Below are 230686 nucleotides of genomic sequence, written 5' to 3' on the forward strand. Positions count from 1 at the left end.
CGGGCTGGAGCAGAAGCGGTTTCCGTGGGGCGACGAGCTCGCCCCCAGCGGGCGGCCGCGGTGCAACATCTGGCAGGGTCGCTTCCCGACCGCGCCGAGCCGGGGCACGATGCCGGTCAAGTCGTTCCAGCCGAACGGATACGGCCTGTACAACGTGTCCGGCAACGTGTGGGAGTGGACCGCCGACTGGTGGGCCACGACGTGGGAGCCGCGCGCCGACAACCCGGCCGGACCCGCCGAGGGGACGGCGAAGGTGATCCGCGGCGGCTCGTACATGTGCCACGATTCCTACTGCAACCGCTACCGGGTGGCGGCCCGCACGGCCAACACACCGGACTCCTCGACCGGGCACACGGGTTTCCGCTGTGCGGCCATAGTCTGATCGCATGTCACGAACCCTGCGACTGTTGATCACCGGCGGCGGCACCGGTGGCCACACCTATCCGGCCTTGACCACCCTGTCGGCCATCCAGCGGCGGCAGATACCGCACGACGTGCTCTGGGTGGGCACCGCCGGCGGCCTGGAGGCCAGGATCACGGCCGAGCACGGCATCCCGTTCAAGGCGATCACCACGGGGAAGCTCCGCCGCCGCCCGAACCTCAAGGAGCTGGGCACCAACATCGCCGACGTGTTCCGCATCCCGGTCGGGGTCTGCCAGGCGATCGGGCACGCGGCCCGCTACCTGCCCGACGTGGTGTTGTCCACTGGGGGTTACGTGGCGGTGCCCATCGGGGTCGCGGCCAAGCTGATCAGGCGGCCGCTGGTCATGCACGAACAGACGACCGTCGTGGGGCTGGCCAACCGGATCCTCGCCAGGCTGGCCACTAGGATCGCGTTGTCGCACGAGTCGTCGCTGGAGCACTTGCCCGCCTCGGCCAGGAAGCGGGCCGTGGTGACGGGCAACCCGGTCCGGCCCGAGCTGCTGCAGGGCAACCGGGCGGCGGCGTACGACCTGTTCGGGCTGACGTTCGAGGTGCCGCTGATCTACGTCACGGGGGGCGCGCAGGGCAGCAGGCAGATCAACACGCTGATCGCGGAGATCCTGCCGCGGCTGCTGCCGCATGCGCAGGTCGTGCACCAGTGCGGTCCCGCCTGGATCGAGCAGATGCGGGCCGTCGAGGTGCCCGCCGACCTGGCCGACCGCTACCACCCGGTGCCGTACGTGGGCGGCGAGCTGGCCGACCTGTTCGCCGCCGCCGACGTGGTGATCGCGCGGAGCGGGGCGGGCACGGTGTCGGAGCTGACTGCGATCGGCAAACCCGCGGTGCTGATCCCGTTGATCCCGACCGGGGGTGACGAGCAGCGCAAGAACGCGGCTTACCTGGCCTCGGCGGGGGCGGCGCAGGCGCTGCTCGAGCCGCATCCGACGGCCGAGCAGCTGCTGGCCGAGTTGATGCCGCTGCTGGCCGACCCGGGCTTGCGGCAGGCGATGGGACAGGCGGCGGCCAAGCTGGGCCGCGTGGACGCCGCCGACGCGCTGTGCGACCTGCTGCTGGAGACGGCCAGGGTCCAGACGGTCTAGCGCGCCGCGGGCTTGCACGACCGACCCAGTACGGCACCATATGACGGGTCAGGCGCGGGACACCGGCTCGGCCGAAAAGCCGCGTGCCACCGCCGCCTTCGCCTGGGCCGCCAGGTCCGTGCGGTCGTCGCTCGCCCAGGCCACGTAGCCGTCGGGGCGGACGAGGATCGCCGCGGGCAGGCCGGGAGTGGCCGGGCCCGCGTACGGCCTGCGCGCTCTCGCCTCCCAGGCACGCCGGAGCGGGTCCCGCCGGGAAGGCGGGTTCAGTTGCCCACGCCGAGGTTGGACATGAACGCGGACGGGTATCGGTCGCCGCGCGCCGAGCCCAGCGGCACCGCCTTCTCGATGTCGGCGAGGTCGTCCGCGGTGAGGTTCAGGTCGATCGCGGGCAGCGCCTCGGCGAGCCGCTCGCGGGTGCGCGCGCCGACCAGCGGCACGATGTCCTCGCCCTGTGCGGCCACCCAGGCCATGGCCAGCTGAGCGACGGTGCAGCCCTTCGCCTCGGCGATCCGGCGCAGGGCGTCCACGAGGGCGAGGTTGTGTTCCACGTTCCCGCTGGAGAAGCGCGGGCTGGTGGCGCGCATGTCGCCGGGTCCGGCGATGTGGCCGGCCCTCCAGTGCCCGGAGAGGAGGCCGTGGCCGAGGACGCCGTACGCGGTCAGGCCGATGCCGAGCTCCCGCAGTGTGGGCAGAACCTCGGCCTCCACCGCGCGGGAGATCAGTGAGTACTCGATCTGCAGGTCGGCGATCGGGTGCACGGCGTGTGCCCGGCGGATCGTCGCCGCATCGACCTCCGAGAGCCCGATGTGCCGCACGTACCCGGCGTCGACCATCTCCTTGATCGCGCCCACCGTCTCCTCGATCGGGACCGCAGGGTCCAGCCGCGCGGGACGGTAGATGTCGATGTGGTCGGTGCCCAGCCGGGTCAGTGAGTAGGCCAGGAAGTTCTTCACCGCCTCGGGACGGCCGTCCTGCCCGCCGAGCTCGCGGCCCGGCCCCCGCAGCTGGCCGAACTTGACACTCAGCACGTAGCCGTCGCGATCCCGGCCGCGCAGCGCCTCGGCGAGCAGCAACTCGTTGTGGCCCATGGCGTAGAAGTCGCCGGTGTCGATCAGCGTGAGGCCGGCCTCCAGTGAGGCGTGCACGGTGGCGATGCTCTCCGCGCGGTCGGCCGCGCCGTAACCGCCCGACATGCCCATCGCACCCAGGCCCAGCGCGGAAACGGCCGGTCCCGTGCGACCCAGGGTTCGTAGCTGCATCATGTTCTCCCTTGCTGATGTCGTCTCGCCACATCGTCGGCCCGGGCCGGGGCAGGCGGAAGCGGAGCGTTCATCCAGGGAGAGCCGCTCCCTGGCTCGGCGCGCCGTCCGCGAGGCAGCATGGAACCATGCAACGTGACCAGCTCGCCGACTTCCTGCGCCGCCGCCGCGAGGCGATCCGTCCGGCCGAGGTGGGCCTCCCCGACAGCCCCCGCCGCCGCACGAGCGGCCTGCGCCGGGAAGAGGTGGCGATGCTCGCCGGCATGTCGGTGGACTATGTGGTACGCCTCGAGCAGGGCCGCAGCAGTCAGCCCTCGGCCCAGCTGCTCGCCGCGCTGGCCCGGGCGTTGCGCCTGTCGGACGATGAGCGCGACCACCTGTTCCACCTGGCCGGCCACCGGCCCCCGCCCGCCGACGGGGTGGCTCGCCTGGCCCGCGCCGGCCTGATGCGCATGCTCGACCTGCTCGGCGACACCCCGGCCGTGGTGCTGTCCGACCTGGGGGAGGTCCTCGCCCAGAACCGGGCGGCCGTCCTGCTGACGAGCGACCTCACCGGCCTCTCCGGCGACCGGCGCTACATCGTCTACCGCTGGTTCACCGACCCCGCAACCCGCGCCGTCCACCCGCCCGAGGAGCAGGAACATCAGGCCCGTCAGCTCGTGGCCGACCTGCGCGCGGCCGTCGGCCGCAGGTCAGGCGACCCCACGGTCGCCGGACTCGTCGACCGTCTGCAGGCCGCCAGCGCCGACTTCCGCCGGCTCTGGGCCGAGCACGAGGTGGCGGTCCGGCGCGCCAGCCGCAAGACCCTGCTGAACTCGCGGGTGGGCCGCATGGTGATGAACTGCGAGACCCTGGTCACCCCGGACCAGCGTCAGCAACTGCTGGTGTTCACGCCGGCGGACGCCGAGACCCGCGAGCGGCTGGAGCTGCTGCGGGTGCTCGGCATCGAGGAGTTCCCCTCAAGCGCCCGCCGCGCCACGTCCGCACCGCCGAACTCGACGCAACGAACGCGGTGAACCCCGTGAACGCACCCGGCTAGTGCCGGCCGCCGTCGGCGGGGCCCGGAAGGGTCGGGGGGTCGTCGCCGGGTGGGCTGGGGTCGAGGTAGCGGAAGGCCTCGTGCGCGGAGCTGACGCTCCGCCTCAGCGCCTGCTCCAGCCGGTCGGCGTCGGCGGCCAGCCGCTCCAGCTCCGTCGTGGCGAAGCCGTCCGCGCCGGTCTCGGCCACCAGCTCCTCGTACTGGTGCAGCCGGCCGCGCAGCTCCTCGATCTGCTGATGGGCGCGGTACGCGCGCTCGGCCTCGGTGACGTTGGCCGCGTAACGTTCCAGCGCCTCGACGCGGGCGATCACGGCGGCCTCGCTGCTGTCCAGCGCCCGGGCCAGGGGCGCGGCCACCGCCTCGACCTCGGGCGTGACGCCACGCGAAACGGTTTCCCTGTGTTTGGCGCGCAGTGCCGACAACTTGGCCAGGAGGCGGGCGATCTCCCACTCCTGGGCGGGCAGCATCACCGCGTTGCGCGCGTCGTCGAGCAGCCCTTCGGTGTTGACCCGGGAGCCGGTCACGGCGGCGATGGCCCGCTGGGCGCGGCTGAGCAGCCTCTTGGAGGACTCGTCGAGGTCGTCGGTCAGCACGTAGCGGCCCTCGTACCACCGCAGTTGCTCGTAGATCTCGCGCTCGAAGTCGTCTTCCTCCTCGCCCGGCAGGTCGTTGCGGACGAACAACACGATCATGAGGGGGATGCCGAAGAGCACGAGCATGAGCAGGCCGAGTCCCCTGCCCGCGGCGCCTAAGCCGAGCATCAGCCCGAAGAAGGCCACTGTGGCGAAGGCCGCCACCATCCGCCAGTGCGCGCTGGACAGGACCCTGCGTGGTTGCGGAGCCCAGCCCTGACGCATCTTGATGAGGATCCGCCGGCTCTGTTTCAGCAGTTGCGCGTCGTCCGGCGGCACTCCGGGGTCTACCACGACATCCGCCACAAAATCGGATCCTAAGCGAAGTCACCCCCTAAGGTGGCGAAAAGCCTCATGCGCCGAGCTGACGCTGTCGCGTAGTGCCTGCTCAAGGCGGTCGGCGTCATCGGATAACCTTCCGAGTTCCGGTACGGCCGACCCGCCGGCGCCCGACTCGGCCAGGAGCTCCTCATAGCGGGGCAGCCGGGCGCTGAAGCGTTCGATCTGGCGCCTGGCGCGGTAGGCGCGCTCGGCGTCGGCGACGTGGCCGGCGTAACGTTCCAGCGCCTCGACGCGGGCGAGCACGGCCCGCTGGCTGCTGTCGAGCGCCTCGCCGAGGGCCTCGGCCACGGCGGCCACCTCCGGGGTGACCCCTTCGGAGACGACCTCCTGGTGCTCGGCGCGCAGCTCGGACAACTTCGCCAGGAGCCGGGCGATCTCCCACTCCTGTTCGGGCAGCATCACGGCGTTGCCGGCGTCGTCGAGCAGTCCCTCGGCGTTGACCTGGGAGCCCACGACCTGCTCGACGGCTTCCTGGGCGCGGGCCATGAGCGCGCGGGCGGGCTCGTCGAGGTGCTCGCGCAGGACGTAGCGGCCGTGGTAGTCGCGGCTTTTGTCGTGGACGAGACGTTCGAGCGCGTGGCGGCGCTCCACCTCGGCGTCGGGCCTGGGTCTGAGCAGGAGGGCGACGACCATGAGCGCGGCTCCGGTCGTCATCACGACGAAGGGCGTGTAGAGACCGGCGACGAAGAGGGTGAGGCCGTACAGCCCGGCGAGCGCGGCCGTTCCGGTGACGGTCAGCTGGACGGTGAGACCGGCCGCGAGGCGCAGGCGCTTGTGCGCGGGCGCCCAGCCGTCGTGGATGCGGGCGAGGATCTCGGGGTTGTCACGTAAGAGGGCCGCGACGTCGCGGGGGACCGCCGGATCGACTATCACCTTCGCCTGACGTCCGGCCACGTAACTGATCCTATGTACTCATGCTCTGGGACGGTCTGTCCGGCTGTCAGCCTTCCAGATATTTGAACGCCTCATGCGCGGAGGCGACGCTGCGCCGTAAGGTCCGCTCCAGCACGTCGGCGTCCTCGGCCAGCCGCTCGATCTCGCTCACCCCCAGCGCGTCGGCTCCCGACTCGGCGAGCAGTTCCTCATAGCGCGGCAGCCGCGACCGCAGCTCCTCGATCTGGCCGCGCGCGTGGTAGGCACGCTCGGCCTCGGCGACGTGGCCGGCGTAACGTTCCAGGGCCTCCACGCGGGCGACCACGGCGGCCTCGCTGCCGGCCAGCGCGCGTTCGAGCGGTTCGATCACCGAAGCGACCTCCGGGGCGATGCCCCGGGCCAGCAGCTCCTTGTGTTCGCCGCGCAGCGCCGACAGTTTGGCGAGCAGGCGGGCGATCTCCCACTCCTGGGCGGGCAGCATCACCGCGTTGCGGGTGTCGTCCAGCAGGCCCTCGGCGTTGACGTGGGAGCGCAGCACCGAGCCGATGGCCCGCTGCGCCCTGCCCAGCACGAGCCTGGCGTCGTGGTCGAAGTCGTCGGCCAGGAGGTAGCGGCCGTCGTACCAGCGGGCCTGCTCGTACACGTGCCGCTCGTGCGGGCGGTCGTCCTCGGGCACCTCGCTCATGGAAGCGATCTTGACGAGGACGATGAAGACGTACGTGCCGAGCAGCACGAACCCGGCCGGCGCCATGCGCGCGGCCAGGAGGACGGCCATGAGCGCGATCACGGCGGGCGTGATGGCCAGGAGCATGACGCTGGAGGGGCCTTTGCGGCGTGTGTGGTGCTCTGCGGCGGGGGGCACCCAGCCTGCCCGCACCCTCGACAGCAGGGGGGCATTCGCACGCAACAAACCGGCTACCTCCGGGGGAACGCCCGGATCGACGACCACACCCACGCTCTGTCCTGGCACCCTGGCGCCCCCAACGCTCGTGATGTTCGGATATTACGTAACATTCGGGCGGAGTGTCAGCCTCGGAAAGGACAGGGCCGGGAACCCCATGTGCACGTGCCAAGCGCTTCCACGGCAGCGGGCACTGGAACGGCGCTCGCCACCCGGGCGTCGACCAGCACCGACGCCCGGCCCGACCGCCGTGATTCGCATCGACGCATCCCGGTGGCCCGCCCTCGACGTGCCGCTGAAAACCCGGAACGTGTGGCGCCGACGGTCCACCGCAGCCGGCCGGAGGAGTGGCGCGGGTGTCGATCGCCGCAGCGGCCACGCCGGTGACGGGCATCGCCGCGCCGGCGTCACCCGGGATGGTCGCCGGGGCGCACGAGGCCGGTCTCATAGCCGATGACGACCAGTTGGGCCCTGTCGTGTACGCCGAGCTTGGCCATCATCCGGTTGACGTGGGTCTTGACCGTGAGGGGGCTCATGAAGAGCCGCTCGGCGATCTGGGTGTTGGTCAGGCCGCGGGCGACCCCGGTGAGGACCTCGCGTTCGCGGCCGGTCAGCGCGGCCAGCCGGTCGGCGTCCAGGCCGGCGGGCCGCGCGGTGAACTCCTCGATCAGCCGCCGCGTGACGCCGGGTGAGAGCAGGGCGTCGCCCCGGGCCGCCACCCGCACGGCGTGCCGGATCTCGGCCGGTTCCGCGTCCTTCACCAGGAAGCCGCTGGCTCCCGAGCGGAGCGCCTCGTACACGTACTCGTCCAGGTCGAAGGTCGTGACCACGACGACCCGCACGCCGTCCCCGGCCAGCGTCCTCGTGGCCTGGAGGCCGTCGACCTCGGGCATGCGGATGTCCATCAGCACCACGTCCGGCTGGAGCCGGCGGGCCATCCGCACCGCCTCCGCGCCGTCGCCGGCCTCGCCGACCACGGTCAGATCCTCCTCGGTGTCCAGCAGGGCTCGCAATCCTGCCCGTACGAGGGGCTGGTCGTCGGCCAGCAGGACCGTGATCATGCGGGTAACCGGGCGGTGACGCGGAAGCCGCCGGTGGGGGCGTTCCCGGTGGTGAGCAGGCCGCCCACGGCGGCGACCCGCTCGGCCATGCCGGTCAGGCCGTGCCCGCGTGGCGCGTTGCTCCCGTTGCCGTCGTCGTCCACCCGGACGGTCACCGCTCCGGTCTCGTAGGTCAGCGTGACCGCCGCAGTGGTGGCGCCCGCGTGCCTGATGGTGTTGGTCAGGGCTTCCTGGACGACACGGTAGACGGTCAGGTCGGCGGCAGGCGGGAGCGGCCGCTGCTCGCCCTCGACGTCCAGGTGTACGGGGAGGCCGGCGGTCCGCAGGAGCGCGGGCAGCTGCGCGGAGCCGGGCATGGGGTGCCGCCCGTCGTGGAGATCGGCCGGCGACAGGCGTCCCGGACCCGGCGGACCGGCGGCGGGTGCGCCGGTCCCGGGGCGCAGGACGCCGAGCACGGACTTCATCTCCGCCAGGGCCTGCCGGCTGGAGGTGCGGATGACCTGGAGCGCGGCGGCGGCCTCAGGCGGCCCTCCGGCACGGTCCACGGCCTCGGCGGCCACGGCGGCGTGCAATGCGATCACCGACACCGTGTGCGAGGTGACGTCGTGCAGCTCTCTGGCGACCCGCAGCCGCTCCTCCTGGGCGCGCCGCAGCGCCTCCTCCTCGCGGGTGCGCTCGGCGTACGCGGCCCGGCGCTCCACCTCCTCGGTGTAGGCGCGCCGGGCCCGCGACGCCTCCGCCGGCTGGGCCGCGGCCAGCACGAGCAGCGCCCAGACGAGGACCGCGACCGCGACCTCCACTTCCCACCGCACGACCAGGACCGCACCGGGCACCGCCACGAGCACCGTCGCTCCGGCCCATCCGGCCAGCCGCTTGCCGGCGGCGATGGCCGCGAACACGGCGATCAGCGGGGGCACCGCCCACAACGACAAGGGGTAGCCCAGGGCGAAGACGGCCACCGCCGCGCCCGTGCACACCACCAGCACCGCCACGGGCCGATCCGGCAGCCAGGCCAGCCCGAGCACCGTCGCGCCGAGTAGCACGTAGCCGAGCAGGTCGAGCGGCCTGGCGTCCGGCTGGTTGCCGTAGGCCATGACCGTCGAGGAGAAGACCGCCACCGCCATCACGCACGCCTGGGCAATCGTCTTCACACCCGCACGGTAGTGCGCTACTCCCCCACCGCGCGATACTCCCGCCGCAGCACCTGGGGTACGGCATGCGCGGTAGCCACGCAGGCGGCCGGCACGGCGGCACGGTCACGGCCCGGCCGCGGGATGAGGACGGCTGACGATCATTGTGGAGCTGCCGGTGGATCCGTCGGCTCCCTGACGTCGTCGTGGAGGTCCCACAGCTCGGTCTCCGGGATGCCGGCCTTGACGAGCTGCTCCCAGGTCGCCATCCGGCCCGCCGGGTCGGCGAGCAGGGTCTGCAGCAGCGGCCGCAACGCGGCGTGGTCGGCGCCAGGCTCTGCCCACAGCGCCCCCAGCGCCTGGTGCATGGCGGGCGAGCGGACCGCCGCCGTCCGCAGCAGCTCCTCCAGGATGCCGACGCGGTCCCGGAAGGGCAGCGCACGCCCCTCCCCCAGCGCGCGCAGCAGCAGGTCCAGCAGCCGGCGGTGGCGCGGGGAGTGGCCGGTGGCGACCGCCACGACGACGTCGCCCATGCCGGAGGGCCGCGTCCCGCCGAGCACGACGTCCTCCTTGCCGCCTTCGACCACCCGCTGCGCCGACAGCGCGGTGACCAGGCCCTGCCAGCCCTCCTCCCCCAGCTGGCCCTTCCACAGGTGGGTGAACGACGCCCAGCGCTCCAGGTAGTCCGGTCCGGGCAGCAGTGAGGAGACGGTGACCGGCTCCTCGGAGGCGCAGGCGATGAGCAGGGTGAGGTTGGCCGAGTACGCGGCCAGGCGCCGGGTCAGCGTGTGGCGCACCGGGCGGAAGCCGGTGAAATGGCGGCGGCTCCGCTCGTACAGGGAGCGCCGCAGCAGCCCGGTCAGCAGCTCGGCGCAGCGGGCCCGCACTGCGCTCGGCACCTCGTCGAGCAGTTCCAGGATGAACCCGACCGTCGCCCCCCGCTCGGCCAGGCAGGAGTGGGACGTGACGGCGTACAGCAGGTCGTCGTCCACGCTCTGCACCAGGGCGAGCGGCTCGTCCCCGGCGTGGCGGCGCCGCCGGTCCAGGTCGCGCAGCGCGTACATGGCCAGCCAGGCCACCAGGAACTCGCCGAACGTGGAATGCAGGAACGCGTGGCCGTTCCTGCGCACGAAGAAGAACCGCTCGGTGGCCCTGCGCGCCCAGTCGACGTGGCCGTGCTCGTCGGCACCGTCGTCTTCGCCGCCGTGGCACAGGGCGGGCAGGTCGCGGTCGAGGGACTCGTCGGTGATGACCTGGCGGCCGCGGGCCAGCATGGACAGTGCCACTGTGCCCAGCATGACGAGCTCCTGGTCGATCAGTACGCGCCGCGCCCCGCCGGTCTCCCGTTCGGTGAAGTCCCTCAGCAGGACCTCGTACAGGCGGGAGCGTTTGAGCGGCGCCGGCGTGCCGCGCTGCAACGCGTTGCCGCCGGCGTCGTAGAGCGCGAGCAGGAGCAGCAGGAGCGGCTGCCTGGCCATCTCACCGTGGGCGAGCGCCGCCTCGGCGGGCAGCGGCTTCAGGTCGCGCCTGGCCAGCAGGGCGCGGTTGGCCTGGTCCCAGATGGTCAGCCACTGGCGCACCTGGTCGTCCTCGAACGGCTGCAGCTCCAGCGCCAGCAGCCCGTCGGGGAACCTGATCCGGTCGGCCACCACGGTGCGGCTGGTCACGATCGCCGCGACCGGCCGGCCGAGGCCTGCCTCTCGCTGCTGGAACGCCTGCACCTGCGCCAGGTAGTCGTAGCGGTCGACGCCGCCCTGCACCAGCTCGTCGAACCCGTCGAGCAGAATCACCGGCAGCGCCCCGTCGGCGGCCGACACCAGCTCGGCGTACTCGACCTCGTCCCCCAGGAGCGCGCCGACGGCCTGCTCGATCTGCTCGGTGACGCTCGCCCGCGCGGCCACGCTCTGCAGGTCCACCCTGATCGGCAGGAACTCCGAGCGGGCCAGCCGCGCCGCCAGCACCTCGGTCAGCTTCGTCTTGCCCGATCCCGGCTCGCCGAGCACGAGCAGTGGCGCCTGGGTGGCGCGCAGCGAGGTGAGGTGCCCGACCAGGAACGCCTCGGTGTCGGGCAGCAGCCGCCGGCTCTCCCACCAGGTGCGTAACGCGGGGGTGGCCTCGCGGGTGAGCTCGGCGACTCGGCAGCGCGGGGTGAGGTAGCCCTCGCCGAGCAGCGGCAGATAGACGTCCTCCGGCAGCTTGCCGGCCAGCAGGAGCGGCTGGTCGAGGGCGTTGGCGGCCATCCTGGCCAGGTGGATCACGGGACGGTCGCCCACCCGCGGCGGGGCCAGCTCGGCCAGCAGCCACGCCACCCGCGACAGCGCCGTCGCCGGTTGCGGACGCTCGGTGACGAGGCTGCGCACCCCGAACTCGTGGCTGTCCAGCGCCAGTGACCGGTAGTCCTCGTCGTAGATGCGCAGCGCGTGCGCGGGCGGCCCCTCGGCGAGCATCCTGGGCAGCAGGAGCTGGTCGTCGACGGTCAGCTCGTCCCAGATGGACAGGCCGCCGACATATCCCGCCATGGCCTCGGACATGCGCAGGTAGGCACGTTCCACGGCCTGACGGGTTTCACCGTACGGCAGGTGCGGCTCCGGCGTGGGGAGCCGCTCGAGCAGCAGCTCCGCCATCAGCCTGGCGAAGCGCTCGGGGGTCGGCACGCCGCGCGAGATCGCCTCGGTCCGGTCGAGCTGCTCCAGCGTGAACGGCAGCTTGGCCTCGCCGAGCGCCTCGAAGTACGCCGAGACCACGATCACGGCGTGCGCGGCGGCCAGGCGTTGCGTGCGGGTGTGCCGGTCCACCCCGCCGCGCAGCTCGGACATGCGGGCCGCGATGTCCTCGCCGTAGCGGACGATGGAGTGCCGCATGTCGGCCAGCCCCGTCACCAGTTGCTGACCGCCGGCCAGCGGCCAGCCGGTACGCTCGGCGGCCGCGGCGAAGCCGATCACCTTGGCGAGCCTGCTGTCCTTGCATCCGAGCGTCCTCAGGGCGTCTGCGTAGCTCGGAGTCTCGATCATGACCTTCTCCCGGGACTGGGATGTCCCATCATGCGCCGGATACCACCGTCTCGCAGGCTTCCCGTCACTTTCCTCCTATGGCCTCGGCGATCTCGGGCAGCGTGGCGGGGTCCTCGATCGTGGACGGCATGGTGTACGGGTTGCCGTCGGCGATGTCCCGCATCGTGGCGCGCAGGATCTTGCCCGAGCGGGTCTTCGGCAGCCGGGCGACCACCACGGCGCGGCGGAAGGCGGCGACGGGGCCGATGCGCTCGCGCACCAGGGCGGTCAGCTCGCGTTCGAGCTCCTCCGGGTCGCGTTCCGCGCCTGCCTTCAGCACCACGAAGCCGACCGGGAGCTGGCCCTTCAGCTGGTCGGCCACGCCGATCACGGCGCACTCGGCGACGTCCGGGTGCGCGGCGATGACCTCTTCCATCGCGCCGGTCGAGAGCCGGTGCCCGGCCACGTTGATCACGTCGTCGATGCGGCCCATGACGTACAGGTAGCCGTCGGCGTCCAGATGGCCGCCGTCGCCCGTCAGGTAGTGGCCGGGATAGCGCTCCAGGTAGGAACGCCGGTAACGGTCGTCGTCGCGGTAGAGGGTGGGCAGCGCGCCGGGCGGCAGCGGCAGCTTGACGGTGACCGCGCCGTCGACGCCCGGCGGGAGGTCGTTGCCGTCGGCGTCGAGGATGTGCACGTCCCAGCCGGGGACGGGCCTGGTCGGGGAGCCGGGCTTGATCGGCAGGGGCTCGAGGCCGACGCAGTTGGCGGCGATCGGCCAGCCGGTCTCGGTCTGCCACCAGTGGTCGATGACGGGGATGCCGAGCAGGTCGGACGCCCAATGGTAGGTGTCGGGGTCGAGGCGTTCGCCGGCCAGGAAGAGGTAGCGAAGTCCGGACAGGTCCCACTTTTTGGCGAAATTTCCGGATGGGTCCTCTTTTTTGATCGCCCTGATCGCGGTCGGCGCGGTGAACAACGTCCGGACGCCGTGCGTCGACACCACCCGCCAGAACGCTCCTGGGTCGGGAGTGCCGACGGGCTTGCCCTCGTACAGCACGGTCGTGCAGCCGGCCAGCAGCGGGGCGTACACGATGTAGGAGTGGCCGACCACCCAGCCCACGTCGGAGGCCGCCCAGTAGACCTCGCCGGGCGCGGCGCCGTACACGTTCGCCATGCTCCAGTGCAGCGCGACGGCGTGCCCGCCGTTGTCGCGCACGACGCCCTTCGGTGAGCCCGTGGTGCCGGAGGTGTAGAGGATGTAGAGCGGGTCGGTGGCGGCCACGCTCACGCAGACGGCCGGCTCGGCGCCGCGTACGGCCTCCGCCCAGTCCACGTCGCGCCCCTCGGCAAGCCCGGCGACGCACTGCGGCCGCTGGAGGATCACGCACCGGTCGGGCCGGTGTGTGGCCTGCTCAAGCGCCGAGTCCAGCAGCGGTTTGTACTCCACCACCCGGGCCGGCTCGATCCCGCACGACGCCGACATCACGACCTTGGGCCGAGCGTGGTCGATCCGCACGGCCAGCTCCCTGGCCGCGAAACCGCCGAACACCACCGAGTGCACGGCGCCCAGCCGCGCGCACGCCAGCATGGCGACCACCGCCTCCGGCACCATCGGCATGTAGATCACGACAGTGTCGCCGGCGCGCACGCCGAGGTCCCGCAGCATGCCCGCGGTCCGCGCGACCTGGTCGAGCAGCTCTGCGTACGTGAAGGTGCGCACGACGCCCGTGACGGGGCTGTCGTAGATCAGCGCGGCCTGCTCACCGCGCCCGGTCGCCACGTGCCGGTCCACCGCGTTGTAGCAGGTGTTGAGCCGACCGTCGGGGAACCACCGGCCGTCGCCGAAGACGGTGGCGGGCGCCACGTCCCAGTCGATGCCGCGGGCCGCCGCGGCCCAGAACTCGTCGGGGTGTTCGATGCTGTCCCGGTAAGCCTCGTCAAAAGCGCCCACTTGTCGATCAGAACAGCCGCCGGCCCCATGACGCAAGATATTCGGGTGAGTGATGACTTGATCCTTTCCGTCGTCATGGGTTCGCGGGCGTACGGGCTGCAGACCGAGGCCTCGGACACCGACCGGCGGGGCGTGTTCGTGGCGCCGACGGTCGCGTTCTGGCGGCTGGACAAACCCGCCACGCACCGGGACGGGCCGCTGCCCGAGCAGTTCTCGTGGGAGGTCGAACGCTTCTGCGTGCTCGCGCTCGACGCCAACCCCACCGTCCTGGAGTGCCTGTGGTCCCCCATCGTGGAGCTGATCACGCCGGCCGGGCGGCGGCTGCGGGAGCTGCGCGGGGCGTTCGTGTCGGCGAAGGCGCAGCAGTCGTTCGCCGGGTACGCCGACGCGCAGTTCCGCCGGCTCGACCCGGCCGCGCCGAAGTGGAAGCAGGCCATGCACATGGTGCGACTGCTGCTCAGCGGCCTGCACCTGATGCGTTACGGTGAACCGCTGGTCGATATGGGGCCGTACCGGGAGCAACTGCTGGCAATCAAACGGGGCGAGGTGCCGTGGGCGGAGGTGGACGGCTGGCGTGCGGCCCTGTCCGCCGAGCTGGCCGCCACGCCCAGCGTGCTGCCCGCGGAGCCGGACCGGGCGCGGGTCGAGGAGTTCCTGATCGGTGTGCGTAAGGAGAATCTGTGAGCGTGTTACCCGGCTGGCTGTCCGAGATCCCGGGCGAGCAGCCGTACCCGCTGGTGTTCGCGACGGTGAGCGGGGCCCACCTGTACGGGTTCCCGTCGGTGGACTCCGACGTGGACCTGCGGGGTGTGCACGTGCTGCCGGTCGAGGAGGTGGCGGGGCTGCGGCACGGGCCGGAGACGCTGGAGCGGACGTGGACGCGTGACGGCGTGGAGATGGACCTGGTCACGCACGACCTCGCGAAGTTCTGCCGCCTGCTGCTCGGGCGCAACGGCTATGTGCTGGAGCAGTTGCTGTCGCCGCTGGTGGTGGCGTCGTCGCCGGTGCACGAGGAGCTGGTGGCCCTGGCGCCGGGGTGCGTGACGCGGCACCACGCCCACCACTACCTGGGGTTCGCGCGGACGCAGTGGGGGCTCTTCTTGAAGACCATGGAGCTGAAGCCGCTGCTCTACACCTTCCGCGTGCTGGCCACGGGGACACACCTCATGCGTACCGGGGAACTGGAGGCCGACCTGACGCGGCTGTACGCATACGGGCCCGCGTACCTGCCCGAACTGGTGGCGTTGAAGCGGGACGCCGAGCACGGACGCGCGCCTTCCGTCATCGGGGTGGAGGCGGACGTGGAACGGATGACCACGGCGCTGGAGCACGCGCGGGACTCCTCGGCACTGCCGGAACGCGCGACGGCCGAGGGCGCGCTGCACGATCTCGTGGTACGGGCCCGGCTGGCGGCGCCGTGACGCTGGTGGGCCGGCAGGACGCCCCTCTTGACATGTTCCTGACGCCGCTCAGCCTATCCGGACGGCAAGCACCACCAGGCAGATCAGCTCATGAGGGATCGCTCGCCAAGGCGACGGAGGGCCTGGCCTGGTCGATGACCTTGGCTAGGTCCTCGACCACGCTGTTCTCGAAGACCACCTCAGGCGGAAGGTCGGTCTGCAGGTCGCGGCGGATGCGCATGCGGCCGCGGGCGGCGAGGAGGGAGTGGCCGCCGAGGCCGAAGAAGTCGTCGTGGATGCTGATCGACTCCACGCGGAGCAGTTCCTCCCAGAGCTGGACGAGGTAGCGCTCGGTGGCGGTGCGTGGAGGTTCGTAGGTGCGCCGCCGCCGGGAGCGGTCCTCTGCGGCCTCGCGCAGCCGTGCCCAGTCCCGTTTGCCGTGCGCGTCCAGCGGCATGGAGTCCAGGACGACGAATTCGGCGGGGATGTAGGCGGCGGGCAAACGCTCGGTGAGGAAGGCGCGCACGCCGACGGGTGAGAACTCCTCGGCCATCGGGATGACGAAGGCGACCAGGCGCAGGTCGCCAGGCTCCCCTACCGCCGTCACCGCGACCTCGCCTACGTGCGGGTGCTGGTAGAGGGTGCGTTCGACCTCGGCGGGCTCGACCCGGTGGCCGGAGATCTTGACCTGGCTGTCGACGCGGCCGAGGTATTCGAGGGCTCCGTCGGCACCGGTACGCACCAGGTCGCCGGTGGCGTACATGCGGGTGCCGTTCGCGGCGAACGGGTCGGCGACGAAGCGTTGCGCGGTGTGCCCGGGCTGGTCCAGGTAGCCGCGTCCGACGGCGGCGCCGCCGACGTACAGCTCACCGGTGGAGGCGGGGGCAAGCTGATCGTCCAGGATGTACAGACGCGCTGACGCGGTCGAATGGCCGATGGGGACCCGGGTGCAGTCGTCGGGGAGTTCATGGACTCGCTGGGCGGTGCAGGCCACGGTGGCCTCGGTCGGGCCGTACAGGTTGAGCAGGTCCCCGGAGAAGCCCCCGGCCCGCAGCTCGCGGCAGGTGTCGGCGAGCAGCACGTCGCCGCCCGAGCACAGGACCCGCAGGGACGCGAACGCCTCGCGGTCGTGGCGGACGACCTGGTTGAGCGCGATGGCAGGGGCCAGCATCGCGGTGACGCGGTGCCGCCGGAGTTGCCGCCGCAGGTCGGCGCCGATGAGGTCGGCCAAGGCGGGCATCACGACCAGCTCCGCGGCGCCGGCCATGCTGCGTAGCAGTTCGAAGGTGAAGGTGTCGAAGGACAGGTTCGACGCCTGCGCCATCCGGTCGCCGGGGCCGACCGTGGGGAGGGCGGTGTCCGTGGCGAAGGCGATCACGTGGCGGTGTTCCAGCACGACGCCTTTGGGCTGACCGGTGGATCCGGAGGTGAACAGGACGCAGGCCGCGCTCTGCGGGGCGACGTGTGTCGCCAGACCCGAAGCGGGCGGCAGGACGCGCCAGTCCAGCTCGGCCACCTCCACGGGCAGAGTGGCCGGCCGCCCGGTCGTGCCGGGATCGACGAGCAGCAAGCGCAGACGGCCGGCCTGCACCATCTGCTCGCGCCGCAACCTGGGATAGCTGACGTCGATCGGCACGTACGCCGCTCCCGCGCGCAGCACACCGAGCACCGTCACCACGGCGCCGACGCCACGCGGCAGGTGGACGCCGATCCGGTCCTCCTCCCGCACGCCGAGCCTGACCAGTTCGTGCGCGACGGCGTCCGCCCGCTCGGCCAGTTCCGCGTAGCTGAGACTGGTCTCCTCGTCGCTGACGGCGGTCAGGTCCGGGTGAGTTCCGACGGTTCTGGCGAGAAGCTCGGGAATCGTCGCGGGTGCAGACACGGTGCTCATCCTCTTCGCATCAGTAGTCGAGATCTTCCTCGATGACCTTCCTGAGCCCGGCGGCACCTGCCAGGAAGTTCAGCGGATCCCCGGGAAGCACGTGGACGCGTGTCTCGCCGTACTCCTGCCACTCGGCCAGGTCGTCCGGCCCCACGTCGAGGTCGTCCGCCCAGCCGATGGCGCTGATCGGCACCCCGATCGCCTTGGCCGGCGGGGCGTAGTCGAGGCACATCCGCACGTCCTGCCGCAGGACCCGCACCGACAACGACACCAACTCGTCTGGGATGGCCCCGTCGCCGAGGTCTCCTGCGACGCGCCGGAGTTCCGCGGCGATGCGGCGCTCGGACATCCACGGGTGGTAGTAGCCGTAGAAACCCCGGCTCGGCGTCAGGGACGCCGACACGAACAGCCGCTCGGGCGCCCGGACGCCGATCTTCACGGCGCGGGCGGCGAACGCGTGTGCGAGCAGTGCGCCCATGCAGTGGCCGATAAGCGCGTACGGCCGCGCCAGGTAGGGCAGGAGCGCCTCGACGGCGTCCTTGGCGAACGTCTCGAAGTCGCGGTACGGATCTTCCTTGATCCGGTACTCCCGGCCGGGAAGCTGCACGGGATGGACCTCGGCCTCCCCGATCCGCCCGGGCCAGCGCCGCAGCGAGGCCGCGCCTGAGCCGGCGTAGGGAAAGGCGAACAGCAGCGGCTCGTCTCCGGCCGCCGGCTCCTGCAGCAGCCAGCGCGTGGATGGTCGGCGCACGTGCCCTCCAGAAGTCTCGACTGCCGATTGACGCTAGCCGGGAGGGGTTAGCCGCCGGTTACGCGGGACAGGCGTAACCGGCGGCTAACCACGCCGGGGCATAGTCGGGAGCACGTGCGAACCGGAGGTGTCCCAGGTGCTGCCCGTACTCGACCCGGACCAGGTGGAGTCCCTGGACCTGACCTCACCGGCGATCCACGCCGAAGGTGACTTGTCGGCGGTGTGGCGGCGCCTGCGGTCGGAGCACCCGCTCTACTGGCATCCGCCGATGGGCGGCCACCCGGGCTTCTGGGTCGTCACCCGGCACGCGGACGCCGTCAGCGTCTTCCGCGACGGCCGGCGTTTCACCTCGACGTCGGGCAACGTGCTGGAGACCCTGCTCGTGGGCGGCGACTCGGCTACGGGCAAGATGCTCGCGGTGACCGACGGCCCCCGCCACACAGAAGTACGCCGCATCATCACCGGCGCGCTGACCCCGGCCGTCTTCGACCGGCTGGCGCGGCGGATCGAGGATCAGGTGCGGCGGCTCGTGGCGAACGCGCTGGAGCGCGAGGACTGCGACTTCGGCGACGACGTGGCCGCCCAGGTGCCCCTGGCCACCATCTGCGACATGCTCGCCGTGCCCGACTCCGACCGCGCCTACATCCACCGGCTCGGCTCGACCTCGGTCAGCTCGCACGGCCCTGCCCACACCTCGGCCGACGGCTGGAACTCCAAGAACGAGATCCTCGCCTACTTCATCGAGCTCGCCGAGGAGCGGCGCGGCGGCGACGCCGATGACCTGGTCAGCGTCCTGGCGAACGCCTGCGTCAAGGGGCGGCCGCTCGGCACCGACGAGATCGTCTTCAACTGCTACAGCCTCATCCTGGGCGGCGACGAGACGACCCGGCTGGCGATGACCGGCGCGGTCCTGGCGCTGGCGGAGAATCAGGATCAGTGGCGGGCGCTGCGCGCGGGTGAGGTCGGGCTGGACAGCGCGGTCGAGGAGGTGCTGCGCTGGACGACGCCGTCGCGGCATCTCGGCCGGCTGGCGGCGGAACCGGCGGACGTCGGTGGCGGCCGGGTCGAGGCGGGCGACATCGTCACGGTGTGGCTGGCTTCGGCCAACTTTGATGAGCGGGAGTTCGCCCGTTCCGAGCGGTTCCTCCTGGACCGCACGCCGAACCGGCACCTGACCTTCGCCTACGGGCCGCACTTCTGCCTGGGCGCACGACTGGGCCGCATCCAGCTCGCGGCGACTCTGGCCGCCCTTCGTGACCTGGCCGGCGGGATCGAGGTGACGGGCACCCCCCGGCGCGTCTATTCCAACTTCCTCGGCGGCACGTGCAACCTGCCGGTCAGGCTGACCTCGTCCAGGTAGGCGGCGAGGTCGCCCAGGACGGGGTGTTGGAAGACCGTCACCATCGGGATCGCCGGGACGCCTTTGCGGCGCAAGTGCGCGACCAGCCGGATGGCCAGCAGCGACTGGCCGCCGAGCTCGAAGAAGTTGTCCTCCACGCCGACGCGCTCGATTTCCAGCACATCGCGCCACGCATCGGCGACGAGCCGCTCAGTCGGGCTCATCGGCGCCGCCTCCGCGGAGCGCTCATGCCGCACCAGGGGCGGCAGCGCGCCGCGGTCCACCTTGCCGCTGCCGGTCAGCGGGAAACGATCAAGCCCGACGAGTACGGCAGGCAGCATGTACTCGGGCAGGTGAGCAGCGGCGCCGCGCCGTACCAGATCGGCGTCGAACGAGCCCGGGCGCTCGAGCCTGCAGTAGCCGATGAGACCCGCGCCGCCCGGCATGTCGTCGCGGACCATCGCGACCGCCTGGACCACGCCCGGGCAGCGGCTCAGCACCGCCTCCACCTCACCCAGCTCGATCCGGTACCCGCGCAGCTTCACCTGGTCGTCGTCGCGGCCGATGAACTCCAGCCGCCCGGCGGGGCCGATCCGCGCCCGGTCACCGGTCCGGTACATGCGCGTGCCATCGTCCGCGATCACGTCGGGGACGAACCGCTGCGCGGTCAGCGCCGGAGCGCCGACGTAGCCGCGGGACACGCCGTCGCCGGCCACATAGATCTCACCTTCGACGCCGGGGCCGACCGGCCTCAGCTTCTCGTCGAGCAGGTGGATGCGGACCCCGGGCAGGGGCTCGCCCAGGTGCGGCCCGGCCGTGTGGTTGATCGGCGCCCACGTGGCGTCGACCGTGCATTCGGTCGGGCCGTACAGGTTGACCGGCGTCAGGACCCCGGCGGCCCGCTGGTCCGCCAACCGGCTCCACAACGCGGGCGCGATGGCCTCCCCGCCGACGAGCAGCCGCAGGGGCGGCCCCTCGGTGTATTCGGTCAGGTGGTCGAGCAGCGACACCAAGTGGGACGGCGTGATGTCGAGCTCGTCCAGCCGCTCCTCGGCGATGAGCGCCGCCAGCGCCTGCGGGTCGCCGCGCACCTGGTCGTCCACAAGGACGACAGTGTCGCCCCGGCACAACCGCGACCACTGCTGCACGGAGGCGTCGAACGACGGGCTGGCGTTCCACCCGATCCTGGCCGGCCCCGGCCCGACGGCGTGCGCGAGCCCGTCCACGAGCGCGGCCAGCGACCCATGCGTGACCTCGACGCCTTTCGGCCGCCCGGTCGAGCCTGAGGTGTAGATGACGTACGCCCGGTCTCCGGGCAGGATCGGGGCGTGGCCCGGGAGCGCTCCGGCGGCGACGCGGGCACAGGTGTCCACGGTCAGGACCTGCCTGCCGAGGGCGGGCGAGACGCGGCGGCGGGTGACGGGATCGGACAGGACCAGCTCCGCGCCTGCCTGCCGGCACATGTAGCGCAGCCGGTCGATGGGCAGCGCCGGATCCAGCGGCAGGTAGGCGCCTCCGGCGCGCAGCGTGCCGAGCAGGGCGGCCACGAGGTCGATCCCGCGCGGCAGCAGCAGCCCGACCAGGGACTCGGCGCCGATGCCGCGTCTGATCAGCCCGGCCGCGATCGCGGCGCTGCGCGCGGCGAGCTCGCCGTAGGTCAGCACGCCGCCTCGGTAGACGATCGCCGGGCGGTCCGGCCAAGCGGCGGCCACCTGCTCGAATCGGCTGACCACCGTACGCGGGCCCGGGGCCGCCGGGTCGGTCGTCTCGGCGGGTGCGGGCAAGGTCATGCGGTTCTCCTGGGCGTCAGTAGCTGAACTTGGCCGGCGCCACGTCCAGGACGGCCACGCTTTCGGCGTATCGCCGCTCCAGGGCGGCCAGGCGCTCCGGGTCGCCGCCCCGGTCGCGTACCCCCATGAGTTCCTGGCTCGTCCGCAGGAGCCCCGTGAGCTCCTGCACGCTCACGCCCTTGCCGTCCAGGTAGGGCAGCGACCAGAAGTCGAAGTCGTACAACGGCAGCCATACAGACTCGGTGACGCGCTCGAACATCTCGTCGGTGAGGTCGGCGGCCTGCGAGGAGGTCATGCTGAAGTGCGACCACGTGTAGCCCTCTCCCTCGATGCCCAGCAGTTCCTTCTGCTGGTAGATCGGCGAGCGGGGGTTGGCCCACCAGGCCTGTGCCCGCCACAAGTCGGGGGCGGTCTCGTTGAGGAAGTCGATGGTGTTGGCGACGGTCTTCTCGGTCTCGCCGGGGAATCCGACGATGATCGAGGCGAAGGTGGTCACGCCACGTTCCTTGAGCCTGGCGATGCCGGTGCGGTACTGGCTGTCCTGCGCGAGCTTGTGCATATTGGCCAGCACATCGCTGTCGCCGGACTCGATGCCCAGGAAGACGCCGGCGCAGCCACTGGCGGCGGCCAGGTCGAACGACTCCTCGTCGCGGGCGTTGGAGCAGCGGAAGTAGGAGTACCACCGCAGGCCGAGATCCTCGTCGATCATCATCTGGCAGAGCTGCTTGAACCGCTTGGGCGGCACGTTGAACGTGTCGTCCACGAAGACCACGTTGCGGACGCCGAGCTCGGCCAGCGCGCGAAGCTCCTTGCGCACCGTCTCCACCGAGGCCGTGGTGAGCGCCCCGGCGCGGGTCGGGTAATCGCAGAAGCTGCACTTGAACGCGCAACTGCGCGCGGTGCGAAGCTGCGCGGTCGGGCCTATGAGGTCCGGGCTGAAGCCGGCCCAATCGATCGAGCATTCGTCCAGGTCGTTGGCCTCCGGTCGGCGCCTGGTGCGTACCCAGGTGTCCTCGGGGCAGTGAATCAGGTTGTCCACGCCGGACAGGTCGCCGCCCGCGCGTACGGCCTGGCAGAGCTGGCCCAGGCTGTGCTCACCCTGCGATTCCTGGATATAGGAGTCGGCGCCCATGGCGAAGAAGAAGTCCTGGACGGCGCCGTTCACGCCGGACTGGCACAGGTTGTCGATGAGCGGGCCGCCGACCACGATGTGGCTGGTCGGCGACATCTGGCGGATGTACTCGACGACCGGGACCACCGGCAGGATGTTGACGTAGAACGTGGTGGTGATGGCGACGACGTCGGGCCGTTCCGCCAGCAGCGCCGCCAGCCGGTCGCGCTCGCCGGTGAACAGCGAGACGGGCTCGGCGCGCAGGCCGCGCCTGCGCAGGTAGCTGGTCAGATAGAGCGCCGCCAGGTTGAAAACCTCGCCGACGTGGTATCTGTCGGCTCGGCCGGTACCGCGGTTCCTGAGCCGGCTGAACGCGTCCAGCCACGGCATCGCCGTACCGTCGACCACCAGGTGCTCGGCGCGCATGATCTGGTATTCCGGCGTGCCGGGACCGGCCCGCTCGCACATGACCCTGTAGTCGTCGAAATCGCCCTCGTTGTATCCGATCACCACGCAGTCGAGCTCGCCCATCACGTCTCCCGTACGGTGTGACGGTGTTCGCGGTCCAGCCACCACTCGATGAAGATGAAGGCGAGCGTCCAGGGCAGCCAGGTGACGGTCGCCGAGACCGCCTGTTCCAGGGCGTGCTTGTCGCCGCCGAACGTCGTGTCGAGCTGGTTGGCGAGGATCATCCCGATCGGGAAGCCGAGGAGCCGGTTGAAGATGATCGAGATGGTGAGGGTGAAGCTGCGCAACATCCACCGGCGGTGCTCGGCGAAGCGGCCCCGACGGGCGTTCACGAAGCCGAAGGTCGTGACGGTGAACCACAACGACGCCAGCACGATGTCGCTCAGCGCGCTGACCGGGCCGAACGGCCACACCACCGAGATCACCACCGCGGCGGTCGCGGCAGGCCACACGCCGGCGACGACGTAGGCCCGGCCGACGACGCGGTGCACGCGGGGGTGTCTGCGGCGCAGCCACGGCCACACCTGGAAGACACAGCCGACCATGGCCACCGTGGCGCCGAGCACGTGCGTTATGAGCACGGGGAAGAACAACGGGTGTTCGTCCGGCGAGAGCCTGCCCACCTTCGGGTCGAAGGCGAGGTACCGCGGAATGGACAGACCCACGAACACCGTGACGGCGATCGCGAGCACGCCGAGGGCGATGCGGCCCCCGAGCCGCCGCCGACGGGGCCGGGCTGCGCGGCTGGGATGACTGTCCCGCTCCTCACCGTCGGTTCGTGCCGGGCTGACCGGCGACTGGGGTACGGATGGCATACGCACAGGATGAACCGCGACCCCGTTTCCCAGGCATCCCTTCTTCATGTGACATCACCGGCCGCCGCACCTGCGGGTAGCTTCGAGTCCCCGGAGAGACGGGGAGAAGACGTGGAAGAACGCATCTCTGTTCGCACGTTCGGCACGTTCGAGCTGGCGTTCGACGGCCGCCCGGTGGAACGGTGGAAGGCGGGCAAGGCCCGCAACCTGCTGCAGTTCCTCCTCCTGCGGCACGGGCGGATCGTCTCGCGCGATGTGCTCTACGACGCGTTGTGGCCGGACGGCCCGTGGCCCAAGGGCTCCAGCTCGCTCAAGGTCGCCGCGCACATGCTCAGGAAGGTCCTGGACGAGCAGCCGCAGGGCGGCCCCGGGCTGCGCCTGCTCACCCGCGAGTCCGGCTACCTCCTGGAGGCAGCCGGCGTGCCGCTCGACTTCGAACGCTTCATCCGCTTGGCCGACGAGGCGCACGCGGCGCAACTGCGCGGCCACCGGGCGGAGGCGGCGGCGCACTACCTCCAGGCCGATGGGTTGTACGCGGGCGACTTCCTGCCGGACGAACCGTATGAGTGGGCGGGGGCGCAGCGGGAGTGGCTGCGCAGCAGGCTGCTGTGCGGCCTGACCTACCTGGCGGAGACGAATATCCTGCGCGGCGACCACGTCGGCGTCATCAGGTGGTGCCAGCGGATGCTGGAGGTGGAGCCGTTCCACGAGGAGGCGTTCCGCGCGCTGATGCTGGTCCACGGCCATCTCGGGCAGCTTGAGCAGGTGCAGCGCTGGTACAGGCTGTGCGCGGTACGGCTGCGCCAGCGCCTGCAGACGGCCCCGGATCTGGCCACCCGGCGGCTCTACACCCGCGCGGCGCACGGCGCGTTCACCGGGCGGGCCATCGACCCCCTGGTGTGGCAGCGCGAGCTGCAGCCGGACGGCCACACCTCGCTGCTGCGCTCGACCGCCTAGGCCGCCACCTCGACCGGCAGATGCTTGATGCCGAGCATGAAGTTCGAGGCCAGCCGTTCGATCTTTCCGCTCTGCGTGAAGCGCAGGCGGCGCCGTACCAGCTCCTCCACCAGCAGCGTGATCTCCATCCAGGCCGCGGACATGCCCACGCAGCGGTGGTTGGCGACGCCGAAGGCCAGGTGGTGGTTGGGGGTGCGGCCGAGGTCGAGCCGGTCGGCGTGGGGGAAGGCGCTCTCGTCGCGATTGGCGGAGGAGTTCCACAACGTCAGCGTCTGCCCGGCCGGTATCCGGACCTCGCGAAGGGTCACGTCCTTTGTGGTGGTCCTGCGCACGTAGGCGTTGGTCGAGGTCCATCGGAAGAACTCCTCCACCGCCGTGCCGACCAGGCTCGGGTCGTCGTGCAGGCGGCGTTCCTCCTCGGGGTGGCCGATCAGCGTCTCGACGATCGCCGAGGCGGTGAACGGGGTGGTCTCGTTGCCGCCGACGGCCACGTTGAGCGCGTTGTACAGGATCTGGCTCTCGGTCAGGCCGCGCCCGTTCGTCTCGGCGGCGAGCAGGATGCTGACCAGGTCCTCGCCGGGCTCGGCGCGGCGCCGGTCGAGCAGTTCGGTGAGGAAGTCGAAGATTTCCACCTGGGCGCCGACCAGGGTCATGGCCTCGCCACTGCCCCTGACGTATTCCTCGTCGCGGAAGCCGATCATCGTGCGGGTGAGGTGGAGGAGGTAGAGCGCGTCGGCGCGGCCGATCCCGAACATCGCGGCGAGGAGACCGGCGGGCAGCGTGGGGGCGACGTCCGTGGCGAAGTCGCCGCCGCCGTCGGCGGTGAGGCGGTCGAGCGCGTCGGTGAGATACGCGCGCACGTGCTTGGCGGCCTCGCGCATCATCCGTTTGTCGAACGCCTTGTGCACGTGGTGGCGCAGCAGCCGGTGCTCGGGCGGGTCGGAGCAGATGAGCATCTGCCCGGACGCGGTGTCGGTCGCGCTGCGGAACGAGCCGCCGAGCACGGTGCCGTCCTTAGAGGAGAACGCCACCGGGTCCCGGTAGACCGCGCTCACGTCCGCGTACGTGGTCAGGGCCCAGTAACCGCCGTCGGCGGTGGCGTTCCAGTAGACCGGCGCGTGCTCGCGCAGCCACGCCCATGCGGCGTGCGGATCGCCGGACACGAACAGGTCGAGATCGTCGAGGTCGATGAGCGCTGTCGCCATGGCGGCGAGGGTATGCGGCGGCGGTTGGCCACCGGTTACGCGCGCCAGAAAGCAACGGGTGTGTCCCCTGAAGTGGGGAGGTGATGGCGGCTGCCGGATCCACGAGCATGGGCGCGTGCGACGGCCATCGACGGCGGACGGAGCGATCGCTCATGCGTAGGTTCACCACACTCTGGGTGGGTTATCTGGTCTCGGTGCTCGGCTCATCGCTCACCAGCCTCGCGCTCGGTGTGTGGGTGTTCCAGCGGACGGGCTCGGCCACTCAGTACGGGCTGATCATCGTCATGAGCTTCCTGCCGGGCATCCTGGCGACGCCGGTCGCCGGGGCGCTCGTGGACCGCTGGAGCCGGCGCGGCATCCTGGCGGTGAGCAACGCGCTGTCCGCGGTCACGATCTTCGCGCTGGCGGCGTTGTTCCTGAGCGGGACGCTCCAGCCGTGGCACATCTTCATCGTCGTCGGCATCCAGTCGCTGCTGCGCGCGCTGACGGCACCGAGCATGAACTCCATCGTCATCCTGCTCGTGCCGAAAGAGCAGGTCGGCCGCGCGAACGGGATGGTGCTCCTGGCCCAGGCCCTCGGCGGCACGCTGGGCTTCGCCGCGGGCGGCGTGCTGCTGATGGCCGTCGGGCTCGGCGGTGTCCTCCTGATCGACTGCGCCTCCTTCGTCGTCAACATGCTGGCCGTGCTGCTCGTCTCCATCCCGCGCCAGCGCAGGTCCGAAGGGGGCTCGACGGGCGGCGGCGGCCTCGGCGCCGAGATTCGGCAGGGCTGGCGTTACCTGTCGGCCCGGCGCGACCTGCTGGCGCTCGTCGTCCTGTACGGCACGGTCGGCGTCGCGGTCGCCCCCGCCGACGTGCTGATCACGCCGGTGGTCCTTTCCTACGCCTCTGCCGAAGCACTCGGCGTGGTGCTGGCGGCGGCGGGAGTCGGCGCCGTGGTGGGCAGCCTGGTGCTGGCCGCTTGGGGCGGGCCGCGCCGCCGCATCCACGCGCTGGCCGGCCTCACGCTGCCGATCGGCGGGTTCATGTGCCTGGGAGTGGTACAGCCCAGCGTCGCCCTGATCATGATCGCGGCCTTCGGCTACTCGTTGTTCTCCACGATCGTCGACGGCACGGCCAGGGGCATCCTCCAGGTCGAGGTCGAGCCGGACATCCAGGGCCGGGTGTTCGCCTTCTTCAACATGGTGGCCAACACCGTCCAGTGTGTGGCCTTCGCTCTCTCCGGCCCGCTGGCCGACCAGGTCTTCGAGCCGCTTCTCCGGGAGGGCGGGCCGCTCACCGGCTCGGTGGGGACGTTCTTCGGGGTGGGCCCGGGCCGAGGGACCGCCCTGCTCATCCTGGTCTGCGGCCTGGCCGTGATCGTGACGGCGCTCCTCGCCTACCGCCGGCCTGACCTGCGTGCCCTGCCCGACCGGCCCACCGGCGGCGCGAAGAAGGCAGCGGCGAAAGAGGAGCCCGATCCATCAGCAATGGCTCTTGCGCGGCAACGCGCGGATGGGGAGACCTCATGACCGACCTGCAAAGCCGGATCGCAGCTCTCTCACCGGAGCAGAGGGCGACGTTGGAGTCACGGGTCGCGGACCTGCTGGCGACCCGTGAGCCCGTCCGCGAGCAGCGGATCCGGCCACGCGATCGTTCCCTCCCCACCCCGCTGGGCATCGCGCAGCAGCGGGAATGGGCCATCGAGCGGCTCCGGTCGGCCAACAACATCAACAGTGCCTTCCGCATCGAGGGCGGGCTTGACCTCGGCTTGCTCGGCAGTGTGCTGACGGAGGTCGTCGAGCGTCACGAGGTGCTGCGCTCCACGGTGGAGCTCCAGGATGACGGCACGCCTGTGCAGGTCACCCATCCCACCGGTCCCGTGCCCACTCCCGTGGTGGACCTGACGCACGTCGCGCCCGAGGACCAGCGGGCGGCGGTGCGGCGGCACTGCAAAGCCGAAATCATGCGTCCCTTCGACCCCCGCGACCCGCACCGGTTGCGGGTCACGCTGCTGCGCCTGGCCGAGCACCTGCACGTCGTGCTGTTCACCACCGACCACGCCGCCTCGGACGCGTGGTCGTTGTCGATCATCGTGCGCGAGCTCGTCACCTTGTACGGCCTGCGCAAGAACGATGGCGGCACCCTGCCCGCCCCCGACATCCAGTTCGGCGACTTCGCCGCCTGGCAGCGCGAGCAGTTCGACGACCAGCGGGTGGCCGCCGAGCTGGAGCACTGGCGGCAGGCGCTCGATGGCATCGAGACGCCGCCCGAGCTGCCCGCCGACCGGCCGTATCCGGCGCGGCCGTCCTTCGCCGGCGACGTCCACATCGTGAACCTGCCGGCGGAGCTCACCGCCGCGCTCGGCGCGTTCAGCGAACGCGAGAACGCCCCGCTGGTCTCCATCCTGCTGGCAGGGTGCTCCATCCTCCTCCACCACTACCTCGAACAGGACGACCTGGTCGTCGGCTCACTGGTGTCCGGCCGCAACCGGCTGGAGACGGAGCAGGTCATCGGCTGCTTCGCCAACCCACTCCCGCTGCGCGTGCGGCTGACTGGCGAGCTCACGTTGCGCGAGGTCGTCCGGAGGGCACGCGAGTCCATGGCCGTCGCCATGGACCACCAGGACGTGCCGTTTGAACGCGTGATCGAGCTGCTGGACCTGGGCCGGGAGGCGTCGCAGACCTCGCTGAGCCGGTTGTGGATCAACGTCCTCACCGTACCCGGCGAGAGCCTGGAGGTTCCCGGCCTGCGCATCACGCCGGAGCCGATCGACCTCGGGCTGGTGTCGGTCGACCTCACCCTGTCGGCCATCCCGGGTCCCGAGTCGCTGCAGCTCCAGTGGCACTACATGACCGAGTTGTTCGACAGGGAGACCATCGTCCTGCTGGCCGGGCAGTTCGAGGAGATCCTGCGCCGGCTCGTCGCCGTGCCCGACGCGGCGGTGCGGCAGGTGACGCTGATCGCCGCCCCAGCGGCACCCGTCCGGCCGCACACCTCAGACGTCGGCTTCGTCGAGTTGTTCCAGCGCCGGGTCGCGCTCGCGCCGAACGCGCCCGCCGTCGTCTGCGACGGGGTCGCGACCAGCTACGGCAGCCTCAACCGGGCCGCCAACCGGTTGGCGCGGGAGTTGCGGGCCAGGGGTGTGGGCCGGGAGACTCCCGTCGGCATCCTGGTGGAGCGTTCCCCTGAGCTGGCCGTGGCGATCCTCGGCGTGCTCAAGGCCGGTGGCGTCTATGTCCCCGTCGACCCGTCGTATCCGCCCGAGCGCATCTCCTTCATGCTCGCCGACGCGGGTGCGAAGGTCTTGATCACACAGGTACGGCTCGCGCCGCTCGTGACCGACCCGCCCGCCGGAACCGTCCTCCTCGACGGTCCCGCGACCGGCGAGCACGCCGACCACGACCTGGACGACCCGCCGGACCTCGCCTCGCTGGCCTACGTCGTCTACACCTCGGGCTCGACCGGGCGGCCCAAGGGCGCCATGATCGACCACCGCTCGCTGGTGACGTTCGCCCGCGACATCATGGAGCGCCTCGGGCTCGGCGCCGGCGACAGGTTCCTGCAGTTCGCCTCGCCGAGCTTCGACGTGCTGGTGGAGGAACTGTTCCCGATCTGGCTGGCGGGCGGCGCGGTGGTCATCCCGACCCAGCACCTGATCAGCGGCGAGGCCGACCTGGTGGATCTCGTCGAACGCGAGCGGCTCACCGTGATGGAGCTGCCGACCGCGTACTGGCACGAGTGGGTACGCGAACTCGACCGGCTGGGCCGGGTGCTGCCGAGCTGCCTGCGCCTGGTGATCATCGGCGGAGAGCGGGTCCTGCCCGAACGGCTGGCCATGTGGCCGCGGCTCGGCGTGCCGCTGATGCACGTCTACGGGCTGACGGAGACCACGGTCAGCTCGACCTTCTTCCGCCTCGACCCGGGCGAGAGCTTCGACTGGCCGAACCTGCCGATCGGCACCCCGATTCCGTCGGCCGACCTGCGCATCCTCAACAGCAGACTCGCGCCGGTGCCGACGGGCGGCGTCGGCGAGCTGTACATCGGCGGGGTCAGCCTGGCCCGAGGTTACCTCGGCCGCCCCGGCCTGACCGCGCAGCGTTTCGTCGCCGACCCCGCGCATCCCGGCGAGCGCCTCTACCGCACCGGCGACCTGGTCCGCCAGCGCCCCGACGGGAACCTCGAGTTCGTCTCCCGCGTCGACACACAGATCAAGATCCGCGGCTTCCGGGTGGAGCCCGCGGAGATCGAATCGGTGCTCAGCAGGCATCCGCAGGTCTGCGAGTCCGTCGTGGCCCTCTACGAGCCCGTGCCCGGCGACCGCCGCCTGGTCGCCTACCTCGTCCCGGCGCGCGCGGAAGCCGCGCCGACCCTCACCGAGCTGCGCCGCTACCTCGAACGCGAACTGCCCGCCTACATGGTGCCCTCGGCGCTCGTGGAGCTCGACGCGCTCCCCCTCAGCGCCAACGGCAAGCTCGACCGCAAACGGCTGCCCGCGCCGGACGGCGGCAGGCCCGAGCTGATCGAGGACTACGTCGCGCCCAGCACGCCGCTGCAGCGGAGGCTGGCCGCCATCGTGGCCACCGTCGTCGGCGTGGACAAGGTCGGCATCCACGACAACTTCTTCGAGCTCGGCGGCGACTCCATCCAGGCCATCCAGGTCGTGGCCAGAGCCCAGGAGGAGGGGATCGGGCTGTCGCCACTCGACTTCTTCGAGCAGCCGACGATCGCGCTGCTGGCGCAGGCGGCCACGGACGCCAGCCCGGACCGGATCGTCCGGCCACGGCCGCCGGACGCCGAGCCGGTGCTCTCCTTCGACCAGGAACGCCTGTGGCTGGAACATCAGCTCCGGCCGAAGACCGCCTACCACGTCGGCGGCCGCTACCGCCTCGCCGGCCCGCTCCAGGTGGACGTGCTCGAGGCCAGCATCCGCGCGATCGTGGCGCGCCACGAGGTGCTGCGCACCACGTTCCCCGTCGTGGATGGCCGGCCGGTGCCCGTGGTCGGCGAGGTGGGAGACTGGCGGCTCAACGTGGTGGACCTCTCCGCCGCCGAGGACGGATTCGAGATCGGCAAGCGCATGCTGGACGAGCAGTTCAGCACCGCCTTCGACCTGGCTGAGGGGCCGCTGTTCACGTGCACGCTGGTCCGGCTGAGCGACACTGAGCACCTGCTCAACATCACCTCGCACCACGTCGTCTCGGACAACTGGTCGATCGGCCTGTTCGGGCGGGAGCTGCTGGCGCTGTACGAATCGGGCGGGGACGTGGCGCGGGCGGGCCTGCCCGAGCTCCCTGTCCAGTACCGCGACTTCGCCGTCTGGCAGCGCGAACGCCTGACCGGGGACGCACTCGCGGAGAAGGTCAAGTACTGGCGCGGCCACCTGGCCGGAGCGCCGCCCGCGATCACCATGCCGAACGCGCCGCTGAACCCCGGGGCCGGGGGCGGGCGCAGCATGCTGAAGATGACCGACAAGCAGACGGTCGCACTGCACGAGCTGTGCCGCCGCCTCGGCGTCACCCCGTTCATGCTCGTGCTGGCCTGCCTGGCGACGGTGCTGCGGCGCTGGTCCGGCCAGTCCGACATCGTGATCGGGACCTCGGTGAGCGGGCGGACCGACGTCGCGCTGGAGAACCTGATCGGCTGCTTCATCAACACCATGCCGCTCCACCTCGATCTGTCGGGCGACCCGGACTTCACCGAGCTGCTGCGGCGGGCCCGCCAGGTGTCGGTGGACGGCTACACGCACTCGGACACGCCTTTCGACGAGCTCGTGAAGGAACTGCAGGTGCCGCGCGACCCGCGCAGGACGCCGATCTTCCAGGTGGTCCTGAACGTGTTCGACCTGCCACCGATCCGGCGCATCGGCGACGTCGGCCTCGAGGTGATGCCACTGCCGGAGCTGTTGAGCAGCTTTGACCTCGTCTTCACCGCGCTGGAGGCGTTCGGGGCCTTCCAGCTTCGGCTGGAGTACGACGCCGAGCGGTACCAGGCGGCGATGATGGACGCGCTGCTGGAGCACCTGCGCACGATGCTCAACGCGGTGGTGCGCGATCCGGGCAAGGGGATCCTCGACTATCCGCTGGAGGAGGCGGCCGAGGTGACGCCTGGCGAGCGGGTGCTTCCCGCGCCGCACCTGGCGGTGGTACGGCAGGGCCGTACCTCTGAGCAGGTCGCGGTGGCGGACCGGGACGGCGAGTGGAGCTACGGATGGCTCGCCGCGGCGGCCGAACACATCGCGCGGACGCTTCCCGACGCGGAAAGGATCAGCGTCGTCAGCCGGCCCACGGCGGCGTTCGTGGCGGCGGTCCTCGGATGCGTGCGGGCGGGAGTGGCGTTCAGCGTGGACGCGCCCGGCGTGCAGGGCCCGGCGGTGCTTGACGTGGGTGAGGGCCCGCTCGACCTCGGCGAGCTCGGCGGCGGTGCCGACGGCCTTGGCGACCCCGCGGCGGCGGGCCGGCGGGACTGGGCGGTTGAGCGGTTCGGGCTCTGCGGTGACGACCGGTTCGCGGCGGTGTCGAGCAGCCCCGCACATCTGGTGTCGGCGATGACGAGCGCGTTCCACGCCGGAGCGACGCTGGTCGTGCCGGACCGCTCGTTCACCGGAGACCTCGACGGCCTCGTGGCGTGGCTGAAGGAGAACTCGGTCAGCGTCGCCTACGTCGACGCGCCGCTCCTGCGCACGATCGCCGCCGGTGGGAACCTGCCGGAGCTGCCGGGGTTGCGGTGCGTGTTCCTGGACAACCCAGGCGAGCTCATCTCCCACGACCTGGACGCGCTGCGGCGGCTGTCGCCGGACTGTCAGTACGTGGCGGTCTACCGGATGGGCCTCGACGGGCGGCCACTGGCCGCGTACGCGGTGCCGTACGACTGGCAGCTCGACACGGCGCCGCTGCGGGTGCCGCTCGGCGTGCCGCTCAACGACCTGCCCGCGCGGTTACTGCACCCATCGGGACAGCCGGCCGCGACCGGCGAGGTCGCCGAGATCTGCTTCGGCGACTACCACACCAGCGACCTGGGCCGCCGTTGGGCGGACGGGACGCTGGAGTTCGTCGGCAAGCTCCGGTGACGAAGGGACGGGAAACACCGTGGTGAACCACACCGACCCGCAGGTGGACACCTTCGAGACCCTGGCCGCCCTGCGCCGCGTTCCTGACGTGCGCGGCGCGGTGGTGACCGGGTACGTCGGCGTGGACGGCCGGACGATGCTGCTCGGCTACGTCACCGGCCCGGACCCGGCGGTCGGCACGATCCGGATCCGGCAGCACCTCAGCAGCAGGCTGCCCGGCTATCTGATACCGGACCACCTGTTCGTGCTGGACGCGCTTCCGCTGACGCCGGAGGGCGACTACGACCTGAGCGCGCTGCCGACGCCGGAGGCGGACCTCGGCCCGGCCGACGCGCATGTGGCGCCGCGCACGCCGGTGGAGCGGCGCCTGGCGGAGATCTTCCAGGAGCTCCTCGACGTCGGCGACGTCGGCGTCCACGACAACTTCTTCACGCTCGGCGGCTCCTCCATCGTGGCGACCCGGCTGGCCGCCCAGGTCCGCGAGGTGTTCGCGGTGGAGGTGTCGCTGGTGGACGTGCTCGCGGCCCCGACCGTCGACGAGCTGGCGCGGCTCGTGGACGAGGCGTGACGATGCTCTCCAGGCAGGTGCGATGATTCCCGATGAGACCCGACCGGATGTCCGTCCCGATCTGCCGGAGCCCGGCGGCCCCGTCCCACGCCGCCGCCGGTTGCGGAGGGTGGTGCGGTGGACGGGAGCGGTGGTCGTGGTGCTCGCGCTCGCGGTGTCCGGGCTGGCGGTGTGGTCGGTGCGGCGCGGCTTCCCTCAGTACGACGGGACGTTGTCCTTGCCCGGCCTCACCGCGCCGGTGACGGTCTTCCGGGACTCCTACGGCGTCGCCCAGATCTATGCGAATTCGGCCACGGACCTTTTCCAGGCCCAGGGCTACATCACCGCCCAGGATCGCTTCTGGGAGATGGACTACCGGCGGCACCTGACCTCGGGCCGCCTGGCGGAACTGTTCGGCCCCCCGCTCGTGCGCACCGACGCCTTCCTGCGCACGCTCGGCTGGCGGCGGACCGCGGAGCAGGAATGGCAGCGGATCTCACCAGAGGCGAGGAGCCACCTGCGCGCTTACGCCGACGGCGTCAACGCCTGGATCGCCGCGAACGGCGCCGCCGCGGCCTCTGGAGCGAAAAGCCTGGAGTACACCGTGCTCGGCCTGCAGAACCCCGGCTACACGGTGGAGCCGTGGGACCCGGTGGACTCCCTGGCCTGGCTGAAGGCGATGGCGTGGGAACTGCTGGGCAACATGGACGCCGAGATCGACCGCTCGCTGCTGCTGGCCCAGGGCCTGAGCAGGCGCCAGATCGAGCAGCTCTACCCGCCCTACCCGTACGCGAAGAACCGCGCCATCGTGGACACGCCGGGCACCCCGTCCCGGCCGCTTCCCGCTCGCGTGTGGCGGGAGGCGGCCCCCGCGCTCGACGCGCTGCGCTCGCTCCCGCTCCGCACGGGCGAGGACACGGCAGGCATCGGCTCGAACTCCTGGGTGGTGAGCGGCGCGCTGACGGCGTCGGGCAAGCCACTGCTGGCCAACGACCCGCATCTGGCGGCGTCGTTGCCGGGGACGTGGTACCAGATCGGGCTGCAGTGCTCCTGCGCGTACAACGTGCAGGGCTTCACGATGCCCGGCCTGCCCGGCGTGGTCACGGGACGCAACGAGCGGATCGCCTGGGGGCTGACCAACCTGCCCGCCGACGTGTCCGACCTGTACCTGGAGAAGGTCGAAGGTGAACGGTACTTCGACGGCAAGGCGTGGCGCGCGCTCGACTCGCGGCAGGAGGTCATCAAAGTGGCGGGCGGCGAGCCGGTGACGATCACCGTGCGCGCCACGCGGCACGGCCCCCTGCTGTCGGACCGGCGGGCGGACATGCTCGGGGTGGCGGCCCGGCCTCCCCTGGACCCGTCGGGCAGACCGGTGCCGAGCTTAACGCCGGGGCCGCTGCCCAGCCTGGACACCGGCGAGCCCGGGGTACCCACGCGGGCGGCGGAGCCGTACGCGGTGGCGCTGCGCTGGACGGCGTTCGAGCCTGGCCGGACAATGGACGCGCTCTTCGGCATCAACAAGGCGGCGAACTGGACGGAGTTCCGGGCGGCGGCGACGCTCTTCGACGAGCCCGCGCAGAACCTGGTCTACGCCGACGTGGACGGCCACATCGGCTACCAGGCGCCGGGACGCATCCCGGTCCGCGGCAAGGGTGACGGATCCTGGCCGGTCCCGGGCTGGGATTCCGCTTACGACTGGACGGGCTTCATCCCGTTCGCCGAGTTGCCAACGCTGTACGACCCGCCCGACGGCGTCATCGTCACCGCCAACCAGGCGGTTGCCGGGGCATCCTACCCGCACGTCATCACCACCGACTGGACGTACGGCTACCGCGGCCACCGCATCCTCGACCTGATCGCCGAACGCACGGCGCGCGGGAAGATCGGTGTGGCGGATATGCGGCGGATGCAGTCCGACAACCACAACGGCGGCGCCGCCGCCGTGGTGCCCCCGCTGCTGGCCGTTCCCCTGAACGACGGCGCCGTCGCCAAGGCGCGGGACCTGCTGAAGGGCTGGGACTTCCAGCAGAGCACCGAGTCAGCAGCGGCGGCCTTCTACAACGCGACCTGGCGGAGTCTGCTCGCGCGGACCTTCGACGAACTGCCGCAGGACCGCAAGGCGGGCAACGGCGACCGCTGGTGGGAGGTCGTGGCCTCGCTGCTGAAGTCGCCCGAGTCGCCGTGGTGGGACGACCGGCACACCGGCAAGAGAGAGTCGATGGCCGACATCCTCGCCGCCGCCATGGGCGAGGCCACCGCCGAGCTCACCGAGCGGCTCGGCCCCGACCCGGCCGCCTGGCGCTGGGGCGACCTGCACACGCTGATGTTGCGGGGCTACGGGCCCGGCCAGTCCGGCATCGCGCCGGTGGAGTGGTTGTTCAACCGAGGCCCGGTGCCGATCGCCGGCGGCGGCGACGCGGTCAACTCCACGAGTTGGTCGGCTGCGGGTGGGTACGACGATGTAGTCTTCGTGCCCACGATGCGGATGATCGTCGACCTGTCCGATCCGGATGGGTCACGATGGGTTCTGCTGGCCGGCACCTCCGGGCACGCGTTCCATCCCAACTTCGACGACCAGCTGGAGCTCTGGCGTATGGGGCTGGATACCCCCATGCGCTGGACGAGGAAGAGCGTCGAGGCGGCGGCGGAGCACGTCCTCACCCTTGCACCGACCAGTAAAGGATGACAGTTCATGAAGCTCGCGATTGCGAAGCTCGAAGAGTGGATGCGCCTCTACTACCACAACGTCGACCACGACATCGGCAGCAGCGGCGTGCGCGACCTGACCATCGACGAGCTGAGGGCGATCTGCGGGTTCGACCTGTCCGAGCTCGGCTCGATGATCTTTCATGACAGTGAGAGCTTCGGCGGCGGCGCGTTGCGGGCGGCGCTGGCCGACCGGTGGACGGGTGGCGACGTGGACGGCGTGATGGTCACCCACGGCTCCAGCGAGGCGATCTACATCGTCATGCACACGCTGCTGGACCCGGGTGACGAGGTGATCGTGGTCGATCCCGCCTACCAGCAGTTGTACGACATCGCCGCCGGGCTGGGCTGCCGGATCACCCCGTGGCCGCTGCGCGCGCAGGAGGGCTTCTCCGCCGACCTGCCGCTGCTGCGGAAGCTGGCCTCCAACCGGCCGAAGATGATCGTGGTCAACTTCCCGCACAACCCGACCGGCGTCTCCATCACGCGCGAGCAACAGCAGGAGCTGATCGACATCGCCGCCGAGGCCGGCGCCTGGCTGGTGTGGGACCACGCCTTCGGCGAGCTGACATACACGGCCGACCCCCTGCCGCTGCCCTTCGGCCGATACGACAAGTGCATCACGTTCGGCACGTTCTCCAAGAGCTACGGGCTGGCCGGGCTCCGGGTCGGCTGGTGCCTCGCGCCGCCCGAGCTGCTGTCCCGGATGGCGGTGCTGCGCGACTACATCGCGTTGTACGTCTCGCCGGTGCTGGAGTTCTTCGCCGAGAAGGCGGTCAGGAACGCCGACCGGATCGTCGCGATGCAGCGCGAGCACGCGCACGGCAACCTGCGGTTGCTGCGCGACTGGGCGGCGGAACTCCTGGACCTTGTGCGGGTGAACCCGCCCGACGGCGGCGTGACCGCGTTCGTGGAATTCCCCCGCCACCCCGACGCCACCGCCGTGTGTCGTCGGCTCGCCGAGCGGGACAGGGTGCTGCTGGTGCCCGGCGAGTGTTTCGGCGACGCCTTCACCGGCTACGCACGGCTGGGCTTCGGCGGCACCACCGCGGAACTGACGGCCGGGCTGTCGCGCGTACGGCGGGCGCTGCTCGAAGACGTGCCGGTCGCGGACGCGCGGTGAGCGGCCCCAGGCTCCTGGCGGTCAGCGACCTCCACGTCGGCTACAAGGACAACCGCAGGCTGCTCCTCGACCTGGAGCCCGGCTCCCCGGGCGACTGGCTGATCGTGGCCGGGGACGTCGCGGAGCAGCCCGGCGAGATTGAGTGGGCGCTTCGGCTGCTCACCGAGAGGTTCGCCAAAGTGATCTGGACGCCGGGCAACCACGAGCTGTGGACGCTGCCCGGCGACGTGCACGGCCCGCGTGGCGAGGACCGCTACCGAGCCCTGGTCGAGATGTGCCGCGGGCTCGGCGTGGTCACCCCCGAGGATCCCTATCCGGTCTGGACGGGGCCCGGCGGGCCTGTGACGGTGGTGCCCATGTTCCTGCTGTACGACTACAGCTTCCTGCCCGAGGGGACGATGACCAAGGAAGAGGCGCTCGCGCAGGCGTACGAGTCCGGCGTCGTCTGCACCGACGAGCTACTGCTTCACCCCGACCCGTACGTGAGCCGGGAAGCCTGGTGCGAGGCGCGCGTCAAGGGGACCGAGGAGCGCCTGGCCGAGCTCGGACCCGGGGTCCGCACGGTGCTGGTGAACCACTTCCCGCTGGTGCGCGAGCCCACGCGGGTCCTGCGTTACCCGCTCTTCGCGCAGTGGTGCGGCACGCAGCGCACCGCGGACTGGCATCTGCGCTTCAACGCCGCCGCGGTCGTCTACGGCCACCTGCACATCCGCAGGACCACCTGGCACGACGGCGTGCCGCACATCGAGGTCTCCGTGGGCTATCCACGGGAGTGGTCCAGGCGGGGCGGGGCCAACGGCACCGGACCGCGCCAGGTGCTGCCTCTTCCCGTCGAGCCGACGTGATCGAGCGGATACTCCCGCCCGCCGTGGCGGTGGCCGAGGCGTACGGCGACCCGCCGGGGGTGCGGCTGCACCCGGAGGAGGTGGCCTGCGTGACGCGGGCGCTGCGCGGCCGCCGCCAGGAGTTCGCGACCGGGCGCCACCTGGCCCGGTCCGGCCTCGTCCGGCTCGGGTTGCCGCCGGTTTGCATCCCCAAGGGTGAGCGTGGCGCGCCGCGCTGGCCGGAGGGGGTGGTGGGCAGCATCACGCACTGCGCCGGATACCGGGCCGCCGCGGTGGCGCGAACGGACGACCTGCTCGCGCTCGGCATCGACGCCGAGCCGCATGGGCCTCTGCCTTCCGAGGTGCTGACGCTCGTGGCCACGTCGGCGGAGGGCGCAAGGCTCGAAAGGCTGGCCCGCGACAACCCGCGGGTAGCCTGGGACCGGGTGCTGTTCAGCGCGAAGGAGTCGGTGTTCAAGGCGTGGTATCCGCTGGCCGGGTCGTTTCTCGACTACGACGCCGTCGATGTGGTGGTCGAGGAGGCCACGGCGTCCTTTGTGGGTCGTCTGCTGGTGCCGGGGCCTTTCGTGGCCGGTGAGCGGCTGCGGGAGCTTACGGGGCGCTTCGCCGTACAGGGTGGGCTGGTGGTCACTACGGTCACACTTGACGCGGCCTGACGGTGGAATTGCCCGTCAGGCCGCGTGAGGCGCTCACTCCCGGATCGCCGGGCCGTCGTGTGCCGCCGCGAGGTTGGTCACGTGGCCGTTCTCGGCTCCTGCGTTCTCGCTTCCGACCAGACGGCCCAGCAGGGCCGCGCGGGTGAGCTCGGCCTTGTTGCCCACGCCGAGCTTGGTCCTGATCCGTTTGACGTAGGTGTCGACCGTGTGGGGGCTGATGCCGAGCCGCGTGGCGATCTGCCCGTGTGTCAGGCCCCTGGAGATCTGGCGGAGCACCTGTTCCTCCCGCTCGGAGAGGTGACAGCCGGGCGCCTCGTGGCGTTCGAGCATGGGCCGTACTTCGCATTCGACGGGAACGAAGCGGGTGCCGGACGCCACGGCCCGCACCGCCGAGACCACTCGCTCGGCCGTCGCCCGCTTGCCGATGACACCCGACGCTCCCGCGTGCAGGTAGCTGTCGGTGTCGTCGCCGTTGTTCAGGACCAGGACTTCGGTGCGCTTGGCCACTTCCCTGATGTAGGCCAGATTGTCGGAGAGCGGAAGCGCGTCCACGTCGATTAACGCGGCGTCTGCTATCCAGGAGGGTTCTTCGTCGGGAGAGGTCCTCTCCGCGACCACCTGAATGCCGGCACTTGTCAGAGCCTGGACGAGCCCAGCGAGGAAGATTGGCGAACTGGTAAGGACGTCGATTCTGATCACGGGGCCCCCGCACATCCCGTCGACCGGGCATCATCATAGCTTTCCATTACAAGCCAGGAAATACCCTTCTTGACTCGCTATTTACCTTACTAGCCTTTTCTAAGCTGTTATCTCACCGATGTCAACCTCTCGGTTTTAACCTGTCGAATTTCACATCAGGTGATGATTCCGCGCCGGTCGGTAATTTCCGGAGTTGACCTAGAAGTGGCGCGATAAAGCCTATAGGCAGCACCACAGACGAGATGATAAGGTCCCTCACGGCCCACACATCGCCGCAAACTACTCCTGGATAAATGCGGGATCTAGGTAAACGTGATCAATTCGCCGGTATGGTCGTGCGCGACATTCCCGCAGCGGTCAAGCGATTAGCGAAATCAGCAAACGATTTCTGATCCACATTGCTAAAACTTGCCCGGAGCATCCGACCATCTTCAGGAAGAAATGCCGTACCGGGAATGACGAGCGTGTCATACATGATCGCTAGGTCCCGGACGACCTCCTCGGTGGAGCGCCCGGCGAACGGATGGCGCATCCACCCGAAAAAGACCCCTGCGGAGACCAGCTCGAAGCCACCCGGCCGCTCCGCCATCACGGCGGCGAAGCGCCGCCGCTTCTCCTCAAGCTCGCGCGCCCGCGCGAGCCGCCACTCCTGAGCCAGCGTCAGGCCCGCCCAGGCGGCCTCCTGCCCGATGCGCGGCGCGCAGATCGCCACACAGTCGAGCAGCTTCATCACCTCGCGGTTGAGCAGCGGCGAGGCGACCACAGCCCCCACCCGGTAGCCGGGAATGGCATAGTCCTTCGAGAAACTGTGCAGGCTCACCACCGTCTGCTCCCACTGAGGGTCGGACAGAAGCCGGTGCGCCGGTTCGGCGGTGTCGCGAAAGGAGCGGTAGGTCTCGTCGAGGATCAGCGCCAGGTCATGCCGTCTGGCCACCTCCGCCAGGCGCTCGATCGCCTCAGGGCCGGCCGTCACCCCACTGGGGTTGCCCGGCGTCACCAAGACGATCGCCCGGGTCCGCGGTGTGATCAGCGCCTCGGCCGCCTCCGGGTCCGGCACGAGATCCGGGCCGGGCTCCAGGTAGACCGGCCGGATGCCGTTCAGGCGCAGCCACATGTCGTGGTTCGGGTAGTACGGCACCGCCAGCACCACCTCGTCGCCCGCCTCCGCCAGCACGGACACCGCGAGGCAGAAGGCCTGGTTGCAGCCCGCCGTGATGACGATCTGCTCCGCGCGCACGTGGCTCAGGTAGCTTCGGGAGAGGTCGGCGGCGAATGCCTCGCGCAGGTGCGGCAATCCGGCGATGTCGGTGTAGTCCCCGCCGTGGGGGTCGCGCGCGACGGCGGCGATGTGCTCGACCACGGCCGGAGCGGCCGGATAACACGGCGCCGCCTGAGAGAGGTCGAGCAGGTCCCGTTCCCCGCGGCGCCGACTTTCCAATTCGCCTGCCTCGCCGAACGGCGAGTCGATCTGGCGCACCGTCCTCGGATTCAGTCGCAAGGGGATGCTCCCTTCGTAGTGCCATGAGCATCCCGAGCGCCGCGTAACAACACCATTCCCCCCTTCAGGGGACATTGAGCCCGTAAATTAACAAACCTTATGAATCCAGGCGAACGGGTCGGGGGCGCGGCCGTACTGGATGTCCATGAGGCTCTGGCGCAACATGAGCGTGACCGGCCCCACGCCGCCGTCACCGACGAGCCAGTCACCCGAGGCGCTCCTGACCGCGCCGACCGGGATCACGGTGGCCGCCGTGCCGCAGGCGAACACCTCGACGAGCTCGCCGGACGCACACTCCGCCCGCCACTGATCGACCGAGATCCGGCCCTCCTCGACGTCGATGCCGAGCGTGGGCGCGAGGTGAAGCAGCGAGTCGCGGGTCACCCCGGGCAGCAGCGTCCCGGTCAGCGCGGGCGTCATGATCCGGTGCCGGCCGTCCTTGGCGGCATAGACGAAGAACAGGTTCATCCCGCCCATCTCCTCGACCCAGACGTGCTCGGCAGCGTCCAGCCAGACCACCTGGTCGCAGCCACGCGCCACGGCCGCCTGCTGGGCGGCGAACGCGGGAGCGTAATTGCAGGCCGCCTTGACGTCGCCGGTGCCACCGGGAGCGGCGCGCGTGTAGTCCTCCGACAACCACACCGTGAGCGGCCTCGGCGTGCCTCCGCCGCCGAGATAACTCGCCGGGGAGGCGATGGCGCACAGCAGGTAGCTGCGCGAGGGCAGCGTGAAGCCGAGACCGCGCTGGGTCGCGATCATGAAGGGGCGCAGGTAGAGGCTGTTGCCGTCGCCCGACGGCACCCAGTCCTGCTCCTGGGTGACCAGCAGCTCCAGCATCCTGACGAAGACGTCCTCGGGCAACTGGGGCGCCGCCAGCCGGCGCGCCGTCCGGTTGAACCGGGCGGCGTTCCACCTCGGCCGGAACATCACGATCGCCCCGCCGTCCTGCCTGTACGCCTTCATGCCCTCGAAGAACTCCTGGGCGTAGTGGAAGACCACGGTCGCCGGATCGAGGCTGAGCGGCGCGTACGGCTCCACGCGGGCCTCATGCCAGCCCTGCTCGGTCGTCCAGCGCAGCGTGGCCATGTGGTCGGTGAAATGCTCGCCGAACCCCGGCGCGGCCAGCACGGCCTGCCGTTCCGCGTCCGGCACGGGGTGGTCGCTGGGACGGATCTCGAAGGAGATCGGCATGGGGGTGCTCCTCAGACGGCGGACAACGGTTGGGGGCGGAGGGTGAGCTCGGAGGGCAGCGAGGCGAACCCGCGCTGATGTGGCGAGTGGACGCGCTGGGCGGCGGACAGGTCGAGGTCGTAGTCCGACACCACCGCGCCGACCTCCTGCAGCACGACCGCGATCTCGAGCTGGGCCAGCGCCGCGCCGAGGCAGAAGTGCGGGCCGTGGCCGAAGGCGATGTGCTTGCTCGTGTCGCGGTCCAGGTCGAAGGTGTCCGGGTCGGGGAAGACCCGCCCGTCGCGGTTGGCGGAAGCGGGCAGCAACGCGATCCTGGCGCCTTTGGCCAGCCGGACGCCGTGGATGACGCTGTCCTCTGTGAGCGTCCTGGCCATCATCTGGCTGGGCGAGTCGTAGCGCAGCGTCTCGGCCGCCCACTCCCGCGTCCGCCCGTTCAGGCCCGCCTCGCCAACGTCGGGCAGGCGCCACCCGTGATACCAGGCGTTGCCGATCAGCTTGCCGGTCGAGTCGTTGCCCGCGCTGACGAGCAGGAAGAGGAAGGCCACGAGCTGCGAGTCCGTCAGAGGCTTCCCTCCGATCCGCGCCTCGATCATCATCGAGGTGAGGTCGTCGCCCGGCCGCTTGCGCAGCTCCGCGATCAGGTTCACGTAGTAGACGGCGAGGCGCAGCCCCGCGCCGATGGTCTCGCCCGACCTCTCGTCGGCGCCGTCCTCGCAGTGGTTGAGCAGGTCGTTGTCGGCGCGGATCCGGTCGCGGTCCGCCGCGGGTATGCCGACGACCTCGCACATGACATCATTCGGTACGGCTGCCGCGAAGTCCGCGAAGTCGAAGATCCCGCCGTCGCGTACCGGCGCCAGCCTGGCCCGCGTCAGCTCCCGTATCCGGGGCTCCAGCGCCGCCACCCACCGGGGCTTGAACGCGTTACCCAGCAGGCGGCGCATCGTGCCGTGGTCGGGAGGGTCCAGGGCGAGGAAGAAGCTGGTCTTGACCGCGGCCGGCCCCCACAGATCCGGCTCCAGGGAGATGCCGTTACGGCTGGAGAACAACTCCGGGTTCCGCAGCGCGGACAGGACGTCCTCGTAGCGGGACAGCGCCCAGAAGTCCCGCTCGGCGTTGTGGTAGAGCGGTGCGTGCTCGCGCATCCAGGCGAACACCGGATACGGGTCCTCGTGGATCCGGTAAGAGAACGGGTCGTAGACAAGCTCACCCGATGCCAGGTCGCGCATATTCGGAACGTACGGACATGTCGCCCGTGTCGCCTGTCACGCGAACCAGGGGCTACCCCGGAAGCAGGATGGTCTCCAGGTCGGGAAGCTTCTCCCACCAGCGGTCGTAGCGGCGATAGGGATGCGGCTCGCGCCCGGCCAGCAGCGTCACCAGGGCCTTCGCCTCGGCCGCGAGCCCGTCCCACGCCTGGTCCGGCAGCGGATGGAACGCCGCCGCCTCGATCCCTCCTTCGGCCGGCCGCCACACCCCGGCGACGTAGCCGTCGACGAGCAGCGTGGGCAGCACGTCGCCGTTGGCGCGGATGACGAGCTTGCGGTAGGCGGGCGGGAGCAGGCGGTCGCGGTCCACGTGCGCGAGCAGCGTGTTGTCCCACATGGCCATCAGCCGGGGCGGCGCCAGGGTGTCCTCGGGCGGGCGGGACGCGCCCGGCAGGTCCCACATCACCTTGCCGTCGGGGCCTTCGAGCTGCTCGACTTCGCCGTCCATGGCACGCAGCGCACCCTTGACCCGGGCCTGCTGAACGAGCGCGAACTGCGCGATGTCCGCCACCGACGCGGGTCCGAACGCCTCCAGGTAACGCCGCGTCAGCACCCGCAGGGCCTCGGCGGAGGCGTCCAGGTCGAGCGTGGGTTGAGGTGAGGAGGCCACGCACGACACCCGCGTGGTGAACGACCACGGCCCGCCGGTCGGCACCCGCAGCAGCGGCGTGTATGAGCGCAGGATCGCCCACACCCCCGCCGCCGACAGCCCGCCGAGGCGTGGCTCCAGCCAGTCCTTCATCTCCTCCACGGTCCGCGGCTCACCGGCGAACTCCAGCAGGTCCCTGACCAGGATCCGCGCCGCCTCGACGGTGAGGCCACGCGGCGTGAAGCGGCCGTTCAGATGGGTGGCGTACATGGTCGGCTCGATGGCGTCGCGGAAGGCCGGATAGTCGTCGACGTGCACGGCATGCAGCGTCATCCGCATCATCGTCCCCCGCACGACCGTGTAGCTCGAGAAGGCGGCGTCGAGGTCGGCGGGGTCGAGGTCGGCGACGCGGTTCCACACCGCGACATACGGCGAGGCCGTCTGCTGCGCCTGCAACGCCATCACGCGGCGCACCGCCTCGGCGACGTCCAGCGACTCCCTCCGCAGCAGGAGCTGCCGATCGAGTGTGGCCCGGTTGAGTGCTCGTGCGGTGAGCTTCATGCCCGGATTCTCTCAGCCCCCGCCTCCCGGGCAGATCCCCCGGAGGTCCCCAGTAGAGGGGACAGGTGCGCGACCCTGGCTCGACCTAGGCTGCCGCTGCGGCGGCATATGCCGCGAAGCCCCATGTCATGCCGCTGGGAGGGCCACAGATGATCGAGGTTGGCAACCTCACCACGATGGAAGTCGACGCGCTGACCGACGTCGATGGCGGCCTCAACCTAACTGACGGTCACGCGAGACTGGTCCTCTCCGGGCATCAGGCGGCCATCGTCGCCCGGATCCCGGAGATGTTCGCCGAAGCGTCCCGCCGTCCATTCCCCGACATCGAACGCGAGGCGCACGCCACGTTCCTGAAGGCGATCGGGCAGCACGGTGCCCCGGTCGGCACCGGACGAATCCTGAGCTGCTACTCCTCGACGCTCGCCACCGACATCGTGGCGCGGGCGTTGCCTGCCGGGTCGACCATCGCCGTCCTGCACCCCACCTTCGACAACATCGCCGACCTGTTCGCCACCCGCGGGCTGAAGCTGGTGCCGCTGGCGGAGGAGGAGCTGCTCGACATGCGCTGGCCGGGGCCGCCGGTCGGCGCCATCGTGGTGACGCACCCGAACAACCCGACCGGGCTGGTCACCCCCGAAGGCCATCTGCGCTCGCTCGCCGAGCACGCCGTACGGCACGGCCAGATCGTCATCGTGGACGCCAGCTTCCGCGGGCAGGTGCGCGACGCGCAGTACGACACCTACGCCGTCCTCGACGAGGCGGGCGCCGACTGGATCGTGATCGAGGACACCGGCAAGTTGTGGCCCACGCATGAACTCAAGATCGGGCTGCTGGCCTACAGCGGGCGGACGAAGCTGCCCATCGAGCGGGCGTTCTCCGAGTCGCTGCTGTCCGCCTCGCCGGTGGTCCTGCTGCTCATCGCGAGCCTCGCCCGCGACTGGGTGAACGGCGGCTACGAGCGCGCCCGCGACCTGGTGGCGCGCAACCGGTCGGTCCTCAGGGAGACGATCGGCGAGGTCGATCTGCGGCTGGCCGATCCCGCCTCGCAGATCAGCGTCGCACGGATCGAGCTGCCTTCCCACGGGCCGGACTCGTCGCTGTTGTACAAGGACATGGTCGCGCGCGGGGTGCACGTGTTGCCGTGCGCGCCGTTCCACTGGGCCGACCCGGACAGCGGTCTCCGGTTCATTCGGGTGTCGCTGGCGCGTCCGTACGACGCGGTGGAGTCGGCGGCGCGGACGCTGGTCCAGTCGTATACGGAGATGTCCGCGCGAAAGCCGTGAAGCCTGGCTACTCCCCCGTCTCCCCGTCCACCGACTCCCGGATGAGGTCGGCGTGACCGTTGTGGCGCGCGTACTCCTCGATCATGTGGACCACGATCCAGCGTAGGCTCGGCGCCTGGCCGCTGGGCCAGGCGCGCTGGGCCAGATGGTCCAGCCCGCCGTCCTCCAGCGCCTCGGCGACCGCCTCACGGGAGCGGTCCACGGCCTTCTGCCACAGCGCGAACAGCTCGTCCGGGGTGTCGTCAGCGGCGGAGTGCCAGTCCCAGTCCTGGTCGGCGCGCCAGTCCACGGTGTTCCACGGAGCGGACCGGTCCCGGCCGTGCAGCGCTCGGCAGAACCAGTCGTCTTCCACGTAGGCCAGGTGCTTGAGCAGCCCGCCCAGCGTCATCGACGAGGCGGCGACCGTCGCCGTCAGGCCCGCGGTGTCCAGGCCCCGGCACTTCCAAGCCAGCGTCGCGCGCTGGTAGTCGAGGAAACCCAGGAGGGTCGCGGTCTCGTCGCCTGCGATGGGCGGCCAGGGCCGGCCGTGCTCGTCCATGTCGCTCATGGGCAGCGAGTGTAGCCACTTGGTCCCTGCGCCGGTCACGACTCGGCAGGCCCCAGGTTCCGGGGACGCGACGAGCGCGTGGCCCCGCCGTACAGTCGCCGTGAGCAGCAGTGGAGTGTTGATGCCGCACTATGATCCGTTCGACTTCAAGGTGCAGGAGGATCCGCATCCCGTCTACGCGTGGATGCGAGAGCACGCGCCGGTCTATCGCAACGAGGAGCGCGACTTCTGGGCGCTGTCACGCCACGCCGACGTCCACGCCGCGCTGCGCGAGCCGCACCTTTTCTCCAACAGCCACGGCATCTCGCTGGAGCCGGAGTTGTGGGGGCCGCAGGCGAAGAACACCAGCCTGTTCCTGTCCATGGACCCTCCCGAGCACGGCCTTTATCGAGGGCTGGTGGCCTCGGCCTTCACCCCCCGCCGCGTGGCCGCGCTCGAACCCCGCATCCGCGAGCTGGCCCGCGCCCGGCTGGAGCGGCTGTGGGACGAGCCGACGTTCGACTTCTGCGCCGATTACGCCGCCGCGCTGCCGAACGACGTCCTCTGCGAGATGCTCGGCTTCCCTGCCGACGAGTGGGACGCGGTGCGTGCCGATACCGACCTGCTCAACCACCACGTGGACGGCTCGGACGGACGCAGCCCGGACTCGGCCATGGCCGCCCTGCGCCTGGCGAGCCGCTTCGTCGTCCTGGTGACCTCGCTGCGCCGCCGGCCCGGCGACGACCTGACCTCGGCCATGATCGCGGCGAAGGTCAACGGCGCCAAGCTCACCGACGCGCAGATCGTCGCCTTCCTGTTCGTGATGATCGGCGCGGGCAACGAGTCCACCGGCAAAACGCTCGGCAACGCGTGGTACCACGGCTGGCTCCGGCCCGACGTGCAGCGGGCGGGACTCAACGGGCGGGCCGACGGCTGGGCGGCCGAGACGCTGCGCTACGACTCCTCCAGCCAGATGGTGGCGCGCGTGCTGACCGAGGACACCGTCACGCACGGCATCCGGATGCCCAAGGGCGCCCGGATCGCGCTGCTGCCCGCCTCGGCCAACCGGGACCGGCGGGTGTTCCCCGACCCGGACACCTTCGACCTGGATCGCGACACCAAACGGATGATCAGCTTCGGGCATGGGCCGCACCACTGCCTCGGGGCCGCGCTGGCCAGGCTGGAGATGCGGATCGCGCTGGAGGAGATCGGGACGTTGATCTCCGGGTACGAGATCGACCTGGCCAACGCCCGGCGGTCACACTCGCCGCACCAGTGCGGGTTCACTTCGCTGCCCTGCGTGGTGACCCGTCGAACCTGAGCCAAGCATGGTACGGCCCGGCCGGGCCGTACCATGCTTGGCTCAGGCGAGGTCGTGGCTGATGGTCCTGATCACCTGCTGCTCGCCGGCGGAGTCGAAGAAGTGCCCGCCGGGCACCGGGTCGAGGTCGAAACGCGCCGTGGTCTCCACGCGCCAGCCGTCCATCCGCGGCGGCGGCGACTCAATGTCCTCGGTGCCGGCGAAGGCGCGGATGGGCACCTCCAGTGGCTTGTCCGGGTGGAAGCCGTGTGTGCTGAGCACGGTGAGGTCGGCGCTCAGCGTGGGTAGCAGGCCTGCGAGCAGCTCAGGCTGGGCCAGCACCTCCGCCGGTGTGCCGCCCATCTCGCGCACGTAGCCCTCCAGGCCGTCCTCGCGGTCTTCCCACGCCCAGGTGCCGTCGTCCAGGCAGGGAGCGATGCTGGCCGCCACGAACAACATGCGCGGCAGCGGCAGCGCGCGTTCCCGCAGTTCGTGCGCGAGCGCCCAGGCCACCCGCGCGCCCATGCTGACGCCGTAGCAAGCGAGCGGACGGTCGAGCAAGGGCTTGATCACCGCGATCAGCTCGTCCACGAGCGGCGCCATCCGATCGAACGGCGGCTCGGCGAACCGGTCGGCCCGGCCGGGAAGCTGCACCGCGATCGGCTCGATGTAGCTCGGCATGAGCTGCGGCCAGTGCCGGTACATCACCGCGCTGCCGCCGGCGTGGTGGAAGCAGAGCAACTGGACCTCGGCGGGCGTGCCACGCCCGAAACGTTTGAGCCAGCGGGGGTCGCCGTGCCGCACCTGCCCGTCCTTCCTACCCGTCCTTACGCTGCCCTCAGCCCTGAGCACATCACGTCCAGCAGGTCCTCGGGCGCCTCGATGAAGCGGTGGTGGCGGCCCTCGAGGAGCACGGAGGTCGTCTCGCCGCACTCCCCCCATCCGCCCATGGTGGAGAACGGAATCTCGTCGTCCTCGGTCCAGCCGATCGCCGTGATCGGGCACGACAGCCGGTACGGCTCCGGCATCACGTACCGTTTGTTGGTCTCGACGTCGGCCCGTAACACCTCCAGGTAGAGCTCGATGAGCTCCGCGCTGGGCTTGCCCCCGAGCTGGTTGATCAGCTTCTCCAGCTCGGCGCCGAGTTCGGCGTCGTCCATGGACAGGAACCGCCCGGCGGGCCCGTCCTGCGGGGCCACCTCCGAGGAGACGTAAACGCGGGCGGGCGCGGGCATGCCGCTCCTGATCAGCTCGGCCGACACCTCGTAGGCCGCCAGAGCGGACCCGCAGTGGCCGAAGAAGCCGAACGGCACGTCGAGATGGTCCTCGAGCCCGATCGCCATGCTCTTGGCGAGCTCTTGGTAGGTCTCGAAGTTCGGCTCGGCGAAGCGGGTCTCGTGGCCGGGCAGTTCGACGGGCAGGAACTCGGCACCGTCGCGCCGCCGCGGCCACTGGCGGTACATGCTGGCGCCGCAGCCCGAGTACGGGATCAGGAAGATCCGGCCGGTCGCCGTGGCCGACGGCTCGTGCGGCAGCCATGGGTTGCGGCGCTTCGGGCGGTTTGCCATGTGCGGCCCCTCCGGGAGTCAGACCGTCTTAGCGGTGATCGGCAGGTGCTTGTAGCCGGAGATGAAGTTGGAGTGCAGGCGGACGGGCTCGCCGGCCGGCTCGAAGGCGGTGAAGCGCGACAGCAGCTCGTTGAACAGGATGCGCAAGGTGACCCGGGCAACGGTGTGGCCGACGCAGTAATGCGGGCCGATCCCGAAGGCGACGTGCTTGTTGGGCTTGCGGCGCAGGTCGAACGTCTCGGCGTCCGGGAAGACCTCCGGGTCGCGGTTGGCCGCGCCGAGCCAGGTGACCACCGCCTGACCGGCCTTGATCTTGGTGCCGCGCACCTCGGTGTCGTGGACGGCGTACCTCATGAAGTGGCTGACCGGGGAGCCCAGGCGCAGGCCCTCCTCGACCGCGGTGGGGGTGACGCTCAGATCGGCCGCCCACCGGTCCAGCAGGCCGTCGCTGATGTGCTCGCTCATCATGTAGTTCGGCGAGTGCGGGGTGGTGACCACGGCGCCCAGCAGCACGCTGTAGCAGTTGGACATGACCTCGCCGGGCGACATGGTCCGCCCGTCGACCTCAGTGGTGATCAGGATGCTGATGAGGTCGTCGCCGAGGTTGCGGCGGCGCTCCTTGTAGATGTCTTGGAAGTAGGCGAACAACTCGCGATGCGCCTGGTCCAGGGTGGCCTGCGCACCCCCGGGCACCCGATACTCCGGATCCTCAGCGGCGATCGAGGCGTTGAGCAGGTGGCCGAGCCAGGGCCAGTCGGCCCGCGGGAGGCCCATGGACTCGCCGCCCACCGCGACCGGCAGGGCCAGCATGGCCTCGGCGAAGTCGAAGGGGCCACCGTCGGCGAGCGGGGAGATCGACTCCAGGACCAGGTCGCGAATCAGGTCCTGCTGCGCCTCGATGGACTTGATGGCCAGCGCCTTCTGCAGGCGGGCCCGCATGATCGTGTGCCGGGGCGGGTCAGTCGCGGCGATCTGCCTGCCGCCCGCCGGGTCCTCGACGCCGAGGATGTTCAGCAGTGTGCCGCGTTCGGAGGTGAACGTCTGAGCGTCGCGGAGCACCCGGTCGGCGTCGCGGTATTTCACCACCGACCAGAACCCGTTCCGCTCGTCGATCTGCTCCCACTCCAGATGGTCCTGGTTCCGCAGGTCCGTCCACTTCTCGCGGAAGCGGAAGTCGAGATCGGCGTAAAGCATCGGGTCGGCAAGCCCTCGCGCGGCGGTGCTGACGGGGCAGCCGGGCGCGACCTGCTCGCCGGCGCTACTGGGTCCCTGCATCCGCGCTCTCCTTCCTGGTCGTGCCGGCCTGCTGCCTCAGGAGCAGTTCCTCGGCGAGGGCGGCGATCGTCGGCCGCAGGTAGAGGATGCGGGCCGGCAGGTTGACGTCGAACTCGGCCTGGAGCGCGGACAGCAGTTCGGCGGCGAGCAGCGAGTGCCCGCCCAGGTCGAAGAAGTTGTCGTCCACCCCGATCGGCTCGACGTCCAGCGCGTCGCTCCAGATCTCGGCCAGGCGGCGCTCGACCGGGCGGCTCGGCTCGACGTAGTCGTTCCAGACGTTGCGGGGGATCTTCTCGGTGGGCAGCGCCGAGCGGTTCACCTTGCCGTTCGGATTGAGCGGGATGTCGTTCACCACGATCACCGCCCACGGCACCAGGTGGGCGGCGACGGTCGCGAGGAGTTTCTCCCGCAGCGCCGAACCGAAAGTGGTCCACTCGGCCGGATCCATGGCGCCCACGGCCACGTAGGCGATCAGTCGGGTGTCACCGGCCCCGTTGGTGCGGGTGAGGACGGCGGCCTGCTCGACGCCCGGCTGGCTGAGCAGTTCCATCTCCACCGTGCTCAGCTCGACCCGGTAGCCGCGGATCTTGACCTGCCGGTCGGAGCGGCCGAGGAAGTCCAGCACGCCGTCTTCGGTCCAGCGCGACAGGTCGCCTGTGCGGTACATGCGGCTGCCCGGCGGCCTGGACGGGTCAGGGTCGGCGACGAAGCGCTCGGCCGTCGCGCCGGGCCGGTTGAGGTAGCCGGTGGCGACGCCGTCGCCGCCGACCCACAACTCGCCGACGTCCCCGTTGGGGACCTCGTTCAGCCGTTCGTCCAGGACCCTGCCCGTGCTGCCGTCGATGGGCACGCCGATCGGCACGCGCGTCGCGTTGCCGCTGCCGCGGGTGGTCCAGCACGTGCTGAACGTGGTGTTCTCCGTCGGGCCGTAGCCGTTGGTGAAGATCAGATCCGGGTAGGCGGCCATCACCCGCTGGACGTGCGCGGGAGATAGCACGTCGCCTCCGGCCAGGAGGTGGCGGATGCCGTACAGCCCGTCGAGGTGATGGGTGACGATCTTGTGGAACAGGCCGGTGGTCAGCCACAACACGCTGACGCCTTCGTCGCGGAGCGTCGCCACGATCTCTTCGAGGTCGGCGTGCCCGGTCGGCGCCAGCGCCAGCCTGCACCCCTTCACCAGCGGCATCCAGATCTCGAAGGTGGAGACGTCGAAGCCGACCCGGGTCAGTTGCAGGAAGACGTCGTCGTCGCGGACGTCGATCCAGTCGGGGGTGTCGATCAGCCGCCAGATCGCGCGGTGGGGGACGACCACGCCCTTGGGCTCGCCGGTGGAGCCCGAGGTGTAGCAGACGTAGGCGGGGGTGTCGGGGTGAAGCGGCCGCGCCGGTTCGGCCGGCTCAGGTGCGCTCGCCTCGGTCATCTCGGGCCCGACGAAGAGGATGTGCTTCACGTCCGGCACCTGCTCACCAAAGCGCGAGCCGACGACGGCGAACCGGGCCCGCGCGTCGCACACGATCCGCTCCCGCTGGCGGGACGGCTCCGCCGGGTCGAGATAGAGGTAGGCGCCGCCCGCCTTGAGGATCGCGTACAAGGTGACGATGAGCTCAGGCGTGCGGCCCAGGACCACCGCGACCACCGACCCGCCACCGACCCCGGCCGCTCGCAGGCGCGACGCCAGAGCTTCCGCGGCCTCGTCGAGCCGGCGGAAGGTCAGGGTGCGGCCGCGGATACTGACCGCGATCCGGTCAGGCGTGCGTGCGACCTGCTCGGCCACCATGTCGTGGATGCACCGCGGTGCTCCTGCGTCGGTCATCGCCACTCCTACTCGTGGGCGGTGCTCGCGAGGTGCTCGCGACGGGCGCTGCGCGGACGCAGGTCCGTCCAGTTGGCCTCGATGTAGTCCAGGCACGCCTGTCGCGTGTCCTCGCCGTGCACGACCCGCCACCCGGCAGGGACGTCCAGCGCCGCCGGCCACAGCGAGTGCTGGTCCTCGTCGTTGACGAGCACCATGAAGCCGCCATCGGGGTCATCGAACGGGTTCATGAAGTCCTCTCCTTACGCTCCACCAGCAAAGCTAACGAGGACGGTGCTCCCCCGGATGTCCCCTCTAACGGGGACCCATGCGGGACGCGGATGGCTCCTACACTCCGGAATGTCACCGACATGGAAGGGAACCGCGGTGCACCGTTTGACGCTGACACCGGAGGACAACGCGGAGCTGTCCCCGATGGTCGCCGAGATCGCCAAGGCCTACGACACGATCGAGAACCCCGAGCTGATCCGCCGGGCGCCGGTGCTCGCCCGGTCCTTGCCGGTCCACGTGCTGGAGTTTCTGGAGGAGTACCGGATCGGGGAGCCCTCGGCCCTGTGCGTGATCTCCGGGCTCGACGTCGACGAGGCGCAGCTCGGGCCCACCCCCGAGCACTGGCGCGACAGCCAGTACGACTCCCCGGCCTTCCCTCAGGAGGTGTTCTTCCTCCTGTGCGCCTCCGTGCTCGGCGACGTGTTCGGCTGGGCCACCCAGCAGGACGGCCGGATCATGCATGACGTGCTCCCCATCAAGGGCCACGAGCACTACGAGATCGGCTCCAACAGCCTGCAGCACCTGTCCTGGCACACCGAGGACGCCTTCCACCCCTGCCGGGGCGACTACGTGGCGCTCATGTGCCTGAAGAACCCCGACGCCGTCGAGACCATGGTCTGCGACGCCGCCGACCTCGACTGGCCGGCCATCGACATCGAGACGTTGTTCGCCGCCGAGTTCACGCAGATGCCCGACAACTCGCACCAGCCGCAGAGCGCCACCCAGTCCACCGGCGACCCGACCATCGACCGGCTGCGGGCCAGGAGCTTCGCGCTCATCCAGTCCTGGAACGACCATCCGGTCAAGCGGCCCGTCCTGTTCGGCGACCGCGCGCAGCCGTACATGGCGCTCGACCCGTACCACATGAAGACCGAGGGCTGGTCTGAGGCGTCGCTGCGCGCATTCCGGGGGTTGTGCGGCCAGATCGAAGCCAACATGAAGGACGTCAGCCTGAGTCCCGGCGACTGCGTGTTCATCGACAACTACCGGGCCGTGCACGGACGCAAGTCCTTCCGTCCCCGCTACGACGGGTCCGACCGCTGGCTCAAACGCCTCAACATCACCCGCAACCTCCGCGGCTCTCGCGCATGGCGGCCGGCTGCAGACAACCGCATCATCTACTGAACCCGCGCCGCGGAGGTGACAGGGCCCGTGACCAGAGGAAACTTCCCCAACGTTCGCACGGTCGCCGAAGTGGAGACGCTGGCGCGGCTGCTCCGGTGGCGGGCCACCCGCCAGCCCGAGCGGGTCGGTCACGTCTTTCTCGCCGATGACGGCGCCGAAACCCCCCTCACCTACGGCGAGCTGGACCTCCGGGCCCGCGCGATCGCGGTCCGGCTGCGGCGGGCGGGATTGGCCGAGGGCGATCGGGCGCTGCTGCTCTACCCGCCCGGCGCGGACTTCCTCTCGGCGTTCTTCGGCTGCTTGTACGCCGGTGTGGTCGCCGTCCCCACGTTCCCTCCCGACCCCCTCCGGCTGGACCGCACGCTGCCGCGCCTGCTCGCCACCGTTACGGACGCCGATCCTCGCGCGGCGCTCACCGTCACGCCGCTGCTGCCCCTGGCCGACAGCCTGCGCGGGCAGATGGCCTGGATCGCCACCGACGCACCTGCCTCGGACGCCGCTGAATGGCGGCCGCCCGAGGCGACCGCCTCCTCCACCGCCGTGCTGCAGTACACCTCCGGCTCCACGGCCGAGCCCAAAGGCGTGATCCTCTCCCACGGCAACCTGCTGCACAACTCCCGGCTCATCCACGAGTTCTTCGGCACCACCGCGGACAGCCGCGGCTTGAGCTGGCTGCCTCCCTACCATGACATGGGCCTGATCGGCGGTCTCCTCCAGCCGCTCTACGCGGGCTTCACCGTCTGGCTCATGTCTCCCCTCGACTTCCTGCGGCGGCCGCTGAGCTGGCTGGAGACGCTGTCGCGGGTGGGCGTGACGGTCAGCGGCGGCCCCAACTTCGCCTACGACCTGTGCGTGCGCAAAACCACGGCGAGCGAACGGGCCGGCCTGGACCTCAGCTCATGGCGAGTCGCCTTCAACGGCGCCGAACCCATCCGCCGCGCCACCCTCGAACGCTTCGCCGACACCTTCGCACCGGCCGGTTTCTCCAAGGAGTCCTTCTTCCCCTGTTACGGCCTTGCCGAGGCCACGCTCATCGTCACCGGCGCCTTCGCCTCCTCCGTTGACGACCAGGTCAGCAGCGGCCGAAGCGCACCCGACCAAAGCGTCGAGATCGTCAACCCTGACACCTGCCGTCCCTGCCCGCCCGGTCAGGCCGGCGAGATCTGGGTACGGGGCCCCAGCGTGGCAGGAGGCTACTGGGGCCGTCCCGACCTGAGCCGCGAGGTCTTCCAGGCACGGCTCCCCTCTGGTTCCGGCTACCTTCGGAGCGGCGACCTCGGTTTCCTGCGCGACGGCGAGCTCGTGGTCACCGGCCGGATCAAGGATCTGATCATCATCCGGGGCCGCAACCACTACCCTCAGGACCTCGAGGCCACCGCCGAGCGGGCCCACGCCGCCGTGCGTCCCGGCGGGGGCGCCGCCTTCCTCATCGAGGACCGGCTGGCTCTGGTGCACGAGCTTGCCAGGGACGCCGGTGACGTGGACGTCGCCGCCGTCGCCCGCTCGATCCGCCAGCGGGTCGCGGAGGAGCACGGGGTGAGCGTCGGCCTGGTCGTGCTCATCCCAGCCGGCGCTCTTCCCAAGACCACCAGCGGCAAGGTACGGCGTGACGCCTGCCGTCAGCGACTGCTGGCAGGCGACCTGCCCGAGATGGGCAGAAGCGAAAGCGACCTCGACGCGATGGACGGGTCTGCCGTCGGTCTGACCCGGGAGGCGCTGCTCGCCATGCCCGGAGACCGGCGTGCAGGGGCCGTCCAGGACTACCTGCGTGCCCGGCTCGCCGCCCTCTGTGCCGTGCCTGCCGACGACCTGACGCCGGACCTGCCGCTGCTGGCCGCCGGGCTGGACTCGCTGGGCGCGCAGCAACTTCGGCAGGAAGTCGAGACCGAGCTGGGGTTGTGCCTGCCTCTCGCCGACATCCTCAGCGGCGCCACGCTGTCCGAGGTCGCTACCCGGATCACCGCGTCCGCGGCCGGCGAGGCCGTACCAGACCCGCACACCACGGCACCTGCGGCACCCGAGACGACGACACGGCTCACGTCCGGCCAGCGCACCCTGTGGTTCCTGCAGCGGCTGGCGCCGGAGAGCACCGCGCACACCACGGTGGCGGCTTTCCGGCTGAGCGGCCCGCTCGACCCGCTCGCGCTGCGGGCGGCCTTCGACGCGCTCGTGTCCCGGCACGACGCGCTGCGGGCGGCCTTCACCAGCAGGGACGGCGAGCCCGTACAGGTGACCCTGCCGAACCTGCCGGGAGCCTTCGAGCACGTCGGGGTGGACGGGCTTGACGACGAGGCGCTGCGGGCGCGGCTGGCCGAGGACGCCCATCGGCCGTTCGACCTCGCCTCCGGTCCGCTCGTGCGACTGTGCCTGTACCGGCGCGCGAGCGACGAGCACGTGGTCCTGGTGACGGCGCACCACATCGTGACGGACTTCTGGTCGACGATGATCCTCGGCCGTGAGCTCGCGGCGCTGTACACGGAACGGACGGGCGGCCCGCCCGCCGAGCTCGCACCGCCCCGCGCGGACGTCACGGACGTGCTCGCGTGGCAGGACGCGCTGCTCTCCGGCCCGACCGGAGGTGAGCTGGATCGCTACTGGGAACAGCAGATCGGCGAAGGCGCTCCTCCGGTGGAGCTCGCGTCGTGGAACGCGGACAACGCGTCGGGTCGCGGTCAAGCCCGGCATTTCACGATGGACGACGCGCTTATCGGCAGGCTGAAGCGATGCGCGGCGGCAGAAGGCGTCACGCTGAACGTGCTGCTGCTCGCCGGTTACCAGGCCCTGCTGCACCGGCTGACGGGCCAGGACGACATCGTGGTCGGCACGCCGGTAGCCGCCCGCACCAGACCGGGTTTCGCGGAGATCGTCGGCTACCTCATGAACCCGGTGCCGATCAGAAGCCGCGCCGACGGACGGCTCACCTTCCGGCACCTGCTGGAGCAGACCAGAAGCCAGGTCATCGGCGCGATCGAGCACCAGGACCTGCCCAGCGCGCTCCTGGTCGAGCGGCACGCGCGCCGTGGGTTGTTCCAGACGATGTTCGTGTTCAACCAGCCGAACGCCGCCGACCTGGCGCGCTTCCCCGCGGTTCTGCTCGGCCACGCGGGGGTGCGCAGACCGTTCGGCGGCGGTCTGGTGGCCGAGTCGCTGCCGGTCGAACCCCGGGAGAGCGCGTTCGACGTGGAGGTGTCGCTGTCCGAGATCGACGGCGAAGTCCACGGCCTGCTCCGATATCGGACCAGCGTGTTCGACGGCCCGGGAGCGGAGCGGTTCGCGGAGGCCTTCCTGGCGCTGCTGGAGGCCGCCGCCGGCGATCCGGGGACCCGGCTCGGCACACTGCTGCCCGCGACGGGGGCCGAGCGCGTGCGGGTCCTGCGGGAGTGGAACGCCACGGATCGTGCCGTGGACACGAGCGCGACCGTGGCGGAGCTGTTTGAAGGGCAGGCCGCCCGGACGCCGGACGCGATGGCCGTCGTGGCGGGCGGCGAGCGGGTCTCCTATCGGGAGCTGGACGAGCGCGCCAACCAGCTCGCGCACCTGCTCGACGAGAGGAAGGTCAGCCCGGGCGCATGGGTGGGGATATATCTAGACAAAGGCCCGGCCATGGTCGAGGCGCTGCTCGCGGTCGTCAAGGCGGGTGCGACCTATGTCCCGCTCGATCCCCTCAACCCCCCGGAGCGGGTCGCCACCGCCTTCGCCGACGCCTCCGTGAAGGTCGTGCTGAGCGAGCATGCCCTGAGAGACAAGCTGCCAGGAGCTCCGGTGATCCTGCTCGACGCGGACCGGCCGGAGATCCGGCAGCAGCCGGCGACGCCGCCACGGGTGAAGCCCTCCGACACGGCATACGTGATCTATACCTCGGGCTCGACGGGGACACCGAAGGGGGTGGCGGTCCCGCACGCGGCCCTGACCAACCACACGCTGCACGCCGCCGAGATGTACGGCATCAGCCCAGCCGACCGGATCCTCCAGTTCGCCTCCATCGGGTTCGACGCCAGCGCCGAGGAGATCTACCCCGCCCTGGCCCAAGGCGCCTGCCTGGTCTTGCGCACGGACCGCATGCTGGCCGACCCGGCCGGGTTCCTGCGCGCCTGCGCGGTGGAGGCGGTGACCGTGCTCAACCTGCCGACCGCGTTCTGGCACGACCTGGTGGGAGCGCTGGAGGAGGGCGAAGCCGTACTGCCGGAAACCCTGAGGCTCGTCATCATCGGCGGCGAGCGCGCGCTGCCGGACCGGGTCGCGGCCTGGCACGAGCGGGCCGGCGACCGGGTGCGGCTGGTCAACACCTACGGGCCCACGGAGGCCACGATCGTGGCCACGTCCGGCGAGCTGACGGGCGCCGCAGCCCCCATCGGCCGCCCGATCGCGAACACCCGCGCCTACGTGCTCGATGAGGCGTGCCGGCCGGTGCGGGCTGGAGTGGTGGGTGAGCTGTATCTGGGTGGCATCGGGCTGGCCCATGGCTATCTCAATCGGCCGGGGCTGACGGCGGAGAGGTTCGTGGCCGACCCGTTCGGCGCCGCGGGCGGGCGGCTGTATCGGACGGGCGACCTGGTCAGGCACCTGCCTGACGGCTCGCTGGCGTTCGTGGCCCGCGCCGACCGCCAGATCAAGCTGAACGGCTACCGCGTCGAGCTCGGCGAGATCGAGTCGGCGCTGCGCCGCCTGCCCGGCGTCGCCGACGCGGCGGTGGCCCTGCGAGACCACCTGATCGCGTACGTCACGCCTGCCCTGCCCGCCGAGGAACTCCGCGCGTCTCTCCGTGCCGTCCTCCCCGGGTACATGGTCCCGGCCCACTACGTCCCCTTGGCCGCGCTCCCCCGGACCGTCAACGGCAAGATCGACTACGCCGGGCTGCCCATGGCCGACCCGGCTCCCGTGCGAGAGGGCCCAGCCGAGCCGCCGCGGACGCCGGAGGAGTGCGTGCTGGCGGAGATCTGGCGCGATGTGCTGGGAGTATCGGAGGTGGGGCGGCACGACGACTTCTTCGCGCTCGGCGGCCACTCGCTGCAAGCCACCAAGGTGCTGGCCCGCGTGGCCGACACCCTCGGGCTTGACCTGCCGTTGCGCGCGGTCTTCGAGTCGCCCACGCTCGCCGCCCTCGCGGCCCGCCTTCCCGGTGCCGCACCCACCCGGTCCGGTCCTGTGCCGCACGCCCGGCGGGACCAGCCGCTGCCCCTGTCGTTCGTCCAGGAACGCATCTGGTTCCTGCAGCAGGTCGAGCCGGACAGCACCAATTACAACGTCCCCCGGGCGCTGCGCCTGTACGGCAAGGTGAACCTGGAGACGGTCACCCGGGCGCTGGCCGACCTGGAGGTCCGGCACGAGATCCTCCGCACGACCTTCCCCGACTTCGACGGCGAGCCGGTGCAGCACGTGCACGAGCCACGCGGCATCCCGGTGACCACGCTCGACCAGACCGGGCTGCCCGAGCACGAGCGCGACGCCTGGATCCGCGACTACATCCTGGCCGCAGGACAGGAGCCGTTCGACCTGGCGGAGGGCCCTCTGCTTCGCGTGTTCCTGGTCCGGCTGGCGGCCGAGGAGTACGTGCTGGTCGTCGTGGAGCACCACATGATCCACGACGGGTGGGCGCAAGGGGTGTTCCTGCGCGACTTCCTGGAGCTGTACGAGGCGCACGCCACCTGCCGCGAGCCACGCCTGCCCGAGCTGTCCATCCAGTACGCCGACTTCGCGCTCTGGCAGCGCCGCGCGATCGCGGGCGAGCGGCTGACGACTCTGCTGGACTTCTGGCGCCGCCGGCTCGACGGCGCGCCGCCCCTGCTGCAACTCACCACCGACCGCCCCAGGCCCGCCGAGCCGACGTTGCGCGGCGGCGAGGAGGTCCTGATCATTGAGGACGGCCTCGCGCGGCAACTGCGCGAGCTCGGGCGGGACCGCGACGCCACCCTGTTCATGACCATGTTCGCGGTGTTCGCGATGCTGTTGTACGGCGACAGCCGCCAGCAGGACATCGTCATCGGCAGCGGTATCGCCAACCGGCAGCGGACCGAGCTGGAGAACCTGCTCGGCATGATGATCAACACCGTTCTGCTGCGGGTGGACCTGTCCGGGGACCCGGCGTTCCCCGAGCTGCTGGAGCGGGTCCGTGACACCTGCCTGGAGGCGTACGCGCACCAGGACATGCCGTTCGAGAAGCTCGTCCAGCACCTGCGACCGGCCCGGAGCCTGAGCCACACGCCGTTGTTCCAGGTGATGTTCAGCTTCCTCGACACGCCGATGCCGACGCTGCGGTTGCCCGGCGTGCGCTTGGAGGTGCTGAACGCGCACAACCGCTCGGCCAAGTTCGACCTGAACGCGGTGATCATCCCGCATGCCGAGTACCGCTTCCAGGACGCGGGCTCCGGGCCGCGTGAGGAGACGATCACGGTGTTGCTGGAGTACAGCACGGACCTGTTCGACGCGGCGACCGTGCGCGGGATGCTGGATCGCTACCTCACGCTGCTGCGCGCGGTCGTCGCGCGGCCGGAGATGTCGGTGGAGGAGCTGGTGACGGGTGACGGGGTGCTCCTGTGAACGACTCGCTTCCCGCGTTGTTCGCGGAGGTGTGCGCGCGGCAGCCGTACCGGATCGCGGTTGTCTGCGGTGAGGAGCGCCTGACCTACGCAGAGCTGGACGCGGCGGCCCGGGGGCTCGCCGCCGAGCTCCTGCGCCGGGGTGTGCGGCGCGGGGAGCTGGTGGGGCTGCGGGTGAGCCGGTCTGCCGAGGTTCCGGTGGCGGTGCTCGGGATCATGCTGGCGGGCGCGGCGTATGTGCCGCTCGATCCGCAGTACCCGGCCGAGCGGCTGCGGCTCATGGTGGACGAATGCGGGATCCGGTACACGGTGGGCGGCGATGTGCCGGTCTGGGGTCACGACCCGGCTCCGGCGGACGAGCTGCCCGCGCTGACCCCCGGCGACCTCGCCTACGTGATCTACACCTCCGGCTCCACCGGGCGGCCGAAGGGGTGCATGCTCACCCACGCGAACGTGCTGAGCCTGCTCGAGGGCGCACTGCCGCTGTTCGACGTCGGAGCCGACGACCGGTGGACACTGTTCCACTCGATCAACTTCGACTTCTCGGTGTGGGAGTTGTGGGGGGCGCTGGCCACGGGCGCAACCCTGGTGATCGTGGACGCCGAGACCTCCGTGGACCCGGTGGAGTTCCTGGAATTGCTGATCCGGGAGGGGGTGAGCGTGCTCAACCAGGTGCCGCCGGTGTTCCGCGTGCTGGTGGAGACGCACGCCGACGCGGGACGGCCGCCGCTCCCGCTGCGCTATGTGATCTTCGGCGGGGACGCCGTGGACCTGGACGTCACCGCCGCCTTCCTGGACGCGCTGCCCGAGGACGGCAGGCCGGTCGTGGTCAACATGTACGGGATCACCGAGACCACCGTGCACGTCACCTTCAAGGAGCTCGACCAGGCGGCGTTGCGGGGCCCCGACCGCTCGCCGATCGGCCGGCCGCTCCCGCATCTGGACGTCGTGCTCCGCGACGAGTGCGGCGTGGCGGTGCCGGACGGCGGAGCCGGCGAGATGTGGGTGTCCGGCGGCGGGGTCGGCGTGGGGTACCTGGGCCGTGACGATCTGACGGCTGAGCGGTTCGTCGTCGCGGACGGCGTGCGCTGGTACCGGTCGGGGGATCTGGCCCGCCGTACAGGTGACGGCGAGTTGCAGTACCTCGGGCGGGCCGACCGGCAGGTGAAGCTTCGCGGGCTGCGCGTCGAGCTCGGCGAGATCGAGACGGTGTTGCGCGGGTGCACGGGGGTCCGGGATGCGGTGGTGCGGTTGGTCGACGATCGCGCGCTTGGGGATCTCCTGGTCGCCTATGTAGTGGCAGGCGACGGCTATGACGCCAAGCTGGTGCGGGACGAGTGCGGGATGGTGTTGCCCGCCTCCATGGTGCCCGCCCGGTACGAGACCCTGCCGGCGATTCCGCTGTCCACCACCGGCAAGGTCGACCGGGCGGCCCTGCCGTACCCCTAAGAGCGCTTCATCGCGACGATGCGCAGCTCGGCGGTGTAACGGACGCCGCAGGCGTCGCGCAGCCAGAGGCGGTCGATGTCCGGCAGCATCTCCGTGATCGTGACCGAGCCGGGCCCGGACTCGGCGCTGCGGCGGATGGACTTGCCGAGCAGGTTCACCAGCGACAGACTTCTGAAGTCCACGGCGATCGGCTTGCGCTCGGTCGGGACCCGGACGAAGCCGCGTTCCGGCAGGCCGCGCTGAGCGCGCCAGCGTCGGGCCTGCACGTAACGCCGCCGCTCGTCCTTGACGAAGGCCCAGGCCACGTCGGCGGCCGGGAACGTCCACGCCTCGCGGCTGACGACCAGGCGGTCGATGGTGATGCGCGGGCGGTGCGCCGCGCCGCCGAACGGCTTGAACGCGTCGACGACCAGCGAGCTGAACAGGTCACCCGCGGCCTCCGTGAACGTGTGCTCGCGGCCGTGTCCGGAGCGATGCCGCACAATGAGGTCGTCCCCGCGCCGCTCCACCACCAGGTCCAGCACGGAGACCAGCGGAGACTCCGGTGGCGGCTCGAACGACTCAGCGCCGAGGCACAGGTAGGTGTAGCTGGACAGCATCACCTCGTCGGCCCGCGACATCCGCGTGGTGGCCAGCGGCGAGTCGGCGCGCGGGACGATCACGACGCGCTCGTCCAGGCCGCTGGCGACGGCGGCCTCGTGCAAGCGGCGCGGGTCCGGGTGCTGGTTGACGAAGACCTTGTTCTCCAGCGTGTTGGCCGAGCAGTGCAGCTCGCCGAGCACGAAGTCCACGTCGCCGCGGGCCAGCGCGTCCTCGTCGGCGGCGAGGAGCATGAGGTCCGGCGACGACCAGTGCGCGGCGCTCCAGCGCGGCACGCCTGTGGTGAACTCCACGGCCACCCGGCCGGCGAGCTCGCCGGCGGTGAACCGGAGCTCCCGCGTCGAGCCGAACTCGTCCAGCGGCAGCTCGATCACCCGCCGCCAGCGCCGCCGGAACTCCTCCACGACCTCGTCCACGATCTCCGACCCCGGCGCCAGCGTGAGCTTGCCCAGCTCCGGCATGACCGAGGTCAGCAGTTGCAGCAGGGGCATCGTGGCAGAGCCCGTGCGGGCCGTCTCGCGGTCGAACGACTCGCGCGCCCTGCCCTCGTAGCGCTCGGCGACGGTGTTGGTCAGCCACCTCGCGCTGTCCAACATCAGCCCGAGCGGCGCGGCCAGCGCGTCGGTCACCCTCCGTCCCAGCCGGACGTCGAGGTCGCGGACGGTGTCCTCATAGACGAGGGTACGGCCGGCGTACACGCCACCGGAGCGGCGGGTGGCCTGTCGGCCGGTGATCCGCTCGAACGTCTCGGCCAGCTCCGCCTGCGCCGCCATGAGCCGCTCCGCGTCCCCCGCCGTGGCCGACACGGCGTCACGCGCGCTGACCAGCTCATCCAGCGAGGTCCGGGCGCGGGCGCGTACCGCGGTGTCGGCGATCAGGTCGATGCGCTGGGCCAGCTCCCGCTCGGGCCAGGTGACCAGCGTGCCGTTCAGGTCGACGCGCACCGCGCCGAGCTCGCACAGCCGTAGCAGGATGGCGACGATCGCCGGATCCGGCGGGTCGCCCGCGAGGTCGCGCACGGTGTGGCGGCCGTCGCAGCGTCCGAGGACACGCAGCTCGGCGGCCCGCAGCGGGACCGGCTTACGGAACGGCAGCCGCAACACCCCTCCGGTGAGCGTCGCCGCCGCGTCCGTCTTGGGACGCAGCCAGGGCCACACCTCGGGACGCGCCGCGATCGTCTCCGCCACGGCGTCGATCGCCCAGCCCTCGAAGTAGGCGGTGCGCCGGGACAGCAACCCTTGTCCTGGAGTCATGTCCAGGCCGGTGTCGTCCGCGCCGATCCGGGCCCAGCCGAGCGGGCCGAAGAAGCCGACGGTGTCGTTCTTGAGGGAGTAGCGCTGCAAGTACGTCGTGATGGTGAGCTCGTGGCGGCGGCTCTCGCGGTTCGAGCGCGGCTCACCGGCGGCCACCTTGTCCAGGCAGACCCGGACAACCTGCGGGTTCTGCCAGGCCACCGCCTCGCGGAACAGGGGATCGGTGGACGCCCGGCGCATGACGGCCGTCAGGCGGTCGGTGGCGGCGGCCCAGACCTTCTCCCACTGCTCCTGGGTGGCCTGAGCACGCTCGTCCAGGTGGTCCGCCGCGGCGGCCAGCTCGGCGTCGCACAGCTCGGCGAACCACTCGGCCGGGAACCCCGTGCTGCGCAGCGCGCATTCGCGCCACAGCATCCAGCCCGTCGCACCCAGCGGCGTGTGGTGCTCGGTTTCCTGGCTCATCGTCCTCAAGCTCCCGGTCCTGCCGACTCGATCTCGTTCAGCAGCGCTTCGAGGTCGTCGGCGCCGTACAGCTCTCCCTGAGCGCGCACGATCAACTGGGCCAGGCTCTCCACCGTCGGCGAGCCGAAGACGTCGCGCAGCGACAGCTCGATGCCGAACGTGTCACGGATGCGCGAGGCGAGCTGGGTGGCCAGCAGCGAGAAGCCGCTCAACTCGAAGAACGTGTCGTGGACGCCGACCCGCTCCACGCTGAGCAGCTCCTCGAAGATCGCGACGAGACGGTGTTCGATCGGCGTGCTCGGAGGCACATAGTCGTCGATCGGGTCGCTGTCGTCGTCGGGGACGGGGAGCGCGTCGAGGTCGTAGTCGCCGTCGCGGGTGCGGGGCAGCTCATCCAGGATGAACAGGTGCTCGGGCATCAAGGCGTCGGACAGCACCGTGAGGAGATACTGGCGGATCTTGACGGTGCCTGACGCCGGGTCGGGGCCGGTGAGATAGCCGACCAGCACGATCCTGCCGTCCGCCGCGACATGCTCGGTCACCAGCGCGTCCCGGATGTCCGGACCGTCGCGCAGCGCGGCCAGCGTCTCGACGGGATCGGCGTCCGCCCGGCCGACGAACTCCAGCGTGCCGTCGACCCAGCGGCGGGCCAGGTCGCCGAAGTGCTGGGAGCCGGAGCAGAGCTCGGCCACCTCGCCTACGGCGGCGAGCTGATCGCCGGCGTGGCGTAGCTCGGCCCGGTCATCGGCCGGACCGCCGCTCAGCGGCACCCGCACGCCGGCGTTCTGCGGCTGCCAGTCGGCCGGGACCGGATAGACGGCGACGGGCCGCCCGTCGCGGCCTACCCGGTAGACGCCGACACCCCGGCATCCCGGCGACAGGCGGCGCAGCGCCACCAGGTCGTGGGAGATCAGGTCGCCGGAGTTCTCCACGAACGCGTGGCGCAGCGCCGGGAGTGTCTCGCGGGCAGCGTCCAGACCGCGCAGGATCGCCGGGGTCAGGTAGGCGACCGTGACCGCGTGTTCCTTCAACCAGGACAGGTCGCCGCGCTCCGGTAGCAGCAGCGCCGCTCCGGCGCTGAACGCGCTGGACATCGCCGAGACCAGGTGCCCGGGCCGGGCCGACAACACCGCGAACCGGTCATCCGCATCCAGCCCGAACCTCCGCACCGCCCAGTCAGCCTCCGGCCGTGTGTCCGGCCGCTCCTGACCCGGCCGCCCGTCCTCCTGCCGCTCCGGACACTGCCCCTCCGCGTCTCCGGTCACCTTTCGGCCGTCGTTGTCGGATACTTCAGCAAAGATCGGGCTCAGATCCACATCCGCCTCGCTCCCCGGGAGCACGTCCACCACCGTGGAGACCCCGAGATACCGTGCGGCGACCGGCCCCGCCTCCTCGATCACCGAGAAGGTCACGCCTGCCTTCCCGCATCCGAGGACAGCCGCTACGAAGGCCGCCGAGGCGCGCCGTACCACCCCGAAGTGCTCCATCTGCGACGCCGCACGCTCCGACACCACGAGAGCCACCCGATCGGCCGCGCGGCTGAGCCACCGGTAGCTCCGCTCTCCGTCGCGGTCGATCACCGCGACCCGATCCCGCCCCTGCGCGAACCAGTCCACCGCCAGATGCGGCGCCACGGCAGTCCAGTCACCGGCGGCCGTCTTCTCGGCCGCGTCCGGCGGGTAGTCCAGCAAACCCCGGCCGGGATCCTCCACCGCGGCGCGCAAGAACACCCGCAGATGCTCCAGCAACACCCGCATCATCGCCGACCGGTACCGCTCGGCGTTGAACTCCAGGTGGATCTGAAGCGCTTCCCCGACCTCCTGCGCACTGATCATGAGATCGAACTTGCTGTCCAGCGCGGGCATCTCCATCGGCTCGACCACGACGCCGGTGATCTCCTCCGCCACCGGACTGCCGACGACATTGAGCAGCACCTGGAACAGCGGCGTCCGGCCCGGGTCCCGTGGCACCCGCAGCTCCTTCACCAGCACGTCGAACGGCGCGTCGGAGTGCGCATACCCGTCCAGCGCGACCTGGCGCACCCGGCTCAGCAGGTCGGCGAACGTCGGCTCGCCCGACAGGTCCACCCGGAACGGCAGCGTGTTGACGAAGAACCCGATCAACTGATCAGTGCCCTCATCCGTACGCCCGGCGACCGGCACGCCGATCACCACGTCCCGCTGCCCGGACCAGCGGCCCAGCGTGGTGGCCAGGCTCGCCAGCAGCACCATGAACGGCGTCACACCGTGTTTGCGGCACAACTCGTGCAGCTCGCCGGTCTCCTGGGGCGACAGATCGAACCGCAGCCGCTCACCCCGTGCTCCTCTGGCCGGCGAGAACCGCCGCGTCAGCGGCAACGCCAGCGGCGGCGGCGCGTCGGCCAGATGCTCGCGCCAATACCTCACCTCCCGCTGGAGCGCCTCGCCCGCCAGCGCCGCCCGCTGCCACACCGCGTAGTCTCGGTACTGGATCGGCAGCTCGGCCAGCTCCACGTCGCCACCAGCCTCGTACAACGCCGACAACTCACGCACGAACAGCCCGACCGACCAGGCGTCGGAGACGATGTGGTGCATCGTGACAGCCAGCACGTGCTCGGTGTCGCTCAGCTTGACCAGCAGGCACCGGAACAACGGCCCCCGCCCCAGATCGAACGGAGTGGTCGCCTGCTCGTCCGCCAGATGGCACGCCTCATCGAGATCGGCGCCCTCGACGACCTCCAGCCTCCAGTCGGCACCGAGATCGTCCACCACCTGGACCGGCCGCCCGTCCACCGTCGGGAAGCGGGTACGCAACGTCTCGTGCCGGACCAGGATCGCGCGGATGCTCGCCTCCATCGCCGCCACGTCGAGCGGCCCTATCAGCCGTCGCCGCCCGTGCACGTTGTAGGCGGTACCCGGCCGGAGCTGGTTCTCCAGCCACAACCGCTCCTGGTCGAACGACAACACCGGCTCGGCCTCAGCCGTACGCGGCTCGACGGCGGAACCCCCCGACGACGAGCGCGCGGCCACCGCTGCCGCCAGCGCGGCCACGGTGGGGGCGGCGAAGAACTCCTTCACCGAGACCCGCACCCCCAGGTTCTTTCTGATCCGCGCCACCACCTTGGGCGCCAGCAGCGAGTGCCCGCCCAGCTCGAAAAAGTCGTCGAACACGCTCAGGTGCGAACGGCCGAGAATGTCGCGCCAGATACCCGCGACAACCTCCTCATAGGGGGTACGCGGGGCCATGTGCCGGCTCGGAGCCCAGGAAGGGTGTGCCATAGCCGAACCGTACGTGCCGCCCCCAGGCGTCCGGATGTCACACAAAAGGGGGATCGCAGGTGACGAGCCAGCCCTTCGGGCGGACAGCAGAGGGGCCGGCGGGCCAGGCGGCCAGTTCGTCGGGCCAGCGGCGCTGAATCTTGGTGAACGTGTGGCCTTCCTCCGGTAGGACCGCGAACAGATCGGCCTGCACGACCCCCTGACCAGAGGCAGCCTGGCTGGAGGCGACCTGGCGGGAGGCGCCCAGGCCGAAGGCACCCAGGCCGAAGGACTGGTCGCGGGCTGTTCATGAAGACCTGGAGCTGAAGCCGCTGCTCTACACCTTCCGCGTGCTGGCCACGGGGACACACCTCATGCGTACCGGGGAGCTGGAGGCCGACCTGACGCGACTGTACGCATACGGGCCCGCGTACCTGCCCGAACTGGTGGCGTTGAAGCGGGACGCCGAGCACGGACGCGCGCCTTCCGTCATCGGCGTGGAGGCGGACGTGGAGCGAATGACCACGGCGCTGGAGGACGCGCGGGACTCCTCGGCGCTGACGGAACGCGCGACGGCCGAGGAGGCGCTGCACCGTCTCGTGGTACGGGCCCGGCTGGCGGCGCCGTGACGCTGGCGGGCGGGCAGGACGCCGCGTCGATGGATGGCGGCGTCGCAAGTCCTGTCCGTGGCACTCCGGATCCGTTTCACTCCGGCCCTATATTTGCGTCCATGTCTGGCTCGCCCATACAGCCATCCCCCTTCCTCCTGTTCGCCGCGCCCCTGAAGGAATCCAGCGAGTACGCCGGACCAGGTCGCTGCTCGTTGTGCTCCCTGGAGGCCGATCCCACGTTCGATCTCGGTATCGGCGCCGATGTCATCCACGAATGCACGCACTGCGCTCGGTCGTTCGCGGTGCCGGCCGACGAGCATGAGACGGCGACCGTGGACTGTCCGCATTGCCGAGCCGCGATGCCGGTGGCCAGGCTGAATGACCCGGCGGTCTGCGTCTCCTGCCTGCGCCAGGGCAAGGCGGCCCTGACCAAGGACACCGAGTACGGAATGGTGCGCTGGGAGGATGCGATGCGCGGTCGCACCCATGGCGTCCCCGATCTTCACCACGCCTCTGGGTTCGAGCTGGACATGCCCGACGGCGACGACTGGGTGGGAGTCCTCATCTCTTCGGAGACCCTTCTCGAACTCGTGCGCACGCCGACGTACTCAACCTGGCAAGGAGAAGTGTGGCTGTTCTGCTGTGGCCAGGCCATGACGTACCTCGGTGAGTGGGGCAAGGAGGATTTCTCCGCCTATGCACCGGAGGATCCGGGGGGCGCCTTCCTGATGGCCATGCGCGACAGCGACGCGGCTGGCGTATGGGAGCATCTGCCCGACCGCTTCCCCGCGCATACCGAAATCGGGTCCCACGTTTTCGGCTGCCGCACTTGTAATGGCCGCCGGGGCCACATCGAACGTGCATAATGCCCCTCCGGTCATTGTGGCGTTCGAGGGCCGGAAGCAAGGAGACGCCGTACGCACTGACCTCTCGACAGGACGGCTCAGGAACTGGCGAGCGCGGCCAGCTTGAGCGCTGCCAAGCTTGTTGGCCGCAGCCAGGACAGCACTCGCCGTCTCAACGCCTCTTCCAGCGCACCGGCCTGTCCCGCATTGCCGATTACCTTCGGCTTGGTCCGCTACCCGAGCTCAGCGACTTCGAGGTCTAGCACCTGACGAAGGAATCGGCCGATAGGGACTCTTCGAACTTGATCGGGGTTTGAGGTTCCGTCGGGCCCTGGAGCTTGAGAGGGCTCGTGGCTCGGTGATCCTTCTTGTTGTCGAGGCAAGAAGATCACAGCAGAGAAGCCACGAGCATGGTCAACGATACGACGCTGCTGCTCGGCCTGGACGGCGTGGCCGTCACGAAGGTCGTCGCCGCAGGCCAGGGGGCGCAGGATGGGCCGGTGGTGCACTTGGCCACTGCGGATGAGCGGGCCAGATGCTGCCCACAGTGCGGGGTTGCCGCGGTCCGGATGAAGGAATGGATGATCACCCGGCCGCGGGATCTGCCAGTCGGCGGGCGGCGGTGTGCGTTGCGCTGGCGTAAGCGTCGCTGGTGCTGTGATTAGGCGTCTTGTCCGCGTCAGACGTTCACCGAGCAGGTGCCGCAGATTCCCGCGCGGTCGCGGCTGACGCTGCGATTACGCCAGGCCGCCGGTGCCGCCGTTGGTGATGGCGGGCGAACGGTGATCCAGTCGGCGCGGGATTACGGGGTGTCCTGGCCGATCGTGTCCGCGGCGTTCACCGAGCACGCCCATCGGGTACTGCCAGCCCAACCCGACCCGGTCAGCGTGCTGGGCATCGATGAGGTCCGCCGAGGCCGTCCTCGCTGGGTGCTGGAGGAGGCCACCGGCGCGTGGACGACGGCGGTGGATCGCTGGCATACCGGCTTCGTGGACCTGTCCGGCCAGCAGGGACTGCTCGGCCAGGTCGAAGGCCGTACCATCGCCGCCGTCACCGGCTGGCTCGGCCAGCGTGAGGCGGCCTGGCGTGAGCAGGTGGCCTTCGTCGCGATCGACATGTGCACCATCTTCAAATCCGCCGTACGCGCCGCGTTACCGCACGCCACGCTGGTGGTCGACCACTTCCACGTCGTGCAGCTGGCCAACCAGGCGCTCACCGAGGTCCGCCGCCGCCTCACCGTGCAGATCCGCGGCCGGCGCGGCCGCAAGGGCAACCGTGAGTGGGAACTGCGCAACCGGCTCACCCGCTCCGCGGCCCGGATGCACGGCTGTCAGCTCGATCCGATGGTCGATGACCTGTACGCCCTGCCCGCACGGCTGGGCCGGCCGATCCTGGCCGCCTGGAATGCCAAGGAAGACCTGCTGGATCTGCTCGCCCTGGCCCGCACCCACCCCGACCGGACCGTCATCGCCAACCGGCTATTTCGCTTCTACGATCGCTGCGCCGCCTCCGGCCTCCCCGAACTCGAACGCCTGGCCACCACGATCGAGACCTGGTGGCCGGAAATCCTCGCCTTCATCCGCACCGGCATCACCAACGCCGGCTCCGAAGGCACCAACCGCGTCATCAAGACCACCGCCCGCGACGCCTACGGCTTCCGCAACCCCGAAAATCAGCGTCTGCGCACCCGCTGCGCCACCACCCGACGCGGACGCGGACACCTCAGCCGCGCCTGAATTCGAAGAGCCCGCACAGGCTGACCGTCATTTAGTCTTCCGCTCATGCCGACACGTCTGTCACCCCGCCTCGCCGCGGTCGTGAACGCGCTTCCCCTTCAGCCGCACTCGCGTGTCCTCGAAATCGGGTGCGGGCCCGGGGCCGCCGCACGAGCGGTCGCAGCCCGACTCACCACCGGCCACATCCTGGCCATCGACAGATCCGCCGCCGCCATCGCCCAGGCAGAAGCCGCCGCGATAGACGAAATCACGTCCGGCCGCATGAGCGTCCGCCAAGTCGCGGGCGAAGACTTCGTCCTGCAGGCTCACGAAGAGCCGTACGACATCGTATTCGCCGTTCGGGTTGGAGCCCTCGACGGGCGACATCCCGAGCTTGGTCAACGGGTGCTTCAGCGCATCGCCGCGGCGACCACGGCAGAGGCCCGGCTTTTCATCGACGGTGGCGATCCGCTTCGTGAACTGCTCATCCCGCGGACTTGAGCCGACTGGATCGGCTGCATGGGGCTTCGAACCCCGTCGAGGTCGGAAGACCAGTGCGCAGTTGACTCGGAGAAGCCATGGATGGCTCAACCCCGACTAACTTCGAAGAGCCCCGATAGGGTGCCGTCTCCTGGTTCGGGCGGGTCGGGAAGGGCGTCCAGGACTTCGGCCAGGGCCGGCAGATCGAGCGGATCGGTCAGCGGGTCGGCGACGGTGACGTGCTCCAGGTGGCGGGCGAGCACGTCGATCGGGGATGATGGCACGCGAACGCGGCCCCTGTTCTTGATCGACTGGCGTAGACACCCAACGATCATTAGGGGTCGCGTTTGTCATCTGCAGCCCGGGGTGCCCCCGACCATCCGGCCGTCTCAGGCCCTTCTGTGTCCCACCAACCGGGAACGCTTCAGCCCTGCAGCCTTACCCCAGCCGTCGTGATGTCGCCGGCGAGTTGGCGCCCGCACTCGGTTCAGGTCAGCGAGCGCGCGTCCGCGACGTCGTACTCGGCAACCGAGGCGCCGAGCATCGCAGCGCGTTGCGTGTCGCTGGGGCCGCTGCTGCGGAACGCCTCGACGGCCGTCTGCGACTCCCAGCGCTCGAAGACGTTGATACGGCCGACATCCACCAGGTCCGCGCTGATGGCGAAGTCGAGGCAGCCGGGTGCGCGGCGAGCCATCTCAATGATGCCCACGCAGTCCGCGAGATAGCGCTCGCGCTGTTGCGGGTCGACGACGAGATGCCCCGCGACGATTACCATGTGCTGCTCCTTTGCCAGGTTCGAACTGACCGTTTCAGGCTATGACTGTCGACCGAGCTGGAACTCATCGGTGCGCGCACCCCGGACACCACGATCCTTCGCCGCGCCTTGGAGCCCCGCTGAATGAGAGCACATTCTCGCTTGGCCCCAGGCAGTCTCAGGCGATTGCCGCAAGATTGACGATCAGGAACTTATCGTCCCGAGGCATGACAAGTAGACGAAGGTCCGAAGTCGGCAGATACCTTCTCCCGGACCTATCGGTCCTCAGGTCAACCGCAGTGCCGGTCTGCAGGTCGTAGAGAGCACTCCAACTCCACCCTGGACCGTCACCCGTGAGGAACCGGTCGAGTCGAATAGGCTGCGGTGCTACGAAGGGAAGGGGTATCTCGCCGATTTCCCGGCCATCGCGGCCGTGGACTTTCGCCGGTGCAGCGTCTCCCTGCTTACCGACGCAACGGGTGATGCCACACGCCACGAGCTGTGCGTTGTCCATGGCCCCCGAAGCACGGCGCTCACCACTCTCGGCGTTGAGCATGCTCTGGTATGGGATGTTTCGGCGGTTACGAGGATTAGGCGACCCCACCCATGGCCACTGGAAAATATGCTGACCTTGGGTGCCGGCTACCGCCTGCGGGTCGCCCCCGGAGAAGGGCACCTTGAAGACGCCCAGGTTGCCCGTGGACCAGGCGAAGCCGTCGCGCAGGACGGTTAACGCGGTGATGAGCCCTTCAGGGGATCGGGGCGGCAAGGAGAATGATGTGACGATCGTAGGCTTTCCGCCCGATACGGGTGCCGACCAGATGTCGGCGATCTCCTTTCCGTCCTTCTTCCGGGCGGTCCACCAGCCGATGCGTCCATAGCCGACGGCGAATCCGCTGGCGAAGATCGAGGCCCCCTCTGGAGTCGGAATGTCACTGATCTTTCGGGTCTTACCGTTGTTGAGATCGTACGCCAGGATACCGTCCGCACGCTCGAATTTCGATTCTGCCGTAATGAGCACAGTGTTGTCGTCAAGAAAGGCCTGTGGGCGAACCACACCGCCGTTGGGCAGTACAGTAGGCATCTCGTGCGCTGCCTGCGGCCACACATCCTCAATGCTTTTCGTGGGCGCGATGGCGTTGGCGGAGACTACCTGAGCACCGACAGTGGGCTCGGACGGCGATCCCGATAAGAAGCGTGAGCTCACGAAAGCACTGGAGACGACGATCGTCGTTACTGCGATCGTCGCGGCGGCGATTCCTTTTCCACGGCTACGCTTAGGCTTGGTAGGCGCATCACTGAGTATTTCATTGGTTCGGGACATTATAGCTCTCCTGAATTGTTAGAGTTTACGCATAGCTCCAGGTGCCGCAGTTGAAGACTGATATGCTGCCGTTGGAGAGCTTGTCGCGATTGCATGTTTGAATCGCTGTGGTAAGGCTGCTGGCATTATAGGATTGACTGCCTACACCACCGGTGTAATCGATATAAATAGACCCGGTGACAGTCGTCTGGTAGCGCATACGGATACCATATCCGTCGGCATCGTAGTCGTTGAGCGTATAATAGTGGCCGGGAGTTGTAGTGTAAGGGATCGTATCCCAGTATTCCGCATCGCCAGAGTAGTCGGCTGTGGGACTCCAGGCACGTAACGCAGCTGATGCGCCTTGCTGCATCGTGAGCCATAACGCGGTGATGACTAACGGCGCCAGGAACAGCCGTTGCATTTTCCTCATGCTCGAGGGACCTCCTCGGGTTTCGACACGAAGGCGAGGGAACGACAATGTCCAGATCACGTGATGTCGGGGTGATCTTAACAAGCCCTTCAGCACCGGGGAAGCCCAATATGAAAGTTGATTTCCTAGGCTAGCCTCGATTTACGGTCCTGGGCGGCTTCGCTTGAGGTGTCGGCGGGCAGGGCTCTGGCGTAGTTAAAGTTTCTGCATGCTTGTCGGTTCGCTGGTGAGAGCTGCAGGAGTTCCAGGAGCCACGGCCCAACTGCCCCAAGGATTGGCGGGCGAGGGTATTGGACGGCCAAATCCAGCGATTTGGCCAAACGGCACTGCCACAAGCTGGCTAGGGCGTCGGGAATGATCGACGATTCGACATCTCGTTCCTTGGTACCGGCTCACCGGGACAATATGGTTGCTCGGGGAGAGCACCGTTCGATCGACCATTACGGCAGGTCATATTGCCCGGCGAGGGCCAGGGCTTGCTTCTCGTCCACTCGGCGATCCAGATGCGGCCGGAGTGGATCTGATCATGCAGGGAGTCGTGCTGGTCTGGCCACTGATCTGGCGTTATGGATAGCCGGGCAAGAGCCAGTGCTCTGACCGGTGACGTTCACCGGGTTGCTGTTGGAGGCGATAGATGGGCCGGTTGGTGAGCGGCATGAGGGGCGGATCAATCCAGATGCAACCCGCGAGGTCACCCTCATAGCCTCAGCCTCATGAACGACCATGCGTTCGTCCCCGACGACTTCGCTGTTCCCTCCTACCTGGCCACCCCACAGTTCCGTCTCGAACCCCTGGGACCCCAGCACAACGCTGCCGACCACGCTGCCTGGACCTGCAGCATCGAGCACATCCGCGCGACCCCGGGTTTCCCGGATGGAGCATGGCCCCCCGTGGACGGCATGACTTTGGAGGCGAACCTCGCCGACCTGCAGCGCCACGCGAACGACTTCGCTCAGCGCCGCGGATTCACCTACACCGTCCTCGATGCGGCCGGCGACGAGGTGATCGGATGCGTCTACATCTATCCCTCTCCCAGCGACGACCACGACGCTGACGTATCCTCCTGGGTCCGGGCCGACCGTGCCGAACTGGACGCGCCCTTGTATGAAGCCGTGGCAGCCTGGCTGTCCACGCATTGGCCCTTCGGGACGCTCAACTATCAACCGCGCTGAGACCACATCCCGCAGAGAGCCACGCCGTCCGCGCCTACTACGTGGGTCGATTCCCGGGCCGGTCACACTCTCGGAGGTGACCGGTCCATCACTCTAGATGCCGCGGGTCTGGTATGTGCAGCCCGGGTCGGAGGAGGCGCTCGTGTCAAACCGGACACCGAACCTCACGAAGACCTGGTGCGCCTTCGGCCTGGTCACCCAGATGTTCCGCGAGCCCGTCTTGCCGCCCTCGTAGTTGAAAGCTTTGAACACGAAGTCCGGCTGGGCGTCCTGCATGAAGAAGAAGCGGACGGTGTTCTTGCTACCGACATTGCCGGAGATCCGCCAGGACAGCTGGTTGAACACGTGCTTTGTCCCGGACGTCAGGTAGCGGGCCCTGATCTCGATGCCGAAGTTGCCCTTCGCGCAGCGTGCGACGAGGTACTGATCGGCGGATGCCATGGCGGGCGCCGCCGTGATCGACGTGGCCAGGCCAATGGCGGCGACGACAGCCGCGTTACGCAGGATCTTCATGGTGTCCCTCTCGTAAGTCTTGATCACAACTTACGGAGCGGCGGTATGCCGAAGGTATGTCGGACCCGTGTGCCATGCTGTGCCCGTGATGGTCGTCTTCGATGCCGAGCTGTGGATCTGGGATGCTCGGCGGGCTGATAGCTGGACCTTCGTCAGCGTCTTGAATTCCCTGTAGTTCCCTGAAGAAATCAGGCAACTCGGACGGGCGTAGCCTGGTTTGGGCCGCTCCCGCGCTCGGCTAACTCGAGCACGGGGGTGGCTTTGGCCTGGTGGAAGCCGGTCCGGTGGTGAGAATTCCTGACATGCCCTGTCCGGTACGGCGTATGCCGTCCCCGCTCGGGTGCATGGCCCGCCGGACGCTGTCCACTCCCGGCCGGGAATGGGGCGGGCACCGTGCGCCGGTCGGGCGCACGGCTGGAGGTCTTTGCGGTGTTCTTCGAGGTGTTCTTCGAGGTGCGGGTGGGTCGTTTCGGGGTGGGCCGGCTCTTGGAGCGGTCCCGCGCCTGTGGTCGGGGGTGCAGGTCGGTTCGGGTGCGGCGGGCGCGGCGGGCGGCCTGGGTGGGTTTGCGGGGTCGGCGGGCGCGGGCCACGTTCCCCTCCACCACCTGCGCGATGCTGCGAACTCCGGTGGTCCGGTCGGTGCGGGTGGCCTGCTGGCCGAGCAGGCCGCGCGCGAGGATGCGTTCGGCCGCCGCCTGGTCCCGGTCACCCGACAGGCCGCAGGCCGAGCACCACGCCCAGGCCCAGCCCCGCTCGGCGACCCGGTCGGGGGCCGGACAGTGGGTGAGCACCGACGTGCCGGTCCCGCAGCGGGGGCAGTAGGTGGAGGTGCCACGGGCCGGGACGGTGACCACGGCGAGGCCGTGCTTGGCCGCCAGATGCCGGATCGCCTCGGCAACCTGCCCGCGCACCTGCCCCGACAGGCGCGCGTTCGCCCGGCCCCGCCGCCCGCGCGCTTCCAGGGTGGCCAGATCTTCCAGATAGATCACCGTCGCCCCGGCGGCGACGGCCTGGTCGACCGCCCAGCGGGCCGCTGACCAGGCCAGCGCCTTGTTCAGGTTGCGGATGCGCGCGCACACCCGCTCGTGCTCCACCCCGAGGACCTCATGGGCCGTGCTCAGTTCGGCGAAACGAGCATCGGCGGGCGTGAGGCCGGCCAGCAGCCGCTCCAGGTGCCTGCGTTTGGCGGCCAGGTGCTCGCGCTCGGCCCGCAACCGGTGCAGCTTGGCCGACACACCGCTGGCGTCGTAGGCCAGCGGCCGCCCGTCGCAGACGACCCGGCCCCCGGCCGTCAGATGTCCGATCGTGCCGGTCAGCAGGGTGTTCAATCCCCAGTCGAAGCCGCACCCGATCACATGCCCGGTGGCGGGCGCGAACGCGATCGGAGTCTGGAACGGCAGATCGACGCGTACCCGGCCGTTGTGCACGCGCAGGGTGGGGGCGCACAGTTTCGCCTCCACGGGGACGGTCGGCGGCAACGCGATGGGCAGCAGGTGCCAGGCCCAGTCCCGGCCGGAGGCGGGACGGGCGGTCAGGGGCAGTTTCACCCGCAGGCGGGCGCCGTGGGGGCCGGTGCGCTCCAGAGTGGCCAGTTGCCGGTCGGCGGCGGCCAGCACGATCTGCGCCGCAACGTTCGGGGGCTGCTCCAGGTCGGTCAGATCGCCCGGCAGCACGTGATGCTGGTCGAGGTGGGCGCGGATCTGCCGGGTGCGGTTACGGATGTCCGCCACGCTCACCCCGCCCGGCAGCACAGCGCGCAGCGCGTGCCATTCGGCGTCGGTGCGCTTACCCGGCTCTTGCGGCCAGGTGGCCACGATCGCATGCACCAGCGCGCGGCGGTGCAGCGCCAGCCGCAGCAGGCGGGCGGCCTGCTCTTGGGCGCATCGCAGCACCCGATCACACACGTGCACGCCCGGCTCCGGCCTCACGCCCCAGCCCAGCCGCCGCAGGGCCATCCAGCCCTTGGCCGGCAACGCCCGCCCATCCAGCCCCACCCCGCGGGCCAGCGCATCCAGATCCGCCGTACTCCACCGGGCGGCCACGATCCCGGCGGTCAGATCCCGGGCCAGCCCGGCCAGCCAGGCCACCCGCTCGGCCAACAGCGGCTGCGGGACAACCTCGCCGCTGTGCTCCGCGATCGCGCCGTGGGCGGTGCAGGTCGCGGTCGCGGTGAGCCTACTCATGGACCGCCTCTGCTTTGGAGGCGGCATCGATGCGGGTGTCGGCCTGTGCCAGCAGCTGTTTGCGGGCTTGACGGGAGCGGATGCCGTACATCCGGCCGGCGAACGTCGCGACCAGCGCCATGAAGTCGGCCAGCAGTTCCTCCATGCCGCCGGCACTGCCTTTGTCGTGCAGCACCTCCACGCTCACCCCGTCACGGGCCAGCAGCGCCGTGATCCAAGCCACCCCGAACCGTGCCAGTCGGTCCTGATGGGTCACGCGGACCACGGTGAACTTCCCCGCCGCAGCATCGGCCAGCAGCTTGTTCAGGCCGGGGCGGTTCTCCCGCAGCCCGGAGGCCTTGTCTTTGTAGACCTTCACGATGCCGGTCCGGCTGGTGCGACGCAGTTCGTCTTCCTGAGCGGCCAAAGAGGTCTCTTGCCCGGCGGTGGCAGATACGCGTACGTAGGCGACTTCGGCCCGTTCCCGGGCCGCAGCGGCGGCGACACCGGCGAAGGCATCAAGGTCGGCTTCTTTGAAGCGGCGCTCGGGCTGAGACCTGCCGACCCACACGAACGGAATCTGGCCCTGATCGGCCCACAGGCGCAGCGTGGCCGGGTGCACGCCCAGACACTTGGCCGCTGCCGTTAGCCTCAGGAGAGCCATTGAGAGATCATAACAGAACTGTAGGTTTTCATAGCGAATCTGAGAAGCAGTTCATACCCTGCCCGTCGAGGAGTCCGAGGCGATTCAGGACATGACCGGCGGGTCGCGGCGTGGGTTCGGTTCGCTGCGGGTGCGGGTCACGATCGGCGGGAGCAGCTGGAAGACCTCCATCTTCCCGGACAAGGGGCGCGGTTGCTACGCGCTGCCGATCAAGCGAACCGTGCGCGAGGCCGAAGGGCTCGACGTGGGTGACTTGGCGAGCGTGACCGTCGAGCTCCTCGACGTCTGATCATCCTGCCGGCGATCACTTGCCGCGAGCCAGCCTTGTCGCAGTGATCACGATCCAGAGGATGCCGGTGAAGCGACCCAGCGGGAGAAGCATCATGGTCGCCTCGGTCACGAAGCCGCTGATGGACAGCAATGCCGAAGCGGCGGCGGCGTACCCGAGGATGGTGGTCCATAGCGGTGCGGACGGGGTGAGCGCGGCTGTGCCGGCTCCGAGGAGGAGCCCCAGGGCCGGGACGTGAATCAGGCCGCCCGTCAGGAAAGCCAGGTAGTGGAGGGTATGCAGCGCATCGCCGGTCGCGTTGGCGGCCACGATGGTGATGTTGACCAGACCTGAGGCCGCGATGGCGGCGGCAGCCACGAACCCACCGGTCCGGGCCAGGCCGGCGAACCTCCCCCTGGCAATGGCCGAAACGAAGGTGATCAGGGGCAGGGCGGCAATGACGTACATGATTCCCGCCACCAGGGTCGCGGTCTGGTTGGCGGCGAAATACGCCTCGGTGACGGTGTCCGGCTCGAACGGTGAGGGGAAGGTGCCGGTGCCCAGCACGCTGGAGAGAATCAGCCCGCCCAGGAACAGCACGGCGAAGGCCAGTCCGTACAGAGCCCTGCGCCCCCGTGCGGGAGCCGAGGCCTGGGCATGAGAGGTCACGTCAGTCATGGTCTGCCCCTTAAAGGTCGCTACATGAAGTTCATTTCGTGCAATCACATGCTCGGGACTTACCGCGGCGACGGCATCCCACAATGGGGGCAGCGTCGGCTACATCCTGCGGGGTACCGCGAGACATGGTCGAGTCGTTCGTACGGTCACTGTTGATGACGAGCGCGGTCGAGCCTGGCTTGCGGCACAGGCCACGGCATCGGCCCCGCGGCCAACCATGATCTACGCCCGGAGGAGTACCTGCGGGCGCCTAGGTGGAAGATCGGCCAAGGTCCCGGGCGTGAGCGTGGTTGTTTATAAACGTACATTCGTTTATGGTAGTGGCATGCTCAACGAACAACCCCTCGCAGGCAAGGTCGCTCTCGTCGCCGGCGCCACCCGTGGCTGTGGGCGCGCCACCGCCATCGAGCTCGGTGCGCTCGGCGCCACGGTGTACGGCACCGGCCGCTCGACGAGGTCCGGGCGCTCTCCGCTGGATCGGCCCGAGACGATCGAGGACACCGCCGAACTCGTCACAGCCGCCGGTGGCGAGGGCGTGGCCGTCCGCTGTGATCACAGCGACGCGGACGACGTCATGAAACTCGTGGATCGCATCCGCGACGACCATGGGCGACTGGACATCCTGGTCAACGACATCTGGGGCGGAGACCCGTTCCTGCAGTTCGACAAGCCGCTGTGGGAGCATCCACTCGACGCGACGCTCGGGGTCCTGCGTAACGGCATCGAGACGCATCTGATCACGAGCCGTTTCGCGATCCCGCTCATGCTGAAAGGGACCGGTGGCCTGGTGGTCGAGGTGGGCGACGGCAAGGGCGAGGTGCCCTACCGCGCAAACATGTCCTACGACCTGGTCAAGACGGCGGTGGTCCGGATGGGCCTCGGCCTGGCGCACGAGCTCACGCCGTACGGCGTGACGGCCCTGACCGTCACGCCCGGCTACCTGCGGTCGGAGTCGATGCTCGACCACTTCAGCACCACCGAGGACACCTGGCGCGAACGAGCCAAGGACGTCCCCTACTTCGAGCACTCCGAGACGCCACACCTGCTCGCCCGCGGGATCGCCGCGCTGGCGGCCGACCCCGACCGGGAGCGCTTCGCCGGCCTGTGCCTGGGCTCATGGGAGCTCATGCGCGAATACGACCTGCGCGACACCGACGGCACCCGGCCGGACTGGGGCGCCGTCGACCTCGAATCCCGTCAATTGCTCCTGACCAGCGGCATGCCCGCCCCCATGTGATGCCGCGCCCACGTACCGTCAGTGACGAGGCGATCCTCGATGCCGTTCTCGGCCTCGCCCACCGCATCGGCCCGGCCCGGCTGACCTTCGCCGCGGTCGCCGCGGAGGTGGGGTTGTCGGCCGCGACGCTGGTGCAGCGCTTCGGGACCAAGCGTGGTTTGCTGCTCGCCGCCGACAAGCGGGGCGTCGACCTCTGGGTCGACGCCCTGGACCGCTCGACAGCCGCCTCGCCGCTCACCCGCATCATCGAGGGCCTCACCCTCGCGGTCGAAAACGTCGCCACGCCGGAGCTGATGGCCAATTCGGTCGCGATGCTCCAGCTCGACCTTGCCGATCCCGACTTCCACGCCGAGACGCTCCGCGGCGCACGAGCGGTCCGCGCCCGCATCGAGGGTGACCTGAACGCCGCGCTCGACGCGGGCGAGCTGCGCGCCGGCACCGACGCGGCGAGGCTCGCGACGCTCGTCGAGACCGCCTACCACGGCGCGATGATCGGCTGGGCGATCCACCGCGAGGGCACCCTCGCCGACTGGATGCGCAAGCAGGTCGAGGCCGTGCTCGCGCCACACCGAACCGCCGGCTAGCGCCAATCCGGTGAGTCACGGCCCTGCGCTTCCTCCAGTTCGCCCAGCCATGGCCTGAAGCCACGAGCTGACGGCTTCATCCACCTTTCCTGGCTGTCACCGGTCCTGCAGAATCGCTCTGACCAGCTGTTTCATGGCGCCGGATGGGCGGAGCTTCCTTCAAGGCATCGCTGAGGCTTGGCGCCGTTCGCGGACATCCGCATGCAAGAACAGGACTCCGTGAGAGCCTGCGCACCCGGCTCCGGAGGCCGGTTGCAAGGCCGTGGTTCCCGTGCCCATGGGTGTAGGCGGTCAGGTCGCGAGCTTGAGGAGGACGGCATGGGCGTCCGGCTCCGCGATTTCGATGCCGAAGCGGTCGCGCAGGGTCGTCCCCAGCTCCTTCGCGGTCGACACCCGCAGATCCTCCAGCCTGATCCGCGTGTTCGCCGTGGTGCGCTGGACGAGCACATGGTGCCGGAACGGCGACTGCGGATACTCCGAGACGTAGAAGTTGGCCACCTCGAAGTCGCTCGGATAGTGCGGCTCGTCGGGGCGGAAGGCGTACAGCTCCGTCTCCTCCGAAGCAGGCCCCGAATGCAGCACCCAGAAGTCGCCGTCGCGCCCCAGCCGCCACCGCCAAGGCCCCGACTCCAGCGTGGCGCCGTCCTCGAACGGCATCGGCTCCACCAGCCCGTCACCCCCGAACCCGACATCGGCCAGCCACGTGCGGCCGTCCGCCGCCACGGTGAGCGTGGCGTGCGAGCGCGGCAGGTGGGAGCGGCCGAGCCGGATCCGGGCCAGGTGGCGTTTCAGGGTGAAGCCGAGGCGCTCGAGCGCGGCCGCGAACAGCAGGTTCTGCTCGTGGCAGTAGCCGCCGCGCCCGCCCGTCACCATCTTGTCCTGAAGGCTGCCGAGGTCGAGGCGGACGCCCCGGCCGAGGAGCACGTCCAGGTTCTCGAACGGGATGGCCTGGACGTGCGCCAGGTGCACAGCGCGTAACGTCGCCGCCGTCGGGGCGTGCGGGCCGTCGTAGCCGATCCTGGTCAGGTACGCGTCCAGGTCGAGTTTCGCAATGTCCCACGTCATGCGATCAACAATGACGGGTACGACGGCCCGTGCGCATCACGTGTTCACGGGATTCCGATCGTCGGCCGCGATTTCCGGTTTGGCCGACAAGACCAGCCGGATCGAGAAATTCCGGTAGCCGGCGCGTTCGAACGCCCGCGCCATCGGCACGTTCCCCAGGTCCGTGTCGGCCACGATCCGCTGCACGCCCCGCTCGGCGTGCGAGCGGGTGATCTCGGCGAGCAGGTCGTCGACGTAGCCGTGGCCGCGGTGCTCGGGCACGACGCCGAGGTAACCCACCACCGGTCCGGCGTTGTTGGCCGACGGCAAGGCGACCCCGGCCAGGTCCCCGTCCTTCGTGTACGCCAGCCGCCACCATGACCGGTCCCCCGGCATCGACTTGTAGGCGTCGACGTCTTCGCGCGCCTGCGTCTCCGGGTCCATGGTGAGCAACCCCTGCCGCGTGTCGTAGTCGAGCGAGCCCACGGCCACCCGCCGGAACGCCGCGACGAACGCCTCGTCGTCGTCATCCCCGCGGAAGACGAGCCGCTGCGTCGGCTCGGGCACGAGCTCGTCGGCCGTCCACTCGTAGCGGAGGCGTTCCAGCTCCTCCGTGAGCCCGGCGCGGCCCGCGGCCTCCCATCGCCAGGCGATCGCCGCCGTGGCCTTCGGGTCGTCGCGCCAGCCGTTGGACAGGAACACGTGGTACGCGGGCCGTTCACCGGACTCGGTGAACGCGTGGCGGAGCAGGCCGGCGGCCAGGCCCACGCGATCCTCGACGGAGGGGTGGACGTAGAGGCAGTCCATCGCGAGCGGCTTGTCGCCGCCGGGGAAGCCCCACCAGACGGCGCGGGCCAGGATCCGGTCGCCGTCCTCGGCGATCCAGATACGGTCGTAACGGTAGTTGCCGCTTTCGAGAAACGACAGCAGGCGGTCGGGATGGGCCCAGCTGATGGACTCGTCGACGACGCAGCCGAGCAGGCGGTCTAGATCACCCTCGACCGCGGTACGGAAATGCACGATTCCTCCGAGAAGTGAAAGCGGGCACGGTGAGCGCCCGGAACAATACCGAACATCTCAGCGCCTCCTTTCTTCCGACTTTTCGGCGTCAGCGGGCACTCTAGCGGAAATATCACGAAAGGATGGGCTCGTGAGGTCCAACGACGACGACACGCTGCCCCTGCAGCCTCCGATCCGGCTGCCCGACGAGGCCACGCTGGCCGCTGCCGTACGCGCCGCTCCCCTGGCCGACGAGCTGAAACCCGAGGGCGACGACGCGGAGGTGCTGGCCGCCTGGGCGGACCACTGCCGGGAGCGACTGGCCGTCGAGGAGGGCCTGCTGCTGGAGCTCATCCGGATGTTCCTGTCGCGGGAGCCGGCCAAGGGCGACATTCCCGAGACGCTGTCCGGGCTCGGGCTGGTGCGCCAGGCGGAGCCGTACACGCTGAGCTGGCTCGGCCTGTGGGCGGCGCGGCTGATCATCGCGGACACCACCGGGCAGGAGATTCCCGTCATGGGGTCGCTCGCGGACGCCGACCCGGCGGCGCTGCTGCACGGCCTGCGCTCCTATCCGGAGGCCGAGCGCGGCGAGGAGCTGGCGGGGTGGCTCAAAGGCAGGGACACCGACGCGGCGGCGGCGGAGATCGCCTCGGTGCTGGGAACGGTGAGCCCGCTGAGCCGGGCCGTCGGCGTGGAGCTGCTGTGGTCGGACTTCGGCGAGGAAGGCCGGCCGGCGCTCTCCAGGCTGCTGGAGGAGCCGAAGCTGGGTGCGGTGATCGCGGCCAGGACCGGGCGCGAGGACCGGCAGCCGGTGCCCGAGGAGATCGCGTGGGTGCTGGTGGACATGGCGGCGGCGCTGCTGGAGTTCGGGGACGCGCCGGTCGAGGTGATCAACTCCATCGCCATGGGGATGAACTCGGAGGAGCAGACCGGCACGATCGCGATCCTGGCGTTCGGGGACCATCCGTGGACGGGGCGGGTGCTGCAGGTCTTCATCGAGCATCATCCGGACGAACGGGTCGCGGCGGCGGCCCGCAAGGCCCTGCGCCGGCTGCGTGGCCTGGCCGATCTCCGCACGTGACGGGTCGTGTCCACGCCGCGTCCCGGTAGAGTCGGCTCGGTGACAAAGCATACGATCTCCCCGCAGGCCGGCATCCTGGGTGAGGCGTTCGCCTGCGACTGCGGCGTGGTGCTCGGCGGACGCATGACCGCCGAGCTGCACGCCGCCGAGAACGGCCTGTGCTCGGCCTGCCTCGGCTCCGCCGAGGAGCAGATGGCGCCGGGCCTGGCGCGCGGCTGCCCGTCCTGCGCGGGAAGCGGGCGGCGCAAGAGACAGGTCACCTGGCAGCTGGCGTACGCCGAGGCCGAGAACCTGATCACGCTGAGCGTGGTGCGCGGGATCGTGGCCGGCTTCGACGGACCGTTCAGGCTGTCGGAGATCGCCGATACGGTGCGGTCCGGTCTCGGGCTGCCTGCCGGGCGGTTGCCGGTCGGGCCGCGGGTCCGCGATCTGCTGTTGCAGTTGCAGGCCGCGGGTGAGATCACCATGCTGTCCGCGCCCGACGAGATGGTCGGAGCCGACATGGTCCTCTACCGCGACCCGCACTGGCAGCGGGCCCGCACCCTGGGCCTGTAGCGCCCGCCGAGCACGGCGGTTTCCGGCGCCCGCTGAACGCGACGCCGCCCCGAGCACGCCCGGCCCTGAGAGTCAGGCGCTTACGCGCGGCAGAGGATCTCGCCGTGCAGGATGGACAGCCAGCCGTCGCCGGCGGCCGCCCACTCCAGCCACCCGTCCGAGATCCGCCGCAGATCGGCCTCCGTCGCGGCACCGGTGGCCAAGGCCTGCTCGGCCATGGAAGAGCGCAGGATCCGCTCGGCCCACATGCCGCCCCACCAGGCACGGTCTTCCGATGTGGCGAAGCACCAGGTGGAGGAGGTGGCGGTGACGTCCTCGAAGCCCGCGGCCCTGGCCCACGACAGCAACCGCCGCCCGGCGTCCGGCTCGCCGCCGTTCGCCCGCGCGATCTTCTGATACAGCTCCAGCCACTCATCCAGCGCCGGCACCCGCGGATACCAGGTGAACGCGGCGTAGTCGCTGTCGCGCGCCGCCACATACCCGGTCGGCTCGGTCACCCGGCGCATCTCGCGCAGGGCCCGCACCGGGTCGCCCACATGCTGCAGCACCTGGTGGGCGTGCACGACGCAGAAGGTGTCGTCGGCGTACGGCAGGTCGTGCACGTCGGCGACGGCGAAGTCCACGTTGCCCAGCCCCCTGGCGGCCGCCTCGGCCTTCGCCAGGTCCAGCGCCTCGGCGGTGACCTCGGACGCCGTCAGGTGCCCGACCAGGCCCGCCAGGTCGGCGGTGATCGTGCCGGGCCCGCTGCCCACGTCCAGGAGCGTCATATGCGGCTTCAGGTGCGGCAGCAGGTACGCCGCCGAGTTCTCCGCCGTGCGCCAGCGGTGCGAGCGCAACACGGACTCGTGGTGGCCATGCGTGTAAACGGCGTCCATCGCCTGAACTCCTTCGTTTGGCTCCGATGCCGATCACCTTAGCGCGAGTCTCACTATTCAAGAGGAAATGTCTTATTATATGAGACAGTAGACTTGCTGCCGAAAGGTTTCCAAACGTTGAGAAAGGCGTTGGTCGTGGGAGAGGTCCGGCCGATCGTGCATGTGGGCGACCCGGTGCTGCATCACCCGTGCGAGCCGGTCACCCGGTTCGACGACGAGCTGGCGGCGCTGGTGGAGGACATGTTCGCGAGCATGTACGCGGCGGAGGGCGTGGGCCTGGCCGCCAACCAGATCGGCGTGCCGCTGCGCGTGTTCGTCTACGACTGCCCGGACGCCGACGGCGAGCACCACAAGGGCGTCGTCGTCAACCCCACACTGGAGCTGCCGGAGGTCGGTGAGCGCCACCTCGACGCCGGGGACGAGGGCTGCCTGTCGGTCCCCGGCCAGTACGCGCCGCTCCCCCGCCCCGACCACGCCACCGTGCACGGCTACGACGCCGCCGGGCAGCCGGTCACGGTGGAGGGCACCGGGCTGCTGTCGCGCTGCCTGCAGCACGAGACCGACCACCTCGACGGCCACCTCTACATCGACCGCCTGCCGGCCAAGCGCCGCAAGCAGGTGCTGGCCGCCTACCGTGAGGAGCACCCCTCCGCTGTAGCGGACAAGACACCGCTATAGTGGAGGAATGGACGGCGAAGGGGTCCTGTCCACCGGCCTGTCGATGGCCGAGCTGGGACAGCGGATCCGCGGCGAGCGGCGGGCGCGCGGGTTGTCGATCGAGCGGCTGGCCGAGCTGAGCCGCATCAGCAGGAGCATGGTGTCGGACGTCGAGCGCGGCGCCAAGACGCCGACCGTGCTGGTGCTCGACCGGCTGGCCACGGCGCTCGGCACGTCGATCGCGCGGCTGCTCGACGAGCCGGCGCACGGCGCGATGCGGGTGCTGCGCCACGGCGAGCAGCGGGTGCTGCGTGACCCGTCGGGCTGGGAGCGTCGGGTGCTGTCACCGGTGATCAGCGACGTGGAGTTCGAGTTCATGCGCACGACCATCGGGCCGGGCGTGGACGCGGGCGAGTTCGAGCCGCACGCGCCGGGGTCGCGGGAATACCTCGCGGTGGAGCACGGCAGCCTGCGGCTGACCATCAACGGCAGGGCGTACGTGCTCGACACCGGCGACGCCGTCTACTACCCGGGCGACTGCCGCCACGCCTTCGCCAACGACGGCGCCGTCGACTGCGTTTACTACCTGGCCATGGAGCTGGGCGGCGCCGGGCACCACGAACCACGGAAGGAACCCCTCGATGAATGACCTGCGCCCGGCGAACGGCACCGGCGGCGAGGACTTGCGTGTGGCGTCCGGCGCCGGCGGCGAGGACCTGGGTGCGGCCGGTGCGAAAGCGGCCGCGATCGTGGCCGGGCACCTGGCGGGCGTCACAGACCGGCCTGTCTGGCGGCCGGTGCCGGCCGCGGACCGTGCCTGGCTGAGCGACCAGGAGCTGCCCGAAACGGGGCGCCCGCTGGACGAGCTGCTCGAGGACACCCGCACGCACGTGCTGCCGCACCCGATGGGCAACGGCCACCCCCGCTTCTTCGGCTGGGTCAACTCCCCGCCCAACCCGGCAGGTGTGCTCATCGAGCCGCTGGCCGCCGCGCTCAACCCCAGCTGCGCCGGCGGCGACCATGCCGGGCCGCACCTGGAGCGGGCGGTGGTGCGGTGGCTGGCCGAGCTGGTCGGGTTCCCGCATCGGCCCGGCGGCGGATTGCTCACCAGCGGGGCGTCGATGGCCACGGTGATCTGCCTGGCCGCCGCCCGCCAGCGGGCCGCGCTCGCCGACGGCTGGGACGCCCGCGAGGAGGGGCTGTCCGGGCGGCCACCCATGGTCATGTACGTCACCGAGGAAGGCCACAGCTGCCTGCACAAGGCCGCCCAGCTGCTCGGCCTGGGGGCGCGGCACGTGCGCACGGTGCCGGTGGACGCCGCGTACCGGATGGACGTGTCCGCGCTGCGCGCCATGGTGGCCGAGGACCTCCAGGCGGGGCTGCGGCCGTTCTGCGTGGCGGGCAGTGCGGGCACCGTCAACTCCGGTGCCGTCGACCCGCTCGGCGAGATCGCCGACGTGGCCGCCGAGCACGGGCTCTGGTTCCACGTGGACGGCGCCTACGGCGCGCTCGGCATCCTGGCCGACGGCGCCGCCGCCCACTATGCGGGTCTGGAGCGGGCCGACTCCCTCGCGCTGGACCCGCACAAGTGGCTGGGCGTGCCGGTGGGCTGCGGGTGCGCGCTGCTGCGCGACCCGGCGGCGGCGCGGGCCGCGTTCAGCCTGGTGCCGTCCTACCTGGTCGACGACAACGCCGGCGAGCTGGGCTGGTTCGCCGAGTACGGGCCCGAGCAGACCCGGCCGTTCCGCGCGCTGAAGAGCTGGGCCACCCTGTCCCACCTCGGCCGCTCCGGCATCGTGAGCCTGGTGAACCACACGGCGGGCCTGGCCCGCACGCTCGCCGCCATGGTCGAGCAGGCCGCCGACTTCGAGCTGCTCGCCCCGGTCACCACGTCGATCACGGCCTTCCGCTACCGCCCGCACGACGGCGACGGGCTGGACGCGCTCAACCGGGCGATCCCCGGCGCGGTCCAGGCCCGCGGGAACGCGTTCCTCACCGGCACCCGGCTGAGCGGCCGCGAGACGTTGCGGGCCTGCTTCCTGCACCCGGACACCACCGAGCGGGACCTGGCCGTGCTGCTCGACGAGATCCGCCTGGCGGCCAAGAGCCTCCATACGTGAGTCGCCCATGCGCCCGGGCAGGGGGTCGGCCCGACCGACCTACAAGAGGCATTCCATGGCGAAGACCGTGGCGGACGTGATGACCAGCCACCCGGCGACGATCGAGGGTGACCAGCCTGTGTCCGTCGCCGCCGCGCTGATGCGCTCGCACGCCGTACGCCGCCGCTAGTCGCGTATCACGGGGACTTCGTCGCCATGGTTGCTGTCTGTGCGGAAGCCGTCGGCACCGTCAGTCTCGGCGACCTCGCGCTCGAGCCCGACCCGAACTCAGCGCTCGCCGACATTTCGGCCGCCGAGGGCAACCGGTAACGTGGCCGCGTGGTCACAGTCGACGATGTACGACAGTTCACGCGCACGCTTCCGCGCTCGTCGGAGCACCTCATCAGGGACCGGGTGAAGTTCCGCGTCGGCCAGATCGTCTACGTGGCATTCTCGCGGGACGAGACGCTCATGGGCTTCGGCTTCCCCAAGGAGGAGCGCGAGGCGCTGGTGGCGGCCGAGCCGGACAAGTTCCTCATGCCGAGGGAGTCGGATCTGCGCTTCAACTGGGTGGTGGTGCGCCTGGCCGCGCTCGACGTCGCGGAGATGCGTGAGCTGGTGCTGGAGGCATGGCGGATGTGCGTGCCGAAGAAAGTGCGTCTGGAGCAGCAACTGGCCGCCGAGCGCGCCCGCCCCTGAGCTCAGGCCCGGGCACCGGGCTCAGGCGAGCCGGTCGACGCCGAGCGCGCTGATCAGCAGGCGTTCCTTGCGGTTGCCGAGCAGGCGGGCCGTCCAATCGACGAACCCGCCGTCGCCGACCTCCAGCCCGTCGCCGTAGATCTTGTAACACAGGCCGGTGTAGTAACCCCGGCCACTCTCCCTGTCCGGGTCGGGTTTCGCGCCGAGCGGCGCGGCCACGCGCTCGAAGCGTTCGTCCAGGACCGTGACCCGCGCCTCGGGATCCGGGATCCCGCAGGCGCGTACGGCCTCGGAGAGGATGGCCAGGTGCTCGGCCGCGTGGCGCCGCTCGAACGCCAGGTCGCCGGTGTCCCGACCCGCCGTCACCAGCGCGAACAGGGTGAAGTGCGCGAAGAAGGCGGCGCCTTCGAAGCGCTGGGCGCGGGTGACGCGTTGCAGCGCGGCCAGCCGTACCGGCTCGGACCCTGAGGCGGCCCGGCGACGCACGGCCGCCTCCAGGGCGAGCGCGTTGGTGGGGTCGGCGGCGACCTCGGTGCTCCTGATGGTGGAGACGACCTTGTTCTGGTCCACCGGGCCGACCGCCGAGCAGGCGCCGAGCGGCGCCACCGGCGCGAGCGTGACCACCTCGACGTCATCGGGCAGCGCCGACAACACGGCGTCCTCCGCGTGCCGCAGCCTGCCGAACGGAATCGGGGCGGGGGCGACGAAGCGGTCCTGGCCGTAGCGGCGCAGCACGTCGGCCGGAGAGAGCGCCCGGGCGCGGCGGCGCATCACCTCCAGCAGCAGCGTGGTCAGGTCGGCGCCGGACAGGCGTTCGGACAGGACGTCCAGGATCTCGGGTCCGCCCGCCTGCCTGAGCACCCGGTCAAGTGCGCTCGCTCGCTCCGTCATCCCCCACCCCTATCACGGCGATTCCCGCCTACGCCCGGCATTTTCCGGCCGCCCGCATCATGGGCGGCGTCACCAGTTGGCCGGCTCCGCGAGCGCGTAGGAGGAGGCGATCCTGGCGTGATCGTGGTAGACCGACAGGACGCTCTGCCCGCTCGGCGTGCCCTCACGCCAGCCGGTGCAGTAGATGCCCGACGACCATCGGATGGTCTGCGACGTCTTGGGCAACACCGTGACCCCGGTACGGCTCCACGTCTTCTGGCCGTTGATCCAGACCTCGAAGGCGCCGTCGGTGGCGTGGAACTTGAGGCGGGTGACGATCCTGATCCACGTCCCCCGCAGATTCGTGATCTTGCCGAGGGTGGCGGAGAAGCCGCCGGAGCCGCCGATTCTGATCTCGTCGTTCTGGACGAACATCAGCTCCCACGGGCCCTCGGGGTCCTCGGGCGACCACTGCTGGAAAGTGACGTTCTGGTTGTGGAACTGCCAGGTCGGCGGCAGGTAGATGGCCTGGCCGTAGTAACGGTCCTGGCCCACGGCCTGGGTCCGGTGCTGGACGGTCTCGGAGTGGTATCCGCCGCCCTCGTTGACGTAGGTCTGCCTGGCCTCGATGGCGGTGGTCCCCTTGAACACAGGGCTGGTGACCGTGCGCAGCACGCCCTGCTTCTGCGGCTTCTGCGGGAAGCTGTTCCAGCCGGTCAGGGTCCCGGGTCCTGGAAGTACACGCCGGCGGGGAGATCGGCCAGGGGCCGGGCCCACTTCTGGTTCGCCCCGGTCGTGCAGGTCTGGATCTTCACCTCGGTGCCGTTGGGGCTGACGCCGCCGCCGGTGACGTCCAGGCACAGGCCCGATTGGTGGCCGGTGATGGTCCCGTTGGCGTTGAGGGTCCATTTCTGGTTGGTGGCCCCCGTGCAGTTCCAGGTCTGCACGGTGGCGCCGGGCGCGGTGCTTCGGCCCTGGACGTCGAGGCACTTGACGTCACTGCCGCTGTAGACGCGCAGTTCCTGAGCGTCGGTGTAGGTCCATTCCTGGTTGATCTTGCGGTTGCAGTCCCACACGATCACCTTGGCGCCGGGTTCGGTGCTGACGCTCTGGACGGTGAGGCAGCGCAGGGACGCCTGGCCGACCAGTGTCACGGGCGGGTCGGCCGCGGCGGCGGGGACCGCGGGCGCCAGCGCGGCAAGCAGTCCTAAGACGACGATGATGACTCGTCCGGTCATGTGATCCTCTTTCTCGGAGGGTTCTTGGTCGGCGAGTATCACAGCCCTTCAACTCTCAGTAAAGTTTCTTTAGGATTCTTTCAGGATCATTCGGCGATGCGACGACGGTAGAGAACGAGGCCGAGACCGCCGAAGATCACCATTGAGGTGATCGCGTGGGGCGCGATCCCGAACCAGGCGTCCGCGTGACCCTCGAGGCGCAGGTGGCCGTGGAGCAGGAGGGGCGTCGAGAGCGCGTTGCTCACCGTGTGCAGGGCCACGCCGGGCCAGATGGAGCCGGTACGCAGCCGCAGCTCGCCGTACAGGACGGCCAGCGCCACGATGCCGACGAGGAACCACGGCAGGAACCACGGCCAGGGCAGACTCGTGGTCGCGTCGAAGTCCGCGGGCCGCATCCACACCAGGTAGAGCGGCAGGTGCCATAGTCCCCACAACAGGCCGACGAGCGCGTGCGGTGCGAGTCCGGGCAGGCCGAGGGCCATGGCGGTGCGGGTGGCGTACCCGCGGAAAATGAATTCCTCCAGCACGTTCTTGATCAGGAGGAAGCCGAGCGCGGCGACGATCGCCTCGGCCAGAGCCGGCTTCCCGGGCGAGGGGGCGAGGGAGAACGTCGCGGCGCCGGTCGCGGTCGCGATCGCCACGCAGAGGGCGGCCGCCATGGGGAACAGCGCGAGAGCGAAGGCGAACCAGCGCACGCGCCCGGGGAACCGTAACGTCAGGCCCAGCGGCCCGGCCCCGTCCTTGCTGAGGAAGTGGAGGGCGAGGGCGGTCAGCGCGGGGGCCAGCAACCACAGGCCCTGTCCTGCCGTGCTGCCGCTCGTGGAGGTCGTGTCGGCGGTGCCGGACAACTGGCCGGTGGCCCGGTCCCAGGCGGCGAACAGCCAGCCGCCGCCCACGACGACGATGGCGAAGATCGCGAAGTTGACGCGAGCGCGCAGGCGCGAGGGGCCTGTAACCGATCGGGCCTGGATGACGGCGGTCACTGGGGGTCTCCGTTCCCGGGAAGAGTGCCGAGCACCGCCAGGGCCTCCTCGGCCCAGGCGACGGCCGCCTCGGCGCCGTGCCGGCCGGCCGAGATCGTCATGAGCGTGTAGGGCAGGTGCGGGGAGTCGCGGTCCTCATCGGCGACCGTGCGCGTCAGGGCGTCGTATTCGGCCAGCCGCCGTTCGGCGTCGGCCTTGGCATCCTGGAGCAGTTCGCGGCAGCGGCGCACGCCGAGGTGCCGGCCGAAGAACAGGCGCAGCAGGAGCCCGTTGCGCGGCGGCGCCGCCTTGATGGGCTCGTTCAGCAGGTCACGCAGGCGGGCCAGGCCGGAATCGGTGATCTGGAAGATCGACGATCCGGCGCGCGGGCCCTCCTGGCGCCGGACGTGCCCGTCCTGTTCCAGGGCGTTGAGCGTGGGGTAGATCTGGCCGAAACTCTCGCTCCAGAAATGGCCGAGCACTTCCCTGATGGCCTCGCGCAGGGCGTACGCCGTCATCGGCTGCATGCTCAGCGCACCCAGGACCGCCATTTCCGTCTGATCTCGTCGCGCCATCGACCACTCCCTTCTATCTGATAGATATATCTAACAGAGAGAGCGGTGATGAGGCAAGCACGAGGAGAGCCCCGCCTGCGTCACACGCGGAATTCCGCGCTGAAGCCGAGAACGGTCGTGGCCTTGGCCAGGTTCAGGGGGACCGTGCGGCCGGGGAGGGGGCGGCGGATCTCGGTCGTGGGGTGGAACCGGCGGAGCAGATCCTCGGTGGGGTGGGAGACCAGGGTTTCCGGGGCGGCCACGGTGATGACATGGAAGCCGTCCGGCTCGAGGGCGAGCAGGCACGCCCGGGCCGCGTCCCGCGTTTCGAGGTAGGCCCACAGACCGGCCGCGTGCAGGCCGGGATCCAGCTCGCACCTGCCCGCGAAGTCGCGCAGGCGCTCGTCGAAGCCGCCGACGTACGGCAGGCGCAGGGCGACCACCGACATGCCGTAGCGCCGCGCCATCATCTGGGCGGTCAGCTCGTCGGCCTGCTTGGACAGCGCGTAAGGATCCTCCGGCCGGGACGGCTGCTCCTCGTCCACCGGTACGTACGGCGGGTGGAGGGTGCGCGCGGCGAACGGCAGACCCGAGATCGCCGTGCTGCTGGCCGTGCACACGCGCTTGATCCCCGCCTGGCCGGCCTGTTCCAGCACGGTGTAGGTGGCCTGCGTGTTGGTGGCGAAGACCTCCTCGGCCGGATGGCGTTCGGGCGTGGGGATCGCCGCGAGATGGATGACCGCGTCAGCTTCTTCAAGGGCTGCCCGTACGGCATGCGGGTCCGTCGCGGTGCCCTCGACGACCAGCTCGGCCTTCAGGTCCGCGGGGTCCTCCAGCACGAGGACGTTGGCCGCGACCCCCCGCTGATCCAGCAGGTCGAGGACGGCCCGGCCGATACGGCCGGCGGCCCCGGTGACCAGGACACGTCTCATGCGTCTACTCATATACGCGCACCGCCACGACATGGGCGAACGGCGTGCCGTTGCTGGTGTCCACCACGATCCTCAGCGCGTCGGTGGTGACCGGCTCCACGTCGTGGACGTTGCGGCGGCGCCGGTTGGCGCGTACCTCGGACACCGCCCGCCAGCCCCCGTCCTGCCGCACCTCCAGCCGGTAGTCGCGGACCAGCGTCGGCATGACCTCGAACGGCGTGCGGTGGTGGTGCAGGTTGATCAGGTCCTCGTTCACGTCGTCGTCGGCCAGGACGTCGACGCGGCCGATCGTCACCGGCGACGGCCAGGACAGCTCGAGGGTGGCGGGGAGGGTGTCCGACACCCACATGTGAGGTCCCGCGTGCGGACGCTGGAAGCCGTCGAGCGCCCTGGACGGTGCGAAGGCCTCTGTCGGGCCGCTCCGGAAGCAGAACGTCCGGCGCAGCAGACCCGCGTCGGACCACTCCCGCAGCAGTTGGGGCGCCTCGTCCCGGGGGCGCAGCGGTACCCGGGTCAGGCAGAGCACGCCGGGGGTGGGCCGGTCGGCGACATGGAGGGCGACGTCGGGGTTCGCGTGGATCAGCAGGAACGCGTTCTGGGCCCGGCCCGGCTGAAAGGACAGGTCCACGCGGACCCACTGGTTCTTGCCCGGCGCCACCGGGACGGCATGCGTGGCGATCAGCTCCCGCGGCACGTAGTTCTGGCCCAGCACCGGATCGTAGAGATCCACGACCAGTTCGGTCCCGGCGGCCGCGTCGAGCAGGAACTCCACCGCGTCCAGGGCCGGGTCGACGGGCAGGATCAACCCGGCGTCCGCCTCCAGCGGCCAGGGCTCGTCGGAGGTCTCCACCTCGAACCGGGACAACGTGCTCGACGCGGAGGCGGTGGCCGTACGAGAGAGGTCCGAGGGATCCTCGTACGGCAGGCCGATGATCGAACCGTCCTCCCGCAAGAGGGTCGTCTGCAGGTCGCGCACGTCGAGCTCCCGAGGCGGGACACCGCCGGCCACGCAGAGCGCGGCCGCCGTGCCGGCCGCCTGGCCGATCGTGGCGCAGGTGGCCATCACCCTGGTCGAGCCGAACGCCACGTGCGACGCCGAGATGTTCCGCCCCGCCATGAGCAGGTTGGGCACGTTCTGCGAGTAGATGGACCGGTAAGGGAGGTGATAGATCCCGTCGGCAAAGCGCTGCTTGGCGCCGTCCTCCTTCGCGTACATGCCCTGCGGCGGGTGCAGGTCGATCGACCACCCGCCGAAGGCGATCCGGTCCTCGAAGGGCGTCTGGGCCAGCACGTCGTGCTGGGTGAGCACGTAGTCGCCGAGGAGGCGGCGGTATTCCCGCTTGCCGGGCAGCGACCCCACCCACTCCAGGGTCATCGTGTCGGCGTCGAACCTTCCGGAGTTCTTGATGTAGTCCCAGATGCCGTAGATGACCGACCACAGCTCGTCGCGGATGCGGTCGTTGTCGTGCACGCTGTCCAGCTCGCCGCCGAACTCGATCCACCAGTAGGCGCAGCCGTTGTCGCCCGCCCTGATGATGCGCCGCTCGGGGATCGAGGTCCCGGTGATGTCCTTGGCGAAGCTCGGCGGGACGTAACGCACCGGCTCGCCGGCGTCCTTGGTGTAGAAGAGCAGCGTGCTGCCGAGCGTGATGTCGTCGGGCGTCTCGGGTGCCCACGGCTCGCCGTACTCCGCACGCCCCTCACGGCCTATCCGGTGGCGGGCACCGGCGAGGTGGCCGACCAGCCCGTCGCCGGTGCAGTCCAGGAAGATCGGCGACTCGAAGGTGATCAGTCGTTCTGAGCCCATCATCCAGCCGGTCACGGAGCTGATCTGCCCGTCCGGGCACGACACCTCCCGGACGTCGGTGTTGAGGTAGAGCGCGATGTTCGGCTCCTGCCGCACGAGGTCGAGGACGGTCGTGTCCCAGAAATAGGGGTTGCCGTGCGGGTTGCGGTACTGGTTCTCCAGGAAGAGCTCGCCCATGATGCCGCCCTCGCGGGCGTTGTGGTTCTTGCCGTGCCCGGTCGCGCCGACCACCCAGACCCGCACCTCGCTGCTGGAGTTGCCGCCCAGCACGGGCCTGTTGGTGATCAGGGCGACCGTACGGCCCAGCCGGGCCGCGGCGACGGCGGCGTTGACGCCGGCCAGACCGCCGCCGACCACGGTCACGTCATGGGAGACGGATTCCGATCTCATAGCTCCAGCCCGTAGTAGAGGCGCGGGGCCCCGTCCAGGGTGATCTTGGCGCGGCGCCCGGCGGCGGTGATCGTGCGTTCCTGGCCGATGCAGTCGATCTCCCGGACGGTAGGCCCGCAGGTCTTCAGCGTCACGGGGGTCTTGGTGGGCCAGTGGTCCTCCCAGGCTTCGGGATGCGGGTACCACTGCCCCTCGCCGTGGTCGGCGTTGAGGATGTAGCCGTCCTTACGGCTCCACAGGACGGCCAGCTTGCCGCGCGGAGTGTCGAACAGCAGGCCCTTCAGGTCGGGGTCGGGGAAGGAGACCCAGCGTTTGAAGGTGGCGCCCTCCAGGTGGCGGGTGGCCGTGGCGAAGGCGAGCAGGGTGGGTTTGGCGCTGGTGTCGCGGTTCAGCAGCCCGTGGTGGTATTCGACGTTGTTCGGGTCCGCCTCCTGCGGGTGATGGATGGTGCTGTCGTGCGGCTGGTACCAGTTGACCCCGTCCACCCCTTCCGACAGGCAGAGGGCGAGCTGCAGGAGCGTGTTCTCGGCCGCCTGCCGGATCGTGTCGTTCCACCAGGCGTTGGGCCGGGTGCAGGCGTAGGCCTCGGTCAGCCACAGCTCCTTGTCCCCGCCGTACTCCTCCAGCGTCTGCCTGGCCTTGCGCAACGAGCCGAGGAAGTTCCAGTACGTGCCGTTGGAGCCCTGCTCCCACTCCTCCGGCGGCGGCGCGTAGTCGGCGGTGAAGTTGCCGCGTCCCGGGTGGAAGGCGAAGACGTCGATCAGGCCCCAGCCGCCTGCCGCGTGGAAGTTCGCGGTCCAGCGGTAGTCCATGCCGCCGAGGCCACAGTTCATCAGCTTGATGCCGGAGTCCTTGAGCCGGTCGTGGATCGGCTTCAGGCCGTCGCGCACGTACTCGGCGGCCTTCTGGCCCGACATCCAGGGCTGGTTCAGCTCGTTGGCCACCTCGAAGTAGGCCGCGCCGGACTCGCGGGCGATCCTGGCGCGGTCGTCCGCCCAGGCGGCGATCTGCTCCGCCGTGCCGTTATAGATCACCCCGCCGAGCTGGATGTTGTGCCCGATGCCCAGGGCGTCGAGTTCGGCGGGCGGGATGCCCGGCGCGCCGTCGTAGGCGATGCGCACCCACTTGACGCCGATCTTCTGCATCAGCCGGCCGACCTGCTCCTTGTCCGGGACGAGCAGCCAGGTGTAGTTGGAGATGCCGAAGATGCCCTCGCGCTTGTAGGTGTGCGGTTTCAGCGTGGCCAGGTTGGTGCGCGCGAACGCCTCCTCGCCGCCGGAGGTGGCCTTGACCTCGACGAACACGACGCCCTGCGAGACCCCTGGCACGGTGAGCGCCTCGGTCCAGGCGCCGCTGGGCGCCACGGTCCGCTCGAGGCGGCCGCCGCCGAGCAGGGCGCCGTTGAAGTCGCGGGCCCACCAGGTGAGCGTCACCGGCTTGGGCGTGGCGCCGCCGTTGACCACCTGGGCGTTGACGGCCATGGCGGCGCCCGGCTCGTAGAGGCCGAAGGGCTGGTCGCTCCAGACGTCCACGCCGATGGGCGCGGCCGTCGCCACCGCGTTCGCGGCGGCGGGCCGCAGGTCGCCCAAGACCAGCTCGACCTGGGTCGCCCCGTCCCCGCCGGCGGGCGCGTGGATCCAGGTGGCGTTGGTGAAGGCCGGCCGGGAGCTCTGCAGCCGGAAGTAGGCGCGGGTGTCCGCCCAGGTCTCCTGATAGAGCGAGCCGGCGTTGACCTCGTACGGCACGCCGCCACGCGCGTCCTTGGTCCAGGCGGTGGCGGGCACGTATTTCTCCGGCGCGGTGGTGCCGATCAGCGCGCGGGAGAACATGTAGCCGGTGGGGGTCAGCGTGGTGCTGCCGCTCACCTCCCATCTCAGGCTCGCCCGGCGGGCCGCCACGGTGAACGTGCCGCGCACGGTCACCGCCGAGGCGCCTGCCGACATCTTGTAGGCCACCTGGAGAGCGGGGCGCCCGTCCACGGTGGTCAGGCTCGGCGTGCCGCCGAACGTGCGCTGCTGCCCGAGCACACTGTCCTTGATCATGAAGTGGCCGATCCTGAGGCGATCGGCTCCCGACGCGTCGCGGACCACGATGGAGCCGTCGGCTTCGGCGACGAGCGTGATGCCGTCGGCCGAGATCGACAGGCCGTCCGCCTGGGCGGGGGTGGCGGTGAGCGCGGTAGCCGCGCCCGTCAGCGCGGCGGCCTGGAGGAGGGCGCGGCGGGAGACTTCAGGCATGGGGGGTTCTGCCTTTCGTGATTAGCCTTTGACGCCGGTGAAGCCGAGCCCGGCGACGACGTACTTCTGGAAGACCAGGAACAGCAGGACCGGCGGGGCCAGTGCCATCGCCATGCTGGCGATCAGGACGTCCTGCGGCGCCTGGTCGGCCAGCGTGGCCAGGGCCACGCTGATGGGCTGCTTGTCCGGGTCGGTGATGGCCACGAGCGGCCAGATGAAGTCCTTCCAGCTGTGCATGATGGCGATCAGGCTGATGACGGCCAGGATCGGGCGGCTCATCGGCAGCACGATCCTGGTCAGGAGCTGCCAGGAGTTGGCGCCGTCGACCTTGGCGGCGGCGAAGAGCTCCGGCGGCAGTGCGTCGAAGAAGCGTTTGGCCAGCAGCACGTTGAAGGCGCTGGCTCCCGCGGGCAGCCAGATCGACCAGTAGGAGTCGACGAGGCCCAGGTCGATGATGGTCAGGAAGAGGCTGGTCATCGAGACGGTGTAGGGGACGAACATTGTGGCCAGGATCGCGCCGTAGATGAGCTTGCCGAGCGCGGGTCTCAGGACCGACAGGGAGTAGCCGGCGGTGATCGCGACGATGAGCTGGACGGCCCACGAGCCGCCGACGACCTGGACCGTGTTGAGCAGGTAGTGGCCGATGCCCAGGTCGTTCCAGGCCGTGCCGAAGTTCTCCGGCCGGGGGTCGCCGGGCCACAGCTCGAGCGGCTTGGCGATCAGGTCGGTGGCCGGGGAGACCGCGCCCTTGACGGTCATGTAGAGCGGGCCGATGCCGATCACCAGGAGCAAGGCCAGGGTGAGCCATTGGATCGTGCGCACGGCCGCTCTGACCGCCGGGCGGCGCTCCTCGACGTGGGAGATCAGGCTCATGAGGAACTCCAGCCGCGGGTGGCCCGCAGATAGATCGCGGACATCAGGCCGAGGAAGATCGCCAGGAGGAAGGCGAGCGCGGCGGCCTGGCCGTAGGCGCCGTCACGGAAGGCGTACCTGAAGATCAGCAGGAGGATCGTGAGAGTGCTGTCCTCCGGGCCGCCGCCGGTGAACACGAAGGGCTCGGTGAACACCTGGGTGGTGCTGACCAGCTGGAGAAGCAGCAGCAGGCCGATCGTGGGGCGGAGCTGAGGCAGGGTGATGTGCCACAGCCGGCGCGCGATCGACGCGCCGTCCATCTGCGCCGCCTCGTAGAGTTCGGCGGGGATGGTGACCAGGGCGGCGAGGTAGATGAGGACCGTGCTGCCCATCCAGGCCCAGGTGGACTGGATGACCAGGCTGAGCATCGCGGTCCTGGGCGACTCCAGCCACGGGAACGGGCCCACGCCCACCAGACCCAGCAGTTCGTTGAACAGGCCGTGCCCCGGGTCGTAGAACCACTTCCACAGCAGGATCGCCACCACCGGCGGGATCACCACCGGCAGGTAGACGAGGAACCGGTAGACCCCTGCGCCCTTGCGCACGGTCGACATGACCGTGGCCAGGATCAGCGGCGCCGGGAACCCGATGAGCAGGCCGAGCCCGACGAACAGCAGAGTGTTGGCGATGGCCGTAAAGAGCAGCGGATCCCGGGCGAGCGCGGTGAAGTTGTCCAGCCCCACCCACGTGGCCGGGTCGACCAGGTTCGTCTCCTGGAAGGAGATCAGCAGTCCCCGGATCATCGGCCAGTAGGAGAACACGCCGAAGGCGACGAAGGCCGGGACGAGGAAGAGGAACGCCATGACGGAGCTCCCCCGCCTCTTGGCAGGGGCCCCGACGGTCACCGCCGGCCGGCGGCGGACGAGGTGCGGGGCGACGGTCACTGCCGGCTCGCGGCCAGCTTGGCGTTCACGTCCGCTTCGGCCTTGGTGAGCAGGGCGCTGACGTCGGCGTCCCGGTCGGTCAGCACGGCCTGCACCACACTGTCGAGCACCGCGTAGACGGCCTGGGCCTGCACCGGCGGTTCGGCGCGGAGCTGCAGCTTGGGGGTCCCTTCGATCCATGGCCGGAAGTGCTCGAGCTTGACGTTCACGTACGGCTTGACGGCTGCGTCGATCTCGGCCTGCCGGGCCTCGTTGAACATCGGCAGCGTCGGCACGCCCACGGCGGCGTTCGGGTCGGCCGCCAGCGCCTTGGCCCGCTCAGCAGCGGCGCCGGTGTCGTACTGCGGCTGGGCGTAGGCGAACAGCAGCCACTTCACGGCCGCGGCCGTCTTCTGGGCGGAGGCCGACTTGGGCACCATGTAGACGTCGCCGCCGGTCAGCGTGGCGTTCCCGCCCGCCTGCGGAAGCGGCCCGATGCCGAACGCGTCGGTGTTACGCATGCCATAGGTCATCTTGGCCAGCCGGTACGTGCCGGGAGTGCCCATGTACATCCCGATCTCACCGGCGGCGAACCGCTTGATCACGTCGTTCTGGTCGTTGAGCTGGTTGTCGCCCATGGAGTCGTCGGTCCAGCGCATCTCCTTGAGCAGGGTCAGCGCCTGCTTGGCCGGATCGGCATTGAAGGCCGCCACCCACTTGTCGCCGTCCTGCTTCTCCATCTCTCCGCCGAAGGTGTAGGTCAGCTTCGTGAGCTGCCAGCCGCCCTGGTTGTTCTTGGACTCGTGCACGAACCCGCTCTTGCCGGTCCTCTCCGCGATCAGCTTGGCGTGGGCCCGCACCTCCTCCCAGGTCACCGGCGGCTTGCCGGGATCGAGGCCGGCCTTCTCGAACAGCTCCCGGTTGTAGACGAGCCCCATCGCGAAGGGAGACTGGGGCACGCCGTACACCTCGCCGGCCGAGTCGCTCAGCGGCCGCAACACCTGCGGGTTGAACTCCTTGTAGTGCGGCCACTTGCCCAGCTCCGCGGTCAGCGGCCTGACCTGCTTGCGGGCGATCAGCCCCTGCGGCTCGGTGAGCGGCACCTTGATCACGTCTTCGACCTTGCCGCCGGCCAGCTTGGCGGAGAACGTCAGCGGGTCGAAGGCGGCCGAGGAGCCTTCGACGGCGATGCCGGGGTTCTGCTTCTCGAAGTCGGCGACCATCTTCTCGAACGCGGCCAGCCCCGGCTTGTCGGTCGCCGGCGGCATGCCCTGGACCCTGAGGGTGATCGTGCCGGACTCCTCCCCCGAGCCGGAGGACGATCCGCACGCGGCGACGGCCGTGGCCAGGGCGGCGACGCTCAGGCAGGCGGTGATCTTCTTCATCTGAACTCCCGCATTCAGGTCATAGCAGGAAAAATGGTGTTAAAGACGGCATGACGGATGACGGTACGGCGTGCCGTACCGGGGTCGGACCGTTCGTCAGCGGCGGACAGGCCCGGTCGAGGATCTGGGGATGAGCCGGGAGCCGATCTCCACGACGCGCCCGCCGCCCCGCCCGCCGATGGTGTCGAGCAGGAGGTCGGCGGCCTGGGTGGCGAGGTCTTCGGCCGAGATGCGGATGGTGGTCAGCGACGGGGTCGAGGTCTCGGCGAGCAGCGTGTCGTCTATGCCGATCACGCTGACGTCGCGCGGGACGGCGATGCCGAGCTTGGCGAGCTGGTGCTGCACGCCGAGCGCGACCAGGTCGTTGTGGGCGAGCACCGCGGTCGCACCGGAGGAGGCGACCAAGGTGGCGGCGTGCACACCGGTTTCGAAGCGCGGCTCGTAGGGGCCGAGCTCGGTGAGGGACAGGTCGTGTGCCTCGAACGCCTCTCTTATCGACTTGCCGCGGCTGAGCTCGGGCCGGGAACCGTTGATGAAGACGCACCCGGTGTGGCCGTAGGCCTTCAGATGCTCGGCCGCCTGGGAGATGCCGGCGGTCAGGGAGATGTGGATCTCCGGAATGCCGGGCACGTGCCGGTTCACCAGGACCACCGGCATGGTCTCCGCCAGCTCGGCGAGCCTGCTCTCGGTGAGGGTGGAGGCCCACAGGATCATGCCGTCGACCCGCTTGGAGACCGCGGTGATGGTCTCCAGCTCGTCGGACTCCCGCTCGTCGGTGTCGGCGGCCAGCACGGTGTAGCCGAGCCGGCGGGCCCGGGCCTGCATCGCCTTGAAGATGGGCGGGAAGAACGGGTTGGCGATGTCCGGGATGATCAGCCCGAGAGACTCGGTCTTCCCGCCGCGCAGCGAGCGGGCCGCCGGGTTGGGCGCATAGCCCAGCTTCGCGGCCGCGTCCCGGATGCGCTGCAGGGTCTGCGGCTGCACCTGGTCGGGGGCGGTGAACGCGCGGGAGACGGTCGAGACCGACACCCCGGACGCCTGCGCCACCTGCCGGATCGTCACTGCCACGCTGTCCTCCTGGTCATCGATAGGGAGGATGGTTGCAAACGTTCCCGGAAGCGTCAAGAGGGTTTCTTACCAGTCACCAACGCGTTAAATCCTCCTCTGGCTGCCGCGAACGGGATGATGCATGATGGAATCTCTGAGAATCCCGGTAACGTTCTCATTGGAGATCGCCTGTGAAGATCACTGGTTGGGAAGTGCTCACCCTGCCCGAGCACGGCGACAGCATGATGCTGGTCGTCGTCGACACCGACGAAGGCGTGCACGGCATCGGCGAAGTGGGCATCCGCTCGCGGCAGAAGGCGGTCTCGGGGGCGATCGAGCACCTCGGGGAGCTGCTGCTGGGCGAGGATCCCACCAGGATCGAGCATCTGTGGCAGGTGATGTTCCGCCGGGGCTTCTTCCCCGGCGATCGCCTCCTGTCGTCCGCGATCGCCGCCATCGACGTGGCGTTGTGGGACATTCGCGGGAAGACGCTCGGTGTGCCGGTCTACGACCTGTTCGGGGGGCGGGTGCGCGATCACGTCCCTGCCTATGCACACCTGGGCGACGACTACCACGACCTCGACGCGTTCCTGGACAGGGCCCGGGCGCTCGTCGCGGAAGGCTGGCGGCACCTGCGTTTCGCCGTGCCCCATGACAGCGACGGCACCCTGGACCAGCGGGCTTCGATGCGCTGGGGGATCGAGCTTTTCCACGCCGTACGGCAGGCCGTGGGCGATGACGTGGAGCTGATCCTCGACGTGCACACGCGGCTCGACCTGCCCGAGGCCGTGACGTTGTGCCGCGAGCTCGAGCCGGCCAGGCCGTACTTCGTGGAGGACCCGCTGCGGTGCGAGGGCCTGGAGGTGTATCGGTCGTTGAGATCGCGCACGGCGGTGCCGCTGGCGGCAGGCGAGCAGTTCGGGTCGAAATGGGAGTTCCAGCGGCTCATCGAGCAGGACCTCATCGACTACGCCAGGGTGGACGTCGCCGTGGCGGCCGGGCTCACCGAGGCCAGGAAGATCGCCGCCATGTGCGAGACGCACTACGTCAAGCTGGCCACCCACAACCCGCTCGGCCCGGTGACGGCGGCCTCATCGCTGCACCTGAACCTGGCCTCGCCGTACATCGGAGTGCAGGAGCACCAAGCCCTGCCCGAGCTGCCGGACGTGTTCACCGCCCGACCGGTGGTCCGGGGAGGACGCTTCGAGGTTCCCGACCTGCCCGGCCTCGGCGTCGACATCGACCGAGCCGAAGCCCGGAAATATCAGGCCATCGCCGCTGAACGACCCCACCTGCGCACCCGCGACGGCGCCTTCACCAACTGGTGAGCAGGCACGCGGCTACGAGATGCTGCGGTAGAGGTCCCTAGTCATGGCGGTGATGCGCTTGACGGAGGCGCTCCACGTGCTGCCCGCCGGGTGTGTCGTGAGCACCGCCATGACGTACCGCTCCCCCTTGCCCACCAGGCCGGTCGTGTACAGCACGGGACGGCCGTAGTCGGGCACGCCCGAGCCGAAGGCCCGCTGGGCGATCCACGAGACGGGCGCGCTGACCGCCCTGGCGTCACACCTGATCGGCGGCGTGCTGCCGAACCCCGACCAGCCCTGCTTGACCGCCCACGGCCGGGGCAGCGCGTCCGGGATGCCGAAGGTCTGGTCGAAGCCATCGGTGCCGCACGGCGTGGACCGGCGCAGGTGACCCAGGATCGTGTCCCTGACCCGGGCGTCGGCGGTGTCCAGCAGGTAACGGTACGTCCGGACGATGTCGTACGCGCTCAGCGAGCTGTAACCCCAGAAGCCGGGCCTGGACGCGGGCGGCGGCGCCGTGTCGGCCAGCCTCAGCTTGCGGGCCATCCGCACGATGATCTGCCCCTTGCCGCCCCGTTCCCAGAACGCCGAGGCCGCGTCGTCGTCGCTGGACCGCAACATGACCTTCAGCAGCCTGCCGTCGGCGGCGGGCACGGTCTTGCGCCGCTCCAGGTAGTCGATCGCGATGAGGATCTTGACGACGGACGCCGAGCGGTAGGCGCGGTGCGCGTTGCGGGTGGCCACGATCTTGCCTGCCTGCCGGTCGAACACCACCCAGGCCGCCGTGGTCCCGGCCGGAACGCGCGGTGGGGCGGTCGCGGCGGCCTGAGCGGGCGTGGCGAGGGCGGCGACGACGAGGGGCACTGCGGCCCAGGGCTTCATACGCACGCGCCTATAAGTACCAGATTCTCCTGTCCAACTCTTGACCTGCCAACAGAACCGGGTATAAACACAGATGAAACCAACACGAAACGGCGGTGAATCAACATCATGTACGCGGAGGAGCGGCAGCAGGAGATCCTGCGGAGAGCGCGTGCCACAGGCCGCGTCGACGTGGTGACGCTGGCCGCCGATCTCGACGTGACCACCGAGACGATCCGCCGCGACCTGACGTCGCTGGAGCGGGCGGGTGTGCTGCGCCGGGTGCACGGCGGCGCGATCCCCGTGGAGCGGCTGGGCTTCGAGCCCGCGCTGGCCGCCCGCGACGAGCTGATGACGGCCGAGAAGGAGCGCATCGCCAAGGCGGCGCTGGCCGAGCTGCCCGAGGACGGATCGGTCATCATCGACGCGGGCACCACGACGGGCCGGCTGGTCCAGGTGCTGCCCGCCGACCGCGAGCTCACCGTCGTGGTGAACTCGCCACCGCTGGCCACGGTCCTGGCCGCCCGCCCCAACCTGCACGTGATCATGCTGGGCGGGCGGCTGCGCGGCAAGACGCTCGCCACGGTCGACGACTGGGCGCTGCGCCCGCTCGCGCACCTCAACGTGGACGTCGCGTTCATCGGCACCAACGGCTGCTCGCCGGCCCGGGGACTGACCACGCCGGACCCGGCCGAGGCGGCGATCAAGCGGGCCATGGTCAAGGCCGCGCAGCGCAGTGTGCTCCTGGCCGACCACACGAAGTTCTCCAACACCTACCTGGCCACGTTCGCCGAGCTGAGCGAGATCGACGTGGTGATCAGCGACACCGGGCTGGACGTCACGCTCGCCGCCGACGTGGCGGCGGCGGGGCCGGAGGTGATCAGGGCGTGATCCTCACCCTGACGCTCAACCCCAGCCTGGACCGCACGATCGAGATCGGCGCGCTGGACCGGGGAGCGGTCATCCGCGCCGCCGCCGCCCACCTGGATCCGGGCGGCAAGGGCGTGAACGTCTCGCGCGCTCTGCTGGCCAACCGGGTCGCCTCGCGCGCGGTGGTGCCGTTCGGCGGGGACGAGGGCAGGCAGCTCGTCCGTCTCCTCGCCGCCCAGGGGCTCGACATGGTCACCGTCCCGGTGGCCGGCCCGACCCGGTCGAACGTCACGCTCGCCGAGCCCGACGGCACCACCACCAAGATCAACGAGCCGGGGACGGCCCTGTCGCCCGGCGAGCTGGACACGATCGCGGAGGCGGTGCTGGCCGCCGCGCACGAGGCGGACTGGGTGGTCGCCTCCGGCAGCCTGCCCCCTGAGGTGCCCGCCGACGTCTACGCCCGGTTGTGCCTCAGGTTCGCCGAGGCGGGCATCCTTGTGGCGGTCGACACCAGCGGGCCCGCCCTGTCGTGCGCGCTCGGCGCGGCGCCGGCCCTGGTCAAGCCGAACGTGGAGGAGCTCGCCGCGGCCACCGGCATGCCCATCCGCTGCCTCGGCGACGTGGTGAAGGCCGCGGGCAAGCTGCGGGCCGCGGGCGCGCACACGGTACTGGCCAGCCTGGGCGCCGACGGCGCGGTGCTGGTCGAGGAGTCCGGCATCTGGTACGGCGAGGCGCCGGTGACCGAGCCCCGCAGCTCCGTCGGCGCGGGCGACGCCATGCTGGCCGGATTCTTAGCGGACGGCGGCCACGGGCCTGACGCGCTGGCGCGGGCCCTGGCCTGGGGCGCCGCCGCGGTGCGCCTGCCCGGAAGCCGCATGCCGGGACCCGCCGACATCGACCTCGGCGCCGTCACCGTCCACCAGCCCGACCCGGCCCGCCTCCTTACCTCGACCCCGCCCGCTCCTCCCCTCTAGCCGGCAAAGCCGCTGATTCTCTGCACAACCCCCCGAAGGAGCTAGTCCCATGGCCGACACTTACACACCTCCGGTCACCGGAACCGGCGTCAAGGCCACCATCCAGCGCATCGGCGGCCACCTGGCCGGCATGATCATGCCGAACATCGGCGCGTTCATCGCCTGGGGCCTGATCACCGCGCTGTTCATCCCGACCGGCTGGCTGCCGAACGAGGACCTCGCCAAGATGGTCGGCCCGATCATCTCCACCCTGCTGCCGGTCCTCATCGCCTACACCGGCGGCCGGATGGTGCACGGGCAGCGCGGTGCGGTCGTCGGCGCGGTGGCGGTGATGGGCGTCGTGGTCGGCACCGAGGCCCCGATGTTCCTGGGCGCCATGATCATCGGCCCGCTCACCGCCCTGATCCTGAAATATGTGGACAAGTTCACCGAAGCGCGGACCAGGGCCGGGTTCGAGATGCTGGTGGACAACTTCTCCGCCGGCATCGTGGGCGGCGCGATGGCGATCGTCGGATTCCTCGGCATCGGGCCCATCGTGCAGGCGGTCACCACGGCCGCGGGCAACGCCGTGGAGTGGCTGATCACCAACAACCTGCTGCCTGTGGCGTCCGTGCTCATCGAGCCGGCCAAGGTGCTGTTCCTGAACAACGCCATCAACCACGGCGTGCTCAGCCCCCTGGGTGTCGCGCAGGCGGCCGAGCAGGGCAAGTCGATCCTGTTCATGCTGGAGTCGAACCCGGGTCCCGGTCTTGGGCTGCTGCTGGCGTACCTGCTGTTCGGGCCGCGCGAGCTGCGGCCGAGCACGCCCGCCGCGATGATCATCCACTTCTTCGGCGGCATCCACGAGATCTACTTCCCGTACGTTCTCATGAAGCCGCGCCTCATCGCGGCCGTCATCGCGGGCGGCGCGGCCGGGGTGTTCACGTTCATGATCACCGGAGCCGGCCTGGTCGCCACCCCGTCGCCGGGCAGCATCTTCGCCTACCTGGCGGTCACGCCGAAGGGCGGCTGGCTGGGCTCGAGCCTCGGGATCCTCGTGGCCACCGCCGTGTCGTTCGCCGTCGCCGCCCTCCTGCTCGGCTTCGGCAGGGGCGAGAAGGCCGCCGATGAGGAAGTTTCCAGCACCGAACCCGCCACCAAGGAGGCCTGAGCCATGGACGCCAAGGACATCCGAAAGATCATCGTCGCCTGCGACGCCGGGATGGGCAGCAGCGTGATGCTCGCCTCCACGCTGCGCAAACAGCTCAAGGACAGCGGCGTCACCGTGGAGCACACGCCGGTCAACTCCATCCCCGACGACGCCGACGTGGTGCTGTGCCACGCCGGGCTGGCCGCCCGCGCCAGGGCCGCCGCGCCGGGGAAGCTGCTGGTGCCGTTCCAGATCTTCCTCGGCGACCCGGCCGTGACCAGGCTGGTCAACACCATCAAGAACGGCGGCACCGTCGATGCGTGACGACCTGCTCGACCCGCGCGCGGTGCGGCTGCACGAGAGCGCCGCCGACCGCGACGCGGCCATCCGCCTCTGCGGCCGGCTACTGGTCGAGGTGGGGGCGGTCGCGGAGCCGTACGTCGAGGCGATGCTCGAACGGGAGCGGTCGATCTCCACCTACGTCGGCGAGGGCGTCGCCATCCCGCACGGGACGGACGCGTCCAAGGAGGACATCAAGCGGGACGCCATCTGCGTCGTGCGTTTCCCCGGCGGCGTGGACTGGGACGGCGAGCAGGTCACGCTCTGCGTCGGCATCGCCGCCAGGGAGGGCGGCCACGTGCCGCTGCTGGCGGCGCTGGCCGAGATCCTGCTCGACCCCGACCGCGCCCGGGCCCTCCGCGAGGCGACCGAGGTTTCACAGGTGATGAAGGAGCTCGTATGAAAGTCGCCAGATTCCACGCCCCGGGCGACATCAGGATCGAGGACGCGCCCGAGCCCGTGGCCGGGCCGGGCGAGCTGAAGATCCGGGTACGCAACTGCTCGACCTGCGGCACGGACGCCAAGATCTTCAAGTTCGGGCACCACCACATCAGGCCGCCACGGGTGATGGGGCACGAGATCGCCGGCGAGGTCGTGGACACCGGCGCCCGGGTGCAGGTGATCGCCGCCATCCCGTGCGGCACGTGCGCCGAGTGCCTGCGCGGCCGCCAGACGGTCTGCCCGAACCAGGAGTCGATGGGCTACCACTACGACGGCGGCTTCGCCGAGTACATGATCATCCCAGCGAAGGTGCTCGCCGTCGACGGCGTCAACGCCATCCCCGACGGCGTCGGCTTCGCCGAGGCGTCGGTCGCCGAGCCCCTGGCCTGCGTGCTGAACGGGCAGGAGCTGGCGGGCGTCGGCGCGGGCGACGACGTGGTGGTGATGGGCGCGGGCCCGATCGGCTGCCTGCACGTCCGGCTGGCCCGGGCACGCGGCGCCGCCCGCGTGTTCCTCGTGGACGTCAACGCGCAGCGCCTGGCCATGGCCGCCGAACTGGTGAGCCCGGACGCCGCCATCGACGCCGACCCCGTCGAGCAGGTGCTGAAGCTGACCGGCGGGCGCGGCGCCGACGTGGTGATCACGGCGGCGGCGTCGGGGGCGGCGCAGGAGCAGGCGGTGCGGATGGCGGCCAGGCAGGGCCGGATCAGCTTCTTCGGCGGCCTGCCCAAGGACGACCCGATCATCGCACTGGACTCCAACCTGGTGCATTACCGCGAGCTGACGATCGTCGGCGCGAACGGCTCCAGCCCCGCCCACAACGCCTCGGCGCTGCGCCTGGTGGCCGAGGGGGCCGTCGTGGTCTCCGACCTGATCACCCACCGGCTGCCGCTCCCCCAGGTGCTCGACGGGATCGACCTCGTCAGCCGGGGCGCGGCCATCAAGGTCACGATCGAACCGTAAGGAGACGCTCTGATGGCACATCGAACGGTCGCCGTGGCCTCGGCCAGCGGCCTGCACGCCCGGCCCGCCAAGCTCTTCGTCCAGGAGGCGGTGCGGCTCGGGGTGCCCGTGACGGTGCGGCTCGGCGAGAAGGCCGTGCCGGCCAAGAGCATGCTGGGAGTGTTGTCGCTGGGGGCCGTCCAGGGGACGGAGGTGACGCTGGAGGCGGACGGGCCGGGGGCCGAGGAGGCGCTGGACGCGCTGGCGTCGCTGCTCTCGCGCGACCTGGACGCGGAAGAGGCCCTCGATGCCTGACACCCCGCTCCGGCCCGGCGTCGCGGAGCCTCAACCAGGAACCCGTGCCGGCGGCTCCCGTCCTGACAGCGGCCCCTGGACGGGGGCCGGCGGGCGGCTCACCGGACTCGGCGTCAGCCAGGGCCGGGCGGCGGGCCCGGTGATCCGGATGGCCGGGCCGCCGCGGCTGCCCGCCCCCCATCCGGTCGCCGACCCCGGCGCCGAGGCGGCCACCGTCGTCAAAGCCCTGGGGGCGGTGGCCGCCGACCTCGCCCAGCGGGCCACCGGCGCGCAGGGGGAGGCCGCCGAGATCCTCGAGGCACTCGCCATGATCGCCGACGACCCGATGCTGCGTGAGGAGGCCGAGGGAAAGGCACGCAGCGGCCTGGACGCGGCCCACGCCCTGGACGCGGCCTTCACCCATCACCGGGACGCCCTCGCCGCGCTGGGCGGCTACCTGGCCGAGCGGGCCGCCGACCTGGACGACCTCAAGCATCGCGCGGTGGCGTTCGCGCTCGGCCTGCCCATGCCGGGGCTTCCCTCCCCCGGCCACCCGTACGTGCTGGTGGCCGCGGACCTCTCCCCCGCCGACACCGCCGGCCTGGGCGACGACGTGCTGGCACTGGTCACCGAGCGGGGCGGGCCGACCAGCCACACCGCGATCCTGGCCCGCGGCCGGGGCCTGCCCGCGGTGGTGGCCTGCCCGGAGATCGCCGGCGTCCCCGACGGCACCATCGTCGGCGTCGACGGCACGACCGGCGAGATCGCCCTCGGCCTGTCCGCCGCGGAGGCGGTCGAGGTCGGGGAGCGCGACCGCGCCGAGAAGGCCAGACTGGCGGCGAGCCACGGCCCCGGCAGGACCGCCGACGGCCACCCCGTCAAGCTTTTACTCAACGTCGGCTCGGCCGCGGACCTGCGCCCGGGCGCGGAGGGCGTCGGGCTGTTCCGCACGGAGTTCCTGTTCCTGGACCGCAGGCAGGCGCCCTCGTTCGAGGAGCAGGTCGCGGCCTACACCGAGGTGTTCACGCAGGCCGAGACGGTCATCGTCCGCACGCTGGACGCCGGCACCGACAAGCCGCTGCCCTTCCTGGGGCTGCCCGGGGAGCCGAACCCCGCCTTGGGCGTGCGCGGCCTGCGGGTGGACCGGATGCTCCCGGACGTGCTGGACACGCAGCTCGACGCGATCGCCGAAGCGGCCAGGGCCGCGGGCGCGCAGGCGTGGGTGATGGCGCCCATGGTCACCACGATGGGCGAGGCGTCCGGCTTCGCCCGTCGTGCCCGTGCCAAGGGCATTGCCAGGGTCGGGGTGATGGTGGAGGTGCCGGCGGCGGCGCTACGGGCCCGGCGGTTGCTGCAGGAGGTGGACTTCCTCAGCATCGGCACCAATGATCTGGCCCAGTACACCTTCGCCGCCGATCGCCAGCACTCCTCCCTGGCCGATCTCCTCGACCCCCGTCAACCGGCCCTCTTGGAGCTGATCGCGAGGTGCGCGGAGGCGGGGCGGGAGGCGGGCAAGCCGGTCGGCGTGTGCGGGGAGGCGGCCGGCGACCCACTGCTCGCACCCCTCCTGGTGGGGCTGGGGGTGACGAGCCTGTCCATGGCACCGGTGTGCGTTCCCGCGGTCCGGGAGGCCTTGGCGGCCCTCACCCTGCAGGAGTGCCGGGAACGCGCCCGTGCGGCCCTCGACTAGGTGCGCGCGCCGGCCGCTCCTCCTGCGAGGAGCGCGGTCACCGTCACAGCTTGACGAGTTTGGCGTAGGGCGCGTTGATGCGGCGCGTCTCCGCACCGAAATCAACGAGGACGGCCACATCCTGCTCGACGGCGATGACGCGGCCGAGGCCGTATTTGTCGTGGCTGACCTGGTCCCGCACGGCGAACTGCTCGATGGGAGGTGGAGGAGGCTCGGCAACGTTGAAGGGGCTTCCTGGCAGGCGTCGCCGGGCCGCGGCGTGAGGTCTCATTGGTTTCAGTATGCGCCCTTCTGACGAATAAAGCGACCGGTCACGGAGGAGCCGGCGCGAAAGCACGGATGTGCGGGGGGAGCCGGGGACGCCACAGATCCGGGCCCGCAGCGGTGCGGGCCCGGATCCATGACATGTGCCAGGTCAGGCGGCGACGATGTTCTCCGCCTGCAGACCCTTCTGGCCCTGGACGACGTCGAAGGACACCTTCTGGCCCTCGTGCAGCTCCCGGTAGCCGCCGCTGGCGACGATGTTGGAGTAGTGCGCGAAGACGTCGGGGCCGTCGTTGTCCTGAGCGATGAAGCCGAAGCCCTTTTCGGCGTTGAACCACTTCACGGTTCCGGTTGCCATATCGATCTCCTCGAGATGTGTGCAGGAACGCAATTCGCACCGTGCGAATTGCCGTGTCGCCGCGATGAGCCCATCCGGAGATGACCGGAAAAGAAAAACGCGCCCGAAGATCACAGTCTGTCAGGCGCGCACAAAGTCTTTATGGGTACCACAACTACAACTGCAGTTCAGTCTAGCACACGTTTCGGGTCCACCGCCCTGAGCCGGAGCTGGTCGTTCTCGATGTCGACCGTCACCCTGCCGCCCTCAGACACCTCGCCGGTCAGCAACATCGTGGACAGCCGGTTGTCCAGCTCCCGCTGCACCGTCCGCCGCAGCGGCCGGGCCCCGAACTCCGGCTGGTAGCCGCGCTGCGCCAGCCAGTCCTTGGCCGGGTCCGTGACCTCCAGCGTGACGTCCTGTCCGCGCAGCCGCTGCCGGGTGCGCTCCAGCATCAGGTCCACGATCCGGCGCAGCTGGTCGCGCTCCAGCCGCTTGAAGACGATCGTCTCGTCGATGCGGTTGAGCAGCTCCGGCCGCAGGGAGCGGCGCAGCAGGTCCATGAGCCGGCTCTCGAGCTGCGCGGGGTCGGCGGTGGACTCCAGGATGAGCTGGGCGCCGAGGTTGCTGGTCATGATGACGATCGTGTTGGTGAAGTCCACCGTGCGGCCGTGCCCGTCGGTGAGGCGGCCGTCGTCGAGCATCTGCAGCAGGATGTTCATGACGTCCGGGTGGGCCTTCTCGACCTCGTCCAGGAGGATCACGCCGTGCGGGCGGCGGCGTACGGCCTCGGTGAGCTGGCCCGCCTCCTCGTACCCGACGTATCCGGGCGGCGCGCCGATGAGGCGCGAGAGCGTGTGCCGCTCCTGGTACTCGCTCATGTCGATGCGCACCATGTGCTCCTCGCCCCCGAACAGGGCCGCGGCGAGCGCCCTGGCCAGCTCGGTCTTGCCGACGCCCGTGGGGCCGAGGAACAGGAAGCTGCCGATGGGCCGGTTGGGGTCCGACAGTCCCGCCCGCGCCCTGCGTACCGCCTCCGCGATCGCGGTCACCGCCTCGTCCTGGCCGATCACGCGCTGGTGCAGGTGCTCTTCGAGGCGCATGAGCCGATCGCGTTCCTGCTCGGTGAGCTGGGTGACCGGGATGCCGGTGCGGCGGGAGACGACCTCGGCGATGTCCTCCACCATGACCTGCGGCACGGTCTCCGTGCCCTGCCTGGCGCGCTGCAGCTCCGGCCGGACCTTTTCGATCTCCCTGGTCAGGTCCTTGGCCCGGTCGAAGTCGTCAGCGGCGACGGCCTGATCCTTGTCGCGGCGCAGCGAGTCCAGGCGTTCCTCCAGCTCCCGCACGTCGCTGCCGGGGGTGCGTGAGCGCAGCCGCACCCTGGCCGCGGCCTGGTCCATCAGGTCGATGGCCTTGTCGGGCAGGAAGCGGTCGGAGATGTAGCGGGCCGACAGGGTCGCGGCGGCGTCCAGGGCCTCGTCGGTGATGCGGACCTGGTGGTGGGCCTCGTACGCGTCGCGCAGCCCCGCCAGGATCGCCACCGTCTCCTCCACGGTCGGCTCGGCGACCAGGATCGGCTGGAAGCGGCGTTCGAGTGCCGCGTCCTTCTCGATGTTCTTGCGGTATTCGTCGATCGTGGTGGCGGCGACGACGTGCAGCTCGCCGCGGGCCAGGGCGGGCTTGAGGATGTTCGCCGCGTCCATGCCGCCCTCGGCGGCGCCGGCGCCGACCAGGTTGTGCACCTCGTCGATGAAGACGATGATCTCGTCGGCGTGCTCGCGCACCTCGTCGATGACCTTCTTGATGCGGTCCTCGAACTCGCCGCGGTATTTCGTCCCGGCCACCATCCCGGTCAGGTCGAGGGCGACCACGCGGCGGTCCTTGAGCGGGTCGGGGACGCTGCCGTTGACGATGCGCTGGGCGATGCCCTCGACGATCGCGGTCTTGCCGACGCCGGGCTCGCCGATGAGGCACGGGTTGTTCTTGGTACGGCGCGACAGCACCTCGATGGACTGCTCGATCTCGTCCTCACGGCCGACGACCGGGTCGATCTTGCCCTGCCGGGCCTGCTCCGTGAGGTCCCGGCCGTACTCGTCCAGCGAGGGCGTGTTCGTCGCGCGGCGGGCTTCGCCTCGGCGGGCCGGGCCCGCCAGGATGGCCTGCTGCAGCTCGTTCGCCGAGACGCCCTGCTCCTGCAGGAGGCGGGCGGCGCTGGAGTCCTGGTTGGCGGCCGCCGCGAGCAGCAGGTGCTCGGGGCCGATGTAGGAGGACTGGAGGGCGCGGGAGATGCGCTGGGCGTCGAGGATGGCGCGTTTGGCGGCGGGCGAGAGGGTCGTGGGCGGCTCGGCGGGCAGGCCGGGGCCGCTCATCTCGTCGATGCGGTCACGCAGCCGCCCCAGGTCCACCCCTGCGGTACGCAGCATGGCCTGGGTGACGTCGTCGTCGATCAGCGCGTCCAGCAGGTCGAGCACGTCGAGGTCCGGCGCGCCGCGCTGCCCGGCCGCCTCCAGCGCGCGCCGGAGCACCTCCCGGGCCGAGGCGCTCAGGAGCTTGCCCACGTCCACCCGCTGCACGCTGGGCCGGGTCGGCGGCCAGCCCTCCACGCCGCCGAACACCCGGCCCGTGAGCTCCTCGAACCCTCTGAACGGATCTCCACCGAAAAACGACCTGAACGGCATGTCCGCCATCGAATGCCCCCTCTACGCTCCAGGGGACACCTAGCCGTCCAGGCCGCAAGCGATAGCCAGTAATCAGCAAGTATCAGGTCAGGGGCCGCCGGCGCAGGCTCGCCTCGGCCAGCTGCGGCGGCTGCCAGCCCGCGTCGGCCGGGTTGAGCGTGACGCCGGGCGCGACGATCTCGTCGATCCGGTCGAGCACGTCGTCGCTCAGCCGCACGTCGGCGGCGGTGAGCTGGCTCTCCAGGTGCTCCATGGTGCGCGGCCCGATGATCGCCGAGGTCACGGCCCGGTGCCGGATCGTGAACGCGATCGACAACTCGATCAGCGTGATCCCGGCCTCCGCGGACAGCACGGCGAGTTTCTCGACCGCGTCGAGCTTGCGCTGGTTGACCTCCTGCGTCATGTCGTAGCGGTCGGGCAGCCGCTGCGCCCTGCGGGTCCGATCCGTACGGAGATCAACTGTGGTGACGAAGTCCCCGCGATACGCGACTAGCGGTTGCCGCTCAGCCAGCCGCCGGCGAGCGGGCTCCAGACGATGACGCCCATGCCGTACTTCTCGGCCACGGGCAGCACGCCGGCCTCGATGCCGCGCACGAGCGGCGAGTACGGCGGCTGCTCGCACACGAACCGTTCCAGCCCGCGCCGGTCCGACGCCCACTGCGCCTCGACGATCTGGTGGGCGGGGAAGGTGGAGCTGCCGAGGTAGCGGACCTTGCCCTGGCGGACGAGGTCGGTGAGCGCGCCGAGGGTCTCCTCGATGTCGGTGTCCGGGTCGGGGCGGTGGATCTGGTAGAGGTCGATCCAGTCGGTGCCGAGACGCCTGAGGCTGTTCTCGACGGCCTGGAAGATCCAGCGGCGGGAGTTGCCCCGCTCGTTGGGTCCCTCCCCCATGACGCCGTGGCACTTCGTGGCCAGCACCACGTGGTCCCGCTTGCCGGACTTGGCGAGCGCCTGGCCGACGAACTCCTCCGACTGCCCCTGCGAGTAGACGTCGGCGGTATCGATGAAGTTGATCCCCGCGTCCAGCGCCCGGTCGATGATCCGGGCCGACTCGCCGGGGTCGGACTCCCCCCACCAGCCGAACATCATCGCGCCGAGGCAGAGCGGACTGACCTTGAGTCCGGTACGTCCGAGTACACGATATTCAGTCATGGTTCTCACTCTGTCGCGACGAGGGTGCGGATGGGCGTCGCGCCCGAGACGAGTTCCAGGGTCCGGCCGGCCGTGCCCGGGTTGTCGAGCAGCGCCATGATCACGGCGGCCACGTCGTCGCGCGGCACCGACCCCGGCGGCACCTCGGGCGCCAGCCGGACCAGGCCCGTGCCCGGCTCGTCGGTCAGGCGGCCGGGGCGGACGATCGTCCAGGCCAGGCCGTCGCGGCGGCGCAGGTCCTCCTCGGCGGCGGTCTTGGCGTCGATGTACGCGGCCCACACCTCGTCCCGGCCCGGCGCCGGCGGCCTGCCCGCACCCATGGAGGAGATCTGGATGAAGCGCCCCACTCCCGCTCTCTCCGCGGCGTCGGCGAGCAGCACGGACGCGGCCCGGTCCACGGTGTCCTTGCGTGCCGCGCCGCTGCCGGGTCCCGCGCCCGCGGCGAACACCACGGCGTCCGCGCCACGCACGATCTCCGTCACCTCGTCCAGGCTCGCCTTCTCCAGGTCGCAGACCACGGCCTCGGCTCCGGTGGCCTCGACATCGGCGACGTGGGCAGGGTTGCGTACCAGGCCGACCACGCCCGACTTGAGGCGCTCCGCCAGCCGCAGCCCGATCTTCCCATGGCCACCTGCAATGATGATCCGCATATCCCCATGGTGTCATGGACCCCATGAGCGACTTCCCGCAAGCTCCGACGCCCGCCTTCCTCTTCGACCTTGACGGCACCTTGATCGACAGCGTTTACCAGCACGTCATCGCCTGGCGGCAGGCGTTGTCGAGCATGGGGATCGACCTGTCGGTGTGGCGCATCCACCGCCGCATCGGCATGAGCGGCGGGCTGTTCGTCAGCGCGCTGCTGCGTGAGACCGGGCTGAAGCTGTCGCGGGAGCAGATCGACCAGCTGCAGACCACGCACATGGAGGCGTACGAGCAGCAGGTCCACTCCGTCAAGCCGCTGCCCGGCGCGGCCGAGCTGCTGTCGGAGCTCACCACGCGCGGCGTGCCCTGGGTGATCGCGACCAGTGGGTATGCGCGCACGGCCAGGCTGGCGCTCGGCATGCTGGGTCTGCCGGAGGATACCCCGATGATCACGCGCGACATGGTGCGGCGTGCGAAGCCCGACCCCGACCTGTTCCTGGCCGGGGCGGACCTGGTGCGTGTGGATCCGCGGCATGCCATGGTGGTGGGCGACAGCGTCTGGGACCTGCTCGCCGCCCGCCGGGCCGGCGCGCTCGGGATCGGACTCCTGTCGGGAGGGTATGGGAGGGACGAGCTCGAACGTGCGGGAGCCTTCAGGGTGTACTCCGATCCGGCGGACATGCTGGCCAGGCTTGACGAACTCGGCGTGCGTTTCGATTAAGAGGGAATATCCCCCCGAACTCCCGGGCTGGATCAGGCGTATTCCCCATAAAGGAGCTTGAAAATGGACTTGGCAGACATCGGCGTCACGGGCCTGGCCACCATGGGGCGCAACCTGGCACGCAATCTCGCCAGGCACGGCTACGCGGTGGCCGTGCACAACCGGACGTACGGCCGTACCCAGCAGCTGGTCAAGGAGTTCGGCGGGGAGGGCACGTTCGTGCCGTCCGAGGACCTCGCCGCCTTCGTGGCCTCGCTGAAGCGGCCCCGGCGGGCGATCATCATGGTCAAGGCGGGTGCGGGCACCGACGCGGTGATCGACCAGCTCGCCGACCTGATGGAACCGGGCGACATGATCGTCGACGGCGGCAACGCGCACTTCGAGGACACTCGCCGGCGCGAGGCCGCGCTGCGTGAGCGGGGCATCCACTTCGTCGGCACCGGCATCTCCGGCGGCGAGGAGGGCGCGCTGCACGGCCCGAGCATCATGCCGGGTGGGTCGAAGGAGTCGTGGGAAGCGCTCGGCCCGATCCTGCAGGACATCGCGGCCAACGTGGACGGGGTGCCGTGCTCGGTGCACGTGGGCCCGGACGGCGCGGGGCACTTCGTGAAGATGGTGCACAACGGCATCGAGTACTCGGACATGCAGCTCATCGCCGAGTCGTACGATCTGCTGCGTCAGGCCCTGGGCGCGACTCCGGCCGAGCTGGCCGAGGTGTTCAGGGAGTGGAACCGCGGCGAACTGGACTCCTACCTGATCGAGATCACCGCCGAGGTGCTCGAGCAGGTGGACGCCGAGACGGGCAAGCCGTTCGTGGACGTCGTGGTCGATCAGGCCGAGCAGAAGGGCACCGGCCGCTGGACCGTGCAGAGCGCGCTCGACCTCGGCGTCCCGGTGACGGGCATCGCTGAGGCGACGTTCGCCCGGGCGCTGTCCGGGCACCCGGAGCAGCGGGCCGCCGCCGCGTCCCTGGCGGGGCCGAAGTTGTCCGGGGTCGGCGGGCGGGAGCTCATCGAGGACGTGCGGCAGGCGCTGTACGCGTCCAAGATCGTGGCGTACGCGCAGGGCTTCGACCAGATGGCGGCAGCCTCGAAGGAGTACGGCTGGGACCTGGACCTGGGCGCCATGGCCACCATCTGGCGGGGCGGCTGCATCATCAGGGCCAAGTTCCTGGACCGGATCCGCTCCGCGTACGACGCCAATCCGAACCTGCCGACGCTGCTGGCCGACCCCACGTTCGCGGCGGCGCTGGACGCGGCGCAGGAGGCATGGCGGCGCGTGGTCACCACGGCGGTGCAGATCGGCGTGCCCACGCCGGGCTTCTCCTCGGCGCTGGCCTACTACGACGGGCTGCGGCGCGACCGGCTGCCGGCGGCGCTGGTGCAGGGGTTGCGCGACTTCTTCGGCGCGCACACCTACCACCGGGTGGACAAGGAGGGCTCCTTCCACACCGACTGGTCCGGCGACCGCGCCGAACACCCGGCTTAGCCGCGGTGCGGCCCGCTCCGATCGGAGCGGGCCGCCATCACCATGTCAGGCCGGCCGTCGTGAAGAACCACAGCGACGAGGTCACCCAGAGGGCCACCAGCGCCGTGAAGGCCAGCCCGCCCAGGATGGGGAACGCCCACGGGGGGATCCCGCGCCGGGACAGGGCCAGCATCTTGGTGGTGAAGATCCCGTAGAAGAAGCAGCCCGCCAGGGAGTGGACCAGCACGCGGGTGTCGTCGTAGCGCGCCCCCAGGGCGTACAGGCAGTGGAAGGCGACCGGCAGCGTCAGCAGGAACGCCAGCCGGCCCGACCAGCGGTGCAGGCCATAGACCCAGGGCAGGTCCAGCCGGATCCGGCCCCACATCACCAGGGAGGAGAAGAGCTGGACCCCGGCGAGGAGGAACGCCCCCGTGGTCAGCCAGGCCTTCATCGGGAGCGCGCCGGAGAAGCCCGCGACGCCGACGGCGAAGCCGGTGGGCTGGTGCAGCGTGCCGTAACGGCCGAGGGCGACGGCGACGAGAGCGCCCACGCCGAGGGGCAGGAGCAGCAGGATGGCGCCCGGGCCGGACTGGCGGGTCACTTCGGTGTCGTACATCACAGCCCTCCCATGAATGCGTCCACGTCCTCAGGGGTGATGACAGCGCCCTTGATCACCGTGGCCTGCCCGGGCTCGGGGATCTCCGCGGTGACCAGTGCGCCGTCCAGGGTCACGGCGCCGACTCTGCTGCCGTCCGGCAGGTAGATCCATCCGGCCACCAGCTTCGCGCCCCGGACCAGCGCCGTCGCCCGGTAGAGGCCCGACGGCTTGCGCACCGTCGGCGCGGTGAAGTCCCAGCGCTGATCGCCGATCGACAGTTCGCCGACGGCCGCGCCATCGGCGATCTCGGCGCTCACGTCGGCGCCGCCGAAGCCCTCCAGGGTCAGGATGCCGCCGTCGGCCGTGCCCTGGAACCAGGCTTCGGTCCTGCCATCGCAGAAGTACGCGATCGCCTTGGCACCGCGAACGGAGATCGCCAAGAGCCCGCGGCTGCCCCGGACCCGGGTCGCGTAGTCGGCGCGGACGACCCCGGTCGCGGGCGCGGCGCTCGGGCTGCCGGTCGGGGTCTGGGCAGGTTCTTGCGGTCCGGCCGCCGGGTAGTCCTCGCCGGCGGTGCCGGTCGGCGTCGGGTTCTCCATGGACGCCGAGGTCATGGCGCCGGGCTGGGGTGGTGGGGGCGACTCGGCGAGGCTGAGCGACACCAGGGCGGCCGTGGTCGCCATGCCCGCCAGCAACGTGAGGATGGGGCCTGGCCTCGTCATGGTCTCCCGCCTTTGATCCGTTGGAGCCTCTCCCAGTGCGTACGCGGGAAACGCGCCGGCGGTTCACTGATCCGGACGCCTTCGTCACAGAGGGGATGTCACCGTTGTACGGCGATGGCCGGTGGCAGCATCATGGACCTTATGATCGTTCGCACATGGCGGGGCTGGACGCGATCGAGCGACGCGAGGGCCTACGAGGCCTATCTGCTGCGCACCGGCTTCACCGGATACACCTCGACTCCGGGCAACCGGGGTGCCTACTTCACCACGCGCGACGCAGGCGACAGGACCGAGTTCTTCCTGATCTCCCTGTGGGAGTCGTGGGACGCGATCAAGGCGTTCGCCGGGGACGATCCGGGCAGGGCGGTCTTCTACCCCGAGGACGACGCGTTCCTGGTCGACCGGGAACGGACCGTCGACCACTACGAGGTGTTCTCCGAAGCCTGACGGGGCCCGGGGGCGCGGCCGGGTCAGCGGCCGACGATGCCGGCCGGGTTGGCCACCGCCGTCACCGTGCAGAAGCCGATTGGCCCGGTCGTGTCGTGCAGGGTGACCTGGCCGGTGGCGACGCCGGCCGCGTTCACGTGTCCCGTGGCCTCGATGCCGAGGACGTCGCTGTCCGGGAGGCGGGCGAGGGTCAGCGTGTAATCCGCGTTGATGAAACGCAGCCCGTCCGTTCCGGCGTTGCTCAGCGGGCTGGCGAAGTCGGCGGCCAGCGCCGCCCGGACGAACGGCGACACCGCTTCCTCGTCCACCAGCGGATACGTCTCCCGCATCCATGCCCGCCCCGGTCCCGGGGCGCCCCATTCGGTCAGCCGCCACAGGTCGAACGGCGGCCTCCACCCGGTCCACTCGGCCGGCGGCCCGTCCGGCGCGGGCTCGTCCCAGGCAGGCGTGACGAGGGTCTGCGGGCCGCCTGGCGGTTCGCTCTGCCGTAGCAGCACGGCGCTGGCCCGCCCGATCACGCCCTGTTCGGTGGAGATGACCGCGTCGGCGACCCGGATCCGGCGCCCGTCCCTGACCAGGGTGGTCTCCACGGTGACGGGCAGCATCGGGCTGTTGCGGAACAGGTCGACGGTCAGCCGGGCGAAGTGCAGGCCCGGCTCGCCGTGGGCCTCCTCGAGGGCGCGGGCGGCGAGCCCGCCGAGGAGGCGGCCGTGGAGCATGTCGGGGGACCAGGGGCCGCGCGCGTGCGGCGAGGGGATCAACTCCCCTTGCTTCCGGGTGAAGAACGCTGACGTCGACGACACAGAATCAGATTCTAGAGGAGAGCAGGCGCTGCCCGAGGATGTGCAGCCTTTCCTTTAGCTCGACCGGTTCGAGCACCTCGAAGTCGACGTCGAGGAAGGCCACGACCACTGACATGAGGTGGAGGTCGTCACCGCGGAGGGTGAGCACACAGGAGTGCTCGTCCACGGGCTCCACTCATCTCGGCCGCGGTCGGCGTTCGCCTCCTGGGGCCAGGACGTCGGCGGGCTGTCACCCGACGACATCCTGACCAACGTGTCCCTCTACTGGTTCACCGGCACGGCGGGCTCGTCAGGCCGCCTCTACCGGGAGAGCGCGCCCGACTGGGCGCCGCCTGACGAGCCCGACAAGACGCCGACCGGCATCGCGGTCTTCCCCGGCGACAGCACTGTGAAGCGCTACGCCGAGCAGGTCCACAACGTGGTGCACTGGTCGGAGTTCGCCACCGGCGGCCACTATGCCGCGCTGCAGGCCCCCGCGCTGCTGGCGGACGACATCAGGGCATTCTTCGCCGCCCTCTAGGCCTGCATGATGCAGAAGGGGTGGCCTTCGGGGTCGAGGAGGACGGTCCAGGAGTCGCCGCCCGGCTGGAAGCCGGGGACGGTGGCGCCCAGCGCGATCAGCTCCTTCTTGGCGGTCTCGACGTCGGGGACCTTGAACTCCAGGTGCACGTGCTTGCCCTCGTTGGGCCAGCCCGGGCCCTGGTAGCCGTCGATCCGCTGGAACCCGATCGAGACCGGGCCGCCTTCGAGACCGGCGAAGTCGGCGTCGCCGTCGGTGGCACGCCATCCGGTCGCCTTGGCGTAGAAGGCCGCCAGGGCCGTCGGGTCGGCGCAGTCGATGACTATGGAGGTCAATGTCGTCGTGGTCATGAGGCCAGCGTGCCGGTGACGGGTCGGCCGAGTCTTGAACATCCTTGCGCGCCGGGATTTGTCGGAGGGGCGGCGTAGCGTTCGTCGCGTGCGTTCCTCCGTGCTTCTCGCTACCGGGCCCGGATTCACCCTCGACGCGGTGACCTGCGTCGAGGACCACCGAGGCTGGTCGGCCACGGAGGTGAACGACCGATATCGGGTGGTGCTGGTGCGCCGCGGCACGTTCCGGCGCAAGGCCGACGGCCGGAGCGTGGTCGCCGACCCGACCATGGCCTACCTCGGGGTGCCGGGTGAGGAGGAGCACTTCGCCCATCCGGCGGGCGGCGACGTGTGCACCTCGCTGTCGCTGTCACCCCGCCTGTGGCGGGTGCTCGCCGGCGAGGGCGCCCGCACGGCACGCTCGACCATCTACGTGGACGCCCGCCTCGACCTCGCCCACCGCCGTGTGCTCGCGGCCGCGCGCAGCTGCGACACCGACTTCGCGGTGGCCGAGTCGCTGCTGCCGCTGATCGGCGCCGCCCTCGCGCAGGCTGCCGACCGCTCCCCGAAGGCCGCCATCCACCGCCCATCTGCCACCGCCGACCGGCCAGGGGCCGTCGCCGGCCGTCCAGGGCATGCCACCACGCGCACGAGCGCCGCCATCGTCGGCGCCGCCCGTGAGGCCATCACGGCCGGGCACCCGGCGGCGGGCGGGTTGCTGTCGCTGGCCGAGTTCCTGGAGGTGTCGCCTTACCAGCTCAGCCGGGCCTTCACCCGCGAGCTCGGCATCTCGCTGACCCACTACCGCAACCGGGTCCGCGTGGGGCGGGCGCTCGACCGGCTGGAAAACGGCGAGCCGGGCCTGGCCGTGCTCGCCGCCGACCTGGGGTTCGCCGACCAGGCGCACCTGACGCGCACGATCCGCCGCCATGTCGGCCACACCCCCACGGCCCTGCGCCGCCTGCTCGCGTCACGAAATCCGTGACCGGGTGGATTTCCGCCCGGCGCGGGCCGTAAGCTCCCCCAATGCGCGATCTAGGTGAGGACCCCCAGCCTGCCCGGGGTGCGGTACGCGAGGTCCACGTGCTCAACGGCCCCGCCACCCTGGCCTACTCCCCCGACCTCGACGGCCTGGCCGACCCCGGGGAGATCGTCTGGGCCTGGGTGCCGTACGAGGAGGACCCGTCCCGGGGCAAGGACCGGCCTCTGCTGGTCGTGGGCCGCACTGGGCGCAGGTTGCTGGGCATGATGTTGTCCAGCAAGGGCGACGACGGGCCCGAATGGCTGCCGCTCGGCGCGTGGGGGCGCGACGGCCGGGCGTCGTACGTACGGCTGGACCGGGTTTTCGTGCTGGACGAGGACGACATCCGGCGGGAGGGCGCGGTGCTGGATGCCGACCGCTTCGCCCGGGTCGCGGCCCGGCTCATGAAGACGCACGGCTGGGGCGCCGGCCGGTAAGGGGCGGCGGGACCGGCACGTCGGCACAGCCACCTGCCGGTAACGGCCGACGGGACGGGCACGTCGGCAAGGTCACCGGCCGGGCCCGCCGCCGCTGAGGAGTTCGGCAGGCACGATGAGGGCCTGGGCGCGCCCGGCGGGGAAGGCCCAGACGTGCTTGCCGGCCGCGATCACCAGCGCGAGCGGCGCCTGCAGCCCGAGCCTGATCACGCGCAGCGCGGCGCCGGCGACAGGGGCCAGCGCGAACAGGTCACGTCCGCCTCCCGCCAGGACCCCGTTGGCGCAGACGAGGAACGGCACCGGCCCGTCCGGCGCGCCCACGAGCCGCCTCGGCTCGCCCGACCAGGCTGAGACGCGCAGCAGCCCGCCCCGCACGCTGATCCACAGGGAGCCGGCGCACACGGCCATGCCGCCGCGCTCGCGCCGCCCCAGGTCGATTTCCCTGGGACCGCCCCGCAGCAGGGTGTCCCGTGTCGAGGTCCACCACAGCCGCCCGCCCTCCACGGCGCACGCGTCCAGGCCGGGCAGTTCCACCGGCTCCCCTAATCGGCCCGGTCCGGCCAGTCTGCGTGCCTGGCCGGCGGCGACGGCCCAGATCTCCCCGCCGCCGGCGAGCACCCGGCCGTCGAAGCGCGCGCTGGCCAAGGGCGCGCCGGCCGGATCCAGCCAGTACACCCGGTGGCCCGCGGTTCCGGCCAGGGTTCCCTGCAGCGTGCCCTCGGTCGCCGCCGTCCCCGCGAACGTCCTGGGCACCATCACCGTCTCCGGTAACGTTCCCGGCAAACCCGGCGTTCCGGCCACCGTCCCCGGCACCGCCGCCAGAGACAGGAGCTCCGGCGGGCGTGCCCTCTTGTGACCGCCGTTCTCCGGCCGGCGCAGCAGCGTGCCGGACGTCGTGTAGGCCCGTACTCCGTCGGTGCCCGCGCACCACACGGTGGTTCCATCTGATGCGGCCGCCCGGATGGGGCGCGGCAGGTCGATCTTCGTGAGGGAGAGCTCCATGCGCTGATCCTTACCCGGGACCGCGGCCTCCCCCCAGCCCGCCGTGGCGCCGCACGGGGAGATGGCCCCGCCGTCAGGCCGGCCCACGAGACACGGGCGCAGGAGACACGGGCGCACGCAGGTGGGCGGAGCCCAGCGCCCCCTCCAGAGAACGCATGCGCGCGACAGGCGGTGGCCCGGTCATCGGCCCAGGTCACCCGGGCTGCGATCATTGGGCTCATGCGTGTTGTGGTGATCGGAAGCGGCATCGTCGGAGCGGGCGCGGCCTACTACCTGAGCGGCCGGGGCGCGGACGTGACGGTGGTGGACGGCGGCTACCAGGGTGAGGCGACGCAGGCGGGGGCGGGCATCGTGTGCCCGTGGGTGGACCATCCCGAGGACGACGACTGGTACCGGCTCACCCGCGAGGGCGCCCGTCACTACCCGGACCTGGTGGAGGGGCTGGGCGAGGACATCGGGTACGCCAAGGTCGGCGCGCTGCTGGTGGCGGAGGACCCGGCGGACCTGGAGCCGGTGCGCGCCCTGCTGCGCCGCCGCCGTCCGGAAGCGCCGGAGATGGGCGAGGTCACGGACGTGGCGGACCCGGCCGAGCTGTTCCCGCCGCTGTCGGACACCCTGAGCGCGCTGCTGGTGCCGGGTGCGGCCCGCGTGGACGGCTGTTCGGTACGCGACGCGCTGCTCAACGCCGCCGTCGCCAGGGGCGCCGAGGTGCGTACGGGCGCCGCGCGGCTCACCCCGGACGGCGAGGTGATCGTGCACGCTCTGGCCGGCCCGTCCCCGACCGAGCCGTGGCGCCCGGCCGCGCCGCCCCCGCCCGCGGAGCCGCAGGGTGAGGTGAGCGGCGAGACCACGTCCTGGCGGCAGGCCGCGCCGCTCGTCCCCTCCGCCTCACCGCCCGCCACCATGGGGTCGGCCCGCCGGTTCGCCGGCGGGGGCGTTCCGCTCGAGGCCGACATGGTGATCGTCGCGGCCGGGGCGTGGACGGGCGAGGTGTGCCGGCCGCTGGGCGTGGAGCTGCCGGTGTTCCCGAGGCGGGGGCAGATTCTGCACGTGACGCTGGAAGGGATCGACACGGCGTGGTGGCCGATCGTGTTGCCCAGCGCCGGCCCGTACCTGCTGGGGTTCGCCGACTCGCGGGTGCTGATCGGCGCGACCGTGGAGGACGTGGGGTTCTCGCCGCGCGTGACGATGGGCGGCCTGAATGAGCTGATCGAGGCGGGGCTGCGGGTAGCTCCTGGGTTGTTCGGGGCGTCGGTGACGGAGACGCGGGTGGGCCTGCGCCCGGTGTACGCGCCGGGCCCGGCCCTGATCGGCCCGCTGACCGACCGCGTGGTGGTGGCGACCGGCCTGTCCGCGTACGGGCTGACGGCGGGCCCGTTCACCGGCAGGATCGCCGCCGCGCTGGCCCTCGGCGAGGAGCCGCCCATCGACGTCACGCCCTACGCGCCGCCCCGCGTGTGAGTAGTGGGCCGGGATGACCACGGTGGCGCCCAGCACCGCGGCTGCGGCCGCAGTCCGGCGGCTGTCCATCGATACCGGACGCTCCCGGAACTCGCCCTTGACGCGGGCCGCTCCGGCGTTGAGTACAGCCGCGTCGATGCTCGGGACGCGGCGGGAGACCTCAGCCACAGCACGCATTGAGGCGTTGTCGCCGCTCACGTAGACGGTGGGCAGTCCCTGCCCGGACAGGACGAACCGCGCTGGACGAGAGGACCTGCAGATCAGCCAGTGCTTCACCGCACCGGGATCGCCGGTGGTTCCTGAGCTCGGTCGGGGGCGGTGGCGCCGAGAAGGGCCAGGCAGTTCGTCCACAGAGCGTTGAGGCGTTGGGTGTTGTTGTAGAGCTTGGCGAAGAGAACTTGGCCTTCAAGCTGGGCGACGACGGATCGCGCGGCCTCGTGGGTGTCGGCGACCGTGACCTCGTCGCGCTCCCGGGCTTCGGTGATGACCTTGTCGACCATGTCGACCTGCGCCTCGAAGATCTGCTGCAGGCGTTCGCGGAGGGCTTCGGTCTGGTTGCTCATCTCCAGCGTCAGGTTCCCGAAAAGGCAGCCCGAGACGGTCCCGCAGCTTTGCTGGCCGGCGCGCTGGTCGGCTTCGGTGGCCTCGAACAGCTGCCGTAGCCGATGAAGGGGCGGGTCATCGTTCTGCAGTATCCGGTTCCAGTTGCTGCGCTGGCCTGCCCAGTGCTCGTCGATGACGGCCAGGGCGAGGTCCTCCTTGGAGGTGAAGAAGTAATAGAAACTGCCCTTCGGCACGCCTGCCGCCTTGCAGATCTCGGCCACGCCCAACGCGGAGTAGCCACGCAGCTCGATGAGTGTCTGCGCGGCGCTGAGGATCCTCTCCTTGGCATCACTCGTTCGTCCCATGTTGCCAGTGTATGACCGGTCCTCTACTTTTACTAGACCGGTCGACTATTAACATAATCCCGCGGCCACCCACCATGGAGGCAGACACCATGACCGATCCAATGCGCGAGACCCTGAACCGCTGGAAGGCCGCTTTCGACGGCCACCAAGTGGACGCGATGGCCAACCTGTTCACCCCTGACGCCCTCTTCCAGGGCTTCGGGCCCAAGGTCGTCACCGGCCGCGACGCGGTACGCGCGTACTACGAGGCGGTTCCGGACGACCGAACCGCCGAGGTCGCCGTCCTGAGCACTTACACCGTCGGCGACGAAGTGGCCGGTGGATTCGCGGATGTCACCTTCCGCGACCCGAAGGGCTGGGAAGCGGCGGTGCACCTGTCCCTGGTCCTTCGGCGCGATCCGGACACATGGCGGATCCGTCAGTACCACGTATCCCGGGTCATCCCGGAAGGCTGAGCCAGCCCTGCACCAAGGGCCTGACTACGGAACCGCCACCGTTCCCGAACGGCCGTGCGCCATCCCGCTTTGACGATTATCGACCGGTCGTCTACCTTATAGACGACCGGTCGCCTAGTACGACAGCATCCTCGAACACCAAGGAAGGTCATCATGAGCCACCACGGCCAGAAGGTCGCGGTCATCACCGGAGCGTCGCAGGGCATAGGCGCCGGACTCGTCGCCGCCTACCGCAAGCTCGGCTACGGCGTCGTCGCGACCTCGCGTACGATCGCCCCCGCCGACGACGCCGACGTCGTGACCATCCAGGGCGACATCGCCAACCCCGCCACCGCCGAGCGCGTCATCGCCGCCGGCATCGAGCGCTTCGGCCGTATCGACACCCTGATCAACAACGCGGGACTCTTCATCGCCAAGCCCTTCACCGAGTACACCGCCGACGACTACGCCGCCGTGGCCGGTGTGAATCTGGCCGGGTTCTTCCGCATGACCCAGCTGGCCATACAGCACATGCTTGCTCAAGGCAGCGGCCACGTCGTCAACATCACCACCAGCCTGGTCGACAACCCCGACTCCAATGTCCCCTCGGTGCTGGCCTCGCTGACGAAGGGAGGACTGCAGTCCGCCACCAAGTCACTGGCCATCGAATACGCGACCCGCGGCGTCCGCGTCAACGCCGTCTCGCCGGGCACGATCAAGACCCCGATGCACCCCCAGGAGACCCACCAGGCCCTCGCGGCCTTGCACCCGGTCCGGCGGTTGGGTGAAGTGAGCGACATCGTCGACGCGGTGATCTACCTCGAGAAGGCTCCGTTCGTCACCGGCGAGATCCTTCACGTCGACGGAGGCATGAGCGCCGGCCACTGAGGCGCGGAAGGCGCCCCGCGCCGGCGGCGGCCGGCGGGGCGAGGGTCGTGTCGCTCAGCTTCGCGGTGAGGCACTCGACCCGCGATGGAGAACGGGAACGACACGTTCAAGACGATCGGACAGGGCGCCGCCACGTCCGTGCCGGTCGCGACGTGGCCGCGGCTGGACGGCCTGGGCGGCCGGTACGTGGACGGCCGGGTTGGACCCGGGCAAGGGCCCCGAACGTAACCTGAACGATACTTTCAACCACTTCACAAGCATGTAACCGATTACATACCCTCATGTAACCGATTACATGGAGGTCAGGTGGCTCGCATCAAGGATGTCGCCGCGCAGGCGGGCGTCTCCGTCGCGACCGTGTCCCGGGTGCTCAACGACAACCCCTCGGTCACCGAGGAGACGCGCAACCGGGTCCACGACGCGATGGCCGCGCTGAACTACCGGCCCAACGCCGTCGCCCGGTCCCTGCGCACCGAGGCCACCAGGACACTCGGGCTGATCATCGGCGACATCCTCAACCCGTTCTTCTCCGAGCTGGCGCGGGCCGTGGAGGACGAGGCCCGCGAGGCCGGCTACACCGTGATCATGGGCAACGCCGACGAGCGCCCCGACCAGCAGGACCACTACGTGCGCACCCTGATGGAACAGCAGGTGGACGGGCTGCTGATCTGCCCGACCGCCGAGGTGACGCCCCTGGTGGAGGAGGTCAGCCGGGGGGAGCGGCCGCTGGTCTTCCTCGACCGGACGCTCAGCGGCGTGGAGGTGCCGTCGGTGCGGGCCGACGGCAGCACCGCCATCGCCGAGCTGGTCGCCCACCTGCGCGGCCTCGGGCACCGGCGGATCGCGTTCGTCTCCGGGCCGAGCACCCTGTCCACCGGGCGCGAACGGACGGAGGCCTTCCTGCGGGCGGCGGCCGAGCACGGCCTGGAGGTCCCCGAGGAGTACGTGCGCGTCGGCGACTTCCGCGCCGGCAGCGGCAGGCGGATCACCGCCGAACTCCTCGACCTGGCCGAACCGCCGCAGGCGATCTTCCTGGGCGACAACCTCATGACCCTCGGCGCGCTCGACGAGGTCCGCGAGCGCGGCCTGGACATCCCCGGCGACGTGGCGCTGGCCTCGTTCGACGACGTGCCGTGGTTCAACCACATCCATCCCCGCATCACCGCGATCAGCCAGCCCACCGCCGAGCTGGGCCGGCGCGCGGTCAGGTTGATCCTCGACGCTCTGCACGGCCGGGCCACCGACTCGGTCGTGCTGCCCGCGACGCTCGTGGTCCGCGAGTCGTGCGGAGAGACAGGCCCAGGCAAGGAGGACGGCTCGTGAGCCAGGCACGGGAGATCCTGCGCGTGGAGGGACTCGGCAAGAGGTTCCCCGGCGTGGTGGCGCTCGACGGCGTCGACTTCGACCTGCGCGAGGGCGAGGTGCACGTCCTGCTCGGCGAGAACGGCGCCGGCAAGAGCACGCTCATCAAGATGTTGTCCGGCGCCTACCAGCCCGGGAGCGGCCGCATCCTCCTCGACGGCGAGCCGGTCGCCATCCGGACCGCCGCCGACGCCCAGCGGCTCGGCATCGCCACGATCTACCAGGAGTTCAACCTGGTCCCCCAGCTGACGGTGGGCGAGAACCTCGCCCTGGGCCGGCCGCCGCGCCGCTTCGGGTTCGTCGACACGCGGCGCATGCACGAGCAGGCCCGCGGCCTGCTCGACCGGGTGGGCATCGACGTCGACCCGCGCACCCGCGTCGCCGACCTGGGCATCGCGCAGATGCAGATGGTCGAGATCGCCAAGGCGCTCGCGCTGAACGCCCGCGTCCTCATCATGGACGAGCCCACCGCCGTGCTCACCACCAGTGAGGTGCAGCGCCTGTTCGGCCTGGTCGGGCAGCTGCGCGAGCGGGGCGTGGCCGTGGTGTTCATCACCCACCACCTGGAGGAGATCGCGCAGATCGGCGACCGGGTGACCGTGCTGCGCGACGGCCGCTCGGTGGCGCAGGTGCCCGCAGGCACGCCCGAGGAGGAGCTGATCCGGCTCATGGTGGGCCGGCCCATCGACCAGCAGTACCCGCGCGAGGTCGCCGCGGCCGGCGAGCCGCTGCTGCAGGTGCGCGACCTGAGCCGGGCCGGCGCGTTCTCCGGCGTGTCGTTCGAGGTGCGCGCCGGCGAGGTCGTCGGCCTGGCCGGGCTGGTCGGCGCGGGCCGCACCGAAGTGGTCCGAGCGGTGTTCGGCGCCGACGCCTACGACTCGGGCGAGGTGCTGGTGCGCGGCCGGCGGCTGCCCGGCGGCGACGTGCGCGCCGCCATGGAGGCCGGGCTGGGTCTGGTCCCGGAGGATCGCAAGGGCCAGGGGCTCGTCCTGGGCGCCGACATCGCCGAGAACCTGGGCCTGGTCACCCTGCGCGGCGCCACCCGCGGCGGTTTCGTCGACCGGGCCGGGCAGCGCGAGGCCGCCGCGCGGGTGGCCGCCCAGCTCGGCGTGCGGATGAGCCACCTCGGCCAGGAGGTGCGCACCCTGTCGGGCGGGAACCAGCAGAAGATCGTGATCGGCAAGTGGCTGCTCGCCGACGCCAACGTGCTCATTCTCGACGAGCCAACGCGCGGCATCGACGTCGGTGCCAAGGTCGAGATCTACCAGTTGATCAATTCGCTCACCGCCTCCGGCCACGCGGTCCTCATGATCTCCAGTGATCTGCCCGAGATCCTCGGGATGAGCGACCGCGTCCTCGTCATGGCCAGAGGCAGGCTCGTCGGCGAGCTGGAGGCCGCCGAAGCGACCCAGGACTCCGTGATGGCGCTGGCCGTCACCGAGGTGGAGGATGCCCGTGTCCACTAACGTGCTGGCCGGACGGCCGGCGGCCAGGAGCCTGCTGGCCGAGAACGGCTCGCTCGCGGCGCTCGTCGTGCTCGTCGTGGCGCTGTCGTTGCTGTCCGGCGACTTTCTGACCGTGACGAACCTGCTGAACGTGGGCGTCCAGGCGGCGGTCACCGCGATTCTCGCCTTCGGCTCCACCTTCGTCATCATCACCGGCGGGATCGACCTGTCCGTCGGCGCCGTCGCCGCCCTGTCGGCGATCGTGCTGGCCTGGACGGCCGCCGACACCGGCCTGCCCTGGCCGCTGGCCACGCTCGTCGCCCTCGCCGTCGGCGTCGGGTGCGGGCTGGTCAACGCCGCGCTCATCGCGTACGGCAAGCTGCCGCCGTTCATCGCCACGCTCGCCATGCTGGGCGTGGCGCGGGGTCTGGCCCTGGTGGTCTCCCAGGGCAGCCCCATCGAGATGCCGGAGGCGGTCTCCCACCTCGGCGACACCGTCGGCGGTTACCTGCCGGTCCCCGTGCTGGTGATGACGCTCATGGGCGTGATCGCCGCCGTCGTGCTCAACCGCACCTACGCCGGCCGGGCGATGTACGCCATCGGCGGCAACGAAGAGGCCGCCCGGCTGTCCGGCATCGCCGTCAGCAGGCAGAAACTCGTCACCTACGCCCTGTCCGGCGCGTTCGCTGCGGTGGCCGGGATCGTCCTGGCCAGCCGGCTGGCCTCGGCCCAGCCGCAGGCCGCCTCAGGCTACGAGCTGGACGCGATCGCCGCCGTGGTCATCGGCGGGGCGAGCCTGTCGGGCGGCAAGGGCAGGGCGCTCGGCACGCTGGTCGGCGCGCTCATCCTGGCCGTGCTGCGCAACGGGCTGAACCTGCTGTCGGTCTCCGCCTTCTGGCAGCAGGTGGTCATCGGCGTGGTGATCGCCCTGGCCGTCCTGCTCGACACACTGCGCCGCCGAAGCGGCCGCTGACACCACCGCACAACCAGTAAGAACAAAGTGAGGTACCACCCATGCGCATCCACGCCCTCATCGCGGCGGGCGCCGCTCTGACCCTCGGCCTGACCGCCTGCGGCTCGTCCGGCACGTCCTCCTCCGGCTCGCCGGCAACCGCCTCCGGCGGCGACGTCAAGATCGGCATGTCGATCTCCACCCTGAACAACCCCTACTTCGTGCAGCTGCGCGAGGGCGCCGAGGCCGAGGCCAAGAAGCTGGGCGTCACGCTGACCGTCACCGACGCGCAGAACGACGCCTCCCAGCAGGTGAACCAGGTGCAGAACTTCACCAGCCAGAACATGAAGGCGATCATCATCAACCCGGTCGACTCCGACGCCGCCGCGCCTGCGGTCAAGGTCGCGGAACGTTCCAGCATTCCCGTGCTCGCCGTGGACCGCGGCGTCAACGGGGCCACGGTCGCCCAGACCGTCGCCTCCGACAACGTGGCCGGCGGCAAGCTGGCCGCCGAGCAGCTCGCCAAGGAGATCGGCGAGAAGGGCGAGGTCGTCGTTCTCCAGGGCGTGCCCGGCACCTCGGCCTCGCGCGACCGCGGCCAGGGCTTCACCGAGGGCATCAAGGCGTTCCCGAACATCAAGGTCGTCGCCCAGCAGCCGGCCGACTTCGACCGCACCAAGGGCCTGGACGTCATGACGAACCTGCTGCAGTCGCACCCCGGCGTCACCGGCGTGTTCGCCGAGAACGACGAGATGGCGCTCGGCGCGATCAAGGCGCTCGGCGCCAAGGCCGGCAAGGAGGTCAAGGTCGTCGGCTTCGACGGCACCCCGGACGGGCTGAAGGCGATCGAGGCCGGCACCCTGGCGGCCAGCATCGCCCAGCAGCCGGCCCTGCTCGGCCAGCAGTCCGTGCAGAACGCGGTCAAGGCCGCGGGCGGCGAGAAGCTGGAGGCCACCCTCAACGTGCCGGTGAAGGTCGCCACGAAGGACAACCTGTCCGAGTTCACCGGGGCATGAGCACGGTGGGTGAACAGGACGAAGGCCGGCCCCGCCACCCGTTCGACGTCGTGGTGGTGGGGTCGGCCAACGCCGACCTGATCGTCCGGGTGGAACGGCATCCCGCGCCGGGCGAGACCGTGCTCGGCTCGGAGCTCGCCGTCCACCCCGGAGGCAAGGGCGCCAACCAGGCCGTGGCCGCCGCACGGCTCGGGGCACGGGTGGCGCTGCTCGGCCGGGTCGGCGCCGACGGGCACGGGCGGCTGCTGCGCGAGTCGCTGGAACGTGACAGCGTCGACCTCGCTCACCTGCACGACACGCCCGCCGCCAGCGGCATCGCCATGATCGCCGTCGGGCCGCAGGGCGACAACAGCATCATCGTCGCCCCCGGCGCCAACGCCCGGCTCACCGAAGCCGACGTGCTGGACGCGGCGCCGCTGCTGCGGTCGGCTCCGGTCGTGTCCCTGCAGCTGGAGATCCCGCTGCCGGCGGTGCTCGCCGCGGCCCGGCTGGCCCGCCGCGCGGTGCTCAACCTGTCGCCGGCCGCTCCGGTGCCGGACGAACTGCTGGCGCTGTGCGATCCGCTGGTCGTCAACGAGCACGAGGCGGCCCTGCTGCTCGGCGTACCCGGCGAGCCGGACCGGCAGGCCAAGAGCCTGCTGGCACTCGGCCCCCGCTCGGTCGTCATCACCCTGGGCGCCGACGGGGCCGTGGTGGCCGAGGCCGGCGTCGTCCACGCGGTGCCCAGTCCCCGCGTGACGGCCGTGGACACGACCGGGGCCGGCGACGCGTTCACCGGGGCGCTGGCCTGGAGGCTGGCCGCGGGCGAGCCGCTCGCGGATGCCGCGGCGTTCGCCGCCAGGGTAGGCGCCGCGGCCGTACGCAGGCCGGGGGCGCAGGATTCGTACCCGACGATGACGGAGGTGGAGTACCTGTGAAGCGCGGCGGCGTCATCAACGCGGCCCTGGCGGGAGCCCTGGCCCGGCTCGGGCACACCGACGAGCTGCTCATCTGCGACAGCGGCATGCCGCTGCCGGCCGGCGTGCCGGTGGTGGACCTGGCGTTCGTCGCGGGCATCCCGTCGTTCGGCGACGTGCTCGACGGCATCCTCGCCGAGATCGTCGTCGAGGGCGCCACGGCGGCCGAGGAGGTCCGCGGGGCCAACCCCGCCTGCGACGCGCTGCTCGGCGAGCGGCTGCCGGGGCTGGCGTACGTGCCGCACGAGCGGCTCAAGAAGCTCTCCGCCGCCGGCAAGCTGGTGGTGCGCACCGGTGAGGCGCGACCGTACGCCAACGTCATCCTGCGCTGCGGCGTCGCCTTCTGACCGGGCTCCGGTGCGCTTCGACGAATGCGCGCCTCCTCTTGGTTGTCCGGCACGAATACGCCGACCGCACCATGGCATACCGTCGCCGGTGAACGTCCAGGAGGAAAGGCGGCAAGTTGATCGCGGTCAGGGAGCTCCATGAGATCGCGGAGTTCGAACGGGTCCTTGACCTGTACGACGAGATCTGGCACTTCGGATCCGGCGACCCGCCCGTCACGCTGGAGCTGATGTGCGCGTTCGCGCACTCCGGCAATTACGTGGCGGGCGCCTTCGACGGTGACCGGCTCGTCGGCGGCTCGGTAGGCTTCTTCGCCGCGGGCGGCACGCTGCACTCCCACATCACCGGCACGACCGCACGACAAGGCGTCGGGCTGGAGCTGAAGCTGCACCAGCGGCGCTGGGCCCTGGAACGCGGCCTGGAGTGCATCACCTGGACCTACGACCCTCTCGTACGCCGCAACGCCCACTTCAACCTGGCCAAACTCGGCGCCCGCCCCCAGGAGTACCTGCCCTGCTTCTACGGCGTCATGGACGACGCCATCAACCAGGGTGACGAGTCCGACCGCCTGCTCGCCTCCTGGCCGCTCACCGCACCGCACGTCGAAGCTCTCGCACGTCGCGAGCCGTACGTCACAGCGGCGCCGGAGGACGCCGTCGTGGTGCTCGCGGACGAGGGCGGGCGGCCCGTCGTGGGGCGCGCAGACGGGGCGACGGTGCTGGTCGGCCTGCCCGCCGACATCGAGGCGTTGCGGCGGAGCGATCCGGGCACGGCCAAGGCGTGGCGGCACGCCGTTCGCGACGTGCTCGGCGGCCTGATGGCCGAAGGCGGTCAGGTGACCGGGTTCTGCGAGAAGTCCTTCTATGTAGTGGAGAGAGTGTGAAGATCACCGGGGTTGAGCTGCGGCGGATCGCGATGCCGCTGGTGGCGCCGTTCCGCACCTCGTTCGGCACCGAGACCGCCCGCGACGTCCTGCTGGTCAGGGTCGTGACACCGGACGCCGAAGGATGGGCCGAGTGCGTGGCCATGTCCGAGCCGCTCTACTCCCCCGAATACGCCGACGGCGCCGCCGAAGTGATCCGCCGCTTCCTGCTACCCGCCCTACCCAAGAACCTGAACGTCCACGACGTCGGCCACGCCCTCGAACCGATCAAAGGCCACCGCATGGCCAAGGCCGCACTGGAAACCGCCGTACTGGACGCCCAGCTGCGCGCGGCGGGCGAGTCGTTCGCCCGCTTCCTCGGCGCGACCCACACCCGAGTGCCGTGCGGGGTATCGGTCGGCATCATGGACTCCATCCCGCACCTGCTCGACGCCGTCGCCGGCTACCTGGACGAGGGCTACCTCCGGATCAAACTGAAGATCGAACCCGGCTGGGACCTCGAACCGGTCCAGGCCGTACGCGAACGGTTCGGCGACGACATCCTGCTCCAGGTCGACGCCAACGCCGCCTACACGCTCGCCGACGCCCCACGGCTGGCCCGCCTGGACGCGTTCGACCTGCTGCTGATCGAGCAGCCGCTGGCCAACGACGACCTCATCCAGCACGCCAAGCTGGCACAGCGTCTCAAGACGCCGATCTGCCTGGACGAGTCGATCGAGTCGGCCGAACACGCCGCCGCCGCGATCGCGCTGGGCTCCTGCTCCATCATCAACATCAAACCCGGCCGCATCGGCGGCTACCTGGAAGCCCGGCGCATCCACGACCTCTGCCGAGCCAACGGAATCGCCGTGTGGTGCGGCGGCATGCTCGAAACCGGCCTCGGCCGAGCCGCCAACGTGGCACTGGCCGCACTCCCCGGCTTCACCCTCCCCGGCGACACCTCGGCATCGCGCCGCTACTACGCCACCGACATCACCGAACCGTTCGAGCTCGCAGACGGGCACCTGGACGTACCCACCCGCCCCGGCATCGGCGTCGAGCCCATCCCGGACATACTCGACGCGGTGACCACCTCCACCGAGTGGATCACCCTCTGAGCCGTGGCACCGAGGCCAGCAGCGCGCGCGTGTAGTCGTGGGCCGGCTCGCCGACGACTCGCTCGGCGGGCCCGTGCTCGACGATCCGGCCGCGGTGCATGACGGCGATGGTGTCGGCGACGTACCGGACGACAGCCAGGTTGTGCGAGATGAACACCATCGACAGCCCGAGTTCGTCGCGCAGCCCGCGGACCAGGTTGAGCACCGCGCCCTGGACCGACACGTCGAGCGAGCCGGTGATCTCGTCGGCGACCAGCAGGGCCGGGTCACCGCCCAGGGCGCGGGCGATCGCCACCCGCTGCCGCTGGCCGCCCGACAGCTCGCGCGGGTAGCGCCCGGCCAGCTCGGCAGGCAGGTGGACGAGGCCGAGCAACCGCGGCACCTCCGTGGCGCGGCGGCGCTTCGCGATGCCCTCCCCGACCGTCTCGCCGATCGTCATGCGCGGGTCGAGCGACGCGTACGGATCCTGGAAGACCATCTGGACACGCGGGGCGCCCTCGATCGCGCCCGTATAGGGCACGAGCCCGCTCACGGCCCTGGCCAGTGACGACTTGCCCGATCCCGACTCGCCCACGAGGCCCACGACGTGGCCGTCGGGGACCTCCAGGGTGACGTCGTCGACCGCGGTGAAGCCGCCGTAGCGTACGGTCAGACCTTCGATCCTCACGAGGTGACCTCCCAGCAGGCGACCCGCTGCCGCGGACCATGGACGACGAGTTCGGGATGTTCCGTCCGGCATTGTTCGGTGGCGAGCGAGCACCGGCCGGCGAACGCGCAGCCCGCGCCGACCTGTGCCGGGGCCGGCTGCGTGCCGGGGATGCCGGCCAGCGGGCGGCTCCGGTCGGTGTCGAGGTCCGGCAGGGACGCGACGAGCGCCTTGGTGTAGGGGTGCGCGGCACCGCCGGCGAGCCGGTCGGCGGGCAGTTCCTCGACCACCCGGCCCGCGTACATGACGACGACGCGGTCGCACAGCTCGCCGACGACGGCGATGTCGTGGGAGATGAACAGCAGGGCCGCGCCCGTCTCCTCGACGACCTCGCGCAGCAGCCGCAGGATCTGCCGTTGCACGGTCACGTCGAGGGCGGTCGTGGGCTCGTCGGCGACGATCAGGCGTGGCGTGCCCATGAGGCCCATGGCGATGACCGCGCGCTGGCGCATGCCGCCGGACAGCTCGTGCGGATGCTGGGCGGCGTGCTTGGCGGGGTCGGGCAGGTGGACGTGGCCGAGCCGGTCGACGGCGCGGCGCCGCGCGGCCGCGCGGCTCGCGCCCTGGTGGACGACGGCCACCTCGGCGAGCTGGCCGCCGACTTTCAGCGCGGGGTTGAGCGAGGCCATCGGGTCCTGGAACACCATGGCGAGCGCGGTGCCCAGTTCCTTGCCGGACAGGGTGGCGACGCCGGCGCCACCGAGGCGCAGCCGCCCATACGTCACCGTGCCGGGATAGGGAACCAGGCCGCCGATGGCGGCGGCGGTCAGGCTCTTCCCGCTGCCGGACTCGCCCACCAGACCGACGATCTCCCCCGGCGCCACGATCAGGGACAGCCCGCGTACAGGGGTCGAGCCGCCGGGGAAGGAGACTGTCAGGTCGCGGACCTCCAGGACGGCGTCCGGGTCCGGCTCCCCGGCGGGCTCCGGCGGCTCAGGGCGTACGGTCTCGCGCTGCCCGGCCGAGGAGCGGGCGGCGGCCCTGGCCAGGGTGTCGCCCAGCAGGTTGAAACCGATGCCGGCCAGCGCCACGGCTGCCGCGGGACCGAGCGCGACCACGGGGGTGACGTAGATCCGCGCGAACCCGTCGAACAGCAGGCGCCCCCAGTCGAAGTCCGGCGGCTGCACACCGAGACCGAGGAACGACATGCCGGCCAGGCCGAGCAGCGCGCCGCCGAGCGACTGGGCGAGGTTGAGGATGAGCGGTTCGGCGATGTTGGGCAGGATGTGCCGGGTGAGGATGCGGCGGCGAGGCACGCCCAGCATGCGGGCCGCGGCCACGTAGTCCGCGCCGGCGACCGAGGCGGCCAGAGTCTGGGTGAGCCGCGCGAAGCCGGGCGCGATGGCCACGCCTATGCCGAGCACCGCGCCACGCGCGCCGAGCCCGGTGACCGCCGCCGTGAACATGGCCAGCAGCAGGCCGGGAAAGGCCACCAGGGCGTTGACCGCGCCGGTGACCATCCGGGCGGCCCGCCGGGGCAGCACGGACGGGAGCGCGCCGAGCAGGATGCCGCCGGTGGCGCCGATGAGCGTGGCCGCCAGCGCCAGGGCCAGGGAGTAGCGGCCCGCCACCAGGACCCGGGCCAGCAGGTCGCGGCCCAGGTTGTCGGTGCCGAGCGGGTGTTCGGCGGAGGCCCCCTGGAGGATGGCGCCGGCGTCGATGCGTTCTGCCGCCTCGCCCCAGATGATGGGCCCGGCCACGGCCAGCACCGCCATGAGCAGCACCAGCACGCCGCCGATCAGCGCCGTCTTGGCCCGCATCAGGCCGCGACCTCCTTGATCTCCGAGGTGGGATCGAGCGCGCCGAGCACCAGGTCCACGACGAGGTTCACGATCAGCACGATGGCGCCGTACACGAGGATCACGGCCTGCGCGACCGGGTAATCCTTCTGCGTGATCGCCTCGACGATCTTCAGGCCGAGTCCGGGCCAGGCGAAGACGTACTCGACCAGGACGCTGCCGGCGATCAGCGAGGTCAGCAGCAGGCCGCCCACGGTCAGGGTGGCCGTGAGCGTGTTGGGCAGCACGTGCCGCAGGTGGAGCCGGGCCGCGGGCAGCCGCTTGGCGCGGGCCAGCCGCACGTAGTCGGTGCCCAGCTCGCGCAGGGTCTCCACGCGGGTGATCCGGGCGATCATCGCGATCGGCCCGACCGACAGAGCCAGGACGGGCAGCACGTACGTGAGCGGCCCGGCCTTGCCTGCGGGCGGGAACCAGCCGAGGCCGACGGCCAGCACGGCCACCAGCGCGATGGAGTACAGGAACTCGGGCACGGCCACGGCGGTGCCGGTGACCGTGCCGAAGGCCAGTTCGGTGCCGCGGTTGCGCCCGTTCTCCGTCCGTACCGCGGCCCACATGCCGAGCGGCACCGCCACGATCAGCGCCAGCGCGGTGGCCAGGAGGGCCAGGGCCAGGGTGTTCGGCAGGCGGGCCGCGATGACGTCGCCCACCGCCTCCCCTGTCAGGAAGGACGTGCCGAAGTCACCGGTCAGGACGTCGCCGACGTAGGTGATGAGCTGCTCCGGGAGGGGGCGGTCGAGGCCGAGCGCGGCTGTACGGGCCTCCACCAGCTCGATCGGGGCGGCCGGGCCGAGCGAGGCGCGCACCGGGTCGCCCGGGATGAGGTGGATCATCGCGAACGACGCCACCAGCAGCACCGCCAGCGACACGGCGAACCGCATGATCCGGCGCGCGGCCGTACGCAGCGTCCTGCGCGCGGCCGTGGCCGTCCTGCTGCCCGGGCGCTCCGGGGTCCGGGGGTCGCTCACTAGTCTCCTTGCGTGAGGCGGATCGAGGTGGGCACCAGGCTCCCGGCCATGGTGCGGAATGTGGCGCCCTTGCCGGCCAGCAGTGCCGTGGTGTCCACCACGGGCACCAGGTCGGCGGTTTCGAACAGGGCCGACTCCGACTCCAGCCACGTCGGGCAGGCTTCGGCGGCGGGGAGCTTGCTCGCCTTGGCGACGAGCTCCTCGTAGCGCTTGTTGGTCAGGTGGGCGAAGTTGGCGCCCTTGGGGGCGGACGGCCCCGACAGGAAGCCGACGAGCTGGCTGGGCAGCGTGACACCGATCGGCAGCCATACGACGTCCCAGTCCTGGGTGGCGTTGAGCGACTCCGACAGCTTGGTGTCGATCACGCCGTTCAGCTTCACGTCGATGCCGAGCTTCTTCCACGCCTCGGCCATGTATTCGGCGGCGGCCTGGTAGCCGGGGCCGCGGGTGGTGGCGTACATGTAGCGCAGGCTCAGCCGCTTGCCGTCCTTGGCCCTGAACCCGTCGGCGCCGAGCTTCCAGCCGGCCGCGTCGAGCCCGGCCGCGGCGGCCGCGGCGTCGAAGGCGGGCACGTGCCCGGCGACGGAGTCGCCCCGGCAGGGACGGGGCTCCAGGACCAGGCCGGTAGCGGGCTTGCCGGTGCCGCTGGAGGCGATGCCGGCCAGTTCCTGGAGGTTGATCGCCTGCGTCAGGGCCTTGCGGACCTCCGGGTCGCGGGCCGCCCTGTCGTCACCCTGGTGGTAGAAGAACTGGCCGGTGCTGGCCGTGAGCGACTGCTTGTTCACGCCAGGGGACGCCTCGACGCGGGACCGGTCGGGCCCGAGGAAGACGGCGCCGTTGAGAGAGCCGGCGACGAGGAGGTTGGCGGCGGTCTGCTCGTTCGGCACGACCTTCATCACCACCGTCTCCGGCAGGTCCTTGGCGGCGGCGCCGGCCGGCCCCCAGGCGTAGTCCCGGCGGACCTTGAACGTGTAGTGGTCGCCAGGGACCGCCTCGGTGAGCTGGTACGGCCCGCTGCCGGAGCTCGCCCGGGCGATCGAGGCACGGTCCTTCACCCCCTTGCCGCAGACGATGAACATCGACCGGGTGCTCTCCAGGATGAAGCTGAACGGCTCGGCCATGGACAGCGTCACCGTGCCGGCGGCGTCGTCGGCCTCCGCCTTCATGCCCGAGGGCACCAACACGCCGTAGATCGGCGACTTGGTGGCGGGGTCGGCGATGTGGTTGACGTTGTCGGCCACGTTCGAGGGGGTCACCGGGGAGCCGTCCGAGCAGGTGACGCCCTTCCGCAGGGTGAAGGTGACCGAGTCGGGCTTGACGTCCCATCTCTCGGCCAGCGCGGGGACGATCTTCCCCGACTCGTCTACGGAGACGAGCGTGTCGTAGGCGAGGGCCAGCACGTTGTTGGTGACCGACAGCACGCCCATGGCGGGGTCGAGGGCACCGGGGTCGGACGGGATCGCGAAGGTGAACGTGCCGCCCGTGGCCGGTTGACCCTGCTGCTCGGGACCGCTCGCCGTGCCTCCGCACGCGGCCGTGAGCAGAGCGAGCCCGGCGAGGGCCGCGACTGCGCGTTTTGTCATGAGCACTCCAGACGAGCAAGGGGGGTGGCCACAACCTTCCTGCCTGCGCAGATCCGGTTCTATGTGCCTGCACACGAAAAAGGCGGGGCGGCTCGTGCTATCGACCGAAGATCCGCATCTGCAGCATCACGGTGAGCCGGGCGTCGGGGTCGGACAGGTCGAGGCCGCTGATCTCGACCAGGCGCTTGAGCCGATAGCGGAAGGTGTTGGCGTGGACGTGCACCCGGGTGCTGGCCGCGTTGACGTCGCCGAACGCGTCGAGGTAGGCGCGCAGGGTGGCAGCCAGATCCGTGCCATGCTCGGCGTCGTGGTCCAGCAGCCGCTGGTAGGGGCCCGTGGGCGTCTGCTCCTCGGCCGCGGCCACGTCGGCCACCTGCAGCAGCAACGATTCGAAGTGCACGGCCGTGTAGCCGGCGACCTGACCGGTGGTGCCGCGGGCGCCCAGCACGCGCAGGGCCCGGTCGGCGTCCGCGCGTGACCTGGCCACCTGCGAGAGGTTGGCGGCCAGGCGGCCCACGCCGATGTTGGCGGCATGGCGGGGCCCGACCCTGGCGAGGAAGCTTTCCGCCACGCGTACGGCCCGCGCCTCCTCCTCGCCCGACGAGTGCAGCGGCAGCACGGCGTACGCGACGGAGCCGACGAGCGCGGCGGCGGCCTTGGGATGGATGGCGGCGACGTGCAGCGCCAGCGCGTCGCAGAACCGCTGCCGGTCGCTCTCCCCGCGGGCGGGGTCGCCCGCGGGGCCCTCGGAGACGAGCTGGGCGGCCAGCACGCAGAGCCGGGCGGTGGCGATGCCGAGCCGCCCGGCCGCCTCGGGCGCGTCGGCGCCGCCGGCCAGCACGGTGGACAGCAGGTCTGCGCGCATGCGCCGCTGGGTGTCGGCGCCGGCGCGCTCGCGCAGGAGCTGCAGCGCGACGATCTTGGCCGCCTCGGCGAGCGCGCGCTGCCGCTGTTCGCTGAGCGGCTCCCTCACGGCCACCCAGATGGAGCCGAGGATCTCATCGCCGCTGCGCACGGCCACGGCGACCCGATTGATCACGCTCTCGCCCTCGAGCTCCATGTAGATGGGCCCGCGGCTCTGGTAGAGCTGTTTGAAGAAGCCGCGCTCGTCGAGCATCCGCAGGTAGCGCTCGGGCACCTGGCGGCCGAGCACGGTCTCCACGCGGCCCGCGTCGGCCTCGTCCTGCCGGCCGGAGAAGGCGAGCACCCGCGACGACCTGTCCTCGATGGTGACGGGCGCGTCGAGCAACGCGCAGACCGCGTTGGCCAGCGAGAACAGGTCTCCCTGCGGTCCCTGCCCGGGCTCGGCCAGGTCGGCCTCGGCCAGCAGGGAGCGCAGCAGCGCCGCGACCTGCGCCCAGGAGGCGGCCCGGGTGAGGCCGAGCACGGCGACGCCGGTCTCCAGCACGGTGGTGCGGACCTGCTCGTCCACGTCCACGGGCAGCTTCACGACGACGCCGGCGGCGGCGGGCGCGCGTTCGAGGAGTGAGCAGATCTCCGCGGCGCCCCGCACGCCGACCGCGAGCAGGATTCCGCCCGGGGGGACGATCAGCTCGTCGAGCGGGTCGAAGATGTGCACGCCGGTGACCTCGGCGTCGAGATCCCCAGGTGAGGCCGCAACGTCGAGGACGGTGGTGCCGAGGTCCTCCAGGATCCGTCCCAGGCTGGCTCGAGGGCGGTTCCGCACGCGATCACGATAGTCCACAAAAACCGACATCAGCGGAGTAAGTCGACATCGTGCTCATGAAATGGACCAGGTCGCGCAGGTCAGTCACGGGCCACCGCACGGCCATTGTGCAGGTAGGCCGCGCGCCCGTCCCGCATCACGAACGTGACCACATCGTGCCGGCCGCCCTCGGCCTCGACGGCGATGAACGACTCGCCGTCGAGGTGCACGTATCGCGTGGTCGTGCGGGTGGCGCCCATGCTCTCCATGAAGGGGCCGGGGATGAGCGTGACGTCCAGGCCGTCTCCCGCCGCGGCGACCTCGTAGCCGAGCTGCGGGCCGGTGTAGCGGCCCGCGTACGAGGCGCCGTCCACCGGTTTCGGCGCCTGCGGCGGCAGGGGGTGCGCCGGCACCGTCAGGCCGGTCGCCTCCTCGATGACCGGCCGCGCCACGTCGGCCATGAGGCCGAAGAACGAGCCGCCGTTCCCGCTCATCGCGATGACGAAGCCCGAGCCCGGCACGATGCCCGACGTGCCCGAGCCCGGCACGATGCCCGACGTGCCCGAGCCCGGCACGATGCCCGACGTGCCCGAGCCCGGCACGATGCCCGACGTGCCCGAGCCCGGCACGATGCCCGACGTGCCCGAGCCCGGCACGATGCCCGACGTGCCCGAGCCCGGCACGATGCCCGACGTGCCCGAGCCCGGCACGATGCCCGACGTGCCCGAGCCCGGCACGATGCCCGACGTGCCCGAGCCCGGCACGATGCGCCAGAACGTGCTCTGCCCCGGCGTGCCGCCGTCATGGCCGAACGCTCCCCAGCCGAACAGCTCCACGCCGAGGCCCCACCGGTCGGCCAGCGCGCCGCCGACGCCGGGCACGTGGACCTGCGGCGTGAGCATCGCGGCCACCGACTCGTCAGCCAGCAGCCGGGCGCCGTTCGGCGCCAGGCCGCCTGCCGCCAGCGCCCGGCCGAACGCGACCAGCTCGCGCGGCGCCAGGCACAGGGTGGAGCCGGCCGGGGCGTTGGAGCGGGGCATCTGCCAGCGGGGGTAGACGGCGGCGTCCGGCCCGACGTGGCCCGCCGAGGCACGGAAGAGCACGGCCTCCTCGCCGAACAGCGCCGCGTGCGTGGCGCCCAGCGGGGTGAGCAGGCGCTCGCGGATCGCCTGCTCCCAGGTGCCGCCGCGCAGCCTGGCCACCAGCGCGCCGAGCACGCAGTAGCCGGCGTTGCAGTAGGAGAACAGCTCGCCGGGTTCGTGCACGTGCCCGGCGGTGCGCAGGTGGTCCAGGAACCTGTCCAGGCAGTCGTCGCCGCGCCCGGTGTCCTCGAACACGTCGCCGTCGAAGCCGGCGGTGTGCGTGAGCAACTGGCGGACGGTGACGCCGCCGAAGGCGAAGTCCGGCAGGTACTCCCCCACCGGCTTGTCGAGCTCGACCAGGCCGTCCTCGGCGAGCTGCATGACCAGCGCCGCCGTCCACACCTTCGTGGTGGAGCCGACCTGGAACACGCTGTCCGTCGTGGTCTCCACGCCGGTGGCCGTGTTGACCACCCCGGTGGCGGCCTCATGCAGCTCGCCGTCGTGCCAGACCGCGACGGCCGCACCAGGCACGCCGTGCTCGCGCGCCGCCTCGGTGAGGCGATCCCGCAGATCCATGTCGATCTCCTCAGCTGACCTTGGGAGTGGCGCGGGCGCCCAGGTGCACGTACCGGGTGCCGTCGGCCAGCTCGAAGAACACCGCCGCCATCCAGTCGCGGGTGCCGGGTGCCTGGAACAGGAACAGGTTCTCATCGACCGGGACGAAATCGGACTCCTCGGGCGGGTGCAGGGCGGCCAGCTCGCCGGTCGCCTCGAAGCGCAGCCGGGCCTTGCCGTCGTCGAGCACGCTCACCGTGATCCGGGCGCCCGCCCGCTCGTAGACGCCCACGTACGGGGCCACGTCCACGTCCGCCGGTGTCTCGGGCAGGGTCGGCGTGGGCGGCATGGTGAGGCCGTCCAGTTCGGCGAACAGCTCGGTGGCGACGGCCCGGGTGAACGCACCGCTCTGGCCGCCGTTGGCGGTCACGCAGACGACGGTCCCGGTGCCGGGCACGACCCACAGCATGGCGTGCTGGCCGATGGTGTTGCCGCCGTGGGAGATGACCTTGTGGCCGCTCCACTCGTCGATGATCCAGCCGAGGCCCCACTGCTTGCCCAGCGTGTACGGGTTGGGGATGTCGACCTGCGGCTCCCACATCGCGCTCGGATCCTTCAGCAGGCCACCTTCCAGATGGGCGCGCCCGAAGGCGACCACGTCGGCGGGTCGGGCGCAGATCAGCCCGGCCGGGCCCATCGACCGCATGAGGCCCCACACCGGGGCGGTCGTGCCGCCCTCGTGGCCCATCGCGGCGCGAAAGCGCAGCACGTCCTCAGGCAGCGTCCAGGTGTGGGTGAGGCCGAGCGGCTCGCAGATGCCCTCGCGCAGGACATCGTCCCAGCGTTTACTGGTCAGCCGCTCCAGCACCCGGCCGGCGATGACGAACCCGGAGTTGCAGTAGGACTGGGTGACGCCGAGCGGGTGGTTCTGCGCCAGGGTCGCACAGGCCGCCACGTACTTCTCCACGCAGTCGTCGCCGCGGCCCGTGTCGATGAACTGGTCGCCGTCGATGCCGCTGGTGTGGGAGAGCAGGTGCCTGATCGTCACCTTCTTGGTGGCCTCGGGGTCGGCCACCTTGAACTCGGGCAGCACCTCGATGACCGGCGTGTCCAGCGTCAGCCGGCCCTGCTCGACCTGCTGCATGATCAGGGTCGCGGTCCACACCTTGGTGACCGAGCCGATCTGGTAGAGCGCGTCGGTGGTCGCGTCGACGCCGGTGTCGGCGTTCAGTGTGCCGGCCGCGAACTCGTGCAGCTCGTCCTGGTGCCAGTACGCCAGCGCCGAGCCGGGAACCTCGTACTCGGCGATCAGCTCGGCGAGCCGCTGACCCATTGCTCCAGCCACGCGATGATCCTTTCGTTGTAGTCGTACCTGTGCGAGGGACGCCCGCTCAGGATGAACAGATGGCTCGCGCCGGGATAGCGCACCAGCTCGACGGGCACCCGGCGCTCGCGCAGGGCGGTGAACCACTGCTCGGCCTGGCCGACGGGGCAGCGGTCGTCGTCCTCGCCATGCAGGAGAAGCATCGGGGCGGTGACGTCCGTGACGTGGGCGATGGGCGACTGGGCGACCAGGTCACCGGGGTACTCGTGCACCTTCATCAGGTGGCCGAGGTCGGACGTGCCGCTCAGGCTCGTCAGGTCGCTCACGCAGCCGCCGGGGATCGCGGCCTTGAACCTGCCGGTCGTGGCCGACAGCCAGCAGCTCATGTAGCCGCCGTAGCTGTAGCCGGTGACGGCCAGCCGCTCGGGGTCGGCGACGCCGTCGGCGATCAGGACGTCGATGGGGGCAAGGAGGTCCTGGGCGTCGGCCAGCCCCCAGGCGCCGATGGAGGCGGTGTAGAAGTCCTCGCCGTACCCGTCGCTGGCGCGCGGGTTGACGGTGAGGACGGTCCAGCCGCGGGCGGCGAGGAGCTGGTGGTAGAGGTGGATGCCGTCGAAGACGGGCGACCAGGCGTTGTGCGGGCCTCCGTGCACGTCGAGCAGCAGCGGGCCGGGAGCCTGCGCGGTCTCGTCGCGCAGGACGAAACCCTCGACCTGGGTGCCGTCAGGGGCGGTGAAGGTGCGGCGGTGCGCGGTGAACAGTTCGATGTCGTCGAGGGCGTAGTCGGTGAGCCGGGATATATCCGGCGCTGACGCACCAGATATATCCGACATATCGCCTGACGTTACCTTTTTCAGGCCTGGCGCCATCAGGTAGACGTCTCCCGCGCTGTGCGGCGTCGCCGCCACGTACGCGACCACCCCCGCCGCCGTGCTGATCCCCGAGACGTTGACCTCACCGGGCACCAACCGCTCGCCCAGGGCCCCGTCGGGGGCACGGTAGAGGTGCGTCGAGCCGCCGTCGCGCGCGCAGAACAGCAGGTCCTCGCCGAGCAGCGCCGGGGTGCCGCCTGGATAGCCCGGGGCGCCGGTCATGACGTTCCGGTCGAGGCCCGTCTCCACCTCGGTCCACCCGCCGGGGCGGAGCGTGAACAGCCGGACGTGCCCGACCACGGTGCCCTTCAGTCCCGCGGCGACCAGCCGGTCGCCGCACCACCACACGCCGCCGCAGATGAGGCCGGGATCCGTCAGCCGCTCCGGCACGCCGCCCTTGGACGCGTCGACGGCGTACGCGGCCCCGCCCGGCTCGAGGTCACGGCCCGCGTCCATGGCGGCGGCGAACGCCAGGCGCAGGCCGTCGGGCGACCACGACGGCTCACCCGCGTGGAAGTCGCCCTGGGTGACCTGGACGGTTTCGCCGCTGGCCACATCCGTGACGAACAGGTGCATGGTCATGCCGCGCAGCAGCCCGGCGCCGTCGGCCTTGTGGTCGAGCCGCCCGGTAACGACGGGGGCGTTCGGGTCGGGCATCCCGCCGTCCTCGCCCGTTCCGACAGGTGCGGCGAAGGCGATGCGCGAGCCGTCCGGAGACCACACCGGCGCGCCGGCGCCGAGCTTCGCCGAGGTCACGGGGTCGGGCTCGCCGCCGTCCATCGGCAGCAGGTGGATCTGTGGCCGGTCGTCCACCGGTCGCAGGAACGCCAGCGTCCGGCCGTCCGGCGACCACCGCGCGGCGCTGCCTGCCGCCAGGCGCCGGGGCTCGACGCCAGGAGCGGCCAGCCAGATCTCGGTGCGGTTCTCGTCGGAGTCTCGGACGGCGGTCGTCAGGGTGTACGCCACCGCTCTCCCGTCGGGACGCATCTGGGGATCGGAAGGGACGGCGAGGCGGTAGAGGTCGTCGAGCGCGAGATGCGGCATGCACGAACGGTAAGCCTCCGTCGTCCCGGCATCTTCGGCGCTCCGGACGAAGGACGCCGCCCGTCTTGTGCGGGAGCCCAACGCCCAGCCCGGCGGAGCCGGCCCTCGGGCGACGTCGAGACGCTCAGCACCGTTGCGGTCCTGCCCCATGGGCTCGCGTCACCCCGGTGACCATATGTGATGAGCGGTTACGTAGAGTCGTATTCCTCCCCACCGTACACTCGTGGGGAGGACGCGTTGCCGCTGCTTGCGTTGCTCGTGCTGGCGCTGCTCGCCGCCGCCTGCGCCGCCGAGCCGCCCGCACCCGTTCCCGTCACTCCTTCCGCTCCCGCCGCTCGCGCCGTTCCTTCCGCCGCGCCGTCCAGCGCTCAGGCACGACCCGCCCCTTCCGCCGTGCCCGAGCCGGTCCCGCTGAAGGTCCCGCACGCGGCCTCCGGCAGGTACGCGGTCGTGCGCGGAGCCGCGCCGGCGCCGCCGGGTCGCGGGCCGGTGATCCGGTATCTGGTCGAGGTGGAGCGTGGCCTGCCGGTCGACGCCCGCGCGTTCGCCGCCCAGGTGCATCGCATACTCAACGACGCCCGCGGGTGGGCCAGGTTCCAGCGTGTCGATCGCGGCCCGGTGCGGGTGCGGGTCGCCCTGTCCAGCCCGAGTCTCACCGTCCGCCAGTGCCTGCCGCTGCGCACCGGCGGCGAGTTGTCCTGCTGGAACGGCACCCGCTCGATCATCAACGCGCTGCGCTGGGCGAAAGGCGTGCCGCAGTACGGGCGCGACCTGACCGCGTACCGGGCCTACCTGATCAACCACGAGGTCGGCCACGCCCTCGGGCACCACCACGAGTCCTGCCCGGGTCCCGGCAGGCTCGCCCCGGTCATGGTCCAGCAATCGAAGTCGCTGGGCCGCTGCCTGCCGAACCCGTGGCCGCACCCCGACCGCAAACGGCGCGACGGCGCTTAGAGGCCCTGGCCGGTGCCGACGCCCCGGAGCAGCGTGTCCACCACGCGGGTGGCGAGGGCGTCGGGGCCGGCGTCGCGGCTCTGGGCCGCCTCGTGGATCAGCGCGTAGTAGACCCGCCTGGCCCAGCCGGGATCCACCTCGGCCCGCAGCACGCCGGCCGCCTGCGCCCTCCTGAAGAGGCGATCGCAGAGTTCCTCCACGTCCGCGTGCACCCTGGCCACCTCGGGGTCGTCCGACAGCGCCCGGCTCATCGCGAACCCCCAGGTGCTCTTGACCCGCAGCACGCTGACCGTGACCTGGTAGAGCGCGACCAGCGGCGGCGTGTCCTCCGGGTGCGCGGACGCGACGGCCTCGGCGAACTGCCGGGTGGCCCATCCCGCCATCGCGTGCACCAGCGCCTCCCGCGAGGCGAAGCGCCGGTGCACGGTCGTGCGCGCCACCCCCGCGGCCTCGGCGATCTGCTCCATGCTGGCCGCCGGGTTCTTGCTGAGCACGCGCTCGGCCGCCTCCAGGATGGTCCGCACCGTCCGCGCCGCATCCGACCGCACCGCCCGCGTCGTCTCACTCACCCCCACAGGGTACGACACTGTCACGACTACTTCGTTAGTTGCATCATTGATGTTGCAAGTCGTATGGTTTAGGCATCACAACTGATGCATCTCATGAAGGAGAACCATGGACCTGCGACTCACCGGCAAGACGGCCGTGGTGACCGGCGCGAGCAGAGGGCTGGGCCTGGCGATCGTCCAGGCGCTGACCGGCGAGGGCATGCGCGTGGTGGCCGCCGCCCGGACGATCTCGCCCGCGCTGAAGGAGACCGGCGCGGTCGCCGTGGCGGCCGACCTGTCCACCGCGCACGGCCCCGCCGAGGTGATCGACCGCGCCCTGGCCGAGCTGGGCGCGATCGACCTGCTGGTCAACAACGTGGGCGGCGGCGACGGAGGCGAGGGCCAGACCGGCGGGTTCCTCGGCTTCGCCGACGAGCAGTGGCGGCAGACCTACGACCTGAACTTTTTCAGCGCCGTCCGCGCCACCAGAGCCGCCCTGCCGAGCCTCATCGGCCGCCGCGGCACTGTGATCAACATCTCCTCGATCGGCGCCCGTCTGCCGCACAACGGCCCGCTGCCGTACACGACCGCCAAGGCGGCGCTGACCGCGTTCGGCAAAGCGCTGTCGGAAGAGTTCGGCCCCCAGGGCGTGCGGGTCAACACGATCTCACCCGGCATCACCCGCACCTCGATATGGGAGTCCCCCGACGGGTACGGCGCCGCGGTGGCCGCCGCGCACGGCGTCGACCACGAGCCCTTCCTGGCGGCGCTGCCGTCCGTCAGCGGGATGACGACGGGCCGCCTCATCGAGCCGGAGGAGGTCGCCGCGCTCGTGACGTGGCTCGCCTCGCCGCACGCCGGGAGCATCAACGGCGCCGACTACGTCATCGACGGCGGGACGATCAAAACAGTGTGACCTATCGCGATATATCGTAGGGGCGGGAACACCGGGGGGTCCTGGCCCGGTTGAGCGAAGTGAAGAGACTTGCGAAGGGGAGAGTGAGCGATGGCGGATAAGCGGCGGGGCTCGACGGCACGGCGGATTCTGGCGGGCGGCGCGGCCCTCGTGGCGGCCGGCTGGGCGCTGCGGGACGTGCCGGCCGAGCTGGGCGTGCGGCCGCTGAGCTCGAGCCCGGACCGGGTGGCGCGGATGCGGCAGTCGGCGCAGTTCAGGGACGGCACGTTCTTCAACCCGATGCCCGAGCCGACGCATCTGATGACCACCCCGCCCGTGAACCTGTTCGCCCAGATGGCCAAGAACAAGGAGCAGCGCCGCCCCGCGGGTCCCGTTCCACTGCGGGTCCCCGCGCCGGGGCCGCCCCCCGCCGACGGCGTGCGCGTCGTCTGGTACGGCCACGCCTCCACGCTGGTGGAGATCGAGGGCAAGCGGGTGCTGTTCGACCCGGTGTGGAGCAAGCGTCCCTCCCCCTCGCAGCTGATCGGCCCGAAGCGGCACCACCCGGTGCCGGTCGCGATCGGCGAGTTGCCGCCGATCGACGCCATCGCGATCTCGCACGACCACTACGACCACCTGGACCTGGCGACCGTGCGCTCACTGACCAGGACACAGAAGGCGCCGTTCCTGGTGCCGCTGGGCATCGGCGCGCACCTGGAGCGGTGGGGCGTGCCCGCCTACCGGATCATCGAGCTCGACTGGGAGGAGGAGGCCCAGGTGGCGGGGCTGCGCTTCGTCGCCACGGCGGCCCGCCACTTCTCAGGGCGGGCGTTGACCCGCAACGACACGTTGTGGGGGTCCTGGGTGGTCGCCGGGGCGAGCAAGCGGGTGTTCTACGCGGGCGACTCCGGATACTTCGAGGGTTACCGGGGCATCGGGTCGGCGCACGGGCCGTTCGACCTGACGCTGATGCCGATCGGCGCCTACAGCCCCGCCTGGCCGGACATCCACATGAACCCGGAAGAGGCGGTCAACGCCCAGCTCGACCTTGGGGGCGAGCTGTTGCTGCCGGTGCACTGGGCGACGTTCACGCTGGCCCTGCATCCGTGGGCGGAGCCGGTCGATCGGCTGTGGCGGGAGGCCAAGGCACGCGACGTCAAGATCGTCGTTCCGCGGCCGGGCGAGGCCGTCGACACCACCGCGGCGCCGGCGGTGGACGGCTGGTGGGAGACGCTGAGCTGAGCGGGCGGCCCTCGCCGGGGCCGCCCGCTTGATCGGGGGCGTCAGCCGGGCCTGTCCAGCTCCCCGTCCGGCGCCCGCGAACGGCCGTCCAGCTCCCCGCCTGGCGCCCGCGAACGGCCGTCCAGCTCCGCGGCGGGCGCTCGCGTGCGCCGCTCCAGCTCGCGCCGGGGCTCCGGCGGCCGGTGGTCCGGCTCCGCGGCCGCGTGGGGCGGCGGCGCCGGCTCCGGCGCTCGCTCGGGTTCAGGCTCGGGTTCGGGTTCGTACGCCGCGACCGCCTCCTGATATGCCTTGCGCAGCTTGTCCGCCTCGGCCTGCGGGTTGTGGAACCAGTTCGTGGACCACAGGCGGTGGAAGTTCCAGCCGAGCCGCTCCAGGTGCTCCTTGCGCAGCCGGTCGCGGTCGCGCACGCTGCGCGAGTCGCGGTAGGAGGCGCCGTCGGCCTCGATCGCCAGGACCATGCGGTCGGGGTCCCTCGGGTGGGTGGCGGCGAAGTCGACACGGAAGCCGCCGACGCCGTACTGCGGGACGACGGTGATGCCATGCCTGGCCAGCCGGTCGCGCACATCGGCCTCGAACGGATTGAGTGCCGTGCCGCCCGAGGCGTCGGCGGGGGTGCCGCCGGAGCCCGCGTACTCCAGGTAGTCGGCCAGCAGGCGGGCTCCCGCCTTGGTGACGCGGGCGGGGTCCACGTCGTGGCTGGAGAACGAGCTGACCAGGGTGAGCCGGTGCTTGGCGCGGGTGGCGGCCACGTTCAGCCGGCGCTCGCCGCCGTCCCGCAGCAGCGGGCCCCACTGGTAGCGCATGCGGCCGTCGCGGTGCTTGCCGTACCCGATGGTGAGGATGATCGCGTCGCGTTCGTCCCCCTGGACGCGTTCGAGGTTCTTGACGAAGAACGGCTCCGGCGCGTCCTCGGCGAAGAACTCCTCCAGCTCGGGATGCTCGGCCAGCGCCTCCCGCAGCGCCTGGTCGACGCGTTCGGCGTGGCGCATGCCGAGCGCGATCACGCCGAGCGACTCGCCCGGGCGGGCGCGGGCGTGGTCCAGCACCAGCTCCACGACCTTGTCCACCTCGGCCGGCACCGACGCCTCCTGACCGGGCCCGGTGGTCGGGGCCGCCGGCTGGGCGACGACCACGTGCCGCAGGCAGTCACCGCGCGACACGCCGGGGAACGTGGTCAGCGCGCCGCCATAGATGCGGGCGTTCGAGAACGCCACCAGCCGCTCGTCCCTGCTGCGGTAGTGCCAGGTCAGCGGCCATGTCGGCAACAGCGGGCGGAGCGCGTCGAGCACCGACTCGAACCCGGCGCCGAACGACACCATGCTCTCCTCGTCCTCGGCGTCATCGGCCCCGTCACCCACCTGCCGGAAGAAGTTCGTCGGCGGGAGCTGCCGGTCGTCGCCGGCGACCACGATCTGGTGCGCCCGCATGACGGACGGGACCGCGTCGGCGGGCACGATCTGGCTGGCCTCGTCGAAGATCACCACGTCGAACAGCCTGGTCGCGGGGAGCACCTGGCTGACGATCAGCGGGGACATGGCCCAGCAGGGCTTGAGCGCGAACAGCACATCGCCCGTCTGGTCGAGCAGGCGGCGCAGCGGCAGCTGGCCCCGGCGCAGGGCCGCCTGCTTGCGGATCACCCTGGCCTGGAGCGGGTGCCGGTCCTCGGCGTCGCGCAGCCGGACCGCCCACGCCCGGCGGACCCGTGCCCGGTTGGCTGCCAGGTGCCGGATGTCGCGCTCACGGAAGTCGCCGGCGATCTCGTCGAGCGCGTCTCCCCTCTCCGCGGCGTACCGCGGGTCGCTGACCCTGACGTGGTCGAGGATGGAGGAGTACCAGGCGTGGTCGAACGCGGCCGCCGCCAGGTCCGCCGTCGCCTGCTTGCGTGCCAGGTCGTCGAGGAGCTGACCGAGGCCCAGGGCGTCGAACCGCACGCCCAGGTCGTACAGTCTGGGGAGTTTCCACGCGGTGTCGCGGTCGGCGCAGAGCGCGGCGAGGACCTCGCCGGGGTCGTCGGGGACGCGTACGTAGGCGCGCAGGGAGGCCAGCTGTGCCTCGCACTCGGCCTGCAGCCGCAGCAGCCCGCCGAGATCGGACGGCGGCCACGGCGGCCTGCCGGACGGGGAGGTGCCGTCGAGGCCGGCGCGCCAGGCGTCCGGCGCGGGTGGCGGGAGGCGGCGGGCGTCCCACTCGGCGAGCTGCTCGGCCGCCTCCGCCAGCGCCGCGTGCAGCTCGGCGCGCTCCGGCTTGCCGGCGCCCAGCCACAGGGCACGCGCCCGCTTGCGCAGCGCGTGACGCTCCCGCAGCCCTAGGGGACCATCGCCGGCAGTGCCGTCGCCCGCGGCGGCGGCCAGGCGGGACGGGTCGGACTCGAAGACGCGGGGCGACAGGCGCCGCATCGTCTGCGCCACCCCGGCGAAGAGCTGCAGCACCGCCACCCGTTCCCGATGCCCCTCCGGCGCGCGAAGGCCTGCCTCGGCGCACGCCTGGTCCACCCGGTACGCCAGCAGCGGCAGCAGGTGCGAATGCAGCCGCGACGCGAGATCGGCGGCCTGCCGGGCCTGCTCGGCGGTCCGCAGCGACGCCCCGTACCAGGGCGTGCTGCCGGGACGCAGGGTGAACCCGCCCAGGTGGGCGAAGTCGCGCAGCTCGTCCCTGATCCGGTCGGCCGCCTCACGGTCGATGCGCTCGGGTGGGAAGAGCCGCACCGGCGTACGTGCCTCGGCCGGCACGCCGAGCAGCGCCGACTGGATCTGGAACGCCGACACACCCCACGGCGGGCGCGGCTCGTGCAGCCCCGCCACGTGCCGCGACAGCCGGCGCTGCCGGTCGATGAGCCGCCGGTCCAGCTCCTGCTCGGGCCTTTCGGTCACGGTCTGGGCGAGGTCGAGCGTGTCGCCCAGGTCCCGGGCGATGCGCAGCCGGTCACGCGTGCCCTCGTGGATGTCGAGCACCAGGTCCCCCAGGTCGGCGCCCTTGAGGCGGGACAGCACGGCGTCGATCGCGGCCCGCTTCTCGGCCACGAACAGCACCTTGCGCCCTTTGGCGACCAACGCCGCGATCAGGTTCGCGATGGTCTGGCTCTTGCCGGTGCCCGGCGGCCCGTGGATCACGAGACTGCGGCCGGACAGCACGGCGTCGATGGCGCTGCGCTGGGAGGAGTCGGCGTCGAGCACCGAGTAGTCGTCCTCCGGCGAGTCCAGCGCCAGCACCTCCCCCCTGTCGCCCGACAGCAGCTCCTGCGCCTCGGGGTCGCCGGCGATGGCGGCCACCACGTCGCTGTCGGCCAGCAGCTCGCCCGCCGCCTGCATGTCCCTGACCATGGGCAGTTTGGAGTAGGTGAACGTGCCGATGACCCGCCGGTCCTGGATGTCGAATCCCGGCACCTCGGCGGCGGCCGCGACGGCGCGCAGCTGGTCGTGGTCGCCGGTGGCGCGCTCGGCGTCGGCGCCGTACACGGTGGCGAGCTTGTGCAGCAGCACCGGGTTGACCTCGTCCTCGTCGTCGAGCGCGAGGTGGAAATCGTCGTGCCTGGCCCGGGTGGGGGTGATGGTGAGGCCGCGCAGCAGCACGGGCGCGGCGGGCTCGAGGAACAGCTCGTCCCACCTGGCCATGCCGGTGGCCAGGTACGCGGCCCGCAGGCCGCGCTCCTCGAGCAGCTCGCGGGACTTGCGGTGGATGGCCTGCACGCGTCTGATCGCGTCGGCCCTGGCATCGGCGTCGCTGAACAGGCGGGTGAGCCTGATCGAGCCGGTGCGGAGGAAGCGTTCGAGGTTCGCGGGGTCGGCCGCGGCCAGGTCGAGGGTGCCTGCCCGGCGGTCCTTGTAGTAGAGCAGCGTGTTGCGCCCGCCCAGGTCGGTGAGCGCCGATATCCAGTTCGCCTGGGCCGCGGCGATCAGCTCGGCCCGGCGGTTGTCCGATGGCTCTGCCATGAACGCTACTTCTGCCCTGACGCGGCCTTTGCAGTCGCTTGACCGCGCGGTGCGGGTCACGTCAGTCGCTGCGCCTTGCTCAGCAGCCGCTGCGCCACTACCACCAGTGCCAGGAACACCCCGCTCACGACCTGCTGGAACGCCGACGTCAGGCTCCCGACCTGATTGATCAGACTCTGGATGACGCCGAGCAGCAGCACCCCGGCCACGGTGCCGGTGATCCCGCCCGCTCCCCCGGTCAGCAGGGTGCCACCGATCACCACGGCGGCGATGGCGTCCAGTTCGAGGCCGATGCCGAGGATGGTCACGCCGGACGACAGTCGGGCCGCGTTCAGCGCTCCGGCGAGGCCGGCCAGCAGGCCCGACATGACGTACACCCAGACCTTGGTCCGGGCCACCGGCACGCCCATCAGCGCGGCCGCCTGCTCGTTCCCGCCGATGGCGTAGACGTTCTGGCCGAAGCCGGTGCGCTGCAGCAGCACCATCGCCGCCAGCGCCAGAGCGGCGGTGATGTAGACCGGATAGGACAGGCCGAGCACCTCGCCCTGGCCCACGGCGGCGAAGGCGGGGTCTTTCACGAGGTACGTGGTGGCGCCCTCGTCGGAGATCGCCAGCATCAGCCCGCGCACGCCGAGCAGCCCGGCCAGGGTGACGATGAATGGCGCCATCCCCGTCCTGGCGATCACCAGCCCCTGGAGCAGGCCGACCATCCCGCACACCGCCAGCGGCAGCAGCAGCGCCACCGGCAGGCCGTACGGGGAGCCGTAGGCGGCCAGCACCCCGCCCAGTACGAACAGCGATCCCACCGACAGGTCGATGCCGCCGCTGATGATGACGAACGTCATCCCGATCGCGATGATCGCCAGGAACGACGACGACACCACGACGCTGGCCGCGTTTCCCGGCGTGGCGAACGAGTCGAAGGTGAGGCTGCCCCCGACCACCAGCAGCCCCAGCACCATGAGGGCGCCGTGCTGCTGGAGCACCCGGCTGGCCTGTTCTCGGTTCATCGGCGCTCCCTGGTGGCGTAGACGGCGGCCAGGATGATGGCCGCCTGGACCATCTGGGTCCACGACTGGGGCAGGTTGTGCTTGATCAGCGTGGCCGACAGCAACTGCATGAGCAGCGCGCCCATGACCGTGCTGAGCACCCGGATCCGGCCGCCGGTCAGCGGCGTGCCGCCGACCACGACCGCGGTGATGGCCGACAGCTCGATGAACAGGCCGAGCGACGTGGGGTCGCTGGCCTGCAGCCGGGCCGTGGCCAGCACCCCGGCCAGCGCCGCCAGCAGGCCCGAGATCACGTAGACGGTCAAGAGCACGCGCTTGACCGGCAGGCCGGACAACTCGCTGGCCGGCCGGTTTCCGCCGATCGCGACCACCTGCCGCCCGAACGTGGTGCGCCGCACCACGAACAACACGATCAGGGTCAGCGTCGCCGCGATCAGCACGATCACCGGGATCCCGGCCACCGAGCTGCTGCCGAGTGCGATCAGGTCGGGGTTGCGGAACTCGACGAGCTGCGGCACCAGCACGTTGGCCAGCCCGCGCACGCCGACGAGCAGCGCGAGGGTGGCCACGATCGGCTGCACCCCGACGTACGCCACCAGCGCTCCGCCCGCCGCTCCGACCGCCGCCCCGCCGATCACGGCCACGAGCACGGCCGGCAGCCAGCCGTACCCCAGGTACATCACGACCAGCGCGGCGGCGAGCGCCATCACCGAGCCGACCGACAGGTCGATGCCCTGGGTGCCGATCACCAGCGCCATGCCGAGCGAGACGATCACGATGGGGGTGACCTGGACGAGCTGGGTGCGGAAGTTCGCGGCATCCAGGAAGTGCGGGGTGAACAGCACGTTGAACAGCAGCAGCGCCAGCACGGCCGCGTACACGCCGTAGTCCTGCACCCAGGCGAGCACGCGCGGCTTGAGCACCGCGACGCGGGCCCGCGCAGCGCCCGTGCCCGCACCCGGCCCGGCTCCCGTCAGCTCAGCCATCGGACCGCCCCGCTCGGCCATCGGACTGCTCCGCTCGGCCATCGGACTGCTCCGCGATCGTTGCCATGATCCTCTCCTCGGTCACCTCGTCGCCCGACAGCTCCCCCGCGACCGCGCCTTCGCGCAGCACGAGGATCCTGTCGGCGCCCTCGACGAGCTCCTCCAGGTCGGAGGAGATCAGCAGCACGCCCAGGCCCTCCTCCGCCAGCTCGTCGATCAGCGCCTGCACCTCGGCCTTGGCTCCGACGTCGATGCCGCGGGTGGGCTCGTCCAGCAGCAGCACCTTGGGCCGTACGGCCAGCCAGCGGGCCAGCAGCACCTTCTGCTGGTTGCCGCCGGACAGTTCGGACACCAGCTGGTGCGGCGAGGCGGCCTTGATCCTCAGCCGCCGCATGAAGATCCCGACCACCCGGTCGATCTTCGCCTCGGACACAACACCTGCGGTGCCGAGTGACGGGAGGGCGGCCAGGGCGATGTTCTCCCTCACGGAGAGCGTCGGGATGATGCCCTCGGCCTTGCGGTCCTCCGGCAGCAGGCTGACCCCCGCCCTGATGGCCGCCGCCGTGGAGCCGGTGCGCAGCGGCGCCTCCGCCACGTGCACCTGCCCTCCGTCCAACGGCAACGCGCCGACGATGGCCTTCGCCGTCTCGGTACGGCCCGCCCCGAGGAGCCCGCCCAGGCCGACCACCTCGCCGGGCCTGATGTCGATGTCCACGCCGCGGAGGACATGACGACGGGTCAGCCCACGCGCCCGGACGATGGGCGCCTGCCCGTTCCCGTGCCCGCCCGCCGCGGTGCTCCCGGCGGGGCGGTGGCGGGAGAAGCGGGTGAGGCCTTCGGTGCGGACCTCGTTGAGGTCCCGGCCCAGCATGAGCGAGATGAGCCGGAGTCGTTCCAGGTCGGCGAGCGGCCCCGTGTGGGCGAGGCGGCCATCGCGCAACACGGTCACCCGATCGCACACCTGGTATAACTCGTCCAGCCGGTGGCTGACGTACAGGACGGCGATCCCGGTGTCCCGTAGCCGCCTGATCACCCCGAACAGCGTCTCGACCTCGCGCGGCTCGAGCGACGACGTGGGCTCGTCCATGATGACCACCCGGGCGTCCACGGAGACCGCCCTGGCCAGGGCGACCATCTGCTGGGCGCCCACGCCGAGCGTCCGCAGCGGCCGCCGGACGTCGGCCGAGACGCCATAGCTCGCCAGCACGCGGGAAGCCTCGCCGTACAGGGCGGCCGTGTGGATCACGCCGAAGCGGCCGCGGGGCTCGCGGCCGAGCAGCAGGTTGCGGGCCACGCTCATCATGGGGACGAGGTTGACCTCCTGGTAGATGGTGGAGATGCCGGCGCGCTGCGCGTCCATGGGGGTGGCGAAGGCGGCGGGGCCGCCCTGGTGGCGCAGTTCGCCGCCATCCGGCCGGTACACGCCGGTGAAGACCTTGATCAGCGTGGATTTGCCGGCGCCGTTCTCCCCCACGAGGGCGTGCACCTCGCCTGGGCGCAGGGCGAGGGACACGCCGTCGAGGGCGAGCACGCCGGGGAATCGTTTAGTGATCCCCCGGGCCTCGAGCACGGGTTCCGCATCGGCCGAGTCTGTCCAGTCAGCCAAGTCAGTACGCCTCACCGAGCGAGTCCTTGGCGTTGCTCGTGTCGTAGTCACGGTCGGAGATGATCACCTTGTCCGGGATGGCCTGCCCGTCCAGGAACTTCTGCGCGGTCTCGAAGGCGAGCGGCCCGAAGCGGGGGTTGGACTCGATGACCGCGTGCAGCCAGCCGTCGGCGATGCCCTGCACGGCGCTGCGGGTGCCGTCCACAGACACGATCTTGATGTCTCCGGGCTCCTTGCCCGCGCCCTTCAGCGCGGTGACGGCGCCCAGCGCCATCTCATCGTTCTCGGCGTAGATGCCGTTGATGTCGGGGTTGGACTGGATGAGCTGTTCGGTGACCTGCTGCCCCTTCTCGCGGGCGAACTCGCCGGTCTGCTCGAACGAGATCGTGATGCCGGGCGCCTTCTCCTTGACGCGGTCCTTGAAGCCGTTCGTGCGCTCGGTGGTGACGTTGTTGCCGGGCGCGCCGAGCAGGATGGCGACCTTGCCCTTGCCGCCGACTGCCTCGATCATCCGGTCGGCGGCGCGCTTGCCCTGCTCGTAGAAGTCCGAGCCGATGAACGTCAGGTAGTCGTCGCACGGCCTGGCGTTGATCTTCCGGTCCACGGTGATGATCGGGATCTTCTTGGCCGCGGCCTGCTGGAGGACCGGCTCCCAGCCGTCGGAGTTGAGCGGGGCGATGATCAGCAGCCGCGCGCCCTGGGCGATGAGCTGCTGGACGTCGGTGATCTGCTTGGAGAACTGCGACTGCGCGTTGGTGACCTTGAGGTTGGCGATGCCGAGCCTGGCCGCCTCGTCCTTGATGGACTTGGTCTCCGCGATGCGGAAGGGGTTGGCCTCCTTCTCGGACTGGGAGAAGCCGACGGTGGCGGTCTTCAGGTCGAACGTCGTGCCACCGGACTTCTGCAACGTGCAGGTCGGCCCGGCGCCGCCCGCGGGGGTCTGCACGACCTGCTGCCCGGCGGTGCTCGCGGCGGCGGGCGCGCTCTGCGGCTCCTCGGCCTTGGCGCAGGCGGCGGTGGTGAGGAGCACGGCCAGCGCCAAACCGGCTGTCCGGATCTGGGGGGTCATGGCGGTTCCTTTCCTACCAGGTGCCGCGCCCGGGCCACAGGGGCCCGGGCGGGTGGAAGGTCAGCTGCAGGTGGGGTTGATCGCGCCGGTGAGCGCCTTGTGCGCGTCGTGGACACGCTGCACGTCGGGCTTGACGATCGCCCTGTCGTACGTCATCAGGCCGTTGATCTCGGTCTCGACGTCGGTCGTCTGGGTGTAGATGGCCGCGCTGAGCTGCTCGCAGGCGTGCAGCCGCTCGAGTTCCTTGATCATGTTGACGTAGCGGGTGGTGAGGGCCTCCGGGTTCGGCTCGACCGCGTAGCCCCAGCCGCCGCCGGACCAGGTGTGGCCGACCAGGGGCAGGGCCAGGCCGCCGTACTCGCCGATCACGTTGGCGCGGGTGCCGGTGGGCTTGCCCGGGTTACCGGGTCCGGGATAGATGTGGAAGTCCTTGACGTCGCCGTTGCCGCCGTCCACGGCGCCGCAGCAGTTGACGCCGCTCATGTTGTTCACCAGGCGCGAGGGGTCCCAGCTCTTGACGAGGTCGGCGATGCGCGCCTGGTCGTACTGGCCCCAGCCCTCGTTGAACGGCACCCACATGACGATCGACGGGCTGCTGCGGTGCTGGTCGATCATCTCGCGCAGCTCCGCCTCGAACTGCGGCCGGTCGGTGGTGCGGAAGGCCGACGGCATGTCCTGCCAGACGAGCAGGCCGAGCTTGTCGGCGTGGTGGTACCAGCGGTCGGACTCGACCTTGACGTGCTTGCGCACGGCGTTGAAGCCGAGCGCCTTGGTCTGCTCCAGGTCGTAGCGCAGCGCCTCGTCGGTCGGGGCGGTGTAGATGCCGTCCGGCCAGAAGCCCTGGTCGAGCGGGCCGATCTGGAAGACCGGCTTGCCGTTGAGCAGCATCCGATTGCCCGCGACGGAGATGGAGCGCATCCCGACGTACGACTCGACCCGGTCCAGCCCGCGCTGGACGGTCAGGTCATAGAGGAACGGGTTGTCGGGGGACCACAGCTTCGGGTTGGGCACGGGAAGCCTGAGCTCCTTGCCCACCTGGCCGCTGACGATGCCCACCACGCGGTTGCCGTCCTTGGCGACGACGGTGGCGCGGCCCGGCGAGCCATGGACGGTCACGTACACGGCCTGGCCCCGCAGGTCGGGCACGGTGTCTACGCGGTCGATCCGCTCCCTGGGCACCGGCTCCATCCAGACCGGCTGCCAGATGCCGGACACGGCGGTGTACCAGATGCCGCTCGGGTCGAGCCGCTGCTTGCCGATGGGCTGCGCGCCGGTGTCGGTGGGGTCGGCGACGCCGACGATGAGCTCCTGCTTGCCGGTGGGCTTGAGCGCGTCCGTCACGTCCACCGTGATCCGGTCGTAGCCGCCCTTGTGGGCGCCGACCTGCTTGCCGTTGACGTAGATCACGCTCTCCCAGTCCACGGCGTCCAGGTGCAGCAGCAGCCGCTGGGCGCGCCAGGTGACCGGCACGTCGAACGTCCTGCGGTACCACATGCGCTCCTCGTGCCGGCCGATGCCGGACAGCTGCGACTCCACCGGGTACGGCACGACGATGCGCTCGGGCAGGTCCCTGCCGATCGGCGCGGCCTCGCCGCTCTTGGCCGGGGCGAACTGCCAGGTGCCGTTGAGGCTGCGCCAGCGGTCCCTGACGAGCTGCGGCCTGGGGTACTCCGGCAGCGGATCGGCCGGGTTCACGTCGTCGGCCCACTGGGTGCGCAGCACGTACGTGGAGGCGTTGACCACGTACGCGTGCCGGTAGGCGGCCAGGGGCGTGCCGTCGGTGTGGGTGATGCCGCCACTGCCGTCGTAGGAGGCGCGGACGGTGGCGCCGGCCTTGGCTGGAACCGGATATTTCAGCTTGAGTTCAACGGTTTCCGGATTCTTCAGTGTGGCGGCAGTGACCGGCCACGAGGTCCCGCCGACCGTGATGCCGAGCTTTCCGGCCGCCCCCGCGGGCACCTCCTTCAGAGGCTTGGCGAACGTCAGCGTCACCACGTCGCCGGCCGCGCCGAGCCGGGCGCCGGACGGCCCTTCGGGCTCGAAGCCGGCGGGCAGCGTGAACGCCTCCGTGGGCACGATCGCCTTCGGCTGGCTCGGGCTCTGCCAGCGCAGCCGCAGGTGGGCGCCGCCGAAGTGCTCGAAGTATTCGACCTTGACGTCGTACGTGCGGCCGGCCTCCAGGGCGATCGGAGTGCCGACCTGCTCGCGGTCCCAGTCGTCCACCCAGTGGTCGATGATCGGCTTGCCGTCGATCCAGAGGCGGAAGCCGTTGTCGCCGATCATGGAGAACGTGTAGGTCTCGGAGTACTTCACCTGGATCTGCCCCGTCCACCGGACGGTGACGTCGTCTTCCCTGCCGGCCAGCAGCCGGAAGACAGGGTTGAGGTCGGCCAGCTCCAGGTTGGGGTCGACGACGCTCGCCTTCAGCTCGGCGAAATCGAACTTTCCCGCCCCGGAGGCGAGGTAGTAGTCGCCGCGCAGCCCGTTCCGCTCGGCGGCGGCGGCATCGGATGCGGACGCGGGAGACGGCGCCTGCCATAACACGGACAACAACACGGCCAGCAACAACGCGAGGCGCTTACGCACGGGGGGTCCTTTCGTAACGCGGCCGATCAGGTTCGGTCAGCCTTCGACCCTGACTTGCTCCCAAATAAGCACTGCTGGACCGACCCGGTCAAGATTCCCGATCAAATTCGTTCTCGTTCGGTCAGAGCTGAACCCACTTCGGCCGATCGACTATGATCCGGGACGTGAGCGACACGCAGAGCGACGGACGCAGGCCCGTGTTCGCCGCGGAACGCCGGCAGCGCATCCTCGAGCTGGTGCGTGCCAACGGCGCCGTGTCGCTGCGCGAGCTGGCCCAGGCCGTCCACTCCTCCGAGGTCACCGTCCGCCGCGACCTGCGCGCGCTGGAGTCGGAAGGCCTGCTCAACCGCCACCATGGCGGCGCCACGCTGCCCGGCGAGCTGTCGCGCGAGGCCGGTTACGCGCACAAGGTCTCGATGGAGTCGGCGGAGAAGGCCGCCATCGCCGACCTGGCCGCCGCGCTCGTCGAGGACGGCGACGCGATCGTGATCGGCCCCGGCACCACCACGCAGGAGTTCGCCCGCCGCCTGACCAGGCACTCCGAGCTGGCCGTGGTGACCAACTCGCTGCTGGTCGCCCAGATGCTCGCGGCCTCACGGGTCGAGGTGATGCTGACCGGCGGCACGCTGCGCGGCTCGATCCTGGCCCTGGTCGGCAGCGCCGCCGAGCACTCCCTGGCCGGACTGCGGGTGCGCCGGGCGTTCATCTCGGGCAACGGCCTGACCGCCGAGCGGGGGCTTTCGACACCGAACATGCAGGTCGCGGGCGTGGACCGGGCGCTGGCCGCCGCGGCCGAGGAGGTCGTGGTGCTGGCCGACCACACCAAGGTCGGCGTGGACACGATGGTGCAGACGGTCCCGCCCGACCGGATCGACCACCTGGTCACCGACGACGCCGCGCCCCGCGACGTGCTCGACGAGCTGAGCGGCCGGGGCGTGCGCCTGCACGTCGCCCAGTTCTGATCGAATGTGACAATCCCGTTACTGGATTGTTTCCTTCCTCGACCACGATCGAGGCGGAGGCAACCGTGCTACAGGTGGCAGGCGTTCTCAAGACCTTCGCGGGCGTCGTCGCCCTGGACCACGTCACCCTGTCCGTACGCCCCGGCGAGGTGCACGCGCTGGTCGGCGGCAACGGGGCGGGCAAGTCGACCCTGGTGAAGGTGCTCTCGGGCGTCCACCAGCCGGACGCCGGCGAGCTGCGCCTCCTCGGGGAGCCGGTCAGGTTCGCCGGGCCGGCCGACGCCAAGCGGGCCGGGATCGCCACGATCCACCAGGAGACGAACCTCGTCCCCACCATGAGCGTGGCCCGCAACCTGCTGCTCGGCAGGGAGCCCAGGGGACGGCTCGGGCTGATCGGCACGACGGCCCTGCACGCCCGCGCCGAAGAGCTGCTGGCCGCGTACGGGCTGCGGGTGGACGTGCGCCGCCCGCTCGCCTCGCTGGGCGAGGGCGCGCGCCAGCTCGTGGCGCTGGCCAGGGCCGCCTCCGCGGACGCCCGCCTGGTCGTCATGGACGAGCCCACGTCGGCGCTGGAGCACGCCGAGCTGGAGACGCTGTTCGGGGCCGTGCGGCGGCTGCGCGAGGAGGGCCGCTCGGTCGTCTACGTCACCCACCGGCTGGAGGAGCTCTACGGGATCTGCGACCGGGTCACCGTGCTGCGCGAGGGCCGGGTCGTGCACACGGGGCCGCTGGCCGGGCTGGACCGGCTGCGGCTGGTCTCGCTCATGCTGGGCCGGCCGTTCCACCCCGTCGCGCCCGCGCCGCGGGCTGGCGAGCCCGGCGAGCCGGCCGACCTGCCCGTCCTGGAGGCCAAGGGCCTCACCCGCCATCACGTGCTCGACGGCGTGTCCCTGGCCATGCGCGCGGGCGAGGTGGTCGGCCTCGGCGGGCTGCTCGGGGCCGGACGCAGCGAGACGGCCCGCGCGATCGCGGGCGCCCTGCCGGTGGACGCCGGGCAGGTGACGGTGGCGGGCACGGCGGGGGGCACCGTGGGAGGCACGGTGGGGGGCGCGGCTGCCCGCACGTGGCCGATCGGACGGGGCGGGGCGGCCCGCAAGTGGTCGGTCAGGCGCGCCGTGCGGGCCGGCGTCGGCCTGGTGCCGGAGAACAGGAAGACCGAGGGCATCGTGCCCACCCTGTCGGTACGCGACAACATCGCGCTGGCCGCGCTCCCCCGGCTCTCGCGGGCGGGCATCGTGTCGGATGCGCGGGTGGACGGCATCGTGGCCACGTTCATGAGGCGGCTGGGCATCCAGGCCGTCTCGCCCCGGCAGCCGGCCGGCGAGCTGTCGGGCGGCAACCAGCAGAAGGTGCTGCTGGCCCGCTGGCTGGCCATGCATCCCAAGGTGCTCCTGCTCGACGAGCCGACCAGGGGCGTCGACGTGGCGACCAAGCTGGGCATGCAGGCGCTGCTGGACGAGCTGGCCGTGGACGGGCTGGCCATCCTGCTGATCTCGTCGGACGTGGCCGAGCTGGTGGACAACTGCGACAGCGTGGTGGTGCTGCGGGACGGCGCGATCACCGAGCAGCTGACCGGCCCCGAGGTCACCGAGGACCGCCTGCTGGCCGCCCTGGCCAAGGACTGACGCGGGCGCCGCAACACTCCTCGGCGCGCTCTACGCCGCCCAGGGCGTCAGCCCTGATCACGCCGGCGGCGCAGCGACCAGGACCGGCCGCGACCGTTCCGGCTGCCCGCCGCGGGCATGCCGGCGCCGCTCGGCTTCGTCCTGGCCGGCATGCTCATCGTCTGGGCCGGGTGGACGACGGTGTGGCACCTGTTTGCCGCCGTGGCCGTCGGGCCGTGGTGTTCGCGATCTCGCAGGCCCTTCTCCCGGCCGCGGACCGGCCGTGGCTGGACCGGCGCTGGTCGGTGTGGATGTGGCCGTCTTCGCGCCGGCGATCTACGCCTACGCGCTGAGCCGGCCGCTGCCGGGGGCGGATCGTGCGGCACTACGTAGAGGAAGCCGATGCGTGACGCGGCGACCCTGTTGCGCACTTCTACCGTATGGTGTACGGTACAGCGTACGACAACGATGGGAGACACGTTGACCCTGAGTGACATCCGGCCCTTCCGCCTGGAGACCGATCCGGCCGAGCTGGCGGACCTGCGTGCCCGGCTCGAGCGGGTGCGCTGGCCGGACGAGGTGCCCGGACTCGGCTGGAGCTACGGCGTTCCCCTCGCCCACCTCCAGGGCCTGGTCGAGCACTGGCGCACCGGCTACGACTGGCCCGCGGCACAGTCCGAGCTCAACGCGCACGACCAGTTCGTCACCGAGATCGACGGGCAGCGCATCCACTTCCTCCACGTGCGCTGCGCCGACCCCGGCGCCCTGCCCCTGCTGATCACCCACGGCTGGCCCAGCTCCCCGGTGGAATACCTCGACGTGATCGAGCCGCTCAGCCGCCACTTCCACCTGGTCATCCCGTCCCTGCCGGGCTACGGCCTGTCCGGCCCCACCCGGGAGACGGGATGGGGCTCCAGCCGGATCGCCCGCGCCTGGCTGCAGCTCATGACCCTGCTGGGATACGAGCGCTTCGGGGTGCAGGGCGGCGACTGGGGCACGTGGATCTCACGCGAGGTCGGCGTGCTGGCCCCCGAGCGGGTCGCCGGCATGCACGGCAACGGCATCATCTGCTTCCCCATCGGCGCCCCCGGCGAGCTCGACGGCCTGACCGAGGTGGAGCAGGAGCGGATGGCCTTCCGCGAGCGCTACCTGACCGGCCAATACGGCTACAAGCTCATCCAGTCCACCCGGCCGCAGACGTTCGCGTACGGTATGGCCGACTCCCCCGTCGCGCTGCTGGCCTGGTTCGCCAGCGTCTACCACGAGTGGAGCGACGCCGAGATCGACACCGACCGGCTGCTCACCACGGTCATGCTCTACTGGCTGACCAACACCGCGGGCTCGGCGGCCCGCTCCTTCGTCGAGACGCCCGACACCGACCAGGACACCAGCGTCGCATGGGAGCTCAAACCCGCGACGGTGCCGACGTCGATCTCGGTGTTCCCCAAGGACATCCTGCGGCCGATCCGGCGCTTCGCCGAGCGGGACAACAACATCGTCGGCTGGGTGGAGCACGAGCGCGGCGGCACGTTCGCCGCGATGGAGCAGCCGGAGACGTTCGTGGCCGACGTCCGGGAGTTCTTCACGGCTCTGGGTTAGTACACCGAGATTTGATATCGCTGCTACGCCGAGCTGCACATGTAGCGTCAGAGTGCTTCTGAGCTGCTGTCGCGCGTTTCACGGGTTGTCGACGTTCCTCGGCGTTTCACATCCTCGTGTGCCCTCCTTGTGCCCTGGAAGGGAGAGGTGTACTTGTGATCGATCGCCGATCTCCGAGCAACTGACCTTGCTGGGCCATACTCTCCCTGATACGACGATCGCGAGTGCCGCTGGCCAGGTGCCATGAGGGGAATCGTCCCAGCTTGTCATGGCTTGGATGAGCATCGCCACTCCAAGAGTTATAGACTTCTACCTCTTGTATCACTGTGTGACCACAAAGCGTCCCTATGGGCGCTACGCTGCCTGGCGTGCAGGATGAGCTGCGGATCGTAGTGCCAGGATGCTCGGACCACCCCGAGCAGACACAAAAGGCGCTTGCGGACATATTGGCTAAATACGGGGCAAGCCTCCTTGAGGAAGCTGATCGCGTCGCAACACCGTTACATACCGGGCCCGGCAAGGTGATGATCACATCAGCCATGATCACCGACATGGACCTCTGGATGCGGAAGGGCTATGTTCGTCCGCGAAAGAGCAGCAAAGAGAAGGCCATTGCGGGGGTTGGGTTGTTGGCTGTATACCTGGGTGGACTTTTTACTAATAATATTACTGTAGCGTGGGGCGCAGTTGGCTTTGCCGTCTGCGCCTTGCTGTTTTTCTGGACTCACTTTTGGGGGTCCGAATCATGAATAACAAGAATGAGCGCAACACTCCCTCGCCGAGTCTCAGCCCTGAGGCTAGGCATGTACTTGAAAGCTCTTTGAGTGAGCTTCGGAGAGATATCATCGCGCTAGCGACCAAGGAACACTTTGCTCGTCTTGCCACTGATCCAGAGATCAGCGCTCCCGAGATTACCAATGCGCTTAGAGCGCTAAATCTCGTCGTTGATCCGCTGTTCGAGAAGCGCAATTTCAAGAGCCGAAGGATCAAATGGTTTGGTTTGGCGGCCACGGTTGCCATAGTCTCCATTCTCGTACTTGGCCAGCTACTCCGTCTCGGACTAGAGTCCGCATCAGCTCTCGCAGCCCTCATTGGTGTTGCCGGTCTAGTAATTAGCATTCATGGCCTATGGGCGACTCGGAAAGAACTGCAAAAGGCCGAAAAAGCTACCGAGCTCTCCCTGAATGCGTACCGCGAGGCCGAGTTTATTCACACTTGGGTAGAGCTAGAAGCAGCTCTGCGCAGCTTGGCCGAGAAAGAGGGTGGGGGCGAAACAAAAAGACTTTCTCCTTCTTGGGTACTGCGCAATTATATGCAGGTAAACCTCTCAGAAGCAGAGGCAGGTGAGCTTATGGACATCCTGCAGGCGCGAAACGAAATTGTCCATTCGACAACCCGTCCACTTCCCGGCAGAAATCTCGATATGCTAACCCGACGGCTAAAATATTATGTGGAAAAGGCGGAAAGTCTGCTTACTTAGTTCTGGTGAGCTCGTCGCGCATTGGCGGACAACGGTGCGGTCCCTTCGGTGTAAACTCGTGACGTGGAGGTCGTTAGGTGTCGCTGCGGTGGTCAGGCTGCCGATGCAGATCGCGCATAGGCGCCGCTGGTCGATGAGGTTGCTGCACTTAGGTGCTGCACAGGGCGGCGCCGCGAGTGAGATCCGGATCTAGCGACGTGCGTGCAGGCGCCGGCGGAGCGAGTTGGTGGGCTTCGACCGGCGCTTTGCCGTCTCTCCGATCTTTCGGTAGGCGTAACGTCGGCCTTGTAGGCCGGGGAGTGGGAAGGCTGTGCGGCATGAGCGACGTGGAGCAGATTGCCGCGTTGCTGAGGGAGCGGAATGGTGTCGACGAGAAGATCGCAGCGGCTATCCAGCGCCCCATGAACGCGGGCCATCTGGGCGAGTGGATCGCGGCGCAAGTCTTTGGAATCGACTGACAGCAAGCGGAGCGGTTGGGCTTATACCGCGGCGGCTATGGAACGGATTACCCGTCTCGAAATACCAAGGACGATTTTAGCTAAACTCTCTTTTTAGAGTAGCCAGTACGTCTCCAAATATTTCACGAATGCTATTTTGGTATCGCAGTTGTTGAATGCCGTCCATATTAGAAAAGACCTCACAGCCTTCTTGTATGACGGCTAGTGCGCGATGGAATCCGAGCTTACCCTGGAAGAGCCCCGCTTCATGCACTACATTCTGCCGAGCTCGCCAGTTACCGTCGGCGGTTTCATCTTCTCGCGCCATTACGAGCAGAGCGAATGCAGCCTCGCTGAGCATCTCTTGAAGGATGTCGCGAATAGTATGACCGCCGCGCGCTCCAGTTTCGTAAGCGATGACGCGATAGCCATGGTGATCCTCTAGGTGATCCTTGAGATCGCGCCACGCACTATCCCGTCCATGCCCAATGAAGATCGAGGGCGGTTCTGGAGTTGGCCTAGTCTCGGCTATTCTGCATTTCTCTAAGGCCTGTTCGAATACGTCAAAAACCCTCTCGATCTCCCCACGCGTAGGGGCCGATATGTCAACTCTTGCTCCGCTCTGTTCCCATGTGACGTTCAGATGGGCAACCTGGCCTTCGTTTTTCCTGTAGAAATCGACTTTGAAGTAATATAGACTTCCGTCTTTGCGGCAGTCTGCAGCGAATTCGTTGAAGTCGTCGAAGTTCCAAGACTCCTGGCCATTATATGTCCTGAGCGTGCCGTATCGAGAAATTCTTTCATCAACCAAAAGCCTATCAAACGCCTCTTGGATAACCTCCGGCGTAAACTTAACACTTCCGTACCCTTTGCTCTTTTCCATTAATACTCTCCCTGTGGAGTAGTTTTGGCGACTAGATTGAGCTTCTCGTACATATCTTAACCGGATCACCAAGGAGACACTCTCCGGAGGAAACGGAGGTCCTGCTAGCCAGCACGGGCAGCGTGCGACCGAGCGCAGGGTTGTGTGGCGGTGCAGCGTACCCGTCCTTGACGTCCTTCTTGGAGATGCGGCAGGTCATAGCACCTCAGTAGACGGATACTGATCCCTTCGGTTCGAACTCGTGGCACGAGGGTCGGTGAAGGTCGTTAGAGAGGTCAGGACCGCTCGGGAGATCAGTGACGGCCGATGGTGGTCAAGTAGGTTGCTGCACTTTGCTGCTGCATCTCACCGGCATGATCTCTTGGCAAGATCGACGTCCTGCGTAGTATCCATGGACTAATCCCCTTTCGGGTGGTTTTGGCTATATTGCCTCCTTTCTCTCGGTTTGCGGTTATTGTGCCGATCTGTCGGAGTCTAAAATTTCGGTAGCCAAAGACGAAGATTGCGCGAGATAGTAGCAGCATGACTGATACACCATCATCGCTGGAACCCCAAGGATCAACCACAGGAACAGAATCACTGATTAATGCGGCTGAAGAACTTGTAGACAGAGCCATCGCTTTCATGGAGCCATATACAGAAATCACTTGGAAGGCTGGGGTTGAGAATCCAAAAAAGCTTGCTGCCGCCTTTTGTGTCAAGCGACAGATCGATGGCATTCGGGCTGCAATTACTCTCGCGCGGGCAGGGCTTGGACATATGAGTGCGTCATTTATACGTCCTGCATGTGAAGACTTGTTCTGGCTGTCATATCTCGACAAGCTTGATGCGCAGGTAGCGAAGCGGCTGTTGGGCGCCATGACAGCCCTGGATGCCTCTCGCAGCGTCATTGCACAGCAACAGTATAGCGGCAAGAAGACGATGACTAGGTTGGGTTTCCCCGCCAAGTTTGTTAAATATAGTTACGCGAACAAACTGCAGAGTGAGGCGGTCTTAAAGGAACTAAGTGGGACCCTTGGTTGGCCAAACACGGATGAAGGAGTACTGCCTCCTACTGCGTGGGTGGCTGCCCAAACTGGAAATAGCAAGTTGTACGACTTTCTATATTCGGCCACGTCGCGCGTGGTCCACTTCTCAATGGGAGAGGTGGCACGACGGGGGTGGAGTATCCCTGAAGACGGCGATCCTCAGAACTCGATAATTGACTTTAATTCCCCTAATCACCTAAATTACCGAACCGACTTTGCTTTGTATTGGTGCTGTCACCTGTTCGCACTTACATGGCCGACGGCACTTTCGTGCCTCGAAGCCGACCTAGAAGGTGCGGACGAAGGAGTGCTAGACGTGTATACAGAGGCTCTTAAGAGGTTGGCTAGCCACGGCAAGGTTCCAGTAACCTTGCCGTCGGAGTTTAACTTGCGCACTACAGCGAGAGCCGGTGTAAATTCTAGTAACGCAAAGCGGGCAAACTCAAGAGGGAGTAGAGGCTGAAGCGAACGTTTCCTGGATTGCACCGTCCAGACTTCAGCTTGGCTTTCACGGGTGACAATTCTGGTCATCTCCTCGTCGAGCAGGCGTAGCTTCCTTTCGCCTCCAGGATTTTGAAGATCGAGTCATGTTGAGGTGTGTGGGGCTGATGGTGGCGGCTGCGGTGTAGCGCTGGGTGATAACCGCAGTTAGGCGGCCAGGTGGGCGTCGCGAGCGAGGGCGCCGATGGCGGCTTGGTAGGCGCGTGAGGCGGAGCGTAGGCGGCTGTCGGCCGGTGGATCGGGATCGGTGATCTGGGTGAGGCCGGGGATCAGGAATCGCTGGGCCAGGTGGGTGATGAAGAGTGCGTGCGCGATCCCGGTGGGGGTGACCTGGTAGGTGCGGCTGTGCGGGATGCGGGTGATGATGCCGTGGGCGCGGAGTCTGCGTAGGTCGTAGCTGATCTGGCCGCTGGTCATGGCCTCCGGGGCGAGCCCGAGTAGGGGCGCGAGGTGGTGGCGCAGGAGGCGGTTGGTGAAGCCTGCGGGCAGCAGGGCCAGAGTGCAGCAGACGTTGAGCAGGGCGCGGACGCGGGGATCGGTGAAGCGTAGTCCGGGGATGCGGGTTCCGGTGTCGGTGATGACCGGATCGATGATCGCGGCCAGCGCGGCGGCTCCGTCGGCGGGATCGTGGCTGATGCATTCGACGTCGAGCAGACGCCGGTTGGCGGTGAAGCCGACCTGCTGAAGTGCGGGCAGGTTAGTCAGCTCTTTGCCGATGCCGAAATCGCGGGTCTGGTTGATGGTGGTCTCGGTCCGTAATGCACGTCCTTCCTTGAGGTACTGCTTGACCTGGGTCTTCTTGTAATACAGATAAAGGTAGGGGTCGACGCCCTCGGTGATGATCTGGGTGCGGAAGCTGCCCGGGGTGGCGCCCTTGCCGTGGTGGCGGCGGATCTGGCGGTCGAAGACGATGCTCACCTTGTCGGGACGGCCGATGTCAATGTTGTCGCGGATGAGCTGGTCGAAGAAGATCCGGGCAGAGCGCGGGCGGTCCATCACCTGGGTGGTGGACAGCTCGATCTGCTGGATGGAGGCCTGCCAGCGGTAGTCGGCCGCCTCGTCCTCGGCGGTGAAGGGGTGGGGCAGGCGGGCCAGCCACTTGCCGAGGAAGCGGTAGATCGCCTCCTGGCTCAGGCCGTCACAGATCCTCTGGATCGCCTGCGGCTCCTCGGCCGCGACGATGGCGTTGTCGGCCGCGGTGAAGCCGATCCCGGCGCGCTCGCACTGGCGCTTGGCGTACTCGTGACCGTTGAGGTAGACCTGCCCGTTGAACGGGAAGTAGCCGCAGAACTTGACGTAGAACGGGCCGAAGTCACGATCGAAGCCGTAGAAGTACCAGTGGTTGACCAGCGCGGGCTCCTTGGCCAGCCACGGATAGGACTTACCGGTGCCCGCGTCGCGGCGCTGCCGGGTCCGCCAAATGCGGGTCTTTTCCTGGGCCCGCCCGACGAACAGGATCCGTTCGCCGCCGTTGTGTCCGGCCAGGTATTGCTTGGCGATGTCGTCTTTGCGCTGCTTTTTGGTGAAGTGGACCAGGTCCAGATCGCGGGCGGCGAGCCAGTGGTGAATGTCGGCGGCGAAGTGCTCGGTCATCGGGTGCATCAGCGTCGAGGAGACGAAGCGGTCGCCGCGGTGGTGGCAGAAGAAGCCATGGATGCCCGAGCCGTACTGCAGTCGAGGCTGCCGGAAGGACAGCAGCATCCGGTCCACGCACCGGATCTCGAAGAGAGCGTGATCGGACAACACCTCGGCAGCGGTACGCGGTAGCGTCATCACAGGCTCCGGCTGGAGGCTCGGCCGGCAACGGCCACCCGATCGCTGCGAGCGGTGAATGAACGGACACATTGTGTACCGTCTTAGCCGCCAGCCGGGGTCATTCCGCGGATCCGTAACTCGTTCTCCATCTACGGACCTCAGCCCGCACCGGGCATGTCTCGTCGGGTTGGGGCGAAGCCCCGGTGGGCATTAAGCCCGACGAGGTGACCATCCGCGGCAGCCGCCACACCGAGCCGCCCGTACCCGTCTGTCACACGTAGCGGATCGTCTGCCGCAAACCCGGCTTAACAGTGGACGAGCAAATCAACCAAATTCTTGATCGCTTGTACGCCCACGCTGATCGGATCGGTGAGCTGGCCACCGAGCTCGACCAGATCGACGGGAGCCCCGGCTCTAGCGTCCTACAGGTCGTACGGGTCTTCGAGCACCCCGACGGCGAGGACGCGGACCTCACCAGCCCAGCCGAAGGCCTGCAGATACTACCTGGGCAACACCAGCTCCTCGGCTGGCACCTCGACGCCAGGGCATTGGACTTCCTCCGACGCGCTCACGCGGAGCTAGATATCGACGGGTATGCCTACGGATAGTGAGGCCTCAAGCGCAACGCGCTGGTGTGCTCATACGAGCACAAGACCACCAACCCATAGGACCAACAGCTACGCGCCCGCAAGGTCGACATTGCTCTCTAGGCCAACCCGTCAGCCATCAGCCAGGGGTCTGTCCAGCTGACGGCTCTGTCGCAAGTGTTCTTACACTCCCTCAGCCGGGACGGTTTGTTCAAACATCAGGTGGGGCTAGGCAGGTTCAGCCTCAAAGCTGGCGTATCCATCAAGGCCCTGGCCGAGTTCCTAGGACACGCCGATCCTGGGTTCACTCTCCGGACGTACACGCATCTCATGTCATCGAGCGAAGATCGTATGCGTGAGGCGATCGAGAAGGCGTGGAGTGCCCTAGAAGTGCCCTGATCAGTGGATGGCATCGGGTAGGAGGGTGATGACCAGGAACAACAGTCCTCTCCCTCCTAGTACACCGAGATGTGCGGGTGGTCGTAGTGGTTGGCGGTGGTGCCGCCGCGGTCCGTCATCGTGCGCCAGGCCCCGGTGCGGACGTGCCAGATGCGCTGCCGGTAGATGACGTACATGATGCCGAGGCGCTTGGCGTTCTTGATCGCCCAGTTGGCGATCTCGTCGCCGCGCTTGAGCTCCTCCGCCGACGGCAACGCGCCGCCCCGGCTCAGCATGAAGTCGCACGCCCGGCCCAGCGGGTGCTCGCCGCCGTCCTGGATGGCCCGGTAGCAGCCGATCCCGTACGGCACCTCGAACCGTTCCTGGATGAGCTGCCTGACCAGGGCCATCCGCGGCGTGATGTGATCGGGCCCCTGCGGCAACTGCGGCACGAACGTGCCGTCGGGCCGCAGGCCCGGTGCCTTGTACAGCTGGTCGATCTTGTCCCGGATGCGCTCGATCTGCCGCTCGGCCTTCTTCTTGCGCTTCTCCAGCTCGCCGACGGTGCGCTCGAGATCGCCGGCACGGGCGGCCGCCTCGTCCTGCGCCTGCTGCCGGTCGTCCCTGACCTTGGCGAAGCCGCGGAGCCTGGCGTCCTGGAGTGCGACGAGGTGCTGGACGAGCGCCATCCTGCCGAGGAGCCCGGACGGGTCCTGCGGGCCGGTCAGCAGGGCGACCTGGCTGGGCTCGGTGCCGGTGTACTGGGCGATGGCCATCGCCCTGAGCTCGGTGGAGTTCTGGTCGTAGACCTCCTGGGCGGCGGCCAGCTTCTCATGTGCTGATTTTTCGGCTTTTTCGGCCTTCTGGTGGGCGATGCGGCTGTTGTAGTAGTCGGTGATGAGCTTGTCCGACTCCTTCTGGAGCGCGGCGAGTTCGTTCTTGAGCTGCTTCACCGTGGGCTTGGGCTCGGCCCGCGCCGCGGCCGGCGCCGCCGCCAGGAGGGCGGCGGTGAGGACGGCGACCACCCCGCGCCGAGCACCCGACCGGAAGGTGGGGGACGCAACCGCCACGCTTCTCCTTATTGAGAGCCGCAGGGCAGGTTCCGGTCAGGAGGTAATCAGGTCCGGCGTCGCCCTCTATCCGACGCTCGATAGTAGGGGATCGGATGCGGCGGCGTGCAACTCACCGCTTTTCCGCATCACGCGGCCGCCGCGCCCGGCGGGCCACGATCTGCCGGCCGAGCAGCACCGATCCTGGCACCAGCACCATGCCGAGCAGGCTGGAGCCCAGCCCCACGCCGATGTCGGCGTCCAGCAGGCCGTCGCCGTCACCGCCCAGCACCGGCACGTCGAGCGACACCCCGATCGAGATGGAGATCAGCGGCTCGGGGTTCTCGGCGGGCGGGGGCGTGCTGGGATCCGGCGCCCTGGTGGTGGGCGGAGGGTCGTCATCCGGGCTGCTGGGCGGCGGGTCGTCGGGCGGCTCGGTGGTGGGCGGCGGGGTGCTCGGCCGCGGCTCCTGCGAACGCGTCGGCTCCTGCGAGCGGGTCGGCTCGCCGGTCGGATTCCGGGTCTCCGTGGGCGGCGCGGGCCGCGGGGCGTCCGTCGTCGGGGCCGGCCGGCCCGTGGGCGGACCCGTCGGGTCGGGGTACAGCGAGGGATCGCCGGACACCGTGATCGGCGGCGTTTCCGAGAGGGACGCGCGCGGCGTGGTCAGATCCGGCGTGGGGGTGACGGGATCGGCGGTCGGCGGCGGCGCCGACGTGGCCGGCGGGAGCGCGGTGCCGCTCTCGAGCTCGGGAGGCCCGCCCAGGATGACGAACGCCGACACCACCGCCGCCGCGGTGGCCAGCACCAGCCCGCCGGTCATCGCGAACTTGGTCACGGGCGTCAGACCGCTGTGGAACATGCTCGTGGCGGCGTCGCCGGATGCGGCCGCCTGCGCTCTCGGCAGCAGCGCGACGAGCGGCACGGCCAGGACCCCCAGCCCCGTCCGCCCCCGCGACTCCCACTCCTCGCCGTACTCAGCCAGCGCGACGTCCTCCAGCTCCGCCAGAAACGCCTCGGCCGACTCCGGGCGCGCCGCGGGGTCCTTGGCCAGGCCGTGCTGCAGGAGCGGACGCAGCGGCTCCTCGACGTCCTCCAGCGGAGGCACGGCGTGCTGGTGCAGATAGGCCAGCGCGGCGACGTTCTCGCCGTGGAAGGCCCGGTGGCCGGTCAGGCACTCGAAGAACACCAGCGTCGCGGCGTATACGTCGGTCGCCGGGCTGGCCGGGGCGTCGTCCCACTGCTCCGGCGCCATGTACGACGGTGTGCCCACGAGTGCGGCCTGCTCACCGAAGCGGGCCGCCACGCCGAAGTCGACGAGTTTGCTGTCGCCGTCCTGGGTGATGAGCACGTTCTCGGGCTTGAAGTCGCGGTGCACCACCCCGCGCCGGTGGGCCTCGGCCAGCCCGAGCAGCGCCCCCTTCAGCACCGCGAGCGCGGCCTCGGCGCCCGTCCTGCCCTCCTCCTCCAGCAGCCGCCGCAGCGTGACACCGTCGACGAGTTCCATCACGATGACGGCGTCCTGCGGGGACTCGACGTAGTCGAGCACGCGGGCCGTGTGCGGGCTGTCGATCTCCCGGATCAGGTCGGCCTCGGCCCTGAACCGCTCGACGAACTCCTCGTCCTGGAGCAGCGGCTCGGATAAGTGCTTGATCGCGACCGGGAGGCCGTCGGCGTCGCGGACGGCCAGCATCACCCTGCCCGTCCCGCCGTGGCCGAGTTCCCGGATCTCGGTGTAGCCGGGAACCTGCATGTGGGACCTCCTAGACCCCCGATAAGATCCTTATGTCAGGAAGCTAACCTGAGGTCACGCGCCGTGTCGACCCCTTTCGGCAGAGTGATCGCCCCTATGCCGCAATTGGTATCTTTACTACTACATATAGTAGGCGGCGCCGTCAGGCGGCAGGGCGGGCCGGGTGTGCGGTCAGGTACGCGCGGACGTTGCGGGCGGCCTCGCGGCCCGCGCGGTTGGCGCCGATGGTGCTGGCGGACGGCCCATAGCCGACGAGCTGGAGCGCGGGTTCCCTGACGACCTGCGTGCCGTCCATCATGATGCCGCCGCCCGGCTCCCTGAGGCGCAGGGGTGCGAGGTGGTCGAGCGCGGAGCGGAAGCCGGTGGCCCAGATGATCGTGTCGGCCCGCCAGTGCCGTCCGTCCGCCCAGGCGACGCCGTCCGCGGCGATGCGCTGGAACATGGGCAAGCGTTCCAGCGCGCCTTTGTCCAGCGCCTCGCGGACGACGGGCGTGTAGCCGAGCCCGGTGACGCTGACGACGCTTCCCGGCGGGAGCCCGGCGCGTACCCGTTCCTCGACCATGGCGACGGCGGCCCGCCTGGCGTCCTCGCTGAACTCCTCCTCACGCAGGACGGCCGGGCGCCGGGTCACCCACGTCGTCGCGGCGGCGATGCCGGCGATCTCCGACAACACGTGCATGGCGGAATGGCCCCCGCCGACCACGACCACCCGCCGCCCCGCGAACTCCTCCGGCCCTCGATAATCCGCGTAGTGCAGCTGCCGCCCCGCGAACGAGGACGCACCCGGGTAGTAGGGCCAGTACGGCCGGGTCCACGTGCCGGTCGCGTTCACCACCGCCCGGGCCGCCCATTCTCCGGCGCCGGTCCCGATCAGGAGCCGGCCGCCCGGGCCGCGCCGGACGGCGCTCACCTTGACCGGCCGCACGACCTCCAGCCCCACCGTGCGCTCGTAGTCGCCGAAGTACGCCGGGACCACGTCGGCGACGGGCACCGCGCCGTCCTCGTCGTGGGGCCGGCGTACGCCCGGCAGGTCGAAGACGCCGTGCACCTTGTCCATGGTCAGCGACGGCGACCGGTGCCGCCACGCCCCTCCCGGCCCCGGCTCGGCGTCGAGCACGACCGGCTCGAACCCGAACCGCCCCAGGAAGTACGCGCTGGACAGGCCCGCCTGCCCTGCGCCGATCACCACGACGTCGCTGTTCTCCACGATCAGGTGCAACCGCCGCCAACCCCGGGGTCTTCCCACGGCCCAGATCGATGCGCCGGCGGCCCGCCCGCGGGTGCCGCGCGGCCGGTGACCGAACTCGGCCCGCGCCACGATGTCGTCCGCCGTCATCTCCCGGGCGGACAGCGCCGGCAACGTCCGGGTGATCGGCCGCGCCGGGGCAGCCGGCCTCGCCCACGGCCGGCGGCCGCCGGAGCCGATGCCGTCCGCGTCCAGCCGGCGTCCGTTGTCGTCAGTCGATCAGCGCGGCCGTGAACGTCGCCTCGTGCCGCGCGATGTGCTCGATGTCGGTGCGGTAGAGGCGGTCGTCGCCCCTGGCGATGTGGCTCGCGAACGCCTCGTGGCCCGCGGCGGCCTGCTCGTGCATGTGGCGCACGAGGTGGTCGAGGCGGGCCCGGGCTGTCGCGGCCAGCTCGCCGCGGGCGGCGTCGTCCAGGCCGTAAGCGTCGGCGAACAGCCGAAGTCTGCGCGCCTGCTCCGGCGCCGGGTACGTGCTCAGATGGCGCGGGTCGGTCAGGGGCACGAACCGGTAGGCGGCGTACGCGACGTCCCAGACGCGCGGCCCCGGGTGGGCTGTGTCGAAGTCGATGAACGCGACCGGCCGGCCGTCACGGAACACGCAGTTGTACGGGGCGACGTCGCCGTGACAGATGACCTCCGCCGGGGCGACCGCCGGCCAATACCAGGCCACATCCTGATTTTTCGGGAAATCCAGGGTCGCGTCGTGGAGTTCCCGCAGCAGCCTGCCGACGCCCTCCAGCACCTCGTCCGACAGCACCCACTCCGGCAGGGGGTAGCCGGGCACGTCGCCGGGCACGAAGTCCAGGACCTCCCGGCCCTCGCCGTCGATCCCGTGGCAGCCGGGCGCGCCCGCGAACCCGCGGGCCGCGAGGTGATCGAGCACGGCATGCACGCCCGCCGTCCACGGCCCCACCGGCCGCCGCACCGTGTCCCCGACCCGCACGACATGGTTGACACCCCCGCCGGCCAGCACCTCCACGTCCGCCTCCGCTGTCCGCCGTCCCCCGGCGGGTGTCACGTGCACGCTGCGGCTCCTCCTGTTCGCCCTGACGTTCGGGTGATCGTCGCCCGGCCGTCAGTGTGCCACGCGGCGCCGGGACATCGCTCCCGAATAACCGGCCGCCTGCCGCACGCGGGTGAGCCTCAGCGGCGGGCGCCGAAGGCGACGGCCGTGGTGGAGGCGATGACCGACACCAGCACGACGATGACCAGGACGGTGCCGAGCGGGCCCGTGCGGCGCGGCGGCGGCATGACCGGCCTGACCCGGACCTGGGACGTGGCCGTAGGGGTGGGCGTGGGCGTGGGCGTCGGGGGCGTCGGGGAGGGGGACGGCACACGGACGGCCGTCATCCGCCGGGGCTCGGGACGGGGCGCCGCGCGCGGCCGGCGCCGGGGGCACTCCCCGACCTGCACCCGCTCGCCGCACACCGCGCCCGCGTAGATCGTCATCCCCGGCACCTTCACCTTGGGGACCGGCCGCCGGGTCCCCGGTCGCCGCCCGGCGATGGACACCCCGGGGACGGGTGACCGCCACACCTTCACGCCCGGCACGGACCCGTCCATGGAGACCTTCCGGGGAGGCACCGGCGGTCGTACGGACACCTCGGGGATCGCCACGGACACGTCACGGATGGCCACGGACACCTCGGGCATGCCGGTCGGCGGCCGCTCCCGGTCCGCGGCGGCGGGACCGGCCGCGCCGATCGCCACCAGCCCGACGGCGAGCAGCAGCGGCGTCCGCCCGCCCCGCCCGCCCCCGGTGCGCGACGCACGCCACCACCGGACACCCACAGGCCGCGACACGCGCCATCGCCAGGCACCCACAGGCCTGGACGCGCGCCACCGCCAGGCACCCGCGCGCCGCCGCCGGACGCCCGCGTAACGGGACCCGCCCCACCGCACGCCCCCGTAACGGGACCCGCTCCACCGCACGCCCGACGAGCGGGAGGCGCGCCGTCTGCCCGCCACCCTCACACCCCTTCGCCGACGCGCGCGAACTCCTGCAACGCTCCCTGGAACGCCTCGGGCCCGACGGCCAGCGGCCCGTCGAAGGCCCGGGAGATGTCCCACGTCAGGTAGGTGCCGAAGCCCAGCAACGCCGCCATCGCCACCAGCGGCAGGATCGTCAGCCCCTGCGGCCGGGCCCCGGCCAGGAACGGGAATACGATGACGACCACGCCGGTGAGGATCGTCAGGAACAGCAGCCCGTCGGGCGGGGCCGCGGCGGCGTCGGCGCTGCGCTGGGCACGGGCCATGGAGATCGCGCCGATGTGCTGAAGGAGATTTCCCCTGGCCTCCTCCTCGTCCTCACCGCTCACCTCGAGGTCGCTGACGCGGCCGCGCAGCTCGTCCATCCTGGCGGCGCCGACCGGGTCCATCCGGCCCTGGGCCATGAGCGGCCACTCGTCCCTGACCACGAAGATGACGTATTCGCGCAGCGCGGTGCGCACCTGCCGGGCCGCGTCGTCCGGCAGGCCGGCAGCCGTCCAGTAGGCGTCGATCGCGGCCTGGCTCTCGGTATGGGTGTTCTGCCGGGCGGTGTCGGCCTTCGTCCACGGCACGATGATCGCGATGGCGAACACCAGCAGGAACATGGCCGACAACATCGCCCCCGCGTGGCCGGCGGAAGGACCGCCGGGATCGCGGTCCTCGCCGCCACGTCTGAACAGCCTGAACACCAGCGCGGTGAGCATCACCACGCCTACCGCCGCCAGGATCGAGAGCGTGTACGCCACCATGAAATCTCCCGAACACACATCGGATACGCAGTGTCACATTACTATCACACTGTGCAATGTTGGCGTCAGGCCCGGAAGGGTAAAGCTCCGGCAACGCGCCCATGCGTGCACCCTCAGGACCGAGGGCAGGACGGTTTGGACGGATTGGCGGCCATTCCCCGGCCGCTCTGACCATTCGTCCAGCGACGCTGTGATGAACCGGAAATCTCTGCACCATGAATGCCCGTGAATCTCAACGGCCGCAAATTCGTGATGGTGAGCTCGACGGCGAGCGTGGTGGACCCGGACAGTCCCACGGAGTTCCTGTACTGGGAGGCCGACGGGGTGGTGTGGGGCAGCTACACCGGCGACACCGTGACCCACGGGCGCTTCGTCGGAACCCGCGACGGCGAGCAGGTGTCGATCGCCTACGTGCACGCGCTGAAGGCCGGCGGGACGGCGGGCGGCAGGAGCAGCAGCCGCGTCGAGGCCGGGGACGACGGGCTGTTGCGCCTGGTGGAGGAGTTCACGTTCGAGGGTGACGACACACCGCACGTCAGCGTCTGTGCGGAGATCCCGGACTGAACGCGCTGACCGCCGCAGGCCATGACGTCGTGGTGCTCACCCGGCATCCGGTACGCGGCCGTGACGTCCGCTGGGACGGCGAGACCCTGGGTCCATGGGCAGAGGAGATCGACGGCAGCGACGTCGTGGTCAATCTGGCCGGACGCAGCGTCAACTGCCGCTACACCGCCGCCAATCTGCGGGCCATGATGGATTCGCGGGTGCGTTCCACCCGTGTCGTGGGTGAGGCGATCGCCGCCGCCGTGCGGCCTCCCCGGGTCTGGCTGCAGATGAGCACGGCCACGGTCTATTCCCACCGTTTCGACGCGCCCAACGACGAGGCGACCGGTGAGCTCGGCGGGGCCGAATCCGGCGTTCCGGGCTACTGGGCCTACAGCGTCGAGATCGCACAGGCGTGGGAGCGGGCACAGGAACAAGCGGAAACTCCGCACACCCGCAAGGTCAGCATGCGCGCGGCCATGGTGATGAGTCCCGAGCGCGGTGGCGTCTTCGACGTGTTGCTGCGGCTGGTGCGGCTGGGCCTCGGCGGCCCGGTCGCGGGTGGCGCGCAGTACGTGTCATGGATCCACGACGGTGATTTCGTCCGCGCCGTCGAGTTCCTGGCCGGCCGCGACGACCTCACCGGGCCGGTGAACCTCGCCGCTCCCGTTCCCTTGCCGCAGCGCACGTTCATGCGCGTGCTGCGCGCCGCGTGGGGTGTTCCGGTGGGCCTGCCCGCAACGCGATGGATGGCCGAGCTCGGCGCGTTCGCGCTGCGCTCGGATACCGAACTCCTGCTGAAAAGTCGCCGGGTCGTCCCCGGCCGCCTGCTCGAAGCCGGCTTCGCCTTCGACTATGCGCAGTGGCCGGAGGCCGCCGCCGACCTCGTGCGGCGCGTGCGCGGCGGGCCCGGCTCCACCGGCTGAGCATCCGGCTCCTGCCGCACGCGAAGACCCTAGTCGTCCTTCTTGAGCGCGGCCCGGCCCTCGGCGGCGCCGACGAAGCGCATCTTGCCGAGCGGCACGTCGCCCTGCGTCTCCTGCGCCGGGCGCGGGCTCCGGCGCGCCTGCCGGCCGTCGCTGGGCAGCACATACGGCCGCTTGAGCACCTCGTCCAGGATGAAGACCGTCTCGGTCGCCTTGACCGCCGGGATGTTGGCCAGCCGGTCGGTCACCATGGTGTGCACCGCCGCCACGTCCGCCACCCGTACCTGGATCATCGCGTCGTGCTGGCCGGTGGTGATCGCGCAGTACTCCACCTCCGGCATCCTGGCGAGCTCGGCCCTGAACTGCTTCCACATCTGCTGCCGCACGGTCACGAAGATCAGTGCGGTGATGCCGAGCCCGGCCCGCACGTGGTCGATCTCGGCGGTGAACCCCTTGATCGCGCCGTCCGCGCGCAACGCCTCGAAGCGGGTGTAGGCGCTCGCGCGGGAGATGCCCACCCGCTCGGCCAGCGCGGCGACCGAGATCCTGCCGTTCTCGCGCAGGACTTCGAGCATCTTCATGTGGACGTCGTCCAATTCGAGCCCGATGCCGATCCGTCCAGACGGACCACCACCGCTGCCAGCATTTCTGGATATTTCACTCATCATTACCTCGTCGATCTCATATACGTCTTGCCGGTCGCGCAGTGCCTGGACATTCTGCCGCACAATCCTCGACATCTTTCTGCCAGACGTCCACATGTGGAGGACCACCATGGCGACCCGCTCGCAGACGGCGGCTGTGCTGCTCGCCGCTGCGCTCACCCTCGCCGCCTGCGCAAGCGGCGGCGGCACCTCCCAGTCGCCCGCGGCCTCCGGCGGCGGCAAGACCCTCGTCATCGACACGTCCTTCGACCTCAAGACGGCCGACCCGGGCCGCACGTACGAGCCGACGGGACTGATCGTCGGCAAGGCCGTCTACGAGACGCTGCTCACCTTCGACGGGGCCGACGTCACCAAGCCGATGCCGGCCCTGGCCGAGTCGTACGAGCTGAGCGAGGACGGCAAGACGCTGACGCTGAAGCTCAAGCAGGGCGCCACGTTCGCCGACGGCGCGCCGGTGACCGCGGACGACGTGGTGTTCTCGCTGACCCGTGTGCGGGACATGAAGGGCACCCCGTCGTTCCTGCTGGACGGCGTCGAGGTGGCCAAGACCGACGACACGACGATCACGCTGACGTCGAAGGCGGCGAACCCGGCACTGCCGTACATCCTGCCGAACCCGGCGCTCGGCATCATCAACAGCAAGCTCGCCCAGCAGCACGGCGCCACCACGGACCCGCAGGACAAGGCCGAGCAGTGGCTGAACTCCGCCTCCGCGGGGTCCGGCCCGTACATGATCGAGTCGTTCAACGTGAGCAGCCAGGTCACGCTCAAGGCGAACCCGAAGTACTACGGCACGAAGCCCGCCTACGACAAGGTCGTGCTGCGTAACGTCGAGGCCGCCACCCAGAAGCTCAACGTGGCGCGCGGCGACAGCCAGGTGGCGCTGAACCTGTCCGGCGACCAGGTCGCCGGCATGCCCGCGACGCTCCAGGTCAAGAAGACCGCCTCGGCGAACGTCATCTTCCTGCTGGCCAACCAGGACTCCGCGATCAGCAAGACCACGCCGAACGCCAAGTTCGTCGAGGCCGTGCGCAAGGGCGTGGACTACGCGGGACTGCTGGAGCTGGCCGGCGAGGGCTCGACCCAGGCGCCCGGCGTCATCCCGTCGCAGCTCCTCGGCGCGCTGCCGCCCGAGCAGGCCGCCCAGCGGGACGTCGAGGGTGCCAAGGCGGCGCTGGCCGCCAGCGGGCTGTCCAACCCGACCGTGAAGCTGGAGTACCCGAGCGAGCTGACCGTGAACGGGCTGTCGTTCCAGCCGCTGGCCGAGCGGATCCAGGCCAACCTCAAGGAGGTCGGCATCACGGTGGACCTCCAGCCGGCGCCGGTCACCACGGCGCTGGACAACTACCGCAACGGCAAGGAGGAGATGGGCCTGTGGTACTGGGGCCCTGACTACCCCGACCCGAGCGACTACCTGGCCTTCCTCCCCGGGAAGCTGGTGGGGCTGCGGGCCGGCTGGAAGGCGGGGGCCGCCAAGGAGATCGAGGCCGCGGGCGACAAGGCCGCCACCGCGATCGGCGACGACGCCCGCAAGAGCGCCTACGCCGACGTGCAGACCAAGCTCAACGCCTCCGGGCCGTTCATCCCGCTGATCCAGCCGAGCCAGAACATCGTGACGGCGGGGTCGGTGACCGGGCTCGAGTACCACCCCGTGTGGACGGTCGACGTCGCCGATCTCGGCGTGAAGTAAGAGGTCCCCGCACGTGTCCGACACTCCGGACGCCGTCAAGGCGACGCGACCCGAGCGACAGGGGCAGGGGCGGCCGAGCTCCGGCAGGCAGGCGCATCCGCTGGCGCGGTTCCTCGTCCGCCGCATCCTGCTCGCCGTCCTCATGGCCTGGGGCATCACGCTCGTCACGTTCGTCCTGACGAATCTCGTCCCCGGCGACCCGGTGGCCGCCAACCTGGGCCAGCGCGCCCTGGGCGACCCGGCGATCGTCGCCCAGTGGCGGGCCGAGCACGGCCTGGACAAGCCGCTCTGGCAGCAGTACGCCCTGCACCTGCAGGGCCTGCTCCAGGGCGACCTGGGCACCAGCCAGCAGAGCCACCGCCCGGTGAGCCAGGACCTGGCCGAGTTCGTGCCGGCGACGCTGGAGCTGGCCGGGGCGGCGATCCTGGTGTCGCTGGTGCTGGGGGTGGCGTTCGGCGTGGTCGCCGCCCTGCGCAGGGACCGGCTGGCGGATCACACGCTGCGGCTGCTGAGCCTGATCGGCATCTCCGTCCCGACGTTCTGGCTGGCGCTGCTCGCGTTCTACGTGTTCTTCTACCGCCTGCAGCTCACCCCGGGCAGCGGCCGGGTGGACGCGGCGCTCGGCTCGGCGCCTGCCGTGACCGGGCTGCAGACGGTGGACGCGCTGCTGGCGGGCCGGTGGGACATCTTCACCTCCGCCGTCGGCCACCTGATCACGCCCGCGCTGGTGCTGGCGCTCTACACGATCGGGCTGCTCACCCGCTTCACCCGCTCGGCGGTGCTGGAGGTGCTCGGCCAGGATTATGTCCGCGCCGCCCGCGCCAAGGGCCTGCCCGGCCGGGTGATCCTCTTCCGGTACGTGCTGCGCTCGGCCCTGGTCCCGATCATCACGGTGGCGGGCCTGGCCTTCGGCAGCCTCCTATCGGGGACGGTGCTGGTGGAGGCCATCTTCGCCTGGCCCGGCGTCGGCCAGTACGCCTACAAGAGCGCCACCACCCTCGACCTGCCCGCCGTCATGGGCGTCGGCCTGGTCGTGGGCGTCGTCTACCTGGTCATCAACCTGATCGTGGACGTCCTATACGGCGTGATCGACCCCCGAGTGAGGCTGCAATGACACGCCCCTTGTTGAGCAGGCTTCCGGAGGCGTGGCGGCAGCCGCTGGCCGTCGCCGGCGGCGTGCTGGCGGCGGCCTGGCTGGTGATCGCCCTGGCCGCGCCCCTCCTCGCGCCGCACGACCCGCTGGCGCAGGACCTGCCGCGGCTGGCGGCGCCCGGCCCCGGGCACTGGTTCGGCACCGACCAGCTGGGGCGCGACATCCTGAGCCGCGTCATGTACGGGGCGCGGGTGTCGATCCCGCTCACGTTGCTGCTGGTGACGCTGTCGGTGCTGATCGGCGGCCTGCTGGGCGCGTGCGCCGGGTACTTCGGCAGGTGGGTGGATGAGACGATCATGCGGGTGGCGGACCTGGTGTTCGCGTTCCCGACCGTGATCCTGGCCATGGTGGTGGCCGCGGCGCTGGGCGCGAGCCTGGCCAACGCGGTGCTGGCCGTGCTGGTCGTGGCCTGGCCCGCCTACGCCCGGGTCACGCGCGGGCTGGTGCTGGGGGTGCGGGAGCGGGAGTTCGTGCTGAGCGGGCGGCTGCTGGGCTTCTCGGTGTGGCGGTCGCTGCGGGTGGACGTGCTGCCCAACGTGACCGGCCCGGTGCTCGTGCTGGCGACCCTGGACATCGGCACGGCCCTGTTGCTGCTGTCCGGGCTGTCCTTCCTGGGCCTGGGGGCCAAGCCGCCCTCTCCCGAGTGGGGGGCGATGGTGGCCTCGGGGGTCGAGGTGTTCGACAGCTGGTGGGTGGCGACGTTCCCGGGGCTGGCGATCCTGACGGTGGTGCTGGCGTTCAACTTCCTCGGCGACACGCTGCGTGACGCGCTCGACCCCCGTACGGCCCGCGCGATCAAGGAGCGTGCGCTGTGACAACGACGACTCTCGACATCGCGGGGCTGACGGTGTCGATCGGCGGCAAGGAGATCCTGCTCGGCGTCGACCTGCGGCTGGAGCCGGGCAGGGTGCACGGGCTGGCCGGCGAGAGCGGGTCCGGCAAGACGATGACCGGGCTGGCGGTCCTGGGCCTGCTGCCGCACGGCGCGCGGACCTCGGGCGCCATCCGGCTCGGCGAGCGCGACCTGCTCACCCTGCCGCCCAAGGAGCTGAACCGGGTACGCGGCGGCGAGGTCGCCATGGTCTTCCAGGACCCGGCGACGAGCCTGCACCCGATGCTGACGATCGGGAAGCAGCTCACCGAGCACATGCGGCACCATCTGGGGCTGGGCAAGGCCGAGGCCCGGGCGCGGGCGGTGGAGCTGCTGGGCAAGGTCCGTATCCCCGGCCCGCAGGAGGCCTACCGGCGCTTCCCCCACCAGTTCTCCGGCGGCATGCGGCAGCGGATCGCGATCGCGATCGCGCTTGCCTGCTCGCCCAAGGTGCTGATCGCCGACGAGCCGACGACCGCGCTGGACGTGACCGTGCAGGCGGGCGTGCTGCGGCTGCTGCGCGGGCTCTGCGACGAGCTGGGGCTGGCGGTGCTGCTGGTCACCCACGACCTGGGGGTGATGTCGGCGGTCGCGGACGAAGTGAGCGTGATGAAGGACGGCCTGGTCGTCGAGTCGGGGCCGCGGGGCCGGGTGCTGCGCGAGCCGGAGCACGCCTACACCCGTTCGCTGCTGGAATCCCTGCCGGAGGCGCAGTGAGCGAGCGCAGCGAGCGAACCAATGAGCACGGGACCCTGGCTCACAGGACCGACGAAGGAGGGCCTGTGAGCCTGCTGAGCATCGACGACCTGGTCGTCGAGCACCGCTCCCCCGGCCGTCCCGCCGTGCGGGCGGTGGCGGGGGCCAGTCTGCAGGTCGCTCCCGGCGAGGTCGTCGGGCTGGTCGGCGAGTCCGGGTGCGGCAAGTCGACGCTGGCGCGCGCGGTCTGCGGGCTGAACCCGATCACCGAGGGCTCGATCACGTTCGAGGGGCAGCCGGTCACGCCGCTGGGCCTGCGGCACAGGAAGCTGACCGGCATCCAGATGGTGTTCCAGGATCCGTACACGTCGCTGAACCCGCGCCGGCGGGCCGGCGACCAGATCGCCGACGGGCTGCGCACCTCGGGAGACACCGGCACCACGGCCGCCGACCTGCTGGAACGGGTGGGGCTGCCGCGGGACTTCGCCGGGCGGCATCCGCACGAGTTCTCCGGCGGGCAGCGGCAGCGCGTCGCGATCGCCCGGGCCCTCGCCGCCCGGCCGCGGCTGCTGATCGGCGACGAGCCGATCTCGGCGCTGGACGCCTCGGCGCAGTCGCAGGTGGCCACGCTGATGCGGGACCTGGCCGTGCAGTCGGGGGCGGGGCTGCTGTTCATCAGCCACGACCTGTCCGTGGTGCGGGTGATCGCGGACCGGATCGCCGTCATGTACCTGGGCAAGATCGTCGAGGTGGGCCGCACGGAGGAGGTGTGGGCCGAGCCGCGGCATCCGTACACGCAGGCGCTGCTCAAGGCCATTCCCCGGCCGGACGGGAGAGGCGTGCTGCCCGCGGAGTTGCCCGGGGACGTACCGGATCCGGCGAATCCGCCGGAGGGGTGCAGGTTCCACCCGCGGTGCCCGTTCGTGATGGACGTGTGCCGGGTGAAGGAGCCCGCGTTCGGGCCGGTGGCCTGCTGGCTGCACGAGCCGACGTGACGCGGGAGCGGGTGGAGGCGCGGCTGAAGGCCGTGCGGACGGCGATGGCCGACGAAGGCGTCGATGCGCTGGTGTTGCGGCCGTCGCCGGACTTCCGCTTCCTCGGCGGTCATGGGGCGGACTTTCTCGTGGTGACGCGGGACACGCTCGCCGAGACCGCCGATCCGGCGCGATGGGTGCCGGAGGGGGCGCGGCGGGTCGGGGTGGACGCGGAGATGCGGGTGCGGGAGCTGTTCGGGCTGGCGATCGAGGCCGAGCTGGTGCCCGCGTCCGCGGTGCTGGCCCCGCTGCGGCTGCGTAAGGAGCCCGACGAGCTCGCCGCCCTCGAGCGGGCGGCGCTGCGGGCCGAGGAGGTGCTGGGGCAGGCGCGGGAGCTGGCCTGGTTCGGCGCGTCCGAGCGGGCGATGGCGGCCGCGCTGCGGATGCTGGCGCTGGAGTCGGGCTGCGAGGAGGTGCTGGCGCTGCGGGTGGCGGCGGGCGAGCACACGGCGCGGCCCGCGCACCTGCCGGGCGACCGCGTGATCAACCCTGGGGACGCGCTGCTGGTGTCGTTGTGCGGGCGGTGGGACGGCTACTGCGCGGAGGTGGCGCGGGTCTTCGCGGTGGCCGAGCCGCCGGAGGACTTCGAGGCCATGTACTCGGTGGTGCTGGCCGCCTACGGCGCCGCTCTGGCGGCGGCCCGGCCGCCCGCGCCTGCCTCGGATGTCGTGCGGGCGGTCGGCGCGGTGATCGACGGCAGCGGGTACGGCCGGTTCGCCGCCGCGCATGCCGGCCGCGGCGTCGGCCTGGGCCCGGACGAGGGGCCGCAGCTGGGCGAGGACACGCCGCTCGCGCCCGGCATGACGTTCTGCCTGGAGCCGGCGATCTATGTGCCCGAGCTGTTCGGCGCGCGGGTCGCGGACGTGGTGGCCTGCACGGAGGCGGGTCCTGTGGTGCTGAGCTCCGGCCCGCCCGGGGTGGACTCCCTGTACGTGCTCGAACGCTAATGGTCATCGGTGCCGGCCAAGGCGGGCCGCACACCATGCCTGACCTGCGCGGTGGTTTGATGGCCAGGGGACCGCACCGCGACGGGTCGTTCTAGCACGTCCTACTTGGGGAGAGAGTGTGAAGATCACAGGGGTTGAGCTGCGGCGGATCGCGATGCCGCTGGTGGCGCCGTTCCGCACCTCGTTCGGCACCGAGACCGCCCGCGACGTCCTGCTGGTCAGGGTCGTGACACCGGACGCCGAAGGATGGGCCGAGTGCGTGGCCATGTCCGAGCCGCTCTACTCCCCCGAATACGCCGACGGCGCCGCCGAAGTGATCCGCCGCTTCCTGCTACCCGCCCTGCCCAAGAACCTGAACGTCCACGACGTCGGCCACACCCTCGAACCGATCAAAGGCCACCGCATGGCCAAGGCCGCACTGGAAACCGCCGTACTGGACGCCCAGCTGCGGGCGGCGGGCGAGTCGTTCGCCCGGTTCCTCGGCGCGACCCACACCCGGGTGCCGTGCGGGGTGTCGGTCGGCATCATGGACTCCATCCCGCAACTGCTCGACGCCGTCGCCGGCTACCTGGACGAGGGCTACCTCCGGATCAAGCTGAAAATCGAACCCGGCTGGGACCTCGAACCGGTCCAGGCGGTGCGCGAGCGGTTCGGCGACGACGTGCTGCTCCAGGTGGACGCCAATGCCGCCTACACGCTGGTCGACGCCCCGCGGCTGGCCCGCCTGGACGCGTTCGACCTGCTGCTCATCGAGCAACCCCTGGCCAACGACGACCTCATCCAGCACGCCAAACTGGCACAGCATCTCAAGACGCCGATCTGCCTGGACGAGTCCATCGAATCGGCCGAACACGCCGCCGCCGCAATCGCCCTCGGCTCCTGCTCCATCATCAACATCAAACCCGGCCGCATCGGCGGCTACCTGGAAGCCCGGCGCATCCACGACCTGTGCCGGGCCAACGGAATCGCCGTGTGGTGCGGCGGCATGCTCGAAACCGGCCTCGGCCGAGCCGCCAACGTGGCACTGGCCGCACTCCCCGGCTTCACCCTCCCCGGCGACACCTCGGCATCGCGCCGCTACTACACCACCGACATCACCGAACCGTTCGAGCTCGCGGATGGGCACCTGGACGTGCCCACCCGCCCCGGCATCGGCGTCGAGCCGCTCCCGGACGTGCTCGACGAGGTGACCACCTCCACCGAGTGGATCACCCTCTGAGCTTAGGTGTCGCCAAGTTAGGTAAACCAGTGAGTACCAGGAGAAAACGCCCAATCGGCGATATTCTGCGCCCGCGGTCGGAACGGACATCCGGAAAAGTGTTATCCGGTCGCCCACGGCCAGTCTCCTCCGGACGAGAGATCGTCTCGCGAAAGGACTCACATGGTTCTCCAGACCAGCCGGCGAAACCTGCTCAAGGCGGCGGCGGGTGTGGCAGTGCTCCCGGCGCTCCCGGCGCTGCCGTCCGCGGCGCGGACCTCGGCGGCGTTCAAGCACCCGGGGCTGCTGCACACCCAGGCCGACTTCGACCGGATCGCGGCCGCGGTGCAGGCCGGGGCGCAGCCGTACAAGGCGGGGTGGGAGAAGCTGGTCGCCAACGGGCGTTCGGCGAGCACGTGGAAGGCACGACCGCTGGAGACGGTGGTGCGGGGCGGGACGGGACAGAACTACGTCCAGTTCTACAACGACGTCCACGCCGCCTACCAGAACGCGCTGCGCTGGAAGATCTCCGGGGAGAAGGCGCACGGCGACGCCGCCCGTGACATCCTGAACGCCTGGTCGGGCACGTTGAAGGCGATCAACGGCAACGCCGACCGGTTCCTGGCGGCGGGCATCTACGGCTACCAGATCGCCAACGCCGCCGAGCTCATGCGCGGCTACCCGGGCTTCAACGTCGAGCGGTTCCAGAAGATGCTGCTGAACGTCTTCTACCCGGTGAACGACCGTTTCCTGCGCGAACACAACGGCGCCTGCATCACCAACTACTGGGCCAACTGGGACCTGTGCACCATGGCCTCGGTCATGGCGATCGGGCTCTTCTGCGAGGACCAGGCCACGTTCGAGCGGGCCGTCGACTACTTCAAGAACGGCAAGGGCAACGGCTCCATCATGAACGCCATCCCGTTCCTCCACCCGGGCGGTCTTGCCCAGTGGCAGGAGAGCGGGCGCGACCAGGCACACAGTCTTATGGGCATCGGGCTGATCGGCACCATCGCCGAGATGGCCTGGAACCAGGGCGTCGACCTGTACGGCTACGCCGACAACCGGATCATGAAGGCGTCCGAGTACGTCGCCAAGTACAACCTGGGCCAGGACGTGCCGTTCACCACGTACAAGTGGGGCCACGGCCAGAACTGCGCCCCCCGGGAGCAGACGGTCATCTCGAGCGCGGCGCGCGGCCAGGACCGTCCCGTGTGGGAGCTGATCTACAACCACTACGCCAACCGGCGCGGGCTGGCGGTGCCGTACACGAAGGCGTACGCCGAGCGGGTGCGGGCCGAGGGCGGGGGCGGCAACTACGGGCCGAACAGCGGCGGCTTCGACCAGCTCGGTTTCGGGACCCTGCTGTTCACCCGCGCGGCCGCCGCCTCCGGCGGCTCCGGCGGCCTGCTGCCGACCGGGGCCACCCGCGTGCTCCAGTCGATCAACGTGCCGAAGGAGGGCATCGCCGCCTCGGGCGCCCTCGGCGTGCTCGGCGAGGCGGCGCCGCTGCGGATCGTGCCGGGGCTGGCCGACGCCAAGGGTTACTCGTTCATGGACGAGGACGGCCGCTACCTGCGGCACAAGGACTACCGGCTGCGGTTCGACACCGACAACGGCACCGAGTTGTTCGAGCGGGACGCGACCTTCCTCGCCCGCCCGGGTGGGGCGAGCGGGAGGGTGCGTCTGGAGTCGCTGAACTATCCCGGCCGGTTCATCCGCCACCGTCACCACCAGCTGTGGCTGGACAAGGCCCAGGACACCTCCGCCTTCCGCGCCGACAGCACCTTCAGACCCGCCTCCTCCTGATCGTCGGCGCAGCGCACCCGACGCATCCAACCCCCTGGAAGGAATCCGTTTGCTCCCCACAACCACGAAGATGTCCGCCCTTGCCGGCGGCATCCTCCTGGCGGCCTCCGCGCTGACCGCCGCCACGCCCGCCGTGGCGTCGGCGACGCCGGGCACGTACCAGCTCGTCAACGCGGGCAGCGGCCTGTGCCTGAGCGTCCCCGCGAACGCGAAGGTCGACGGCGTCCAGCTCACCCAGCAGGCGTGCGCGGGCGCGGCGAACCAGGCCTGGACGCTCACGTCCGTGAGCGGCGGCTACCGGCTGAGCGTCGCCCACAGCGGGAAGTGTGCCGGGGTCAAGGGCGGCAGCACGTCGGCGGGCAAGGCCGTGCAGCAGCAGTCCTGCGCCGCCGGGGCGTTCCAGACCTGGACGTTCAAGGCCGTGGCCGGCGGCGCGCGGCAGCTCGTCAACGCGGGCAGCGCCAAGTGCCTGAACGTCAAGTCGTCCGCGAAGGCGGCCGGCGCGCTGATTCAGCAGAACTCCTGTGACACGGTGAGCAGCAAGCGCTGGACCCTGCGCCCCGCGGCCGCCACCCCGGCCCCGAGCGCGGGTCCCACGACGACCCCGACGCCGACCGCGACGGCAAAGCCGACCCAGACGGCAACGGCAACCCCGACGGCGCCTTCCTCTGGCGCCTGGCCGACACCGACCGGCAAGGAAGCGGTCACCGCGACCATCACCGTCACGGGCGTCCACGACGGGGGCCTGAAGCGCTTCTACGGCTCCGGCGCCCTCGGCAGCGGCAGCCAGAGCGAGGGCCAGCCCCCGATGTTCAAGCTGGCCGACGGCGCGACCCTGCAGAACGTCATCATCGGCGCCCCGGCCGCCGACGGTGTCCACTGCATGGGCACGTGCACGCTCAAGAACGTCTGGTGGGAGGACGTCGGCGAGGACGCCGCCACCTTCAAGGCCACCTCGGCCACCCAGACCATGACCATCGTCGGAGGCGGCGCCCGCGCCGCCTCCGACAAGACGTTCCAGCACAACGGCCCCGGCACGATGGTCATCAAGAACTTCCGGGCGGAGAACGTCGGCAAGCTCTACCGCTCCTGCGGCAACTGCTCCAAGCAGTACGCGCGGCACGTCGTGATCTCCAACGTGACGATCACGACGCCCGCCAAGGTGATCGCCGGGATCAACACCAACTACGGCGACACGGCCACGTTCTCCTCGATCATGATCGTCAACGACCCCAGCAAGAAGGTCGTGATCTGCGCCAAGTTCAAGGGCGTCACAAGCGGCGAACCCACCCAGATCGGCAGCGGCCCGGACACCACCCACTGCCGCTACACCGCGGTTGACATCACGTACAAGTAGCGCACTCCTGCCGGTGGGGCACTGAATGCATGCCCCACCGGCGCCGCGAGACGCGACCGCGCCGGACGTGCCAGGGGCTCAGAGCTCACATGCGGACCTGATCAGCTCCGAGATCGGCTGGGAGGAACCGGCCGCGACGGAGTCGGCCCCCAGCGCGGCCCGGATCGCGTCGAGCGTACGCGCGTGACCTGCGGGGTGCATCGGCGGCATCCGGGAGCCCAGCCTGTCGAGGAGCGCCTCGCGGGCGGCGCAGAGCTGCGCGGCCAGCTCGTGCCTGCCCCGATCGGCGGCGACGCCTGCCAGCCCTTCGAGGCACCAGGACAGATAGATCGGGTTACCGATGGCCTGGAAGACGGCGGCGCTCTCGGCGAACAGGGCATGCGCCTGCCCGATCCGGCCCAGGGCCAGCTCCGCGTGGCCGAGCTGGTTGGTGCTCATGGCGATGGCCCACTGGTCGGCGAACCTGCGAGCCGTGACCAGCGACTCCTCGGCCAGGTCCCGCGCGCGGAGCGGGTCGCCGGTGTTGAGCGCGACGTGGCTCAGGTGGGCGAGCAGCTGAGGGGCGACCCGCTCGTCGCCGCACGCCCGGTAGAGCGCCAGCGCCTCCTGGTGACAGGCGGTGGCCCGTTCGGGCTCGTCCTGCATCTGCGCGCTGGTACCCAGGATCCGCCACCCTTCGGCGGTGTTGCGGGTGTCCTTCAAGGTGCCGAGGAGTTCGACCGCTTCCGCGGCCATCGCGTCGGCGCTCTCGTACTTTCCTGCGTGGAGGTTCTGCCAGGCCAGCGAGAGCAGCGCGTCGCCGAGGTCGCGTGGGCTGAATGCCCGGCGGGCGGCGGCCAGCCCGCGTTCGGCGAGTTCGTAGGCGGGGGCGGAGTCCCCGCCGAAGAACGTCGCGTAGGACAGGCCGATGAGCGCCCTGACCCGCCCGATGGCGTCCCCGCATCGCTCGGCGAGGGCGGCGGCCTCCTCATGGTCGCTGATCGCCTCGCTGTACCTGTCCTCCTGGCGCGCCAGCAGGCCACGCGTGTTGAGTGCGGTGACCAGGTCGCGCTCGGTGCCCTCGCGCCTGGCCATGGCGACGAGCCGGGCGCACCAGCCGCGGGCGGCTTCGAAGGCGGATCGGTCGGTGGCCAGGCGGGCCGCACCGGTCAGTACGGCCAGCTGCACGTCAACGGGCAAGCGGTCGGCTCCCTCGAGCGCGAGCGCGTCACGTACCCTGCTCAGGCCCTCGCCGATGTCTCCGTGCTCGGACCAGAAGCCCCACAGCGCGGCGCACAGGCGCATGGCGACGTCCACGTCCTGGCCGTCGAGCGCCCTGTCCAGCGCGGCTCGCAGATTGTCCTGTTCCTGGGCAAGCACGGGTGAGTCCACGTCCTCGCGCTCGGCCAGGGCGAGGGCGAGGAAGTATTCGGTGTGCCGCCGGGTCACCTCGGCTCCTGCGGCCGAGTCCCGCAGCCGCGCGAGACCGTACTCGCGGATGGTCTCGAGCATGCGCACCCTGGGCACGGTCTCGATGAGGCTGGCCTCGGCCAGCTCGTCGAGGTTGCCGAGGAAGGCGGGGTCCGCGCTGACCGTCTCGGCCGCGGCGAAGGTGGCGCCGCCCGAGAACACGCTCAGCGCCTCGAACAGCGCCTTGGCCGGTTCGGACAGCAGCCGGTAGCTCCAGGCGATGGCGTCGCTCATGGTCTTCTGCCGGGCGGGAAGGTCGTGCGGCCCTCCCACGAGCAGCGGAAGCCGCTGGTCCAAGCGTTCGAGCAGCGCTTCTGGAGCCAGCAGGCGCACGCGGGCGGCGGCGAGTTCGATGGCCAGCGGCAAGCCCTCGAGGCGGCGGCAGATCTCCGCGGTCACGGAGTCCTCCGGCAGTTCGGTCCCCGCCGCGCGGGCACGCTCGACGAACAGCGCTCCGGCGGGCGAGGTGTGTTCGCCTTCCGCGGGCAGTTCCAGCGGCGCGATGCGGTACTCCCGCTCCCCGCGCACGCGCAGCGGGATCCGGCTCGTCACCAAGATGGTCACCCGCGGACAGGCGGTCAGCAGATCGAGCAGGCCGGAGCGCGCCGGTGCCACATGTTCGAAGTTGTCCACCAGCAACAACGCCGACTTCTCCCGCAGCACCGCCGCGAGCCGCTCGCTGACCGGGACGGTGTCCCGCTCGGCGACCCCGAACCGGCGCGCGATGGCGGCCATCACCAAGTCAGGGTCGGACAGCGGCGCCAGATCGGCGAAGATCACGCCGTCCGGGTAGTCGGACGCCAGCCGCGCGGCCACCTCGAGTGCCAGGCGGGTCTTGCCCACGCCGCCCGGCCCGGTGAGCGTGAGCAGCCGGGTCTCACCGTGGCGGAGCAGCTCCACCAGGGCCGCCGCCACGCCCGCCCGCCCGATCAGCGGGGTGAGCGGACGGGGGATCGGCGGCAGGTCCGCCACCTGGCGGGCGGCGGCGACCAGCTGCGCGCGTGGCCCCGGCTCCAGCCGCAGCGCTTCGGCGAGCAACCGCACGGTGTCCAGCCGCGGCGTCCTGCCGGGATCGCGTTCGAGGTCGCTGACCGCCCTGGCGCTGATCCCCGCCCGTTCGGCCAGCGCCTCCTGGGTGAGACCCGCGGCCAGCCGCAGGCGTTTGAGCGTCGCGCCGAAGTCCGCCATGTCATGCGTCCGGTGTTCGGTGAGTCTTCGGTGAGCGCTCGTCATGGTATGGAGCCACGCGCGGAACCACGCTGGGTGCTGGCGGGAGGATGAGGATGTCACCCGAGGAACTCAAGGCCCGTGGGCGGCGCACTGCTGAGGAGCTGTTCAACCAGGGGCCTTTCGGACGCACTCATCGATCCCGGCTACACCGAGTTCATCGTGGCTGATCAGGCATTCGTTTCCGGCGTGGCCGCGATGACGGACCGCTTGAGTAACTGGAGAGAGCATCATGAGATCTGCCTACAGAACACTGGCCTACCTCATAGCGGCCCTGGTGGTCGTCCAGTCGATGTCGGTCGTCTTCGGCATCGCGGGAGAGAGCCGCTGGATCAGCGAGGGCGGCGTGATGGACAAGGCGGTCGTGGAAGCCCAGGAATTCGTCTTCCCCGAAGTGCTCGGCTTCCTCATTCACAGCATCAACGGGACGATCCTCATCCCGCTGGCCGCGCTGATCATGCTGATCCTCTCGTTCTTCACCAAGCTCCCGGGAGCGGTGAAGTGGGCAGGCCTGATCCTGTTGCTGGTCGCGGTGCAGGCCAACCTCGGGTTCTTCAGTCACAGCATGCCGATCTTGGGCGCCCTGCACGGGTTGGTCGCGCTGCTCCTGCTCGGCGCGGCGGTCTACGCCGGACTCCGGGTCCGCGACACCGCCGCCGCCGGGGAACCGCGCCACGTGACGACGAGCTGAAATCCACATGTCCGGCCGTGTCATCGCCGTCGCGGCGGCCGCCGTCGTCCTCGGGCCCTTGATCTGGCTCTGGCAGGCCAGCCTGCTGCCTTCGGCATACTCCGTCATGGACAGGGGCCACGCGGGTCACGGCGGGCCGACTCGCAGCGTCACCTCGCTGATCGCCGACCCGGACCGCCGGGCCGACGTCCTGGTCACGCTGACGGCTCGCGAGCAACGCTTCCGTCTGCCGTCGGGCCGGCCGGTCGACGGGTACACCCTCAACGGCCGGTCGCCCGGCCCGGTCATCCGCGCCGCCGCCGGGCAATTGGTCCAGGTGCGGTTGATCAACGAGTCGGTGCCGGACGGCGTCACGCTGCACTGGCACGGGGTCGACGTGCCCAACGCGGCGGACGGTGTCGCCGGCGTCACTCAGGACGCCGTCCGTCCCGGCCAGGAGTTCACCTACCGGTTCGTTGCCGGGCGGGCGGGAACCTTCTGGTACCACTCCCACCAGATGTCCCATGAGCAGGTCCGCCGGGGCCTGCTCGGCGCCCTGGTGGTGAGCGAGCCGCGGCCACCCACCGGCGTGGCCGACGTCGTGGCGCTGACGCACGTGTACGGCGGAGTCCGCACGCTCAACGGTTACGAGGGCGAGGTCCGCGCCGAGGCGCCTCCCGGTGGACGGACACGGGTACGCGTCATCAACACCGACAACGGCGAGATGCCGGTGTGGGTGGCCGGTGCACCGTACCGGCTTCTCGGCGTCGACGGCACCGAGCTGAACGGCCCCGCCCAGGTTTGGGACGCCCGGGTGCTCGTCACCGCCGGCGGCCGCGCCGACCTCGAGGTGGTCATGCCCGAGGACGGCTCGCCGGTCCGGATCGAGATCGGCGGTTCAGCCGCCGTCGTGCTCGGTTCCGGGTCCTCCACCACCTGGGCGACGCCACCGCCCGCGCAGGCCCTGGATCTGCTCTCGTACGGCAAGCGGACGCCGGTGTCATTCGACCCTGACCGGCCGGACCGCCGGTTCCCGTACGAGATCGGGCGCCGCCCCGGCTTCCTCGACGGGGTCCCGGGGATGTGGTGGACCATCAACGGCCACCTGTACCCCGACATCCCGGCCTTCATCGTCGCCGAGGGCGACGTGGTGCGCATGCGCATCGCCAACCGCAGCGGCGAGGCCCACCCCATGCACCTGCACGGCCATCACGCGCTGGTGCTCAGCCGCAACGGGGTGCCCGCCACCGGGAGCCCCTGGTGGGTGGACTCGCTCGACGTGGGCGACGGCGACATCTACGAGATCGCCTTCGTCGCCGGTAACCCCGGCATCTGGATGGACCACTGCCACCAGCTCGTCCACGCCACCGAGGGGCTCGTCGCGCACCTGATGTATGAGGGGGTTACCACCCCGTTCCACGCCGGGGGTGAGGCGGGCAACGAGCCGGAGTGAGGCGTGACCGATCTTCAGGCACGGACCACGACCTGGATCTCAGCGTCGTCCATCAGGTCCAGCAGGACGGAAGGCGGACCCTCCACCGGCGTGCCGTTGACCCGTACGTCGCCGGTGAACCGGCCAGGGAGGTGAAGGGTGGCGGTCACGGCGCCCGGCGGCCCTGCCTGCCGCCGGACGACGCGCACCTCCAGGGTCTCCGCGCTCGCCCGTACGTCGAGCGTGATGCGGCCGAAGCGCGTCGTCGTCCGCTCGACGTGGATGGCAGAGCCAGGCTCGAACCATCCGGGTGGCACGCCGGGCAGCAGGCCGAGGCCGTGGCCGCGTTCGAAGACGAGCAGGTGGCGCACGAGACGGACGAATTCGGCGGAGGCCCAGTCATGCAGCGTCGGGCCGGTGATGCGCATGTCGCCAGGTCTGTGCTGCGCCGGCACATCGGCGATGCGGCGATCGGGCTTTGGGGCATCGGCCAAGGCGGCTGGGGCGCGCCACTGACCGCCGTCGCCCAGGGGCTTCCTAGGCGCCTGTCCCGATCAAGAACGCTCCCAGCTCAGTTGTCATGTACAGGACGTTGCGCCCGGATCGCTCGCGCGCGACCAGCCCGCTCTCGCGCAGCACGCCGAGGTGCTGTGACACCGCGCTGGGCGTGACGCCGAGCGCGCGAGCCAGATCCGTCGTGGTCGCGGGGGACCGCAGTGCCTCGAGCAGTTCCGCTCGCGCCCGGCCGAGCAACCGGACCGCGCTGCCCGCGGGCGCCCGCGTCCCCGCGGTCCACAAGGCCCCGACACCCCTCGCCGGATAGCGCACCGTGGTCTGCGTGGAGGTTCTCTTCTTGATCAGTACGTGAGGCGAACCGAGAACGACGGGCATGAGAACCAGCCCGCCCGGACCGCGATCCACCACGCACTCGGCCCGCCAGCGCTCTCCTCTCAGCATCAGCCGGCCATCGCACCAGTGCAGATCCGGGTGCAAGCCGGCGAACAACTTCCCCGCTCCGCCCGCGGCCAGCTGCTTGGCGCGATGGATGACGTCCGCCTCGAGTACGGCCCGGATCCGTGCCCAGTGCGGCGCGATGAGCCGGTCGTGTGCCGCCCGCAGCTCCGCGGCGATCGCCCGCAGTCCTGCCGCCGGCTGCTCGGCGAGCGCGGCCACCGGGTCAGGGGGTGCTTCGCCGAACACCCGCAGGAGGCTGATCCGGACTTGTGAAGCAGGCGTCCTTTGCAATGCTGCCAGATCCTCCTCGATGGATCCGCCGGCGCCAGACGGGGCGGGAACGAGGAACTCCGGCCAGTTCGGCCGGTCGCTCACGAGCAGCGGCCACGTGTGCGAGAGGTCGAGGGGATCCGTGGCGAGCTCATCCGCCGCCCAACGCAGCCACCGCAGGTTGATCGGGTGCCGGTCGCGATCACCCAGCTGCCGCAGGGCGGACACGGTCTCGGACAGCGGCGAGATAGCGAATCGGGTCGCCGCCAACTCGGCCACGCCGAGATTGATCGTCAACGCCATGGATCGATTATGTAGCGACGGCCTAAATGCTGTCGTGACGGCGTCCGGCGCCGGAGGATCCCGGCATGAAGCAGGAGATGACGCAGCCCGACGCGGGGCCACGGTTGTCCGGGGCGTACTGGCGGTTGTGGTGGGCGACGGGTGTCAACAGCGTCGGCGACGGGGCGTTCGCCGCGGTTGTTCCGCTGCTGGCCGTGACCATCACGCGCGACCCCCGGCTCGTGTCGATCGTGTCCGCGGCGACGTACCTGCCCTGGTTGCTGCTGTCCCTCCCCGCCGGCGCGCTCGTCGACCGGCACGATCGCGTCGGCCTCATGTGGCGGGCGCAGGCGATCCAGGCAGTGATCGTCAGCGTCATCGCCGTCCTTGCCGCGCTTGGCCAGGTCGGCATCCCGGCACTCGCGATCATGGCCTTCGGGCTGGGGTCGTGCGCAGTCGTTTTCGCCAATGCGGCGCAGGCGGTGTTACCGGACATCGTCGCCAAGCCTCTGCTGCACAAGGCGAACGGCCATCAGCAGGCGATCACCACGATCGGCCTGCAGTTCGCCGGGCCTCCGCTCGGCAGCCTGCTCTTCGCGGTCGCCGTGGCGCTGCCGTTCGGGATGGACGCCGCCTCGTTCGCCCTGTCCGCCGCACTGCTGGCGACACTGCCCAGGCGTACACGCCGGCGGATCGAGCACCCACCGATGCGCACGGCGATCGTGGACGGCCTGCGCTGGCTGGCCCGCCACCGGCTGCTGCGCACGCTCGCCGTTCTGCTCGGGGTCAACACCTTCTGCTGGCAACTCGGTAACGTCACCCTTGTCCTCCTGGTCACCCAGACGCTGCACCTCGACGCGCCCGGCTACGGCCTGCTGCTCGCCGGCGCCGCGCTCGGGAGCCTGCTTGGCGGCCTGGTCAGTGCGCGCGTGGTCACACGGATCGGCGCACTTCCCGCACTGCTCACCGCGCTCGCCGTGAACGTCTTCATCTTCGTCGGGATCGGGCTGAGTCCGAACGCGATCGTGCTCGGCACCCTGCTGGCCATCAACGGCTTCCTCATCACGCTCTGGAGCATCGTGACCGTCAGCCTCCGGCAGCAGATCGTGCCGTCGGAGATGCTCGGCCGGGTGAACAGCGTCTACAGGATGCTCGGCTGGGGACTGATCCCGCTCGGGGCGCTGGCCGGCGGACTCGTGGCGCACGCATTCGGGTTGCGCGCCTCCTACCCCGTCGCGGGCGTGCTGCGGGGGATCGCCTTGCTGGCCGCGATGCCCGTATTGATCCATGCGATGCGTGACTAGGGCTTATCGCGGAGTCCATCCTCGCCGTGGCCTCACCGACTCGACGACCCAGATGGAGGGGCTTGTGTCACGCAGTTCTCGGGTGCGCATTGTCGCCTACTTCGGAGCGACGCTCCTCGTCGCCGCGGTCGCCTTGGTCGCGATCCTGGCCTCGGCCCGGACCCACGGGGAACGCTTCGCCGACTCGGTCGGTCAGATGGAAGCGGTCGCCCGCACGCTAAGGGAGAGCGACGAACTCGACGATCCCATGATCGGGAAGCTCACCTTCGACGCGGTCTTCAAGAAGGACGGCGTGGTCAACTTCCAGCTCGGCACTGACCTGGGGCCCGATCCGTACGGCTACGTCTGGAGCCCAGATGGCCGCCGGAGAACACCGAACATGTCCACGGCCCTTGGTATCTCTGGAGAGACTGAGCGCCGACGTCGACCGCACCTCACGCGGTGCTACGTCCTCGGATGTCGATCGGTGGCGGCAGGAGCCATAGTTCGGTGGCGATGCGCTCGGTGACGATCCACTTGATGGCGTGCCCGACCCGTTGCCGCGCCGGCATAAGGCCTGGCCGCCGCGAGCATGCTCGTGTCATCGGTTGATCAGGTAATCGTAGCTTGGGCTCAACCGGTAGGACCGCGCCTTGCGCGATGGATCGTGGATCTCAAGGAAACCGTCGTCGACCCACTTCCTGGCTAGTGCGCTCATGGTGCGGGGACTGATGGACAGATAGGCCGCCATCTCGGTGGTGGTTGCCGTTCCGCGGTCACGAAAGAACTCCAGGAGGCGGCGGCGGCGTGGATCGAGCCGCCTGAGCAGTGCCGAGTCGTCACGACCTGGTGTGCGGTCCTGGACATCGGCGGCGCGTGCTCGGACGGCCCCCAGCGCATCCGCCATGCTCTGACAGAAGTAGTTGACAAAGCCGGTGATGTCGGCCTCGGCACGCCCCATGTAACAGTTATGCGATGGTCCGACCGTGAGCGCTGCGTAGTACGCGTGGAGGTTACGGGCATAGTGCTCATCGAGGGAATAGATTCCCTTCAGCCCATATCCTGCCCGATGGAGAACGAGGGTCGTCAGCAGCCGTGCTGTGCGGCCGTTGCCGTCGTAGTAGGGATGGATCGTCGCATACTGGTAGTGCGTGATGGCCGCGACGATCGGGATAGGCAGTTCCCGGCTGGATAGGCATCGGTTGAGCCACTTGAACAGATCCCCCATGAGCGCGGGGACATCGTGCGCCTCCGGCGGCATGTAAACGATGCGCCCGGTGGCAGCGTCGCGGATGACATTCTGCCCTGGCCGGTACGGGGAGGGTGCCGCCTTGCCGTCCTGGACCAGACCATGAACGCGGCGAAGTTGGAGCTCATCGATCGGACCTTCCGCTGTGGCTAGTGACTCCACATACTCAAGCGCCCGATGGTAGTTTCGCACCTCTGCCTCATCACGTTCCCTTCCGGGGAAGTGGGCGCCGTGGAGAGCCTCCGCCACCTGTGCCTGGGTGAGGCGATTACCTTCGATCTGCGTGGAGTAGTGAGTCGCGGCGAGCCTGGCCGTGTGGCGGAGGCCGGCCAGCACCTCGACGTTGATCGGCAGCTCCATGATCGCTTGACGATCGCCCTCAATGGCCATGAGAGCTGTGGCGACCGAAGGGGTAATCGTGAACGTCGGCGAGAACACCGCTCTAGGATACGGATTCGAGCCGATAAATAGCAAATAACTTGCTGTTAATGAGCTGTTATTGTGTCGATCGCGTGAGGGTCTCGCCCTGGCAGGCAGATGCTGGGTCCGGCGGGTCTCCACGGTGATGATCTGATGGTGACTCACCGCTGACCTTGCCGAGCAGGCACGCACGGCGATCCAGAAGCACACCGGTACGGTCACTGGAGTCCGGTCAGTGCCAGGTCGAGGATAGCGGGCTCTCGCTTCTCGCTGGTGGCCCAGCCTCCTCACTATGGACTGGTCGGAGGCTGAGCCGAGAGACATCCCAGCCCCAGCGTGGGCATCGGTCGGCCCACCGCCTCGCCAGGCAACGGGTGGGCTGATTGGCACCGGAGGCGCGGGGGTTGCGCCGAAGGCGCCTCAATAAGGACGCCCGAGCGTCAGCGAGGACCTTTGGGGTGGGATCCCGTCAGCCCACTTGGTAACGGGGCAACGGGTGGGCGGGCGAAGGGAACCTACTGGGCGGAATAATCGGTTGCCCTTTAGTGCTGATGATCGCACTATGTTCCTCATGTTCCTGCGCGCTCGCCCCACGACGCCCACCCTGCCGGTGGGCGCGTTCGAGCGTGTCTGCGACGGCCTGGAGCGCTGACCTCTTCCCGTAAGTCCTGAGGTGACCCGGCGGGGGGAGGTTGACCGGCCCTGACGGGTCACGAAGCATCCAGATGTCTCAGGAGAGGGAATCATGGCCAAGCAGGCCTACGTACGGAACAAGCCGCATCTCAACATCGGCACGATGGGCCACGTCGACCACGGCAAGACCACGCTGACCGCGGCGATCACGAAGGTGCTGGCGCAGCGGGGGCAGGCGACGTACACGCCGTTCGAGCGGATCGACCGCACGCCGGAGGAGGCGCAGCGGGGCATCACGATCAACATCTCGCACGTCGAGTACGAGACCGCCACCAGGCACTACGCCCACGTCGACATGCCGGGCCACGCCGACTACGTGAAGAACATGATCACGGGGGCGGCGCAGCTCGACGGTGCGATCCTCGTCGTGTCCGCGCAGGACGGGATCATGCCGCAGACCAGGGAGCACGTGTTGCTGGCCAAGCGGGTCGGCGTGGAGCACCTGGTCGTGGCCGTCAACAAGGCCGACGGCGCCGACCCGGAGCTGACCGACCTGGTGGAGCTGGAGCTGCAGGAGCTGCTGGCGGAGCACGGCTACGACGGCGTCCCGATGGTGCGGGTGTCCGGGCTGCGGGCGCTGGAGGGCGACCCGGTCTGGACCGCGTCGGTGGAGGCGCTGCTCCAGGCGGTGGACGAGCACATTCCCGTGCCGGTGCGGTACGTGGACGCGCCGTTCCTCATGCCGATCGAGAACGTGCTGACGGTCACCGGCCGTGGCACGGTCGTCACCGGCGCCATCGAGCGCGGCACGGTCCGCGTCGGCGACACGGTGGAGGCGGTCGGGTTCGGTGACGGGTTCAGCGCCGTCGTGACGGGCGTGGAGACGTTCGGCAAGACGATGGAGCAGGGCGAGGCCGGCGACAACGCCGCCGTGCTGCTGCGCGGGGTGCGCCGCGAGCAGGTGCGGCGGGGCATGGTGCTGGCCCAGCCGGGCAGCCAGCGGGCCCGCACGTCGTTCACCGCCCGCGTCTACCTCCTGACCCCGGAGGAGGGCGGGCGGCGCAGGGCGATCGCGTCCGGTTACCGGCCGCAGTTCTACCTGCGGACGACGGACGTGCCCGGGGAGCTCAAGCTCGACGAGGCCGCCCGGCCGGGTGACACGGTCGAGGTGGAGGTCGCGCTGGGCAAGCCGGTCGCCGTCGAGCCGGGGCTCGGCTTCGCGATTCGCGAGGGCGGGCTGACGGTGGGCGCGGGCACGATTCTCACCGTGCCGTCGTCCGGTTGACCCGAGCCGGGTCCCGCATGTCCGTGCGGGACCCGGTTTCGTGTCCCCGGCTCAGGCCGGGTCGAACCTCAGCGTGAACGTCGCCGCCTGAGCTCTGAGCTCGTACTGCGGCAGCGTGCCCGGACCGCAGGTTGCGGTGCCGATGCCCTGGTGGGCGAGGTCCAGGTGGAGGTGCACCCGGTCCCCCGGCACCAGGTCGGGCCGGTGGGTGGCGGCGGCCAGCTCATCGATGCTCCAGCGGCGCGCGGTCATCCCGAACACCGGATCCCCGGACACCGTGAACGCGCCGAAGTCGGCCCACCGCACGTCGGCGCGGTGGCCGTTCTCCTGCGGGTAGACGTACGGCGTCTGCAGCTCGTCGATCGAGGCCGTCCAGCGGCCGACCCGCGCCGCCATGCCGGTGTCCGGGTACGCCTCGCCGGGCCCGCGCCCGAACCAGGTGACCCGCTCGACAGCGGTCCCGGGCAGCGTCATGGTGACGCCGAGCCGCGCGATCGGGTCCCGCCACTCGCCCTCGGGCTCGAGGTCGAGGCTCAGCAGCAGCCCGCCGTCCCCGGCGAGCGTCCACCGGTAGGTCGCCCGCATCCCGAGGTCCGTCGCGGCGGGCGCGACCCGGGTGCGGACGGTGAGGGCGTCGCCGACCTCGACATCGTCCACCCGGTGCGTGAGCCGGTGCAGGCCGAGGGCGCGCCACTTGCCTTCGAAGCCGGCGTGCCTGTCGTTGTCGGTCGGCGCCCGCCACAGGTCGAGCCGCGGCCCTTCGACCTCCAGTCCGAACAGCCTGACGAGCCGCCCCGTTTCCGCGTCGAATCCGGATCCGCTGGCGACGATCTCGTCGCCGTCCCGTACGAACGTGACCAGCGTCGCCGAAGCGGTCCGGGGCGCGGGCGGCGCCAGGAGCGTCTGCCCCCACGCCACCTCGTGTCCCGCCTCCGCCCACGGCTGGTCGCCGGACAGCTGGGCGCGGACGGTCAGCCAGCGCTCCCCCTCCGGGCCGGGCGGCGCGTCGGGCAGCTTGACCTCGCCGCCGCCCGCGGGCACCTCCAGCCGGTGCTCGGCGAGCGTCTCTCCCTCCGCCTCCACGGTGGCGACGAACTCCAGGTGGGACAGGTCGCGGAAGTCGTAGCCGTTCACGACCCGCACGACTCCGTCGCCGAAGTCGAACGTCACGGGCTCGAACACCTTCTTCAGGTCGATGAGCCCGGGTGACGGCGTGCGGTCGGGGAACACGAGCCCGTCGATCACGAAGTTCGAGTCGTGGACGGGCTCCCCGTAGTCGCCGCCGTAGGCGTACTCGAACTGCGGGTGCACGATGCCGTGGTCGATCCACTCCCAGATGAACCCGCCGGCCAGCCGCGGGTACCGCGCGAACAGCTCCTGGTATTCGGCCAGCCCGCCGGGCCCGTTGCCCATGGCGTGGGCGTACTCGCACTGCAGGAACGGCATCGCGCGCCGCCGCGCGTCCAGCTCCGGGTCGTCCAGGGGGTCCTCGGCCAGGCGGCCGATGGCCTCGACCTCGGCGTGGGAGGCGTACATGCGCGAGTAGACGTCGGTGTGCGCGCACGTCCAGTCGCCCTCGTAATGGATCGGGCGGGAGGGGTCGCGCTCGCGGGCCCAGTCGGCCATGACGGCCAGGTTGCGGCCGTGGCCGGCCTCGTTGCCGAGCGACCACATGATGACGCTCGGGTGGTTCTTGTCGCGTTCGACCATGCGGCGCATGCGGCCGAGCAGCGCGTCGGCCCAGCGCGGGTCGTCGGTGGGGTTGCCGCGCCAGTCGACCTCGCCGAAGCCGTGCGTCTCCAGGTCGCACTCGTCGATCACCCACAGGCCGAGCTCGTCGCACAGGTCGAGGAAGGCGGGGTGGGGTGGGTAGTGGCTGGTCCTGACGGCGTTGACGTTGTGCTGCTTCATCAGCAGCACGTCGGCGCGCATGGTCTCGTACGGGACCGCGCGGCCGCGCTCGGGGTGGAATTCGTGCCGGTTCACGCCTTTGAGCAGCAGCGGGCTGCCGTTGGCCAGCAGCACGCCGTCCACGATGGAGATCGTGCGGAAGCCGATGCGCAGGCGCACCGTCTCGCCGGGGAACGTCACGACGGCGTCGTACAGGCGCGGGGTCTCGGCCGTCCACGGCTCGACGTCGAGCGTGATCTCCGTGCCCGGCCCCAGGTCGGCGACGCCGAGCTCCGGAATGCTGAGCAGGCCGCCCTCGCCCTCGAAGCTGAGCCTGCCATCATGCGAGGCGTGCACGAAGACGTCGGCCGCCGATCGGGTGAGGGTGACGTCGCGGAAGATGCCGGGCAGCCACCACATGTCCTGGTCTTCCAGGTAGCTGGCAGCCGACCACTGGTGCACGCGCACGGCCAGGACGTTGCGTCCGGGACGCAGCCACGGCCCGGCGTCGAACTCCGCGGGCAGTCTGCTGCCCGTCCAGAAGCCCAGCTCGTGCCCGTTGAGCCAGACCCGGGCGAAGGAGTCGGCGCCCTCGAACCGCAGCCGGCCGCCGGTCCAGTCCTCGGGCAGGTCGAACGTGCGGCGGTAGTCGCCGGTCGGGTTCTCGTTGGGCACGTGCGGCGGGTCGACGGGGAACGGGAAGACGACGTTGGTGTACGCGGGCGCGCCGTAGCCGTGCAACGGCCAGTGGGACGGCACCGGCAATTCGTCCCAGTCCGCGGCGTCGTAGCTGGGTTGGGCGAAGTCGTCGGGGACGTTCGCGGTGGGTGAGAGGCGGAAGCGCCACGTCCCGTTGAGGTCGAGTGCGGGCGCGTCGGAGCGGAGTGCCGCCCTGGGTTCGAGTAGTCCCGAACCGGGGGTGAAAGTTTCGAGGTCCATCGTCGCCGAGCCTAGAGGTTCGAGAGCATTTTGGGCAGCGATGAGTTCCGTGTCCGTACTCTTGCTCAGGTTCCGAGGCCGTACACGCGGCGGGCGTTCTCGCTGCCCACCAGCGTGGCCACCCGCATCGCCTCGCCGATCGACCACTCCCCCTCGGCCACGAACTCCCCCAGCACCCGCGCCATGGCCCGCCGCCACAGCCGCGCCCCGAGGTGGTGCAGCTCGGCGGGGCCCCAGGCGTCCGACGAGAAGAGGATCTTCGCGAACGGCGCCGCCTCCAGGCTCTCCGCCACCAGCGCCACACTGCGCGCCCCCGTGAAGGTGACGCCCAGCCCGACGTCGAAGAAAACGTTGGGGTAGGCGTGCGCCAGGAACCCGGCTTGCCGCTGGTAGGGGTAGCAGTGCAGCAACAGCAATGGCACCCCGGTCGGCTCGGCCAGCTCGATCAGGCCGCGCAGCAGCAGCGGGTCGGATCGCCGAAGGTCCACGTCGGGATCGCCGAAGCCGATGTGGAACTGCAGCGGCAGCCCCCGGTCGAGCCCCGCCCAGATGAGGTGGCGCAGCAGCACCGGATCGGTCAGCCGCCCGCCTGCCGCGAACCAGCGGCCGGCCGCCTCCGTGACCTCCTCGCCCGCCGGCCGGGCCGGGTCGAAGTCGAGTCCGTGACGGTAGGCGGCGATGGTCTTGAGCCCGCGCGCCGTGCGGGTGCGCTCCCACAGCGCCTCCTCGAACCGCCCGGCGAACGCCCACGCCGCGCACCCGTCCGCGGCCACCTGCTCGGCCACCGCTTCCAGCCGCACCACCTCGTCGGCGGGCACGCCTGCCGCGTCGGCCATGCCGGACGGGCCGAGCACCTCCTCGCCCCGGTGGCCGGTCTCGACGAGGAAGTGCCCGACGCCGCTCGCGGTGAGCAGCAGCCGGTTGACCTCGTCCACGCCGAGCCTGGCGCGCCTGGCCAGGTATTCCTCCGGCGTGCAGTGCGGGTCGAGGCCGAGGACGGGGGCGCAGTGGCGCAGGATCGCGTATCCCACCTGGGAGTCGAACGGGGTCATCCACTCGGGGATGGGCCGGTCGGACTCGATGATCAGCTCCTCGAACGCCTTGCGCGACAGGTCGCCGGCCGAGGCGCCGTGCACGTGGTGGTCGACCAGCCGCAACTCCTCGATGGCCCGGGCCAGGCCGGGGACGAGCTCAAGGGACACCTGGCCAGGATAGGGGAGCCACCCCGCCGTCCCCGAGCGCACGCGCCGCCCAGCCCCGATCCCACCGCCCGCCCCTCCCCCACGGGCTCCGCGCCGCAGCATCTGGAGCCCCGGCGCCCGCCTGGCAGACGACCGTGTCGGCGGGGGTGGTGCGGGCGCAGCAGTGCGCCGTGGCAGTGCGCCGTGGCAGCGCGCCGTGGCGGCGCAGCATGGCGGCGCAGCATGGCGGCGCAGCATGGCGGCGCAGCATGGCGGCGCAGCATGGCGGCGCAGCATGGCGGCGCAGCATGGCGGCGCAGCATGGCGGCGCAGCATGGCGGCGCAGCATGGCGGCGCAGCATAGGGGGCGGAGCGCTCGTTTGCTGCGGGACGAGCGCTCCGCCGTGGCTCGGCCGTGGGGCGGTCAGGTGGCCGCCCCACGGCCGAGCCGTCAGGCGGCGGCCTTGGCCGTGAGGGCCACGCTCGCCTGGCGGGTCACGCCGCTGACCGTGACGGCAACCGTCACCTGCCCCTCGCGCAACGCCGTCAGCGTGCCCGTAGCCGGGTCGAGCACGGCCACGTGCCACGGCTTGGCCGTCTGCCGGGCGCCGACGTGCAGGTTCGGCGAGCCGGACCAGGCGGCCGAGACCGGGTGGACGGCGGGAACCGTCCGCGACCCCTGTTGGACCGCCGCCGTCACCGGCCCGGGCATGCCGATGGCGACCGTGGCGGGCGCGGTGAGCACGAGGTCGTCCACGTGCGGCCGGACCTGCGTGCCGATCCAGGCCGGCGCGTCGACGAACCAGTTGCGCTTGACGTGCTCGGCCTCGGTCCGCGTCACCGGGTCCACGCCCCACAGCGACCAGCCGGTGAAGCCGCCGTCGCCGGGTGAGGTGGCGGGGTTCTTGCCGGAGTTTCCGTTGATGAAGTACGGCACCGCGTCCACCCGCGCCGCGTGGAACGTCCCCACGTGCGCCCCGATGTAGGCGGCCCCCTTGCCGGTGTCGCGCTGGAAGTCGGCCAGCCAGCCCTCCACCAGCGCGGCCTCCTTGCGGTCGCCGAGCTGGCTGCCCTTGCCGGGCGTCGGGTCCCGCGGCGGCACGTGGAACAGCACCGCGACGGACCCGATCGAGGCGTCCTTCGCGGCCTTGTCCAGCTCGGACCTGAGCATGGCGACCTGGTCGTAGCCGCCGCCCCTGAGGTTCAGCCGGGAGGTGTCCAGGGTGATGAAGCGGGTGCCCTTGTGGTCGAAGGTCCGGTACGTGTCTCCGAAGACGGCCTTGAAGTTGTCGATCTTGCCGCCCATCACCTCATGGTTGCCGGGAATGTAGTGATATTTCAGTGCACCGCCCAGCTCCTCATCGAGGATCCGCTTCGCCAGCGCGAAGTCCTCGGGCGACGCCTCGTCAACCAGGTCACCGTTGATGACCAGGAAGTCCGGCTCGGCCGCCTTGATCTCGCGCAGCGTTCTGCGCGCGTTCTTGACGATGTCGCTGTCCGGGGCCCTGGCCACGAACTGCGCGTCCGACATGACCGCGAACCGCCACGGCATCTCCGCCACCGACGGCTTGACCACGGGGTCGGCGACCTTGGCCGCCGCGGGCGCGGAGACCGCCGGCGGCACCTTGGCGACCAGCCCGTCGATGAGGATCTCGTTGGTGTACTTGGCGTCGGCCTTGGTCTCGGCCACGTAGAAGCGCCGCAGCTTGAGCGGGTAGTTGACGCCCGCGGGCACGGCGAACTCGACGAACCTCCAGCCGGTCCACGTCATGTACGGCCCGCGCAGGATCTGCGATTGCCCGAGCGCGTCGTAGAACTCCAGGCTGGGCCACTCCCCCTTGCCGGTGGAGTGGATCCACAGCCCGAACGCCTGCGGCTGCCCGTCCACCACGATCTGCTGCGGCGGGCTGGCGTACGCGGCCCGGGTGGCGGTCGAGGTGGTGAAGTCGTACGACAGCTTGAGCCCGCCCCCGCTCTGCCCGGGCGCCGCCGACAGCGAGCCGGTGGCGCGGGCCGCGGCGAACGTCCACGTGGCGGCATCCTCGAAGTCGGCGACCGGCTTGTCCTCGAAGCCGACGGTCACCGGCACGGCGGTGCTGAGCTTGCCGACGCGCGCGGTGATGAGCCCGGACCCGGTGGCCTGCTTGGCCTTGACGGTGAAGGAGCCGTGCTCGGCCGCGGTGACCTCGAACAGGTTCTTGTCGTAGTCGAGCGTGAGGTCGGCCGGCTCGATGGGCGCGGAGTTGCCGTTGCGGTCGTAGCCGACCACGCCGAACGTGGCGGTGCGGCCCTGGCCGGGCATGCCGAGCCGGTCGGCGGTGGTGCCGAGCCGCTGCAGCGGCTGGAGCACGGTCAGGTCGACGGTGCCCTGGGCGCCGCCGCGCGAGGCGGTGACGATGGTCTGGCCGGGCACCAAAGCGTGAAATCTCCCGTCTCGGACCACGCCGTGGACGGCCGGGTTGGCACGCCACGACGGGGTCCCGGCGGCGGGCCCGTACGTCTCGTCGTAGCCGGCGGCGGTCAGCCGCCTGGTGAGGCCGGGGAAGACCCGGTCGGGACGGCCGCCGGCGACGGGGGCGGCGCCGGGCGCCCTGGCGGGGTCGTTCGCGGTCTCCAGCCAGAAGCCCTTGAGCTTGCCGCTGCCCTGGGGCGCGTAGAGGGCCAGGCCGTTGGGGACGTGGCGCTCGCCGCCGTCGGACGGGCTGTTCTCGACCTGCACGTCGGCGGAGCCGGGCTCGCGGGCCAGCATGGTGGAGGAGCCGCCGCCGTCGAGGTTGAGCGCGTTCGCGGCGCCGAGGTCGACCATCAGCGCGGCCAGCTCGTTGAGCGTGACGCCGCGGCTGTCGGCTTGGCGGCCGTCCACGGTCAGCAGGTACATCTTCCTGCCGTCGGCGGAGAACCCGACGGCGGTACGGGGGTGCGCGGCCTGGTCGGTGGAATTCTGCGCGACGCCGTCCTTGACCAGCACCCAGTTGCCACCGACGGCCGCCTTGACCGTGCTGCCATCGGACGACTTCGGCTGATATTTCACGTCAACTCGGTCGCCGACCTTCAACGCGGACAGAGCCGTCGCCCCCGCGTCGCGGCCCAGCAGGATCGTGGTCCCGGCGGGGATCGGCCCTGAGCCCGCGGAGGTGCGTACCTCCGAGACGACCCCGTTGACCAGGACGACCTCGGCGACGGACGCCGCGCCCGCGACGGCGCGGGCCCGCGTGTAGGAGCCCCACAGGGATGTGAACAGCCCTACGCCGCCGCCCTGCACGATCTGGTTGAACTGGGTGAGCTTGATCGGCGATCCGCCGGCCGGCGTGGCGGTGCCCTCGAAGTACATCTTCAGCACCCGGCCGACGCCGTCCCCGGTGACCGCGACCGCGTTGTCGTGGCCGGCGACGGGCGACTGGATGAGGTTGCCGTTCTGCACGCCGATGCCCTGGGCGGCGCCCGAGTTGTTGATGTCGAAGAAGTCGCCGTTGACGGCCGCGACGGCGTGGGAGCGTTTGGCGGGCCCGGACAGCGGCTCGGTCTTGGACACCTCGCCGGAGAACACGTAGTCGGCCGTCGCGCCGCCGAGGTCGGCGGTGATCGCGTCCGCACGCAGCCAGCCGAGCGCGTCATAGGTGTCGAACGAGGTCAGCGAGATCCCCGGCGCGACCGGCCGGGTCCTCTTGGCCGTCTCCAGCCGCGGTTGCCCGGCCGCGGCCCGGGCCAGCAACGTGGACGGCGGTGGATAGGACGACGCCTCGAGCGCGTCCTCTGCGGGGGGTACGGGGTCGGCCTGCGCGGGCGCCACGGTCACGGCCAGAGGGCCTAACAGCAGCGCGGTGGCGGCCAGCAATCGGAGGGTCTGCACGACCGAACTCAATCGTTCGTGGATATAACTTTCAAGACTTCGGGGTGAACTAAAAGATAATTTCAGCGCTTGACCCTGGTCAGCCGGTCGAGCGCCTCGCCGTAGAGCGGGTCGAGCCAGTAGTCGCCGTGCCCGCGCGCCTCGGGCAGCGGCTGTCCCGGCCGGGGCCGCGGCGGGTCCCAGCAGAACCGGTCGACGCCGTCGCCGCCGCCGGGCCCTTCGCCGAGCGGGTCCACGCGCCGGAACACGGGCCCGCCGATGGGGTCGCTCAGCCGGTAGAGGTTGTGCCAGGGCACCGCGTCGCGTACCGCGGCGAGCGCCGGCGCGCCGAAGTAGGCCGGGAAGAAGGCGGTGTACAGGCGGCGCAGCGGCGATCCGTGGGTGAGCAGGCCGATGCGCCGCCGCAGCTCGGGCTCGAGCTGCAGCACGAGGGCGGCGGCGATGACGCTGCCCTGGCTGTGCCCGGACAGGATCACCTGGTCCCGGTCGGTCCTGGCCAGCCTTCCCACACGAGTGATCAGCTCGGGGATGACGCGCTCGGTGTAGCAGGGCGGGGCGAGGGGATGGACGGCGCGGGGCCAGAACGTGCACACGTCCCAGAGGATGCCGATCGTCCTGCGCAGGCGGAGGTCGGTGTAGGTACGGCGGCCGAGCAGCACCAGGCCGGCCACGAGCGCGGCCATGGCCCAGCTCCCCGTCGCGGCCGGCAGCCCGGCGACCCCGCCGGCCGGGGTGAACAGGTGGAATCGGTGGATCACGGTGACCGCGGCAAGCCCGGCCACGCCGGCGCCGGTGAGCACGGCCAGCACCAGCCCGGCGCGGTCGGTGAGCGCGGCCAGCGCCCACGTGCCCGCGACCGCGCCGCCATGGCGCTGGCCGTAGTGATGCGCCAGCCGCGGCGCCAGCCTGGCCGTCTCGGCCTTGTGGATCAGCCGGAGGGCGAGCGCGACGGCGAGCACCCCTAGCAGCAGGAGGGGCACCAGAGCCGCCGTCCACCAGACGGGGTCGCCGAGGACGATCCCGCGGTCCGGCCCGCCGAGGGAGGTGGCGGTCCAGAACAGCAGGCCGAGCCCCAGCACGTGCGCGGCGCCCGCGGCGATCATGAGCGTGAACCAGCCGGCCAGGCCGCCCAGCGCCGGCGGCACGGCCGGGCGGTCCATCCGGGCGAGCACCCAGGTGGCGAGCAGGATGAATCCTCCGGCCCCGGCCATCAGGGCCATGTGGAGCGCTCCAATCTCCGCACCGGGCAGCCGCCGCCCGGGCGCGCCGGCGCCCAGACCGGCCACCGCCAGCACGATCGTGGCCGCCAGGACCAGCGGCGCGGCCAGCCTCAGCCCGCGGCACGCGTACGTGAGCCACCGCGGAACCTCCTCCCCCGGATCCAGCCGTCTGGCGATCCACGGCAGCAGTACCAGCACCACGGCCGCGGCCTGGACGGCGGCGTTGGCCACGGTCAGCGCCAGCCCTCGCGGGGTGCCCGCGAACGGCACGGACACGGCCAGCCCGATCGAGGCGAACGCGAAGGCGACGTGCACGACCCGCAGCCGCCACACCGGCGCGCCGCCGTGCCACAGCCGCGGCCGCGCCAGCGGCAGACCGGCCCATGGCACACCGGCCCGAGGCACACCGGCCTGCGGCACGCTGGCCCGCAGCACGCCGCCGGGCGGGATGGCGGTCCGTTCGTCACGCTTCCAGGTGCGCCGGGCCGGCCACCACAGCACCACGACGACCAGCAGGGGCGCCAGCGCGGTGACCGCCAGCCGCTTGGACGGCTCGCTCCCCCACAGCGCGCCCAGCCAGCTCAGCCAGCCGGGAGCCGCATCGCGGGTGCAGGCCCCTCCCGCGGCCGTGCACTGCCAGCCGACGAGGTCGACCGCGGCCCGGGTGACGGCGCCGACGAGCGTGCCGGTGAGCAGCAGCGCGAACAGCCGCTGGGCCGCCTCCGTGACGTGCCGCAGCCGGGCGCCGCGCGCCGGTCTGGGCAGCATGAAGTAGGACAGGTTCGCCAGCGAGAACGGCAGCAGGGGCAGCCACAGCGCCACACTCCAGCCGCCGGAGGTGAGGCCACCCCACGCGTACGCCTCGCGGCGGCGCTGCTCCGGCACGTCCGCGTCGTCGCCCGACGGCCGCCCGCCCGGCCACCAGCGGCGGTGGAATCCGGTGACGCCGTCGCCCGCGACCCGCCGGGGGTGAGGGTGGTTGAGCGTGCCCTCCGGCGGCGTGCCGGCGACGCCGTGCACGCGCAGCTCGGTCACCCCGCCGCAGGTCTCATCGAGGAATCCGTCCACGTCGATCAGGATCCCGCGCGCCGTCTTGTGACGTAAAGTAATTGTCCCGTTACAGTGAGGTTATCTTCAGCTTGTGCGCTGCCGAGATGGCGATGAGCGCGGCCGAGGTGAGCAGGACGACGCGGTCACCGCGATGCCGGGCACAGCCAGCGTCGCCAGGCCAAGAGACGTTTCTGGACACCGATCCGGGGCAGGCGGAGGGAACGTTCATGACGAAGACGGTCCGTCTCTGGCGTTGTCGCGCACGACGGCGCAGACTGGATAGACGGCGATCGCGTGGAGCAGTGGAGCATCCGTGGACAATCACCTTGATCACCTGCCGGTCCTGTCCCGCGGCAGACATCGCAACCCGAAACGCGGTGCCTGTTTCATGGAGCTGGCCTCCTACCTGGCCGGCGAGCGGTGGAGCGACCATCCGGCCTGCACGCATCCGTTGCTGGCCGCACTCGCCCGTCTGGTCAACGACAACGTCAGCGACGACAGCCGCGCCAAGCTGGTCGGACTCGTGCCGTCGATCATCGGGCTGGCCAGCGACGACCTGCGTGTGGACGCGCGGATCGCGCTGCGCTGCGCGACGACGGCGCTGCCGGTGGCCGCGGCCGAGCGCCAGCTCGCGCTGGCCGTCTCGGTGCTCGCGGCGGAGGAGATGCTGGCCAGGCTCGACGGCGCCCCGCCCGGGCGGCTGAGCGCCGAGAGCCGCCGGGCGATGGAGGAGGTGCCGCACGCGACCGAGCAGGCCAGGCGCTTCAGCCGGGCGGCCCGGATCACGCAGAAGGGGTTCCGCAGGTACGCCGCGCCGAACGCGGTGCAACTGTCGGTGGTGGGCATCGTCCAGGCCTGCATCCCGGACCCGGACGCGCTGCTGCGGCGGCTGCTGGAGGAGGCGATCGCGGACTGCGACGCCTTGATCCGCGGCTCCGGGACCGAGGTCCCCGAGGTGGAGACGGTCGCCCCCGCTCCAGCTCCGGCCCACGTCTGACCGGCACCGGCACACCGATCTCCCCCGCGGCATCGCCCGCGGGGGTTCTCGTGTGCACATGCGTGCCGGTGGACGTCGTGCGGACGTGCTAACCCAGGCTGCTTGTGCGCACATGCCCGCGCACGTAGCGTAACGAAACGCTCATCGAGACGGCCTTTCCCCAGCTCAGGAAAGCCTCTCCTTCGTTGCGGATCTTGTCGGCGTATGCCTAAATTTGGGACAAGACACCCGAAGCGGAGGAGTTACATGACCATCGAGCTCACCCGGCCGTACTCTCCTGAGCAGCACCACCACCACCGCGACGTCACCGGTGGCTGGCTGCGCCCGGCGGTGTTCGGCGCCATGGACGGGCTCGTGTCGAACTTCGCGCTGATCGCCGGCGTCGTGGGGGCGGCGGGCGCCGGGCGGGCCGCGGTGCTGGCCGGGTTCGCCGGGCTGGCCGCCGGGGCGTTCTCCATGGCGGCCGGCGAGTACACGTCGGTGAAGTCCCAGACCGAGCTGATGCGGGCGGAGATCGCCGTGGAGCGGCGCGAGCTGGCCCGCAACCCGGAGGGCGAGCAGGCAGAGCTGGCCGCGCTCTACCGGGCCCGCGGCCTGGATGCCGACCTGGCGCGGCGGGTCGCCGCGGGGTTGTCGGCCGATCCCGAGCAGGCGCTCCGGGTGCATGTTCGCGAGGAACTGGGCGTGGACCCGGACGATCTGCCCTCGCCGTACGTGGCCGCCGCCTCGTCGTTCGGCGCGTTCGCGGCCGGGGCGCTGGTGCCGCTGGCGCCGTTCCTGTTCGGCGCGTCCGGCCTGGTGCTGGCCGTGGTGCTGAGCGTGCTGGGGTTGTTCGGGTTCGGCGCGGCGGTGGCGGCGATGACGGCGCGGCCGTGGTGGCTGGGCGGCCTGCGGCAGCTCGCGCTCGGTGTGGGCGCCGCGACGGTGACCTTCGGCCTGGGACACCTGCTCGGCGTCACGGTGTCCTAGCGCCTGCAGGCGGCCGGCGTCGCGAGCTGACAGCGCGGCTGGCAGCGCGGCTGGCGTCGCAAGCTGACAGCGCGGCTAGCGTCGCAAGCTGACAGCGCGGCTAGCGTCGCAAGCTGACAGCGCGGCCGCCCGGGAACGGCGGACCCGGCCTACGGACGGCCGGCGGCAGCGAGCTTGACGCCGAGGCCGATGAGCGCGACCCCGGTCAATCCGTCCACGGCCCGGCGCACGGCGGGCCTGGCGAACACCTTGCGCAGCGTGCCCACGATGGTGGCCACCACCAGGAACCACAGGACCGTCCCTGCCAGCGCGATCAGCGAGAGCATGAGCGTGTCGGCCAGGGAGGCGCCGCCGCTGACGAACTGCGGCACGAGGGCGACGAAGAACAGCGCCGCCTTGGGGTTGAGCGCATTGGTGAGCAGCCCCTCGGCGAAGGCCGCCCACGGGCTGCGCCGCCCAGGATCGGCCGCCACGTCCAGCGTCGGCTCCCCGCCCCTGCGCAGGGCTGAGCGCAGCGCCTTGACCCCGAGATACAGCAGGTAGGCCGCGCCGACCACCTTGACCACGGTGAACGCCGCCGCCGAGGCGGCCAGCAGCGCCGCCACGCCGGTGGCCGCGGCCACCACCCAGGCGAAGACGCCCACGGAGATTCCGAGCGCGGCAGCCATGCCGTAGCCGCGCCCGGAGACGGCGGAACGTCGTACGACCACCGCGAAGTCCGGACCGGGCGACATGGCCCCGAGCAACACGACACCACCGAAAGCCACGAACTGCGTCACAGAGCTCACGACGTTCACTCTATGAGCCCAGACCGCCTTGACCATCAGCGCTTACGGCGCCGCCTCTTGAAGATGGCGCGCAGGGTCAGCAGTAACACGATCGCGACGGCCTGGCCACCCAGCACGATGCGGTTGACGTCCACAGCGGGCCGCCACAGGACATCGCCGTCCTTCAGCACGAACACGCCTGCCGGCGTGGCCCCGAAGCCGAATCCGCCGCCGCTGCCCCCGCTCTCCTCGCCCTTCTCCCCCTTGCCCTCGCCCTGACCGCCGCCGCCTCCGTGGGCGACCCTGGCGACGGGGATGACGACGACGTCGCCGTGCTGGATCGGCTCACCGAAGACTCGCTTGACGGTTGCGGCGTCCTTCGACCGTTCCACCAGTTCCATGATGTCCATTGACCCATCGTCGTCCCCGATCGGCCGATGCACCACCCGCGTGGCGGGTGTGTCCGTTGTGCGATCAGACGCGGCGGCCGCGGAGTTCGCGGTATTTGCGCACCAGCCGTTCCGTGGACGGGTCCGGGAGAGCCGTGGGGGGCTCTTCCGAGGTGAGAGCCGGGGCCAGGTCGAGGGCCATCTTCTTGCCCAGCTCCACCCCCCACTGGTCGAAGGAGTCGACGCCCCAGATGGTGCCCTCGACGAACACGATGTGCTCGTAGAGCGCCACGAGCTGGCCGAGCGTGGACGGGGTCAGTTTCGGGGCGAGGATCGTGGAGGTGGGGCGGTTGCCGGGCATCACCTTGTGGGGAACGATGGCGGTCGCGGTGCCCTCGGCGGCGATCTCCTCGGCCGTCTTGCCGAACGCCAGCGCCGACGTCTGGGCGAGGAGGTTGGCGGTCAGCTGGTCGTGCATGCCCTCGCGGTCGTCATGCGGCTCGGCGAAGCCGATGAAGTCGGCCGGGACGAGGCGAGTGCCCTGGTGCAGGAGCTGGTAGAAGGCGTGCTGGCCGTTGGTGCCCGGCTCGCCCCAGAAGATCTCGCCGGTGTTGGTGGCGACCGGGGCGCCGTCGGCCCGTACGGACTTGCCGTTGGACTCCATCGTGAGCTGCTGCAGGTAGGCCGGGAAGCGGTGCAGCCGCTGGCTGTAGGGCAGGACGGCACGGGTCTCGGCGCCGAAGAAGTCGTCATACCAGACCCCGAGCAGACCCATCAGCACCGGCATGTTGGCGTGGAACGGCGCGGTGCGGAAGTGCTCGTCGATGGTGTGGAAGCCGGCGAGCATCTCACGGAAACGCTCGGGCCCGATGGCGATCATCAGCGACAGCCCGATGGCGCCGTCATAGGAGTAGCGGCCGCCGACCCAGTCCCAGAAGCCGAACATGTTGTCGGTGTCGATGCCGAACTCGGCGACCTTCTCGGCGTTGGTGGAGACGGCCACGAAATGCTTGGACACCGCGTCCCCGCCGAGGGCCTCGACCAGCCAGCGGCGCGCGACCCTGGCGTTGGTGAGGGTCTCCAGCGTGGTGAAGGTCTTGGAGCTGACCACGAACAGCGTCGTCTCGGGATCGAGGTCGCGAAGGTTGCCGGTGATGTCGGCCGGGTCGATGTTGGAGACGAACCGGGCCGCGATGCCGGCGTCGGCGTAGTCGCGCAGCGCCTCGTAGGCCATCGCCGGGCCGAGGTCGGAGCCGCCGATGCCGATGTTGACGACGGTCTCGATCGCCTTGCCGGTGGCGCCCTTCCACTCCTCGGACCTGACGCGGTCGGCGAAGGCGCTCATCTTGTCGAGCACGGCGTGCACGTCGGCCACGACGTCCTGCCCGTCCACGACCAGCTCGGCCTCCCGCGGGGCGCGCAGCGCGACGTGCAGCACGGCGCGGTCCTCGCTGACGTTGATGTGCTCGCCGGAGAACATGGCGGTGATCCGGTCACGCAGGCCCGCCCGCTCGGCCAGGGCCACGAGCAGGTCCACGGTCTCCTGGGTGGCGCGGTGCTTGGCGTAGTCGAGATAGAGGTCGCCGGCGGTCACCGTCATACGCTCGGCACGGCCGGGGTCCTCCGCGAACAGCTCACGCAGGGTCGTGCCCGCCAGCTCCTCCTGGTGCTTGGACAGAGCCGCCCATTCCTGGCTCTGGGTGATGTCGCCGTTCACGCTTCCTCCTCGGGTTGCCAATGACTGATCCATCGTCCCTTGACTTGCTCCCCGGACTGACGACCAGGGATTCCCGTGCCGCTTACGCGGCAGCTCGCGGCGCGTCACCCACGCCGCGAGCTATGGTACGGGGTGCTTGACGCTTCACCGACCCGGGAGGGTCTCCACGCCCTGACACGACCAGCCCGGCCGCGTATCCTCTGGCTTCGATGTTCTTCGCCGCGTTCACATCAGCGTGCTCGACATGCCCGCAGGAGGTGCATCGAAAGTCCGCTTGACCCTCGCGGCTCTTCGCGTCCACCGTCCCGCAGAGCGGGTTCGAGCACGTCTGTGACGTGTACGCAGGATCCACGACCCGAATCGAGGTCCCGGTGTAGCGGGCCTTGGACCGCAACGCGGTCTCCAGCCCGTACCACCCCTTATCCAGAATCGACTTGTTCAATCCGGCTTTCGCCGCGCGCCCGTTGGGCAGGTACCCTCCCGGCTTTCCGGGATCGGGCTTCGGCGCGACCGACGCGGTCATCGCCCGGATGTTCAGCTTCTCCAGCGTGACGATCGCGTTGTCGCGGGTGAGCCGATGCGCGGTCTGGGCATTGAAGTCCGCGCGCCGCCACCGCGCCCGCCGCATCAGATCGCCCATCGCCCGCACCACCCGCCGACGCCGGTTCGAGCCCTTCTTCGACCGAGCCAGCTTGCGCTCCAGCCGCCTGTACCGGATGGCCTCACCCGCCGACAGGAACCCCGTCTCGCCCGGGCCGTCGCCGCCCTCAACCGGCGGCGCTGTCGACGAAACGCCGTCCTCATCGGCGTGCCGGCGGTCGAAGAACTCCCCCTCGCTGGTGACGGCGGCGGTGACCACCCCCCGGTCGACCCCCACATGCCGGCCGGGACGGGCGTGCTCGCCCACCTCGCCGAGGCCATCGTCGACGAGGAAGCTGATGAACCAATGCTTGCCATCGCGGGCCACGGTCGCCGACTTCACGCTCCCTCCCAAGGGGCGGGACAGGCGGAACCTTATCCACCCGAACTTCGGCAGGAACACCCGCCCCCACTTACGATTGATCCGCTCGACCGGGATGTGTTTGGCCGTTGGGAACCGAAAAGACGGCCTCCACCTTGCCTTGCTCTTCCACCGCACCTTCCATGTGCCGTGCTGGCGGCAGGCGAGATCCAGATCCTTCAGCGTCTGCTGGACGACCTGCGCGGGAGCCTCCGACAACCAGGCACAATCCGGGTCGCTCTTCGCCTCGGCGAGCTGGCGGCACTGCGCCTCATAGCCGATGAACGCACCCCGGCGCCGATAGGCGCGACGCTGCTCCAAACCGGTGTTCCACACACTGCGGCAGATCCCGCCCAACCGCTCCGCGAACAGCCGCTGACCGAAATCGAACTCCAAGCAGTACCTCCGACCTGCCAACACCAGCGCAACACCTCCCCCACCAGCCACTCTCGCCCCACGACTCGAACACATCATCCCGTCCGCGAGCCAGCAGACGAAATATCCATACGGTAAGCACGTGGTTACCCACGATGCATGCTCCGCCTGATCAAGATGATTGTTTCCAAGCGGTTCGGTGGTCGCAGGCGGTCGGAGTTGGCAGACAGGCTGGCCCTTTCGATCCGGATGCTGACCTGGACGACGTGATGATCTCGGCGTGTCACGCTCCTAGCGCAGGAAGGCAGGAGCCTGCTGGAGGTTGTGCTCGGCGATGTCCTGCATGAAGGCGCGGTCGGGGAAGTCGCCGTCGAGCAGCCGTAGCGGTCCGGCGACGAGCGACAGGTGCATCGCCAGCGTGTAGCAAGTCAGGCGCTGCTCGTCGAGACCGCTTCTGTGCAGCCACCGGTAGTGCTCGCCAAAGCGGAGTCGCAAACACGCCTGCTCCCACTCGATTCGAAGAACATCAGGCCCTCGATGTCGATGAGGACCGGGCGTCCGTGCCGGTCCACCAGCACGTGGTCCGGTCCGAGTTCGCCGTGGACGGGCCCGTACTCCGAGCGCGGGCCCACCGTGTCGGCCAGCCCGCGAACCATGGCCTCCAGGCGGTCGCGGGCGGTCGCGATCCGCGTGTCGCGCGAGGCGGCTTCGTCGAGGTCTTCGAAGGGCACGGTCGAGGACGACCTGCTCACACGAGTGGCCCTGGGAGAAGCCGTTGTCGATCAGGGCGCCTTTGCCGAAGCCTGGTCCTGGTGTCTTCTTCCTGGTCCGAGCGGAACGCGGTGCGGCCGATGATGTGGCGGATGGCGTCTCGGCCGCCGTACTCCCACAGGGTGGGTGCCACGATCTGGGCCAGCCGGTCTCGTTCCTGCTCCGGGGTGAACGCGCTCGCGTGGTGCTGCAGCACGGCGTACGGGCGGGTCACTGGCGTTCCACGTGCTTGAGATCATGGAGTCGCTGCTGGCCTCGGCGCGTTCCGGGGCGGCGGACACCGTCACGAGCGAGTGCGAACGGCCCGCGGCGGTGGCACTGGCGCCCGGCGTGCCGGGCCGTACGGACTGATCAGACAGGGTCGGCGGCCGGGAGGCGGACCTGGAAGGCGGCGCCTTCGCCGGGCGCCGAGCGGACCTCCACCCGGCCGCCGTGGCGGTGACGATGGCCAGCACTGACTCCCCATCGGAGGTGCCCACGCCGATCCTGACCGCAGTGCCGGCGGGCGTGTGGGTGACGGCGTTCCCGACCAGGTTGCTGACCACCTGCCGCAACCGGGCCTCGTCGCCCAGCACCGGCGCGCTCGCCGTCGGCCCGCCGAACGGCTCGGTGAAGGCGATGGGCCGGGACGGGTCCAGCGCGGCGAAATTGTGCCGGGCGTCGGCGGCCAGGGTACGGAGGTCCGTCGGGGTGAGGTCGAGTCCGGGATCGCCGGCCTCGACGAGGCCGGCGAGCAGCAGCAGGTCCTCCACCAGGCGCGCCAGCCGCCCGGACTCGCTCTCGATGCGGGCCAGCGCGGGCCCCGCCTCCGTGCCGCCCATCCGGTACAGCTCGGAGAAGCCCTTGATGCCGAACAGCGGGGTCCGCAGTTCGTGGCTGACGTCTGCGACGAACCTGCGCATGCGGGCCTCGGACTCCGAACGCGACCCTCAAGCCTGGAACGCCTACCTCGCCGAAGGTAACGCCCGTCAACCCCGCAAGCGAGTGGGTGCCGACGTCCTGATCCGCGACGAACACGGCCACGTCCTGCTCGTGGACCCGGCCTACAAGCCAGACTGGGATCTCCCTGGCGGCATGGCCGAAGCCAACGAGGCGCCCGCCTCGGCGGCCCATCGAGAGCTCAAGGAGGAACTCGGTCTCGACCTTGAAATCGGCCGCTTGCTGGTCGTGGACTGGGTGCCACCTCACGGGCCGTGGGATGACTCGCTGATGTTCATCTTCGACGGCGGAGTCATGAAGCATCGGCACCTTGCACATCTGAAAGTCGTCGACCCCGAACTCGCCAGCGTCCGCCTCGTCGACCCAGCCGAGATGCAGGAGCTACTGCGGCCCTACGTATGGCGCCGGGTCCGCGCCGCCCTCCACGCGCTCTCTAACGCACTAGCGGTGTATTGCGACGACGGGTACCCACTTACTTAGATAGCTTCACCCCGGTCTGTGGACGCGACCTTGTCTAGGGACCGTACTCAGCCACACCTCTACCGGCGGGTCAAGCAGAACGTGGCACTGGTCTTCGTCTTCAACCGGTGGGCATCCCCGCTGGCGGCTACCGGCATGCTGTATCCGGTGTGGGCCATGGTCGCCGTGGCCGCCTCCGCGACCACGATCTTCCTCAACTCCGTCGACGGCCGATCACGGCTGCTGTTCGCCGCCATCGCCATCATCGGCCGCCATCCCACACTTGAGCAAAGCCCCACCTCCGCGCCGGGATAACCACCCCGGTAAGGGGGAGGGCGCCGACCGACAACCGATGAGCACTCAAGCAACCGTACGAGGGCGATACCGTGCGGGCCTGGACCCACCGCGATGGAGCGCTTGCCTCCATGAAAGACCACGACGGTGCCAGTACCGTGCACAGCGACCGCCATGATGCCGTCGAGTATCGCGGCGCTGCTCGGAGAACAGCCCGAGCAGGTAGACCCCGCCCCACCCCGCGCCCACCGGCGCGGGCCGTCGGCATGGGCAGCTCGGGCTGCCACCCGGTCAGCACAAGGAACGCCGCTGGCAGGCGTCGTCCTGAGCAAGTCGTCCCCGAGCAAAAGGTCCCTGCGCAGTTCCCCGGATCCGAATATCTCCTATGAAGCTTAGGTACTAAGTTACACAGGAGAATGATCGGGCGCATACCGAGCGGCGAAAGTGCGACACGACCAGACGGGGGATCGCATGTCAGAGACCAAGGAAAACACCTGCGCTCACGAACCACTACAGAGAGTGACCCGTAGAGCGCATGACGTACGCTCCGGGCAAGATTTCTCCGTACGACCGATCTCGCCGTCGTGCGTGCGCCTTCTCACCGAGCAGGTCCATGCGTGCCTGGGAATAAGCCCGTTCAACAGCTACTTCACCACCGAGCGCATCACCGAACTGACAGCCTGGGCGTTGGACACCTTCACCGCCGTCCACCTGTTCGTCCCGGACGTGCCCGCTGCTGTGACCCTGCAAGCACTTGGCTACACGCAGGAACGAGCCGCTGCCAAAGCGCGCCGCCAGGCGCGCTACTTGCGCAACAAGATCTGCCGTGCTCTGGCCTCCCTAGGCGTGACCGGCCCGGAGGCGATGATCCTCGACTGGGCGGTCCTGTCGCAGAACACCCGCTACCAGGAGTCCCTGGACGCCACGTACGAGGCGTTCGCATCCGACGAACAGTTCGCCGGCACCTGCGTCGAGGCCAGCCGCTGGGTATTGCAAGGCCGCCTCGAACCGCACGAGATCACCGCGACCCGGCTGGAGACCGCCGTGGACTACCTGCTCGCCGAACTACCGCTGTTCCTCGACACGGCGGCGATCGTGGGCCGGCCCGCCTCGGTGTTCTGCTACCACCAGTCGACCGGCTTCCTTGAGCGGCTTTACGCCCGGGAACTACCGATGAAGCCGGCCGACCGACAGGGCTTCGTCGTTGTCCCGCCGGAACTCAGATGATCATGCAGTAGTCCTGGGCAGCCGCGACCACCGCAGGCGTGACCGCGATAATCAGCGGCGTCACCGCCGCGGCAAGCGCAAGAACACCGGCCGGGACGATGACCGCCGCCTTCAACGGAGCCGTGCGGACCAGAAGCCTCCGTACGCGGTGCCCCGTGTCACGACCGGACGCAGCCAGCGCGGACCGGGGGGTCACCTGACCGTCGGCCAGCCTCAGCAGCGCGTCGGCGACGGTCAACCGGTCGGCGGCCTTGACGGCGACATCGTCGGCGGCCAGTTCGGTCAATCGGCCGATCTCCCGCGCGGCCAGCCTGAACAGCAGTACCCGCGGAAAGGCCCGCTTCACGCCCCGGGCCACCGCCACCACCAGGTGGTGATGCCCGCGCAGGTGGGCCCGTTCGTGGGCGAGCACCGCCGCCAACTGACGGTCGTCGAGGGCGGCCAGCGTCGAGGTGGTCAGTACGATCCGGCCACCTCCGCCAGGTAGGCAGTAGGCGGCGGCGATGTCATGATCCAGCACCAGCGCACCGAGCGCCGTGTCCCGGCGGGCCACCATCTCCAAAACCGCCACGTGCCGCCGCCGCTCGCCGCCGGCGGCCACCAGTTCGAGACTGATGCCGTAGAGCAGCCGTCCTATGATCCCGACAGAGACCACAAGTCCCACAGTGGCCACCAGCGCCCCGCCTGGGGTGGCATAAGCGGCGCGCACCATGAGCACGCACGCGTTGAGGAACTGCGCCAGATCAGCGCCGGGCGCGCTGACCGGTATTACCACCGTCAATCCTGCCAAGACGGCCGCTCCCACGACCGCCGCGCTGAGCGACTGCCAGCACAGGATGGCCAGCCGCGGCGCTCGGTCCAGCCATACGGCTCGGCGCAGAACGAGCGGGCCCAGCACGGCGACGGCGACGCCGTACGCCAGCAGGATGAGGGCGACGTTCACTGGACGGACTCATCCGATCTGGCCGCGTCCAGCAGCGCTCGCAGTTGGGCGACCTCGCCCTGATCCATCCGCTCGACGAACCGCGCCAGGGCGGCGGTCCGATCCAAGCTCGCATCCAAAGCGTCGGCCATCAGCCCGGCCACGTAGTCTTCGCGGCTGGCCTTGGCCCAATACAGGTAGGCGCGACGCTTCAGCTCCCTGTCCACCCATCCCTTGCGGTAAAGAATCTCCATCACGGTCTGCACGGTGGTGTAGGCCAGCTCGCGCTCCTGGCGTAGCCGAGTGAGCACCTCGCGCACCGGCAGCGGGCCATCGGCCGCCCACATCACGTCCATGATGGCGGACTCCAGGTCACCCAATCCCCGCACCATTCTGCCGCTCACGCCTCCAGGCCCGTCTTTCGCACCCTAATCACCTAAGTTCCATAGGCAAACTTACCTGTCCGATGACATCGATGTGGTGCCTACGGGCACGCCGGGTACTGCGGCCATGCCGTGCAGAACGGCCATCAGACTCTTCTCGGGTACCGCATCGCGTACTTGCGAGCGAACGCCGGCAGGCTAAGCGTCCGGCCTGCCCAGCCACGCAAATCAGCGCCGGAGTGTCCGCCCGGCACGGCGCACACAGCGACCCCAGTAGTTGCCCACCACCACCTTGCCCAGCAGCGTGCCGACCTCGAAGGCGCGCCCGCCCAGGTCCGTGCCGCGCGACTCAGAGGCGATCGTGCGTTCACTAGCTTGGAGCGCCTCGGACGCCACGGCCGTCCCCGACACCCGCAAGTGGGAGCTGTCGACCTGCTGCCCGGCGCAGGCGAACACAACCATGACGATCCCGGTGGCAGCCGCCACGGTCCTGATCCGCTTGCGAGGGGCCGTGACGTCCCCCGGAGCCCTCGGCTTACCGCACCTTGGCGAGGAACGCATCGCGGCAGCCCGTCGAGCAGAACCATTCGGTCACGCCGGCGTGCTCGACAGAAGCAGCAGCGGTAGCGGGCTCGACCTGCATGCCGCAGATCGGGTCGGTGACGGTCGCGGGTTCCGCACCGGTTTCCACCCTGACCTCCAGGTCGGCCGATACAGATGAGGCCCGGGGAAGGTGAGGGGCGGTGAAGCGGCGCAGCCGGTTGGCGTTGCCGACCACCGACAGCGAGGACAGCGCCATCGCCGCCGCGGCGATGATCGGGCTGAGCCGGATACCGAAGAACGGGTAGAGGACGCCGGCCGCGATCGGGATGCCCACCACGTTGTAGACGAAGGCCAGGAACAAGTTCTGGCGGATGTTGCGCATGGTGGCCTTGGACAGCCGGATCGCGGTGACCACGCCGCCGAGCGCCCCGGAGATCAGCGTGACGTCGGCGGCCTCGATGGCCACGTCGGTCCCGGTGCCGATGGCGAATCCCACGTCGGCCTGGGCCAGGGCGGGGGCGTCGTTGATGCCGTCGCCGACCATGCCGACGCGCCGGTTCTCGCCCTGTAGCCGGGCGATCTCGGCGGCCTTATGCTCCGGCAGCACCTCGGCCAGCACCCGGGTGATGCCCACCTGGCGGGCGATCGCCTCGGCGGTCCGGGCGTTGTCGCCGGTGATCATCACGACGTCCAGGCCGAGGTCCTGGAGCGCGGCCACCGCGTCGCGGGAGCCTTCCTTGATCGTGTCGGCCACCGCCAGCACCCCTGCGGGTCCGCCATCGACGGCGGCCAGGATCGAGGTACGGCCGGCCGCGGCGAACTCGCCGGCCGCCTCCTCCAGGGCGGCAACCTCCACGCCCTCCTCAGCCAGGAAGCGGGAGCGGCCGACGAGCACCTCGTGCCCGCCTGCGGTGGCCCGGATTCCCTTGCCGGTCACCGAGTCGAAGTCAGTCACCTCCGGAATGTTCAGGCCACGCTCGTCGGCCCCTCGGGCGATCGCCTCACCCAGGAGGTGCTCCGACGACCGCTCGGCGGCCGCCACCAACGCCAGCAGGTCGTCCTCGGCCCACCTGTTCGTCGGCGCCACATCGGTGAGGGCGGGCTGGCCACGGGTGATGGTGCCGGTCTTGTCCAGCACCATGGTGTCCAGCTTGTGCGCGGTCTCCAGCGACTCGGCATCCCGGATCAAGATCCCAGCCTGAGCACCTTTTCCGGTCCCGACCATCACCGACAGCGGAGTGGCCAGGCCAAGCGCGCACGGGCAGGCGATGATCAGGACGGCGACCGCCGCCACCAGGGCCAGGGTGAATGCGGGCGGGGGCCCGGCGACGAACCAGACGGCGAAGGAGACGATCGCAATGGCGATGACGGCGGGCACGAAGTAGCCGGACACCAGGTCGGCCAGGCGTTGGATGGGTGCTTTGGAGGCTTGGGCCCGTCGGACCAGAGTGATGATCTGGGCGAGCATCGTCCCCGCGCCGACCTTGGTGGCCTCGAACCGGAACGCGCCGGTCTGGTTGACGGTCGCGCCGACCACCTCATCGCCCACCCCCTTGGTCACCGGGATGGATTCGCCCGTCACCATGGATTCGTCCAGCGTGGAGCGGCCGTCGACGATGACGCCGTCCACCGGCACCTTCTCACCCGGCCGGACGACGATGACGTCGCCGGGCATGACTTGCTCGATCGGAACTTCGGCCTCGGTGCCGTCGCGCAGCACGCGGGCGGTCCTGGCCTGAAGCCCGATCAGCGCGCGGATAGCCTCGCCGGTGCCCGCCTTGGCCTTGGCCTCGAACAGCCGGCCGAGCAGGATCAGCGTGAGGATCACTCCGACGGCCTCGTAGTAGACGTTACGGACGTCCTCAGGCAGCAGGCCGGGAGCGGCGGTGGCCAGCAGGCTGTAGCCGTAGGCGGCCGAGGTTCCCAGCGTGATGAGCGCGTTCATCTCCGCGCCCCGGTGGGCCAGGGTCAGCCAGCCGATCCGGTGGATGGGCCAGCCGGTGTAGAACATCACCGGTGTGATCAGCAGCAGTTGCACCCACGGGTTCAGCAAGAGGCCCGGCACCCATCCTGCGCCGAAGACCTCGTGCGCCATCACCGCCACCGCCACCGGCGCCGTGAGGACCGCGCCGACGAGCACCCGCCGGGACAGGTCGGCGATCTCCGCGCGACGCTCGGCGGCCTCGCCGTTCTCCGCCTCGCCCGCACCCACCGCGAGTTCGCCGCCTTCGGCGGCACGCTCAACGCGCCGGGCCGGTTCGGGGGCGCTCTGGGGCGCGCCCCCGTCGCCGGAGTCCGGCTCGACGATCAACTTCCCACGGACCATGTTCATGCCGCAGGCAAAGCCGTACTCACCGGCACGATTTGGCATCAGCTCCACGGTGGTCTTGCCGAACGCCGGCAACGCCTTGCTCGTCCCGAAGTCCGGGAAGACCACCTGAGAGGTGCACTCCCCGCTCTCGCGCCGGTCGAACGTGATGCGCAGCGGCACGCCCTGCCGTACTCGAATCTGGTCCGGCGAGTAGCCGCCCTTGACCGTGATTTCGACCTCCTGGGCGCCCTCGCGCACCTCGGCGAGTCTGGCCTTCTTCGGCCCGAAGAAATACCAGGCCAGAAACCCGAGGAGGCCCACCGAACCGACCAGGACCCCGATCTCTGAACCGGTCATGTCGTCACCCCTTCGGTGCGTCTACTCACAGAATACCCATATGGGGTATTTCAGCGTCAACTAAACACCTTAGGCGAATAGGACAGAGATCGGGTGACAGGTCAGCCCATCATGCCCGAGCCGTGCTGGGACATTCCGCCCATCATCGAGCCGGACATCATGTCCTCCATCTGCTGGCGGGCCTTGTCACGTTGATCAGCCGGCAGGTGGTCGGTGCAGTGCCGGATCATGGCATCTCGGTCCATGCCATCGTGGTTGCCATTGGGCGTCGGAGTGGACGTCGCACTCGGCGTCGGAGCGGGTGCCGGTGTCGCCGCAGACGCCGTGGCAGCACCGTAAACGCTGGCGCCGCCGAGAAAGGTCGCGGCCACTGCGAGCCCGATGACCTTACGCCTGATCATGATGTGCTCCTCTCATTCGAATCCTCACCCAGGACGCTAGGCAGGCGGTGTGAAGGATCTGTGAAGAGGCCGTGTGCGAGCTCTGTGGCCGGTCGCCGCGGTGCGGACCAGGCTGCTCGGTGAGGGGAGAATCGGAGGTATCCACGCGAAGGAGGGTCGCATGACCAGCACCGTTCTCGTCATCGACGACGAGCCGAAGCTTCGCCGCCTGGTCAAGGACTACCTGGAGCGTGATGGGTTCATCGTCTTGGAGGCTGGCACAGGGCGACGGGCTCTGGAGCTGATCGCCGCGGGCCGACCCGATCTGGTGATCCTCGACCTGGGGTTGCCGGACCTGCCTGGGGAGGAGGTGGCCCACCTGGTACGCCGGGACAGCGACGTGCCGATCGTGATATTGACCGCCAAAGCCGGCGAGAACGACCGGGTGATGGGGCTGCGCCTCGGCGCCGACGACTACGTCGTCAAACCGTTCAGCCCGCGCGAGCTCGTGGCCCGGGTCGAGGCCGTGCTACGTCGCACCCGCGCCGGCCGTACCGCCGAGCTGGAAATCGCCTCCTACGGGGGCGGACGCCTGTCGATCGACGCCGAGCGGCGCGAGGTACGCGTGGACGGCGAGCCAATCACGCTCACCCGTACCGAGTTCGACCTGCTGGCCGCGCTGGCTTCGCGCCCGGGCCGCGCCTGGACTCGGCTGGAACTCACCTCCCGGGTGCAGGGTTACGACTTCGAGGGATACGAGCGCACCATCGACGTGCACGTGAAGAACCTGCGCCGCAAGCTCGGCGACACCCCGCCGTCGCAGCTGATCCTCACCACACCGGGCGTCGGCTACAAGCTCGGGGTCGAGCGCGATGCGTGATCTGCTGCGCGGCCCGTTCGCCCGCCGACTCGCCCTGGCCTTCGCCGCCCTCGGCCTCGGGGCGGCGGCGCTGACCGCGCTCCTGGTCAACGCGGCTTTCGGGGCTCGATTCGACGACTATCTCGCCGACCAACAGCACGTGCGCGAGCAGCAGTTGGCCGCACTCTTCGCCGACAGCTACGAGCGTGAGAGCAGCTGGGATCAGCGATCGCTGGACGAATTGGCGCCGAGCCTTGCCATGACCGGATCCCAGGCGGAGCTCCGCGGACCGAACGGACAGCTCATCTGGTCCCTCGATCCCGGCATGGCGGAGATGCACCAGGAGATGATGGGCACCAGCCCGCCCGGGCCGCCTCGCGACGTGCCGATCATGGTGGACGAACGCCGCGTCGGCACGTTGACCATCCGGCTCCCGCAGGGTGCGATCCCCGCCGTGGACAGGGAGTTCCGCACGGCGGTCAACTGGTTGCTGATCGCCGGCGGCATGGCCGCCGGGCTTGTGGCGCTCGCCACGGGCTTGTTCTTCGCACGCCGCGCCACGGCGCCGATCATTGAGCTAACTCGGGCCGTCGACGATCTGGCTGCCGGACATCGGGACCGGCGCGCCGCGCTATCGTCTCGCGATGAGATCGGCAGGCTCGCCACGGCGTTCAACACCATGGCTGACCGCGTCGAGAAGGAAGACGAGCTGCGTCGCCTGTTCGCCGCTGACGTGGCGCATGAACTGCGCACCCCGCTGGCGATCCAGCGCAGCCAGATCGAGGCCATCCAGGACGGCATCGCCGAACCTACATCCGAGGTCATCGACTCCCTGCACGAGGAGACCCTCCGGCTGAGCCGACTCGTCGCCGACCTGGAAACGCTGGCTTCGGCGGATGCGGCGGCCTTCACACTGGACCGCGGGACGCTGGCCCTGGACGCGCTTGTGGAGGAGACCGTCGCCGGGCTCGCCGGACAGTTCACGGAGGCGGGAATCGCGCTACGCACCCACCTGGCCAAGGTGCGGGTGGACGGCGACGCGGTACGACTGCGCCAGGTCGTCACCAACCTGCTCACCAACGCCCTCAAGTTCGTCCCTGCCGAGGGCGCCACCACCGTCACCCTGCGGCGCGTCGGTGGACGAGCGGAGTTGAGCGTCGCCGACACCGGGATCGGCATCCCCGACGACGAGCTCCCCCACGTCTTCGACCGGTTCTTCCGCGGCAAGGCC

General features: G+C 70.4%; 203 protein-coding genes and 1 pseudogene (2 of these 204 cut by a window edge). 95 read left to right on the forward strand and 109 right to left on the reverse strand.

Going from position 1 to position 230686, the window contains the following annotated elements; all coding sequences use genetic code 11:
• Both OHA25_RS39870 and OHA25_RS39875 read left to right on the forward strand, forming a co-directional pair.
• On the forward strand, nucleotides 1-382 hold the 3' portion of the coding sequence (locus OHA25_RS39870) for a formylglycine-generating enzyme family protein (RefSeq protein WP_442942226.1). It extends 434 nt beyond the left edge of the window; 382 of the gene's 816 nt are visible here — the last part of the coding sequence; its start codon lies off the left edge, out of view; the stop codon is at nucleotides 380-382.
• Nucleotides 383-386: 4 nt separating this feature from the next.
• Entirely contained in the window at nucleotides 387-1523 is a 1137-nt protein-coding gene (locus OHA25_RS39875) for a UDP-N-acetylglucosamine--N-acetylmuramyl-(pentapeptide) pyrophosphoryl-undecaprenol N-acetylglucosamine transferase (protein WP_327582078.1), read from the forward strand.
• A 48-nt stretch (nucleotides 1524-1571) separates the two neighbouring features.
• On the opposite strand, the gene OHA25_RS61600 is transcribed toward OHA25_RS39875, so the two are convergent.
• On the reverse strand, nucleotides 1572-1829 hold the full coding sequence (locus OHA25_RS61600; RefSeq protein ID WP_442942227.1) for an aromatic-ring hydroxylase C-terminal domain-containing protein: 258 nt from the start codon (nucleotides 1827-1829) through the stop codon (nucleotides 1572-1574).
• Nucleotides 1787-2782 (reverse strand): aldo/keto reductase, encoded by a 996-nt coding sequence (locus OHA25_RS39880; RefSeq protein WP_327582079.1) that lies wholly within the window; start codon nucleotides 2780-2782, stop codon nucleotides 1787-1789. The genes OHA25_RS61600 and OHA25_RS39880 overlap by 43 nt, the downstream gene beginning before the upstream one ends.
• 128 nt (nucleotides 2783-2910) lie before the next feature.
• Between OHA25_RS39880 and OHA25_RS39885 the strand changes: the two genes are divergently transcribed.
• Entirely contained in the window at nucleotides 2911-3798 is an 888-nt protein-coding gene (locus OHA25_RS39885; RefSeq protein WP_327582080.1) for a helix-turn-helix transcriptional regulator, read from the forward strand.
• A 19-nt stretch (nucleotides 3799-3817) separates the two neighbouring features.
• Here OHA25_RS39885 and OHA25_RS39890 read toward each other — a convergent pair whose 3' ends face one another.
• From OHA25_RS39890 to OHA25_RS39920, 7 genes are all read right to left on the reverse strand, one after another.
• Entirely contained in the window at nucleotides 3818-4759 is a 942-nt protein-coding gene (locus OHA25_RS39890; protein WP_305918915.1) for a hypothetical protein, read from the reverse strand.
• A 21-nt stretch (nucleotides 4760-4780) separates the two neighbouring features.
• Nucleotides 4781-5689 carry a hypothetical protein gene (locus tag OHA25_RS39895; RefSeq protein WP_327582081.1) on the reverse strand — a complete coding sequence of 303 codons (909 nt, stop codon included), beginning with the start codon at nucleotides 5687-5689 and terminating at the stop codon, nucleotides 4781-4783.
• Nucleotides 5690-5735: 46 nt separating this feature from the next.
• The gene (locus OHA25_RS39900) at nucleotides 5736-6530 is read right to left on the reverse strand and encodes a hypothetical protein (RefSeq protein ID WP_327582082.1); all 795 of its coding nucleotides are present in this window, start codon (nucleotides 6528-6530) and stop codon (nucleotides 5736-5738) included.
• Between the two features lie 446 nt (nucleotides 6531-6976).
• Nucleotides 6977-7630, reverse strand: coding sequence for a response regulator transcription factor (locus OHA25_RS39905; protein ID WP_327582083.1), 654 nt, complete (start codon nucleotides 7628-7630; stop codon nucleotides 6977-6979).
• A complete protein-coding gene (locus tag OHA25_RS39910; RefSeq protein WP_327582084.1) occupies nucleotides 7627-8781 on the reverse strand; it encodes a sensor histidine kinase in 1155 nt (384 codons plus the stop codon). Before OHA25_RS39910 ends, OHA25_RS39905 begins: the two co-directional genes overlap by 4 nt.
• Before the next feature lie 140 nt (nucleotides 8782-8921).
• Entirely contained in the window at nucleotides 8922-11771 is a 2850-nt protein-coding gene (locus OHA25_RS39915; RefSeq protein WP_327582085.1) for an NACHT domain-containing protein, read from the reverse strand.
• 64 nt (nucleotides 11772-11835) lie between these two features.
• Nucleotides 11836-13701 (reverse strand): propionyl-CoA synthetase, encoded by a 1866-nt coding sequence (locus OHA25_RS39920; RefSeq protein ID WP_327582086.1) that lies wholly within the window; start codon nucleotides 13699-13701, stop codon nucleotides 11836-11838.
• A 45-nt stretch (nucleotides 13702-13746) separates the two neighbouring features.
• Between OHA25_RS39920 and OHA25_RS39925 the strand changes: the two genes are divergently transcribed.
• On the forward strand, nucleotides 13747-14385 hold the full coding sequence (locus OHA25_RS39925) for a nucleotidyltransferase domain-containing protein (RefSeq protein ID WP_327582087.1): 639 nt from the start codon (nucleotides 13747-13749) through the stop codon (nucleotides 14383-14385).
• Nucleotides 14382-15122, forward strand: coding sequence for a nucleotidyltransferase domain-containing protein (locus tag OHA25_RS39930; RefSeq protein WP_327582088.1), 741 nt, complete (start codon nucleotides 14382-14384; stop codon nucleotides 15120-15122). Before OHA25_RS39925 ends, OHA25_RS39930 begins: the two co-directional genes overlap by 4 nt.
• Nucleotides 15123-15210: 88 nt before the next feature.
• Here the strand turns inward: OHA25_RS39930 and OHA25_RS39935 are convergent, their stop codons facing one another.
• Both OHA25_RS39935 and OHA25_RS39940 read right to left on the reverse strand, forming a co-directional pair.
• Nucleotides 15211-16983 carry a non-ribosomal peptide synthetase gene (locus OHA25_RS39935; RefSeq protein ID WP_327582089.1) on the reverse strand — a complete coding sequence of 591 codons (1773 nt, stop codon included), beginning with the start codon at nucleotides 16981-16983 and terminating at the stop codon, nucleotides 15211-15213.
• Between the two features lie 19 nt (nucleotides 16984-17002).
• Nucleotides 17003-17734, reverse strand: coding sequence for a thioesterase II family protein (locus tag OHA25_RS39940; protein WP_327582090.1), 732 nt, complete (start codon nucleotides 17732-17734; stop codon nucleotides 17003-17005).
• 136 nt (nucleotides 17735-17870) lie between these two features.
• Here OHA25_RS39940 and OHA25_RS39945 point away from each other — a divergent pair, with 136 nt between their 5' ends.
• Nucleotides 17871-19094, forward strand: a complete 1224-nt coding sequence (locus OHA25_RS39945) for a cytochrome P450 (protein WP_327582091.1) — start codon at nucleotides 17871-17873, stop codon at nucleotides 19092-19094.
• On the opposite strand, the gene OHA25_RS39950 is transcribed toward OHA25_RS39945, so the two are convergent.
• The 3 genes from OHA25_RS39950 to OHA25_RS39960 are packed head-to-tail and all read right to left on the reverse strand — an operon-like array spanning nucleotide 19034 to nucleotide 23257.
• On the reverse strand, nucleotides 19034-20863 hold the full coding sequence (locus OHA25_RS39950; RefSeq protein WP_327582092.1) for a non-ribosomal peptide synthetase: 1830 nt from the start codon (nucleotides 20861-20863) through the stop codon (nucleotides 19034-19036). The genes OHA25_RS39945 and OHA25_RS39950 overlap by 61 nt on opposite strands.
• A gap of 16 nt (nucleotides 20864-20879) precedes the next feature.
• Nucleotides 20880-22505: a PhpK family radical SAM P-methyltransferase gene (locus OHA25_RS39955; protein ID WP_327582093.1), complete on the reverse strand. Its 1626-nt coding sequence runs from the start codon at nucleotides 22503-22505 to the stop codon at nucleotides 20880-20882.
• Complete coding sequence (locus OHA25_RS39960; protein WP_327582094.1) at nucleotides 22505-23257, reverse strand: DUF2306 domain-containing protein; 753 nt, start codon at nucleotides 23255-23257, stop codon at nucleotides 22505-22507. The genes OHA25_RS39955 and OHA25_RS39960 overlap by 1 nt, the downstream gene beginning before the upstream one ends.
• A gap of 111 nt (nucleotides 23258-23368) precedes the next feature.
• Between OHA25_RS39960 and OHA25_RS39965 the strand changes: the two genes are divergently transcribed.
• The gene (locus tag OHA25_RS39965; protein WP_327582095.1) at nucleotides 23369-24214 is read left to right on the forward strand and encodes an AfsR/SARP family transcriptional regulator; all 846 of its coding nucleotides are present in this window, start codon (nucleotides 23369-23371) and stop codon (nucleotides 24212-24214) included.
• Here OHA25_RS39965 and OHA25_RS39970 read toward each other — a convergent pair.
• On the reverse strand, nucleotides 24211-25419 hold the full coding sequence (locus tag OHA25_RS39970) for a cytochrome P450 (RefSeq protein ID WP_327582096.1): 1209 nt from the start codon (nucleotides 25417-25419) through the stop codon (nucleotides 24211-24213). The two genes, OHA25_RS39965 and OHA25_RS39970, sit on opposite strands and share 4 nt — an antisense overlap.
• A 152-nt stretch (nucleotides 25420-25571) precedes the next feature.
• Here OHA25_RS39970 and OHA25_RS39975 point away from each other — a divergent pair, with 152 nt between their 5' ends.
• The 7 genes from OHA25_RS39975 to OHA25_RS40005 are packed head-to-tail and all read left to right on the forward strand — an operon-like array spanning nucleotide 25572 to nucleotide 38344.
• On the forward strand, nucleotides 25572-26930 hold the full coding sequence (locus OHA25_RS39975; protein WP_327582097.1) for an MFS transporter: 1359 nt from the start codon (nucleotides 25572-25574) through the stop codon (nucleotides 26928-26930).
• Nucleotides 26927-32467: a non-ribosomal peptide synthetase gene (locus tag OHA25_RS39980; RefSeq protein WP_327582098.1), complete on the forward strand. Its 5541-nt coding sequence runs from the start codon at nucleotides 26927-26929 to the stop codon at nucleotides 32465-32467. Before OHA25_RS39975 ends, OHA25_RS39980 begins: the two co-directional genes overlap by 4 nt.
• Nucleotides 32468-32486: 19 nt before the next feature.
• Nucleotides 32487-33035 carry a phosphopantetheine-binding protein gene (locus OHA25_RS39985; RefSeq protein ID WP_327582099.1) on the forward strand — a complete coding sequence of 183 codons (549 nt, stop codon included), beginning with the start codon at nucleotides 32487-32489 and terminating at the stop codon, nucleotides 33033-33035.
• A gap of 22 nt (nucleotides 33036-33057) precedes the next feature.
• The gene (locus tag OHA25_RS39990; protein ID WP_327582100.1) at nucleotides 33058-35700 is read left to right on the forward strand and encodes a penicillin acylase family protein; all 2643 of its coding nucleotides are present in this window, start codon (nucleotides 33058-33060) and stop codon (nucleotides 35698-35700) included.
• Between the two features lie 6 nt (nucleotides 35701-35706).
• Nucleotides 35707-36843, forward strand: coding sequence for a capreomycidine synthase (vioD, locus tag OHA25_RS39995; protein ID WP_327582101.1), 1137 nt, complete (start codon nucleotides 35707-35709; stop codon nucleotides 36841-36843).
• A complete protein-coding gene (locus OHA25_RS40000; RefSeq protein ID WP_327582102.1) occupies nucleotides 36840-37688 on the forward strand; it encodes a metallophosphoesterase family protein in 849 nt (282 codons plus the stop codon). Before vioD ends, OHA25_RS40000 begins: the two co-directional genes overlap by 4 nt.
• Nucleotides 37685-38344: a 4'-phosphopantetheinyl transferase family protein gene (locus tag OHA25_RS40005; protein ID WP_327582103.1), complete on the forward strand. Its 660-nt coding sequence runs from the start codon at nucleotides 37685-37687 to the stop codon at nucleotides 38342-38344. Before OHA25_RS40000 ends, OHA25_RS40005 begins: the two co-directional genes overlap by 4 nt.
• A 33-nt stretch (nucleotides 38345-38377) precedes the next feature.
• On the opposite strand, the gene OHA25_RS40010 is transcribed toward OHA25_RS40005, so the two are convergent.
• From OHA25_RS40010 to OHA25_RS40030, 5 genes are all read right to left on the reverse strand, one after another.
• Nucleotides 38378-38896: a response regulator transcription factor gene (locus tag OHA25_RS40010; protein ID WP_327582104.1), complete on the reverse strand. Its 519-nt coding sequence runs from the start codon at nucleotides 38894-38896 to the stop codon at nucleotides 38378-38380.
• 463 nt (nucleotides 38897-39359) lie between these two features.
• A complete protein-coding gene (locus OHA25_RS40015; RefSeq protein WP_327582105.1) occupies nucleotides 39360-40541 on the reverse strand; it encodes an aminotransferase in 1182 nt (393 codons plus the stop codon).
• A gap of 87 nt (nucleotides 40542-40628) precedes the next feature.
• Nucleotides 40629-41732, reverse strand: coding sequence for a branched-chain amino acid aminotransferase (locus tag OHA25_RS40020; RefSeq protein WP_327582106.1), 1104 nt, complete (start codon nucleotides 41730-41732; stop codon nucleotides 40629-40631).
• 11 nt (nucleotides 41733-41743) lie between these two features.
• Nucleotides 41744-42958 carry a cytochrome P450 gene (locus OHA25_RS40025; RefSeq protein ID WP_327582107.1) on the reverse strand — a complete coding sequence of 405 codons (1215 nt, stop codon included), beginning with the start codon at nucleotides 42956-42958 and terminating at the stop codon, nucleotides 41744-41746.
• Nucleotides 42959-43010: 52 nt separating this feature from the next.
• Nucleotides 43011-44147 carry a winged helix DNA-binding domain-containing protein gene (locus OHA25_RS40030; RefSeq protein ID WP_327582108.1) on the reverse strand — a complete coding sequence of 379 codons (1137 nt, stop codon included), beginning with the start codon at nucleotides 44145-44147 and terminating at the stop codon, nucleotides 43011-43013.
• Nucleotides 44148-44296: 149 nt separating this feature from the next.
• Here OHA25_RS40030 and OHA25_RS40035 point away from each other — a divergent pair, with 149 nt between their 5' ends.
• On the forward strand, nucleotides 44297-45430 hold the full coding sequence (locus tag OHA25_RS40035; RefSeq protein WP_327582109.1) for an aminotransferase class I/II-fold pyridoxal phosphate-dependent enzyme: 1134 nt from the start codon (nucleotides 44297-44299) through the stop codon (nucleotides 45428-45430).
• Between the two features lie 7 nt (nucleotides 45431-45437).
• On the opposite strand, the gene OHA25_RS40040 is transcribed toward OHA25_RS40035, so the two are convergent.
• A complete protein-coding gene (locus OHA25_RS40040) occupies nucleotides 45438-45977 on the reverse strand; it encodes a DinB family protein (protein WP_327582110.1) in 540 nt (179 codons plus the stop codon).
• Nucleotides 45978-46098: 121 nt separating this feature from the next.
• Between OHA25_RS40040 and OHA25_RS40045 the strand changes: the two genes are divergently transcribed.
• Nucleotides 46099-47277, forward strand: coding sequence for a cytochrome P450 (locus tag OHA25_RS40045; RefSeq protein ID WP_327582111.1), 1179 nt, complete (start codon nucleotides 46099-46101; stop codon nucleotides 47275-47277).
• 42 nt (nucleotides 47278-47319) lie between these two features.
• Here OHA25_RS40045 and OHA25_RS40050 read toward each other — a convergent pair whose 3' ends face one another.
• From OHA25_RS40050 to OHA25_RS40070, 5 genes are read right to left on the reverse strand one after another with little or no spacing between them, the layout of a single operon-like run.
• Nucleotides 47320-48060, reverse strand: coding sequence for a thioesterase II family protein (locus OHA25_RS40050; protein ID WP_327582112.1), 741 nt, complete (start codon nucleotides 48058-48060; stop codon nucleotides 47320-47322).
• 23 nt (nucleotides 48061-48083) lie between these two features.
• The gene (locus tag OHA25_RS40055; protein ID WP_327582113.1) at nucleotides 48084-48824 is read right to left on the reverse strand and encodes a thioesterase II family protein; all 741 of its coding nucleotides are present in this window, start codon (nucleotides 48822-48824) and stop codon (nucleotides 48084-48086) included.
• 18 nt (nucleotides 48825-48842) lie between these two features.
• Nucleotides 48843-50099, reverse strand: a complete 1257-nt coding sequence (locus OHA25_RS40060) for a cytochrome P450 (protein ID WP_327582114.1) — start codon at nucleotides 50097-50099, stop codon at nucleotides 48843-48845.
• Nucleotides 50083-51912, reverse strand: a complete 1830-nt coding sequence (locus OHA25_RS40065; protein WP_327582115.1) for a non-ribosomal peptide synthetase — start codon at nucleotides 51910-51912, stop codon at nucleotides 50083-50085. The genes OHA25_RS40060 and OHA25_RS40065 overlap by 17 nt, the downstream gene beginning before the upstream one ends.
• An 8-nt stretch (nucleotides 51913-51920) precedes the next feature.
• The gene (locus OHA25_RS40070) at nucleotides 51921-52142 is read right to left on the reverse strand and encodes an MbtH family protein (protein ID WP_327582116.1); all 222 of its coding nucleotides are present in this window, start codon (nucleotides 52140-52142) and stop codon (nucleotides 51921-51923) included.
• Between the two features lie 136 nt (nucleotides 52143-52278).
• Here OHA25_RS40070 and vioC point away from each other — a divergent pair, with 136 nt between their 5' ends.
• Genes vioC through OHA25_RS40085 form a run of 3 tightly spaced genes read left to right on the forward strand, consistent with a single transcriptional unit; the run spans nucleotide 52279 to nucleotide 61292 of the window.
• Entirely contained in the window at nucleotides 52279-53307 is a 1029-nt protein-coding gene (vioC, locus tag OHA25_RS40075; RefSeq protein WP_327582117.1) for an arginine beta-hydroxylase, Fe(II)/alpha-ketoglutarate-dependent, read from the forward strand.
• A 27-nt stretch (nucleotides 53308-53334) separates the two neighbouring features.
• Nucleotides 53335-59844: a non-ribosomal peptide synthetase gene (locus OHA25_RS40080; protein WP_327582118.1), complete on the forward strand. Its 6510-nt coding sequence runs from the start codon at nucleotides 53335-53337 to the stop codon at nucleotides 59842-59844.
• Nucleotides 59841-61292, forward strand: a complete 1452-nt coding sequence (locus tag OHA25_RS40085) for an amino acid adenylation domain-containing protein (protein ID WP_327582119.1) — start codon at nucleotides 59841-59843, stop codon at nucleotides 61290-61292. The genes OHA25_RS40080 and OHA25_RS40085 overlap by 4 nt, the downstream gene beginning before the upstream one ends.
• Here OHA25_RS40085 and OHA25_RS40090 read toward each other — a convergent pair.
• From OHA25_RS40090 to OHA25_RS40100, 3 genes are read right to left on the reverse strand one after another with little or no spacing between them, the layout of a single operon-like run.
• The gene (locus OHA25_RS40090) at nucleotides 61289-63607 is read right to left on the reverse strand and encodes a lantibiotic dehydratase (RefSeq protein ID WP_327582120.1); all 2319 of its coding nucleotides are present in this window, start codon (nucleotides 63605-63607) and stop codon (nucleotides 61289-61291) included. The genes OHA25_RS40085 and OHA25_RS40090 overlap by 4 nt on opposite strands.
• 5 nt (nucleotides 63608-63612) lie before the next feature.
• Nucleotides 63613-66864, reverse strand: coding sequence for a condensation domain-containing protein (locus OHA25_RS40095; protein ID WP_327582121.1), 3252 nt, complete (start codon nucleotides 66862-66864; stop codon nucleotides 63613-63615).
• Between the two features lie 37 nt (nucleotides 66865-66901).
• Nucleotides 66902-67057: a hypothetical protein gene (locus OHA25_RS40100; RefSeq protein WP_327582122.1), complete on the reverse strand. Its 156-nt coding sequence runs from the start codon at nucleotides 67055-67057 to the stop codon at nucleotides 66902-66904.
• A gap of 109 nt (nucleotides 67058-67166) precedes the next feature.
• On the opposite strand from OHA25_RS40100, the gene OHA25_RS40105 reads away from it, so the two are divergent.
• From OHA25_RS40105 to OHA25_RS40125, 5 genes and pseudogenes are all read left to right on the forward strand, one after another.
• Nucleotides 67167-67472, forward strand: coding sequence for a DNA polymerase beta superfamily protein (locus tag OHA25_RS40105; protein WP_442942228.1), 306 nt, complete (start codon nucleotides 67167-67169; stop codon nucleotides 67470-67472).
• Between the two features lie 101 nt (nucleotides 67473-67573).
• Nucleotides 67574-68320, forward strand: a complete 747-nt coding sequence (locus OHA25_RS40110) for a CbrC family protein (protein WP_327582123.1) — start codon at nucleotides 67574-67576, stop codon at nucleotides 68318-68320.
• A 389-nt stretch (nucleotides 68321-68709) separates the two neighbouring features.
• Nucleotides 68710-68964, forward strand: a complete 255-nt coding sequence (locus tag OHA25_RS40115; RefSeq protein WP_327582124.1) for a transposase family protein — start codon at nucleotides 68710-68712, stop codon at nucleotides 68962-68964.
• A 15-nt stretch (nucleotides 68965-68979) separates the two neighbouring features.
• Nucleotides 68980-70035: pseudogene (locus OHA25_RS40120) on the forward strand (ISL3 family transposase); the annotation flags it as partial.
• A 45-nt stretch (nucleotides 70036-70080) separates the two neighbouring features.
• Nucleotides 70081-70515, forward strand: coding sequence for a class I SAM-dependent methyltransferase (locus tag OHA25_RS40125; protein WP_327582125.1), 435 nt, complete (start codon nucleotides 70081-70083; stop codon nucleotides 70513-70515).
• Between the two features lie 86 nt (nucleotides 70516-70601).
• Here OHA25_RS40125 and OHA25_RS40130 read toward each other — a convergent pair whose 3' ends face one another.
• The 4 genes from OHA25_RS40130 to OHA25_RS40145 all read right to left on the reverse strand — a co-directional run bounded on the left by OHA25_RS40130 (nucleotide 70602) and on the right by OHA25_RS40145 (nucleotide 72975).
• On the reverse strand, nucleotides 70602-70778 hold the full coding sequence (locus OHA25_RS40130; RefSeq protein WP_327582126.1) for a hypothetical protein: 177 nt from the start codon (nucleotides 70776-70778) through the stop codon (nucleotides 70602-70604).
• Nucleotides 70779-70981: 203 nt separating this feature from the next.
• The gene (locus OHA25_RS40135; RefSeq protein WP_327582127.1) at nucleotides 70982-71269 is read right to left on the reverse strand and encodes a putative quinol monooxygenase; all 288 of its coding nucleotides are present in this window, start codon (nucleotides 71267-71269) and stop codon (nucleotides 70982-70984) included.
• Nucleotides 71270-71426: 157 nt separating this feature from the next.
• Nucleotides 71427-72572, reverse strand: a complete 1146-nt coding sequence (locus tag OHA25_RS40140; protein WP_327582128.1) for a hypothetical protein — start codon at nucleotides 72570-72572, stop codon at nucleotides 71427-71429.
• A gap of 25 nt (nucleotides 72573-72597) precedes the next feature.
• A complete protein-coding gene (locus tag OHA25_RS40145) occupies nucleotides 72598-72975 on the reverse strand; it encodes a hypothetical protein (protein ID WP_327582129.1) in 378 nt (125 codons plus the stop codon).
• A gap of 722 nt (nucleotides 72976-73697) precedes the next feature.
• Between OHA25_RS40145 and OHA25_RS40150 the strand changes: the two genes are divergently transcribed.
• Nucleotides 73698-74156: a GNAT family N-acetyltransferase gene (locus OHA25_RS40150; protein ID WP_327582130.1), complete on the forward strand. Its 459-nt coding sequence runs from the start codon at nucleotides 73698-73700 to the stop codon at nucleotides 74154-74156.
• 93 nt (nucleotides 74157-74249) lie between these two features.
• Here OHA25_RS40150 and OHA25_RS40155 read toward each other — a convergent pair whose 3' ends face one another.
• The 3 genes from OHA25_RS40155 to OHA25_RS40165 form a co-directional block, all read right to left on the reverse strand.
• The gene (locus OHA25_RS40155) at nucleotides 74250-74669 is read right to left on the reverse strand and encodes a hypothetical protein (protein ID WP_327582131.1); all 420 of its coding nucleotides are present in this window, start codon (nucleotides 74667-74669) and stop codon (nucleotides 74250-74252) included.
• A gap of 188 nt (nucleotides 74670-74857) precedes the next feature.
• Nucleotides 74858-76852 carry a zinc ribbon domain-containing protein gene (locus tag OHA25_RS40160; RefSeq protein WP_327582132.1) on the reverse strand — a complete coding sequence of 665 codons (1995 nt, stop codon included), beginning with the start codon at nucleotides 76850-76852 and terminating at the stop codon, nucleotides 74858-74860.
• Nucleotides 76845-77495, reverse strand: a complete 651-nt coding sequence (locus OHA25_RS40165; protein ID WP_327582133.1) for an IS607 family transposase — start codon at nucleotides 77493-77495, stop codon at nucleotides 76845-76847. The genes OHA25_RS40160 and OHA25_RS40165 overlap by 8 nt, the downstream gene beginning before the upstream one ends.
• A 58-nt stretch (nucleotides 77496-77553) precedes the next feature.
• On the opposite strand from OHA25_RS40165, the gene OHA25_RS40170 reads away from it, so the two are divergent.
• Entirely contained in the window at nucleotides 77554-77784 is a 231-nt protein-coding gene (locus OHA25_RS40170) for a DUF1905 domain-containing protein (RefSeq protein ID WP_327591111.1), read from the forward strand.
• A 15-nt stretch (nucleotides 77785-77799) separates the two neighbouring features.
• Here OHA25_RS40170 and OHA25_RS40175 read toward each other — a convergent pair whose 3' ends face one another.
• A complete protein-coding gene (locus tag OHA25_RS40175) occupies nucleotides 77800-78363 on the reverse strand; it encodes a hypothetical protein (RefSeq protein ID WP_327582134.1) in 564 nt (187 codons plus the stop codon).
• 403 nt (nucleotides 78364-78766) lie between these two features.
• Here OHA25_RS40175 and OHA25_RS40180 point away from each other — a divergent pair, with 403 nt between their 5' ends.
• Together OHA25_RS40180 and OHA25_RS40185 are read left to right on the forward strand one after the other, a co-directional pair.
• Nucleotides 78767-79678: an SDR family oxidoreductase gene (locus tag OHA25_RS40180; RefSeq protein WP_327582135.1), complete on the forward strand. Its 912-nt coding sequence runs from the start codon at nucleotides 78767-78769 to the stop codon at nucleotides 79676-79678.
• Nucleotides 79678-80262, forward strand: coding sequence for a TetR/AcrR family transcriptional regulator (locus tag OHA25_RS40185; RefSeq protein WP_327582136.1), 585 nt, complete (start codon nucleotides 79678-79680; stop codon nucleotides 80260-80262). Before OHA25_RS40180 ends, OHA25_RS40185 begins: the two co-directional genes overlap by 1 nt.
• Nucleotides 80263-80553: 291 nt before the next feature.
• Here the strand turns inward: OHA25_RS40185 and OHA25_RS40190 are convergent, their stop codons facing one another.
• A complete protein-coding gene (locus OHA25_RS40190) occupies nucleotides 80554-81327 on the reverse strand; it encodes an arylamine N-acetyltransferase family protein (protein WP_327582137.1) in 774 nt (257 codons plus the stop codon).
• A gap of 36 nt (nucleotides 81328-81363) precedes the next feature.
• Nucleotides 81364-82326 carry a GNAT family N-acetyltransferase gene (locus tag OHA25_RS40195; RefSeq protein ID WP_327582138.1) on the reverse strand — a complete coding sequence of 321 codons (963 nt, stop codon included), beginning with the start codon at nucleotides 82324-82326 and terminating at the stop codon, nucleotides 81364-81366.
• 130 nt (nucleotides 82327-82456) lie between these two features.
• Between OHA25_RS40195 and OHA25_RS40200 the strand changes: the two genes are divergently transcribed.
• Both OHA25_RS40200 and OHA25_RS40205 read left to right on the forward strand, forming a co-directional pair.
• Nucleotides 82457-83386 carry a hypothetical protein gene (locus tag OHA25_RS40200; RefSeq protein WP_327582139.1) on the forward strand — a complete coding sequence of 310 codons (930 nt, stop codon included), beginning with the start codon at nucleotides 82457-82459 and terminating at the stop codon, nucleotides 83384-83386.
• Between the two features lie 39 nt (nucleotides 83387-83425).
• Nucleotides 83426-83941: a hypothetical protein gene (locus tag OHA25_RS40205; RefSeq protein ID WP_327582140.1), complete on the forward strand. Its 516-nt coding sequence runs from the start codon at nucleotides 83426-83428 to the stop codon at nucleotides 83939-83941.
• Nucleotides 83942-84021: 80 nt separating this feature from the next.
• Here the strand turns inward: OHA25_RS40205 and OHA25_RS40210 are convergent, their stop codons facing one another.
• Nucleotides 84022-84816 (reverse strand): class I SAM-dependent methyltransferase, encoded by a 795-nt coding sequence (locus OHA25_RS40210; protein ID WP_327582141.1) that lies wholly within the window; start codon nucleotides 84814-84816, stop codon nucleotides 84022-84024.
• A gap of 117 nt (nucleotides 84817-84933) precedes the next feature.
• Here OHA25_RS40210 and def point away from each other — a divergent pair, with 117 nt between their 5' ends.
• The 5 genes from def (at nucleotide 84934) to OHA25_RS40235 (ending at nucleotide 88271) form a co-directional block, all read left to right on the forward strand.
• Entirely contained in the window at nucleotides 84934-85494 is a 561-nt protein-coding gene (gene def / locus OHA25_RS40215; RefSeq protein WP_327582142.1) for a peptide deformylase, read from the forward strand.
• A 7-nt stretch (nucleotides 85495-85501) separates the two neighbouring features.
• Nucleotides 85502-86122 carry a helix-turn-helix domain-containing protein gene (locus tag OHA25_RS40220; RefSeq protein ID WP_327582143.1) on the forward strand — a complete coding sequence of 207 codons (621 nt, stop codon included), beginning with the start codon at nucleotides 85502-85504 and terminating at the stop codon, nucleotides 86120-86122.
• Entirely contained in the window at nucleotides 86115-87593 is a 1479-nt protein-coding gene (locus OHA25_RS40225) for a pyridoxal phosphate-dependent decarboxylase family protein (protein WP_327582144.1), read from the forward strand. The genes OHA25_RS40220 and OHA25_RS40225 overlap by 8 nt, the downstream gene beginning before the upstream one ends.
• A gap of 55 nt (nucleotides 87594-87648) precedes the next feature.
• Nucleotides 87649-87762, forward strand: coding sequence for a CBS domain-containing protein (locus OHA25_RS40230; RefSeq protein WP_327582145.1), 114 nt, complete (start codon nucleotides 87649-87651; stop codon nucleotides 87760-87762).
• A gap of 149 nt (nucleotides 87763-87911) precedes the next feature.
• Nucleotides 87912-88271 (forward strand): MmcQ/YjbR family DNA-binding protein, encoded by a 360-nt coding sequence (locus OHA25_RS40235; RefSeq protein WP_327582146.1) that lies wholly within the window; start codon nucleotides 87912-87914, stop codon nucleotides 88269-88271.
• A 21-nt stretch (nucleotides 88272-88292) separates the two neighbouring features.
• Here OHA25_RS40235 and OHA25_RS40240 read toward each other — a convergent pair whose 3' ends face one another.
• The 12 genes from OHA25_RS40240 to OHA25_RS40295 all read right to left on the reverse strand — a co-directional run bounded on the left by OHA25_RS40240 (nucleotide 88293) and on the right by OHA25_RS40295 (nucleotide 101489).
• The gene (locus OHA25_RS40240; protein ID WP_327582147.1) at nucleotides 88293-89162 is read right to left on the reverse strand and encodes a hypothetical protein; all 870 of its coding nucleotides are present in this window, start codon (nucleotides 89160-89162) and stop codon (nucleotides 88293-88295) included.
• 69 nt (nucleotides 89163-89231) lie between these two features.
• On the reverse strand, nucleotides 89232-89816 hold the full coding sequence (locus tag OHA25_RS40245) for a heparin lyase I family protein (RefSeq protein WP_327582148.1): 585 nt from the start codon (nucleotides 89814-89816) through the stop codon (nucleotides 89232-89234).
• Between the two features lie 41 nt (nucleotides 89817-89857).
• Nucleotides 89858-90379, reverse strand: coding sequence for an RICIN domain-containing protein (locus tag OHA25_RS40250; protein WP_327582149.1), 522 nt, complete (start codon nucleotides 90377-90379; stop codon nucleotides 89858-89860).
• Between the two features lie 86 nt (nucleotides 90380-90465).
• Entirely contained in the window at nucleotides 90466-91362 is an 897-nt protein-coding gene (locus OHA25_RS40255) for a CPBP family intramembrane glutamic endopeptidase (protein ID WP_327582150.1), read from the reverse strand.
• Nucleotides 91359-91916, reverse strand: a complete 558-nt coding sequence (locus OHA25_RS40260; RefSeq protein ID WP_327582151.1) for a PadR family transcriptional regulator — start codon at nucleotides 91914-91916, stop codon at nucleotides 91359-91361. Before OHA25_RS40260 ends, OHA25_RS40255 begins: the two co-directional genes overlap by 4 nt.
• A gap of 80 nt (nucleotides 91917-91996) precedes the next feature.
• Entirely contained in the window at nucleotides 91997-92827 is an 831-nt protein-coding gene (locus tag OHA25_RS40265) for an NAD-dependent epimerase/dehydratase family protein (RefSeq protein WP_327582152.1), read from the reverse strand.
• 4 nt (nucleotides 92828-92831) lie between these two features.
• Complete coding sequence (locus tag OHA25_RS40270) at nucleotides 92832-95024, reverse strand: FAD-dependent oxidoreductase (RefSeq protein WP_327582153.1); 2193 nt, start codon at nucleotides 95022-95024, stop codon at nucleotides 92832-92834.
• The gene (locus OHA25_RS40275) at nucleotides 95021-97261 is read right to left on the reverse strand and encodes a hypothetical protein (RefSeq protein ID WP_327582154.1); all 2241 of its coding nucleotides are present in this window, start codon (nucleotides 97259-97261) and stop codon (nucleotides 95021-95023) included. The genes OHA25_RS40270 and OHA25_RS40275 overlap by 4 nt, the downstream gene beginning before the upstream one ends.
• A gap of 21 nt (nucleotides 97262-97282) precedes the next feature.
• Entirely contained in the window at nucleotides 97283-98134 is an 852-nt protein-coding gene (locus OHA25_RS40280; RefSeq protein WP_327582155.1) for a carbohydrate ABC transporter permease, read from the reverse strand.
• Entirely contained in the window at nucleotides 98131-98976 is an 846-nt protein-coding gene (locus OHA25_RS40285) for a carbohydrate ABC transporter permease (RefSeq protein WP_327582156.1), read from the reverse strand. The genes OHA25_RS40280 and OHA25_RS40285 overlap by 4 nt, the downstream gene beginning before the upstream one ends.
• Before the next feature lie 77 nt (nucleotides 98977-99053).
• Nucleotides 99054-100421 carry an ABC transporter substrate-binding protein gene (locus OHA25_RS40290; RefSeq protein WP_327582157.1) on the reverse strand — a complete coding sequence of 456 codons (1368 nt, stop codon included), beginning with the start codon at nucleotides 100419-100421 and terminating at the stop codon, nucleotides 99054-99056.
• Between the two features lie 96 nt (nucleotides 100422-100517).
• On the reverse strand, nucleotides 100518-101489 hold the full coding sequence (locus tag OHA25_RS40295) for a LacI family DNA-binding transcriptional regulator (RefSeq protein WP_327582158.1): 972 nt from the start codon (nucleotides 101487-101489) through the stop codon (nucleotides 100518-100520).
• A gap of 170 nt (nucleotides 101490-101659) precedes the next feature.
• Here OHA25_RS40295 and OHA25_RS40300 point away from each other — a divergent pair, with 170 nt between their 5' ends.
• On the forward strand, nucleotides 101660-102796 hold the full coding sequence (locus OHA25_RS40300) for a mandelate racemase/muconate lactonizing enzyme family protein (protein WP_327582159.1): 1137 nt from the start codon (nucleotides 101660-101662) through the stop codon (nucleotides 102794-102796).
• 12 nt (nucleotides 102797-102808) lie between these two features.
• Here the strand turns inward: OHA25_RS40300 and OHA25_RS40305 are convergent, their stop codons facing one another.
• A complete protein-coding gene (locus OHA25_RS40305; RefSeq protein WP_327591112.1) occupies nucleotides 102809-103657 on the reverse strand; it encodes a hypothetical protein in 849 nt (282 codons plus the stop codon).
• A gap of 108 nt (nucleotides 103658-103765) precedes the next feature.
• On the opposite strand from OHA25_RS40305, the gene OHA25_RS40310 reads away from it, so the two are divergent.
• The 8 genes from OHA25_RS40310 to ptsP are packed head-to-tail and all read left to right on the forward strand — an operon-like array spanning nucleotide 103766 to nucleotide 110315.
• The gene (locus tag OHA25_RS40310) at nucleotides 103766-104527 is read left to right on the forward strand and encodes a DeoR/GlpR family DNA-binding transcription regulator (RefSeq protein WP_327582160.1); all 762 of its coding nucleotides are present in this window, start codon (nucleotides 103766-103768) and stop codon (nucleotides 104525-104527) included.
• Nucleotides 104524-105480 carry a 1-phosphofructokinase gene (pfkB, locus tag OHA25_RS40315; protein ID WP_327582161.1) on the forward strand — a complete coding sequence of 319 codons (957 nt, stop codon included), beginning with the start codon at nucleotides 104524-104526 and terminating at the stop codon, nucleotides 105478-105480. The genes OHA25_RS40310 and pfkB overlap by 4 nt, the downstream gene beginning before the upstream one ends.
• Before the next feature lie 49 nt (nucleotides 105481-105529).
• Nucleotides 105530-106630 (forward strand): mannitol-specific PTS transporter subunit IIC, encoded by a 1101-nt coding sequence (gene mtlA, locus OHA25_RS40320; RefSeq protein ID WP_327582162.1) that lies wholly within the window; start codon nucleotides 105530-105532, stop codon nucleotides 106628-106630.
• Between the two features lie 3 nt (nucleotides 106631-106633).
• Nucleotides 106634-106933 carry a PTS lactose transporter subunit IIB gene (locus OHA25_RS40325; protein ID WP_327582163.1) on the forward strand — a complete coding sequence of 100 codons (300 nt, stop codon included), beginning with the start codon at nucleotides 106634-106636 and terminating at the stop codon, nucleotides 106931-106933.
• Nucleotides 106926-107351 carry a PTS sugar transporter subunit IIA gene (locus tag OHA25_RS40330; protein ID WP_327582164.1) on the forward strand — a complete coding sequence of 142 codons (426 nt, stop codon included), beginning with the start codon at nucleotides 106926-106928 and terminating at the stop codon, nucleotides 107349-107351. Before OHA25_RS40325 ends, OHA25_RS40330 begins: the two co-directional genes overlap by 8 nt.
• Nucleotides 107348-108352, forward strand: a complete 1005-nt coding sequence (locus tag OHA25_RS40335; RefSeq protein ID WP_327582165.1) for a zinc-dependent dehydrogenase — start codon at nucleotides 107348-107350, stop codon at nucleotides 108350-108352. The genes OHA25_RS40330 and OHA25_RS40335 overlap by 4 nt, the downstream gene beginning before the upstream one ends.
• A 12-nt stretch (nucleotides 108353-108364) precedes the next feature.
• Complete coding sequence (locus tag OHA25_RS40340; protein WP_327582166.1) at nucleotides 108365-108646, forward strand: HPr family phosphocarrier protein; 282 nt, start codon at nucleotides 108365-108367, stop codon at nucleotides 108644-108646.
• Nucleotides 108639-110315 (forward strand): phosphoenolpyruvate--protein phosphotransferase, encoded by a 1677-nt coding sequence (gene ptsP / locus OHA25_RS40345; RefSeq protein ID WP_327582167.1) that lies wholly within the window; start codon nucleotides 108639-108641, stop codon nucleotides 110313-110315. Before OHA25_RS40340 ends, ptsP begins: the two co-directional genes overlap by 8 nt.
• A 43-nt stretch (nucleotides 110316-110358) precedes the next feature.
• Here the strand turns inward: ptsP and OHA25_RS40350 are convergent, their stop codons facing one another.
• From OHA25_RS40350 to OHA25_RS40375, 6 genes are all read right to left on the reverse strand, one after another.
• Entirely contained in the window at nucleotides 110359-110586 is a 228-nt protein-coding gene (locus OHA25_RS40350; protein ID WP_327582168.1) for a hypothetical protein, read from the reverse strand.
• Nucleotides 110587-110730: 144 nt separating this feature from the next.
• Nucleotides 110731-110937 (reverse strand): cold-shock protein, encoded by a 207-nt coding sequence (locus OHA25_RS40355; RefSeq protein WP_305924757.1) that lies wholly within the window; start codon nucleotides 110935-110937, stop codon nucleotides 110731-110733.
• A 167-nt stretch (nucleotides 110938-111104) separates the two neighbouring features.
• Nucleotides 111105-113606 carry an ATP-dependent Clp protease ATP-binding subunit gene (locus OHA25_RS40360; RefSeq protein ID WP_327582169.1) on the reverse strand — a complete coding sequence of 834 codons (2502 nt, stop codon included), beginning with the start codon at nucleotides 113604-113606 and terminating at the stop codon, nucleotides 111105-111107.
• Nucleotides 113607-113679: 73 nt separating this feature from the next.
• The gene (locus OHA25_RS40365; protein WP_327582170.1) at nucleotides 113680-114000 is read right to left on the reverse strand and encodes an aldo/keto reductase; all 321 of its coding nucleotides are present in this window, start codon (nucleotides 113998-114000) and stop codon (nucleotides 113680-113682) included.
• 86 nt (nucleotides 114001-114086) lie between these two features.
• The gene (locus tag OHA25_RS40370) at nucleotides 114087-114749 is read right to left on the reverse strand and encodes an aldo/keto reductase (protein ID WP_327582171.1); all 663 of its coding nucleotides are present in this window, start codon (nucleotides 114747-114749) and stop codon (nucleotides 114087-114089) included.
• A 5-nt stretch (nucleotides 114750-114754) separates the two neighbouring features.
• Entirely contained in the window at nucleotides 114755-115399 is a 645-nt protein-coding gene (locus OHA25_RS40375; RefSeq protein WP_327582172.1) for an SDR family oxidoreductase, read from the reverse strand.
• Between the two features lie 23 nt (nucleotides 115400-115422).
• On the opposite strand from OHA25_RS40375, the gene OHA25_RS40380 reads away from it, so the two are divergent.
• On the forward strand, nucleotides 115423-116112 hold the full coding sequence (locus OHA25_RS40380; RefSeq protein ID WP_327582173.1) for an HAD family hydrolase: 690 nt from the start codon (nucleotides 115423-115425) through the stop codon (nucleotides 116110-116112).
• Nucleotides 116113-116175: 63 nt separating this feature from the next.
• On the forward strand, nucleotides 116176-117600 hold the full coding sequence (gndA, locus tag OHA25_RS40385) for an NADP-dependent phosphogluconate dehydrogenase (protein ID WP_327582174.1): 1425 nt from the start codon (nucleotides 116176-116178) through the stop codon (nucleotides 117598-117600).
• 37 nt (nucleotides 117601-117637) lie between these two features.
• Here the strand turns inward: gndA and OHA25_RS40390 are convergent, their stop codons facing one another.
• Together OHA25_RS40390 and OHA25_RS40395 are read right to left on the reverse strand one after the other, a co-directional pair.
• A complete protein-coding gene (locus tag OHA25_RS40390) occupies nucleotides 117638-118195 on the reverse strand; it encodes a DUF6529 family protein (RefSeq protein ID WP_327582175.1) in 558 nt (185 codons plus the stop codon).
• Entirely contained in the window at nucleotides 118195-118899 is a 705-nt protein-coding gene (locus OHA25_RS40395; RefSeq protein WP_327582176.1) for a hypothetical protein, read from the reverse strand. The genes OHA25_RS40390 and OHA25_RS40395 overlap by 1 nt, the downstream gene beginning before the upstream one ends.
• Nucleotides 118900-119040: 141 nt before the next feature.
• Between OHA25_RS40395 and OHA25_RS40400 the strand changes: the two genes are divergently transcribed.
• Entirely contained in the window at nucleotides 119041-119346 is a 306-nt protein-coding gene (locus OHA25_RS40400) for a hypothetical protein (protein WP_327582177.1), read from the forward strand.
• 23 nt (nucleotides 119347-119369) lie between these two features.
• On the opposite strand, the gene OHA25_RS40405 is transcribed toward OHA25_RS40400, so the two are convergent.
• Both OHA25_RS40405 and OHA25_RS61605 read right to left on the reverse strand, forming a co-directional pair.
• Nucleotides 119370-120149: an acyl-CoA thioesterase domain-containing protein gene (locus tag OHA25_RS40405; protein WP_327582178.1), complete on the reverse strand. Its 780-nt coding sequence runs from the start codon at nucleotides 120147-120149 to the stop codon at nucleotides 119370-119372.
• Nucleotides 120150-120153: 4 nt separating this feature from the next.
• Nucleotides 120154-120264 (reverse strand): hypothetical protein, encoded by a 111-nt coding sequence (locus tag OHA25_RS61605; protein WP_442941942.1) that lies wholly within the window; start codon nucleotides 120262-120264, stop codon nucleotides 120154-120156.
• 3 nt (nucleotides 120265-120267) lie between these two features.
• Here OHA25_RS61605 and OHA25_RS40410 point away from each other — a divergent pair, with 3 nt between their 5' ends.
• Nucleotides 120268-120669: a hypothetical protein gene (locus OHA25_RS40410; RefSeq protein WP_327582179.1), complete on the forward strand. Its 402-nt coding sequence runs from the start codon at nucleotides 120268-120270 to the stop codon at nucleotides 120667-120669.
• Here OHA25_RS40410 and OHA25_RS40415 read toward each other — a convergent pair.
• Nucleotides 120666-121019 (reverse strand): VOC family protein, encoded by a 354-nt coding sequence (locus OHA25_RS40415; protein WP_327582180.1) that lies wholly within the window; start codon nucleotides 121017-121019, stop codon nucleotides 120666-120668. The genes OHA25_RS40410 and OHA25_RS40415 overlap by 4 nt on opposite strands.
• Before the next feature lie 88 nt (nucleotides 121020-121107).
• Here OHA25_RS40415 and OHA25_RS40420 point away from each other — a divergent pair, with 88 nt between their 5' ends.
• Complete coding sequence (locus OHA25_RS40420) at nucleotides 121108-121983, forward strand: helix-turn-helix domain-containing protein (protein WP_327582181.1); 876 nt, start codon at nucleotides 121108-121110, stop codon at nucleotides 121981-121983.
• A gap of 41 nt (nucleotides 121984-122024) precedes the next feature.
• The gene (locus OHA25_RS40425; protein ID WP_327582182.1) at nucleotides 122025-122456 is read left to right on the forward strand and encodes a type II toxin-antitoxin system PemK/MazF family toxin; all 432 of its coding nucleotides are present in this window, start codon (nucleotides 122025-122027) and stop codon (nucleotides 122454-122456) included.
• 72 nt (nucleotides 122457-122528) lie between these two features.
• Here OHA25_RS40425 and OHA25_RS40430 read toward each other — a convergent pair whose 3' ends face one another.
• On the reverse strand, nucleotides 122529-123458 hold the full coding sequence (locus OHA25_RS40430) for a hypothetical protein (protein WP_327582183.1): 930 nt from the start codon (nucleotides 123456-123458) through the stop codon (nucleotides 122529-122531).
• A gap of 219 nt (nucleotides 123459-123677) precedes the next feature.
• On the opposite strand from OHA25_RS40430, the gene OHA25_RS40435 reads away from it, so the two are divergent.
• Nucleotides 123678-124919: an NAD(P)/FAD-dependent oxidoreductase gene (locus tag OHA25_RS40435; RefSeq protein WP_327582184.1), complete on the forward strand. Its 1242-nt coding sequence runs from the start codon at nucleotides 123678-123680 to the stop codon at nucleotides 124917-124919.
• Nucleotides 124920-125191: 272 nt separating this feature from the next.
• Here the strand turns inward: OHA25_RS40435 and OHA25_RS40440 are convergent, their stop codons facing one another.
• Complete coding sequence (locus tag OHA25_RS40440) at nucleotides 125192-125827, reverse strand: TetR/AcrR family transcriptional regulator (RefSeq protein ID WP_327582185.1); 636 nt, start codon at nucleotides 125825-125827, stop codon at nucleotides 125192-125194.
• An 89-nt stretch (nucleotides 125828-125916) separates the two neighbouring features.
• On the opposite strand from OHA25_RS40440, the gene OHA25_RS40445 reads away from it, so the two are divergent.
• From OHA25_RS40445 to menC (OHA25_RS40485), 10 genes are all read left to right on the forward strand, one after another.
• Entirely contained in the window at nucleotides 125917-126282 is a 366-nt protein-coding gene (locus tag OHA25_RS40445) for a YybH family protein (RefSeq protein WP_327582186.1), read from the forward strand.
• A 153-nt stretch (nucleotides 126283-126435) separates the two neighbouring features.
• Nucleotides 126436-127149: an SDR family NAD(P)-dependent oxidoreductase gene (locus OHA25_RS40450; protein ID WP_327582187.1), complete on the forward strand. Its 714-nt coding sequence runs from the start codon at nucleotides 126436-126438 to the stop codon at nucleotides 127147-127149.
• 306 nt (nucleotides 127150-127455) lie between these two features.
• Nucleotides 127456-128472, forward strand: coding sequence for a LacI family DNA-binding transcriptional regulator (locus OHA25_RS40455; protein WP_327582188.1), 1017 nt, complete (start codon nucleotides 127456-127458; stop codon nucleotides 128470-128472).
• Nucleotides 128469-129977, forward strand: a complete 1509-nt coding sequence (locus OHA25_RS40460; RefSeq protein ID WP_327582189.1) for a sugar ABC transporter ATP-binding protein — start codon at nucleotides 128469-128471, stop codon at nucleotides 129975-129977. The genes OHA25_RS40455 and OHA25_RS40460 overlap by 4 nt, the downstream gene beginning before the upstream one ends.
• The gene (locus OHA25_RS61610) at nucleotides 129961-130929 is read left to right on the forward strand and encodes an ABC transporter permease (RefSeq protein WP_371825985.1); all 969 of its coding nucleotides are present in this window, start codon (nucleotides 129961-129963) and stop codon (nucleotides 130927-130929) included. Before OHA25_RS40460 ends, OHA25_RS61610 begins: the two co-directional genes overlap by 17 nt.
• A 41-nt stretch (nucleotides 130930-130970) precedes the next feature.
• Nucleotides 130971-131924 (forward strand): D-ribose ABC transporter substrate-binding protein, encoded by a 954-nt coding sequence (locus tag OHA25_RS61615; RefSeq protein ID WP_371825984.1) that lies wholly within the window; start codon nucleotides 130971-130973, stop codon nucleotides 131922-131924.
• A gap of 5 nt (nucleotides 131925-131929) precedes the next feature.
• Nucleotides 131930-132841, forward strand: coding sequence for a ribokinase (locus tag OHA25_RS40470; protein WP_327582190.1), 912 nt, complete (start codon nucleotides 131930-131932; stop codon nucleotides 132839-132841).
• A complete protein-coding gene (gene rbsD / locus OHA25_RS40475) occupies nucleotides 132838-133227 on the forward strand; it encodes a D-ribose pyranase (RefSeq protein ID WP_327582191.1) in 390 nt (129 codons plus the stop codon). The genes OHA25_RS40470 and rbsD overlap by 4 nt, the downstream gene beginning before the upstream one ends.
• A 116-nt stretch (nucleotides 133228-133343) precedes the next feature.
• Nucleotides 133344-134108, forward strand: a complete 765-nt coding sequence (locus OHA25_RS40480; RefSeq protein WP_327582192.1) for a GNAT family N-acetyltransferase — start codon at nucleotides 133344-133346, stop codon at nucleotides 134106-134108.
• The gene (gene menC, locus OHA25_RS40485; protein ID WP_327582193.1) at nucleotides 134105-135205 is read left to right on the forward strand and encodes an o-succinylbenzoate synthase; all 1101 of its coding nucleotides are present in this window, start codon (nucleotides 134105-134107) and stop codon (nucleotides 135203-135205) included. Before OHA25_RS40480 ends, menC (OHA25_RS40485) begins: the two co-directional genes overlap by 4 nt.
• Here the strand turns inward: menC (OHA25_RS40485) and OHA25_RS40490 are convergent.
• From OHA25_RS40490 to OHA25_RS40525, 8 genes are all read right to left on the reverse strand, one after another.
• Nucleotides 135195-135872 (reverse strand): ABC transporter ATP-binding protein, encoded by a 678-nt coding sequence (locus tag OHA25_RS40490; RefSeq protein WP_327582194.1) that lies wholly within the window; start codon nucleotides 135870-135872, stop codon nucleotides 135195-135197. The two genes, menC (OHA25_RS40485) and OHA25_RS40490, sit on opposite strands and share 11 nt — an antisense overlap.
• Nucleotides 135869-137671, reverse strand: coding sequence for a dipeptide/oligopeptide/nickel ABC transporter permease/ATP-binding protein (locus OHA25_RS40495; RefSeq protein ID WP_327582195.1), 1803 nt, complete (start codon nucleotides 137669-137671; stop codon nucleotides 135869-135871). The genes OHA25_RS40490 and OHA25_RS40495 overlap by 4 nt, the downstream gene beginning before the upstream one ends.
• The gene (locus tag OHA25_RS40500; protein WP_327582196.1) at nucleotides 137671-138675 is read right to left on the reverse strand and encodes an ABC transporter permease; all 1005 of its coding nucleotides are present in this window, start codon (nucleotides 138673-138675) and stop codon (nucleotides 137671-137673) included. The genes OHA25_RS40495 and OHA25_RS40500 overlap by 1 nt, the downstream gene beginning before the upstream one ends.
• A complete protein-coding gene (locus tag OHA25_RS40505) occupies nucleotides 138675-140258 on the reverse strand; it encodes an ABC transporter substrate-binding protein (protein ID WP_327582197.1) in 1584 nt (527 codons plus the stop codon). The genes OHA25_RS40500 and OHA25_RS40505 overlap by 1 nt, the downstream gene beginning before the upstream one ends.
• Before the next feature lie 97 nt (nucleotides 140259-140355).
• The gene (locus OHA25_RS40510; protein WP_327582198.1) at nucleotides 140356-141945 is read right to left on the reverse strand and encodes a PucR family transcriptional regulator; all 1590 of its coding nucleotides are present in this window, start codon (nucleotides 141943-141945) and stop codon (nucleotides 140356-140358) included.
• Between the two features lie 80 nt (nucleotides 141946-142025).
• Nucleotides 142026-143582, reverse strand: coding sequence for a serine hydrolase domain-containing protein (locus tag OHA25_RS40515; RefSeq protein WP_327582199.1), 1557 nt, complete (start codon nucleotides 143580-143582; stop codon nucleotides 142026-142028).
• 10 nt (nucleotides 143583-143592) lie between these two features.
• Entirely contained in the window at nucleotides 143593-144906 is a 1314-nt protein-coding gene (locus OHA25_RS40520; RefSeq protein ID WP_327582200.1) for a serine hydrolase domain-containing protein, read from the reverse strand.
• Nucleotides 144870-146801, reverse strand: coding sequence for a S9 family peptidase (locus OHA25_RS40525; protein WP_327582201.1), 1932 nt, complete (start codon nucleotides 146799-146801; stop codon nucleotides 144870-144872). Before OHA25_RS40525 ends, OHA25_RS40520 begins: the two co-directional genes overlap by 37 nt.
• Before the next feature lie 237 nt (nucleotides 146802-147038).
• On the opposite strand from OHA25_RS40525, the gene OHA25_RS40530 reads away from it, so the two are divergent.
• The gene (locus OHA25_RS40530) at nucleotides 147039-147755 is read left to right on the forward strand and encodes a DUF3152 domain-containing protein (protein WP_327582202.1); all 717 of its coding nucleotides are present in this window, start codon (nucleotides 147039-147041) and stop codon (nucleotides 147753-147755) included.
• Here OHA25_RS40530 and OHA25_RS40535 read toward each other — a convergent pair.
• Nucleotides 147752-148324 (reverse strand): TetR/AcrR family transcriptional regulator, encoded by a 573-nt coding sequence (locus OHA25_RS40535; RefSeq protein WP_327582203.1) that lies wholly within the window; start codon nucleotides 148322-148324, stop codon nucleotides 147752-147754. The genes OHA25_RS40530 and OHA25_RS40535 overlap by 4 nt on opposite strands.
• 106 nt (nucleotides 148325-148430) lie before the next feature.
• Here OHA25_RS40535 and OHA25_RS40540 point away from each other — a divergent pair, with 106 nt between their 5' ends.
• Both OHA25_RS40540 and OHA25_RS40545 read left to right on the forward strand, forming a co-directional pair.
• A complete protein-coding gene (locus tag OHA25_RS40540; RefSeq protein WP_327582204.1) occupies nucleotides 148431-149219 on the forward strand; it encodes an oxidoreductase in 789 nt (262 codons plus the stop codon).
• A gap of 90 nt (nucleotides 149220-149309) precedes the next feature.
• Nucleotides 149310-150440 (forward strand): MBL fold metallo-hydrolase, encoded by a 1131-nt coding sequence (locus OHA25_RS40545; protein WP_327582205.1) that lies wholly within the window; start codon nucleotides 149310-149312, stop codon nucleotides 150438-150440.
• Between the two features lie 41 nt (nucleotides 150441-150481).
• Here the strand turns inward: OHA25_RS40545 and OHA25_RS40550 are convergent, their stop codons facing one another.
• The 6 genes from OHA25_RS40550 to OHA25_RS40575 are packed head-to-tail and all read right to left on the reverse strand — an operon-like array spanning nucleotide 150482 to nucleotide 161626.
• Nucleotides 150482-154369: an AAA domain-containing protein gene (locus OHA25_RS40550; RefSeq protein ID WP_327582206.1), complete on the reverse strand. Its 3888-nt coding sequence runs from the start codon at nucleotides 154367-154369 to the stop codon at nucleotides 150482-150484.
• Nucleotides 154370-154425: 56 nt separating this feature from the next.
• Complete coding sequence (locus OHA25_RS40555; protein ID WP_327582207.1) at nucleotides 154426-155379, reverse strand: ABC transporter permease; 954 nt, start codon at nucleotides 155377-155379, stop codon at nucleotides 154426-154428.
• Nucleotides 155376-156365 carry an ABC transporter permease gene (locus OHA25_RS40560; protein ID WP_327582208.1) on the reverse strand — a complete coding sequence of 330 codons (990 nt, stop codon included), beginning with the start codon at nucleotides 156363-156365 and terminating at the stop codon, nucleotides 155376-155378. Before OHA25_RS40560 ends, OHA25_RS40555 begins: the two co-directional genes overlap by 4 nt.
• Nucleotides 156358-157971 (reverse strand): sugar ABC transporter ATP-binding protein, encoded by a 1614-nt coding sequence (locus tag OHA25_RS40565; RefSeq protein ID WP_327582209.1) that lies wholly within the window; start codon nucleotides 157969-157971, stop codon nucleotides 156358-156360. The genes OHA25_RS40560 and OHA25_RS40565 overlap by 8 nt, the downstream gene beginning before the upstream one ends.
• A gap of 1 nt (nucleotide 157972) precedes the next feature.
• Entirely contained in the window at nucleotides 157973-159040 is a 1068-nt protein-coding gene (locus OHA25_RS40570; protein ID WP_327582210.1) for an ABC transporter substrate-binding protein, read from the reverse strand.
• Between the two features lie 60 nt (nucleotides 159041-159100).
• On the reverse strand, nucleotides 159101-161626 hold the full coding sequence (locus OHA25_RS40575; protein WP_327582211.1) for a PA14 domain-containing protein: 2526 nt from the start codon (nucleotides 161624-161626) through the stop codon (nucleotides 159101-159103).
• Nucleotides 161627-161790: 164 nt separating this feature from the next.
• On the opposite strand from OHA25_RS40575, the gene OHA25_RS40580 reads away from it, so the two are divergent.
• From OHA25_RS40580 to OHA25_RS40605, 6 genes are all read left to right on the forward strand, one after another.
• Entirely contained in the window at nucleotides 161791-162588 is a 798-nt protein-coding gene (locus OHA25_RS40580; RefSeq protein ID WP_327582212.1) for a DeoR/GlpR family DNA-binding transcription regulator, read from the forward strand.
• A 74-nt stretch (nucleotides 162589-162662) separates the two neighbouring features.
• Nucleotides 162663-164213: a sugar ABC transporter ATP-binding protein gene (locus OHA25_RS40585; protein WP_327582213.1), complete on the forward strand. Its 1551-nt coding sequence runs from the start codon at nucleotides 162663-162665 to the stop codon at nucleotides 164211-164213.
• 459 nt (nucleotides 164214-164672) lie between these two features.
• Complete coding sequence (locus tag OHA25_RS40590) at nucleotides 164673-165791, forward strand: epoxide hydrolase family protein (protein ID WP_327582214.1); 1119 nt, start codon at nucleotides 164673-164675, stop codon at nucleotides 165789-165791.
• Nucleotides 165792-166159: 368 nt separating this feature from the next.
• Entirely contained in the window at nucleotides 166160-166540 is a 381-nt protein-coding gene (locus tag OHA25_RS40595; RefSeq protein WP_327582215.1) for a hypothetical protein, read from the forward strand.
• Entirely contained in the window at nucleotides 166537-167271 is a 735-nt protein-coding gene (locus OHA25_RS40600) for a hypothetical protein (RefSeq protein ID WP_327582216.1), read from the forward strand. Before OHA25_RS40595 ends, OHA25_RS40600 begins: the two co-directional genes overlap by 4 nt.
• 317 nt (nucleotides 167272-167588) lie before the next feature.
• Nucleotides 167589-167729, forward strand: coding sequence for a hypothetical protein (locus tag OHA25_RS40605; RefSeq protein WP_327582217.1), 141 nt, complete (start codon nucleotides 167589-167591; stop codon nucleotides 167727-167729).
• Nucleotides 167730-167805: 76 nt separating this feature from the next.
• Here OHA25_RS40605 and OHA25_RS40610 read toward each other — a convergent pair whose 3' ends face one another.
• Entirely contained in the window at nucleotides 167806-168591 is a 786-nt protein-coding gene (locus tag OHA25_RS40610) for a nucleotide-binding protein (RefSeq protein WP_327582218.1), read from the reverse strand.
• Between the two features lie 522 nt (nucleotides 168592-169113).
• On the opposite strand from OHA25_RS40610, the gene OHA25_RS40615 reads away from it, so the two are divergent.
• Entirely contained in the window at nucleotides 169114-170082 is a 969-nt protein-coding gene (locus OHA25_RS40615) for a DUF5677 domain-containing protein (protein WP_327582219.1), read from the forward strand.
• 185 nt (nucleotides 170083-170267) lie between these two features.
• Here OHA25_RS40615 and OHA25_RS40620 read toward each other — a convergent pair whose 3' ends face one another.
• Entirely contained in the window at nucleotides 170268-171893 is a 1626-nt protein-coding gene (locus OHA25_RS40620) for a hypothetical protein (RefSeq protein ID WP_327582220.1), read from the reverse strand.
• A 266-nt stretch (nucleotides 171894-172159) separates the two neighbouring features.
• Here OHA25_RS40620 and OHA25_RS40625 point away from each other — a divergent pair, with 266 nt between their 5' ends.
• Nucleotides 172160-172483: a DUF4279 domain-containing protein gene (locus OHA25_RS40625; RefSeq protein WP_327591113.1), complete on the forward strand. Its 324-nt coding sequence runs from the start codon at nucleotides 172160-172162 to the stop codon at nucleotides 172481-172483.
• 434 nt (nucleotides 172484-172917) lie between these two features.
• Here OHA25_RS40625 and OHA25_RS40630 read toward each other — a convergent pair whose 3' ends face one another.
• The 6 genes from OHA25_RS40630 to OHA25_RS40655 form a co-directional block, all read right to left on the reverse strand.
• Nucleotides 172918-173910, reverse strand: coding sequence for a coiled-coil domain-containing protein (locus tag OHA25_RS40630; RefSeq protein ID WP_327582221.1), 993 nt, complete (start codon nucleotides 173908-173910; stop codon nucleotides 172918-172920).
• A 112-nt stretch (nucleotides 173911-174022) separates the two neighbouring features.
• Nucleotides 174023-175639 carry a serine/threonine-protein kinase gene (locus OHA25_RS40635; protein ID WP_327582222.1) on the reverse strand — a complete coding sequence of 539 codons (1617 nt, stop codon included), beginning with the start codon at nucleotides 175637-175639 and terminating at the stop codon, nucleotides 174023-174025.
• A 142-nt stretch (nucleotides 175640-175781) separates the two neighbouring features.
• Entirely contained in the window at nucleotides 175782-176975 is a 1194-nt protein-coding gene (locus tag OHA25_RS40640) for an FAD-dependent oxidoreductase (protein ID WP_327582223.1), read from the reverse strand.
• A 121-nt stretch (nucleotides 176976-177096) separates the two neighbouring features.
• Nucleotides 177097-177909 carry a phosphotransferase enzyme family protein gene (locus OHA25_RS40645; protein WP_327582224.1) on the reverse strand — a complete coding sequence of 271 codons (813 nt, stop codon included), beginning with the start codon at nucleotides 177907-177909 and terminating at the stop codon, nucleotides 177097-177099.
• 119 nt (nucleotides 177910-178028) lie between these two features.
• Entirely contained in the window at nucleotides 178029-178688 is a 660-nt protein-coding gene (locus OHA25_RS40650; protein ID WP_327582225.1) for a hypothetical protein, read from the reverse strand.
• Between the two features lie 167 nt (nucleotides 178689-178855).
• Nucleotides 178856-179623: a bestrophin-like domain gene (locus OHA25_RS40655; RefSeq protein WP_327582226.1), complete on the reverse strand. Its 768-nt coding sequence runs from the start codon at nucleotides 179621-179623 to the stop codon at nucleotides 178856-178858.
• 225 nt (nucleotides 179624-179848) lie between these two features.
• Here OHA25_RS40655 and OHA25_RS40660 point away from each other — a divergent pair, with 225 nt between their 5' ends.
• Together OHA25_RS40660 and OHA25_RS40665 are read left to right on the forward strand one after the other, a co-directional pair.
• The gene (locus OHA25_RS40660; protein WP_327582227.1) at nucleotides 179849-180187 is read left to right on the forward strand and encodes a hypothetical protein; all 339 of its coding nucleotides are present in this window, start codon (nucleotides 179849-179851) and stop codon (nucleotides 180185-180187) included.
• 5 nt (nucleotides 180188-180192) lie between these two features.
• Complete coding sequence (locus tag OHA25_RS40665; RefSeq protein WP_327591114.1) at nucleotides 180193-181092, forward strand: epimerase; 900 nt, start codon at nucleotides 180193-180195, stop codon at nucleotides 181090-181092.
• 29 nt (nucleotides 181093-181121) lie between these two features.
• Here the strand turns inward: OHA25_RS40665 and OHA25_RS40670 are convergent, their stop codons facing one another.
• On the reverse strand, nucleotides 181122-181760 hold the full coding sequence (locus OHA25_RS40670) for an Lrp/AsnC family transcriptional regulator (protein ID WP_327591115.1): 639 nt from the start codon (nucleotides 181758-181760) through the stop codon (nucleotides 181122-181124).
• A 106-nt stretch (nucleotides 181761-181866) separates the two neighbouring features.
• Between OHA25_RS40670 and OHA25_RS40675 the strand changes: the two genes are divergently transcribed.
• The 9 genes from OHA25_RS40675 to OHA25_RS40715 all read left to right on the forward strand — a co-directional run bounded on the left by OHA25_RS40675 (nucleotide 181867) and on the right by OHA25_RS40715 (nucleotide 192512).
• Nucleotides 181867-183447 carry an ABC transporter substrate-binding protein gene (locus tag OHA25_RS40675; RefSeq protein ID WP_327582228.1) on the forward strand — a complete coding sequence of 527 codons (1581 nt, stop codon included), beginning with the start codon at nucleotides 181867-181869 and terminating at the stop codon, nucleotides 183445-183447.
• 13 nt (nucleotides 183448-183460) lie between these two features.
• Nucleotides 183461-184561, forward strand: a complete 1101-nt coding sequence (locus OHA25_RS40680) for an ABC transporter permease (RefSeq protein WP_327582229.1) — start codon at nucleotides 183461-183463, stop codon at nucleotides 184559-184561.
• Nucleotides 184558-185415 (forward strand): ABC transporter permease, encoded by an 858-nt coding sequence (locus tag OHA25_RS40685; RefSeq protein WP_327582230.1) that lies wholly within the window; start codon nucleotides 184558-184560, stop codon nucleotides 185413-185415. Before OHA25_RS40680 ends, OHA25_RS40685 begins: the two co-directional genes overlap by 4 nt.
• Nucleotides 185412-186188 carry an ABC transporter ATP-binding protein gene (locus OHA25_RS40690; RefSeq protein WP_327582231.1) on the forward strand — a complete coding sequence of 259 codons (777 nt, stop codon included), beginning with the start codon at nucleotides 185412-185414 and terminating at the stop codon, nucleotides 186186-186188. Before OHA25_RS40685 ends, OHA25_RS40690 begins: the two co-directional genes overlap by 4 nt.
• 65 nt (nucleotides 186189-186253) lie before the next feature.
• A complete protein-coding gene (locus OHA25_RS40695; RefSeq protein ID WP_327582232.1) occupies nucleotides 186254-187162 on the forward strand; it encodes an ABC transporter ATP-binding protein in 909 nt (302 codons plus the stop codon).
• Nucleotides 187159-188148 carry a M24 family metallopeptidase gene (locus tag OHA25_RS40700; RefSeq protein WP_327582233.1) on the forward strand — a complete coding sequence of 330 codons (990 nt, stop codon included), beginning with the start codon at nucleotides 187159-187161 and terminating at the stop codon, nucleotides 188146-188148. Before OHA25_RS40695 ends, OHA25_RS40700 begins: the two co-directional genes overlap by 4 nt.
• Nucleotides 188149-188266: 118 nt before the next feature.
• A complete protein-coding gene (menC, locus tag OHA25_RS40705; RefSeq protein ID WP_327582234.1) occupies nucleotides 188267-189367 on the forward strand; it encodes an o-succinylbenzoate synthase in 1101 nt (366 codons plus the stop codon).
• Nucleotides 189368-189529: 162 nt separating this feature from the next.
• Entirely contained in the window at nucleotides 189530-191155 is a 1626-nt protein-coding gene (locus tag OHA25_RS40710) for an AbfB domain-containing protein (RefSeq protein WP_327582235.1), read from the forward strand.
• A gap of 70 nt (nucleotides 191156-191225) precedes the next feature.
• Nucleotides 191226-192512, forward strand: a complete 1287-nt coding sequence (locus OHA25_RS40715) for a pectate lyase (protein WP_327582236.1) — start codon at nucleotides 191226-191228, stop codon at nucleotides 192510-192512.
• A gap of 78 nt (nucleotides 192513-192590) precedes the next feature.
• On the opposite strand, the gene OHA25_RS40720 is transcribed toward OHA25_RS40715, so the two are convergent.
• Nucleotides 192591-195149: an ATP-binding protein gene (locus OHA25_RS40720; protein WP_327582237.1), complete on the reverse strand. Its 2559-nt coding sequence runs from the start codon at nucleotides 195147-195149 to the stop codon at nucleotides 192591-192593.
• Between the two features lie 271 nt (nucleotides 195150-195420).
• Between OHA25_RS40720 and OHA25_RS40725 the strand changes: the two genes are divergently transcribed.
• Both OHA25_RS40725 and OHA25_RS40730 read left to right on the forward strand, forming a co-directional pair.
• Nucleotides 195421-195879 (forward strand): hypothetical protein, encoded by a 459-nt coding sequence (locus OHA25_RS40725; protein WP_327582238.1) that lies wholly within the window; start codon nucleotides 195421-195423, stop codon nucleotides 195877-195879.
• Nucleotides 195880-195886: 7 nt separating this feature from the next.
• Nucleotides 195887-197311 carry a multicopper oxidase family protein gene (locus OHA25_RS40730; protein WP_327582239.1) on the forward strand — a complete coding sequence of 475 codons (1425 nt, stop codon included), beginning with the start codon at nucleotides 195887-195889 and terminating at the stop codon, nucleotides 197309-197311.
• A gap of 14 nt (nucleotides 197312-197325) precedes the next feature.
• On the opposite strand, the gene OHA25_RS40735 is transcribed toward OHA25_RS40730, so the two are convergent.
• Both OHA25_RS40735 and OHA25_RS40740 read right to left on the reverse strand, forming a co-directional pair.
• The gene (locus OHA25_RS40735; protein WP_327582240.1) at nucleotides 197326-197718 is read right to left on the reverse strand and encodes a hypothetical protein; all 393 of its coding nucleotides are present in this window, start codon (nucleotides 197716-197718) and stop codon (nucleotides 197326-197328) included.
• A gap of 109 nt (nucleotides 197719-197827) precedes the next feature.
• Complete coding sequence (locus OHA25_RS40740) at nucleotides 197828-198817, reverse strand: ArsR/SmtB family transcription factor (protein WP_327582241.1); 990 nt, start codon at nucleotides 198815-198817, stop codon at nucleotides 197828-197830.
• 65 nt (nucleotides 198818-198882) lie between these two features.
• Here OHA25_RS40740 and OHA25_RS40745 point away from each other — a divergent pair, with 65 nt between their 5' ends.
• Both OHA25_RS40745 and OHA25_RS40750 read left to right on the forward strand, forming a co-directional pair.
• The gene (locus OHA25_RS40745; protein WP_327582242.1) at nucleotides 198883-200100 is read left to right on the forward strand and encodes an MFS transporter; all 1218 of its coding nucleotides are present in this window, start codon (nucleotides 198883-198885) and stop codon (nucleotides 200098-200100) included.
• A gap of 82 nt (nucleotides 200101-200182) precedes the next feature.
• Nucleotides 200183-200608: a hypothetical protein gene (locus OHA25_RS40750; protein WP_327582243.1), complete on the forward strand. Its 426-nt coding sequence runs from the start codon at nucleotides 200183-200185 to the stop codon at nucleotides 200606-200608.
• 72 nt (nucleotides 200609-200680) lie between these two features.
• On the opposite strand, the gene OHA25_RS40755 is transcribed toward OHA25_RS40750, so the two are convergent.
• Nucleotides 200681-201766 (reverse strand): Fic family protein, encoded by a 1086-nt coding sequence (locus tag OHA25_RS40755; protein ID WP_327582244.1) that lies wholly within the window; start codon nucleotides 201764-201766, stop codon nucleotides 200681-200683.
• Between the two features lie 727 nt (nucleotides 201767-202493).
• Between OHA25_RS40755 and tuf the strand changes: the two genes are divergently transcribed.
• Nucleotides 202494-203666: an elongation factor Tu gene (tuf, locus tag OHA25_RS40760; RefSeq protein WP_327582245.1), complete on the forward strand. Its 1173-nt coding sequence runs from the start codon at nucleotides 202494-202496 to the stop codon at nucleotides 203664-203666.
• Between the two features lie 51 nt (nucleotides 203667-203717).
• Here tuf and OHA25_RS40765 read toward each other — a convergent pair whose 3' ends face one another.
• The 4 genes from OHA25_RS40765 to OHA25_RS40780 all read right to left on the reverse strand — a co-directional run bounded on the left by OHA25_RS40765 (nucleotide 203718) and on the right by OHA25_RS40780 (nucleotide 213814).
• Nucleotides 203718-206495: a glycoside hydrolase family 2 TIM barrel-domain containing protein gene (locus OHA25_RS40765; protein ID WP_327582246.1), complete on the reverse strand. Its 2778-nt coding sequence runs from the start codon at nucleotides 206493-206495 to the stop codon at nucleotides 203718-203720.
• Nucleotides 206496-206560: 65 nt separating this feature from the next.
• On the reverse strand, nucleotides 206561-207697 hold the full coding sequence (locus tag OHA25_RS40770; protein ID WP_327582247.1) for an amidohydrolase family protein: 1137 nt from the start codon (nucleotides 207695-207697) through the stop codon (nucleotides 206561-206563).
• Between the two features lie 430 nt (nucleotides 207698-208127).
• On the reverse strand, nucleotides 208128-211526 hold the full coding sequence (locus tag OHA25_RS40775) for a phosphodiester glycosidase family protein (RefSeq protein WP_327582248.1): 3399 nt from the start codon (nucleotides 211524-211526) through the stop codon (nucleotides 208128-208130).
• Between the two features lie 62 nt (nucleotides 211527-211588).
• Entirely contained in the window at nucleotides 211589-213814 is a 2226-nt protein-coding gene (locus OHA25_RS40780) for a hypothetical protein (RefSeq protein ID WP_327582249.1), read from the reverse strand.
• 295 nt (nucleotides 213815-214109) lie between these two features.
• Between OHA25_RS40780 and OHA25_RS40785 the strand changes: the two genes are divergently transcribed.
• Together OHA25_RS40785 and OHA25_RS40790 are read left to right on the forward strand one after the other, a co-directional pair.
• Nucleotides 214110-214793, forward strand: a complete 684-nt coding sequence (locus tag OHA25_RS40785) for a hypothetical protein (RefSeq protein WP_327582250.1) — start codon at nucleotides 214110-214112, stop codon at nucleotides 214791-214793.
• A gap of 246 nt (nucleotides 214794-215039) precedes the next feature.
• Entirely contained in the window at nucleotides 215040-215762 is a 723-nt protein-coding gene (locus tag OHA25_RS40790) for a VIT1/CCC1 transporter family protein (protein ID WP_305920585.1), read from the forward strand.
• A gap of 149 nt (nucleotides 215763-215911) precedes the next feature.
• On the opposite strand, the gene OHA25_RS40795 is transcribed toward OHA25_RS40790, so the two are convergent.
• The 6 genes from OHA25_RS40795 to OHA25_RS40820 all read right to left on the reverse strand — a co-directional run bounded on the left by OHA25_RS40795 (nucleotide 215912) and on the right by OHA25_RS40820 (nucleotide 221683).
• Nucleotides 215912-216550, reverse strand: coding sequence for a LysE family translocator (locus tag OHA25_RS40795; RefSeq protein WP_327582251.1), 639 nt, complete (start codon nucleotides 216548-216550; stop codon nucleotides 215912-215914).
• Between the two features lie 35 nt (nucleotides 216551-216585).
• A complete protein-coding gene (locus OHA25_RS40800) occupies nucleotides 216586-216939 on the reverse strand; it encodes a spore germination protein GerW family protein (RefSeq protein ID WP_305920534.1) in 354 nt (117 codons plus the stop codon).
• Nucleotides 216940-217003: 64 nt separating this feature from the next.
• Nucleotides 217004-218668 (reverse strand): glucose-6-phosphate isomerase, encoded by a 1665-nt coding sequence (gene pgi / locus OHA25_RS40805; RefSeq protein ID WP_327582252.1) that lies wholly within the window; start codon nucleotides 218666-218668, stop codon nucleotides 217004-217006.
• 49 nt (nucleotides 218669-218717) lie between these two features.
• Entirely contained in the window at nucleotides 218718-220109 is a 1392-nt protein-coding gene (locus tag OHA25_RS40810; RefSeq protein WP_327582253.1) for an RNA-guided endonuclease InsQ/TnpB family protein, read from the reverse strand.
• 329 nt (nucleotides 220110-220438) lie between these two features.
• On the reverse strand, nucleotides 220439-220762 hold the full coding sequence (locus OHA25_RS40815) for a hypothetical protein (protein ID WP_327582254.1): 324 nt from the start codon (nucleotides 220760-220762) through the stop codon (nucleotides 220439-220441).
• A 30-nt stretch (nucleotides 220763-220792) separates the two neighbouring features.
• Nucleotides 220793-221683, reverse strand: a complete 891-nt coding sequence (locus OHA25_RS40820; protein ID WP_327582255.1) for a sensor histidine kinase — start codon at nucleotides 221681-221683, stop codon at nucleotides 220793-220795.
• Here OHA25_RS40820 and OHA25_RS40825 point away from each other — a divergent pair.
• The 3 genes from OHA25_RS40825 to OHA25_RS40835 all read left to right on the forward strand — a co-directional run bounded on the left by OHA25_RS40825 (nucleotide 221682) and on the right by OHA25_RS40835 (nucleotide 223700).
• Nucleotides 221682-222200, forward strand: a complete 519-nt coding sequence (locus tag OHA25_RS40825; RefSeq protein WP_327582256.1) for an NUDIX hydrolase — start codon at nucleotides 221682-221684, stop codon at nucleotides 222198-222200. The genes OHA25_RS40820 and OHA25_RS40825 overlap by 2 nt on opposite strands.
• Before the next feature lie 30 nt (nucleotides 222201-222230).
• Nucleotides 222231-222494, forward strand: coding sequence for a hypothetical protein (locus OHA25_RS40830; protein WP_327582257.1), 264 nt, complete (start codon nucleotides 222231-222233; stop codon nucleotides 222492-222494).
• Between the two features lie 498 nt (nucleotides 222495-222992).
• Nucleotides 222993-223700, forward strand: coding sequence for a tRNA-dependent cyclodipeptide synthase (locus OHA25_RS40835; protein WP_327582258.1), 708 nt, complete (start codon nucleotides 222993-222995; stop codon nucleotides 223698-223700).
• Here OHA25_RS40835 and OHA25_RS40840 read toward each other — a convergent pair.
• The 5 genes from OHA25_RS40840 to OHA25_RS40860 all read right to left on the reverse strand — a co-directional run bounded on the left by OHA25_RS40840 (nucleotide 223693) and on the right by OHA25_RS40860 (nucleotide 228617).
• Nucleotides 223693-224643: a M56 family metallopeptidase gene (locus OHA25_RS40840; protein WP_327582259.1), complete on the reverse strand. Its 951-nt coding sequence runs from the start codon at nucleotides 224641-224643 to the stop codon at nucleotides 223693-223695. The genes OHA25_RS40835 and OHA25_RS40840 overlap by 8 nt on opposite strands.
• Nucleotides 224640-225026, reverse strand: a complete 387-nt coding sequence (locus tag OHA25_RS40845; protein ID WP_327582260.1) for a BlaI/MecI/CopY family transcriptional regulator — start codon at nucleotides 225024-225026, stop codon at nucleotides 224640-224642. The genes OHA25_RS40840 and OHA25_RS40845 overlap by 4 nt, the downstream gene beginning before the upstream one ends.
• A 207-nt stretch (nucleotides 225027-225233) precedes the next feature.
• On the reverse strand, nucleotides 225234-225491 hold the full coding sequence (locus OHA25_RS40850) for a hypothetical protein (RefSeq protein ID WP_327582261.1): 258 nt from the start codon (nucleotides 225489-225491) through the stop codon (nucleotides 225234-225236).
• A 49-nt stretch (nucleotides 225492-225540) separates the two neighbouring features.
• A complete protein-coding gene (locus OHA25_RS40855; RefSeq protein ID WP_327582262.1) occupies nucleotides 225541-228216 on the reverse strand; it encodes a heavy metal translocating P-type ATPase in 2676 nt (891 codons plus the stop codon).
• 101 nt (nucleotides 228217-228317) lie between these two features.
• Nucleotides 228318-228617 (reverse strand): hypothetical protein, encoded by a 300-nt coding sequence (locus OHA25_RS40860; RefSeq protein ID WP_327582263.1) that lies wholly within the window; start codon nucleotides 228615-228617, stop codon nucleotides 228318-228320.
• 160 nt (nucleotides 228618-228777) lie between these two features.
• On the opposite strand from OHA25_RS40860, the gene OHA25_RS40865 reads away from it, so the two are divergent.
• On the forward strand, nucleotides 228778-229476 hold the full coding sequence (locus OHA25_RS40865) for a response regulator transcription factor (protein WP_327582264.1): 699 nt from the start codon (nucleotides 228778-228780) through the stop codon (nucleotides 229474-229476).
• Nucleotides 229469-230686: the 5' portion of a sensor histidine kinase gene (locus tag OHA25_RS40870; protein ID WP_327582265.1), read on the forward strand. The gene runs 147 nt beyond the window's last position; only the first 1218 of its 1365 coding nucleotides appear in the window; it begins with the start codon at nucleotides 229469-229471; the stop codon falls past the right edge of the window. Before OHA25_RS40865 ends, OHA25_RS40870 begins: the two co-directional genes overlap by 8 nt.

Origin of the sequence: Nonomuraea sp. NBC_00507 (assembly GCF_036013525.1) — a bacterium.
In the GTDB taxonomy this organism is placed as follows: domain Bacteria; phylum Actinomycetota; class Actinomycetes; order Streptosporangiales; family Streptosporangiaceae; genus Nonomuraea.

What these genes read in the sequence shown, in the direction of transcription:
- OHA25_RS39875 (WP_327582078.1), top strand. Translation starts at nt 387, where the DNA reads ATGTCACGAACCCTGCGACTGTTGATCACCGGCGGCGGCACCGGTGGC.
- OHA25_RS39880 (WP_327582079.1), bottom strand. Translation starts at nt 2,782, where the DNA reads ATGCAGCTACGAACCCTGGGTCGCACGGGACCGGCCGTTTCCGCGCTG.
- OHA25_RS39885 (WP_327582080.1), top strand. Translation starts at nt 2,911, where the DNA reads ATGCAACGTGACCAGCTCGCCGACTTCCTGCGCCGCCGCCGCGAGGCG.
- OHA25_RS39905 (WP_327582083.1), bottom strand. Translation starts at nt 7,630, where the DNA reads ATGATCACGGTCCTGCTGGCCGACGACCAGCCCCTCGTACGGGCAGGA.
- OHA25_RS39915 (WP_327582085.1), bottom strand. Translation starts at nt 11,771, where the DNA reads ATGATCGAGACTCCGAGCTACGCAGACGCCCTGAGGACGCTCGGATGC.
- OHA25_RS39950 (WP_327582092.1), bottom strand. Translation starts at nt 20,863, where the DNA reads ATGACCTTGCCCGCACCCGCCGAGACGACCGACCCGGCGGCCCCGGGC.
- OHA25_RS39955 (WP_327582093.1), bottom strand. Translation starts at nt 22,505, where the DNA reads ATGGGCGAGCTCGACTGCGTGGTGATCGGATACAACGAGGGCGATTTC.
- OHA25_RS39960 (WP_327582094.1), bottom strand. Translation starts at nt 23,257, where the DNA reads ATGCCATCCGTACCCCAGTCGCCGGTCAGCCCGGCACGAACCGACGGT.
- OHA25_RS39970 (WP_327582096.1), bottom strand. Translation starts at nt 25,419, where the DNA reads ATGGCGACAGCGCTCATCGACCTCGACGATCTCGACCTGTTCGTGTCC.
- OHA25_RS39975 (WP_327582097.1), top strand. Translation starts at nt 25,572, where the DNA reads ATGCGTAGGTTCACCACACTCTGGGTGGGTTATCTGGTCTCGGTGCTC.
- OHA25_RS39980 (WP_327582098.1), top strand. Translation starts at nt 26,927, where the DNA reads ATGACCGACCTGCAAAGCCGGATCGCAGCTCTCTCACCGGAGCAGAGG.
- OHA25_RS39990 (WP_327582100.1), top strand. Translation starts at nt 33,058, where the DNA reads ATGATTCCCGATGAGACCCGACCGGATGTCCGTCCCGATCTGCCGGAG.
- vioD (WP_327582101.1), top strand. Translation starts at nt 35,707, where the DNA reads ATGAAGCTCGCGATTGCGAAGCTCGAAGAGTGGATGCGCCTCTACTAC.
- OHA25_RS40020 (WP_327582106.1), bottom strand. Translation starts at nt 41,732, where the DNA reads ATGCCGATCTCCTTCGAGATCCGTCCCAGCGACCACCCCGTGCCGGAC.
- OHA25_RS40025 (WP_327582107.1), bottom strand. Translation starts at nt 42,958, where the DNA reads ATGCGCGACCTGGCATCGGGTGAGCTTGTCTACGACCCGTTCTCTTAC.
- OHA25_RS40030 (WP_327582108.1), bottom strand. Translation starts at nt 44,147, where the DNA reads ATGAAGCTCACCGCACGAGCACTCAACCGGGCCACACTCGATCGGCAG.
- OHA25_RS40035 (WP_327582109.1), top strand. Translation starts at nt 44,297, where the DNA reads ATGATCGAGGTTGGCAACCTCACCACGATGGAAGTCGACGCGCTGACC.
- OHA25_RS40040 (WP_327582110.1), bottom strand. Translation starts at nt 45,977, where the DNA reads ATGAGCGACATGGACGAGCACGGCCGGCCCTGGCCGCCCATCGCAGGC.
- OHA25_RS40045 (WP_327582111.1), top strand. Translation starts at nt 46,099, where the DNA reads ATGCCGCACTATGATCCGTTCGACTTCAAGGTGCAGGAGGATCCGCAT.
- OHA25_RS40055 (WP_327582113.1), bottom strand. Translation starts at nt 48,824, where the DNA reads ATGGCAAACCGCCCGAAGCGCCGCAACCCATGGCTGCCGCACGAGCCG.
- OHA25_RS40060 (WP_327582114.1), bottom strand. Translation starts at nt 50,099, where the DNA reads ATGCAGGGACCCAGTAGCGCCGGCGAGCAGGTCGCGCCCGGCTGCCCC.
- OHA25_RS40065 (WP_327582115.1), bottom strand. Translation starts at nt 51,912, where the DNA reads ATGACCGACGCAGGAGCACCGCGGTGCATCCACGACATGGTGGCCGAG.
- OHA25_RS40070 (WP_327582116.1), bottom strand. Translation starts at nt 52,142, where the DNA reads ATGAACCCGTTCGATGACCCCGATGGCGGCTTCATGGTGCTCGTCAAC.
- OHA25_RS40090 (WP_327582120.1), bottom strand. Translation starts at nt 63,607, where the DNA reads ATGAGCCAGGAAACCGAGCACCACACGCCGCTGGGTGCGACGGGCTGG.
- OHA25_RS40095 (WP_327582121.1), bottom strand. Translation starts at nt 66,864, where the DNA reads ATGGCACACCCTTCCTGGGCTCCGAGCCGGCACATGGCCCCGCGTACC.
- OHA25_RS40110 (WP_327582123.1), top strand. Translation starts at nt 67,574, where the DNA reads ATGTCTGGCTCGCCCATACAGCCATCCCCCTTCCTCCTGTTCGCCGCG.
- OHA25_RS40115 (WP_327582124.1), top strand. Translation starts at nt 68,710, where the DNA reads ATGGTCAACGATACGACGCTGCTGCTCGGCCTGGACGGCGTGGCCGTC.
- OHA25_RS40125 (WP_327582125.1), top strand. Translation starts at nt 70,081, where the DNA reads ATGCCGACACGTCTGTCACCCCGCCTCGCCGCGGTCGTGAACGCGCTT.
- OHA25_RS40135 (WP_327582127.1), bottom strand. Translation starts at nt 71,269, where the DNA reads ATGGTAATCGTCGCGGGGCATCTCGTCGTCGACCCGCAACAGCGCGAG.
- OHA25_RS40140 (WP_327582128.1), bottom strand. Translation starts at nt 72,572, where the DNA reads ATGTCCCGAACCAATGAAATACTCAGTGATGCGCCTACCAAGCCTAAG.
- OHA25_RS40145 (WP_327582129.1), bottom strand. Translation starts at nt 72,975, where the DNA reads ATGCAACGGCTGTTCCTGGCGCCGTTAGTCATCACCGCGTTATGGCTC.
- OHA25_RS40150 (WP_327582130.1), top strand. Translation starts at nt 73,698, where the DNA reads ATGAACGACCATGCGTTCGTCCCCGACGACTTCGCTGTTCCCTCCTAC.
- OHA25_RS40155 (WP_327582131.1), bottom strand. Translation starts at nt 74,669, where the DNA reads ATGAAGATCCTGCGTAACGCGGCTGTCGTCGCCGCCATTGGCCTGGCC.
- OHA25_RS40160 (WP_327582132.1), bottom strand. Translation starts at nt 76,852, where the DNA reads ATGAGTAGGCTCACCGCGACCGCGACCTGCACCGCCCACGGCGCGATC.
- OHA25_RS40165 (WP_327582133.1), bottom strand. Translation starts at nt 77,495, where the DNA reads ATGGCTCTCCTGAGGCTAACGGCAGCGGCCAAGTGTCTGGGCGTGCAC.
- OHA25_RS40180 (WP_327582135.1), top strand. Translation starts at nt 78,767, where the DNA reads ATGCTCAACGAACAACCCCTCGCAGGCAAGGTCGCTCTCGTCGCCGGC.
- OHA25_RS40185 (WP_327582136.1), top strand. Translation starts at nt 79,678, where the DNA reads ATGCCGCGCCCACGTACCGTCAGTGACGAGGCGATCCTCGATGCCGTT.
- OHA25_RS40190 (WP_327582137.1), bottom strand. Translation starts at nt 81,327, where the DNA reads ATGACGTGGGACATTGCGAAACTCGACCTGGACGCGTACCTGACCAGG.
- OHA25_RS40210 (WP_327582141.1), bottom strand. Translation starts at nt 84,816, where the DNA reads ATGGACGCCGTTTACACGCATGGCCACCACGAGTCCGTGTTGCGCTCG.
- OHA25_RS40220 (WP_327582143.1), top strand. Translation starts at nt 85,502, where the DNA reads ATGGACGGCGAAGGGGTCCTGTCCACCGGCCTGTCGATGGCCGAGCTG.
- OHA25_RS40225 (WP_327582144.1), top strand. Translation starts at nt 86,115, where the DNA reads ATGAATGACCTGCGCCCGGCGAACGGCACCGGCGGCGAGGACTTGCGT.
- OHA25_RS40230 (WP_327582145.1), top strand. Translation starts at nt 87,649, where the DNA reads ATGGCGAAGACCGTGGCGGACGTGATGACCAGCCACCCGGCGACGATC.
- OHA25_RS40240 (WP_327582147.1), bottom strand. Translation starts at nt 89,162, where the DNA reads ATGACGGAGCGAGCGAGCGCACTTGACCGGGTGCTCAGGCAGGCGGGC.
- OHA25_RS40250 (WP_327582149.1), bottom strand. Translation starts at nt 90,379, where the DNA reads ATGACCGGACGAGTCATCATCGTCGTCTTAGGACTGCTTGCCGCGCTG.
- OHA25_RS40260 (WP_327582151.1), bottom strand. Translation starts at nt 91,916, where the DNA reads ATGGCGCGACGAGATCAGACGGAAATGGCGGTCCTGGGTGCGCTGAGC.
- OHA25_RS40265 (WP_327582152.1), bottom strand. Translation starts at nt 92,827, where the DNA reads ATGAGACGTGTCCTGGTCACCGGGGCCGCCGGCCGTATCGGCCGGGCC.
- OHA25_RS40270 (WP_327582153.1), bottom strand. Translation starts at nt 95,024, where the DNA reads ATGAGATCGGAATCCGTCTCCCATGACGTGACCGTGGTCGGCGGCGGT.
- OHA25_RS40275 (WP_327582154.1), bottom strand. Translation starts at nt 97,261, where the DNA reads ATGCCTGAAGTCTCCCGCCGCGCCCTCCTCCAGGCCGCCGCGCTGACG.
- OHA25_RS40280 (WP_327582155.1), bottom strand. Translation starts at nt 98,134, where the DNA reads ATGAGCCTGATCTCCCACGTCGAGGAGCGCCGCCCGGCGGTCAGAGCG.
- OHA25_RS40285 (WP_327582156.1), bottom strand. Translation starts at nt 98,976, where the DNA reads ATGGCGTTCCTCTTCCTCGTCCCGGCCTTCGTCGCCTTCGGCGTGTTC.
- OHA25_RS40290 (WP_327582157.1), bottom strand. Translation starts at nt 100,421, where the DNA reads ATGAAGAAGATCACCGCCTGCCTGAGCGTCGCCGCCCTGGCCACGGCC.
- OHA25_RS40305 (WP_327591112.1), bottom strand. Translation starts at nt 103,657, where the DNA reads ATGAAGCCCTGGGCCGCAGTGCCCCTCGTCGTCGCCGCCCTCGCCACG.
- OHA25_RS40310 (WP_327582160.1), top strand. Translation starts at nt 103,766, where the DNA reads ATGTACGCGGAGGAGCGGCAGCAGGAGATCCTGCGGAGAGCGCGTGCC.
- mtlA (WP_327582162.1), top strand. Translation starts at nt 105,530, where the DNA reads ATGGCCGACACTTACACACCTCCGGTCACCGGAACCGGCGTCAAGGCC.
- OHA25_RS40325 (WP_327582163.1), top strand. Translation starts at nt 106,634, where the DNA reads ATGGACGCCAAGGACATCCGAAAGATCATCGTCGCCTGCGACGCCGGG.
- OHA25_RS40330 (WP_327582164.1), top strand. Translation starts at nt 106,926, where the DNA reads ATGCGTGACGACCTGCTCGACCCGCGCGCGGTGCGGCTGCACGAGAGC.
- OHA25_RS40335 (WP_327582165.1), top strand. Translation starts at nt 107,348, where the DNA reads ATGAAAGTCGCCAGATTCCACGCCCCGGGCGACATCAGGATCGAGGAC.
- OHA25_RS40340 (WP_327582166.1), top strand. Translation starts at nt 108,365, where the DNA reads ATGGCACATCGAACGGTCGCCGTGGCCTCGGCCAGCGGCCTGCACGCC.
- ptsP (WP_327582167.1), top strand. Translation starts at nt 108,639, where the DNA reads ATGCCTGACACCCCGCTCCGGCCCGGCGTCGCGGAGCCTCAACCAGGA.
- OHA25_RS40350 (WP_327582168.1), bottom strand. Translation starts at nt 110,586, where the DNA reads ATGAGACCTCACGCCGCGGCCCGGCGACGCCTGCCAGGAAGCCCCTTC.
- OHA25_RS40355 (WP_305924757.1), bottom strand. Translation starts at nt 110,937, where the DNA reads ATGGCAACCGGAACCGTGAAGTGGTTCAACGCCGAAAAGGGCTTCGGC.
- OHA25_RS40360 (WP_327582169.1), bottom strand. Translation starts at nt 113,606, where the DNA reads ATGGCGGACATGCCGTTCAGGTCGTTTTTCGGTGGAGATCCGTTCAGA.
- OHA25_RS40365 (WP_327582170.1), bottom strand. Translation starts at nt 114,000, where the DNA reads ATGACGCAGGAGGTCAACCAGCGCAAGCTCGACGCGGTCGAGAAACTC.
- OHA25_RS40370 (WP_327582171.1), bottom strand. Translation starts at nt 114,749, where the DNA reads ATGACTGAATATCGTGTACTCGGACGTACCGGACTCAAGGTCAGTCCG.
- OHA25_RS40375 (WP_327582172.1), bottom strand. Translation starts at nt 115,399, where the DNA reads ATGCGGATCATCATTGCAGGTGGCCATGGGAAGATCGGGCTGCGGCTG.
- OHA25_RS40380 (WP_327582173.1), top strand. Translation starts at nt 115,423, where the DNA reads ATGAGCGACTTCCCGCAAGCTCCGACGCCCGCCTTCCTCTTCGACCTT.
- gndA (WP_327582174.1), top strand. Translation starts at nt 116,176, where the DNA reads ATGGACTTGGCAGACATCGGCGTCACGGGCCTGGCCACCATGGGGCGC.
- OHA25_RS40390 (WP_327582175.1), bottom strand. Translation starts at nt 118,195, where the DNA reads ATGTACGACACCGAAGTGACCCGCCAGTCCGGCCCGGGCGCCATCCTG.
- OHA25_RS40395 (WP_327582176.1), bottom strand. Translation starts at nt 118,899, where the DNA reads ATGACGAGGCCAGGCCCCATCCTCACGTTGCTGGCGGGCATGGCGACC.
- OHA25_RS40400 (WP_327582177.1), top strand. Translation starts at nt 119,041, where the DNA reads ATGATCGTTCGCACATGGCGGGGCTGGACGCGATCGAGCGACGCGAGG.
- OHA25_RS61605 (WP_442941942.1), bottom strand. Translation starts at nt 120,264, where the DNA reads ATGTCAGTGGTCGTGGCCTTCCTCGACGTCGACTTCGAGGTGCTCGAA.
- OHA25_RS40415 (WP_327582180.1), bottom strand. Translation starts at nt 121,019, where the DNA reads ATGACCACGACGACATTGACCTCCATAGTCATCGACTGCGCCGACCCG.
- OHA25_RS40425 (WP_327582182.1), top strand. Translation starts at nt 122,025, where the DNA reads ATGCGCGATCTAGGTGAGGACCCCCAGCCTGCCCGGGGTGCGGTACGC.
- OHA25_RS40430 (WP_327582183.1), bottom strand. Translation starts at nt 123,458, where the DNA reads ATGGAGCTCTCCCTCACGAAGATCGACCTGCCGCGCCCCATCCGGGCG.
- OHA25_RS40435 (WP_327582184.1), top strand. Translation starts at nt 123,678, where the DNA reads ATGCGTGTTGTGGTGATCGGAAGCGGCATCGTCGGAGCGGGCGCGGCC.
- OHA25_RS40440 (WP_327582185.1), bottom strand. Translation starts at nt 125,827, where the DNA reads ATGGGACGAACGAGTGATGCCAAGGAGAGGATCCTCAGCGCCGCGCAG.
- OHA25_RS40445 (WP_327582186.1), top strand. Translation starts at nt 125,917, where the DNA reads ATGACCGATCCAATGCGCGAGACCCTGAACCGCTGGAAGGCCGCTTTC.
- OHA25_RS40450 (WP_327582187.1), top strand. Translation starts at nt 126,436, where the DNA reads ATGAGCCACCACGGCCAGAAGGTCGCGGTCATCACCGGAGCGTCGCAG.
- OHA25_RS61610 (WP_371825985.1), top strand. Translation starts at nt 129,961, where the DNA reads ATGCCCGTGTCCACTAACGTGCTGGCCGGACGGCCGGCGGCCAGGAGC.
- OHA25_RS61615 (WP_371825984.1), top strand. Translation starts at nt 130,971, where the DNA reads ATGCGCATCCACGCCCTCATCGCGGCGGGCGCCGCTCTGACCCTCGGC.
- OHA25_RS40495 (WP_327582195.1), bottom strand. Translation starts at nt 137,671, where the DNA reads ATGCGGGCCAAGACGGCGCTGATCGGCGGCGTGCTGGTGCTGCTCATG.
- OHA25_RS40505 (WP_327582197.1), bottom strand. Translation starts at nt 140,258, where the DNA reads ATGACAAAACGCGCAGTCGCGGCCCTCGCCGGGCTCGCTCTGCTCACG.
- OHA25_RS40515 (WP_327582199.1), bottom strand. Translation starts at nt 143,582, where the DNA reads ATGGATCTGCGGGATCGCCTCACCGAGGCGGCGCGCGAGCACGGCGTG.
- OHA25_RS40525 (WP_327582201.1), bottom strand. Translation starts at nt 146,801, where the DNA reads ATGCCGCATCTCGCGCTCGACGACCTCTACCGCCTCGCCGTCCCTTCC.
- OHA25_RS40540 (WP_327582204.1), top strand. Translation starts at nt 148,431, where the DNA reads ATGGACCTGCGACTCACCGGCAAGACGGCCGTGGTGACCGGCGCGAGC.
- OHA25_RS40545 (WP_327582205.1), top strand. Translation starts at nt 149,310, where the DNA reads ATGGCGGATAAGCGGCGGGGCTCGACGGCACGGCGGATTCTGGCGGGC.
- OHA25_RS40550 (WP_327582206.1), bottom strand. Translation starts at nt 154,369, where the DNA reads ATGGCAGAGCCATCGGACAACCGCCGGGCCGAGCTGATCGCCGCGGCC.
- OHA25_RS40555 (WP_327582207.1), bottom strand. Translation starts at nt 155,379, where the DNA reads ATGAACCGAGAACAGGCCAGCCGGGTGCTCCAGCAGCACGGCGCCCTC.
- OHA25_RS40560 (WP_327582208.1), bottom strand. Translation starts at nt 156,365, where the DNA reads ATGGCTGAGCTGACGGGAGCCGGGCCGGGTGCGGGCACGGGCGCTGCG.
- OHA25_RS40570 (WP_327582210.1), bottom strand. Translation starts at nt 159,040, where the DNA reads ATGACCCCCCAGATCCGGACAGCCGGTTTGGCGCTGGCCGTGCTCCTC.
- OHA25_RS40600 (WP_327582216.1), top strand. Translation starts at nt 166,537, where the DNA reads ATGAATAACAAGAATGAGCGCAACACTCCCTCGCCGAGTCTCAGCCCT.
- OHA25_RS40605 (WP_327582217.1), top strand. Translation starts at nt 167,589, where the DNA reads ATGAGCGACGTGGAGCAGATTGCCGCGTTGCTGAGGGAGCGGAATGGT.
- OHA25_RS40610 (WP_327582218.1), bottom strand. Translation starts at nt 168,591, where the DNA reads ATGGAAAAGAGCAAAGGGTACGGAAGTGTTAAGTTTACGCCGGAGGTT.
- OHA25_RS40615 (WP_327582219.1), top strand. Translation starts at nt 169,114, where the DNA reads ATGACTGATACACCATCATCGCTGGAACCCCAAGGATCAACCACAGGA.
- OHA25_RS40620 (WP_327582220.1), bottom strand. Translation starts at nt 171,893, where the DNA reads ATGACGCTACCGCGTACCGCTGCCGAGGTGTTGTCCGATCACGCTCTC.
- OHA25_RS40635 (WP_327582222.1), bottom strand. Translation starts at nt 175,639, where the DNA reads ATGCAGGTTCCCGGCTACACCGAGATCCGGGAACTCGGCCACGGCGGG.
- OHA25_RS40640 (WP_327582223.1), bottom strand. Translation starts at nt 176,975, where the DNA reads ATGACGGCGGACGACATCGTGGCGCGGGCCGAGTTCGGTCACCGGCCG.
- OHA25_RS40655 (WP_327582226.1), bottom strand. Translation starts at nt 179,623, where the DNA reads ATGGTGGCGTACACGCTCTCGATCCTGGCGGCGGTAGGCGTGGTGATG.
- OHA25_RS40670 (WP_327591115.1), bottom strand. Translation starts at nt 181,760, where the DNA reads ATGATGAGTGAAATATCCAGAAATGCTGGCAGCGGTGGTGGTCCGTCT.
- OHA25_RS40675 (WP_327582228.1), top strand. Translation starts at nt 181,867, where the DNA reads ATGGCGACCCGCTCGCAGACGGCGGCTGTGCTGCTCGCCGCTGCGCTC.
- OHA25_RS40685 (WP_327582230.1), top strand. Translation starts at nt 184,558, where the DNA reads ATGACACGCCCCTTGTTGAGCAGGCTTCCGGAGGCGTGGCGGCAGCCG.
- OHA25_RS40710 (WP_327582235.1), top strand. Translation starts at nt 189,530, where the DNA reads ATGGTTCTCCAGACCAGCCGGCGAAACCTGCTCAAGGCGGCGGCGGGT.
- OHA25_RS40715 (WP_327582236.1), top strand. Translation starts at nt 191,226, where the DNA reads ATGTCCGCCCTTGCCGGCGGCATCCTCCTGGCGGCCTCCGCGCTGACC.
- OHA25_RS40720 (WP_327582237.1), bottom strand. Translation starts at nt 195,149, where the DNA reads ATGGCGGACTTCGGCGCGACGCTCAAACGCCTGCGGCTGGCCGCGGGT.
- OHA25_RS40725 (WP_327582238.1), top strand. Translation starts at nt 195,421, where the DNA reads ATGAGATCTGCCTACAGAACACTGGCCTACCTCATAGCGGCCCTGGTG.
- OHA25_RS40730 (WP_327582239.1), top strand. Translation starts at nt 195,887, where the DNA reads ATGTCCGGCCGTGTCATCGCCGTCGCGGCGGCCGCCGTCGTCCTCGGG.
- OHA25_RS40735 (WP_327582240.1), bottom strand. Translation starts at nt 197,718, where the DNA reads ATGCGCATCACCGGCCCGACGCTGCATGACTGGGCCTCCGCCGAATTC.
- OHA25_RS40740 (WP_327582241.1), bottom strand. Translation starts at nt 198,817, where the DNA reads ATGGCGTTGACGATCAATCTCGGCGTGGCCGAGTTGGCGGCGACCCGA.
- OHA25_RS40745 (WP_327582242.1), top strand. Translation starts at nt 198,883, where the DNA reads ATGAAGCAGGAGATGACGCAGCCCGACGCGGGGCCACGGTTGTCCGGG.
- tuf (WP_327582245.1), top strand. Translation starts at nt 202,494, where the DNA reads ATGGCCAAGCAGGCCTACGTACGGAACAAGCCGCATCTCAACATCGGC.
- OHA25_RS40765 (WP_327582246.1), bottom strand. Translation starts at nt 206,495, where the DNA reads ATGGACCTCGAAACTTTCACCCCCGGTTCGGGACTACTCGAACCCAGG.
- OHA25_RS40790 (WP_305920585.1), top strand. Translation starts at nt 215,040, where the DNA reads ATGACCATCGAGCTCACCCGGCCGTACTCTCCTGAGCAGCACCACCAC.
- OHA25_RS40800 (WP_305920534.1), bottom strand. Translation starts at nt 216,939, where the DNA reads ATGGACATCATGGAACTGGTGGAACGGTCGAAGGACGCCGCAACCGTC.
- pgi (WP_327582252.1), bottom strand. Translation starts at nt 218,668, where the DNA reads ATGGATCAGTCATTGGCAACCCGAGGAGGAAGCGTGAACGGCGACATC.
- OHA25_RS40810 (WP_327582253.1), bottom strand. Translation starts at nt 220,109, where the DNA reads ATGATGTGTTCGAGTCGTGGGGCGAGAGTGGCTGGTGGGGGAGGTGTT.
- OHA25_RS40825 (WP_327582256.1), top strand. Translation starts at nt 221,682, where the DNA reads ATGCGGGCCTCGGACTCCGAACGCGACCCTCAAGCCTGGAACGCCTAC.
- OHA25_RS40820 (WP_327582255.1), bottom strand. Translation starts at nt 221,683, where the DNA reads ATGCGCAGGTTCGTCGCAGACGTCAGCCACGAACTGCGGACCCCGCTG.
- OHA25_RS40855 (WP_327582262.1), bottom strand. Translation starts at nt 228,216, where the DNA reads ATGACCGGTTCAGAGATCGGGGTCCTGGTCGGTTCGGTGGGCCTCCTC.
- OHA25_RS40860 (WP_327582263.1), bottom strand. Translation starts at nt 228,617, where the DNA reads ATGATCAGGCGTAAGGTCATCGGGCTCGCAGTGGCCGCGACCTTTCTC.
- OHA25_RS40865 (WP_327582264.1), top strand. Translation starts at nt 228,778, where the DNA reads ATGACCAGCACCGTTCTCGTCATCGACGACGAGCCGAAGCTTCGCCGC.